The organism is Actinomycetospora sp. NBRC 106378, assembly GCF_030269685.1.
Lineage (GTDB): Bacteria > Actinomycetota > Actinomycetes > Mycobacteriales > Pseudonocardiaceae > Actinomycetospora.
The window spans coordinates 397768-628453 of sequence record NZ_BSTT01000002.1; the positions used below are offsets into that span (position 1 = coordinate 397768).

Annotated in this window: 210 protein-coding genes and 2 pseudogenes (2 of these 212 running past the window's edge); 115 read left to right on the forward strand and 97 right to left on the reverse strand. The window is 73.1% G+C overall.

Going from position 1 to position 230686, the window contains the following annotated elements:
* From QSK00_RS06280 to QSK00_RS06305, 6 genes are all read left to right on the forward strand, one after another.
* Positions 1-624: the 3' end of a class I adenylate-forming enzyme family protein gene (locus QSK00_RS06280; protein WP_285588698.1), read on the forward strand. It extends 915 nt beyond the left edge of the window; only the last 624 of its 1539 coding nucleotides appear in the window; the start codon falls outside the window, past its left edge; the stop codon is at positions 622-624.
* Positions 625-730: 106 nt separating this feature from the next.
* The gene (locus tag QSK00_RS06285) at positions 731-1975 is read left to right on the forward strand and encodes an acyl-CoA dehydrogenase family protein (protein WP_285588699.1); all 1245 of its coding nucleotides are present in this window, start codon (positions 731-733) and stop codon (positions 1973-1975) included.
* Positions 1976-1977: 2 nt separating this feature from the next.
* The gene (locus tag QSK00_RS06290) at positions 1978-3507 is read left to right on the forward strand and encodes an acyl-CoA carboxylase subunit beta (protein WP_285588701.1); all 1530 of its coding nucleotides are present in this window, start codon (positions 1978-1980) and stop codon (positions 3505-3507) included.
* Complete coding sequence (locus tag QSK00_RS06295; RefSeq protein ID WP_285588705.1) at positions 3504-5264, forward strand: acetyl/propionyl/methylcrotonyl-CoA carboxylase subunit alpha; 1761 nt, start codon at positions 3504-3506, stop codon at positions 5262-5264. Before QSK00_RS06290 ends, QSK00_RS06295 begins: the two co-directional genes overlap by 4 nt.
* Positions 5261-5746: a MaoC family dehydratase gene (locus QSK00_RS06300; protein WP_285588706.1), complete on the forward strand. Its 486-nt coding sequence runs from the start codon at positions 5261-5263 to the stop codon at positions 5744-5746. Before QSK00_RS06295 ends, QSK00_RS06300 begins: the two co-directional genes overlap by 4 nt.
* A complete protein-coding gene (locus QSK00_RS06305; RefSeq protein ID WP_352231093.1) occupies positions 5743-6816 on the forward strand; it encodes an MBL fold metallo-hydrolase in 1074 nt (357 codons plus the stop codon). The genes QSK00_RS06300 and QSK00_RS06305 overlap by 4 nt, the downstream gene beginning before the upstream one ends.
* Here QSK00_RS06305 and QSK00_RS06310 read toward each other — a convergent pair whose 3' ends face one another.
* Genes QSK00_RS06310 through QSK00_RS06320 form a run of 3 tightly spaced genes read right to left on the reverse strand, consistent with a single transcriptional unit; the run spans position 6817 to position 9682 of the window.
* Positions 6817-7857, reverse strand: a complete 1041-nt coding sequence (locus QSK00_RS06310; protein ID WP_285588708.1) for a ketopantoate reductase family protein — start codon at positions 7855-7857, stop codon at positions 6817-6819.
* Between the two features lie 9 nt (positions 7858-7866).
* Positions 7867-8523, reverse strand: coding sequence for a TetR/AcrR family transcriptional regulator (locus QSK00_RS06315; protein ID WP_285588710.1), 657 nt, complete (start codon positions 8521-8523; stop codon positions 7867-7869).
* 16 nt (positions 8524-8539) lie between these two features.
* Complete coding sequence (locus tag QSK00_RS06320) at positions 8540-9682, reverse strand: epoxide hydrolase family protein (RefSeq protein ID WP_285588711.1); 1143 nt, start codon at positions 9680-9682, stop codon at positions 8540-8542.
* Between the two features lie 106 nt (positions 9683-9788).
* Between QSK00_RS06320 and QSK00_RS06325 the strand changes: the two genes are divergently transcribed.
* Complete coding sequence (locus QSK00_RS06325; RefSeq protein WP_285588714.1) at positions 9789-10253, forward strand: hypothetical protein; 465 nt, start codon at positions 9789-9791, stop codon at positions 10251-10253.
* Positions 10250-10576 (forward strand): winged helix-turn-helix domain-containing protein, encoded by a 327-nt coding sequence (locus tag QSK00_RS06330; RefSeq protein ID WP_285588715.1) that lies wholly within the window; start codon positions 10250-10252, stop codon positions 10574-10576. Before QSK00_RS06325 ends, QSK00_RS06330 begins: the two co-directional genes overlap by 4 nt.
* A gap of 11 nt (positions 10577-10587) precedes the next feature.
* Here the strand turns inward: QSK00_RS06330 and QSK00_RS06335 are convergent, their stop codons facing one another.
* On the reverse strand, positions 10588-10932 hold the full coding sequence (locus tag QSK00_RS06335; RefSeq protein WP_285588717.1) for a VOC family protein: 345 nt from the start codon (positions 10930-10932) through the stop codon (positions 10588-10590).
* A 156-nt stretch (positions 10933-11088) separates the two neighbouring features.
* On the opposite strand from QSK00_RS06335, the gene QSK00_RS06340 reads away from it, so the two are divergent.
* From QSK00_RS06340 to QSK00_RS06350, 3 genes are all read left to right on the forward strand, one after another.
* Entirely contained in the window at positions 11089-11436 is a 348-nt protein-coding gene (locus QSK00_RS06340; RefSeq protein ID WP_285588720.1) for a YciI family protein, read from the forward strand.
* Positions 11423-12640, forward strand: coding sequence for an RNA polymerase sigma factor (locus QSK00_RS06345; protein WP_285588721.1), 1218 nt, complete (start codon positions 11423-11425; stop codon positions 12638-12640). Before QSK00_RS06340 ends, QSK00_RS06345 begins: the two co-directional genes overlap by 14 nt.
* Positions 12641-12799: 159 nt before the next feature.
* On the forward strand, positions 12800-13654 hold the full coding sequence (locus QSK00_RS06350) for a TIGR03621 family F420-dependent LLM class oxidoreductase (protein ID WP_285588723.1): 855 nt from the start codon (positions 12800-12802) through the stop codon (positions 13652-13654).
* Between the two features lie 4 nt (positions 13655-13658).
* Here QSK00_RS06350 and QSK00_RS06355 read toward each other — a convergent pair whose 3' ends face one another.
* Positions 13659-14087: a hypothetical protein gene (locus tag QSK00_RS06355; RefSeq protein ID WP_285588724.1), complete on the reverse strand. Its 429-nt coding sequence runs from the start codon at positions 14085-14087 to the stop codon at positions 13659-13661.
* Between the two features lie 38 nt (positions 14088-14125).
* Positions 14126-17218 carry an ATP-binding protein gene (locus QSK00_RS06360; RefSeq protein ID WP_285588725.1) on the reverse strand — a complete coding sequence of 1031 codons (3093 nt, stop codon included), beginning with the start codon at positions 17216-17218 and terminating at the stop codon, positions 14126-14128.
* 214 nt (positions 17219-17432) lie between these two features.
* On the opposite strand from QSK00_RS06360, the gene QSK00_RS06365 reads away from it, so the two are divergent.
* Complete coding sequence (locus tag QSK00_RS06365) at positions 17433-18326, forward strand: hypothetical protein (RefSeq protein ID WP_285588727.1); 894 nt, start codon at positions 17433-17435, stop codon at positions 18324-18326.
* On the opposite strand, the gene QSK00_RS06370 is transcribed toward QSK00_RS06365, so the two are convergent.
* On the reverse strand, positions 18305-19915 hold the full coding sequence (locus QSK00_RS06370; protein WP_285588728.1) for a RyR domain-containing protein: 1611 nt from the start codon (positions 19913-19915) through the stop codon (positions 18305-18307). The genes QSK00_RS06365 and QSK00_RS06370 overlap by 22 nt on opposite strands.
* Positions 19916-20157: 242 nt before the next feature.
* On the opposite strand from QSK00_RS06370, the gene QSK00_RS06375 reads away from it, so the two are divergent.
* The 6 genes from QSK00_RS06375 to QSK00_RS06400 all read left to right on the forward strand — a co-directional run bounded on the left by QSK00_RS06375 (position 20158) and on the right by QSK00_RS06400 (position 25702).
* Positions 20158-20745: a toll/interleukin-1 receptor domain-containing protein gene (locus QSK00_RS06375; protein ID WP_285588731.1), complete on the forward strand. Its 588-nt coding sequence runs from the start codon at positions 20158-20160 to the stop codon at positions 20743-20745.
* A 220-nt stretch (positions 20746-20965) separates the two neighbouring features.
* Positions 20966-21535, forward strand: a complete 570-nt coding sequence (locus tag QSK00_RS06380) for a hypothetical protein (RefSeq protein ID WP_285588733.1) — start codon at positions 20966-20968, stop codon at positions 21533-21535.
* On the forward strand, positions 21532-22011 hold the full coding sequence (locus tag QSK00_RS06385; RefSeq protein WP_285588735.1) for a hypothetical protein: 480 nt from the start codon (positions 21532-21534) through the stop codon (positions 22009-22011). Before QSK00_RS06380 ends, QSK00_RS06385 begins: the two co-directional genes overlap by 4 nt.
* 712 nt (positions 22012-22723) lie before the next feature.
* The gene (locus QSK00_RS06390; RefSeq protein WP_285588737.1) at positions 22724-23578 is read left to right on the forward strand and encodes a VWA domain-containing protein; all 855 of its coding nucleotides are present in this window, start codon (positions 22724-22726) and stop codon (positions 23576-23578) included.
* Positions 23579-23618: 40 nt separating this feature from the next.
* Positions 23619-24377: a hypothetical protein gene (locus QSK00_RS06395; protein WP_285588738.1), complete on the forward strand. Its 759-nt coding sequence runs from the start codon at positions 23619-23621 to the stop codon at positions 24375-24377.
* Between the two features lie 269 nt (positions 24378-24646).
* Positions 24647-25702, forward strand: coding sequence for a protein kinase family protein (locus QSK00_RS06400; RefSeq protein WP_285588740.1), 1056 nt, complete (start codon positions 24647-24649; stop codon positions 25700-25702).
* 236 nt (positions 25703-25938) lie between these two features.
* Here the strand turns inward: QSK00_RS06400 and QSK00_RS06405 are convergent, their stop codons facing one another.
* A complete protein-coding gene (locus tag QSK00_RS06405; RefSeq protein ID WP_285588741.1) occupies positions 25939-28797 on the reverse strand; it encodes a toll/interleukin-1 receptor domain-containing protein in 2859 nt (952 codons plus the stop codon).
* A gap of 205 nt (positions 28798-29002) precedes the next feature.
* Positions 29003-29998 carry a glycosyltransferase gene (locus QSK00_RS06410; RefSeq protein ID WP_502872016.1) on the reverse strand — a complete coding sequence of 332 codons (996 nt, stop codon included), beginning with the start codon at positions 29996-29998 and terminating at the stop codon, positions 29003-29005.
* A gap of 171 nt (positions 29999-30169) precedes the next feature.
* Here QSK00_RS06410 and QSK00_RS06415 point away from each other — a divergent pair, with 171 nt between their 5' ends.
* Genes QSK00_RS06415 through QSK00_RS06430 form a run of 4 tightly spaced genes read left to right on the forward strand, consistent with a single transcriptional unit; the run spans position 30170 to position 35053 of the window.
* On the forward strand, positions 30170-31075 hold the full coding sequence (locus tag QSK00_RS06415) for a WecB/TagA/CpsF family glycosyltransferase (protein ID WP_502872017.1): 906 nt from the start codon (positions 30170-30172) through the stop codon (positions 31073-31075).
* Positions 31072-32826: a tyrosine-protein kinase domain-containing protein gene (locus tag QSK00_RS06420; RefSeq protein ID WP_285588745.1), complete on the forward strand. Its 1755-nt coding sequence runs from the start codon at positions 31072-31074 to the stop codon at positions 32824-32826. The genes QSK00_RS06415 and QSK00_RS06420 overlap by 4 nt, the downstream gene beginning before the upstream one ends.
* Complete coding sequence (locus tag QSK00_RS06425) at positions 32823-33827, forward strand: glycosyltransferase family 4 protein (RefSeq protein ID WP_285588749.1); 1005 nt, start codon at positions 32823-32825, stop codon at positions 33825-33827. Before QSK00_RS06420 ends, QSK00_RS06425 begins: the two co-directional genes overlap by 4 nt.
* Positions 33824-35053 (forward strand): lipopolysaccharide biosynthesis protein, encoded by a 1230-nt coding sequence (locus QSK00_RS06430; protein ID WP_285588751.1) that lies wholly within the window; start codon positions 33824-33826, stop codon positions 35051-35053. The genes QSK00_RS06425 and QSK00_RS06430 overlap by 4 nt, the downstream gene beginning before the upstream one ends.
* Before the next feature lie 5 nt (positions 35054-35058).
* On the opposite strand, the gene QSK00_RS06435 is transcribed toward QSK00_RS06430, so the two are convergent.
* Complete coding sequence (locus QSK00_RS06435) at positions 35059-36393, reverse strand: right-handed parallel beta-helix repeat-containing protein (protein WP_285588752.1); 1335 nt, start codon at positions 36391-36393, stop codon at positions 35059-35061.
* Between the two features lie 101 nt (positions 36394-36494).
* Between QSK00_RS06435 and QSK00_RS06440 the strand changes: the two genes are divergently transcribed.
* Positions 36495-37850: a hypothetical protein gene (locus tag QSK00_RS06440; protein ID WP_285588754.1), complete on the forward strand. Its 1356-nt coding sequence runs from the start codon at positions 36495-36497 to the stop codon at positions 37848-37850.
* Positions 37851-38140: 290 nt separating this feature from the next.
* Here QSK00_RS06440 and QSK00_RS06445 read toward each other — a convergent pair whose 3' ends face one another.
* From QSK00_RS06445 to QSK00_RS06470, 6 genes are all read right to left on the reverse strand, one after another.
* Positions 38141-39427, reverse strand: a complete 1287-nt coding sequence (locus QSK00_RS06445) for a hypothetical protein (RefSeq protein ID WP_285588756.1) — start codon at positions 39425-39427, stop codon at positions 38141-38143.
* A gap of 66 nt (positions 39428-39493) precedes the next feature.
* Entirely contained in the window at positions 39494-39751 is a 258-nt protein-coding gene (locus QSK00_RS06450) for a hypothetical protein (RefSeq protein WP_285588760.1), read from the reverse strand.
* A 208-nt stretch (positions 39752-39959) separates the two neighbouring features.
* Positions 39960-40880, reverse strand: a complete 921-nt coding sequence (locus QSK00_RS06455) for a hypothetical protein (protein WP_285588761.1) — start codon at positions 40878-40880, stop codon at positions 39960-39962.
* 262 nt (positions 40881-41142) lie between these two features.
* Complete coding sequence (locus QSK00_RS06460; protein ID WP_285588763.1) at positions 41143-42006, reverse strand: hypothetical protein; 864 nt, start codon at positions 42004-42006, stop codon at positions 41143-41145.
* 91 nt (positions 42007-42097) lie between these two features.
* Positions 42098-42625, reverse strand: coding sequence for a hypothetical protein (locus QSK00_RS06465; protein WP_285588765.1), 528 nt, complete (start codon positions 42623-42625; stop codon positions 42098-42100).
* A 198-nt stretch (positions 42626-42823) separates the two neighbouring features.
* Positions 42824-44014 (reverse strand): hypothetical protein, encoded by a 1191-nt coding sequence (locus QSK00_RS06470; RefSeq protein ID WP_285588767.1) that lies wholly within the window; start codon positions 44012-44014, stop codon positions 42824-42826.
* A gap of 303 nt (positions 44015-44317) precedes the next feature.
* On the opposite strand from QSK00_RS06470, the gene QSK00_RS06475 reads away from it, so the two are divergent.
* Positions 44318-46036 (forward strand): protein kinase domain-containing protein, encoded by a 1719-nt coding sequence (locus QSK00_RS06475; RefSeq protein WP_285588769.1) that lies wholly within the window; start codon positions 44318-44320, stop codon positions 46034-46036.
* A gap of 63 nt (positions 46037-46099) precedes the next feature.
* Here QSK00_RS06475 and QSK00_RS06480 read toward each other — a convergent pair whose 3' ends face one another.
* Positions 46100-46489: a type III secretion system chaperone family protein gene (locus QSK00_RS06480; RefSeq protein ID WP_285588771.1), complete on the reverse strand. Its 390-nt coding sequence runs from the start codon at positions 46487-46489 to the stop codon at positions 46100-46102.
* Between the two features lie 378 nt (positions 46490-46867).
* Positions 46868-47707 carry a hypothetical protein gene (locus QSK00_RS06485; RefSeq protein WP_285588773.1) on the reverse strand — a complete coding sequence of 280 codons (840 nt, stop codon included), beginning with the start codon at positions 47705-47707 and terminating at the stop codon, positions 46868-46870.
* Between the two features lie 293 nt (positions 47708-48000).
* On the opposite strand from QSK00_RS06485, the gene QSK00_RS06490 reads away from it, so the two are divergent.
* Positions 48001-48879, forward strand: a complete 879-nt coding sequence (locus QSK00_RS06490; RefSeq protein WP_285588776.1) for a hypothetical protein — start codon at positions 48001-48003, stop codon at positions 48877-48879.
* Between the two features lie 285 nt (positions 48880-49164).
* Positions 49165-49554 carry a hypothetical protein gene (locus QSK00_RS06495; RefSeq protein ID WP_285588778.1) on the forward strand — a complete coding sequence of 130 codons (390 nt, stop codon included), beginning with the start codon at positions 49165-49167 and terminating at the stop codon, positions 49552-49554.
* A 46-nt stretch (positions 49555-49600) separates the two neighbouring features.
* Here the strand turns inward: QSK00_RS06495 and QSK00_RS06500 are convergent, their stop codons facing one another.
* Together QSK00_RS06500 and QSK00_RS06505 are read right to left on the reverse strand one after the other, a co-directional pair.
* Positions 49601-51679: a GmrSD restriction endonuclease domain-containing protein gene (locus tag QSK00_RS06500; RefSeq protein WP_285588780.1), complete on the reverse strand. Its 2079-nt coding sequence runs from the start codon at positions 51677-51679 to the stop codon at positions 49601-49603.
* Positions 51680-51854: 175 nt separating this feature from the next.
* A complete protein-coding gene (locus QSK00_RS06505) occupies positions 51855-53390 on the reverse strand; it encodes a glycoside hydrolase family 16 protein (RefSeq protein WP_285588782.1) in 1536 nt (511 codons plus the stop codon).
* A gap of 263 nt (positions 53391-53653) precedes the next feature.
* On the opposite strand from QSK00_RS06505, the gene QSK00_RS06510 reads away from it, so the two are divergent.
* The gene (locus QSK00_RS06510; protein ID WP_285588784.1) at positions 53654-54838 is read left to right on the forward strand and encodes a hypothetical protein; all 1185 of its coding nucleotides are present in this window, start codon (positions 53654-53656) and stop codon (positions 54836-54838) included.
* 54 nt (positions 54839-54892) lie between these two features.
* Here the strand turns inward: QSK00_RS06510 and QSK00_RS06515 are convergent, their stop codons facing one another.
* Entirely contained in the window at positions 54893-56179 is a 1287-nt protein-coding gene (locus QSK00_RS06515) for a CHAP domain-containing protein (protein ID WP_285588786.1), read from the reverse strand.
* A gap of 431 nt (positions 56180-56610) precedes the next feature.
* Between QSK00_RS06515 and QSK00_RS06520 the strand changes: the two genes are divergently transcribed.
* The 11 genes from QSK00_RS06520 to QSK00_RS06560 all read left to right on the forward strand — a co-directional run bounded on the left by QSK00_RS06520 (position 56611) and on the right by QSK00_RS06560 (position 68768).
* Positions 56611-56904, forward strand: a complete 294-nt coding sequence (locus tag QSK00_RS06520; RefSeq protein ID WP_285588788.1) for a hypothetical protein — start codon at positions 56611-56613, stop codon at positions 56902-56904.
* A 5-nt stretch (positions 56905-56909) separates the two neighbouring features.
* Positions 56910-57413: a sensor histidine kinase gene (locus tag QSK00_RS06525; RefSeq protein WP_285588790.1), complete on the forward strand. Its 504-nt coding sequence runs from the start codon at positions 56910-56912 to the stop codon at positions 57411-57413.
* A gap of 47 nt (positions 57414-57460) precedes the next feature.
* A complete protein-coding gene (locus tag QSK00_RS06530) occupies positions 57461-58105 on the forward strand; it encodes a LuxR C-terminal-related transcriptional regulator (RefSeq protein ID WP_285588792.1) in 645 nt (214 codons plus the stop codon).
* A gap of 444 nt (positions 58106-58549) precedes the next feature.
* Complete coding sequence (locus QSK00_RS06535; protein ID WP_285588794.1) at positions 58550-60037, forward strand: sugar transferase; 1488 nt, start codon at positions 58550-58552, stop codon at positions 60035-60037.
* 46 nt (positions 60038-60083) lie between these two features.
* Positions 60084-61631 carry a tyrosine-protein kinase domain-containing protein gene (locus QSK00_RS30395; protein ID WP_352231096.1) on the forward strand — a complete coding sequence of 516 codons (1548 nt, stop codon included), beginning with the start codon at positions 60084-60086 and terminating at the stop codon, positions 61629-61631.
* The gene (locus tag QSK00_RS06540; protein ID WP_285588796.1) at positions 61631-62917 is read left to right on the forward strand and encodes an oligosaccharide flippase family protein; all 1287 of its coding nucleotides are present in this window, start codon (positions 61631-61633) and stop codon (positions 62915-62917) included. Before QSK00_RS30395 ends, QSK00_RS06540 begins: the two co-directional genes overlap by 1 nt.
* A 104-nt stretch (positions 62918-63021) precedes the next feature.
* A complete protein-coding gene (locus tag QSK00_RS06545) occupies positions 63022-64077 on the forward strand; it encodes a glycosyltransferase family 4 protein (RefSeq protein ID WP_285588799.1) in 1056 nt (351 codons plus the stop codon).
* On the forward strand, positions 64074-65000 hold the full coding sequence (locus tag QSK00_RS30400) for a glycosyltransferase family 2 protein (protein ID WP_352231097.1): 927 nt from the start codon (positions 64074-64076) through the stop codon (positions 64998-65000). The genes QSK00_RS06545 and QSK00_RS30400 overlap by 4 nt, the downstream gene beginning before the upstream one ends.
* 59 nt (positions 65001-65059) lie before the next feature.
* Entirely contained in the window at positions 65060-66106 is a 1047-nt protein-coding gene (locus tag QSK00_RS06550) for a glycosyltransferase family 4 protein (protein WP_285588801.1), read from the forward strand.
* 500 nt (positions 66107-66606) lie between these two features.
* The gene (locus QSK00_RS06555; RefSeq protein ID WP_285589513.1) at positions 66607-67410 is read left to right on the forward strand and encodes an O-antigen ligase family protein; all 804 of its coding nucleotides are present in this window, start codon (positions 66607-66609) and stop codon (positions 67408-67410) included.
* A 23-nt stretch (positions 67411-67433) separates the two neighbouring features.
* Positions 67434-68768 (forward strand): UDP-glucose dehydrogenase family protein, encoded by a 1335-nt coding sequence (locus QSK00_RS06560; RefSeq protein WP_285588803.1) that lies wholly within the window; start codon positions 67434-67436, stop codon positions 68766-68768.
* A gap of 773 nt (positions 68769-69541) precedes the next feature.
* On the opposite strand, the gene QSK00_RS06565 is transcribed toward QSK00_RS06560, so the two are convergent.
* Both QSK00_RS06565 and QSK00_RS06570 read right to left on the reverse strand, forming a co-directional pair.
* Positions 69542-70771, reverse strand: coding sequence for a DUF1501 domain-containing protein (locus tag QSK00_RS06565; RefSeq protein WP_285588805.1), 1230 nt, complete (start codon positions 70769-70771; stop codon positions 69542-69544).
* Entirely contained in the window at positions 70768-72075 is a 1308-nt protein-coding gene (locus QSK00_RS06570; protein ID WP_285588807.1) for a DUF1800 domain-containing protein, read from the reverse strand. The genes QSK00_RS06565 and QSK00_RS06570 overlap by 4 nt, the downstream gene beginning before the upstream one ends.
* Positions 72076-72367: 292 nt before the next feature.
* Between QSK00_RS06570 and QSK00_RS06575 the strand changes: the two genes are divergently transcribed.
* Positions 72368-73348 (forward strand): LCP family protein, encoded by a 981-nt coding sequence (locus QSK00_RS06575; RefSeq protein ID WP_285588809.1) that lies wholly within the window; start codon positions 72368-72370, stop codon positions 73346-73348.
* A gap of 582 nt (positions 73349-73930) precedes the next feature.
* On the opposite strand, the gene QSK00_RS06580 is transcribed toward QSK00_RS06575, so the two are convergent.
* Positions 73931-74554: a hypothetical protein gene (locus tag QSK00_RS06580; RefSeq protein ID WP_285588810.1), complete on the reverse strand. Its 624-nt coding sequence runs from the start codon at positions 74552-74554 to the stop codon at positions 73931-73933.
* 188 nt (positions 74555-74742) lie between these two features.
* Here QSK00_RS06580 and QSK00_RS06585 point away from each other — a divergent pair, with 188 nt between their 5' ends.
* Positions 74743-75417 (forward strand): DUF6308 family protein, encoded by a 675-nt coding sequence (locus QSK00_RS06585; protein WP_285588812.1) that lies wholly within the window; start codon positions 74743-74745, stop codon positions 75415-75417.
* 303 nt (positions 75418-75720) lie between these two features.
* On the opposite strand, the gene QSK00_RS06590 is transcribed toward QSK00_RS06585, so the two are convergent.
* A complete protein-coding gene (locus QSK00_RS06590; protein ID WP_285588814.1) occupies positions 75721-77232 on the reverse strand; it encodes a family 16 glycosylhydrolase in 1512 nt (503 codons plus the stop codon).
* Positions 77233-77383: 151 nt separating this feature from the next.
* Positions 77384-78175, reverse strand: a complete 792-nt coding sequence (locus tag QSK00_RS06595; protein WP_285588815.1) for a CAP domain-containing protein — start codon at positions 78173-78175, stop codon at positions 77384-77386.
* Between the two features lie 976 nt (positions 78176-79151).
* Between QSK00_RS06595 and QSK00_RS06600 the strand changes: the two genes are divergently transcribed.
* Entirely contained in the window at positions 79152-80411 is a 1260-nt protein-coding gene (locus QSK00_RS06600; protein WP_285588817.1) for a hypothetical protein, read from the forward strand.
* A 9-nt stretch (positions 80412-80420) separates the two neighbouring features.
* Here the strand turns inward: QSK00_RS06600 and QSK00_RS06605 are convergent, their stop codons facing one another.
* Complete coding sequence (locus QSK00_RS06605) at positions 80421-80576, reverse strand: hypothetical protein (RefSeq protein ID WP_285588818.1); 156 nt, start codon at positions 80574-80576, stop codon at positions 80421-80423.
* 216 nt (positions 80577-80792) lie between these two features.
* Here QSK00_RS06605 and QSK00_RS06610 point away from each other — a divergent pair, with 216 nt between their 5' ends.
* Positions 80793-81797, forward strand: coding sequence for a helix-turn-helix domain-containing protein (locus QSK00_RS06610; RefSeq protein WP_285588820.1), 1005 nt, complete (start codon positions 80793-80795; stop codon positions 81795-81797).
* 10 nt (positions 81798-81807) lie between these two features.
* Here the strand turns inward: QSK00_RS06610 and QSK00_RS06615 are convergent, their stop codons facing one another.
* From QSK00_RS06615 to QSK00_RS06650, 8 genes are all read right to left on the reverse strand, one after another.
* Entirely contained in the window at positions 81808-82584 is a 777-nt protein-coding gene (locus QSK00_RS06615) for a hypothetical protein (RefSeq protein ID WP_285588822.1), read from the reverse strand.
* 63 nt (positions 82585-82647) lie between these two features.
* Positions 82648-83094: a hypothetical protein gene (locus tag QSK00_RS06620; protein WP_285588823.1), complete on the reverse strand. Its 447-nt coding sequence runs from the start codon at positions 83092-83094 to the stop codon at positions 82648-82650.
* Entirely contained in the window at positions 83091-83669 is a 579-nt protein-coding gene (locus QSK00_RS06625) for a DUF2690 domain-containing protein (protein WP_285588824.1), read from the reverse strand. Before QSK00_RS06625 ends, QSK00_RS06620 begins: the two co-directional genes overlap by 4 nt.
* 58 nt (positions 83670-83727) lie before the next feature.
* On the reverse strand, positions 83728-84525 hold the full coding sequence (locus QSK00_RS06630) for a hypothetical protein (protein WP_285588826.1): 798 nt from the start codon (positions 84523-84525) through the stop codon (positions 83728-83730).
* Positions 84522-86903, reverse strand: a complete 2382-nt coding sequence (locus QSK00_RS06635) for an ATP-binding cassette domain-containing protein (protein WP_285588827.1) — start codon at positions 86901-86903, stop codon at positions 84522-84524. Before QSK00_RS06635 ends, QSK00_RS06630 begins: the two co-directional genes overlap by 4 nt.
* Positions 86904-86963: 60 nt before the next feature.
* Positions 86964-87692 (reverse strand): hypothetical protein, encoded by a 729-nt coding sequence (locus QSK00_RS06640; RefSeq protein ID WP_285588829.1) that lies wholly within the window; start codon positions 87690-87692, stop codon positions 86964-86966.
* A 495-nt stretch (positions 87693-88187) separates the two neighbouring features.
* Entirely contained in the window at positions 88188-89636 is a 1449-nt protein-coding gene (locus QSK00_RS06645; RefSeq protein ID WP_285588831.1) for a protein kinase domain-containing protein, read from the reverse strand.
* Positions 89637-89738: 102 nt separating this feature from the next.
* Complete coding sequence (locus QSK00_RS06650) at positions 89739-94163, reverse strand: Hsp70 family protein (RefSeq protein WP_285588832.1); 4425 nt, start codon at positions 94161-94163, stop codon at positions 89739-89741.
* Between the two features lie 271 nt (positions 94164-94434).
* Between QSK00_RS06650 and QSK00_RS06655 the strand changes: the two genes are divergently transcribed.
* From QSK00_RS06655 to QSK00_RS06670, 4 genes are all read left to right on the forward strand, one after another.
* Complete coding sequence (locus QSK00_RS06655) at positions 94435-94677, forward strand: AbrB/MazE/SpoVT family DNA-binding domain-containing protein (RefSeq protein ID WP_285588834.1); 243 nt, start codon at positions 94435-94437, stop codon at positions 94675-94677.
* Entirely contained in the window at positions 94674-95039 is a 366-nt protein-coding gene (locus QSK00_RS06660) for a type II toxin-antitoxin system VapC family toxin (RefSeq protein ID WP_285588836.1), read from the forward strand. The genes QSK00_RS06655 and QSK00_RS06660 overlap by 4 nt, the downstream gene beginning before the upstream one ends.
* 83 nt (positions 95040-95122) lie before the next feature.
* Entirely contained in the window at positions 95123-95359 is a 237-nt protein-coding gene (locus QSK00_RS06665; protein WP_285588837.1) for a FitA-like ribbon-helix-helix domain-containing protein, read from the forward strand.
* Between the two features lie 459 nt (positions 95360-95818).
* On the forward strand, positions 95819-96070 hold the full coding sequence (locus QSK00_RS06670; protein WP_285588839.1) for a DUF86 domain-containing protein: 252 nt from the start codon (positions 95819-95821) through the stop codon (positions 96068-96070).
* Between the two features lie 42 nt (positions 96071-96112).
* Here QSK00_RS06670 and QSK00_RS06675 read toward each other — a convergent pair whose 3' ends face one another.
* The 3 genes from QSK00_RS06675 to QSK00_RS06685 are packed head-to-tail and all read right to left on the reverse strand — an operon-like array spanning position 96113 to position 98487.
* Complete coding sequence (locus QSK00_RS06675; protein WP_285588841.1) at positions 96113-96868, reverse strand: hypothetical protein; 756 nt, start codon at positions 96866-96868, stop codon at positions 96113-96115.
* Between the two features lie 50 nt (positions 96869-96918).
* Complete coding sequence (locus QSK00_RS06680; RefSeq protein ID WP_285588843.1) at positions 96919-97713, reverse strand: IclR family transcriptional regulator; 795 nt, start codon at positions 97711-97713, stop codon at positions 96919-96921.
* Positions 97714-97722: 9 nt separating this feature from the next.
* Positions 97723-98487, reverse strand: coding sequence for an IclR family transcriptional regulator (locus tag QSK00_RS06685; RefSeq protein WP_285588845.1), 765 nt, complete (start codon positions 98485-98487; stop codon positions 97723-97725).
* Between the two features lie 78 nt (positions 98488-98565).
* Between QSK00_RS06685 and QSK00_RS06690 the strand changes: the two genes are divergently transcribed.
* Together QSK00_RS06690 and QSK00_RS06695 are read left to right on the forward strand one after the other, a co-directional pair.
* Positions 98566-99861 carry an MFS transporter gene (locus QSK00_RS06690; protein ID WP_285588846.1) on the forward strand — a complete coding sequence of 432 codons (1296 nt, stop codon included), beginning with the start codon at positions 98566-98568 and terminating at the stop codon, positions 99859-99861.
* Complete coding sequence (locus tag QSK00_RS06695) at positions 99858-100565, forward strand: SDR family NAD(P)-dependent oxidoreductase (protein WP_285588847.1); 708 nt, start codon at positions 99858-99860, stop codon at positions 100563-100565. The genes QSK00_RS06690 and QSK00_RS06695 overlap by 4 nt, the downstream gene beginning before the upstream one ends.
* 60 nt (positions 100566-100625) lie before the next feature.
* On the opposite strand, the gene QSK00_RS06700 is transcribed toward QSK00_RS06695, so the two are convergent.
* The 6 genes from QSK00_RS06700 to QSK00_RS06725 are packed head-to-tail and all read right to left on the reverse strand — an operon-like array spanning position 100626 to position 108464.
* On the reverse strand, positions 100626-101753 hold the full coding sequence (locus QSK00_RS06700; protein ID WP_285588848.1) for an LLM class flavin-dependent oxidoreductase: 1128 nt from the start codon (positions 101751-101753) through the stop codon (positions 100626-100628).
* Positions 101754-101783: 30 nt separating this feature from the next.
* A complete protein-coding gene (locus QSK00_RS06705) occupies positions 101784-103478 on the reverse strand; it encodes a thiamine pyrophosphate-binding protein (protein WP_285588849.1) in 1695 nt (564 codons plus the stop codon).
* A gap of 32 nt (positions 103479-103510) precedes the next feature.
* Complete coding sequence (locus QSK00_RS06710) at positions 103511-105100, reverse strand: carboxylesterase/lipase family protein (RefSeq protein WP_285588850.1); 1590 nt, start codon at positions 105098-105100, stop codon at positions 103511-103513.
* Positions 105094-106251, reverse strand: coding sequence for an LLM class flavin-dependent oxidoreductase (locus QSK00_RS06715; protein WP_285588851.1), 1158 nt, complete (start codon positions 106249-106251; stop codon positions 105094-105096). The genes QSK00_RS06710 and QSK00_RS06715 overlap by 7 nt, the downstream gene beginning before the upstream one ends.
* A gap of 27 nt (positions 106252-106278) precedes the next feature.
* Entirely contained in the window at positions 106279-106968 is a 690-nt protein-coding gene (locus tag QSK00_RS06720; RefSeq protein ID WP_285588852.1) for a class II aldolase/adducin family protein, read from the reverse strand.
* Positions 106969-106976: 8 nt separating this feature from the next.
* Positions 106977-108464 (reverse strand): aldehyde dehydrogenase family protein, encoded by a 1488-nt coding sequence (locus QSK00_RS06725; protein WP_285588855.1) that lies wholly within the window; start codon positions 108462-108464, stop codon positions 106977-106979.
* Between the two features lie 181 nt (positions 108465-108645).
* Here QSK00_RS06725 and QSK00_RS06730 point away from each other — a divergent pair, with 181 nt between their 5' ends.
* Both QSK00_RS06730 and QSK00_RS06735 read left to right on the forward strand, forming a co-directional pair.
* A complete protein-coding gene (locus tag QSK00_RS06730; RefSeq protein WP_285588857.1) occupies positions 108646-110538 on the forward strand; it encodes an FAD-dependent monooxygenase in 1893 nt (630 codons plus the stop codon).
* The gene (locus tag QSK00_RS06735; protein WP_285588859.1) at positions 110535-111506 is read left to right on the forward strand and encodes an amidohydrolase family protein; all 972 of its coding nucleotides are present in this window, start codon (positions 110535-110537) and stop codon (positions 111504-111506) included. The genes QSK00_RS06730 and QSK00_RS06735 overlap by 4 nt, the downstream gene beginning before the upstream one ends.
* A 13-nt stretch (positions 111507-111519) precedes the next feature.
* Here QSK00_RS06735 and QSK00_RS06740 read toward each other — a convergent pair whose 3' ends face one another.
* From QSK00_RS06740 to dgoD, 5 genes are all read right to left on the reverse strand, one after another.
* Positions 111520-112395, reverse strand: coding sequence for an NAD(P)H-binding protein (locus tag QSK00_RS06740; protein ID WP_285588861.1), 876 nt, complete (start codon positions 112393-112395; stop codon positions 111520-111522).
* A gap of 92 nt (positions 112396-112487) precedes the next feature.
* Positions 112488-113837: an MFS transporter gene (locus tag QSK00_RS06745; RefSeq protein ID WP_285588863.1), complete on the reverse strand. Its 1350-nt coding sequence runs from the start codon at positions 113835-113837 to the stop codon at positions 112488-112490.
* Positions 113834-114835, reverse strand: a complete 1002-nt coding sequence (locus tag QSK00_RS06750; protein ID WP_285588864.1) for a 2-hydroxyacid dehydrogenase — start codon at positions 114833-114835, stop codon at positions 113834-113836. The genes QSK00_RS06745 and QSK00_RS06750 overlap by 4 nt, the downstream gene beginning before the upstream one ends.
* Complete coding sequence (locus tag QSK00_RS06755; protein ID WP_285588865.1) at positions 114832-115926, reverse strand: maleylacetate reductase; 1095 nt, start codon at positions 115924-115926, stop codon at positions 114832-114834. Before QSK00_RS06755 ends, QSK00_RS06750 begins: the two co-directional genes overlap by 4 nt.
* Positions 115923-117125 carry a galactonate dehydratase gene (gene dgoD, locus QSK00_RS06760; RefSeq protein WP_285588867.1) on the reverse strand — a complete coding sequence of 401 codons (1203 nt, stop codon included), beginning with the start codon at positions 117123-117125 and terminating at the stop codon, positions 115923-115925. Before dgoD ends, QSK00_RS06755 begins: the two co-directional genes overlap by 4 nt.
* A 119-nt stretch (positions 117126-117244) precedes the next feature.
* Here dgoD and QSK00_RS06765 point away from each other — a divergent pair, with 119 nt between their 5' ends.
* Positions 117245-118135, forward strand: coding sequence for a LysR family transcriptional regulator (locus QSK00_RS06765; protein WP_285588869.1), 891 nt, complete (start codon positions 117245-117247; stop codon positions 118133-118135).
* Between the two features lie 27 nt (positions 118136-118162).
* On the opposite strand, the gene QSK00_RS06770 is transcribed toward QSK00_RS06765, so the two are convergent.
* The 3 genes from QSK00_RS06770 to QSK00_RS06780 all read right to left on the reverse strand — a co-directional run bounded on the left by QSK00_RS06770 (position 118163) and on the right by QSK00_RS06780 (position 119750).
* Positions 118163-118435 carry a hypothetical protein gene (locus tag QSK00_RS06770; RefSeq protein ID WP_285588871.1) on the reverse strand — a complete coding sequence of 91 codons (273 nt, stop codon included), beginning with the start codon at positions 118433-118435 and terminating at the stop codon, positions 118163-118165.
* A gap of 115 nt (positions 118436-118550) precedes the next feature.
* Entirely contained in the window at positions 118551-119159 is a 609-nt protein-coding gene (locus tag QSK00_RS06775) for a DUF6918 family protein (protein ID WP_502872021.1), read from the reverse strand.
* Between the two features lie 180 nt (positions 119160-119339).
* Entirely contained in the window at positions 119340-119750 is a 411-nt protein-coding gene (locus tag QSK00_RS06780) for a GNAT family N-acetyltransferase (RefSeq protein ID WP_285588873.1), read from the reverse strand.
* A 371-nt stretch (positions 119751-120121) separates the two neighbouring features.
* Between QSK00_RS06780 and QSK00_RS06785 the strand changes: the two genes are divergently transcribed.
* Positions 120122-120370 carry a type II toxin-antitoxin system Phd/YefM family antitoxin gene (locus QSK00_RS06785; RefSeq protein ID WP_285588875.1) on the forward strand — a complete coding sequence of 83 codons (249 nt, stop codon included), beginning with the start codon at positions 120122-120124 and terminating at the stop codon, positions 120368-120370.
* Positions 120367-120747, forward strand: a complete 381-nt coding sequence (locus tag QSK00_RS06790) for a type II toxin-antitoxin system VapC family toxin (RefSeq protein ID WP_285588877.1) — start codon at positions 120367-120369, stop codon at positions 120745-120747. The genes QSK00_RS06785 and QSK00_RS06790 overlap by 4 nt, the downstream gene beginning before the upstream one ends.
* A gap of 49 nt (positions 120748-120796) precedes the next feature.
* Here QSK00_RS06790 and QSK00_RS06795 read toward each other — a convergent pair whose 3' ends face one another.
* Both QSK00_RS06795 and QSK00_RS06800 read right to left on the reverse strand, forming a co-directional pair.
* Positions 120797-121330, reverse strand: coding sequence for a DUF1097 domain-containing protein (locus tag QSK00_RS06795; protein ID WP_285588880.1), 534 nt, complete (start codon positions 121328-121330; stop codon positions 120797-120799).
* Between the two features lie 510 nt (positions 121331-121840).
* Positions 121841-122536: a hypothetical protein gene (locus QSK00_RS06800; RefSeq protein WP_285588882.1), complete on the reverse strand. Its 696-nt coding sequence runs from the start codon at positions 122534-122536 to the stop codon at positions 121841-121843.
* Positions 122537-122846: 310 nt separating this feature from the next.
* Between QSK00_RS06800 and QSK00_RS06805 the strand changes: the two genes are divergently transcribed.
* The 11 genes from QSK00_RS06805 to QSK00_RS06855 are packed head-to-tail and all read left to right on the forward strand — an operon-like array spanning position 122847 to position 134892.
* On the forward strand, positions 122847-124277 hold the full coding sequence (locus QSK00_RS06805; RefSeq protein ID WP_285588883.1) for a hypothetical protein: 1431 nt from the start codon (positions 122847-122849) through the stop codon (positions 124275-124277).
* Positions 124274-125578, forward strand: coding sequence for a glycosyltransferase family 4 protein (locus QSK00_RS06810; protein WP_285588884.1), 1305 nt, complete (start codon positions 124274-124276; stop codon positions 125576-125578). Before QSK00_RS06805 ends, QSK00_RS06810 begins: the two co-directional genes overlap by 4 nt.
* Complete coding sequence (locus tag QSK00_RS06815) at positions 125575-126726, forward strand: glycosyltransferase family 4 protein (protein ID WP_285588886.1); 1152 nt, start codon at positions 125575-125577, stop codon at positions 126724-126726. The genes QSK00_RS06810 and QSK00_RS06815 overlap by 4 nt, the downstream gene beginning before the upstream one ends.
* Positions 126719-127504 (forward strand): class I SAM-dependent methyltransferase, encoded by a 786-nt coding sequence (locus QSK00_RS06820; protein ID WP_285588888.1) that lies wholly within the window; start codon positions 126719-126721, stop codon positions 127502-127504. The genes QSK00_RS06815 and QSK00_RS06820 overlap by 8 nt, the downstream gene beginning before the upstream one ends.
* Complete coding sequence (locus QSK00_RS06825) at positions 127501-128184, forward strand: acyltransferase (protein ID WP_285588890.1); 684 nt, start codon at positions 127501-127503, stop codon at positions 128182-128184. The genes QSK00_RS06820 and QSK00_RS06825 overlap by 4 nt, the downstream gene beginning before the upstream one ends.
* Positions 128181-129389 (forward strand): MATE family efflux transporter, encoded by a 1209-nt coding sequence (locus QSK00_RS06830; RefSeq protein WP_285588891.1) that lies wholly within the window; start codon positions 128181-128183, stop codon positions 129387-129389. The genes QSK00_RS06825 and QSK00_RS06830 overlap by 4 nt, the downstream gene beginning before the upstream one ends.
* A gap of 59 nt (positions 129390-129448) precedes the next feature.
* Complete coding sequence (locus QSK00_RS06835; protein ID WP_285588892.1) at positions 129449-130873, forward strand: O-antigen ligase family protein; 1425 nt, start codon at positions 129449-129451, stop codon at positions 130871-130873.
* On the forward strand, positions 130870-132378 hold the full coding sequence (locus tag QSK00_RS06840; protein WP_285588894.1) for a tyrosine-protein kinase domain-containing protein: 1509 nt from the start codon (positions 130870-130872) through the stop codon (positions 132376-132378). The genes QSK00_RS06835 and QSK00_RS06840 overlap by 4 nt, the downstream gene beginning before the upstream one ends.
* Positions 132379-132410: 32 nt before the next feature.
* Entirely contained in the window at positions 132411-133112 is a 702-nt protein-coding gene (locus tag QSK00_RS06845) for a hypothetical protein (protein WP_285588896.1), read from the forward strand.
* Positions 133109-134650, forward strand: a complete 1542-nt coding sequence (locus tag QSK00_RS06850; RefSeq protein ID WP_285588898.1) for a hypothetical protein — start codon at positions 133109-133111, stop codon at positions 134648-134650. The genes QSK00_RS06845 and QSK00_RS06850 overlap by 4 nt, the downstream gene beginning before the upstream one ends.
* A gap of 23 nt (positions 134651-134673) precedes the next feature.
* Complete coding sequence (locus QSK00_RS06855) at positions 134674-134892, forward strand: hypothetical protein (RefSeq protein ID WP_285588899.1); 219 nt, start codon at positions 134674-134676, stop codon at positions 134890-134892.
* Between the two features lie 3 nt (positions 134893-134895).
* Here QSK00_RS06855 and QSK00_RS06860 read toward each other — a convergent pair whose 3' ends face one another.
* Positions 134896-136080: an SGNH/GDSL hydrolase family protein gene (locus tag QSK00_RS06860; RefSeq protein WP_285588901.1), complete on the reverse strand. Its 1185-nt coding sequence runs from the start codon at positions 136078-136080 to the stop codon at positions 134896-134898.
* Between the two features lie 102 nt (positions 136081-136182).
* On the opposite strand from QSK00_RS06860, the gene QSK00_RS06865 reads away from it, so the two are divergent.
* The 3 genes from QSK00_RS06865 to QSK00_RS06875 are packed head-to-tail and all read left to right on the forward strand — an operon-like array spanning position 136183 to position 138682.
* Entirely contained in the window at positions 136183-137262 is a 1080-nt protein-coding gene (locus QSK00_RS06865) for a glycosyltransferase (RefSeq protein ID WP_285588904.1), read from the forward strand.
* On the forward strand, positions 137259-137966 hold the full coding sequence (locus QSK00_RS06870; protein WP_285588906.1) for an SGNH/GDSL hydrolase family protein: 708 nt from the start codon (positions 137259-137261) through the stop codon (positions 137964-137966). The genes QSK00_RS06865 and QSK00_RS06870 overlap by 4 nt, the downstream gene beginning before the upstream one ends.
* Positions 137963-138682, forward strand: coding sequence for a class I SAM-dependent methyltransferase (locus tag QSK00_RS06875; RefSeq protein WP_285588907.1), 720 nt, complete (start codon positions 137963-137965; stop codon positions 138680-138682). The genes QSK00_RS06870 and QSK00_RS06875 overlap by 4 nt, the downstream gene beginning before the upstream one ends.
* 9 nt (positions 138683-138691) lie before the next feature.
* Here QSK00_RS06875 and QSK00_RS06880 read toward each other — a convergent pair whose 3' ends face one another.
* From QSK00_RS06880 to QSK00_RS06905, 6 genes are read right to left on the reverse strand one after another with little or no spacing between them, the layout of a single operon-like run.
* Positions 138692-139516 (reverse strand): acyltransferase, encoded by an 825-nt coding sequence (locus QSK00_RS06880; RefSeq protein WP_285588908.1) that lies wholly within the window; start codon positions 139514-139516, stop codon positions 138692-138694.
* Positions 139513-140286: an SGNH/GDSL hydrolase family protein gene (locus tag QSK00_RS06885; RefSeq protein WP_285588909.1), complete on the reverse strand. Its 774-nt coding sequence runs from the start codon at positions 140284-140286 to the stop codon at positions 139513-139515. The genes QSK00_RS06880 and QSK00_RS06885 overlap by 4 nt, the downstream gene beginning before the upstream one ends.
* A complete protein-coding gene (locus tag QSK00_RS06890) occupies positions 140283-141392 on the reverse strand; it encodes an acyltransferase family protein (protein WP_285588910.1) in 1110 nt (369 codons plus the stop codon). Before QSK00_RS06890 ends, QSK00_RS06885 begins: the two co-directional genes overlap by 4 nt.
* Complete coding sequence (locus QSK00_RS06895; protein WP_285588912.1) at positions 141389-141532, reverse strand: hypothetical protein; 144 nt, start codon at positions 141530-141532, stop codon at positions 141389-141391. The genes QSK00_RS06890 and QSK00_RS06895 overlap by 4 nt, the downstream gene beginning before the upstream one ends.
* Complete coding sequence (locus QSK00_RS06900) at positions 141529-142608, reverse strand: acyltransferase family protein (RefSeq protein ID WP_285588914.1); 1080 nt, start codon at positions 142606-142608, stop codon at positions 141529-141531. The genes QSK00_RS06895 and QSK00_RS06900 overlap by 4 nt, the downstream gene beginning before the upstream one ends.
* Positions 142605-143789: an acyltransferase family protein gene (locus QSK00_RS06905; RefSeq protein WP_285588916.1), complete on the reverse strand. Its 1185-nt coding sequence runs from the start codon at positions 143787-143789 to the stop codon at positions 142605-142607. Before QSK00_RS06905 ends, QSK00_RS06900 begins: the two co-directional genes overlap by 4 nt.
* A 169-nt stretch (positions 143790-143958) precedes the next feature.
* Between QSK00_RS06905 and QSK00_RS06910 the strand changes: the two genes are divergently transcribed.
* Genes QSK00_RS06910 through QSK00_RS06940 form a run of 7 tightly spaced genes read left to right on the forward strand, consistent with a single transcriptional unit; the run spans position 143959 to position 152832 of the window.
* Positions 143959-145122: an acyltransferase family protein gene (locus QSK00_RS06910; RefSeq protein ID WP_285588918.1), complete on the forward strand. Its 1164-nt coding sequence runs from the start codon at positions 143959-143961 to the stop codon at positions 145120-145122.
* Positions 145119-146240 carry a glycosyltransferase family 4 protein gene (locus QSK00_RS06915; protein ID WP_285588919.1) on the forward strand — a complete coding sequence of 374 codons (1122 nt, stop codon included), beginning with the start codon at positions 145119-145121 and terminating at the stop codon, positions 146238-146240. Before QSK00_RS06910 ends, QSK00_RS06915 begins: the two co-directional genes overlap by 4 nt.
* The gene (locus tag QSK00_RS06920) at positions 146237-147772 is read left to right on the forward strand and encodes an oligosaccharide flippase family protein (RefSeq protein WP_285588921.1); all 1536 of its coding nucleotides are present in this window, start codon (positions 146237-146239) and stop codon (positions 147770-147772) included. The genes QSK00_RS06915 and QSK00_RS06920 overlap by 4 nt, the downstream gene beginning before the upstream one ends.
* On the forward strand, positions 147769-148626 hold the full coding sequence (locus tag QSK00_RS06925) for a glycosyltransferase family 2 protein (RefSeq protein ID WP_285588923.1): 858 nt from the start codon (positions 147769-147771) through the stop codon (positions 148624-148626). The genes QSK00_RS06920 and QSK00_RS06925 overlap by 4 nt, the downstream gene beginning before the upstream one ends.
* Positions 148623-149780 carry an acyltransferase family protein gene (locus QSK00_RS06930; protein WP_285588925.1) on the forward strand — a complete coding sequence of 386 codons (1158 nt, stop codon included), beginning with the start codon at positions 148623-148625 and terminating at the stop codon, positions 149778-149780. Before QSK00_RS06925 ends, QSK00_RS06930 begins: the two co-directional genes overlap by 4 nt.
* The gene (locus tag QSK00_RS06935; RefSeq protein ID WP_285588927.1) at positions 149777-151339 is read left to right on the forward strand and encodes a tyrosine-protein kinase domain-containing protein; all 1563 of its coding nucleotides are present in this window, start codon (positions 149777-149779) and stop codon (positions 151337-151339) included. The genes QSK00_RS06930 and QSK00_RS06935 overlap by 4 nt, the downstream gene beginning before the upstream one ends.
* Positions 151336-152832: an O-antigen ligase family protein gene (locus tag QSK00_RS06940; protein WP_285588928.1), complete on the forward strand. Its 1497-nt coding sequence runs from the start codon at positions 151336-151338 to the stop codon at positions 152830-152832. The genes QSK00_RS06935 and QSK00_RS06940 overlap by 4 nt, the downstream gene beginning before the upstream one ends.
* Here the strand turns inward: QSK00_RS06940 and QSK00_RS06945 are convergent.
* The gene (locus tag QSK00_RS06945; protein WP_285588929.1) at positions 152736-153983 is read right to left on the reverse strand and encodes a DUF1972 domain-containing protein; all 1248 of its coding nucleotides are present in this window, start codon (positions 153981-153983) and stop codon (positions 152736-152738) included. The genes QSK00_RS06940 and QSK00_RS06945 overlap by 97 nt on opposite strands.
* A 294-nt stretch (positions 153984-154277) precedes the next feature.
* On the opposite strand from QSK00_RS06945, the gene QSK00_RS06950 reads away from it, so the two are divergent.
* Positions 154278-155792, forward strand: a complete 1515-nt coding sequence (locus QSK00_RS06950; protein ID WP_285588930.1) for a hypothetical protein — start codon at positions 154278-154280, stop codon at positions 155790-155792.
* A gap of 9 nt (positions 155793-155801) precedes the next feature.
* Here QSK00_RS06950 and QSK00_RS06955 read toward each other — a convergent pair whose 3' ends face one another.
* Positions 155802-156521, reverse strand: a complete 720-nt coding sequence (locus QSK00_RS06955) for an alpha/beta fold hydrolase (RefSeq protein WP_285588932.1) — start codon at positions 156519-156521, stop codon at positions 155802-155804.
* Positions 156522-156586: 65 nt separating this feature from the next.
* On the opposite strand from QSK00_RS06955, the gene QSK00_RS06960 reads away from it, so the two are divergent.
* The 3 genes from QSK00_RS06960 to QSK00_RS06970 all read left to right on the forward strand — a co-directional run bounded on the left by QSK00_RS06960 (position 156587) and on the right by QSK00_RS06970 (position 159562).
* Positions 156587-157012 (forward strand): winged helix-turn-helix transcriptional regulator, encoded by a 426-nt coding sequence (locus QSK00_RS06960; protein WP_285588934.1) that lies wholly within the window; start codon positions 156587-156589, stop codon positions 157010-157012.
* 47 nt (positions 157013-157059) lie between these two features.
* Positions 157060-157545, forward strand: a complete 486-nt coding sequence (locus QSK00_RS06965) for a hypothetical protein (protein ID WP_285588936.1) — start codon at positions 157060-157062, stop codon at positions 157543-157545.
* 64 nt (positions 157546-157609) lie between these two features.
* A complete protein-coding gene (locus tag QSK00_RS06970) occupies positions 157610-159562 on the forward strand; it encodes an HNH endonuclease signature motif containing protein (protein ID WP_285588938.1) in 1953 nt (650 codons plus the stop codon).
* A gap of 13 nt (positions 159563-159575) precedes the next feature.
* Here QSK00_RS06970 and QSK00_RS06975 read toward each other — a convergent pair whose 3' ends face one another.
* Positions 159576-160421 (reverse strand): helix-turn-helix transcriptional regulator, encoded by an 846-nt coding sequence (locus QSK00_RS06975; RefSeq protein ID WP_285588939.1) that lies wholly within the window; start codon positions 160419-160421, stop codon positions 159576-159578.
* 85 nt (positions 160422-160506) lie between these two features.
* Between QSK00_RS06975 and QSK00_RS06980 the strand changes: the two genes are divergently transcribed.
* Both QSK00_RS06980 and QSK00_RS06985 read left to right on the forward strand, forming a co-directional pair.
* Positions 160507-161280: an SDR family NAD(P)-dependent oxidoreductase gene (locus QSK00_RS06980; protein ID WP_285588941.1), complete on the forward strand. Its 774-nt coding sequence runs from the start codon at positions 160507-160509 to the stop codon at positions 161278-161280.
* A 185-nt stretch (positions 161281-161465) separates the two neighbouring features.
* Positions 161466-162137 carry a DUF4190 domain-containing protein gene (locus QSK00_RS06985; protein ID WP_285588943.1) on the forward strand — a complete coding sequence of 224 codons (672 nt, stop codon included), beginning with the start codon at positions 161466-161468 and terminating at the stop codon, positions 162135-162137.
* Between the two features lie 48 nt (positions 162138-162185).
* Here QSK00_RS06985 and QSK00_RS06990 read toward each other — a convergent pair whose 3' ends face one another.
* Entirely contained in the window at positions 162186-163034 is an 849-nt protein-coding gene (locus tag QSK00_RS06990; protein ID WP_285588945.1) for a hypothetical protein, read from the reverse strand.
* Between the two features lie 226 nt (positions 163035-163260).
* On the opposite strand from QSK00_RS06990, the gene QSK00_RS06995 reads away from it, so the two are divergent.
* Together QSK00_RS06995 and QSK00_RS07000 are read left to right on the forward strand one after the other, a co-directional pair.
* Positions 163261-164868, forward strand: a complete 1608-nt coding sequence (locus QSK00_RS06995) for a hypothetical protein (RefSeq protein WP_285588947.1) — start codon at positions 163261-163263, stop codon at positions 164866-164868.
* A 102-nt stretch (positions 164869-164970) separates the two neighbouring features.
* Positions 164971-166332 carry a carotenoid oxygenase family protein gene (locus QSK00_RS07000; RefSeq protein WP_285588949.1) on the forward strand — a complete coding sequence of 454 codons (1362 nt, stop codon included), beginning with the start codon at positions 164971-164973 and terminating at the stop codon, positions 166330-166332.
* Here the strand turns inward: QSK00_RS07000 and QSK00_RS07005 are convergent.
* A complete protein-coding gene (locus QSK00_RS07005; protein WP_285588951.1) occupies positions 166329-168215 on the reverse strand; it encodes a flavin-containing monooxygenase in 1887 nt (628 codons plus the stop codon). The two genes, QSK00_RS07000 and QSK00_RS07005, sit on opposite strands and share 4 nt — an antisense overlap.
* Positions 168216-168348: 133 nt before the next feature.
* Between QSK00_RS07005 and QSK00_RS07010 the strand changes: the two genes are divergently transcribed.
* Genes QSK00_RS07010 through QSK00_RS07020 form a run of 3 tightly spaced genes read left to right on the forward strand, consistent with a single transcriptional unit; the run spans position 168349 to position 171168 of the window.
* Positions 168349-168999 (forward strand): nitroreductase family protein, encoded by a 651-nt coding sequence (locus tag QSK00_RS07010; RefSeq protein ID WP_285588953.1) that lies wholly within the window; start codon positions 168349-168351, stop codon positions 168997-168999.
* Positions 168996-170570 carry a class I adenylate-forming enzyme family protein gene (locus tag QSK00_RS07015; RefSeq protein ID WP_285588954.1) on the forward strand — a complete coding sequence of 525 codons (1575 nt, stop codon included), beginning with the start codon at positions 168996-168998 and terminating at the stop codon, positions 170568-170570. Before QSK00_RS07010 ends, QSK00_RS07015 begins: the two co-directional genes overlap by 4 nt.
* A complete protein-coding gene (locus tag QSK00_RS07020) occupies positions 170563-171168 on the forward strand; it encodes a TetR/AcrR family transcriptional regulator (RefSeq protein WP_285588955.1) in 606 nt (201 codons plus the stop codon). The genes QSK00_RS07015 and QSK00_RS07020 overlap by 8 nt, the downstream gene beginning before the upstream one ends.
* A 15-nt stretch (positions 171169-171183) precedes the next feature.
* On the opposite strand, the pseudogene hepT reads toward QSK00_RS07020, so the two are convergent.
* Positions 171184-171402, reverse strand: a pseudogene (hepT, locus tag QSK00_RS07025) (type VII toxin-antitoxin system HepT family RNase toxin); the annotation flags it as partial.
* Positions 171403-171439: 37 nt separating this feature from the next.
* Positions 171440-171832: a type VII toxin-antitoxin system MntA family adenylyltransferase antitoxin gene (gene mntA, locus QSK00_RS07030; RefSeq protein ID WP_285588956.1), complete on the reverse strand. Its 393-nt coding sequence runs from the start codon at positions 171830-171832 to the stop codon at positions 171440-171442.
* A gap of 40 nt (positions 171833-171872) precedes the next feature.
* Between mntA and QSK00_RS07035 the strand changes: the two genes are divergently transcribed.
* Positions 171873-172424: an NADPH-dependent FMN reductase gene (locus QSK00_RS07035; protein ID WP_285588957.1), complete on the forward strand. Its 552-nt coding sequence runs from the start codon at positions 171873-171875 to the stop codon at positions 172422-172424.
* Here the strand turns inward: QSK00_RS07035 and QSK00_RS07040 are convergent.
* Positions 172390-173223, reverse strand: coding sequence for an NAD(P)-dependent oxidoreductase (locus QSK00_RS07040; RefSeq protein ID WP_285588958.1), 834 nt, complete (start codon positions 173221-173223; stop codon positions 172390-172392). The two genes, QSK00_RS07035 and QSK00_RS07040, sit on opposite strands and share 35 nt — an antisense overlap.
* A 49-nt stretch (positions 173224-173272) precedes the next feature.
* Positions 173273-173596, reverse strand: coding sequence for a putative quinol monooxygenase (locus QSK00_RS07045; protein ID WP_285588960.1), 324 nt, complete (start codon positions 173594-173596; stop codon positions 173273-173275).
* Positions 173597-173669: 73 nt separating this feature from the next.
* On the opposite strand from QSK00_RS07045, the gene QSK00_RS07050 reads away from it, so the two are divergent.
* Entirely contained in the window at positions 173670-174047 is a 378-nt protein-coding gene (locus QSK00_RS07050) for a VOC family protein (protein ID WP_285588962.1), read from the forward strand.
* Positions 174048-174062: 15 nt separating this feature from the next.
* Here QSK00_RS07050 and QSK00_RS07055 read toward each other — a convergent pair whose 3' ends face one another.
* Entirely contained in the window at positions 174063-174434 is a 372-nt protein-coding gene (locus tag QSK00_RS07055; RefSeq protein ID WP_285588964.1) for a VOC family protein, read from the reverse strand.
* A 55-nt stretch (positions 174435-174489) separates the two neighbouring features.
* Here QSK00_RS07055 and QSK00_RS07060 point away from each other — a divergent pair, with 55 nt between their 5' ends.
* Positions 174490-175278: a class I SAM-dependent methyltransferase gene (locus QSK00_RS07060; protein WP_285588965.1), complete on the forward strand. Its 789-nt coding sequence runs from the start codon at positions 174490-174492 to the stop codon at positions 175276-175278.
* A gap of 146 nt (positions 175279-175424) precedes the next feature.
* Positions 175425-176057, forward strand: a complete 633-nt coding sequence (locus QSK00_RS07065) for a cupin domain-containing protein (RefSeq protein WP_285589518.1) — start codon at positions 175425-175427, stop codon at positions 176055-176057.
* A 54-nt stretch (positions 176058-176111) separates the two neighbouring features.
* On the opposite strand, the gene QSK00_RS07070 is transcribed toward QSK00_RS07065, so the two are convergent.
* On the reverse strand, positions 176112-176672 hold the full coding sequence (locus tag QSK00_RS07070; RefSeq protein WP_285588966.1) for a DUF4190 domain-containing protein: 561 nt from the start codon (positions 176670-176672) through the stop codon (positions 176112-176114).
* Between the two features lie 158 nt (positions 176673-176830).
* Between QSK00_RS07070 and QSK00_RS07075 the strand changes: the two genes are divergently transcribed.
* Positions 176831-178105, forward strand: coding sequence for a hypothetical protein (locus tag QSK00_RS07075; RefSeq protein ID WP_285588967.1), 1275 nt, complete (start codon positions 176831-176833; stop codon positions 178103-178105).
* A gap of 117 nt (positions 178106-178222) precedes the next feature.
* Here the strand turns inward: QSK00_RS07075 and QSK00_RS07080 are convergent, their stop codons facing one another.
* Positions 178223-179140 (reverse strand): NAD(P)H-binding protein, encoded by a 918-nt coding sequence (locus tag QSK00_RS07080; protein WP_285588969.1) that lies wholly within the window; start codon positions 179138-179140, stop codon positions 178223-178225.
* Between the two features lie 53 nt (positions 179141-179193).
* Between QSK00_RS07080 and QSK00_RS07085 the strand changes: the two genes are divergently transcribed.
* A complete protein-coding gene (locus QSK00_RS07085; protein WP_285588970.1) occupies positions 179194-179937 on the forward strand; it encodes a Type 1 glutamine amidotransferase-like domain-containing protein in 744 nt (247 codons plus the stop codon).
* 17 nt (positions 179938-179954) lie between these two features.
* On the opposite strand, the gene QSK00_RS07090 is transcribed toward QSK00_RS07085, so the two are convergent.
* A complete protein-coding gene (locus tag QSK00_RS07090) occupies positions 179955-180731 on the reverse strand; it encodes a FadR/GntR family transcriptional regulator (protein ID WP_285588972.1) in 777 nt (258 codons plus the stop codon).
* Positions 180732-180812: 81 nt separating this feature from the next.
* On the opposite strand from QSK00_RS07090, the gene QSK00_RS07095 reads away from it, so the two are divergent.
* The 3 genes from QSK00_RS07095 to QSK00_RS07105 all read left to right on the forward strand — a co-directional run bounded on the left by QSK00_RS07095 (position 180813) and on the right by QSK00_RS07105 (position 183804).
* Positions 180813-182462 carry an amidase gene (locus QSK00_RS07095; RefSeq protein ID WP_285588975.1) on the forward strand — a complete coding sequence of 550 codons (1650 nt, stop codon included), beginning with the start codon at positions 180813-180815 and terminating at the stop codon, positions 182460-182462.
* Between the two features lie 64 nt (positions 182463-182526).
* Positions 182527-183579: a pyrimidine utilization protein A gene (gene rutA, locus QSK00_RS07100; RefSeq protein ID WP_285588977.1), complete on the forward strand. Its 1053-nt coding sequence runs from the start codon at positions 182527-182529 to the stop codon at positions 183577-183579.
* Between the two features lie 24 nt (positions 183580-183603).
* Positions 183604-183804 carry a hypothetical protein gene (locus QSK00_RS07105; RefSeq protein ID WP_285588979.1) on the forward strand — a complete coding sequence of 67 codons (201 nt, stop codon included), beginning with the start codon at positions 183604-183606 and terminating at the stop codon, positions 183802-183804.
* A 246-nt stretch (positions 183805-184050) separates the two neighbouring features.
* Here the strand turns inward: QSK00_RS07105 and mscL are convergent.
* The 3 genes and pseudogenes from mscL to QSK00_RS07120 form a co-directional block, all read right to left on the reverse strand.
* Positions 184051-184425 (reverse strand): annotated as a pseudogene (gene mscL, locus QSK00_RS07110) (large conductance mechanosensitive channel protein MscL); the annotation flags it as partial.
* Positions 184426-184595: 170 nt separating this feature from the next.
* The gene (locus QSK00_RS07115) at positions 184596-185039 is read right to left on the reverse strand and encodes a hypothetical protein (RefSeq protein ID WP_285588981.1); all 444 of its coding nucleotides are present in this window, start codon (positions 185037-185039) and stop codon (positions 184596-184598) included.
* Between the two features lie 219 nt (positions 185040-185258).
* Entirely contained in the window at positions 185259-186602 is a 1344-nt protein-coding gene (locus QSK00_RS07120; protein ID WP_285588983.1) for a dipeptidase, read from the reverse strand.
* A gap of 217 nt (positions 186603-186819) precedes the next feature.
* On the opposite strand from QSK00_RS07120, the gene QSK00_RS07125 reads away from it, so the two are divergent.
* Positions 186820-187698 carry an MOSC domain-containing protein gene (locus QSK00_RS07125; protein WP_285588984.1) on the forward strand — a complete coding sequence of 293 codons (879 nt, stop codon included), beginning with the start codon at positions 186820-186822 and terminating at the stop codon, positions 187696-187698.
* Between the two features lie 74 nt (positions 187699-187772).
* On the opposite strand, the gene QSK00_RS07130 is transcribed toward QSK00_RS07125, so the two are convergent.
* The 4 genes from QSK00_RS07130 to QSK00_RS07145 all read right to left on the reverse strand — a co-directional run bounded on the left by QSK00_RS07130 (position 187773) and on the right by QSK00_RS07145 (position 190862).
* A complete protein-coding gene (locus tag QSK00_RS07130) occupies positions 187773-188489 on the reverse strand; it encodes a Clp protease N-terminal domain-containing protein (protein ID WP_285588985.1) in 717 nt (238 codons plus the stop codon).
* A gap of 32 nt (positions 188490-188521) precedes the next feature.
* Entirely contained in the window at positions 188522-189334 is an 813-nt protein-coding gene (locus tag QSK00_RS07135; RefSeq protein WP_285588987.1) for a class I SAM-dependent methyltransferase, read from the reverse strand.
* Positions 189331-189969: an acyltransferase gene (locus QSK00_RS07140; RefSeq protein ID WP_285588988.1), complete on the reverse strand. Its 639-nt coding sequence runs from the start codon at positions 189967-189969 to the stop codon at positions 189331-189333. Before QSK00_RS07140 ends, QSK00_RS07135 begins: the two co-directional genes overlap by 4 nt.
* Positions 189970-190145: 176 nt before the next feature.
* Positions 190146-190862 carry an LbetaH domain-containing protein gene (locus QSK00_RS07145; RefSeq protein WP_285588990.1) on the reverse strand — a complete coding sequence of 239 codons (717 nt, stop codon included), beginning with the start codon at positions 190860-190862 and terminating at the stop codon, positions 190146-190148.
* A gap of 98 nt (positions 190863-190960) precedes the next feature.
* Between QSK00_RS07145 and QSK00_RS07150 the strand changes: the two genes are divergently transcribed.
* Positions 190961-191644: an SGNH/GDSL hydrolase family protein gene (locus QSK00_RS07150; RefSeq protein ID WP_285588991.1), complete on the forward strand. Its 684-nt coding sequence runs from the start codon at positions 190961-190963 to the stop codon at positions 191642-191644.
* An 18-nt stretch (positions 191645-191662) separates the two neighbouring features.
* Here QSK00_RS07150 and QSK00_RS07155 read toward each other — a convergent pair whose 3' ends face one another.
* The 6 genes from QSK00_RS07155 to QSK00_RS07180 form a co-directional block, all read right to left on the reverse strand.
* On the reverse strand, positions 191663-192463 hold the full coding sequence (locus tag QSK00_RS07155; protein ID WP_285588993.1) for a methyltransferase domain-containing protein: 801 nt from the start codon (positions 192461-192463) through the stop codon (positions 191663-191665).
* The gene (locus QSK00_RS07160) at positions 192460-193998 is read right to left on the reverse strand and encodes a hypothetical protein (RefSeq protein WP_285588996.1); all 1539 of its coding nucleotides are present in this window, start codon (positions 193996-193998) and stop codon (positions 192460-192462) included. Before QSK00_RS07160 ends, QSK00_RS07155 begins: the two co-directional genes overlap by 4 nt.
* Entirely contained in the window at positions 193995-194678 is a 684-nt protein-coding gene (locus QSK00_RS07165; RefSeq protein ID WP_285588998.1) for a hypothetical protein, read from the reverse strand. Before QSK00_RS07165 ends, QSK00_RS07160 begins: the two co-directional genes overlap by 4 nt.
* A complete protein-coding gene (locus QSK00_RS07170) occupies positions 194675-195925 on the reverse strand; it encodes an MATE family efflux transporter (RefSeq protein ID WP_285588999.1) in 1251 nt (416 codons plus the stop codon). Before QSK00_RS07170 ends, QSK00_RS07165 begins: the two co-directional genes overlap by 4 nt.
* A gap of 185 nt (positions 195926-196110) precedes the next feature.
* Positions 196111-196584, reverse strand: a complete 474-nt coding sequence (locus QSK00_RS07175; RefSeq protein ID WP_285589001.1) for a nuclear transport factor 2 family protein — start codon at positions 196582-196584, stop codon at positions 196111-196113.
* Between the two features lie 68 nt (positions 196585-196652).
* On the reverse strand, positions 196653-197159 hold the full coding sequence (locus QSK00_RS07180; protein WP_285589003.1) for a TetR/AcrR family transcriptional regulator: 507 nt from the start codon (positions 197157-197159) through the stop codon (positions 196653-196655).
* 66 nt (positions 197160-197225) lie between these two features.
* On the opposite strand from QSK00_RS07180, the gene QSK00_RS07185 reads away from it, so the two are divergent.
* Positions 197226-197942, forward strand: coding sequence for an HAD-IA family hydrolase (locus tag QSK00_RS07185; protein WP_285589006.1), 717 nt, complete (start codon positions 197226-197228; stop codon positions 197940-197942).
* Here the strand turns inward: QSK00_RS07185 and QSK00_RS07190 are convergent.
* Both QSK00_RS07190 and QSK00_RS07195 read right to left on the reverse strand, forming a co-directional pair.
* Positions 197898-198173 (reverse strand): hypothetical protein, encoded by a 276-nt coding sequence (locus tag QSK00_RS07190; protein ID WP_285589007.1) that lies wholly within the window; start codon positions 198171-198173, stop codon positions 197898-197900. The two genes, QSK00_RS07185 and QSK00_RS07190, sit on opposite strands and share 45 nt — an antisense overlap.
* A 37-nt stretch (positions 198174-198210) precedes the next feature.
* The gene (locus QSK00_RS07195) at positions 198211-199980 is read right to left on the reverse strand and encodes an HNH endonuclease signature motif containing protein (RefSeq protein WP_285589008.1); all 1770 of its coding nucleotides are present in this window, start codon (positions 199978-199980) and stop codon (positions 198211-198213) included.
* Positions 199981-200286: 306 nt separating this feature from the next.
* Here QSK00_RS07195 and QSK00_RS07200 point away from each other — a divergent pair, with 306 nt between their 5' ends.
* Genes QSK00_RS07200 through QSK00_RS07235 form a run of 8 tightly spaced genes read left to right on the forward strand, consistent with a single transcriptional unit; the run spans position 200287 to position 209176 of the window.
* A complete protein-coding gene (locus tag QSK00_RS07200; protein WP_285589009.1) occupies positions 200287-201633 on the forward strand; it encodes a WcaI family glycosyltransferase in 1347 nt (448 codons plus the stop codon).
* Positions 201630-202778 (forward strand): glycosyltransferase, encoded by a 1149-nt coding sequence (locus QSK00_RS07205; protein ID WP_285589010.1) that lies wholly within the window; start codon positions 201630-201632, stop codon positions 202776-202778. The genes QSK00_RS07200 and QSK00_RS07205 overlap by 4 nt, the downstream gene beginning before the upstream one ends.
* Positions 202771-203550 carry a class I SAM-dependent methyltransferase gene (locus tag QSK00_RS07210; protein WP_285589012.1) on the forward strand — a complete coding sequence of 260 codons (780 nt, stop codon included), beginning with the start codon at positions 202771-202773 and terminating at the stop codon, positions 203548-203550. Before QSK00_RS07205 ends, QSK00_RS07210 begins: the two co-directional genes overlap by 8 nt.
* Positions 203547-204227 (forward strand): acyltransferase, encoded by a 681-nt coding sequence (locus QSK00_RS07215; protein ID WP_285589015.1) that lies wholly within the window; start codon positions 203547-203549, stop codon positions 204225-204227. Before QSK00_RS07210 ends, QSK00_RS07215 begins: the two co-directional genes overlap by 4 nt.
* A gap of 2 nt (positions 204228-204229) precedes the next feature.
* Complete coding sequence (locus QSK00_RS07220; RefSeq protein WP_285589017.1) at positions 204230-205516, forward strand: MATE family efflux transporter; 1287 nt, start codon at positions 204230-204232, stop codon at positions 205514-205516.
* Entirely contained in the window at positions 205513-206982 is a 1470-nt protein-coding gene (locus QSK00_RS07225; RefSeq protein WP_285589019.1) for an O-antigen ligase family protein, read from the forward strand. The genes QSK00_RS07220 and QSK00_RS07225 overlap by 4 nt, the downstream gene beginning before the upstream one ends.
* Positions 206979-208472 carry a tyrosine-protein kinase domain-containing protein gene (locus QSK00_RS07230; protein WP_285589020.1) on the forward strand — a complete coding sequence of 498 codons (1494 nt, stop codon included), beginning with the start codon at positions 206979-206981 and terminating at the stop codon, positions 208470-208472. The genes QSK00_RS07225 and QSK00_RS07230 overlap by 4 nt, the downstream gene beginning before the upstream one ends.
* A complete protein-coding gene (locus tag QSK00_RS07235) occupies positions 208469-209176 on the forward strand; it encodes a hypothetical protein (protein WP_285589022.1) in 708 nt (235 codons plus the stop codon). Before QSK00_RS07230 ends, QSK00_RS07235 begins: the two co-directional genes overlap by 4 nt.
* A 42-nt stretch (positions 209177-209218) precedes the next feature.
* Here QSK00_RS07235 and QSK00_RS07240 read toward each other — a convergent pair whose 3' ends face one another.
* The 3 genes from QSK00_RS07240 to QSK00_RS07250 are packed head-to-tail and all read right to left on the reverse strand — an operon-like array spanning position 209219 to position 212092.
* Positions 209219-210316 (reverse strand): P-loop NTPase family protein, encoded by a 1098-nt coding sequence (locus tag QSK00_RS07240; protein ID WP_285589024.1) that lies wholly within the window; start codon positions 210314-210316, stop codon positions 209219-209221.
* A gap of 34 nt (positions 210317-210350) precedes the next feature.
* A complete protein-coding gene (locus QSK00_RS07245; protein WP_285589027.1) occupies positions 210351-211223 on the reverse strand; it encodes an ATP-binding protein in 873 nt (290 codons plus the stop codon).
* Positions 211220-212092 carry an STAS domain-containing protein gene (locus tag QSK00_RS07250; RefSeq protein WP_285589029.1) on the reverse strand — a complete coding sequence of 291 codons (873 nt, stop codon included), beginning with the start codon at positions 212090-212092 and terminating at the stop codon, positions 211220-211222. The genes QSK00_RS07245 and QSK00_RS07250 overlap by 4 nt, the downstream gene beginning before the upstream one ends.
* 168 nt (positions 212093-212260) lie before the next feature.
* On the opposite strand from QSK00_RS07250, the gene QSK00_RS07255 reads away from it, so the two are divergent.
* Complete coding sequence (locus QSK00_RS07255) at positions 212261-212944, forward strand: maleylpyruvate isomerase N-terminal domain-containing protein (protein WP_285589031.1); 684 nt, start codon at positions 212261-212263, stop codon at positions 212942-212944.
* Here the strand turns inward: QSK00_RS07255 and QSK00_RS07260 are convergent, their stop codons facing one another.
* Genes QSK00_RS07260 through QSK00_RS07270 form a run of 3 tightly spaced genes read right to left on the reverse strand, consistent with a single transcriptional unit; the run spans position 212945 to position 216888 of the window.
* The gene (locus QSK00_RS07260) at positions 212945-213952 is read right to left on the reverse strand and encodes a patatin-like phospholipase family protein (protein ID WP_285589032.1); all 1008 of its coding nucleotides are present in this window, start codon (positions 213950-213952) and stop codon (positions 212945-212947) included.
* An 8-nt stretch (positions 213953-213960) separates the two neighbouring features.
* Positions 213961-215271: a zinc ribbon domain-containing protein gene (locus QSK00_RS07265; protein WP_285589035.1), complete on the reverse strand. Its 1311-nt coding sequence runs from the start codon at positions 215269-215271 to the stop codon at positions 213961-213963.
* A gap of 24 nt (positions 215272-215295) precedes the next feature.
* A complete protein-coding gene (locus tag QSK00_RS07270) occupies positions 215296-216888 on the reverse strand; it encodes a pectate lyase family protein (RefSeq protein WP_285589036.1) in 1593 nt (530 codons plus the stop codon).
* An 87-nt stretch (positions 216889-216975) separates the two neighbouring features.
* Here QSK00_RS07270 and QSK00_RS07275 point away from each other — a divergent pair, with 87 nt between their 5' ends.
* On the forward strand, positions 216976-217581 hold the full coding sequence (locus QSK00_RS07275) for a hypothetical protein (protein WP_285589038.1): 606 nt from the start codon (positions 216976-216978) through the stop codon (positions 217579-217581).
* 4 nt (positions 217582-217585) lie between these two features.
* Here the strand turns inward: QSK00_RS07275 and QSK00_RS07280 are convergent, their stop codons facing one another.
* Both QSK00_RS07280 and QSK00_RS07285 read right to left on the reverse strand, forming a co-directional pair.
* Positions 217586-217840: a hypothetical protein gene (locus QSK00_RS07280; protein WP_285589040.1), complete on the reverse strand. Its 255-nt coding sequence runs from the start codon at positions 217838-217840 to the stop codon at positions 217586-217588.
* Between the two features lie 108 nt (positions 217841-217948).
* Positions 217949-219679 (reverse strand): hypothetical protein, encoded by a 1731-nt coding sequence (locus QSK00_RS07285; protein WP_285589042.1) that lies wholly within the window; start codon positions 219677-219679, stop codon positions 217949-217951.
* A 300-nt stretch (positions 219680-219979) separates the two neighbouring features.
* On the opposite strand from QSK00_RS07285, the gene QSK00_RS07290 reads away from it, so the two are divergent.
* The 8 genes from QSK00_RS07290 to gmd (QSK00_RS07325) form a co-directional block, all read left to right on the forward strand.
* Positions 219980-221212: a cytochrome P450 gene (locus QSK00_RS07290; protein WP_285589044.1), complete on the forward strand. Its 1233-nt coding sequence runs from the start codon at positions 219980-219982 to the stop codon at positions 221210-221212.
* Between the two features lie 100 nt (positions 221213-221312).
* On the forward strand, positions 221313-223577 hold the full coding sequence (locus tag QSK00_RS07295; protein ID WP_285589045.1) for a transglycosylase domain-containing protein: 2265 nt from the start codon (positions 221313-221315) through the stop codon (positions 223575-223577).
* Between the two features lie 340 nt (positions 223578-223917).
* Positions 223918-225432 (forward strand): sugar transferase, encoded by a 1515-nt coding sequence (locus QSK00_RS07300; RefSeq protein WP_285589519.1) that lies wholly within the window; start codon positions 223918-223920, stop codon positions 225430-225432.
* Between the two features lie 17 nt (positions 225433-225449).
* Positions 225450-226802: a glycosyltransferase family 4 protein gene (locus tag QSK00_RS07305; protein ID WP_285589047.1), complete on the forward strand. Its 1353-nt coding sequence runs from the start codon at positions 225450-225452 to the stop codon at positions 226800-226802.
* A 166-nt stretch (positions 226803-226968) separates the two neighbouring features.
* Entirely contained in the window at positions 226969-227976 is a 1008-nt protein-coding gene (gene gmd, locus QSK00_RS07310; RefSeq protein WP_285589049.1) for a GDP-mannose 4,6-dehydratase, read from the forward strand.
* Positions 227977-228028: 52 nt separating this feature from the next.
* On the forward strand, positions 228029-229528 hold the full coding sequence (locus QSK00_RS07315) for a tyrosine-protein kinase domain-containing protein (protein WP_285589051.1): 1500 nt from the start codon (positions 228029-228031) through the stop codon (positions 229526-229528).
* On the forward strand, positions 229525-230265 hold the full coding sequence (locus QSK00_RS07320; protein ID WP_285589053.1) for an SGNH/GDSL hydrolase family protein: 741 nt from the start codon (positions 229525-229527) through the stop codon (positions 230263-230265). Before QSK00_RS07315 ends, QSK00_RS07320 begins: the two co-directional genes overlap by 4 nt.
* Before the next feature lie 258 nt (positions 230266-230523).
* On the forward strand, positions 230524-230686 hold the start of the coding sequence (gene gmd, locus QSK00_RS07325) for a GDP-mannose 4,6-dehydratase (protein ID WP_285589054.1). It continues 893 nt past the right edge of the window; only the first 163 of its 1056 coding nucleotides appear in the window; its start codon is at positions 230524-230526; its stop codon lies off the right edge, out of view.

Below are 230686 nucleotides of genomic sequence, written 5' to 3' on the forward strand. Positions count from 1 at the left end.
ACCGTGATGACCCCGCAGGAGTGGTTCTCCGAGGTCCCGGGGTCGCAGCCCCTGCGGGCGGCGGGCAAGGTCCTGCCGTTCGCGCGGCTCGAGGTGCGCGACGAGGAGGGCACCGTCCTCCCGCTCGGCGCCGAGGGCGAGCTGTTCGCGCGGGTCGAGTCGCAGATGACGGGCTTCTGGAACGACGACGAGCTCACGGCCACGCGGCTGGTCGACGGCTGGATCCGCACCCGGGACATCGGGCGGATCGACGAGAACGGCTACGTCTACATCCTCGACCGGGCCGACGACATGATCGTCTCGGGTGGCTTCAACATCTGGCCCGCCGAGCTCGAGTCGGCCATCGCCGACCACCCCGCCGTCATCGAGGTCGCGGTCTTCGCCGTCCCGCACGAGAAGTGGGGCGAGACCCCCATGGCCGTCTGCCACGTCGCGCCCGACGCCGAGGTGACCGCCGACGAGGTGATCGACCTGGTCCGCCGCCGCCTCGGCTCGTACAAGAAGCCCGGCGGCGTCACGTTCACCCACGAGCCGCTGCCGAAGAACGTCGTCGGGAAGCTGCTGCGCAAGACGCTGCGGGAGCCCTACTGGGCCGATCAGGGGCGCCGGGTCGCCGGCGCCTGAGCCGCCGCGCGGGACATGGTCGCCTCGATGCGTGCCCCGAAAATCTAGGCATGACTAGAACAATGAGCGTACTGTCGAGATCCGCCGACCACCCCGGGAGCCAGCGATGACCCAGACCACCGACCGGCCCGTCGACCAGGCGGCCGACGCGCTGCTCGAGGAGGACTACGGCGTGCCGTGGGCCCTCGAGGACCACCACCGGGAGTGGCAGCGGGCGATGCGCGACTTCTGCACCCGGGAGGTCGCGCCGGGCGCGGCCGAGCGCAGCATCGAGGGGCGGTTCGACGCCGACCTCGCACGGGCCGCCGGACGTCTCGGCGCCTACGGCCTGCTCGCCCCGGAGCGCTTCGGCGGCGGGGGAGCGGACCTCCGCACGCTGTGCGTCGCGGCCGAGGAGCTGGCCCGCGTCGACTCCTCGCTCGCCGTGACCGTGCACGTGCAGGCGATCAGCGTCGCCCTGCTCGCCCACCTCGCCCAGGGCCGGGACGACCTGCTGGAGGAGGTGCTGCCGTCCGCCTGCACGGGCGAGACGTTCGTGTCGTTCGGGCTCACCGAGCCGACCGGGGGCTCGGACGCCGGCAACATCGCGACGACCGCCCGCCGCGACGGCGACGGCTGGGTGCTCAACGGCGCGAAGCAGTTCATCACCAACTCCGGCACGCCGTTCTCCCGCTACGTGATCCTCTTCGCCGCGACCGGCGACGCGATCACCCCGGAGACCGTGGCCGCCCGCGGGCGCCGCCCGGTGTCGGCGTTCCTCGTGCCGCTGGACGCGCCCGGGGTCACCGTGGGCGGCCCCTACGCGAAGATGGGGTGGCGCGCCTCGGACACCCACCCGCTGTTCTTCGACGAGGTCCGGCTCCCGGCGGAGGCGCTGCTGGGCGAGGAGGGCCGCGGGTACCGCGAGGCCCTGGGCTTCCTGACGTGGGCCCGCCTCCCGATCGCGGCGATGAGCACCGGCCTCGCGCTCGGCTGCCTCGACGACGTCCGGCGCTTCGTCGCGGACCGCACCTCCTTCGGCGCCCCGCTCGGCGGCCACCAGGGCGTGGCCTTCCAGCTCGCGGACATCGCTGCTCTTGCCTCGACGGCGCGGGTGATGACCTACGACGGCGCCTGGAAGTACGACCGCGGGATGCCGATCGCGAAGGAGGCGGCGACGGCGAAGCTGGTGGCGTCCGAGGCCGCGAACAAGGCGGCCTACATCGCGACGCAGCTCGAGGGCGGCTACGGGTTCGTCCAGGAGAGCGCGGCGACGCGGCACTACCAGGACGCCCGCATCCTCACGATCGGCGAGGGGACCTCCGAGGTGCAGCGCCTGCTCCTGGCCCGCGGACTCGGGCTGCCGGTCTGAGGATGACGACGCTCGAGCGCCGCGACGACGCGGACGACCTGAGGACGGCCACGGAGCGGGCGCGCGCCGGCGGTGACCCCTCGCGGTGGCCGACGAAGCTCCCGGTGCGCGACCGGCTCGCCGTCCTGCTCGACCCGGGCAGCTTCGTCGAGGACGGGCTGCTCGCCGACGCCCACGCCGACGGCCTGCCCGCCGACGGCGTCGTCACCGGGGTCGGGCGGGTCGACGGCCGCCCGGTCGCGGTCATCGCGCACGACTTCACGGTGAAGGCGGGCTCCTGGGGCGAGCTGACCTGCGAGAAGCAGATCCGCATCCTGGAGCGGGCCGACCGGGACCTGCTCCCGGTGTTCTACCTGGTCGACTCCGCGGGCGGGCGCCTGAGCGACCAGATGGGCTTCTTCCCCGGACGACGCGGGGCCTCCCGGATCTTCGCCCTGCAGGTGCGGCTCTCCGGGCGGGTCCCACAGATCTGCTGCCTGCACGGGCCCTCGGCGGCGGGCGGCGCCTACATGCCGGCCTTCACCGACTGGGTGGGGATGGTCGAGGGCCACGCCTCGATGTACCTGGCGTCGCCCCGGATCGCGGAGAAGGTGACCGGGGAGCGGACGACGCTCGAGGAGATGGGCGGCGCGGTCATGCACGCCACGGTCTCGGGGTGCGGGGACGAGGTCTTCACCGAGGACTGGGAGGCCGTCGCGGCCGCGCGGCTGCTGTTCTCCTACCTGCCCGACCACTGGGAGGCGCGACCCCCCGTGGCGGAGCCCGTGCCGCCGGCCCGGGAGGACTGGGACGGAGCGGTCCCGTCCGACCCGAACGTCTCCTACGACGTCCGGGAGGTGATCGACCGGTTCGTCGACGGGGACAGCTTCTTCGAGATCAAGGCGGGGTGGGCCGAGGAGATGGTGGTCGGCCTCGCGCGCCTCGACGGGCAGGTGGTCGGCCTAGTCGCGAACCAGCCGATGGTGCGCAGCGGGGCGATCTTCGTCGACTCGGCGGACAAGGCCACCCGCTTCATCACGATGTGCGACGCCTTCAACGTCCCGATCGTCTTCCTCCACGACGTCCCGGGCTTCATGGTCGGCGTCGCCGTGGAGCGGCAGGGGATCATCCGGCACGGCGCGAAGCTGGTCAGCGCGATGGCGAGCGCGGAGGTGCCCGTCATCAGCGTGGTGCTGCGCAAGTCCTACGCGGCGGGCTTCTACGCGATGTGCGCTCCCGGCTTCGCGCCGCGGGCGACGCTGGCGCTGCCCACCGCCACGATCGGCACGATGGCGGCCGAGGCGTCGGTCAACGCGATGTACGCCGGCCGGGTCGCGGCGATCGAGGACGAGGCCGAGCGGGCCGCGTTCGTCGCCGCCCGGGTCGCCGAGCAGGAGGCCGACGTGAACCTGCTGCGGATGGCGAGCGACCTCGTCGTCGACGCGGTGGTCGAGCCGACCGACCTGCGCGGTGAGCTCGCCCGTCGCCTCGCGGACGCAGCGCGTTGGACCCGGGGACCGAAGTCCCGCCACCGACCCAACACCCCGGTGTGACCGTGCTGCACAGCGTGCTGATCGCCAACCGTGGCGAGATCGCCGTGCGTGTGGCGCGGGCGTGCAGGGACGCAGGCCTGACGAGTGTCGCGGTGTACGCCGACCCGGACCGCGACGCCCCGCACGTGCGGATCGCCGACCAGGCCTTCGGCCTCGGCGGGCAGACCGCGGCGGAGTCGTACCTGAACATCGAGAAGATCATCGACGCCGCGCGCCAGTCCGGCGCGAACGGTATTCACCCCGGCTACGGGTTCCTCTCGGAGAACTCCGACTTCGCCCAGGCCGTCATCGACGCCGGCCTGATCTGGATCGGCCCGTCCCCGCAGGCCATCCGCGACCTCGGCGACAAGGTCACCGCCCGCAAGATCGCCGAACGCGCCGGCGCCCCGCTCGTGCCCGGCACCAAGGACCCCGTCGCCGACGCCGACGAGGTCATCGCCTTCGCCGACGAACACGGCCTGCCGGTCGCGATCAAGGCCGCGTTCGGCGGCGGCGGCCGCGGCATGCGCGTCGCCCGCGAACGCGCCGAGATCGCCGACATGTTCGACGCCGCCGTCCGCGAGGCCGTCTCGGCGTTCGGGCGCGGCGAATCCTTCGTCGAGCGCTACCTCGATCGGCCCCGCCACGTCGAGGCCCAGGTCCTGGCCGACCAGCACGGCACCTGCATCGTCGTCGGCACCCGCGACTGCTCGCTGCAGCGCCGCCACCAGAAACTCGTCGAGGAGGCCCCCGCGCCGTTCCTGACCGACGAGCAGCGCAAACGCATCCACACCTCCGCCCGCGACATCTGCCTCGAGGCCGGCTACTCCGGTGCCGGGACCGTGGAGTTCCTCGTCGGCGAGGACGGCACCATCTCCTTCCTCGAGGTCAACACCCGCCTGCAGGTCGAACACCCCGTCTCCGAGGAGACCTCCGGCCTCGACCTCGTGCGCGAGCAGTTCCGCATCGCCAACGGCGAACACCTGCGCATCACCGAAGACCCCGAACCCCGCGGGCACTCCATCGAGTTCCGGCTCAACGGCGAGGACGCCGGCCGCGGCTTCCTCCCCGCCCCCGGCACCGTCACCCGCTTCGTCGCCCCCTCCGGGCCCGGGGTGCGCGTCGACGCCGGGGTGGAGTCCGGATCGGTGATCGGCGGCCAGTTCGACTCCATGGTCGGCAAGCTCATCGTCACCGGCGAGGACCGCCAACAGGCCCTGGAACGCTCCCGCCGCGCCCTGTCCGAGATCGTCGTCGAGGGCCTGCCCACCGTCATCCCGTTCCACCGCCTCGTCGTCACCGACCCCGCCTTCACCGCCCCCGACGGCGCCTCCTCCTTCACCGTCCACACCCGCTGGATCGAGACCGAGTGGAACAACACCGTCGAGCCCCACGAGGACCGCGGTGCCGCAGGAGCGTTGGTGCGCATCGGGAAGCGGTGGCTGCCGGTCGCGGTGCCGGGCCTGTCCGCGGCGGTGGGGGAGCGGGCCGCGGCCGCCGCCACCCGGCCCCGCGGCGGCGGGGCGTCGGCCTCGCCGTCGTCGGTGGCGGCGCCGATGCAGGGCACCGTCGTGAAGATCGCCGTCGCCGCGGGCGACACCGTCTCCGCGGGCGACCAGATCGTCGTCGTCGAGGCCATGAAGATGGAGAACCCCGTCACCGCCCACCAGGACGGCGTCGTCGTCGGGCTCGACCTCGCGGTCGGCGCCTCGGTGTCGCAGGGGCAGGTCCTGTGCCGGATCGACGCCGTCCCCCCGAACGCAGAGGAGCAGCAGTGACCGAGCAGGTGGACCGGCCGGTGTCCGGGCGCTGGTTCGAGGAGCTCGAGGTCGGCGACGTCGTCCGGCACGCGACCCGGCGGACGGTGACCGAGACCGACAACGTCCTGTTCACCACGATGACCATGAACCCGGCCCCGATGCACCTCGACGCGGAGTACGCGGGCGCGAGCGAGTTCGGCCGGCCGCTGGTCAACAGCATGTTCACGCTCGGGCTCGTCGTCGGGCTGTCGGTCCCGGAGCTGACGCTGGGGACCATCGTCGCCCAGCTCGGGCTCACCGACGTCGCCTTCCCCGCCCCGGTGTTCCACGGCGACACGATCGCGGTGGAGACCACCGTCGTCTCCCGGCGGGAGTCCCGCTCGCGGCCCGACGCCGGGCTGGTCGAGTTCGAGCACCGGGCCACGAAGCAGGACGGCACGCTGGTCTGCCGGGCGACGCGGACCGGGCTCATGTCCAAGCGGCCGCAGGGGCGGTCGTGAACGCTCCGCACGCCACGGAGGTCGTGGGGGAGGCGGTGCTCGGCGCGCCGGAGGAGGCCGACCCGGCGTGGCCGTGGCACCGACCCGGCGTCTACGCGGTCGCGCCGGGCGTCTTCCGCATCCCGCTGCCGCTGCCCGACGCGGGGCTGCACTCGGTCAACGCCTACGTCCTCGACGGCCCGGACGGCGTGGTCGTCGTCGACCCGGGGCAGGCGACCCCGGAGGGGCGGGAGCACCTGGCGCGCGGGCTCGCGATGCTGGGCCGCCACCCGCGGGACGTCCGTCGGTGCCTCGTCACCCACGTGCACCGCGACCACTACACGCGGGCCGTCGAGCTGCGCCGTGAGTTCGGGCCCGGCATCGCGCTCGGCCGGGCGGAGCGGCGGTCGCTCGCGCTCATCGCGGACCCGGCCTACAGCATCGTCGGGACGCAGCTGGAGCTGCTCGTCCGCGCCGGTGCCGCCGACCTCGCCCGGGAGCTGGCCGACGCCGACGACGGGGTGCCGCGCGACCTGTGGGAGCAGCCGGACACGTGGCTGGAGGACGAGGCGGTCGATCTCGGCTCCCGCGTCCTCGACGCGATCCCGACGCCGGGCCACACCCGCGGCCACCTGGTCTTCCGGGACGACGCCGCCGGGCTGCTCCTCGCGGGCGACCACGTCCTCCCGCACATCACGCCGTCGATCGGCTTCGAGCCCGACGTGCCGGACCGTCCGCTCGGTGACTACCTGCGCTCGCTCGCCCGGGTCCGCGCGCTGCCCGACACCTGGCTGCTGCCGGCCCACGGCCACGTCACGAGCAGCGTCCACCGCCGGGTCGACGAGCTGCAGGAGCACCACGCGCACCGCCTGGAGGAGACGGTGGTGCCGCTGCTCGAGCGGACCTGCACCGCGGCGGAGGTCGCCGGCCGGCTGCGGTGGACCCGCCGTCGTCGGGCCTTCGAGGAGCTCGGGCCGTTCGACCGGATGCTCGCCGTGCTGGAGACGCGCTCGCACCTGGACGTCCTCGTCGACCGGGGCCGCGCCCGCCGGGCGGAGGACGACGGGGTGGAGCGCTACGCCTCGACCTGATCACGCCAGACCGAGCGCCCGCCGGAGCTCGTCGGCGGTGATCGACCCCGGCCGCAGCCCGTCCCGGGCGGCCCGCCGCGCGAGCGTGGTGAGCCCGGCGTTCAGCGGCGCCGGCCGTCCGACGCGGCGGGCGGTCAGCGCGATCTCGCCGTTGAGGTAGTCGGTCTCGATGCTGCCGGTGCCGCGCATCAACGACTGCCAGCTCGACCCGCCCAGCTGTTCCGGCTCGCCCGGCACGGGGAGGAACTCGAGGCCCTCGGGCTCCCACCCGGCGCGGGACTCCTCCTTCCCGACGACGGCGACGCCGGCGGCCTCGAGGACCTCCTCCGCCTCGACGCGGGTCGCCTTCGCGATGTCCTCGGCGCCGGTCGTGTCGCCGAGCAGGGCCTCCAGCGCGTTGCCGGTGTTGGCGATCAGCTTGCGGTACTTCCACGCCAGGACCGCGTCGGTCGGCCGGACGAGGCATCCGGCCGGGTCCCAGTCGGCGGCCATCGCGGCGAGCAGGTCCCGGTCGGCCGCCGGGTCGGGGGAGTGGCCGTAGCGCCCGACGTGGAAGACGCCGCGCAGCGGCGCACCGCGGACGATGACCTCGCCGGGTTCGATCAGCACCGTCGGGAACCAGACGCACACGGCGAACACGCGGGCGGCGCGGCGCAGGGCGATCTCCTCGCCGGCCACGCCGTTGAGGGCGACGAGCACGGGCAGGACGTCGGCGGCCCGGCCGACCTCGGTCCCGTCGCGGTCGTGGACCGGGGCGTCGCCCCAGGTGTCGAGGATGGCGGCGGCCTGCGGGGTCTTCGCGGTGAGCACGAGGACGTCGTCGACGGTCAGTCGCGCCTGCTCGGGGGCGGTGGCCACCGGTACGGCGAGGGTCTCGGTGAGGTCGGGGCAGCGCAGCGTGAGGCCGCGCTCGGTCATGACCCGCGCGTGCTCGCCGCGGGCGACGAGCAGGACCTGCCGTCCCTGCCGGGCGAGCAGGCCGCCGAGTGCGCTGCCGACCGCGCCGGCGCCGAGGAAGACGTACCGCGGGGAGTGATCCACCGGCTCTTCCTACGCCCCTGCGGGGCCCGACGGGAGGCCGGGCCGGGGGCGCCCCTGGAGCCGTCGCACGGCCTCGTCGTCGGGCGTGTCCCCGGCGGGCGCCGCCCCGGGCCGCAGCCCCGCGAGGGCGAGGGCGAGGGCGCGGCGCCAGGTCCCGTCGTCGGGTGGGCCCGCGGCCTGGACGCCCGAGACCATGAGGTCGACGAGCACCAGGTCGCCCGGGCCGATCCCGGCATCGATCGTCCCCGCCGCGTGGGCGCGGGCGAGGAGGACCTCGATCGAGGGCGTGATCCGCTCCTGCGCCCGGCCGGCGAGTTCCGGGCCGAGCGGGCCCGACCGCAGGACCTGCGAGAGCCCGCCCTCCCCGGCCTGCTGCTCGGCGACCGTCGTGAGGAAGCGCTCGACCCCGTCTCCGTGCCGGTCGTCGGCGACCGCCGCCTCCGCGAGGGCGGCCACCGCGTCCACGTGACGCTCGAAGAGGGCCCGGACCAGGGCGTCCCGGTCGGGGAAGCGGCGGTACAGCGTCCCGATCCCGACGCCCGCGGCCGCGGCGACGTCCTCGAGCGGCACGCCGGGGCCGCGCTCGACGACGAGCCGGGCGGCCGCGTCGAGGAGCCGCTGCCGGTTGCGCTCCGCGTCCCGGCGCAGGGGCGTCCCGTCGGTCACGGCCGGACGGTATCCCTCACCGCAGGCCGCGGAACGTGGCCCGGACGTCCTCGACGAGCGCGGCGGGCTGCTCCATCGCGGCGAAGTGCCCGCCCCGGTCGTGGCGACGGTGGTGGACGACCGTCGCGTACCGGGCCTCGATCCAGCGCTGCGAGGCCCGGACCGGTTCCTTCGGGAACACGCTGACCCCGAGCGGGGTGGGGTTCGGCCCGCCCGCGGCGGGCGCCTCGCGGGCGGCCTCCCAGTACAACCGCGCCGAGGACGCCCCGGCATTGGGCAGCCAGTAGAGCATCACGTCGTCGAGGATCGCGTCGGAGCCGAGCACCGCGGCGGGGTCGCCGTCGGTGTCGGAGACATCGGCGAACAGCGCGTGGATCCAGGCGGCGAGGCCCACGGGGTTGTCGGCGAGCAGGTACCCGACGGTCTGCGGCCGGGTCGACTGCACGGCGGCGTAGGCCGAGAGCTCGGCGGTGTACCGCCCGGCGGACGCGATCATCTCCTGCTCCTCGGGCGTCGCGGAGGCGACCTCGTCCGCCGTCGGGAAGGCCGGGACGAGGTTGAGGTGCATCCCGACGAGGCCGGGCGGGGCGTCGCGCCCCATCCGGTCCACGACGGCGGCCCCCCAGTCGCCGCCCTGGGCCCCGAACCGGTCGCCGTAGCCGAGCCGGTCCATGAGCTCGGCCCAGGCGCCCGCGATGCGGCCGACGCCCCAGCCCGTCGTCGTGGGCCGGTCGGAGAAGCCGAAGCCGGGCATCGAGGGCACGACGACGTGGAAGGCGTCCTCGGCGGACCCGCCGTGGGCGACCGGGTCGGTGAGCGGCCCGATGACGTCGCGGAACTCGAGCACCGAGCCGGGCCAGCCGTGGCAGAGCAGCAGGGGGAGGGCGTCGGGCTCGGGGGAGCGGGTGTGCAGGAAGTGGACGCCGAGGCCGCCGACCTCGGTGCGGAACTGGCCGAACCCGTCGAGGACCTCCTCGGCGCGCCGCCAGTCGTAGCGCGTGCGCCAGTGCTCGACCAGCGCCTGCATCGCCCCGAGCTGCGGGCCCTGACCGGCGTCGTCCACCGTCTCCGCCTCCGGCCAGCGGACGTGGCCGAGCCGGGTCCGGAGGTCGTCGAGCACGGCGTCGGGGACGTCGGGGCGGAACGGGGTGATCGTCACGAGGCCAGAGTACCCATGAAATGGAGGAAAACCTCCTCTTTGGTACCTTGACTTTCCAGGCGGGCAAGAAGACTCTGTTTCCACCTAGGAAAGAGAGGTGGTCGCCATGGAGCGCATCACGAACGACCAGGCGCAGGCCGCGCTCGACCGGGCCGCCGTGGCGCGCGGCCGGGTCGCCGCCGAGGTCGGGCTGCCACGGTCTTACTGGTGGGGGCTGGCGGCAGGCTGGGTGGTGCTCGGCGCGCTCGGCGACGTCGGGCCGTCGTGGCTGGCCACGATCGCGACCATCGTGTTCGGGATCGGCCACTCGATCTTCGCGACCCGCCTGCTCGACGGGCGGCGTCGCACCGGGAACCTGCAGGTCAGTGCGGCGGTCGCCGGACGCCGGACCGCTCCGCTCGTCGTGGGCATGCTGCTGGTGCTGGTCGCCCTCACGATCGGGATCGCGTTCGCGCTCCACGCCGACGGCGCCCGGCACGTCGGCCTCTGGGCGGGTCTGTTCGTCGGCGCCGTGGTGGGGCTGGGCGGCCCGGAGATCCTGTCGGCGCTGCGGTCGCGGCTCGAGCGGTGACCGTGCCGCGGTTCGACGACCTGATCCACCCGGCGACCCGGCTCTCCCTCGTCGCGACCCTCGCGGCGGCCGACTGGGCCGAGTTCGCCTTCCTCAGGAACGGCCTCGGGCTCTCGGACTCGGCGCTGTCCAAGCAGCTCACCACGCTCGAGGACGCCGGGTACGTGGCCACCGAGCGCCGCCTCGAGGGCAGCCGGCGCAAACTGCGGGCGCGCCTGACGGAGCAGGGGCGCGACGCCTTCGACGGCCATGTCGCCGCCCTGCGCGAGATCGTCGACGGCGCCGCTCGGGTGTCACTGGGCGCCGACGACACCTCGACCTGACCCCGGTCGGCTCAGCTCGCGTCCTTCGGGCGCCAGACGCCGAACCGGTTGCCGTCGGGGTCGAGCAGGTGGGCGAACTCGATCGCCCCGCCGTCGACGAGGGGCACGGCGACCGTGGCGCCGAGGGACTCCGCCTGCCGCACGGTCGCCGCGACGTCGTCCACCTGCACGTAGAAGATCGCCCAGGTGCCGCCACCGAGCGACGTGGTGTCCCACAGCCCGCCCCGGTCGCCGTCCACCATCCGGTAGTCCTGCGGCGAGGGCTCCCCGACGGCCCAGCCGAACAGCCCGCCGTAGAAGCGCCGGGCCTCCTCGGCGTGCGGGGTGCCGATCTCGAAGTAGTTCACGGTGGCCATCGCGGTCTCCTCGGGGTGGTTCGGGACTGCCCTCTCGTGCTCGACGCGCGAGCACTCGCAGAATCGACAGCCGCCGCGTGTCGATGTCGGGCAGGCTCGCGCGTCGGGATGGTGGACGACCCGAGCGGCGGGCCGCCGAGGGAGAGGACGGACGACATGGCCCAGTACCTGGTGCTGATCTACAACGACGAGGCCGCGATGGACGAGGCCCGCGAGGAGGACTCCCGGGCGGTCACGGTGGCGCACCAGCGGTTCGCCGCGGAGCACCGGGCGGCGCTGCGCGGCGGGAACGCGCTGGAGCGCTCGTCGACGGCGACGTCGGTCCGCCCCGACGGTGCCGGCGGGTTCACGGTCACCGACGCCCCGTTCGCCGAGACCAAGGAGGGCCTCGGCGGCTACTACCTGATCGAGGCGGCCGACCTCGACGAGGCGGTGGCCGTCGCGAAGCAGGTGCCGACGATCGGCGGCGGGGTCGAGGTCCGGCCGGTCCGTGTCGTCGGCTGAGATCGCCGCGGCGGTCGCGGACGCGCATCGTCGGGAATGGGCCTCCGTGCTCGCCGCGACGGTGCGCGTCACCCGCGACCTCGACCTCGCCGAGGAGTGCGTGCAGGACGCCTACGCCCGGGCGCTCTCGGCCTGGGCCGCCGACGGCGTGCCGCGGAGCCCGGGGGCGTGGCTGACCACCACCGCCCGACGACGGGCGCTCGACCTGCTCCGCCGCGAGAGCACGGCCCGGCGGGCCCTGCCGCTGCTGGTCGAGGACGAACGGGTCGGCGCCCCCGAGGAGGACGACCGGCTCCGGCTCGTCTTCACCGCCTGCCACCCGGCGCTCGCCCGGGAGGCGCAGGTGGCCCTCGCGCTGCGGCTGCTGTGCGGGTGCTCGACGGCGGAGGTGGCCCGGGCGTTCCTGGTCGCCGAGCCGACGATGGCCGCCCGGATCACGCGCGCCAAGAAGAAGATCGCGGCGGCGCGCATCCCGTACCGGGTGCCGCCCGTGGACGAGCTCGGTGAGCGGGTGGAGGCGGTGTGCGAGGTGGTCCACCTGCTGTTCACCACCGGGCACGCCGCCCCGGCGGGCGCCGACCTGATCCGCCGCGACCTCGTCGAACGCGCGCTGGACCTCGCGCGGATGCTGCACGCCCTGCTCCCGCGCCGTCCCGAGGTCACCGGGTTGCTGGCGCTGATCCTGCTCACCGACGCCCGCCGGGAGGCGCGGCACGACGACGGGTCGCTGGTGCTGCTCGGCGACCAGGACCGCGGGCGGTGGGACCGGGCCGCGATCACGGAGGGCATCGCGTTGGTGCGGGAGGCGCTGCGCCACCGGCCGCCCGGGCGCTACGCGCTCATGGCCGCGATCGCCGCCGTGCACGACGAGGCGCCCTCGGCCGACGCGACCGACTGGCACGAGATCGTCGGCCTGTACGACCTGCTGGTCGCGCTGTGGCCCTCGCCGGTCGTGGCGCTGAACCGGGCGGTCGCGATCGGGTTCGCCGACGGGCCGGCCGCGGGGCTCGCGGCGCTCGAACCCCTCGGGGACGAGCCGCAGCTGGCGGGCTACCCCTATCTCGCCGTGGCCCGGGCCGAGTTCCTGCAGCGGCTCGGACGTGGCGCGGAGGCGCGGGACGCCTACGAGGAGGCGCTGCTGCTCACGGAGAACACGGTCGAGCGGGACCACCTCGCCGGGCGGCTGGCGCAGCTCGGACCGTGACCTCCCGAGCCCGGACCTCCCCTCCGCGAGGCGTCACCCATCGGGCTCCGGAGCCTTCGGCAGCCTGATCAGTGACGTCTCACGTGTCCCCGATGCGGTCGGGTAAGCCGTCCGTGAGATCCGGTCCGGCCTGCTCCATCGGCCCCTACCCTCGGCCTCGTGATCGACGACGGCGGCCGCCCCTTCCGCTTCGGCGTCGTCCTGCTCGGTGACGCGACGCCGACGTGGACGCAGCGGTGCCGGCGGGTCGAGGCCCTCGGCTTCGACACGCTGCTGGTCGCGGACCACTTGGGACGGCCAGGCCCGTTCACCGCGCTCGGTGCCGCCGCGGGCGTCACCGAGCGGACGCGACTCGGCACCCTCGTGCTCAACGCGGCCTTCCACGACCCCGTGCTGCTCGCGCGCGAGATGGCGACCCTCGACACCCTGTCCGGCGGCCGCGTCGAGCTGGGCCTCGGCGCGGGGTACGTGCGGTCCGAGTTCGACGCCCTCGGCATCCCGTACGGCACGGCCGGTGAACGCCTCGACGGGCTGGAGCGCTGCCTCGATCGACTCGCGCCGCTGCTGACCATGCCGCTCTTCCTCGGCGGGAACGGCGACCGCATGCTCCGGATCGCCGCGCAGCGGGCGCGGATCGTCGGCTTCAGTGGCACGACCACCGACCGGGAGGGTCGCCTCTCCCTGATCGCGGGCAGCTCCTACGCCGAGCGGGTCGACCATGCGCGCAGCGCCGCTGGGGACCGAGCGGGCGAGATCGAGTGGAACGCGCTGCTGCAGGTCGTCGAGATCACCGACGACCGGGAGCGGACGGCCGAGGAGCTCCGGCGGGCCCGCGCTCCGCACCTGACCCTCGACGAGTTCCTCGCCGCCCCGACCGTCCTCGTCGGGACCGTGGACGAGATGGCCGCCGAGCTCGAGCGCCGTCGTCGGGACCTCGGCCTCAGCTACATCACCGTGCTCGAACCCGCGATGGAGTCGATGAGGGCGGTGCTCGCCCGGGTCCGGGCGGGGTAGCAGCTCAGCGCTCGAGCAGGCCGATCACACGGTCCAGCTTGGTGTCGATCGACGAAACTCTCTCGTCGAGCGAGGTGACTTTGGTGTCGATCGCGGTCACTTTGGTGTCGAGCGAGGTCACTTTGGCGTCGAGCGAGGTGACCTTGGTGTCGAGCGCCGTGACGTCCGCGCGGAGGTCGGACACCTGGCCCCGGAGCTCGGTGAGGTCGGTACCCAGCTCCGCGAAGCGGTTGTCGTGGCGCCGCTGCGTGCCGTCGATGCGGGCGAGCATCTCGTAGATCGCCTGGACCTCGTTGTCGAGCTGCCGGATCTTCCGATCCACGTCGGCAGGAGAGGCGCTCATGGCGCTGATGCTACGACCTTCGCCTCGCGGGCAGGGGCCGATCCGGCCGGACGCGGTGTTCCGGGTCGAGGCCCGCGAGACGTCACCCATCGGGCTCCGGAGCCGCCGACGGCCCGATCAGTGACGTCTCACGGCCCCAGCCGGCGCAGCCCGAACGGCAACGGACCCGCATCCGATTCGACGTACCGCCCGAGGGCAGCCGCCGCATCGGCCCACGGCGTCCAGCCGAGCCGCCCCGCGAGGTCGGCCGCGACCTTGAACGCCTGCCGGGCCGGCTCCGGCTCGCCCGCGGCCAGCAGCGCCAGCCCCTGGTAGGTCGAGACAGGGCCGAGGGTCCCGGCGCCGATCCCGATGATCAGGAGCGCCTCCGGGTCCGGCGGCAGCCCCGCGAGCACCTCCCGCGCGGCGCGCTCGTCGCCGAGCGCGAACGCCGCCACCGCGGCGCAGCACAGTCCGGAGCGGTCGAAGAGCCGGTAGGGACGTCCTTCCCGACGGCGGCTCCACTCGGCCAGGTGGGTCCGCGCGGCCTCGGCGTCCCCGGCCTGGGCGGCGTCGGCGGCGGCGACGGCGGACCAGGCGGCCACGTGCGGGTAGAACTCGGCCGCGCCCGCCGGCAGCCCGTTCAACGAGGGCAAGGTGCCGGCGAGGACCCGGGTCGAGGCGAGGTGGACGCCGTAGGCGCCGAACGCGTCGGGGATGCCAAGGTCGAGGCCGCGGTCGCGGGCGCGCTCCGCCGCCGCGTCGGCCGCCTCCGCCTCGCCCCGGGCCGCGAGCAGCGTGGCCTCGACCAGCAGGCACGCCCAGATCGACCGGGAGTGCCGGTGGCGCGCGGCCGCCTCTCGCAGGCCCGTGCTGAGCGCCTCGGCGTCGTCCGTCCGCCCGGCGGCGAGCAGCGACGCGACGAGCAGCTCCTCCGCCTCCAGCCGCAGCTCCCGATCGCCGGTCGCCACGGCGAGACCGTGGGCGCGCTCGCCGTGACGGATGCGCTCGCGGACCACGACGGGTTCGTCGGCCAGCTGGTTGCCGCGCAGCAGGGCGACCTCGGCCTGCAGGCGCGGGTCCTCCGGGCTCGCCGCGGCGAGGGCGAGCAGCTCGGGCACCGCGTCGGCCTCGGCGTCGCCGAGGAACTGCTGCTGCTCGACGATGAGGGCGCGCAGCACCCGCACCCGGTCGCGGCGGTCGAGGGGGAGGCCCCGCACCTGCTGCAGGCGGGCGAGCCGTCGGGGGCGTCCGGCGACGGAGATGCCGACCGCGTCCGCCCCGACGGCGGCGTCCACCAGGGCGGGCACCGACGCGGCGGTGTCGGCGACGACGGCGTCGAGCACGTCGTCCGACTCGTCGATCCGCCCGAGCGCCTGCAGGACGAGACCGCGGGCGACCTGGACGGCGCACGGGTCGGACGCGGCGGAGGCGTCGCCGGCGGCGTCGAGCAGCGCGAGGGCCTCGACGAGGGCACCGCGTTCCCGCGCGGTCGTGGCGGCGGCGGCGCGTGCATCCGCGACGACACGCGGCGGCACCATGCTCGCGGCGCCGACCGCGTGCCGGAGCCGCTCGAACGGCTCGGCGTCGGCCGGGAGCTGGTCGAGCCGGGTCCGGTGGAGCTGGGCGCGCTCCGGGGCGGGCACCGGCTCTGCGGCCGCGGCCGCCGTGAGTTCGTGGCGGAAGGCGTAGCCGGCGCCGTCGGGAACGACGAGGCCGAGGTCGGCCGCGGGCCGCAGGGCCTGCAGCACCCGGCGCACCTCGAGGCCCAGCACCTCGGCGAGCGCGTCGACCGAGATCGGGGCGAGGACGGCGAGGGCCTCGAGCACCTCGCGGCAGTCGGCCGGGAGCCGGGCGAGCTGGTAGCCGAGCAGGGGCCGGAGCCGGTCGGGCACCGTCGGGCCGGACCCGTCGTCGTCCAGGGTGTCGAGCAGGGCCGCGAGGTGGAGCGGGTGGCCGGCGGAGCGGCTCCAGAGCGCGCTCGCGGCCTCGTCGTCGGGAAGTCCCCGCAGCGCGAGGAGTTCCGCGACCGCCGCCCGGTCGAGTTCCCGCACCGGGAGCTCGTGGACGCCGGGTAGCCGGGCGAGGTCGGCGCGGATCTCCTCCCACCGCGGATGGGCCACGGCGTCCGGCTCGCGGGCCGCCACCAGCACGACGATGCCCGGGGGCAGCCCGCGGCGGGCGAGCGAGAGCAGGGTGCCGAGCGACGCGGAGTCGGCGCGGTGGGCGTCGTCGAGGGTGAGCAGCAGGGGAGCGTCGGCGGCGCGCAGGCGCAGCACGCGGTGCACGGCGCGGCCGAACTCGGGGTCGTGGGGCGGGACCGGCGTGCCGAGGTCGTGGAGGCCCTCCGACCAGCCCGTCAGCGGGGTGTCGGCCTCGTTCCAGGCGCCGGAGCCGACGACCGCTCCCCGCAGGCCCGCCTCGTCGCGCGCCGCGCGCAGGAGCGACGTCTTGCCGATGCCGGCCTCGCCGAGGGCGAGGACGACCGCGCCGCGGTCGGGGTCGTCGAGCCGGGCCCGGACGGTCGCGAGGAGCTCGGCCCGCCCGACGACGGGTTCGTGACGGACGGGGAGGCGGCGCGGGGCGGCGAGCAGGGCCGCCTCGAGCTCCCGCAGTGCCGGTCCGGGGTCGACGCCGTGCTCGACCCGCAGCGCCCGCCGCGTCTCGGCGAAGGCGGCCAGTGCCTCGACGGTGCGCCCGAGCCGGTGCAGCGCGCGCATGGCGGCGCCGACGAGGCGTTCACGGTCGCGGTGGCTCGCGAGGTGGGGGAGGAGCGCCTCGACGGCGGCCTCCGCGTCGCCGGGGGCGTCGCGCTCGAGACGGGCGTCGGCGAGCCGTTCCAGGACGCGCAGGAAGCGTTCGTGGGCCTGGACCGACGCGGTGCCGAGCCGCTCCGAGGGCAGGCACCCGGGGAACGGCTCGCCCCACAGCTCAAGGGCGCGTTCGGCCGCGTCGATGGTCGTGTCGTCGCCGTCGGGGTCGAGCGCATCGGCGGCCGCCCGGAGGAAACGGACGAGGTCGACCTCGTCGTCGTCGAGGTGCAGGACGTACCCGCCGGCCGAGGAGACGAGCGCCGTGGGCGCGTCGGTGAACCGCTTCCGCAGGCGGGTGACCAGGACCTGCAGCGCGGCGGCCGGGCGGCGTGGCAGATCGGTGCCGTAGCACCCGTCGACGAGGGTGCCGCCGGAGACCGCACGGCCCGGAGCGAGCGCCAGGTGCGCGAGCAACGTCCGCAGACGCACGCTACCGACGGTGACACCGTCGATCTCCACCGTGCCGAGTAGTACCACGCGCGGACGATCGGCTGCCGAGTTCTCGGCCATCTTCCCCCCAGGGCTTCACACTCAGTGAAACTGGCCTGAAGATACGTCCGGGGGCGTGACGAGGACAGTGCTGGGGGGCACGCACGTGGACACGATCGCGACGACATCGGTCGAACCGGGCGAGATCCTGCTCGTGACGCAGCATCCGACGAACGCGCTGGCCGCGCTGATCGTCGAGCTAGACCGCTCGCCGAGCGGGTTCTCGCACGCCGGGATGGCCGACGACTACGGCATGATCGTCAGTTCCTACCCGTACTACCAGCCCGACGACGTCCTCGACCTCGGCGGACTCCGCCACGATCCCTTCGAGCACTTCTGGGACGAGGGGCAGCGGGTCCACCGGCTGCGGTTGCCCGACGGTGTCTCGCCCGGCGGGCCGGCACGGCTGCTGCGGGACTACCCCGACGACCGGGAGGGTGCCTTCGGGTTCGCCAAGGTGGTCATCGTGGCGGCCGCCCTGCACGCGTTGCTCCCGGAGAACGTCCTCGAGCCGGAGGCGGAGTACGAGGTCGTCATGCGGGCCGTCGACGCCGGGTGGGCGTGGGCCTCCGAGGACGACTTCTACTGCGCCGAGTTCGTCGCGTACCTCTACGGCCGAGGGTTCACCCTGGGCGAGCTCCGCCCGCCGACGAATCCCGTGATCGACGACGACGGCCCGGACGACTGCGTTCCGCTGCGGGGACCGACGGGGCTGACGCTGGCCACCATCAGGATGGGGGCCGCGTTCATGTCGCTGTTCGCGACGTCGGAGCAGCGCGAGACCCTCCGCGCGCTGAAGAGGGCCGTGTGGAGGTACGACCCGGCCTTCTTCGAGGAGAGCATCGACGTGGTGTTCGGCGACGAGCCGATCCACCACGATGCGCTCGCCCGCCGTCACGAGGCGTCCCGGCTGGAGGACGACCTGGTCCTCCCGCCCGCCCTGGTGACCCCGCGGATGCTCGAAACGTGGGGGAGGGGCACCGACGTCTTGGCGGCTTCGACTCCGCTGCGCCCGCGAGAGGCTGATCAGGAGTTGGCCGCCGGCTGATCGCCCGGAGCGACCCGCACGACGCGGAGTCCGATCCGGCTGAGATGTCCTGGGATCGCGAGGACTGCGTCGCGGTCCTTCTGCCGAGCGGTCTCGTCGAGGTCGGACCAGTCCACGAGATCGGGGTGCTTTTTCTCGACGTCGTTCCGCGCACCCGTCTTCCACCCGCGTGCTTCCTTGCTCTTGCGCCAGCGGACGTGCTCATCCTCGGCTCGGCGCTCCACTTCGCCGCCCGCGAAGGCGAACTCCTCCCCATGCCCGTCGTCGGGGACGACGACCGCGGGGAGGGTGCGGAGGTACCTCCCGAAGGCGTGGGCCTGTGCGAGGTTCTCCGTGCGCAGGTCTTCGTCGAGGTGCGACCAGGACACCGTCGACGGGTTGGTGTGCGTCGTCTCGCCTCGCGCCCGGGCCTGTTCGACGTACGACTCATGCGCGGCCCGGGCGAGCTCCTCGTACAGTCCGCGACGTAGGGCGGCGAGGGCATAGGCCTCCTCGGCCACGTTGAACAGGTGGAGCTCCGCACCGCCGTATCCGGATGCTGCAACGTCCTGCGGGGTGATCCTCGCGCCCAGGGCGGTACTGGAGTGCGTCGCGACGACCACTCCGACTGGCCTGCCCCTGACCTGACGCAGCACGCGGAGCCCCAACGCCACCGCCGACTCATCCCCGTCGACCACGACGACCACGAGATGCAGGCCCTCCGACGGCACGATCGAGCGGACCTCCGAGGGCGTCAGGTACGACGGCTTCATGTCACGGCCTGGACGCTCGCACCTGCGCCCGAGTTCGGTGCGCGCGGCGTCGTACGTCTCGCCGCTACCGATGAGCACCACGTCGCCCCGAAGAGCGGTGAGGTGGCGGTCGAAGAGTCGGCGGACCGCCCGGGTGGTCGGGTCGAAGAACTCCAGGTGCACCGCCGACGGCGAGGTCAGTTCGTGCGCGGCGAGGGCGACCGCGAACTCCGGCGACCGCATCTCCAGGAAGCAGGCGGGCGCGTGAGAACCGCCGTCGAGCGCTTCGCGGACGGAAGCAGCGATGTCCACGTTCCGGGTGCTCTCGCCCGAGACGATCATGACCTCGCGCGCGGCGTCGATCCTGGCTTCCCGCAGGACCGCCGGGTCGCTCGGATCGCCCTCCACCGCGACGGCGCCCGCCACGGTCATCGCTTCCGTGCCCACGACGGCGCAGGAGGCCCCCTCGGCGACCACGGCTCGAGCAATCAGTCGGGCCTGGGCGCCCTGACCGAGGACCACTGTGTGGTCGTGCAGCTGTCGGGAGCGCACGGCGTGGTAAGTCGAGCGGTAGACAGTCCACGCACCGACCACCAGTCCGAACGCCGTGCTGGCGGGCGCGAGGAACCGCGCGATCTCGAGCGTCACTGGCAGGTTCGTCGCCGTCTGCAGGGGTGCGGCGTCGAGGAGGAAGAGTTGGAGCGTGTAGTAGACGAGATCGGTCGTTTTTGTGCCCGCCTGGATGGTCGAGGTGGGCAGGAACGTCGCGAAGCCCGCGTATCCGAGCAGGAATCCGGCGAGCGCCGCGAGCAGGCCGATGAGAGCCCGTGCGTTCTTGGTCAGCCAACCACCGGTCACGAGCCCCCCTCGCCGTCCGAAGGACAGGACGATCTCCGAACGAGCGGAACGTCGCTACCGGCCGTTCGAGTGAGGTGTCGAGGCCGGCTCCAGTGCGCAACGCATATAACTCTCCGCGACCTTCCAGAGATCGACGCCGGATCAACCCCCGTTTGGCGGATAGCACGTACTACCGACAGTTCACATGATATGTCCGTTCATGAGGACAGAGCGTCATGAACGGGGGCCTCCGGGGGGAGTGAATGACGGCGAACAGCCGGTGGTGGGAGCAGGCTTTGGCCCGGCGCGGGGGCGCCCTCCCGATCCACCCCGCAGATTCCCACGCGGGGGCCGCGGTCCGGCAGCCCCCCGCGGCCGCCCCCCGGACCGCATTCCTGTCGCATTCCAGCGTCGACGGCGCCGTCGCTCGGGAGGTCTGCGCGGAACTGGAATCGCAGGGGATGTCGTGCTGGATGGCGCCGCGCGACATCGTTCCCGGGACGGAGTGGGCGTCGGCGATCGTGGACGGCATCGCCCGGTCGAGCCTGGCCGTCGTGCTGCTGTCCACGAGTTCGGTCGTCTCGCACGAGGTGCGTCGGGAGGTCGAGCGCGCCTACAAGGAGGGCAAGCCGGTCCTCCCGGTGAAGATCGACGCCTCGACGTTGGAGGGGACCCTGGCCTACTACCTGGCCGAGGTGCACTGGATCGACCTGACGCGGCGCCCCGTCCGTCGTCATCTCTCGCCGCTCGTGGCCCGGACCCGAGACCTGCTGGGAGTCGCCGCGCCCGCGGCGTACCCGGCCGTCGTGGCCGCGGAGATCCCCGAGGTCCGGCTCGACCGGCTGTTCTGACCCACTGCACATCTGGGGGAAGCAGATGACCGACACCCGACCTGGGTCCCAGTTCTTCGGACACTCCTCGTCGTCCGCGCCGTCTCCGTCCGCGCCATCCTCTTCGGGAGCGTCCGCGGGTGGCGGGTGGCCGTCGCCGCCCGGACCGACCGCGACACCCGGTGCAGGGTCCCATCCCTCCGCGGCCGCGACGCTCGTGGCACCCGCCGCGCACAGCGTCGTGGACCAGGCAAAGCGGGGCGACCAGCAGGCGCTGCGCACCCTCTTCGGGCAGTTCATCCCGCCGGCCGAGGCGGTCGACGAGGCCCATTACCTCGGCGTCATGGGAATTCTGGGCTTCGGGACGCACAGCTTCGCGGCACTCACGCCCCGTCGGGTGGCGACCGTGCGGATCGGGATGTTCGGGGAGGTCAGCTACCAGGACGCCCCGTTGGAGTACCTGAACAGCACTGCGGTGTACCAGCCGTCCCGTCTCAAGCTCTACGCGTGGCCTGCTGGGTGGGTGCTCCTGATGCTGTACTTCTTCGCGCAGGGGATCGGCCTCATGGGGTACGACGTCACAGGACTCGGCTTCGCCGTCCTGGTGATCTCGATCCTCGGGCTGCTCGCCACCCCGCTCGCGGTAAAGCTGAGCTACCGCTTCGTCAAAAGTGGTCTCGTCCTGTGGGTCCGCGAGGGACTGGCGGTCGACGTCTTCATGGACCGCCAGCGGATCACGCACGCAAACCGGTACTACCGCCTCCTGTCCGAATACCGCGACGAACGCATCCGCACCGTGGGGAACCCGTGAGCCCGGTCGTCCGGTCCACCGTCGGCCGTCTCGGCCCCGCTCTCTTCCCGCTCCTGGCGTTGGTGCTCGCCTTCGGCCTCACCACCCTGATCGGTTCCTTCTTCCCGGCGGCGGACCTGGCGCGTCCCCCCGTTCCGGCCCCGTCGGTCGGGACGGCGTTCGGACTCGAATCCCGCTCTCTCCCGGCCGGGTCGATCCGCTTCGTCGTCCTCGAGGGCGAGGCAGCCGCGCCCGACCCCGACGACCGGCGATGGGGACCGTGGCCGCAGGACGGGTCCCTGATCGTTCCCACCGAGCCGCTCTCGACCCACGAGGTGTGCGTGCAGGCGCCAGAGGGATGGCGGGTCGCGGTGCAGGCGCCCTCCCGTCCGGCTGCCGGGCCCACGAGCGAACGGACGAGGTGCTGGGGCCCCTGGACGTCCGGGAACCCCCTGCCGGAGCGCGTCCTCTTCACGGTCGACGGGACGGGCCGATGAGCGACCGGACTGCGGGAGCCAGGAGGTTTGTCCTGCTCAGCTGTGTGGCCGCGACGTTCGCCGGCGCGGTCCTCGGCCTGCTCGCCGTGCGCCCGGCGCTGATGCCCTACGTATCCCTCCTCCTGCTCGTCCTGCTCGGCTGCGCGGGTATCACCGGCTACCTCGGCATCGTGAGCCTCCACGGCACCGGGACCGGAGCCGGTCGAGGGAACCGGCCACGGTCCCCGCAGGAGCAGCATCGGCTACCGGGACCGCCCGCTCCGTCGGACGCACGGGGGCCGAAGGCGCGGGCCGGAGGTCTGTTCGAGGGCCACCCACAGGATGTGCGTACGCCCGGCGACGACCAGCCTGCGCGACCAGGCAGCCAGACTCTGCGCCAGGTCCTGCCTGCCGGGGACGACTGGTGGAACCAGAAGAGAGCTCCGCGCTCCTCGGGCGCCCTGTCCGCCCCCACACGGCGCCCGGCCCCGCCGCCCGCACCCGCCGACCCGCGGGAGTACCTGGCCGACGCCCTCATCGCGCAGTGCCCGGCGTGCGGGTCGTTGTTCGTCGACGTCGCTCCCGTCGAGACCGGTTACGAGGTCCGGTGCCGATCGTGTGCCACCCCGATGTGGCTGTGGCGGCCGGACCGGCCGTGGCCTGGGGTGACCCTTCGGCCAGGGGCCGAACACGCCCCCGCTCCTGCCCGCGCCATCTCCCCGGAAGGGCTCTGATGTACCAGCGATCGATCTCCCGCCGGAACCCGGCCTGCATCGTCGTCCTCCTCGACCGGTCGGACTCCATGAAGGAGCCGTGGCGTCAATCCGGTACCTCTCTGGCCGACGGCGCCACCCGGGCGGTGAACAGGCTGCTCCTCGATCTGTGCATGCGGTCGACGAAGGAGGTGGGCGGCGACGTCCGCGACTACTTCAACGTCATGGTCCTGGGCTACGGCGCGTGCCCGGTGGCGGGCGGCGAGGGAGTGGAGCCCGCGCTCGGCGGAGCGCTCGCCGGTCGTGGCATCGTATCCGTCCGGGACCTCGCGATGGCTCCCCTCGCGGTGCGGGACGAACCGTCCGCCGACCGGTTCTCCGGGCCGTCTCGCTCGCCCGTGTGGATCGAGTCGGTCCACGGATACCGAACCCCGATGTGCCAGGCGATCGCCGAGGCCGGCCGGTACGTCTTCGAGTGGACGGGCGAGCACCCCGACTCGTTCCCACCGGCGATCATCAACATCACCGACGGCTTCGTGACCGACAGCCCCTTCGACGGGGCGGACCTAGCGGAGTGGACGAAGCGCCTCACCACGATTGAGACCGATGATGGGCCGGCGCTCCTGTTCAACGTCTTCCTGTCCCGGACCGGCGAACCCCGCTTCTTCCCGACGAGCGGTGCTCAGCTCCCCGACCCCGGACCACAGCTTTTCGAGATGAGCAGCTCGCTGCCGGACGTGATGGTCGCGAACGCCCGGGCCGCGGGCAAGACCGTGGAGCCGGGCGCCCGTGCCATGTGCTTCAACGCGGACATCGACGCCCTGACGGCCTTCCTCGAGATCGGGACGCGTGTCGCCGAGGTACGGGACCGGTGAGCCGACGATGACCCTGGTCCCGCGGATGGTGGCATTCTCCGTGCCCAAAGCCGGGAACACCGACGCCGAGTGGGAGGACGGGGTTGCTACGGACCCCGGTCATCCGGGCTCCGGCCGACCGGTGCGGGTGGCGATTGCCGACGGTGCAACCGCCGCCTACGGGGCGCGTCGCTGGGCCGCCGAGCTCACCGCAGGCTTTGCGTCGCCGCGCACGGCACCCGCCGGGCTCGACCCGACAATGCTGACCCACTGGTTCGGCGACCGGCAGGCGGCGTGGAGCGAGGGCTGTCCCGCGGTGGGGACGGTGCTTGAGGAACTCAAGGTGGCCGAGGGGTCGTTCGCGACCTTCGCGGGCTGTGTCCTCGACGTCCTGGCCGGCCCGGGGGCCCGGTGGGAGGCGGCCACGCTGGGGGATTCCGTGCTCTTCCATGTGCGCTCCGGCGCCCTGGTCGCCCACCTGCCGCCCCTCGGACCGGACGACTTCGGACGGGATCCGGCCGGTGCCTTCACTCGTCCCGACGCCCTGTTGCAGATGGCCCAGGACCTGGTGTGTGGCCGGGGTGAGCTCGTACCGGGTGACCACCTGTTCCTGGCCACGGACGCCCTCGCGCAGTGGATGGTCCGTCGCGCTGACAAGCCGGAGACGTGGGAGTTCCTGGCGCGCCTGAGCCATCCCGCCGAGTTCTCCCGCTTCGTCACCACCGAGCGCGACGCGGACGCGATGACCAACGACGACGTGACGCTGCTGCGCGTCTCACTCTCACCTACCGCTCCTCGCCGTCTGGTGGTGTGTCGATGACCGAGTTCCCCACCGTCGAGGACTACCGGGTCGCGGTCCAGCATCCCGCCCGGGTGTTCTCCTCGGCCGACCTGCAGCGGGCGGAGTTCGCCGTCCACCCCGTCCTCGGGATCCCGATCCCAGCGACGGGCAGTACGGCAGCGGTCTTCCAGGCCACCGTCGGAGGGCGCTCGCAGGCGCTGCGCTTCTTCACGCGGGAGGACCCGGCCGGCGCGTCGCGGTACGGGCGTCTGCGCGCCCATCTGGCGAACAGCGAGCTCGCGGGACAGGTGGCGCAGGCCGAGTGGCATGAAGCCTCGATCCGCATCCGGGATCGGTCGTGGCCGATCGTGCAGATGGAGTGGATCGAGGGGCGGACGCTGGACCGCTACGTGGACCACCTGGTGGAGGAGGGCGACCGAACGGGCCTCTCCGCTCTGGCGACCGCGTGGCGGGACCTCGTGATCACCATGCAGGCCGACCACTTCGCCCACGGCGATCTTCAGCACGGCAACGTCCTCGTCGACCAGCACGGTCGGCTGCGGCTGGTCGACCTCGACGCCGTCTGGATCCCCGGGCTGGTCGGGCTCCCGGCGCCCGACGAGTCCGGCCACCCGAACTACCAGCGGCAGGACGCCCCGTGGAACGAGCACCGCGACACCTTCCCCGGCCTCGTCGTCTACCTGGCCCTTCGTATGTTGGCGCACAACCCTCAGCCTTGGGCCGTCCTACACAACGAGGACAACCTGCTCTTCACCCGCGAGGACTTCGAGGACCCCGCCCTCGGGCCGGCCTGGAAGCACCTCTCAGCCCTGCACGACCCGTCGCTCGACCGGCTCGGCGACCAATTGCGAGCGGCGTGCGACCCGTTGTGGCGGGCCGTCGACGACTTCGCGTCGATCATCGGACGCGCCGGGGACGTCGTCGGTGGTCCCGACTCGCGTCCCTGGTGGGTGCAGACGGCGGACCGTCGCGGCGAGGTTCCGGCCGGGACGACGTCGACAGGACCGCTTCGCCCACCGCCGCCAAAGGAGACGACGCAGCAGCCCACCGCGTCTCCGGCCGGTGCACGGTCCGCCTCGGATCGGCGTGCTGGCTCCGAATGGTGGGGCTGGCAGCCTGAGACCGAGATCGATGTGCCACCGCCGGACGGCCGACAGTGGAAGTCGCTGTGCCTCGCCGCGGTCATGGGGGTCGCGGCTGGTTTCATCGTTGCCGTCGTCGCGTCCCACGGCGGCGGAAACGGTGGGGAGGGCTTCGCTATCGCCTTCTTCTCGGTCGGGTTGATCACGTACCTGGTGAGCCTCGCGGTGTTCGCAACGCGGCCGCCGCCAGGCATGCCATAGGACAGGCCGCGGTACCAGAGAGGCGTCTGGCAGTGTCGTGGAATGCGTGCGCGATCCGCCGGACTTCGCGGCTCGGTGGACCTGTCGTAGGGTCCGGGCCGCCATGACGAGGACGACTCGCCTCCGCGAGTGGGGTTCGTCCTCAGCCGCACGGCCTGGCAAGATCTGAAGCGGGTCATCGTGGCCGAGCCGGCTGAGCGCGCTTCGAGCCGCCTCAAGCGCGCTTCAGTGTCGGCTCATCCGCATCCAGTGCCGTCCTGCGGCTCGACGCCCACGAACTGCATCCACTCCGCGCTCGTCAAACTCCGACCCGCCGTGGTGCAGGCGGCCCGCACCCAGTCGGTTTCACGAAGATCGAGGTCCTGGAGCATCGCGCCACCCGAGGCGACGAACATGTGATCCTGCCGGTGTCCTTCGACAATGACGGAGGCGGCGAAGGCGTTGTCACTGCCGGAGTTCGGCGCCGGCGTGGGATGACTGCCAAGGACGGCGCCCGACCGAGCGTCAATGATCTGAACGGTGCCGTCGGCGAGGAGCGCCACGACTACTGGCTGGAAGACGTCGACACCGATCCGAACGGTGGTGGGATTGAGCACCACGCTCCGTGCGGGGCTGCCGTCGAGGGGATGGCTCTCGATTTGTCCACTTCGGGTTAGAATATCTAGTTCGTCGCCCGCGAACTGCACGGTGCGGGCTGGGGTGGGCAGCACTGCAGGGAGGTTGGAGCCGGGACCGTTGATGACCTGGACTGCTCCGTCTCCTCGGATGAAGGCCGCCGTGCCGGACACTGGATCGACATCGGCGGCGCCTGCCCCCGCGAGGTAGTCTCCTCCTGGGATGCCACCTGCGTCCGGGCGTACTGGCGGCCTATAGGAGCGGGTCACGGCGCCGTCGGTCACACGCCGCTCCTGGACCCTGCCGTTCGTGTCCATGCTGATTACGCTCGAGCCGTCCGCCGACAATGCCGCGCTCAGGACCATGTACCCCGTACCTGGAGTCACGGCACGGGCGTCGACCACACGTGGCAGGCCCGAGGTGTCGACCTGTTCGTCCTGCTGGTTCGCGCCGCCTATGAGGAACAATCGGCGGCCGTCGGCCGACCAGACCGGGTAGCCGTAAAACCCTGAAGGACCGGGCGGGGGCAGCGGCGTCAGCGTCTCGGTGGTGCGGTCATAGACGGCACCCTCGACGCTCCCGCGGTCGACGATGGCCATCTTTGTGTCATCGGGCGATAGGGCCACCACAGGCGGTGCTCCGTCGTTCGGGGACACGCCGAACCGGAGCAGCCCATCGTCGGAGATGATGGTGTTGGGACCGGCGAGGTCCCACATCGTGACTGTGTTCCCGGACGCTGAGACCAAGTGCGAGTCGTCGCCGAAGTCGAGAAGGTCCGGACTCACCGAGCTCACCCCCGTGAGGGTGATCGGTGCTGGCCCCGCCGACGTGTCGCCGCCAACTCCGACCGGGACGACGCTGATCCTGCCGCCATCGGCGAGCGCCGCCCGGTCTCCGACGGGGCTCAAGCTCAGAGCTGTCGCTCCGCGGGGCACGCCGACCGATCCTGCGAGAGTCGGAGCGGATGGGTCGGGGGGAAGGAGCTTGCTCCACGCCGAGATCTGCCCATTCTGCTCGAGCAGATAGAAGGCTCCGCCGGCTGCGCGACCGACGATGAAGCCTTCGGCGCGTGCCAGGTAGCGCGACGACCCGTAGGCCGGGCGCAGATCGGGCATGGAGAGTATTTGCCAGGCGCCTTCGATGGACTCGACTTGCACGCCGTTGTCTCCGAGGAACGTGACGCGGTCGGAGGACCGAACCGCCGTCGGCCCGGCGATCTGCTTCCCATCCCCAGCGTAGCTCGCCAGAGGCTGTGTGCCCGTCAGCATCTTGGGGCCGCCGAGAACCACAACGGAGGTGCCGGTCGGGGAGACCGCGATGCTGAGCGGGTTGATCGCGCCCAGGACGAGCGGCGCGACCGAACCAGTGTCCGGATGCCATAAAACAGCTTGGTGCGGACCGGCGGCGGCACCGACGACTGCGGCGTCATCGCTGACGGAGACGCTTGTGACGGCGGAGCCCACCGTCGTCGACCACCGCGCGCCGTCTGAGGTACGAATGCGAACGACCTCGCCGGAGGCGGTGCCGACGACGACCGCCGACCCGTCGCGCGATGCAGACAGGGCCGTGACCGGTGAGCTTAACGTCGCGAACCTGAGCGCGTTCGGGTTACCAGTCACTGCCTGGAAGAGTGCCGACGTGCTCTCGACCGTGGCGTCGAGCTGGTAGGCCGCGGCGGCGAGCATGTCCGATGCCTGAAGATTGGAGCTCAGATTGCTGACGGCGCTCGCGGCGAGTGATCGCGAGGCGGCCAATCTGGCCTCGTCGGTCTCCCTGCTGCGCGCATGGGACACCGCGACAACGAGGATGAGTGCGACGACGAGGAGCAGCGCCATAGTCGTCGTACCCACCAGGGCGGTGGCGCGGGTGCGCCGCTGCCAGCGAATGTGCTCGCCTGTCAGTGCGTCTTTCTCCACGCCCCGGATTGGTGCCGACAGAGCCGCTACAGCGTTACGCAGACGAGGGTCACGGCGGCCGCCCATCCCGACGTTGTGCATCCATCGAAGATCGACCCACAAGGGTTCGGTCTCCAGAGCCTCCCTCAGGCTGGGAGGAAGCACGTCCGTAGCCGGAGCTATCGAGTCGGTTTCAGGGTCCCATTGCATGACCCCCTCGATGACCACGAGCAGGAGCCGATCGGCCGACCTGTGCGCGATCCACCAGCTGACCTCCTGGTCGACCCACCGTGAGGACGCGGCAGCGGGGGAGACGAAGACGATCAACCAGCGACTCGCCTGCAGCGCGTCCTCCAGCTTCGCCGGCAGGTCCGCGTCCGCCCCCAGATTCGTCGTGTCGCGAAAGACGCGCATTGCCCTCGCTCGATACCAGGGCTTTGCAAACCCCTCCATCTGTCGGTGGACGAGTGCCGCCACCTCGGCATCTAGGTGGCTGTAGGAGATAAAAGCCGCATAGTCGTCCAGCGCGTCGACGGATGACGAGCTCGGGTCGAGATCGGGCGAAGCGGACGCCTTGAAGTCCATCGGGCCCCCCGCTGGTCGGCATCGGCAGATGAGTGTCGACGATGGAGCCGGACGAGCCCGCAAGGCAAGAACACGGTTCACCTGATCAGAGCAGGAGTGTCTTGCCGCACGGCGTGGACTCGAGGTAGAAAGTCGGTCTTCAGCACCTCCTCGGGCCTGTTCGGCTCCGGATGCCGAGAGCGTCGGTCCCGCAGCGGCGCGGCGCTCACGCCATGTCCGGCGGACCCACCCAGAGTCCGCGGACGTAGGCCTCGTGCCATTCGGCCTTCCCGCTCCGCCGAAGCGCACGGTAGGCGAGGGCCCGCCCGCCGGCGCCCGCCGTGAGAATCATCCGGATGGCCCTGGTCTCGAGGCGGGAATGGTGCCGCCCGACGTCGCGCATCATCGACGACCCGCGCAGTTGCGACATCCTGGTGGGGCGGTCGCCCGAACCGCCGGAACCGTGGGCGACGAGGAGATCGGTCCGGAAACCCTGCCGTAACCCGGCTCCCCGGATACGGCGCGAGAGGTCGACGTCCTCGTTGTAGACGAAGAACTCCTCGTCGAAGGCGCCGAGTTCGAGGAACAGCGAGCGGCGGAGCGCGCAGACCGAGGCGCTCACCCAGTCGATCGCCGGCTCGGAATCGGGCTCCGGCCGCGCCCACAGGCCGGTGCGCGGGAACAGGTAGTGCCACCCGCTGGCGTGCGACAGCGCCCGCCACCAGGTCGGCTCCCAGCCGGCGGTGCCGAGCTCGACCCGACCGTCGTGACCGACGGCCATCGGGCAGACCTGCACGCAGGCCGGGTCGTCGCGCACGTCGCCGGCCAGGGCGTCGAGCGTGGCGGGGGAGGGCCGGCTGTCCGGGCCGACCAGCATCACCAGGTCACTCCGAGCCGCCCGGATACCCAGGTTGGCCCCCGAGGCGAAGCCCCGGCCCGGCCCGTCGAGGACCCGCACGTGGCGCAGTCCGCGGAGTCGGTCGGCCAGACCGTCCGCGCCCCGACAATTGTCGACCACAATGAAGGAGAAGTCGCTCCCGAGATCTCGTATCAATTCGGTCACGAGATCGGCGCTCCGGTAGGCGACCACCACGATCTCGTAGTCGCGCAGCGCGGTGGTCGCCGGAACGGACATCACAGGACTCCTCGGAACAGTTCGTGTGCCGACGGACGGAACCACGAACGAGCGGCGCAACCGACACGCCACGTGAGCGTCTACCACTCGAACGATGAGGTCAAGATCGCGAATGACTGACCCTGGTCAGATCATTTGCGCCGTGCGTAGTGTTCCACTCCTTGCGCGCGGTGCTTGATCCATCGCGCATCGGCTGGGGGGACATCGGTGGGTATCGACGGGCGCGCGCGCCCACAGTTCGCGGGAGCCGGACCGAGAATGGTCCGGGCACGAAGAATTCTGGGACGGGTACCGCATCCGAGGAGCTCCGGGGAGAACGCGGAGAAGAACGAGATCTTCTCCGAGGGCACGGCCCGCCGATTGTTCGATCTCCCGATGCAGGTCTTCTCCACCCCGGAGGTGGCCGCACGCCGCCTGGTCGCCGCCCGGCGCCCGGACCGGGCGGTCGCGGCGTTCACCTGCAACGTCGACCACGTCATGCTGACCCGCGCCGACCGGTCGTTCCGCGAGGCCTACGGCCGCGCCGACGTCGTCACGATGGACGGGGCACCCGTCGCGCTGCTCTCCCGGTGGACCGGGACACCGGGGGCGGTGCGGGTGACCGGCGTCGACATCGTCGCGGCGCTCGGGTCGGTGGCGGCCGAGCAGCGGCTGCGGATGGCCATCGTCGGTGGGGCCCCGGGTCGTGCGGACCGGGCCGGGCGCGCCCTCGCGGACGCCAACCCGGGCCTGCCCCGGGTGCTCGCCCTGTCGCCGTCGGCCGGCTTCCCGCTGGGCGGCCCCGAGGACGAGGCCCTCGTCCGCGCCCTGGCCGACCTCGCGCTCGACGTCGTGGTGGTCTGTTTCGGGGCGCCCAAGCAGGAGCTGTGGATCGACCTGCACCGCGACGAGCTGCCGGGCGCGGTGCTGATCGGCGCGGGCGCCACGGTCGACTACCTGTCCGGTGCGATCACCCGCGCGCCCGCGGTCTTCCAACGCACCGGCACCGAGGCGTTCTGGCGGCTCGGGACCGAGTTCCCCCGCCTCTGGCGTCGATATCTCCTCCGCGACAGCCCGTTCCTCGTGCTGTTCGCCGTGACCCTGGCTCGCCACCATGCCCGCACCGCACCCGCGGTCCCGACCCCCCGCCCCGCCGCCGACGACGTCCCGGAGGCCGCCTCATGACCATCGACGACTTCCTGCGCATCGTGCGCGACCGCTGGGTGGCGGTCGTGGCCGGTCTCCTCGTCGGCGCTCTCGCCGGCCTCGCCTTCGGGTTGCTCAGCCCGGCGTACTACACGGCGTCGACCACGCTGTACGTGTACTCGCCGAGCGGCGACTCCACCGACGCCGCCTACCAGGGCAGCCTCGTCTCCCAGCAGCGCGTGTCCTCCTACGCCGAGCTCGTCACGAGCGAGGAGGTCACCGACGACGTCGTCGCCCGGTTGAACCTCCCGGAGACTTCCCCGGAGCTCGCGAAGCAGCTCTCGGCGTCGAGCGCCAGCGACTCGGTGCTGATCGACCTGTCGGCCACCGACGGCGACCCGCAACGTGCGGCCCTGATCGCCAACGCGGTCGCGACCTCGTTCATCGCGGTGGTCAACGACCTCGAGAAGCCGTCGACGCCGGGCGCGCAGCAGCAGGTCTTCGTCCGCCAGGTCCGCCCGGCCAAGGCGCCGGTGGAGGCAGGCAATCCCTCGTTCCTCGTGACCGGGGGAGTGGGCGCCGTGCTCGGGCTCGCGCTCGGGATCGTCGCGGCCGTCGTGCTCAGCGCGCTCGACAAGTCCGTCCGCTCGGTCGGGCAGCTCACCCGCCTCAGCGGCGTGCCCACCCTCGGCGCGGTGCCGATGGAGACCTCCGGGCTCGACGGACCGGTGGCCGAGTCGCTCGCCGGGGGCTCGGCGTACGCGGAGGCCCTGCGCTCGCTGCGGACCAACCTCGAGTTCGTCGACGTCGACCACGCGTCCTCGCTGATCGTCGTGACCAGCCCGCTCGAGGGAGAGGGGAAGACGACGACGGTGACCGGCCTCGCCGTCGCTCTCGCCTCCGCCGGCAAGCGGGTGATCATCGTCGACGCCGACCTGCGCCGCCCGCAGCTCGCCACCCGCCTCGGGTTCGACGGGGCGGTCGGGCTGTCCGGGGTCCTGGCCGGCAAGGTGACCCTCGACGAGGCGCTCCAGCCCTGGGGCCCCGGCCTGACCCGCGTGCTCACCAGCGGCGTCGTGCCGCCCAACCCGAGCGAGCTCCTGGCGAGCCGCCAGGCCCGCGACCTGTTCGCCGCGCTGCGGGAGCGCGCCGACGTCGTGCTGATCGACACCCCGCCGGTGCTCCCGGTGACAGACGCCGCGACGGTGTCCCGGCACGCCGACGCCACGGTGCTGCTCTGCCGGATCGGCCGGACCCGGGTCGCCCAGCTCGAGTCGGCGCTGACCGCACTCCGGGCCGCCTCGGCCACGGTCGTCGGCACGGTGGCCACGATGGTGCCGGCGACCGGGGACTCCTCCTACGTCGGGCGGTCGGCCTACCACCGGACGGGAACGCCGGTTCCCACCCCGAGCCCGACACCTCCGAGGCCGGCGCCGAACGGCTGGTCCCGCCCGGTCCCGCCGCCCGCCGCCCGCTCCGTCCCGGCGCCCGCGATCCCCGGCCCGCGACCCAGCCCCGGACCGCGCCCGGCTCCAGCGGCCCGGCGCAGCGTCCCGGCCTTCGACCCGGACGTCGACGACCCGACGCCCACCGTCGCCGTCGCGCCGGTCCGGCCACCCGAATCCGTTCCCGACGACGGGTCCGACGTCACCGAGGCCCGCGAGGAGCCCGAGGCACCTCCGGAGGACGCAGGAGAGGCCGAGTCGGCGAAGGACACGAACGAGGACGACGACCAGCACGACGACGTCGAGGCCACCGTCGTGACCACGGCGGAGAAGGCGTCGACGTGACGCGCGTGCTCGTCGACGCCCGCTCGGCGGGGTCGACGCGGCTCACCGGATGGGAGCGGTACGCCCGCGGGGTGGTCGGCCTGCTCGCGGACGTGCCGGAGGTGCAGCTGCGGATCACCGACCCCGGCCCGTTCCCGAAGCGGCTGGCCGAGGACCTCGTCGCGCTGCCGTTCGCGGGCCGGTCGGCCGACCTCGCGCACCACCTCACCTTCCCGCCGGCCCGGATCGCCGGGCCGACGGTGATGACGCTGCACGACCTCGTCTGGTGGACCCATCCGGAGACCGCGAGCCGCGGCGGTCGTCACTACTACACACGGCTCGCGGAGCGGGCTCTGCAGGACGAGCGGACGAGCGTGGCCACCGTGTCGCACACGGTCGCCCGCGAGATCGCCGACCGGTTCGGGAAGGAGGCCCACGTCGTGCACCCCGTCGTGGTCCCCCGGGTCGTACCGCCCGCGCGGCGTGAACGCCCGTACGTCCTCGCCGTCGGCAGCGTCGAGCCCCGCAAGAACCTGGCCCGGCTGGTCACCGCCTACGAGCGGTCCCGGCTGGGGGAGCACACCGACCTCGTCCTCGCCGGCCGGCGGGCGTGGGGGCAGCTCCCGCCGGGCGTGGACTTCGTCGAGGCCCCGGACGACGACGAGCTGTGGGCCCTCCTGCGCGGGGCGTCGGCCCTCGTCCTGCCGACGCTGTACGAGGGCTTCGGGATGCCGGTCGTGGAGGCGCAGGCGGTCGGGGTGCCGGTGATCTGTTCCGACCTGCCGGTGCTGCGTGAGGTCTCCGGCGGCCACGCCTGCTTCGTCGACCCGTACGACGTCGACGACATCGCGGCGGCCCTCGCGGCTCTCGCGCCCGAGGCGCCGGCACCCGTCGTCGGGAAGGCCCTGGAGCTCGACCTCGACGCCGCGGAGTGCCACAGCACCCGGTACGGCCCGGCGACGGCGCTCGACCAGCTCGCCGACCTGTACCGCGCGCACGGGCTGGACCTGCATCTCCGATGACCGTGCACCCGCTCGTCCGGCGCATCGGGGGCTTCGCCGCGGTCCCGTTCGTCGGGGCGATCACGCCGTTGCTGCTCCTGCCCGTGATCGCGCGGGTGACGAGCGTCGAGGGGTGGGCGGCCGTCGCCGTCGGGCAGTCGGTCGGGGCGGTCGCGATGATCGTCGTGACGTTCGGCTGGAACCTCTCGGGGCCGTCGCGGACCGCCCAGGCCGACGACGCCGGACGGCAGGCGCTCTACCGGGAGGCGCTCGCGAGCCGGCTCGCCGCGTTCCTCGTGGTCCTCCCGGTCGAGGGTGTGGTCGCGTGGCTGCTCGCCCCCGAGGGGTTCCGGGTGGTGGCGGTGCTGATGGCGCTGGCGGTGTCGGCCACCGGGCTGTCGCCGGCCTGGTACGCGATCGGTGCGGGCCAGGCACGGACGCTCCTGGTCTACGACGCGCTCCCGCGGGTCGGCGCCGCCGTCGTCGGGGCACCTCTGCTCGTCCTGGGCGCCCCGCTCGAGACCTACCCGATCGCCCTGCTCGCCGCGTCGCTCGGGACGACGGCCGTCCATGCCCGGCACACGCTGGGCCGGTTCGGCCTCCGCGCGGCCCTGCGGCAGGTCGACCTGCGGATCCTCGTTCCCGACGCTGCCTCCGAGATCGCGTCGGGCTCCTACTCGGCCGGTGCCGTCGCGCTCGTGGGGCTGGGGACCGGGGTCCGCGAGCTCGCGGTGTTCGCCGCCGGCGACCGGCTGTTCCGGCTGTCGCTGTACGCGATCTCCAGCCTGTGCAACGCGCTGCAGGGATGGGTCGCCGAGCCGGCGGACCGGGCCACCGTCAGGCGCCGCTTCCACACCTCGCTCACTCTGCACTCGTCCGTCGGCGTCCTCGGGGCCTTCGCGATCGGGGGAGCGGGCCCGTGGGTCAGCGGGGTCGTGTTCGGCTCCGACCTCGCGGTCGACCTCCCGACGGCAGCCGGCTTCGCGGTCGCGTTCCTCGTCATCTCCCTGGAGACGTCGGTGGGCCGGCACTACCTCATCCCGCGCGGCTACCGGCGCACCTACCTCGCCGCGGTGACCAGCGCGGTGGTCGTCGGCGTCCCCGCCCTCGTCGGCTTCGCGCACCTGTTCGGCGCCCCCGGCGGGGCGTGGGCGGTCGCGGCCGCGGAGGGGACGATCTGCGTGGTGGTCGTCGGTGCGGCGGGCGTGGTCGCGCGACGCACGGCGATCCCGGAGCCGGCGCGATGAGGACCTCAGGGCACCGTGGTGTCGGGCGCCGACCCGTAGGTGGGCGGGACGACGCGGCTCGTCGGGGCCAGGGTGGTCGAGCCCGGGCTGCGGAAGAGCCCGCGCCGCACGCCGTCAACGGTGCCGCACTCCAGCGTCGAGGCGACCAGCGACGCACTCGGGGCGTAGTAGATCGTATCGACGCCGCTCACCCGCGGGTCCCGCACCACGATGCCCTGCAGCACGGCGTCGTCCGCCGCGTAGTTGAGGAAGAACGCCGTCGTCCAGTTGGTGACCGTCGCGTCCTGGACGGTCACGTCGTCGACCGCGCCCGTGAGGAAGGCCGAGCCCCGCGGTGCCTGCCCCGTGGCGGCCGACAGGGTCGCGCGGTCGACGGTGACGCCGGCGCTGTCGGTGTAGAAGCCGGAGCGGGTGGCGTTCCCGATCACCGTGCAGTCGGTGAAGGTGCTCGACACCGGGGTGCCCGACGGCTGGGTCTGGGGGACCACGGCGTAGGCGTCGATGGTGGGGCCCGTGGTGGTGACGGTGCAGTTCTGCACCTGCACCCCGGTGCAGTCGCGCAGCAGGATGCCGGGGTTCTTCGCGGCGACCACCCGGTTGCCCCGGACCACCGTGTTGACGGTGTGGATGCCCGACTCGATGCCGGTGTCACCGACGTCGGAGATCACGTTGTCGAGGATCTGATGGTCGCGCACCGAGGCCCGCGTGGGCGTGGAGCCCGACGACGCCGTCACGAAGATGGCGTTCTGCTCGTCGGTCCCGGCGACGGTGTTCCCGACGATCACCGACGCGTCGGCGCCGGCGTTGCCCACGATCACACCGTTGTCGCGGCAGTTGGTGATCCGGCAGCCCTCGACCCGGGCCCGCGGCCGGCCGTAGACGGCGATGCCGTTGGACGCGCTGTTCTGCAGCTCGAGGCCGGTGACCGTGACGTCGGCGGCGGCGACGCGCAGCACGTCGGAGCGCTCGGACGCCGCGGTGCGGTTGCCGTCGATCGCGCCGCCCGGGAAGCCGCGCACGGTGGCCCCGTCGCCGCGGATCGTCACGAGCACGCCCGACGCCTCGGGTTGGCGCACGATCGTGCCCCGGACGTCGAGACCGACGCCCGCCGGGACGACGATGCCCGCCGTCAGGAAGGTCTGGCCGGCGGGGATCTCGACGGTGCCACCGCCGCTGCGGGCGGTGCGGTCGATGAGGTCCTGCAGGTCGCTGCGGACGGCGACGCCGGAGAGGTCCCGCGACGGGTAGACCGGGCGGGGCGCGGTGGGCGCCGCCGCGGCGCAGGACGTCGCCGCGAGGGCCGAGAGGATCAGCAGCCGTCGGCGGTTCAGCCTGGTCATCGAGTCCTCCGGGCGTGGCACGGGGGCACCCCAGAAACCGACCCGCCCCCCGCGAGTGATCGCATCATGCCCCACCCGGGGTCGTCCAGGGAGTCGATCGCATGACCGTCGGCGTACTCGTCGTGATCGGGCTCCTCCTGGGGTGCGGTTGGATCGCCCTGTGCTGGCGGGCGGCGCACGCGGCGCTGCTGGTGATCCTCGTGGTGCTGATCGTCGGCAGTCACGTGCTCGCCCTGCTGCACACGGCCGGGGTCGAGTCGGGGCCGCTGCGGGCGGCGCTGGCGCTCAAGGACGTGCTGGCCTGGTCGATGCTGCTCGTGCTGGTGCTGCGGGCCGTCGTGACCAAGACCCGGATCGGGCCGGCTCTCCTGGTCGTCGCCGCGGTGGCGGTGATCGTCGGCTTCCTGGTCTTCGGCACGTCCCCGGCTCCGATGAGCCCGCGCCTGGAGTCGATCCGCGGGGCCCTCGTCCCGTTCGTCTCGCTGGGCTGCGCGGCTTTCCTGACGGCGGGTGAGCGTGCCCGTGCCGCGGTCGGGTTCGTCGCGGTGACGGTGCCCGCGGCGGTGTACGCGCTGGTGGAGATGACGCTGCCGTCGTCGTTCCTGCTCAACACGATCGGCGTGGGCCGGTTCTGGGTCGACGTGAAGGGCGTGCCGCTGTTCCTCGATCCCGCGACCGGGCTGCCCGGGAACTTCTTCGTGACGTCGGGCTTCCCCCGGCTGACGGGCACCTTCGGCGACCCGCTCTCCGCGGGGACGATCCTCGCGGCGGCCCTCGTGGTCGCGCTGGTGCACCGGGCGCGCCTGCGGGCGCCGACGCTCTGCGCGGTGATCCTGACCGTCGCGCTGCTGCTGACGTTCACCCGCGGCGGCTGGGTCGTCGCCGCGTTCGGGGTGGTGGCCCTGCTCGTCGTGCGGCTGGGGCCGACGCGGGCGGCCGTGGTGGGGACCGCCGGCGCGGTCGTGGCCGGCGTCGTCGCGCTGGTGGTGACCCCGATCCGCACCTACCTGGCGACGATCCTCGCCGGCCGCGACTCCTCGACCCTCGCCCACCAGGAGGCGCTCTCGGCGGCGGGTCGGCTGCGCTTCACGCTGTGGGGGCAGGGGTGGGGGACCGGCGGGACCGTGGCGCAGAGCAGCTTCGCCGAGGCGGTCACGGCGGAGAGCACGTATGTCGCGCTGTTGACCCAGATCGGCTACGTCGGGACGATCCTGCTCGGGCTGCTCGTGGTGGCCCTCGCGGCGTCCGGTCTGCGGCGCTCGCCGGTCGCGCCCGTCGGGGCGGCGATGCTCGTCGCCCTCGCCGTCGGCGGGATCGTCAGCGAGAATATGCTGACCTTCACCGGCGCGTTCCCGGTGTTCGTGGGGGCGCTCCTGCTGACCGGCGTTCCTGACGAGGGACCGGTGCCGGATCCGGAGCCGGTTCCTGCCGCGGCGCGGGAGGCCGTTCCGGCCTGACGTCGTCGGGCGCCTTCCGCGGAGCCGGGAGCACCGGCTCGCGCATCGCCTCGAGCGCCTGCTCGTCGAGCGTGCCGTGCCGTGCCATCGAGATCCACGGCGCGGCGACCCAGGCAATTCCGGCAGCAATCGCCGCGGCCCCCACAATCACCTTCACCATGCCCCCCGGCAGTTCCCCTTGGCTGAACACCATAGGAGGAACGGTGGAGCCCGACTCGCACGATTTGATGACGATTCGTGAGATCGCCGAAGGAACTCGGTCGAGAGATCCGAAATCCGGCCACCTGACGTCACGGAGAGCAAGAACGTTCGTCAGGGCAGACGGCTCCGGCCCGAAAGATGTTGTCCCGGTGCCAGGCGAAATATCCGTTGCTGGGCGGGCGGAACGCCAGGCAACGCCCTCCGACCACGGGGTCGAGATAGCTTGCGATCGCGGCGTCGGTCATCGCACCCCCCGAGGCGACCACCGTGCCGGTGTCATCGACGCCGAGGAAGCCGACCTCGAACAGCGCGTCACACCCGAAGACGCAGGCAGCCATCGCGATGTTGGTGAGATCGCGCTTCTCGTCCTCGGAGCAGACCGATCGCGGCTTGATGTGCGCAGCTCGGAGGAACTGCACCGGGTACGTCCGTCGGCAGAGTGCGCAGCGGCCGTGGCTGCGGGTGGAGAAGAGCCCGGCGCGCAGTGCGGCCTGCTCTCCCCGTTGCAGGGCGACCGCGGCACGGTCCAGTGGACGGGTGACGTCGAAGAACTCGTTGTAGCCAACGGTGCGCCCGTCGACGTCGGCGTCCGCGCGCGGCCGCCCCAACACGATCTGCCCGCCCACCACCCTGACACCCGGGACGGTCAGGAGCGCTGCCCGGAGTAGCGCGGCCTGCCAGCCTCGACCTGCGGCGACGTCGATGCTCTCTCCCTCACCGAGCTGTGCTAGGGCCTCCTCGAACGGCGTGAGTCCCATCGAGCGGAGCTCCCTGTCGTTCACCGAGACCTGGACCATCGCCGGGCTGACGGCCTGGATACGGAGGAGGAGGCGGCCGTCCCGGTCCCGCAGTTCGAGACCGAGCAGGCGGCGGAGGAGGTCGACAGCGTCCTCGGAGGCTTCGGCCGCCATCGTCGAGTGCCCCCCGCCGAGTGGCTCCCCCCGCTGCACGAGCGCCTCGACGGCCGCGGCCTGCTCGTCGGTGAGCGACGTACCTCCACCCTGCGGATGCCAGTGCACCGAGCCCACTTCTGCTTCGAGCTCGGCGGTGGGGACACGGTCGTCGATGTCGAGCACGCGGTCCCACACCACGTCGACGAAGTGTGCGGTCTCGCCCGCTGCGGCTCGTTCCGCATCCCAGTGCGGCTCGAGCCGGGCGTCGGAGTTGACCCGCCCCATGGCGACGACCCCGGGTCGATCAGCTCCCTGCCGCAGCAGGAACACCCGCTCTCCGAGCTCCACCTTGGTGCGGGAGCCGGTCGACCAGTGGTCCTCGACCGGTTTCGGGTGGGGGCCCGAGGTCTGCTGGACGTGGCGCTTGTACTCATCCCCCTCGTACGCCCACTTCGCCGGATTCCACGTCAGCAGGAAGGTCACGACCGTCTTCTCGTGCCCACGAGCAGGATCGTTAGTCGGCCTGGATAAAAGGGCGCCGAGCGTCCGTCAGTCCTCGAACCGCCGCGGTACCGACCTGTCGACCCCGTGCACGGCGGCCAGGTGGTCGTTCAGCTCCTCGATGGCGGTCTCCTTCGACCGACTCCGGCCGAGGAACGACGAGCCGGCGCGAGGGGACGGCGCGTCAGGACACTGCGGCCAGCTGAAGGGACACTTCGCGTGGTGTTCGCGGTCCATGTAGATGACGCGGATGCGCAGGACGTCGTCGTGCGACCCGACCGGGGACTGCTTCTTCCTGCCGAACACGGTTCTCTCCGCTCTCAGTTGCGCCAGCCCTGGCCGCGGCACGCGGGGCATTCCCGCTTTCCCCGGCAGGTCGGGCAGTTGACGGGGATGACGCCGCCCTTGGTGCCGACACCGTTGCAGTTCGGACAGATTCCCTTGCCGGTACAGACACGGCAGGTGGCCATCGACAGTCCTTCGAGGTCGTGGGAGTGAGGTCGGAATCCGCGTCTCAACGGGGCGCGGGAAGCGGGCGTGCGTCAGGCTGGGCGATGCCCTTCATGTTCCATTCGCCCGCGGTCGCGAGCGGCGTGCCCGGAGATCCGCCGAGGAACCCGCCGGACTCGAGGAGGATCGCGGAATAGCGCTCGTAGAAGTCCTGGATGTGGGGCACGGAGTCGCGGTCCCACTGGGCGATCGCGTTGAGGACGTTCTGGGGCCAGGCGTGCATGTCGGCGGTCGGGTATCCGGCGCGCCGCACGAACGTCACCCAGTCCCGGTGGGTGCCCATCCCCTCGATGAATTGACGGGCCTTCGCCGAGAAGAGGATGCCGAGCCTCTCCTGGGTGGCGAACACGTTGTGCGGGGTCGCGGGGAAGCCGGCCTGCTGGAGGACACGGACCGCGTAGTCGGTGTCGAGCTGCGGGGCCCCGAACTCGGCCCGGGGGACCGGCAGCACCGGCGACGGCGTTGTCGGCGGCGCCGGGGGAGCGGACGGCGTCGGCACGTACGCGGAGTTCGACGGACCGGGCTTCGTGTTCGACGAGGGGAAGGGAGCCTTCGCCGTCGGGCCCACCTGCACCGCCGGGCCGGTCGGGAACGTCGGAGCGCTCGCCGGTGCCGGCATGGGGTCGATCCGGGCGTGGCGGCCGGACGGCGTCGGGTCGACGAGCGGCGCCGACTTCTGCTGGGTCGCGGTACGCGGACTCGTCGGGACGATCGGCGCGGCCGGGGCCCTGGACGCAGCCGCGGTCGTCGGCACGGCCGGACGTCGGTAGGTCCCCGGCTCGGGGCGGCCCAGCCAGAGCCAGAGGCCGAGGTTGATGGGCCAGAGCATGGACTTGATCAGGCACCAGCCCAGGCGCGCCCACAGCTCGGGCCCTTCGATGGGGCGCCCGCCGCGGGCTTCGACGCGTCGACGGACAGCGCGCATCCCACGACTGAACGTGACGATGCAGGACACGATGTACCCCGCGAGGTACAGCAGCCCGAGAAAACCGAGGAACTCCACGAACACTCCAGGAAAGAGAACGGCTGAGGTCGGCGCGACCCGTCGTGCGGCCGCGAACAGTGATATCGGATCGAGATCCGAAGACCAGTGATTCCGGTCTATGGGGGTTCCGACCTGCGACGACGGGTTACGGCCGCCGTCGCAGGCCGGTCTACGGGACTCGTCCGCCGCGTAACGCGGTCGGTCAGCAGGCTGGGACGCCCGGGACGACCGCGTTGGCGTTCTGGCGGTCGTCGACGAAGTGGGCGTTCAGCCAGCCGACGTTCGGTCGGCCTGGAGCGTTCGGGCGGGTGAGATTCGCGCTGTAGTACCAGAGTCGGTTCCCGAACCGACCGATCGATTCGCCCCAGCCGTAGCAGCGGAGCTGGACCCGGTCGTTCTGGTAGACGCCGTAGCCGCCCAGGCGCGGCCCGGAGGCGGCGGGGTTGTCGCGGAACCAGACGCCGTCCGGCGGGGTCTCCGAGGTGTTCATGACCGTGAAGACCGGCTGGTTCGACACCGGAGGAGTGGGCGGCGGCGGGGTGGAGGCCGCGATCCCGGGCGGCATCATCCAGCCGAGATAGTTGTATGCGCCGGCGCGGTCCGCGAGGCCGAAGGTGTGCACCCCAGGGACCGTGCGCTCGTAGCTCGAGATGACCTGTCGGTTGCCCAGCGACAGTGCGACGTGGCCCGCGCCGTTCCAGCGGGTCGGGCCCCAGAAGACGAACGCTCCACGCGGCGGGTTGGCATCACCTCGGTGCTGGAACTGCGGGAAGTGGTTCCAGAAGTCGACGGCGGTGGTGTTGCCATTGGTGGACATCCCGCCGCGGGTGTCGGTGCCGGCCCCGAGCCGGTAGGCGTCGTAGACGAACTTCAGGCACAGCCCGTCATAGGCCCGCGAGCCGGCCTGGCTCTGCGCCCACCTGACGGCCCGGTTCACGGCGTCGGCGGGTGCGGCCTGCGCCGGTGCCGTCTGCGAGGTGGCGGTGAGGAACAGGAGCGGCCCGCCGACGAGGACGAGAACGGTGGCCACGAGGGCGGCGAGCCGGCGGCGACAGGACCCGCGCACACCGCATCGACCGGCGAATTCTGAGGACACGGAGAATCCCGATTCTCGAGGGGCGGAAGGCCCAATGCCATTCCGCCGTCGAGAAGGAACGTTAGGAAGACCGGACGCGCCGACCCATCCCCGAGCTCGGGGGTGGCGACGCGGATCGTGAGGACCCGCGGGCGAGTGCGAGCCGCACGGTGGGCGCGTCGAGCCCGGAGCTTGGGGCGATTCCCGACGACGGGTCCGCGAACCAGCGCCGGGACCCCTCCGGCCCCCAGAGCAGGACCAGGAGGACCGCCTTGGCCGGCAGGGCGACCACGACCAGGCCGATGGCGTCGAGACCGAAGGCACCGGCCAGGGCGACCGCGCCCGCGAGGTCCAGCACGTGCAGCGTCGTGAGCGTCGAACGGACCGACCGTCGTCCGGCTCCGATGCCGCGGAAGGCCCAGATGCCGACGGCGGCGCTCACGAGCAGCAACACCGAGAAGAGCACCAGCCACCGCGACAGGGCGGTGATCGTCGCCCCGGCGCCGTCGTCGTCGCCCGCGCGGGAGATGGCGTCCCCGAAGCGCGACCCGACGAAGGCGAACGCGAAGCCGCCGAGCGCCCACGCAGCGTCTCCGATGCCCCCGAGCACGATCAGGACCCGCGCGGCGGTGATGGCCCCGGGTCGATGCAGCGGGGTCGGAGTAGGAAGGACCGCGCCCGGAGGAAGCCCGGCCGGAGCCGGATGAGGAGCAGCGGGGACGCGCTCCGACGGGCGGAGACCGCACTGGCCGCACCAGCCGTCTCCCGGTGCGGCGACGACCCGGCACCGCGGGCAGGCCGACATCGATCAGGCCGGCTGGCCGTCGCGGCGGGTGTGCCGCCCGAGTGCGATCGGTGCGGTGATGGGATCGTCGGAGGCCGGGGCGGCCGCGACCGTGTCCTCCGGAGCCGCCTGTCGGCGGGTGTCCGGAGCCGGCAGCGGGCCCGACCGCGGGCCGGGTGTCATGGGCCGCGCGTTCGACAGGGGTGCGCCCCAGGCCGCCGACGAGAACGAGGACGGTGCACCCGGGGCAGGCCCCCACGGTGCTGCCGGAGGCGAGAACGGTGGGGCCGCGGGAGCCGACTGCCTCGGGACAGGTGTCCCGGTGGCGGGGACCAGGGCGATCGCCTTCCGGTGCCACTCGTCCACGGCGGGGAGGGGGACGTCGCCGAAGTGGAGACGGGCGTCGGTCGGCACCCACAGCGGTGCGACGACCGCCGCGTGCACCACGAGCCCCACCAGCAGGGCACCCGCGCTGCCCGAGCCCGCGGCGGAGATGAGCAGGAGGAACGCGTCGATGCCCGCGACGACCGACACGGCCAACCGCGCACCGCGATTCCCCGAGCCCAGGGCCCGGACCGTCCAGAACCAGAAGGCCGCGATCCCGAGGGTCGGCACGGCCAGCGCGATCATCGCGCCGCCGAAGGCCCCGAACAGCCCACCGACCAGCATCGTCGCCGAAGAACCGCCGGAGGAGGCGGCGCTCGAGCCGAGCGCGACGGTCCCGCCGACGAGCATGGACAGTCCGATCAGGGCAGCGATCGATCCGAGCACCCCGGCGACGATCCGCACCAGCGCGACCGACACCGGTCCGCTGCCGGTGTGCCCGAAGGGACCGGTGAAGAAGGCCCGGGCCGACGGGCTGAGGACCAGCGTGCCGGCGGCGGCCACGCACGCCAGTGCGATGAGCACCCAGCCCGCCGTGGTCGCGAAGCCCATCGCGAGGGCGAGCAGACCGACGGCGGTGACGACCGCGAGGGCCCGGGCGACGCGGCTACCGCGGTAGAGCCGGTGGGCGAGCAGGCCGAGGCCGACCGCGATCAGCATGGGTGGCAGGAGGAGGAAGAGCCCGGCTCCCTGCACGACGGCGACGAGCAACGTCAACACGGCCGAGCCGGCGAAGGTGCCGATGACGGCCCACAGCGGACCGGGGACGGCCTTGGCGCGGGCGCTCTCCGTGCCGATGCCGAGCACGGTGCCGGCCTGTCCACCCTGCACCCGGGCCCGGTGGCGGCACTCGCTGCACCACTGACCCAGGGCCGGGCCCCGCCCGCACTCTCGACACCGCTCCATCTCGTCCCCCTCGTCCGCACCGCATCCCCCGTGCGGTCGGCTATCCGATCGCCCTGTCGGGTCCGGGCGTTAGCACCTTCGGTGCACGAAGGTCAGTTCAGCCATCCCCGAGCCCGGGGATGGCGGGCTCCTCCGGACCGGATTCCGGAGGTGCAACATCCGGCGTCCTCGCGGCGATGACGACACGACGGTGCGGGACGCGCCGTCGTGGGCGGGGGGAGAACGAACGTGACCACTGCGCTGGGGGCGCCGGACGCGCCGCAGGCGATGCCGCCGGGATTCGTCGTCGGGCGGCTCCTGGGGCGCGGCGGGTCGGGCACGGTGTACGAGGCACGGCAGGTGTCCACCGGACGCACGATCGCGCTCAAGATTCTCGACCTCGACGCGGTGGGACCTGAGGTCCTGCGACGCTTCGGGCGCGAGCGCGCGGCGATGGGGGAGCTCGCCGGCCACCCGCACATCGTGTCGATCATCGACGCCGGGATGCACGCGGGACGCCCGTGGCTCGCGATGGACCTGTACCAGGGAGGCTCGCTCGCCCAGGTCGAGCGCCCGATCGATCCGTCGCAGGCGCTCTCGCTGCTGCACACGATCGGCGCGGCCCTGACCGCGGCGCACCACCGCGGGGTGCTGCACTGCGACGTCAAGCCGGGCAACGTGCTGATCAGTGCGTACGGGCAGCCTGCTCTGTCCGACTTCGGGATCGCGCGGATCGCGCTCGAGAGCCAGGGCTCGCGCATCGGCGGTTACACGCTCGACCACGTGCCGCCGGAGATCCTCCGCGGCGACCGGCCCACCGACCGCGGCGACGTGTACTCCCTCGCCACGACGCTCTTCCAGCTCCTCGAGGGCCGACCGCCCTTCCGGACCGCTGACGACGTGTCTGCCGTCAGCGTCATGCGTCGCATCGAGTCCGAGTCGCTCCCGGCCTTCACCCGCCGCGACCTGCCGCGGGGGATGGCCGAGCTCATCGTCGGGATGACGGCCAAGGACCCGACGGTCCGGCCCACCGCGGCCGACGTCTCGACGCGGGCTGCGGACATCGCGGGTCACGCGAACCTGCCGTTGACCTCGGCGCTCCCGGTTCCGGCGCGCCCCCAGGCACAGGTGGCCACGGTCGGGCCCGCGGTCTCCAACCCGCCACCCCCGCGGTACGGCCGGACCGGCCCGCCGTCGACCGCACCTCGGACCACCTCGTCCGACGCCGATGACGCCCCGACCAACGCGTTGCGTCAGGAGTCGCTGCACCGCGCGACGGCGGCAGCCGCACCACAGGGCGCCGCACCACCGCGGCGTCGGCGGTGGGGACGCATCCTCGGCGGTCTCGCCGCGCTGGTCGTCCTCGCGATGATCGGGGGCGGCATCGTGACGTGGAAGCTCATGCCGACCATCCAGTCGATGACCGGGACCGCGCCGACGGCGGCACCGACCACGACTGTTGCTGCGGCTCCGACGCCGGCCGCGCCCACCGTCGCCCCCGCAGCGCCGACGGCCGCACCGGCTGCGAGCGGGGTGCCGCCGCTCTACCTCGCGCAGGTGGAGGAGAACAGCTCCTCGTACAACCTGACCAAGCAGGGCTACGGCATCAGCGGCCAGTTCTACCCGCTGAGCATCAATGTCAGCAGCCCCATCACCAGCGACTCCTACGCCATCGACTACCTGCTCAACCGGCAGTACCGGTCGTTCAGCACGGTCTTCGGTGTGGCCGACGAGTACAGCGAGCTCAAGGAGTCCGGCGCCGTGCCGGCGACCTGCAGCGTGCAGGTGCTGCTCGACGATCGGCCGGTGGTCCCCCTCCGGAGCGCCAGGCGCAACGCGCCCATCACCTTGACCAACGTCGACGTCAGTGGCGGCACACGGCTGAGGTTGGTCGTGAGTCAGACCGGATCCGGTGGCGGGGCGAGCCCGTACCCCTGCACCTTCGGCAACCCCATGGTCAGCGGCTGAGCCCGCGAAGCACGACGAAGGCCCCGCGCCCGGGTGGACGCGGGGCCTTCGTCGTCGTGCTCGTCAGTGCGCGTCGACGAAGCTGACGCGGCGCTCGAGTTCGTCGGCCGATCCCGCGATGGCGTGCAGCGGGTACTCGAACTCCTCCACGCTCATGTCCTCGAGCGGGACGGCGTGGCGGAGGGTCACCATCCCGCCGACCAGGGACAGGCCGCCGCACACGAGCTTCTCGACCTCACGGAGCAGGACGACCAGGTCGACCTTGCGGAGCTCGCCGATCGGCGACTCGACGGTCGCGAAGCCCGCGCCCCCGTTGTTCTCTGCATAGCGCACGTAGATGAACTGACTGCGCCCGTCCTGGAAGTGGAAGAGCATCTTCACGAAGTCACCGTTGTCGGTGTCGACGCGGTAGTTGCCGTGCAGGTAGTTCCGCACATCGGTCCAGGTGGCCATGTCAGTTCCGCCATCCCTTGCCGTCGCAGGCCGCGCAGTGGCCCTTGCCGCGGCAGGAGCTACAGCTCGACGAGATGACACCGCCGTGCTTGCCGCTGCCGTGACAGATCGCGCAGACGCGGTGCCCGTTGCAGACGCGACAGGTCGCCATGAATTCCTCCCGGGGTGAATGGTCGATCGACGGCGAGCGTGACCGACCCGTGATCCGGCGGGCAGGCCTTTTGGTCTACGGGCGAGAACGGTTCCCCGGAACCGGAGGAACCGGTCTACGGAACCCGTCCGCCGCGTAACGCGGAGGCCCGGACCCGCCGTCGGGAAGGAACGCTAGGAGGAAGGGCGTGGCGGTCCCATCCCCGAGCTCGGGGATGGGATTCGGGCTCAGAGGTAGGTGCGGGGATCTGCCCGTACGTCGACCATCGCCTCGGCCGCCGCGGCCTCGATCATGCGGACGCCGAGCCACCGACCGTCGCGGAGCCGGGCCAGGTAGTCGGTCGCCCCACCGTCCCGCCGGACCTGGTCGTCGGCGATCTCGGAGTAGGCGTAGCGCCATACCTGGGGTCGGCTGTCGCGCGGCGACCAGCCGGCGAGCCACAGGCGGTCGTGGGTCATCGCGAACACGACGCTGCCCAGCACGTCGTTCGACGGGCTCAACCAGGCTCCTTCGGCCGCGCCCATGATCGCGGTGCGGTTGCTGTGCGCGTCGGTGAGGGCACGGTCGAGGACGTCGGAGACCGCCGAGTTCCGCCGCAGCGCCTCCTCGGCGAACAGGCGGCGCTTCGCCGCGCCCGAGGGGTACGGCACCCGCCCGCCGAAGCGGGGCTGCAGGTCGGCGGCCTGTTCCTGCGCGGTGTTCCCGACGATCGGCAGGATGTCCGGCACGTCTTCCGGCGGCACCCAATGGTCGAACGTCCGGGTCTCGAAGTCGAGGTCGAAGCCGTCGCCCTCGGCATAGAGGTAGAGGGAGCCGAGCTTGAACATGGTCGCCTCTAGGGCGACGTGCCGGAACAGCGCGGGACCCTCGGCGAGGTCCTGGAGGATCGGCGCGCGCATCGTGACCAGCGTGAGGTCGCCGACCGGCTCCGACGTCACGGCCACGTGCGTGGTGCCGAACGGCACGATGATCACGCCGACGGGGTTGACGTAGACGCCCTCGAACCGGCCGCGGAGCGCAGACGCGACCGCCGCGCCGAAGGGGCCGTTGGCCGGGGGAGTGGTCACAGGGCCTCCGCACGCTCGGGGATCGGGTCGGTCAGCCCGTCGGGCCGGACGGTCTATTCGTTAGCGGCCGGTGTCACGTCCGGCGCTCGTCCGGCGATGAGCACCCCGAGCGGACCGTGCGGTTCGTTCCTCGGGGGGAGACGGGAATGGCGAGCGACGCGACAGGGATGAGCTGTCGGACCTGCGGAGAGACAGCACAGGCCGGTCGGAGATTCTGCACGCGATGCGGCTCGGCCCTCCCCGCTGCGGCCCCGAGCCCACCTCCGGTCACCCGTGCCGCCCCACCATCTGCGATGGCCGCGCCTCCCAGGCCGCCGTCGGGCAGCTTCCCGACCGGCCCGTCGTCCGGCAGCTTCCCGGCCGGCCCGCCACCCGGTGCGTTCCCGGCCGGGCCGCCTGCGGGACGCTTCCCGAGCGGTCCGGCCGCATCGTCGCCGTTCCCCGCCGCTCCCGGGCCCGGTACGCCCTTCCCGACGACGGCCGCCCCGGCGCCTGCCCGGCCCACGCAGGAGTGGCCCGGGTTCGCGCCGTCGCCGCAGCGCCGGACGCTGCAGGAGGCCACGCCGTCGACCCCCGGGGTCGCCGCGGCAACCGGAGGGTTCGGCGCCGGCGCCATCATCACGGCCGTCGTCGCAGTGGTGGCGATCGTCGTCGTCATCCTGGTCGTCATGTCACGCTCGGGCTCGACCTCCGCACCGGTCGCCTCCGGCACGGCCGGGACCGCAGCCGGGTCAGAGGCCTCCTCGGCGGTGTCCGCCGCGGCCGCGCCCTCTACCGAGCTGCCGGCCGACCCGGCCGCGCAGCTGCAGGCCCTCGCCGCGCAGGACTCCTCGACGGTCGAGGGGATGGTCGGTTCGTGGATCCCGCAGCTGTCGTCCAAGCGACCGGGGCTCGTTGCTGAGGGGAAGACCTGGGACGAGTCCGACATCCTCGCCGAGTACCGCTCCCTCCAGGCGACCTATCCGAGCGCGCGCCTCCTCTGGACCGGCGACTTCGCGAACTACCGGGGCCGGAACTTCTGGGCGACCGTGGTGGGCCAGCCGATGCCGACCGCTGCGGCCGCCAACGCCTGGTGCGACTCGCAGGGACTCGACGCCGACCACTGCTACGCGGTGCGGCTGACGCACACCGGGGGTCCGGACGGCAACTCCGTCCAGCGGCCGCACCGATGACGCCGCGCCCGAGCGCGCTCCGTGTTGCGCGGCCTGCGGGGCGTCCGACGACCGTCGCTCGTCGTTCTGCGTCCAATGCGGATCGCCGCTCGCTTCTCTCCCGCCCGCAGGTCCGCGGTCCTTCCCCTCCGGTCCCGCGGCGACCTTTCCGACGACGGGTCGATCCACCCCGTTCCCGACGGCGGGCCCGCAGATCGGGGAACCGAGGACGGAGCCGTCCGGCGGCGGGCCGCGGACGGCCGTGCTGGTCGGCTCGATCGCCGTCGCGCTCGCGCGCTCGCCGTCGTGGCCTTCGTCCTGCTCCGCCCGTCGAGCTCATCACCGCCGACCACGTCCTCGGCCGCTCCCTCGTCGGCCACCACGACCCGGACCGGTGTCGTCTGCCCGACGGAGGCGTCGGCGACGTTGCCGGAGACGGTCGGGAGCGGGCTGCTCGTCGCGTCGAACCAGCGCATCCACATCGCCGTGTGCTCGGGTGCGTCCGGGACGCTCTACTACTACGGCGCCGACGACCGCACCAATCTCACGATCACGCTGCCCGCCACACGTTCCGCCGACGGGTTCACGGCCACGAACAACGGCGTCACCTACACGATCTCGGCGGACCACCTCCTGGTCGCGAAGGCGGGCCGGACGCTGGAGGACGAGGATCTGACGTCGGGTTGGGTCGGCTGAGGCCGACACTGACGGCGTGGGAGGCCCACGCAGGACCTCGTTCCCCTCAGTCGACGTCGACAGTCGCGTGCTCGATGAGCTCGGCGAGCATGGCGGAGTCGATGTGCCGGTTGCCCGCCGCGCGACCCTTGTCGTCGAACGTGACCCCCTCGGCCTCCAGCATCGTGCGTGGTGACGCATCGTTCGACGGGTCGAGCCAGACGAAGTCGGGGGAGACCATGCCGCCGGCGCGGAGGACCCGGTGAGGGTTCGGGGTGGCCACGGTGGCGAGGCGCGTCCCGACGACCCGCGCGATGACGCCGAGCAGGGCCGCGAGATCGCCGTAGGTCGTCCAGTGACCCGCGGGGACATGCGCCAGCGCTTCATTGAGCAGGTCCCACCGGACGCCGTCGTCGGAGGGCCCCGGCGCGGGGGTGGAGGAGGGTCCGGGCCAGGTCGCCGCGACCAGGTCCGCGAGGGCGAGCGAGCGCTGGGTGATCTCCTCGCGTCCCCAGGTCTCGTGCTTCGCGATGTCCTGGTTCATCCGCACGCCGCTCTGCGCGAGCAACTGTCGCTTCGCGGGGAACGGGTTGTTGCTCAGAGTGGCGTTGTAGCCGGTCAGCGTCAGGTTGCCGAGGGTGTGGACGAGGCTCTGGTGGAGCTGCCCGATCGACTCGTCGTCGTGCCCCTCGTCGCGGGCGAGTTCGGCGCTCCACGCCGGTGTCAGCGTCTGCGGGAGGACGTGCTCGATCGTGAGCTTGGCGGTGTCGACCGGCTCCTTGCTCCCGTACGTCTCCTCGATCCAGGCCAGCACCAGGAACTTCTGCCGCGGTCGGCCGTGGAGATAGAAGGGGATGGCGGGGAGTCCGGCGCGGAGGTCCTCGTCCGTCGCGAAGTGCTTCCTCCCCGTCGACAGGTACTCGAGCACCGCGACGTCCACGGCGGCGTCCTGGTCCATCTCCTTCGCGGCGTCGAGGAGGATCCGGTTGAGACCGGCCGTCGCCCGGCCGACCAGGAGCCGGCGGACCAGAAAGCTCTCGATGGTGAGGAGCGCACGGGCCACCTCGTCGGAGGTCGCCGTGCCCGCGTCGCGCTGCGAGAGCAGGTGCAGCTGGAGGGGCCGCACAGTCGTCGTGCCCCACTCGTTCAGGCGGGCGAGCCGCTGCCTGACGTCGGGATGGGGTTCCGACGTCGGGTCGAGCATCGTCCTGAGCAGGGTGCCGAGCACGGACCATCGCGTCACCTCGGCCTCGATGGCCTCCTCGGTCTTCAGACCGTCGAGCCGGGCCTGCTGGCGTGAGTAGGTGTCGCTCTGCTTGATGCGGGGATCGATCTGGACGAGGTCGAGCCAGAACAGCAACTCGAGGTCGTCCGGGCTCAGCGAGTCCTGGAGGGGCTTCCAGAGGCTCGTGTAGACCGACGGGCCGCGGTCCGGCATCCGCATGAAGACGTAGTTCCGCAGCAGGTCGCCCTGCGTGAGCTTCAGACCGGTGTTGTTCAGTGACTCGAAGATGCGGTGGGCATTGTCGCCGGGTTGCGCGGTGACCGACACCAGCGCGAGACCGGAGGTGAGGGCCTCCTCGACGTCCTCGGCCGAGAGTTCGGGGGCTTCCGCCGCGAGATTGAGCAACTTCCCCTGGAAGAAGCGGAAGGCGCTGCCGATCCGGTCCACGCCGCCGGCGTTCGGGGTGGAGTAGAGGATCGCTTCGTAGGACGGGCGGTCCGCCTGCGTCGGCGCCAGCTTGGCCTTCTGTTCGTGCTTCTTCGCCCACTTGTTGACGAGGAAGTGGTCGGAGATCCGCTCCGCGTGCTCGGGTGACTCGTGAGCACCCCGGTGGTCGCGGACGGCGCAGAGCAGCACCGAGAGGGTCGTCAGACGCTGCTGCCCGTCGACGACCAGGAATTCCTGCACTCCCGTCGGGCCGTTGCTCGGACTCGGAGCCAGCACGAGGGAGCCGATGAAGTGATCCGCCTTGGCATCCTTGAGCCGATCGATCGCGACCTTGACGATGTCCTTCCACAGGCGGTCCAACTGAGCGTCCGTCCAGGAGTACGTCCGCTGGTACAGCGGAATCTGGTACTGGATCGAGGCCTGTAGCAGTTCCTGGATCGTCGTCTCCCTGGCAGCGACCACTTCTACCCCCATCGGTGTCCGAGTGCCGCGGCGATCGCTCGCCGCCGCTGCGGGCCGAAGGGTACGGAGCCTTGCCGAGAGTGGACCGAGGGGTGTCACCTCTCTCCACCCCGAAGAGGCGCACGTCGGGGCGGCCTGGTGCCGACCGCCTCGACGTGCCCGTCTTCTCGTGGTCAGCGCGCGACCGTCACCTCATCGCGTTCTTGTAGACGCGGATGTAGTCGACCTTCATCTGCTTCGACATGGCTCCGGACGGCGGCGGGCCGGCCCAGCCACCGACGGCGAGGTCGACGATGATGCTCTGCGGGTGGCTCTGGATCGCGCTCCAGAGACCGGCCTGCTTCGCGTTGGCCTGGGCGGCCGTGATGGTGCGCACCGGCTGGTCGTCGATCGACCACGTGATGTGGCCGTTCGTGCTGTTGTCCCAGTCGATCGCGTAGGTGTGCCAGCCGGACACGTCGCCGGAGGGCACGGTCGCCGAGGTCCCCCAGTTCACATCCGGCGAGCCGTAGTGGATGGTCTGGTGGACGACGTTGGCGGCGTCCTTCGTGCCGATGTTCTCCATGATGTCGATCTCGCCGATGGTGGGCCATTCCTGACCCGTGCTCGGGTTGCCGATCGTCCAGAACGCCGGCCACAGGCCCTGGCCCAGCGGGAGCTGCATCCGGGCCTCCCAGTGGCCACCCGCCTGCTCGAACGTCGGAGCCCCCTGCTTCGACCAGTCGCGCATCGTCAACCGTGCGCTCGCGTGGGTGCAGACGTTCGGTCCGCACTTCTGGCTGGTGTCCGGCTTGGTGTCGGCGGTGATGACGAGGTTGCTGCCGTCCTGGACGGCGTGGTCGTCGCGGTACTGCACGGTGGTGTTGTTGCAGCTGTCGGCGTTCTTCCAGCAGGGGTCGGTGAACCAGACGGTCCTGCCCAGACCGGAGTTGGCGTTCCCGCCGGCGTTGCCGTTGAACTCCTGCGAGAAGGTGACCGGGTTCGAGGCGGTGGTCGTGAGGATCCGGTGGGGGTCGAGGTTGAACCACGTGCCGTTCACCTGGACCGCGACGAACACGTCGTAGGACCCGGCGTCGAAGGTGCGGGCGGCCGAGGTGAAGGTGTAGCCCGACGTCGGGATGGAGGCGGACTTCGCCCCGGGGAAGTCGAAGGCCGCGCCGGAGCCGTTGCGTGCGGCGATGGTGACGGCCTGGACGGCGACGGTGGTGCTGGTGGCGTGGAGCTTGGCGGAGGCGGTCACGCTCTGCCCGGGCGCGGCGGTCGGCAGCGTCAGGCTGTCCACGACGACCCCGGACGACGCCCCGCCCACCGTGAAGGATCGATGCGGATCGAGGTTGTACCAGGTGCCGGAGATCTGGACGGCGACGAATGCGTCATAGGTCCCGGCCGCGAAGGTGCGGGAGCCTGCGGTGAAGGTGTAGCCCGTCGTCGGGACGGCGGCGCTGGTGGCGCCGGGGAAGTCGAACTGGGCTCCCGAGGTGTTCCGGACAGCGATCGTCACGGCCTGGACGTTCACCGTGCCGCTGGTCGACCGGACCCGCGCCGACGCGCCGACCGACTGTCCCGGCTGCGCCGACGTCGGCACCGTCAGGAGGTCGACGACGATGCCGGGTGCGGCCGAGGCCGTCGGTGCGAGGGCGAGGGAGGTGCCGAGCGGGACGAGGAGAAGGGCCAGCCCCGCGAGGAGGCTCAGAAGCCGGCGAGAGAGCGCCTGCCTGGTCATGGTCGTGAGATTCCGATCCGGGAGAGCCGGTCCCCGCGCCGGCGGTGGAGCCCGACCGAACGGCGCGGGCGGCGTCGCGAGGGCGCCCCCCGATGCCCTCGCGCCAGCACTTTCTGCCAGCGCGGTCACCGTCGGTGGAGCGGTCCTGGACGGTCCTGGACGGTCCTGGACGGAACGCGACACGATCGGGGACCCACGGATGCCCGCTGTTCCGGAGCGTCGTCGTACGGCAAGATCGTCACCCGACCAGGGGGGCGTGGTCCGTGCCGTCGCCCCTGCCCGGCTCGAGCCGCCAGGAGCTTGCGTTGGTCTCTCCCGACGAGATCCGCGACCGTGAGACGTTCGGCGCCGCCATCCGATCACTCATGGGTCGGGGGCCGCTGTCGCGTGAGGAGTCCCTCCGGGTGACACGGGAGGCTCAGCAGCGGCACTTCGTGGTCGAGGAGCATCGCCGCGCGACGGTCTATGCCTGGCGCAACGGGAGCCTGCCGCAGAAGAGCGAGGGGCCCTACCTCGGTTTCCTGCTCGCCCACCGCGTTCCGGTCGACGAGCTCGGCTCCTGGATCCGGGCGCTCGAGCGGGCCCGCACGCAGGCAACGCCACCGGCGTCCGCACCATCGGACCCCGAACCGGTGCCTGAGGCAGAGGAAGCACGATGGCCCGACGGCGAAGGCGGGGCGCCGGCCGCGCCCGCGCAACCGTCCGACGAGGACAATGCCCGGCACCCGGGCCGTCGTCGCTGGCCGCTCGTCGCAGCGGGTGTCGGGCTGGTCGTTGTGCTGATCGGTGTCACGCTGGTCGTGCGGACCGCGGGGAGCGGTGCCGCTCCCCAGCTCGGCTCCCCGCTCCCGTCCACGGTCGAAGAGCCCTTCCTGCGGGAGGACTTCGACGAGCTGTCCGGTGTCCTCTGGCGGCCGCCGTCCGAGCCTGCACACATGTTCGCCGCCGATCGGGTCCTCAATCTCGTCGGGGCCACCGACGCCGACCCGCGTGAGATCGACGTCGACCTCGAGCCCCGCTCTCCACAGGACTTCCGCGAGATCGATTTCACCGTGAGCATCCGGGATGCGCGGGTGCCGGGGGCGGGCGGCGGGAGCCTGGTGCTGACCGAGCAGGACGGCCGGACCCACAAGCTCGTCTTCGGTCCCACGCCCAGCACGCCGCCCACGGAGGTGGCGGGAGCCCTGATCTGCAGCCGCCCGTCGTGTCGTAGTTATGACGACTACGACCCACCACCGCCCACCCGTCCGTTCGAGTTCCTGAGCGGCGACGAGGTCGTGCCGTTCCGCGTCGTACAGAACGACGGCACGCTGACCTTCCTCATGCGCGGCCAGGTCATGGGACAGGCGCCGCTGGCCACGCCGTTGCGGTCGTTCCGCTTCAACGCCTATTCCGGGCCCGAGGAGCGGTGGCGCATCACGGTGGACGCCCTGCGCGTCTACCGCTGACGCCGCCCGGGCACCGACCCACGAGGGGCGGTGCCCGGCGGTCGTGCCTCGGGGTCAGCCGGCCGCGGGGCTCACGTAGCCGTAGATGCCCGACTTCTGGCTCGATCGCGCGGTGACCGCGTCGCTGACGTTGCCGCCGATCGTGCGGACCGACCCGTCACTGTTCACCGCCACCACGAGGTCGACGTGCGAGGTGCTCGACGTGCTGCCGTAGAGGACGGCGTCACCGGGACGCACACCGGCGAGACCGGAGTGCGCGAGTCCCTTGCCCTTGCCCCAGTTCCAGATGCTCACGGCGCCGGGGTACCGCGGGATGTCGACGCCCGCCTTCTGCCAGACCCACGTGGCGAACAGCGCGCACCACTGGACGCACGGCCCGTAGGGGTTGCAGTTGTTCCCAGTCTCCTTCACGCCCAGCTGCGACTGCGCGAGCTGCACGATCTTGCCCCGCTGGTCGCTCGCGGTCGGGGCCGGAGGCGGCGGCGGGGTGTAGGAGATCCGGCCGCTGTACTTGGCGTCACCGAAGGCGAACACCCCACCGTCTCCGCCGGCGAGGAAGTACCCGGCCTTGGTCGCGGCGATGGTGAAGACGCCCGCGTTGAGCGGCTGGTCGGCCATCGACCCACGGAAGGTCGCGTCGCCGAAAGCGAACACCCCTCCGTCCGACGCGCCGAGCAGGTAACCCTTGCCCGACGGCGACGCGGCGATCCCGGTGATCGGGGAGTTGAGCGTCGTGCCGTTCATCCCGCCCGCGAACCCGGCGCTGCCGAAGGCGAAGACCCCGCCGTCCCCGGCGGTGAGCCAGTAGCCGGCGCCGTCCGGGGTCCCGGCGATGCCCACCACGGGCTGGTTGAGCGCCTTGCCCGCCATGGAGCCCGCGAACTTCGCGTCGCCGAAGGCGAAGACGCCGCCGTCGGCGCCGACGAGCCAGTATCCCTTGCCGGTGGGCGACGACGCGATCCCGACGACGGGTGCCGAGAGCGCCTTCCCGCCCATCGACCCGAAGAAGCCGGCGTTGCCGAAGGCGAAGATGCCGCCGTCCTTGCCGGTGAGCCAGTAGCCGCCGCCGTCGGGGGTCGCTGCCATCGCCACGATCGGTGCAGACAGGGTCTTGCCGCCCATCGAGCCGTAGAACGGCGCGTTACCGAAGCTGAACACCCCACCGTCGGCCGCGGCGATCCAGTATCCGCCGGTGGGGCCGTGCACGGCGAAGCCGGTCGCCGGCGTCGAGCTCGTGGGGGTGGCGGCGGTGGCGTAGGGGGCGAGGAGCGCCGATCCGATCGCCGAGCCGAGGAGGAGCGTGAGGCCCACGAGGAGGCCCACGAGCCTTCGGGGGAGCACGTGCCTGTTCATGATCCGTTCCATCCGATGAGGGCCGGCCGCGCCGGCCGAGGAGCTCCGCCCGGCTCGGGACGAGGGGCGGGTTGTCGCGAGGACGCCCCCCGAGCGGCCCTCGCGACGGAACCCATCCATGCAGGTCATCGCCGTCGGAGATCACCTCCGGGACGATCCGGGACGGTCCCGGACCGCGCTCACCCGGCCGGTCCGCGAACGGAGCCGACGATCACCCTCAGGGTCGTCTCGAAGTCAGCGGTCGGCCCTGCGCGCAGGTCTGCGTTCTGCCGCACACTCTCCGCTTTCGTCACTCTGACGATGATTCACCGGCCTGCGGGCGGGGCCTGGGTCGTCGGCGCCCTGGGCGTCGTGACGCGAGCCGTCGCCTCCCGCACCCCGCGCTCGGTGCGCTGGCGGCAGGCCTCGTCCTGCTCGGGGTGGCCGAGGCCGGCGGGGCCTTCATGCCGCCGTCGCTCGCCGCGCTGAGCCCGCTCTTCTCCGGCGCGGGTCTCGTCGCCGTGGTCGTCGTGCTGTGGGGAAGTCTCGGGCTGGCCCGCCGGGCCCTGTTCGTGCTCGACGACGAGCAGGCGTCCCAGGAGGAGGAGCTGCGCCGCGCGGAGCAGCAATTGGCCCGGGCCGAGGCCCGCGACCACGACCTCCGCAACGGCCTCGCCGGGCTCGCCTCGGCGGCCGCCGTCATGGGTGGCGGCCGCCGAGGCGAGCCCGGCTGAGCCACGTGGTCGCCGACGAGCTCCGCCGTCTCGACGACCTCCCCCAGGGGCACACGGGCGACGATTCGCCGGACGCGCGGGGCCGCTACGCGGTGGCCCCCGCGCTCGAGGGCCTGGTGATGCTGCGGCGCAGCGCGGGACTGGACGTCCGGGCCGACGTGGAGCCCGACCTCCATGCCGTCGGATCGCCCCGCACCCTCGCCCAGGTCGTCACCAACCTGCTCTCGAACGCCGCTCGGCACGCTCCGGGCAGCCCGGTCCGCATCACGGCCGTCACCCGCGACGGCTCGGCGGAGATCCGCGTCCGCGACTTCGGGCCCGGGATCCCGCCCGGGCAGGAGCGGGCCGTGCTCGAGCGGGGTGTCCACGACGCGAGCGCGGGCGGGCTGGGGCTCGGTCTGCACCTCTGCCAGACCCTGCTCGCCGCGGAGGACGCCGCCATCGAGGTCAGCGCGACCCGACACCAGGTGCCGGGCTGCGAGGTGCGCCTGGTCCTCCCGGCGTCGTGACGACGGCGAGCGGCGCGACCGAGGCCGGCCCTCCCTATCCCATCGCCGTGATCGACGATCACGAGCTCTTCAGCACCGCCCTCATCATGGCACTGCGCGGCGAGGGACTGCACACGTTCGCCGTGTCCGTCTCGGACGTGGGCCGGTTCCTCGGCGACGCCGACGCCGACACCGGGCTGGTCGTGCTCGATCTCGACCTCGGACAGGACGCCGAGGGGACCTACCGCCACGGCGCCGACCTCGTCGGGCGCCTCCGGGAGCGGGGCTGGGCGGTGCTCGTGGTCAGCGGAAGCGTCGACGAGCCGGGAACCGCAGGGGCCATAGCCGGTGGAGCCATCGGCTCGGTGCCCAAGTCGAGCTCCTTCGACGTGCTGCTCCCGGCAGCCCGCGGCGTGCCCTTGATGACGGAGGCCGAACGCCGGGAGTGGGTCGACCTCCACCGCCACTACCTGGCGCGCGAACGAGAACTCTCCCGTCGGCTCGCCCGATTGAGCCGCCGCGAGCGTGAGGTGCTCGAGCTCCTCGCCGAGGGCCGCCGCGCGGCGGCCGTAGCGGAGCGCCTCGTCGTCAGCATGCCGACCGTCCGCACCCAGATCCGGTCGATTCTCACCAAGCTCGAGGTCAGCTCCCAGCTCGAGGCCGTCGCCCTCTTCCGCCAGCAGCCCGACACAGGCCGAGGCCGCCGCGCCTGATCCTCATCACGCCGAGAGCCCGCGGCCCGAGTCGGGCTCGACCCCCGACCCCTCCAGCGTCCACGCCCGATCGGCTCCGCTCAGTCACCGAACGCTCGTGGGACGACACGCGTTCACTCGACCGTGACACGGCGGAAAGGTCAACGAAAGGCCAGGGCCGGAGAGTCTGGCCGTCGGGGGACACCACGCTCCGTGGCGATCATCCGCCTTGGTACAGACCCAAACAGGTCTGATCGGGGCAACTCGCGTCAGAGGTGCTGGGCGTGTCGGCCGGAAACGCCGCGCAAAGTATCTGAACCGAGTAACAGGGCGAGCGGTCTGGAGCGATAGCCGGGTGAGGGGCACACGAACAGGGGCCGGCAGCGAACGGGCGACCCGGGTGGGCAGTGATCGCCGACCCATGTACGCTCTTGCACCGTCCGTGATCAGGGGGGGTCACCGGAAGTGACACAGCAGCAGGAACTTGAGGCGACGGCGTCGTCTCAGGCGCCTACGCAGGGAGCACCCGCGCAGCGGGATCGCTCTGGCGCGGAGCGCCTCGACACGCCGTCCCTCGCCCAGACCGTCTATGTGACGAGCCGGCCGATCCTCGGGATCGGCTCAGCGCGCGGCATCGCAGCCTGGATGATCGTTCCTCCGGTCGATGCGGTGATGCTGCTCCTGCCGCTCCTCTGGGCGCCCGAGCACTTCAAGGCCATCGTCCTCATGGCGGCCGTCTCGATCGCTCTGCTCTTCGGCGCCGGTCGTTACCGCGCACGTCTGCACCTGAGCGTCCTCGACGAGATTCCGACGCTCTTGGGGCGCCTGCTCACGGCCGCCGCCGTGGTCGCGACCCTCTTCGCGCTCGTGAACCAGACCGCAGAGGTTGGTCCCTTCCTAGGATTGCTGCTGGGCACCATCGGGCTAGTCCTCGCGGGGCGGTTCCTCACGACGACGCTGATCCTCACTGCTCGCCGCCGCCGCATCGTGGCGCACAAGACCATCATTGTCGGTGGAGGCGTGCGGGCGGCCGAGATGGCAACGCTCCTCAACCGCTACCCCCAGTACGGGCTCGTGCCGCTCGGCTTTGTCGACGACGACGGCGACGGCGCCGAGGCCGGACGAGTCATCGGTCATCTGGGCGAGGTCCAAGACCTTGAGTTGCTCGTTCCGGCCACCGGTGCCGACGTTCTGCTTGTCGCAGACGGCAACCTCGCCGAGACCGAGCTCCTCGACATCGTGCGCAGCCCCGAGTGCGAGGACTGCGATCTCCTCGTCATCCCGAGGCTCCCGCAGTTCCACACGCAGGTTGGTCATGTCGACCACATTGGGTCCGTCCCTGTCATGCGCATCAGGAACCCCTCCCTCGAGGGTCCCTCTTGGGCTGTCAAGCGTGCCTTCGATGTCGTGATTAGCGGTCTGGCGCTCCTTGTCCTGGCACCGATCATGGCGATGTGTGCGCTGGCCGTGCGCCTCGAAGGAGGGCCTGGTGTGCTCTTCCGGCAAGACCGAGTCGGGCGTGATGGTCAGCTCTTCTCATGCCTCAAGTTTCGCTCGATGAAGCCGGCGACCTTCTCCGAATCAGCTACGCAGTGGAACATTGCAAATGACAAACGTGTGGGGCCAGTCGGGAAGGTACTCCGTCGGTCCTCTCTGGACGAATTGCCGCAGCTTTGGAGCATTCTGCGTGGGGATATGACGCTTGTCGGCCCGCGACCGGAGCGTCCGCACTTCGTCGACAAGTTCTCGATTGAGGTGGACCGTTATGCTCATCGCCACCGTGTTCGGGCGGGATTAACGGGCCTGGCGCAGGTGAGCGGGCTCCGCGGCGACACCCCTATCAGCGATCGCGCGCGATTCGATAACTACTACATCGAGAACTGGTCGCTTTGGCTGGACGCGAAGGTTATCCTCAGGACCTTCGGGGAGGTAATCTTCGCTCGGGGCCGCTAGATGTCAGTGGAAAGTCAGTACGCGAAAGCATTCTGCGGGGATCGTCTTGACATTAAATGAGTACGGGCGGGTTTTAAAGGATCGCTGGACTTGGATCCTAGCTGTTCTGCTTGTCGTAACGCTAGGAGCAGTTGCTTACTCGATTCTGCGTGCTCCAAAATTTACGGCGGTCACCACTCTGTACGTAGCGGCGCAGAGCGACACAAACAGTGCTCAGGCCGCGTACCAAGGCAGCCTGTTATCAGAGCAGCGTATTACGTCCTATGTGGAACTAGCTACGAGTCCGCGAGTACTTCAGCAAGTCATCAATGAGCTGCAACTACCCGTCACTCCTGATCTGCTCGCAAAGCAAATCAGTGCAAGTAATAAGGTAGATTCTGTATTGCTTGACGTGTCCGTGACCTGGGATGATCCACAAGACGCAGCAAACATTGCGAATGCAGTTGGACAAATCCTCCCTCAGGTTATCAACGAACTCGAAAGGCCCGCTGACCCTCGTTTGCCAGCTGCGATTGCAGTTCGGCAGGTAGCGCCAGTCGGTGCGCCCCTTGAGCCGTCAGGAACGAGTCCGCTCAGCTTAGTGGCTGCAGGCTTGGTTGGAGGCCTGTTACTAGGCTGTGGAGTTGCTCTCCTAGTCAATGTTCTAGACACGCGGGTGAAGAATCGCGAGGACCTCCGGAAAGCGGCTAACGCCCCTGTCCTCGCAACAATCGGAGCCAACAGCGCGGCGGAGGCAGCGACCCTCGACTTGTCGGTGGCACTTCGAGGATCAGCCGCTGACGACTATAAATCTCTACGGACAAACCTAACCTTCTCGAACGTCGACGATCCAGCGACCACAATAGCTGTAACCAGCTCTCTTCCGGGAGAAGGGAAAACGACCACTTCCTGCCTGCTTGGCGCCGCTCTTGCCGCAGCAGGTTCAAAGGTGCTCTTGGTAGACGCCGACTTACGACGACCAGCGCTTGCTAATCGACTATCGATAGAGCCACGTGTAGGTCTGACTACAGTGCTCAGCAATCGCGTCGATCTCGCTGAAGCTGTCCAACCCTCTCGGATTACCAATCTTGATGTTTTAGCTAGCGGCGAGGTGCCAGCGAACCCAAGCGAGATACTTGCATCGGCCTCAATGAGTAACCTGCTCCGAGAGGCTAGGCGAAGTTACGACTATGTGGTCGTTGACACGGCGCCAGTGCTGCCAGTGCCAGACACCCTCGCCCTTACGAATTTCGTTGACGGAACAATCCTACTTTGCCGGACCGACCGAACAAGGAAAGTTGATACTCGGGAAGCTTGCGACCGCATCAGCAGTGTTTCAGGGCGCCTGCTTGGCACTGTGCTCACGATGAGCAAGGGTCTCTCGCGGTCCGCATACAACAAGTACGGTTACTACTCTTCATTGAACGAGGAGGAAAGCCACTTGGCACCAAGCGTAGTTGCACCCGCTCGCTTCCCCAGCACCTCCGCAGTGCGTTCGACTCGGTCGTCGGACGCGATCGATACAAGGGCCGACACGATCAACATGGATCGTCGCTCTCAACCCACTCCTGCTCCGCGAGCGTCTCCGCCGGTTCGGGGACCGCACGGGCCTTGATGAACGCCTCGATGCGAAATAAAATCAAATCCCGGCTTGGCCGCAACACGTTGGCTAGCTTCGCTGGCCAACTTGCCAAGACCGGCCTTCAAGGTGCTTACTTCGTGATCGTAGCCCGAGCTCTTGATGTCGATGGGTTTGGTGCGTTTTCAGCAGTTGTAGCACTCGCAGCGATTCTCTCGCCTTTTGCTTCATTAGGCACGATGAGTCTCGTAATCCGCAATGTTGTTCGAGATCCATCTTCGGCTTCTGAACAAATTTCAACGGCTTTATGTGTGACTATTGCTGCTTCGTCTCTTTGTGTGTGTGCGATAGCAGTAGTCGGTCCGATGCTGCTTCCTGCATCCGTTGGGCTGACTCCCATCGTTTTGGTTGCGCTGGGAGACATTCTTGGGATTCGAGTGGCCGAGCTCTGTTACGGCCTGTTTGCTTCTAGCCTGCGGATGACGGCATCCGCCGTTTTCCAGCTCCTCATGTTCGGTGCCAGGCTGCTCGGGGCGGTGGCCCTATTCGTCTTTGGGTTTTTCACGCTAGAAGCCTGGTCAGTCGTGTACGTGTCCGTCACAGGGATGATCGTGGCTGTGATTGTCCTCTATACTCGCCGACAGTACTCTTTCTCGCGACCGGATTTCAACCGTTATCGAAGTGAATACAAAGATGGTCTTCTGTTTGCAGTTGGGCTAGCTTCACAATCCATCTATAACGACGTTGACAAAGCAATGCTAGCTAGATTCTCCACCCTGGATGCCGTAGGCGTGTACACAGCCGCGTACCGCGTCATAGATATGGCATTTACTCCGGTGCGTGCGCTCCTATCTGCCTCCTTTCCCCGGTTCTTCCAGCATGGCGCTACAGGGGCAGAAGGCGCAATGAGGTTCGCGGGTAAGGTCTTACGTCCCAGTTTATTGTATTGTGCACTGTCCTGCGTTGGTCTTTTACTCTTCGCCGACGTGGTTCCTCTCGTTCTCGGGGAGGGATATATAAATTCCGTCGATGTGCTCCGCGCCTTGAGCGTTCTGCTTCTGCTGAAGGCGTTCCACTACTTTGCTGCGGACGCACTCAGCGGCGCCGGCTACCAGGTTCAGCGCAGCGTCACGCAAATTTCCATGGCTGTGATCAACGTTGCTATCAATATCCCGTTGATTACTTCCTATGGCTATTGGGGAGCAGTTTATTCGAGCCTCATCACAGATGGCATGCTCGCGGCAATTCTTTGGCTTCTACTTCTAAATTCCAGAAGACGAGAAACAAATGCACTCCAACACTCGGCAAGGGTCCTGTCCTAATGCGAATAGGAATATCAACGGCCTCTGGTCCGCCATCGGACGTTATGACTTGGTCGGGAACGCCCGCTCATCTTCTCCGGCATCTCCGCGCACGGGGGACCGATGTGATTGAGATCCACCCGAAGCGCCGAACCGGGTACTTTGTCGCCAACAACCTTTCAAATCTAACGGCGAGATTCAATCTCAAGGTCAATTGGGAAGTCGAGCGCAAATATGTCGCGAATTTGACGCGAACCGCCGTAGCGAGCGCGAAGTCCGCAAACTGTGACGTGCTCGTCGCTATGGGCTGGATTCCATATTGCCGGTTGAAGGAAGAACTGCCCGTACTCTATTGGGGCGATGCAACGATCGGGCAGCGCTTGGATAAGGCTCCTCACTGGTCGAATTTGTCCAGAAGAACCAGAGACCGAGCAGAATCATTCGAGCGACAGGCTTTTGGTCGACTCGATGCCGTTGTCATGGCTTCACATTGGGCGGTTGTTGATGTCCAGGAGCGATACGGAATCTCTCCCGAGAAAGTAAAAAGAATTCCGTTCGGTGCCAACATCACAGACCCCGGTTTGTCGAGTCGGCGCTGGAACGGCGCTACATTGCGTATTCTAACCGTTGGCGTCAAATGGCACCGGAAGGGAATCGATACAGCCGTTCTGGCAGTAGACGCTTTGAAGCGTTCTGGGCTTGATGTACGACTAGACGTGGTTGGCGTCCGGCCGCCCGACTCGACCTGGGAACGGCCTTACGTGCGATATTGGGGATTTCTGTCGAAAGAGGACGAAGACGATGCCGCAGTCCTAAGCAACCTTTATGCTACACGTGATATCTTTCTACTACCTACACGTAACGATCCTTTCTGCCTAGTCGTTGCAGAGGCAGCCGCATTTGGGATGCCAGTAATCTCGACGGACACCGGTGGTGTTCCCGAGCGCATCGACCGGGGCGGAATTCTCGTACCCGTTGAGAGTCCCCCGTCCGTTTTCGCCGAAGCGATCCGCAAAGTTGTCACGGACGAGGTTGAGTACGAGCGGTTTAGCTTAGGTGCGGTTCAGGATTTCCATGATCGCACAAGTTGGCCAACCTCATCGGAACAACTGTTAGAACTCTGCAGGTCTATGGTTGATTTCTCGCGCGGGGTTAACGGCGATTCGATGGAGGGGGCATGACTCATGTTAGCGTGATCATTCCGACGGTTGGCCGACGCTCATTGCCTGCTGCCGTGAACTCTGCACTCGACCAGGTCGACGTCGAGGTGGAGGTGATAATCGTGTGTGACTTGGAAGATGTGCCTTTCTCCGTACAGAGTTTGAGTGGACCGCGAGTCACAACCCTTTGTACGGGCGGCGCAAGAGGCGGTTCGTACGCTCGCAACCTCGGAGTGCGAGCGGCGACAGGCGAGTATGTTGCATTTCTCGACGATGACGACGAGTGGGTTTCGGAAAAACTTGTTTTGCAAATCGCAGCCGCGAAAGAAATTGAGCGAAGCGGACAGCAGCCGGTCGTGTCATCTCGAGTTCGACAGCGCTACGCCAGTCAGGGACGGTTGTCTGTTCCCAGCCCGCGACGCCTGATCTCATCCGCAGAAAGTCCTGAGCATTTTCTATTCAATCGGCGGTCTATCGGTGTCGGCAGGCCGCTGATGCCGACCTCCACACTTCTGACTACGAGAAGTGTCTCCGAGTCGGTTACGTGGGACGAGACGCTCCGTCGCCACCAAGATTGGGAGTGGCTGATAAGGGTTGCACGTGTCCCCGGTGTGACGGTCCTCCAGATCGAGGAGCCGACCACTGTCTACAACGTAGGAAGTCCCTCCTCCATCTCCGCACGTCCAGAATGGACACCATCCTACGAGTGGGTGCAGCGGTATAGAGATGACTGGCCAGGGCAACTATACGCGAGCTTTATCTTCTCGCACGTGCTTCGTTTCTGCCTACATTCACGGAACTGGTACGATACATTTCGTATCGCTGTAGAAACCCTACGTGTTGGTCGGCCAAACTTCATGTGTGTCGTCGCTGCTCTCGGTGGAATTATTCCTCGTGGAGTGCTCGAAAGGCTCGCGTTTAGCTCTGAACTTCGGGGGAAATGATGGTTGACCAGCCCCAGAAGATTCACTTTGTTTTCCCCCAGCTAGTCCCTTTCTATGGGATGGAACGAGCTGCTTATTATGTGTTGAGTGCATTGCGTGATCAAGGTGTTCTCGTCTCGGCGACAGTGCTGTCTGGGGGAGTGCCTTCAGAATTTGAGCCGTTTGACGTAGACCTTCTTGATGGGGGCGAGCGATTGACTCGGCTTATCGAGATTATCCCCAAGCTGCGCTCGTCCCTCTCACGTAGAGCGCCCGACGTCGTCGTGGGGAGCGGCCTTTGGGCATCAGTCCCCTTGGGCGTGGCACTGATCGGGTTGGGACCGCGGTTTGTTCATTGGGAGCATTCGCTGCTAGAACCACGTCTACAGCTCGACCCTCGATTGCGACTCCTGGCAAATTGCTTGAAACTAGTACCTAAGTCCCCGGAATTGGTAGTAGCGGTTTCGAATGCGGTTCTAGAGGCCGCCAGGCTGATGTACAGCCGCGTGGGAGAGTTTGAAGTTATACCTAATGTTGTGATTGAACCAAACCGTCGGAGCACTGGCGAGGAATTGAGGACATTGCCGCCCGAGACAGGGGTGCGCCTTCTGACGACAGGCGCCTTTCGGCAATACAAGAACTACCGCACAGCAGTTACTGCGATGCTCTTTCTGCCGCAGAGATTTACGCTTACGATGGTGGGTGACGGGCCTCAGAGGGAGATGCTGGAGGCCCTTGTTGCGAAATACGGACTGGGCGACCGCGTGTCATTTAGGGGCCGAGTGCCCAACGTTCGAGATTTTCTGCTCGATGCCGATCTTCTGGTGCATCCGTCGTTAGCGGAAACTTTCGGGTTTAGTCTCGTTGAAGCCGCTCATTACCGTGTTCCCGTTGTTAATCTACCTGCGCCGGCTATGAGCGAGCTTGTCCCTGTACTTGTTCCTGGTGCGACTGCAGCGGGGTTCTCGCCGGAACAGCTTGCGTACGCAATCAACATTGTTGCAAGCAATCCGCCCAGTTCGGAAGACTTCGATACGGCTCGTGACCGGCGTTCGGTGAAGTTCTCACCGGACACAGTTGGGAGACAATGGTGTAACGTGCTGGATCGATTTGCAGCGGTGATTTAGCGGTGTCCCTTCCAATAGAAGTTGAGTACTTCGCAGCTCTTCTGTCACTCTTGGGTGTGGCGGGCTTGGCGTGCGTGTTCCGCAATAGGTCCGCATTTCTCAGGAATGGGCCGCTCGTGCTAGTTGCCCTATATACAATAGGCACGACTGCGGTCGTACTCTTGTTGCCAGGCTACACTGCATACCCGCTAGGCGGGCTAGCGGTCGCACTTCTCTCTCTTTCGTTCTGCTTCTTCTCCTCGCGACAACAGGTCTTGGGATCGCAGGATGAGTTCGTCAGGCTTGCGTGGGTATGCTTCGGCCTGTTGGTGGTTTGGTGTTCTTTCGTTGATTTCCTAACTGTTCCAGGGATTTATGGTGGTCGATGGGTCGGATATGGAGTTGCGGCGCTCCAATGGTTAGCTGTCGGTCATCTCTTGTCGTACGCGCGTGTTTCTATGAGAGATCTCGCTACGATTACCCTGTTGATTGTGTCTTTATTAATAGCGCCATCCTTCTTCATGGGCGCCAGTTTTTGGCTCCCGTGCAAGACGGGAGACCTTGAGAAATGTTCAATAGCAGGCGCCTTATTCACGAGTTTCGCTACGTCGGAGAATGTTGTTGGGATCATCGCCGCGTTCGGCTTGATCTTGAGCTTGCAGGGTTTCTCTGGACGGGTCAGAATAGCCAGCGTCCTAATTTTCGGGATGGTTGTACTGCTGTCCGGCTCGCGTACCGCATATGTTACTTTGATTATTGCTCTGTCCTGGCATGCTGTATCGTCGCTGATCGAACGTCAAAGAAAAGTTTTCCGCATTCCTTTTCCTGTCGGTCTGACATTGGGAGTTGCGGCTGCATCGGCTGCCATGTTTTTGATCTATACGGCGGAACCTGAGAGTTTCAGCAGGCGTGGTCGCATCTGGATCGCGGTTTCTTCACAGGTGGACGATCAGATAGTTACGGGGATCGGTCTATCAAAGTGGGTCTATTTCCAGACCTTGGGTGAGGCTCCCGATCATTTCTTTCACTCCGGGTACGCGTTGCTGTACTTTTCGGGTGGGTTAGTGGCGTTGCTCCTTTCGGCTGTCGTCTTAGCTGGGTTGCTTGCCGCAGAATCACCGCTTGGGCGTGGTTTAACAGAGAAATCCCTTGTAGTTCTCTTCGCAACATATTCATTCACGGAGACAATTTGGAATCCATTAGCGGTCGACACTTACTCGTGGATTGTCATCGGAATCTTTTTAACTGCTGCGGCGACTCCAAGCGATAGACTGTTTGACGCAAGAAAACTGTTGAGTGCGCAATCAAAGACGCAAAATATCTGAGTTTCCAGAGAGGGGTGTCAGGGGTGTTCGGGCGTCGGGTGATGGTGGTGGGGACGGGCTACGTCGGGCTCACGACGGGGGCCTGTCTGGCGTCGTTGGGTCACGAGGTGGTGTGCGCGGACATCGACGCGGGCAAGGTGGAGCGCCTGCGTCGGGGTGTGGTGGACATCGTGGAGCCGGATCTGGCGGAGCTGGTCTCCGAGCAGACCTCGGCCGGGCGGTTGTCGTTCGTGGTCGGCGCGGGGGCGGCGCTGGGTGCGTTCGAGGACTCCCGGCCCGCGGAGGTGCTGTTCCTCTGCGTGCCGACGCCGATGGGCGCGGGCGGGGTGGCCGACCTGCGCGCGGTGGAGTCGGTCATCGAGGAGGTCGGCGCCGAGCTGGCGGCGGGCACCGTGGTGGTCAACAAGTCGACGGTGCCGGTGGGCACGGCGGCGCGGACCGCGGAGCTGCTCGAGCGCACCGACGTCGCGGTGGTGTCGAACCCGGAGTTCCTGCGGGAGGGGTCGGCGGTCAAGGACTTCCTGGGCCCGGACCGGATCGTGGTCGGCTCGGACAACCAGGACGCCGCGGAGCGGGTGGCGGCGCTGTATGCGCGCCTCGGTGCTCCGACGGTGCTCACCGACGCGGCGTCGGCGGAGCTGATGAAGTACGCCGCGAACTGCTTCCTGGCGATGAAGCTGTCGTACGTGAACGCGATGGCCGAGCTGTGCGAGCGGGTCGGCGCCGACATCGGGGACGTGACCGAGGGGATCGGCTACGACCGGCGGATCGGGCAGGCCTTCCTCTCGCCCGGCCCGGGGTGGGGCGGGTCGTGCCTGCCGAAGGACACGCACGCGTTGTTGCAGGTGGCGGACTCGGCGGACTTCGAGTTCCGGTTGCTGCGGGCGACGATCGACACGAACACCCGGCAGCGGCAGCGGATCGTGGACAAGGTGCGCCTGGCGGTGACCGGGAAGCGCACGGGGTCGCTGTCGCGGGTGCGCCTGGCGCTGCTGGGGCTGACGTTCAAGGCGGGCACCGACGACCTGCGTGACTCCCCGGCGTTGGCGATCGCGGCGCTGCTGCGCCAGGCCGGCGCGGACCTCGTCGGGTTCGACCCGATGCTGCGCGGTCCGGGTGAGCTCGACGGCATCACGCTGGCGTCCGACGCCGTGGAGGCCGCCCAGGGCGCCGAGGCCGTCGTCGTCCTCACCGAGTGGGCGGAGTTCCGCACCCTGGACTGGGCCGAGATCGCCGGGGTGACGAAGCAGCCGATCGTCGTCGACACCCGCAACATCGTCGACCCGGCCACCCCGCGCCGGGCCGGCCTCACCGCCGTCGGCCTCGGCCGCCAGCAAGACACTGTTCACCAAACATGATCAAGAACGAAAGCGCCCGCTGATCTTCGCGCTGTGTCGGCCGCTCCAGTGAGACCCACGCGCCGCCGCGTTTCGAGCGCTGACCGGCCCTAGTCCAGGCTTCGGCGTCTAGTTCAGGTGGTAAGCACCTGTCTCTATCGATCGGGCGAGGAGGACTCGGAGATGGTATTGGGCGCCTCTCTTGCAATGCGCGTGCGTGAAGGCCGTCGTGTCGGTCCAGCCTGGCGCTCTAGTCTACTTGAGCCCGATAATCGTGCGTTCAAGGTAAGGGTTCGCCCCGTGCCGGCCTTTCGTATGGCGACTTTTGAGACCGTCGGGCCACCCCTCAAACAATCCGCAGACGCCTTCGGCGAGACGTAGCCATCCCGTACGGCGGACGAGTCACCTACTTGACAACCGCCTCGCTCATGAGCGCGTTGGTCGTCAAGCGTGAAGGAAACGGAGCCGTACCTCCGCGCGGTGAACATGAGGTCGTCTACCGTAAACTGCGCGTATTGTTCCGCGACTGGCCCGACCGGAGCTTATCTGGCGGGCAAGGATTTAAGGCTCGGAGCTAATAGGGATCCTTATACGGTGTGTCACACCGCGAAGTACCGCCCTGCGAACGACGGCCCGTGATTTCTGCCATCGCGACCTGATGCCCGAACGGCAGTGCGGGCTTTCGACGGCGTCGAAGCGTGTACGCGAGGAGGGCATCCATTGGCCTGGAAGAGAAGCCTACCGGTCTGAACTCGGGCGGGAGGCTTGCTAGGCGCGTTCCCATCTGAGGAGAGTCAGGCGAGGACGTTGTCGAACCGACCAGGGTGGCCGCCGACGATCTGATCGGGGGCGGCGCCGAGGACGTTCTCGGTGAGGGTCGCGTACAGGTCGCGGAAGTCGACGTGGGAGCGCAGGTCGCCGCCGTCGAGGTCGGTGAGGCTGGGGGTCTGGCCGGTGAGGCCGCCGGTGACTGGGGTGCCGGCGAGCAGGACCGGGCCGGCGGTGCCGTGGTCGGTGCCGTCGGAGCCGTTGGCCTTGACGCGGCGGCCGAACTCGGAGTGGACCATGACGACGACCTGGCGGCCGGGGTCGGTGGCTTCGAGGCGGGTTATGAAGGGGGCGAGGGCGGTGTCGAGTTGGCCGAGGAGGCGTTCCTGGGTTCGGCGTTCATCGGCGTGGGTGTCGAAGCCTCCGAGGGACGCGGAGTAGACCCGGGTCGGGACGCGGGCTTCAATCAGGGCGGCGATGAGCTGGAGCTGGCGGTCGAGGTCGCCGGTGGGGTTATCCTTCCCGGCCCGTTGCATGGCGGCGGTGGTGGTGCGGCGCAGGGTGGCGAGGTGGCCGATGGAGGCGGCGGTGCGGGCGCGCCAGTCCTCGTCGTCCAGGTCGGGCGAGGCAAGGGCGGCGACGGCGTTGCCGAGCGGCCCCTTCGGCAGCTCGAGAGCGCCGGCGGCGATGGTGGAGCCGGCGTAGCGGTCGCCGACGAGCAGGGGTGGCAGGACCGGGTCAGTGGACAGGGCGCGTAGGGGGTCGGCGGCTGAGCCGTCGCTGGTGGCGTCGAGCCAGCGGCCGAGCCAGCCGGCGCCGTTGGGGCTGGTGGGGTTGGCGGTCTGCCAGATGGCCATGGAGCGGAAGTGGCTGTGGTCGGGCTGGGGGTAGCCGACGCCCTGGACGACGGCGAGCGACCCGTCGTCGTAGAGGCCCTTGAGGCCGCGCAGGGCGGGGTTGAAGCCGAGGCCGTCGCCGAGGTCGAGGACCTCGTCGGAGCGGTAGGCGAGCTCGGGGCGGGAGCGCTGGTAGACGTCGTCGCCCGCGGGGATGACGGTGTTGAGGCCGTCGTTGCCGCCGTAGAGGGTGACCACGACCAGGACGCCGGCGTCGGGGTCGAGGTCCCCGGCGGAGCCGGCGATCTCCTCCCACCCGATTGCCGTAGCGCCGATCGCGGCGGCCCCGGTGACAGCCGTGGCCGCCAGGAAACGTCGGCGGGTGAGGACGGGGACCGTGGTGCTCCAGGGGCTTCTCATCCGCTCACCACGTACTCCGGGCTGACCGCCGCGACGATCAGCAGCTGACGAGGATCGGCGACCTGGCTCAGCGCGGCGCGGGTCCGGGCGCTCCAGGCGTCGACGCCCAGGGTGGCGCGGGCCCATTCGGCCCGCGCGTTGGTTCCCGACGGCGGGTCGTCCACGCTCCCGAGCGTGCCGCCGGTCAGAAGTACGGCGGCGAAGCGGACACGGGCGACGGTCGCGGTCGGGGTGATGTACGGGGCTCCGGCGGGCCAGCCGCCGACGTTCGGCGGCCTGAACGGCGTCTGGCCGAGGGCCTTGAGCTGGTTCAGCGCCGTGGCGCGGTCCTTGTCGTCGAGCGTGCCGACCGGTCGTCCGACCGCCCGGGCGAGGCCGACGGCCCACTCCACGGGCTGCTTGACGAGGGTCTTGGTCGGGTCGCGGAATGCTGCGGAGGTGGCGAGGGCCCGGAGGAGCCCGCGGACCGACGTCCCGGGGCCGTACGCGTCGGTGAGCTGCTCGAGCTCGGCCTCCGACGGCGAGTCGCTCGACACCAGGCGGTTCCACAGGCGGGTGGCGATGAAGCGGGCGGAGTCGGGGCGTGCGGTGAGCAGGTCGACCAGGGAGTCGCTGTCGAGGCCGGCGATGCTGCCGAGAACCGTCTTAGGGCCGTCGTCGAAGTTCGCCTTCTTGAATGTCAGTGCCCGGTCTTTATAGCTCCACCCTGTGAGGGCGCGTGCGGCCTGGCGGACGTCGCTCTCCGAGTATTCACCGACACCGAGGGTGAACAATTCCATCAGTTCGCGGCCGAGGTTCTCGTTGGGAGCGAACTTCCGGTTGGTATGGTTGTCGAGCCAGATATTGAGGGCGGGGTCGACGACCATGGCTTGGGCGAGCTTCGCGACCGAGTCCTGGCCCTGGGCGCGGAACGTCTGGTTCTGAGTGAGCATGAGTCCGACGTCGCGGACCTTTTCGTTGCTCGTGGCGAAGTGCCCGTGCCAGAACCACGTGAGCTTCTCGGCCCGGGGCGCCTTGACCGTGGCCATGCGGTCGAGCCACCAGAGGATCGCCTGGCGCTCCTGGTCGGATCGCTGCTGGTCCTGGGCCTTCCGAGCAGGATCGTCGGCCGGAAGGTCCCGGATCTGCGGCGGGTCCGGGACGTTCGTCGGGGCGGGCTCGTCGATCGTGAGCAGCTTCGTGAGGGTGACGTCGGGGCCCTCGAGGATGCTCTGCTCGAGGTCCTGCCGGGTGGCGCCCAGGCCGAGCCGGTCGTGCAGTCGACGCACGACCGCCCGTTCGCTCAGAGCCCCCCGGTCCGGCATGGCGTCGAGTATGTCGGGTCCGCGGATGAGGCCGGCGTGTGGTCACGGAATCGTCATGAAGTTCTGCGTGTCGTACGGAGTGTCGTCAGTCAAAAACAGTGCGTTGACGCTTGCTGCGGCATTCGGGTGATGTGTGACCGATGGGGCTAACGGACGAATATCCACTGCGGAGACACTCGTGACGTCGTCCGAGTGGGGGAGTACGACAGTGCCGGCAACAGATCTTCTTCCGATGCGTCCGGAACCGGAAGCGCCTGACGAGAACCGTCGGCGTCGTATTCTCCGGGGGCTGATGTTCCTGCTGGGGGCGGGCCTGGTCCTGGCGCTGCTCGCCGCGGGCGGGTTGTTCGCCGTCACGCAGCAGTTCAGCGACCGGATGCACCGCTACGACGGGGTCTTCGACATCGATCCGTCGACCCGGCCGGTGCAGGGGGAGGGGCAGACGTTCCTGCTCGTCGGCACCGACACCCGCTCGCCGGACCCGACCACCGGCACGGAGGCGACCGCGTCGGACTGGGTGCCCGGCGCGCAGCGCAGTGACGTGATCATGCTGGTGAACGTGGCCGACGACGGTTCGCGCGCGTCGGTGGTGTCGATCCCGCGTGACTCGTGGGTGCCCATCCCGGGCCACGGCACGAGCAAGATCAACGCGGCGTACTCGTGGGGTGGGCCGTCGCTGCTGGTGCAGACCGTGGAGGCGCTGACCCGCGTGCGGGTCGACCACTTCGCGGTCATCGACTTCGCCGGGTTCGCGCAGATGACCGACGCGGCCGGGGGGATCGACGTCAACGTCGGGCAGGCGTCGAACTTCGGCGGGGTGGCGGTGCCTGCGGGTCCGCAGCACCTCGACGGTGCGCACGCGCTGTCCTACGTCCGGGAACGCAAGAGCCTGCCGGGCGGCGACTTCGACCGGGTGCGCCGTCAGCAGAACGCGCTGCGGGCGCTGGCCACCTCGGCGATCAGCTCGGGGACGCTCTCGAGCCCTACCCGGGCCTACGGGCTGGCGGACTCGCTGGTGACGTGGGTGGGCGTGGACGACACGTTCAGCGCGTCCGACCTGCGGTCGTTCGTGTGGGGATTGCGCGACCTCCGCGCGTCGAACATCGACTTCCTGACCGCGCCCGTGGCCGGGACGGGCATGGAGGGCGCGGCATCGGTGGTCTATCTCGACGCCGACCGGGCCACCGAGCTGTGGTTCGCGGTGAACACCGACGGCGTCCCGGCGTGGGTGGACAGCCACCCCTCGGCGGCGCTGCCGGCGGTGCCGCGGTAGGCGGCCTTCGCGAGGCGCATCCGGCATCGTCCGTCAGGCTTCTCGCGTCACCTCCGATCGCGCGCCGTCAGCTCAGCAGCCGGACACGTGCGACTGATCCGCCTGGGCCCACGGCTGAGGTCTCGGTCCCAGACGGCAGGTCAGGCGCGCCCACCACTCCACGCCGAGCGCGGAGGCGCTCCTGTGCAGCAATGACCGCTGCCCGCGGTTCGATGAGATAGGCGTCGACCTCCGACAACACTCCGAGGAACACGTCGAGTTCCCCGCCCGGGAAGCCGTATCGCTGACGAAGCCCGACGGCAGGCTCGTCGCGATCCGTCGTCTCCTCGACCCGAGGTCGGTCCACCCGCACGCGAGGAGGCCGCGCGACGTCGGTGGTGAGGCCACGTTGCGCGCGCCAGGCGTCAGCCGCCCGGGCGTTTCCCGCTGTCTCCGCCAGGTTCTCGAAGGATGCTGCCTGTACGGCAAGAACAAGGCCGTCATCGGCCGAACGGCGGCCTTCCCGGTTCGCTCCGACCTCGACGGACGCCGTGGTGATCCGAGATCCGGTGACGAGGGTGCTGACAACGAGTCCAGGCAGGTTCATATCTCGAACTGCGGGTGCGATCTGTCGGCACCCGCTCGCCAGGCTTTCTTCACATGGGATGGAGTTCTGGTCCCCTTCGACTCCACGAGGGCGACAGTGAAGTTCGTGTGGCCGGGCCGCCGAGCAGCCAGCACGAAGTCAGGCCGATGCTCGCTCTTCGCTGCCCAACTCACGAGGCGGGCGGGTAGTTGATCCACGTCGGCGACCCAGATCGGCGAGGCCGGGTCTGCCCGAGATGCCATCCATCTCGATCCTGTGTGCAGGCCGAACGCGATCCCGAGCTCCTCGCTCAGGACTCGACGCTGGTTGCCGCACACGGCTTCCCCGGGTTCGGAGAGCACCAGGTGGTCTTTCTTGTGCTCGAAGGAGCCCACGTAGCGCGCGACCGCCCAGTTCGCCTGTACCTGGAGGAGGTCGGCGCTCAGCGTTGCGGCTGATGCCACCGCGAGTCCGCGGAGCGCTTCGAGTGGGACGACGGGTTGAGGCCCGTTCAGCGCAGCGCAGGCTGCGAGGCGAGCGTGGGGCAGGTCGGCGCGTATCGGCAACGCCTCATCGCTGACACCGCGCACTGCCGTCCTGGCCGTGAGCGTGTGTAGGGCGTGCTTCAACGCGCCGTTCATGATCCTCCTCGGTGGTTGTCGGCATCGTCCCGGGAGCGTGCGTGGTGGAGGACCATGATCACCCGAATGCCGAGGTGCCGGGCAGTTTCTTGTCGAGGGAGATCGCATCGTCGGTTCATCCAGTCGAGCTGGCACACCCCAGGGTGTCGACCCGGCCTGGGAGATAGGGAGTCCCTAACGTTCCCGGCATGAGCGACGCCCGCCTGCCCGCCCATATCTCTGTCGCGGCGAAAGGCGACCGTCGCGCGCGAGACTGGTGTGTCCGAGCAGTCGACAGCTACACCCATGCCACGCTCGCGCACGGCGGCCCGCGTTACTCCGGCTCGCGCTTCGATGATGTCGCGGCCTCAGACCCTGATCGGATCACGCCGGGCGACCTGCTCGCGGTCACCATGCTCGACGTCGCGGTGCCCGCCGACGCGGTGATCCGCTTCCTCGGCCCGGCGGCCGACCACATCACGAGCCTTCTGACCGATGTCCGGGCGGACGTCGACCTGCACGAGGTGGACGTCAAGGAGGTCGCGAACAGCTCGAAGGCAGGCAAGTTGTGGACCTACCTCCGAGCGTGGAACCGACCGGATCCTGGCACCGGCCCCACGACGACCTCGAAGCTCCTCGCCCGGAAACGTCCGCGATTGCTTCCCATCTGGGACCGGGTCGTCGGGGAGCAGCTCGGGCTCCGCGACCACCGCGATCACTGGCGGGAAGTTCACGAACTCCTCCAAGATCGAGGGCTCGTCGAGCTCTTGTCCACGACGCGCTCGGAGGCCCGCGTCGACGGACTTGCACTCCTCCGGGTGCTCGACATCCTGCTGTGGATGAGCGATACGCTGCGCTACGACGGCCCGGAGTACAGCTCGTAGCCGGCGTCCTGCTCAGACGCGCCGCGTAGGGTTCCTGAGCTTGCCTGAACCTCGGCCCTCGACGGGTCGGCGGCGACGCGCAGTGGGAAGGTTGCTTGACCGCGGTACAAGGCGTTCGCCTCCGCGATCGGAGTCGGCGTGAGGGAACGCGCGAACGACCCGTGGTGGGGGGAGAGGTCCCCGACCACGGGTGGATCGGTGCTGTTTCCTGCCCGGACGCCGTATCGGACGTCCTGGTGACGCCGGTGCGGCGGCCGACGCGGGCCGCGCACGATGACGTGCGCGGCCCACGTCGATGGGACCTCAGATCGCGGGCTTGTCGTAGACCCGCACGTAGTCGACGTACATCTTGGCCGGGAAGGTGGTGCCCGACGTCGAGTCGCCCGGCATGTCCCCGCCCACGGCGAGGTTGAGGATGATCGAGTGCTTGCCCTGGAAGGACTTCCAGGCAGCCCCGGCCTCGGAGGCGGTCAGCGTCTTCAGGACCTTGCCGTCCACGCTCCACTTGATGTAGCCGGTGTTCGAGGCGTCCCAGTCCACGGCGTAGGTGTGCCAGTCGGCGATGGTGCCGGAGGGCAGCGCGTAGCCCTTGCCGGAGTTGAACGGCGTCACGGTTCCGTTCGTCGACGTGCCTCCGTGGGCGAACTCGTACGCCGTCGTGGGCGTGTTGCCGAGGGCCTCGAGGATGTCGATCTCGCCCGACACCGGCCAGGGCGCGCCCGTGGCCTTGGTCTGGTCACCGACGGTCCAGAACGCGGGCCACAGTCCGGCGCCGGTCGGGAGCTTCATCCGAGCCTCGAAGTGGCCTCCGGCGCGCGCGAACGTCGGGGTGCCTCCGCTGGCCCAGTTCTGCATCGTCAGCCGGGACGACGCGTAGGTGCACGTCTTCGAGCCACACTTCGTGTTGCTCGTGTCGAGGTTCTTGTCCGCGGTCAGGACGAGGTTGCCGGCGCCGTCCTGGCGGGCGTGGTTCTCCAGATACTGCGCAATCGTGCCGGTGCAGCCCGACTTCCAGCAGTCGTCGTTGAGCCAGTAGCTCGCCGACAGCCCCTGGTTCGGGCCGGAGCCGGCCGCGGCGTTGAACTCGGACGCGAAGACCAGGTTGCCGGGAGAGGCGCTTGCGCCGACGACGAGAATCTTGTGGGGGTCGAGGTTGTACCAGGTGCCGTTGACCTGAACCGCGACGAACACGTCGTAGGACCCGGCCGCGAAGGAGCGTGCGCCCGAGGTGAAGGTGTAACCACCGGTCGGGACGCTGGCAGCCGTCGCGCCCGGGAAGTCGAACTGCCCGCCCGAGGCGTTGCGGGCCGCGATGGTGACGGCCTGGACGTTGACGGTGGCGTTGGCTCCACGCAGGCGTGCCGACGCCGTGACGCTCTGGCCCGCAGCAGCGGTCGGGAGGGTCAGGCTGTCGACCACGACCCCCGAACTCGCGCCACCGACGGTGAAGGACTTCGTCGGCGTCAGGTTGTACCAGGCACCGCCGACCTGGACGGCGACGAAGGCGCTGTAGGTGCCCGCCGCGAAGGTGCGGGTGCCCGACGTGAAGGTGTAGCCCGAGGCCGGGACGCCCACGTTGGTCGCAGCGCCGGGGAAGTCGAACTGCGCGCCGGAGCTGTTGCGGACGGCAATGGTGATGGCCTGGACCGTCACCGTGCCACTGGTGCTGTGCACGCGAGCGGAGGCGTTCACGCTCGAGGCGGGCCCGGCGGAGGTCGGCACCGTGAGCAGGTCGACGGTGATGTTCGGCGCGGCAGCCGAGGCGGCCGGAGCGATCAGACCGGCCGTGAGAATGGATGCGCCGGCGACGAGCATGCCGACGAGCAACGCCAGCAGGCGTCGGCGACGAGCGACAACAGATTTCACTGGTTCCCCCCAAGGAACGGAAGCCGCCCGTCACCGTGACGACGGCTCGACGCGCGCGGCATCGGCGCCGCGAGCGGAGAATGGTGTGAGAAGGCCGGAATCAGTTGGCGAACATCTGCACCCAGCGGCCCGAGTTGCGGGCGTCGTACCCGACCCCGGTCCGGGTGAAGGAGCAGGTCAGGATGTTCCGGCGATGCCCTTCGGAGTTCATCCATCCGACCACGACGCTGTCGGCGTCGCGGTAGCCCATCGCAATATTGTCGGCCAGCGTCCGAAACGACACGCCGGCGGCTTGCGCGCGGCCCGTGGAACTCGCCGGAGTCGGCGCCCTGCCGGTGTGGCTGAAGTAGTTCCGTGCGGCCATGTCCGCGGCGTAGTTCTGCGACGCGGCCGCGAGGCCGCCATCGACGCGCAGTGGACCGCAGTGGGCGCGAGCCCGCTGCGCGTTGGTCAGCTCGACGACCCGGGCGGCCGGGGAAGAGGTCGCGGGGGCTGTCAGCGAGGTCTGCGTGGACCAGACCGGCCGGTTCCCGGGTGCGACGACGACGAGGTTGCCGTCGTCCTGGAGGACCAGCACAGCGCCGTTGTTCCCGCCCGTGCTCGTCGACCAGCGTGGGACGTTCCCACGGCTGTACACGACGAAGTTGCCGTCGCCCTGCATCCTTGCGACGGCGTCCGGCTGCCCTCCGGTGCCGCTCGACCAGACCGGACGGTTCCCGGGAAAGACGAGCACCAGATTTCCGTCGCACTGCATCCGTAGCACGGCCTGGCCATTCGGGGAGGAGATGCTGGCGCAGGTGTTGATCTGCCCGCCCGCCCCGAGAACGGTGTTCGCCGCGGACGCCGCCGGAGCGGCGTGGAAAGCGAGGGAGACTGCAAGAATGGCGACCACCGCCCACGTTGCCCAGCGAACAGATCGCCCGACCGGTTGGGTGCCGACGAATGGTCGACGCAGCAAGATCCTGCGCATGGAACCCCCAGGGAAGAGATGACACGGCAGTGCCCCGCGCATTCGATGTGCGGCTTTCCGCGAGACAGAGCGGGCGTGCCGTGAGATCAGTCGTCTTCCTTGAGGATGTGGTTACCGAATCAGGCGGTCTTCACCCGCTTGGAGCAGTGTGGTCGTCACGTGGAGGAACGTTCAGTCAGTCGTCTGGGCAAGGACTGCGGGTTCCCTTTCGCCCGTCCGGTCTCGCGGAGTACGTGCCCGAACTCATCGTGGTCTTGGGGACGGGGACGATGCCTCAGAACGAGGAACTGCCCTGCTCGCGATGGTGGTGGGCGGGTGGGCCTCAGCCGCATCCGCGCGAGCACCTCACGGAGCGCGAACTCGAACGGCTTTGACGCCGAGAGCGTCGTGATCTTGATCCTGCTGAGGAGCTCGAGTTCCGCGACTGCCGAATTCCTTGAGCCGCGCGGGCCGGGCCGCCGGGGTCCCGCATGCGCTGCAGAGGGCGTCACCGACATCGGCCTGGCGGAGCAGGAGCCGCAGGCCGTGCCGGTCGCCGGGACCGTCATCGCGCCGTTACCGAATCCGTGGTCGCAGTCCGCCGGAAGCATGGAGCAACTGAGATGGCCCTCTGTGTCGTCGTCCTTGGCGAGGAGGAGTGGCGAAGGGTCAATTGGTCGTCCTGGGGGGACGTTCCGTGATCGTGAACGGGCGAAGTCTCGTACGGCCGGTGGGCCGCGCCGAGGCGCACCGGGCGGACATAGACCGACGCGGGTCCCGGATCTCCGAAACCGGTCTATGTGCCGACCGATCGGTCGACACACGGTCCAAACCGGGCCCCGGTCCATGTCGTTCTCTGTTCGGATGCCGGGAGCCGTGGGCGTTGTCGGCGGAGGGTGGGGGACGGATGAGTCGGTCGATGTCGGACGCACAGGTGGCGGTCGGGATCCGGGCGGTCGCGCTGGCGTCCGCCTTCCTCGTCCGCAAGCTCCGGGACCCGGAGTTCCTGGCGACCGCGGCCGGCGAGGAGGAGGACGCCCCGGTCATGGTGTCCGGGCCCCCAGCGACCGAGCCCGCGGTGGACGCCGACCGGGGCGGACGGTTCCGGTCCATCGTGAAGCGAGGCGGCGAACTCGCGAGGCAGGGCGGCGGTTACGCGCGGCAGGGCTTCGAACGCTGGGCCGCGGCTCGTCCGGGCACGCCCGCGTGGGAGGCCGCCGGACTCGATCAGCGCTGCGACTGGTGGTTCGCCAACCTGGGCCGGGCGACCTCCGTGCTCGCCGCACTCCCCGGACTGACCGGCGCCGCGGGGGACCGGATTCCCGTCCGTGACCTGGTCTCCGCAGCGGGACAGGGGCTGTTGCTCGTGGCGATCGCGCTCGAGTACGGGATCGAGGACACCGATGACCACGTCGCGCTGATCGGAGAGATCCTCTTCGGACGCCAGTTGGATGCCGCCGGGCAGGTCTCGGCCGCTCGGGACGAGGCCGACGAACTCGCCGTCGGCGCGACCCGTCGGGACGCCGGCCGCCGGGCGCAGGCGGCGGCACTCGTCCGGATCGGTCGGACGCTCAGCCAGCTCGAAGCGGAGCTCGGCAAACGGCCCCAGGGGCACCCCGGGCAGCGGTTGGTCGGTGCCCTGCCCGGGGTGGGTGTGATCGGGCACTACCGGGGTGAGCGGCGCGGACTGGAGGTCGTGTCCGAGCAGGGCCGGGCGTGGTGTGCGGCGCGACGCGCATCCCGCGGTGCCATCGAGGTCCCCGGACTCCCGTCACGGTCGGCCGTGGTCAGCCCCCGCGTGATCGCGGCGCCGCTGTTCGAGCACCGCGGGATCGCACGGCGCGCGCTCGACGGCGTCCCCGGCGCCGATGGTGCGCTCGTCGTCGGGGCCGCCGAAGCGGCCTGGCTCTCCCCGGGAGACGCCGTCCTGACCGAGATCGTTCTCGCGGTGACCCCGACCGACCTGCGCATCGCCGGACGGTCCGGGATGCGGCCCGACCCGATGGTCTGGACCTTCCTCCACCCCCATCTGGCGGACGATCACGTGCGCCGGGACCGCGGGGTTCTCGACTTCGTCGCACGCATTCCCGACGGCCGTTGGCTCGGGATCCGCCTGCTCGATCCCGAGAGCGGCGAGGCGATCCGCGAGGCCCGGGCTTCCGCGGTGGCCGCCCGCTGACTTCCGCCTTCACACGGGCAGGATCGCGTGACGGTCCATGAGGTGGGCGGTCATGGCGATGGCCGCGTCCGACGGCGAGGACGAGGAGCCGCCACTCGACCGGAAGGCGACGACGAGCCCGATCCCGAGCACGACGAGCAGCAGGACCATGACGAGGACGAGCACGGGGACTCCCGGAGGATCGGTTCGCGGGCATTCATGGAATTGCAGCTGTGCGTGGGGTCGCCGACAAAGGCGACGAGAATCGACACTTCGTGGACGTACCGGACATAGTCGCTGGTTAGGCGCCGTCGGGACGGATTCCGGCCTACTGGCTGCAAGATCGAGAAGGCGTCGGTCTATCGTCGTCCCCGTCGGACAACGTCCTGGGGGGGACACTTCGTGCCACGACCGCAGCGCCCGCTCGACCCTGATGGCGGCGTACTCGCACAGTTCGCCACAGAACTGCGAACATTACGAGAACGTGCGGGCTCACCGAAATTCGTCACCATGGCGCGCCGCGTCGGACGTTCGAAGAGCACGCTCGCGGAGGCCGTCGGCGGACGGCACCTCCCGCGATGGGACACGGTCGTCGACTTCGTGCGCGCCTGCGACGGCGACCCGGCCGAGTGGCGCCCGCTGTGGGAGCGCGTGCGGACCGAACTCGCCGAGATGGCACCGCAGGCGGTCGACCCGGACCCCGACGCAGGGGCCGAGGTCGAGACGCCGCCCGAGCCGCTCGTGGAGCCCGTTGTCGAGCCGGAGCCCGTTGTTGTCGAGCCCGAGTCTGCGGTCGAGCCGGTGGCCCCAATGGCCCCGGAGGCCGAGAGCGAGGCCGATGTCGAGCCCGAGGTCGAGGCTGCGCCGGCTCCGGCCGAGCCGGTCGTCCTCCCGCAGCCACGCCGCCGCCGAGCGATGCTGCTCGCGGCCGTCGTCGTGCTGTGCGCGCTCGTCGGCGTCGCGGGCTTCGTGCTCGGGCGCTGGAGTGATCTCGGGCCGCAAGGCCCCGCGGTCCGCGCGATCGAGGTGCAGAACAAGGTGGCGCTGGGACCGGACCGACTCGTCGAGGACCGCACGCCCGCCTACCTGTCCACCATCCCGATCTCCTACTGCGCGGTGACCGACCGCAGCTGCAAGGTGCCGGGCACGGAGATGCAATCGGGGGCCGGCCTCGTCGCGCACTGCGTGGTGCACGGGCAGGAACTGCACAACTACAACCTCGACGAGGTCGCCGCCTGGTCGAACCCGGACCGCTCGGACTCGGACCTGTGGTACCGGGCATCCTTTCCCGACGGACGGATCGGGTATATCTCGGAGGTCTACCTGACGTCCTCGAGCCGAGGGGGACTCGGCCTCGCGGACTGTGCTCCTGGCGCGTCCGTCGACCGCGCCGGCGGCGCCGGGTGATCAGGTGGGGTCAGGGCCGAGAGCTCCTTGCCATCTCCGTGATCCGCGGATCGGACACTTCCCACCATGACTTCAAGGCCATGAGGCCGCCCAGCCCGGTCGCGGTGAAGGGGACACCCCCGTCGTCGGTAGCGCGCAGCGCGGTGGACATCGTGACCGCGGCCTCGCCGATCAGATCGATCGTCGCCTCGATCATCGTCCGGGCGCCCGGGCCGTCGACGAACTGGCAGGGATCGAAGAGACGCTCGCACATGATGGCGGCCTCACCGTCGCACTCGATGACGTAGGGGGCGCCGATCCCCGCGGTCGTCCGCCACCGACTGACGAAGCGGTAGAGCTCGAGTGAGGGGCGGCTGCGGATGCGAGCAGCAGAGAAGATGCTGAACGACCACCGCGTCTCCCCGCCGCCCCACACGCAGATGCCCACGCGTGCGTCGCCGGTGCTGTAGAGGAAGGAACCCGGGAGTTCGTCGTCCTCGAACAGGTCATCGCCTTCCCGTGCGCGTCTGTCGCCGAAGCTGCGGATCATCCTGAGGACCTCGCTCTTCAGGAGCGGAGCATCGACGCGGGTGCGGGCCGGCGGCTGTGGCGCCTGAATCGGAGGTGGCTCGGGCGCGAGAATGGCGTCGACGGTGGTGCCCAGTTGCCCGGCCAGAGTTCTCAGGGCGGCGGAGCTCATCCGCTCCTTCATGCGGGCCGACTCCAGGGCGGACTCCGCGTCGCGGACCTCACGCCGCCCTTGGGCCGCCTGCCATGCGCGTTCGGCGTCGCGCACGGCTTGCTGCACGAGTTCGTGACCTGCTTTCGCTTCCTCGCGTGAGAAACCCTGCACGATCCCCCCTGTTGATACTCAGAATCCGTTGGGAAAGAGGTTGCCCCCGCCGCCATCCCCGTTGGGGCGATTCCCGTCGTCCCCGTTGTTCCCGCCGTCGCCGTTGTTGCCGCCGTTGTTGCCGCCCTCGCCATTGTTGCCACCACTGCCGCCGGAGGTGGGGCCGTTGCCGGGCGCCGCGGTCGTCCGAGCGGGTGCGGGCCTCGGAGCCGGAGCGACGGGACGAGCTGGGGTGGTCGGCGTAGCTCGGGAACGAGGAATCGCTACCGCGTCGAGCGCCGGACTCGCGACGGTCGTCGGCACCACGGTGACGATCGGCGCAGGAGGTGGAGCCGGTGGAAGGGAGGCCGACGTCGCCGCCGGCAGCGGCGCGAGCTCGGCATCGATCGGCCAGAGCAGAGCCGCGAGGATCGCGAGGACGGCGACACCAGTGCCGATCCAGGTCAGCAGGACGCTACGGGTCACGGAGTACCTCCAGCGGTGGAACGACTCGGCAGGACCGCGCCGTCGACCGGCACGACCACGGCGTGCACGGGTCCGTCGGCCATGATCATCGACGTCACGCCGTGGACGACCCGTCCGCTCGCCACGACCGGCAGCTCCTGACGGGTGCCGCCCTCGATCGCGACCTCCGCCACCGGCGCCGACGCGTCGAGCGTGTAGCGGGCCCAGGCGGTGCCGCACGCCCCCGAGGCGCGGACCTCGAGCATCCCGATCGGCACCTCCAGGCGCCCGCGCTGCGTCGTGACCACGCGGCTGGTCACCGTCTGCGCGTCGTCGGCGCAGCGGCTGGTCGAGGGGTCGGCCCCGACCAGCGAGTCCCGAGCCGCCGGCAACGGCGCCACCGGCGTGGCGCCCGAGCCCAGCGCCACGGCACCGATCGCTCCCACCAGGCCGAGCGCGGCCAGTCCACCCAGCCACACCCGGCGTCGGGAAGGAGCGGTGACCGCGGCGGTGAACGGTGCCGTCATCGTGGAGGGCAGCGCGGTCGTCGCGAAGGACTCCGGGGCGGAGCGGCGGGCGGGCGTGGTCAGCGTCATGAGGCGAACGTTAGGAACATCGGCGTGCGGGTCCCATCCCCGAGCTCAGGGGTGGTCATCACGCGTCCCACCACTGCGCCTCCTGGGTGCGCAACCAGGCCTCGTCATCGAGAAGCCGCAGGTGGGAGCGGGTGATCGCGCCGCAGGCGAGCAGCAGGTCGACCATCACCGACGGGGTCAGGCGCGCGCCGCGTTCGGCCAGCCCACCCCGGACGAGCTTGACCCGCAGCGCCTTGAGGTGTTCGTGGATGCGGCCGGTCAGCCGGCGGCGGGCGGCCTCGTCGGTGTCGAGGACGTGCACGAGGTGCCAGCTGTTGGTCGCCTCGAGGACGGCGCGTGTGAGCTGCGGGACCTCCGGGGGCGGCGCCAGGTCGGTCGCGTCGAGCAACCGGTGCCGGCAGAGCATGAGGGCGGTGACGAACTCCTTGGTGTGCGTGCGCAGCCGGACCGGTTCGCGGGTCGCGGTGCCGGTCGGGTCCATCGTCAGGACGGCGGGTGCGGCGCTCGTCGCGGTGACGGTCACGACGAACGGGGAGGCGCCCCACGAGGGGCCGGTGACGGTGGCGGAGCCGCGGGTCAGGACGTAGCCGCCAGCCGCGCCGTCGTCGGAGGCCGGAGGGAGACGGGACAGCGCCCCGTCGGCGTCGACGACGAGGCCGTGGGTGCGGCTCAGGCAGGTGAGGACCGCTCCACCCCCGGTCGGGAGGACGGCGAGCGCGCGGCGCGAGAGGCGGGCCTCGGTCGGGAACGACAGTGCGCAGGTCTCGTCCCGCCCGACGACGAGACGGTCGATCACCTCGAGCGTGCGACCGTCCGCGGCACGGATGACGGGGGCGTTCACGGGCGGCGCGCTCATCGCCGGGCCGGGTCGAGCCGGCGGAGCAGCCACCACGCGAGCGCCACGAAGAGCGCGGTCACGACGGCGAGCGCGGTCAGGTCCGCGAGCCAGGCCCCGGCGGTGTGGTCCCACAGCGGGTCGGGCTGGTCGAAGGGGCGCGCGGCGGGGCCGGTCGGGATGCCGATCGTCGACGCGCCGGCGGCGAATCCCCACCGGGCCGGGACGAGCCACGCGAGCTGACCGAGCCCCGGGCGCTCGCCGATCTGCATCAGCGCGCTGGACAGGATGAACTGCAGCATCGCGAGGAGCACGAGCAGCGGCATGCCACGGTCGGCGTTGTCGATCAGCGCGGACACTGCGAGCCCGACCGCCATGCTCGCCGCCGTCAGCAGCGTGAGCGCCACGACGATCTCCGCGACGCCGCTGCCCAGCAGCACCGGGTCGTCCGGTGGTGGCCGACCGATGGTCCCGAGAATGCCGAGCACGATCGCCTGCACCCCGACAATGGCGCCGAGGACGACGAGCTTCGAGGTCAGGTACGCGCCGCGGGAGAGCCCGATGGCCCGTTCCCGACGATAGATCTCGCGTTCCTTCACGAGCTCCCGGATGGAGGCGGCGGAGCCCATCAGCGCCGCGCCCACGACGAGGACCAGCCACAACAGGTGGGGTGCCCCGGCTGCACCCCGCATCTGTTCGGTCATCGACAGGCCTGCCTCCCCGGGCAGGGCGTGCGCGAGGACGCTCAGCACCAGGGGGAGCGCGGCCATGAAGATCAGGTACTGCCGGTCGGCGGCGATGACCGCGAGGTAGCGGCGCGCGAGGACGGCGAACTGCCTCCGGACCGACTGCTGCCTTCTCGCCGGCGTGCCTGCGGAGGTCTGCTGCGTCGGCTGGGGTGGGGCGCTTGGGCGTCCCACGTAGCGCGCGTGGGCGGGGGAGCGGCGGAACCGGTCGCCCCAGTCGGAGTGCTCCTGCAACAGGAGGAAGACGTCGGCGAAGTCGGTCTTCCCGAAGTAGGCGAGCGCCTCCTCGGGCGGCCCGAAGAAGGCGACCTCTCCGCCGGGTGCGAGGAGCAGGAGCCGGTCGCAGAGGTCGAGGTTGGCGACGCTGTGGGTCACGACCACGACCGTCCGGCCATCGTCCGCGAGCCCGCGCAACGTGCGCATGACCGACTTGTCGAGCCCCGGGTCCAACCCGGACGTCGGCTCGTCGAGGAACAGCAGCGACGGGCGGGTGAGGAGTTCGAGGGCGACGGACGTCCGCTTCCGCTGCCCACCGGAGAGCGTGTGGATGGGCTGGTCGGCCTGCCCGGTGAGCCCCAGCTCGTGGATGACCTCGGCGATGCGTCGCTGGCGTTCCTCTGGGGCGACGTCGTCGGGGAAGCGGAGTTCGGCGGCGTAGCTCAGTGCTTTCCGGACGCTCAGCTGCGGATGCAGGATGTCGTCCTGCGGGACGAGCCCGATGCGCTGCCGAAGTTCGTCGTAGTCGGCGTAGAGGTCGCGGCCCGCGTACTCGACCCGGCCCTCGTCGGCGGGTCGGAATCCGGTCAGGGCTCGGAGCAGCGTCGACTTGCCCGCGCCGGACGGCCCGACCACCGCGAGCAGGCTCTTCGACTCGAGCGCGAACGTCACGTTGGAGAGCAGTTGCTTGCCCTTCGGCGTGCGGACGCCGATGCCCTCCGCGCGGAATCCGACGGCCCCGGTGTCGACGTACTCGACGAGCCGGTCGCCCTCGAGGTGCAGCAGGACGTGCCCGATGCCCACCACGTCCGCCGGTCCCAGTTCCTGACGGCGGGTGCGGGTCCCGTTAAGGAAGGTCCCGTTGGAGCTGTTCAGGTCCTGGATGACCCAGCGGCTGCCCTCGCGCCGGAGTTCCGCGTGGAAGCGGCTCGCGAGGAGGTCCTGTACGACGACGTCGTTGCGTTCGTCGCGGCCGATGGTCAGGGCGGCGGGTGTGGTGCGGAGGTCGTGGACGGCCTCGAACCGGCCCTGCCTCGAGCTGCGCTGTGCGGCCTCGGAGATGTAGGGCGTGCGCGGTCGCGGCGGGGTGTGCCGGGGGACCGGGGTGAGGACGAGGTGGACCTGGGGTGCTCCCGTTTTTGCTCCGAGCGCGACCGTGAGCGAGCCCCGGACGACCTCCGTCGTGACGCGTCGCTGCTGTGCGAACGTGCCGTTCCGGCTGGTGTCCTCGACGATCCAGCCCTGCGGACCGTGGGTGATGCGGACGTGGTGCCGCGACACCTCGGGGCCGATGACCTGGAGATCGGCCGACTCGTCGCGGCCGATGGTGAACGGACTGCCGGGGTGCACGTGTGCACGCCGGTCGTGGGTACGGACCTCGAGGGGGGCGATCGGGGCCGCGCGGGCGCGATCAGCCGACTCGTCGAGCTGGGTCATCGACTTCCCTGTCGTGGAACCGAGTCGGGACGACTCGGATGCGGCGAGGTAGGTGGCGGCTCAGCCGACTGGACCGGGCGGGGTCGCGGGTGGTTGGGTCGCGGGCGCACCCTGACCGGTGCCGACACCCGTGCCTGTGCCGGCATTCGGTGCGGGAGGCGGAGTGTTGTCCTTCGGGTGATCCTCCGTGGAGGGGGTCCCGCCGGTGTTGGCCGGATTGCTCGCCGTCGCTTGGGCGGGCGGCGCCACCACCTGACCTCGCTGGACACCCGGCGCGGCGGGAATTGCTGGCGCGGGCGCGGCGACAACGTTCGGCTTGACTGCTCCGCCCGCCGTCGCGGCACGCGAGCCGGACCGTTGGTTGTCGGACAGCGACGTTCCGGGGGGCGGCGGGAGGTCGGGATTGGCCGGGTCGGCGAGAGCGAGCAGCGGGGCGTCGACGGTGGAGTCGGCGCAGCTCGGGATGGACTGCCGGTCGGGGACGCGGACATAAAGCATGGAGACGAACAGGCCGTCCGTGGTCTTGAGCCAGGTCGCGGTGTGGATCGAGCCGTTCCGGACGTCGTCGCCGGTCTGGCCGCAGGTGACAGCCAGACGGGAACCCGGGCCCGCGCTGTCCTTGGCCGTCGCCGGGTCGACGCGCGCCTCGGAACGCAGGAAGACGCCGGCCGGCCCGGTGTCGTGGACGACTCCGGTCCAGGTCATCGGGGCGATCGACGACGAGGCGATGGCGGTCGAGGTCCCGCCCACCAGCCACATCGCGGTGCCGAACAGGAGGAAGACCTGCACGACAGCGATCGCGCTGATCAGGGACCGGCGGCCGGCCGGGGTCTTCGCGGCCTCGACGGCGCGGCGCCACCAGGCAGCGAGGCGGACGGCCACCGGGGCTGAGCCGTCGTCGGACAGGGGCGTCTGCTCGCCGGAGGGGTGCTGCGGCGTGGGGCGACCCTGCGGGGTGATCAGCGGAGAGCGCATGGCGGGTCCGCTGGGCGGACCGAGGACGCGTGGCCCGACAGGGAACGGGCCGGAGCGGGGCGGGAGGGGAGGACCGCCCTGGGTCGGGATGGCCGACTGCGGCGCACGAGCACGCAGGTCGGCGCCCCGCAGGTGCTCGGTGACGGGCTCGGGCGCTCCGTCGCTGGTCCTCGTCATGCACGTCCCCCTTCACCACGGCTCACCCCCCGGCCGTGTGATTGGTGATCGGATCGTGCCGCGAAACAGTTACGTGTCGTTGTCGTTCTCTTTCCGAGACCGAGCGACTTTCACGAACGAGTGACGGCTCGACTACTCCGCGATGATGTCGAAGGTGACCTGGCGGTCGTTCACGCTGGTCACCGACGCCCGGAGCTGCTGCGTCCGGCCGCCGTTGGAGACGGTGCACGTCACCGACGCGCCGACCTGGGCAGGCAGCGAGTCGGGACACGACACCTGACTCGCTGCCAGGCCGGACTGCGCCACGATCTGCGCCTCGACCGTCGAGGCGGGGACGGCGGGTGTGCGCAGGAACAGGATCGTGGCGATGACGGCGACGACGGTCAGGACCGCGCCGATCCCGAGGGCCGCGGTGCCCTGCTTCGTCTGACCCCGTCGGCGGGCGAGGAAGCCGAGCACCGCGCCCACCGGAGGGACGACGACGGCGAGGACCAGGGCGACCAGGCCGACGCGTGCGCGAGCCGGTGCTGTCTCCGGTGCGTCGGCGGCGCGCCGCTCGAGTGGCGGTGCCGGCTGCTTCGGAATGGGACCGGTGGCGTCCGCACCCGGGTCGCGGGGCCCGCCGTCGGGAAGGGGCACGGGCCGCGGAGGAGTGGCGTGGCGGGGCGGGGTGCGGAGCGGGACCCGGGGGCGTGGCGGAGCTGGCATGGAGGGCGTGGTCTCGAAGGTGCGCGCCTCGGTGAGCGACTCCGCCGCCTTCGCGTCCCGCCGCACGACCTCCGCCGCGGCGGAGGCGAGAGCACCCGTCGTCGGGAAGCGGCCCGAGGGGGACTTGGCGAGGGCGGAGAGGACGACGTCGTCGAGCCCGGTCGGGATCGGAGCGAGGGAGGAGGGGCGGGGCGGGGCGTCGTTGAGGTGGCTGAGCATCACGGCCATGCGCTCGCCGACGAACGGTGGGCGGCCGGTGAGGGCCTCGAAGAGCACGCAGCCCAGGGCGTAGACGTCGAGGCGCTGGTCGAAGGGGTCGGCACGCAGCTGCTCGGGGGCCATGTAGGCGGGGGTGCCGAGGGTGGAACCGGTGGCGGTGAGGCGGGGCTGCTCCGTGGCCTCGCGGACGTGGACGATGCCGAAGTCGGCGAGGTAGACGAAGTCGCGGGCGGCGAGCAGGACGTTGGACGGCTTGACGTCGCGGTGGACGATTCCGGCCTGGTGCGCGGCGTCGAGCGCGTCGGCGACCTGCTCGACGATGTGCACGGCCCGGTCCGGTCGGAGCGCACCTTCGGCGTGGATCAGCGCGCCGAGGTCGCGGCCCCGGACCAGGCGCATGTCGATGAACATGCGGCCGTCGATGACGCCGAAGTCGTGGATCGGGACCACGTGCGGGGAGTCCAGGCGCGCGGCGATGCGGGACTCGCGGCGGAAGCGTTCGCGGACGTCGGGGTCGTCCTGGTCGTCGGCGTGCAGGCGCTTGAGCGCGACGGTGCGTTCCTTCACGGTGTCCACGGCCTCGTGGACCTCGCCCATCCCGCCCTTGCCGAGCCGGGCGCCCACCCGGTACGGCCCGAACAGATCCCCCGTCATCCACGCCCCATGCCGATCCACGCCCCCGCGCCGGGAGGGAGCATAGATCGGACGGAGCGCGTCGGCGCCGGTGGAGCAGCGGTGCGACAGTCGAACTCACGGTCACCAGTTCCACGGGTCCTGCTGGGCACTGAGAACGAGCTGCGGGACCTCGCCCCAGGTGTCGATGACTGCCGCGATCCGTTCGTCGCGGGTGGGCAGCAACGTGCTCACCACCTCGCCGGCCGGGGTGAGGACCAGCGCGGCCTCGGGCGTTGCTCGGGAGAAGGTCAGGGCGGCTGTCGTGCGGCCCTCGCGCTCGTCCAGGTTCTGCACGACGGCCTCCACGGTCGGTCCGCCGCTCACGGGGACGACCACGAGGCGGTCGCCGACCCTGAGCAGGGCCGGGTAGGCGATCCGGGCCGGAGGGACGGAAGTCGCCGCGTGCAGCGACAGCGCGGCGAGTCCGGCGCGGACACGCACCGGCCGCTCCAACCGGAATCGTCGCTCGGCCAGCCGCAGCGTCGTGCCCGCGCCCGGCACGCCCCCGACGACGAGCAGGCCCGGCAGGACCGGCACACCGAGCGCCACCACGTCCCCCTCGGCGTCGTCGAGAACGACGACGGACTCGCGGATTCTCTCGGGGTCGCCGGCTCCGAGGTCATCGAGTGCGGCGTCGTACTCCTCGCGCAGACCGACCGCGGCCAGGCAGTCCAGGTGTCGGCGCCGGAGAGCGGCGGACCGGAGTTCCGCATCGACCCGGTCCCAGACGGCGAGCGCACGGCGGTGAGCGTCGGCGTCGTGGTGCCGGACGAACGCGGAGATCGGGTCGTCGTCCGCGATCCGGACCGCGATGAGGGCCGAGTTCCAGGCAGCGACCGTGTCCTGGAGCGCGCGGTGGCGCTCGGCGTGGGCGCGGAGCTCGGTGGCGATCCCGGCCTCGTCGTCGTCGGTCGTCTCGTCGATCGCCGTGCCGACGACGCCGCTCGCCCGGTCTGCGAGTGCCCGGAGCCGGAGATCGAGCGACGAGAGCTCGTGCTCGACCTCGGAACCGGTGCGAAACATGTCGGCCAGCAGCGCAGCAGTGTCCCGGTCGGGATGGGCGGAGGTCGCGTGATGCGCATCCCGCCGCAGCCGCCATTCCCGGAGCAGCGCCTCGGTGTCGCCGAGGGCCGCCTCGACGGTGACGAGTTGCTCGCGCACCTCCGACCGCCGTTGCTCTCGGGTCCGTCGTTCGACGAAGGCCTCCTGCATCCGCTGCCGTTGCTGCGGCGCCAGCAGCGTGGTGTCCCGGACCGACACCGACCTGGACTTCTTCGTCTCGAGGTCGGTGGCGGTGACGGTGAGGATGCAGTCGGCGTCGATCTCGAACGTCACCTCGATCTGCGGCACTCCCTGCGGGGCGCGCCGGATGCCGTCGAGGCGGAAGTCGGCGATCTTGGCCGCCGGGGTGAGGCTGCCGCCCTGGAACACCTCGATGTCGACCGCCTGCTGGTCGTCCTCGGCGGTCGTGAAGGTCTCCGAGCGCTTCGTCGGGATCGTGGTCGCAGCCGGGATGAGGTCCTTGAACTCCCCGTCCCGCTCCTCGCCCTTCACCCGGAGCCCCAGACTGAGGGGCACGACGTCGAGGAGCAGCATCTCCTTGAGGTCGCCGGACAGAACCGCGCCGTAGAGCGCGGCTCCCCGGGCGACCGCCAGGGTCGGGTCGCCCACCCGCACGGTGCGCATCCCGAGTGCCTCCTCGGCGACGGCTTGGGTGGCCGGGGCGAGAAACGGGCCTCCGACGAGCACGGCCGTCGCATCCGACGGCCATGCGGCCCGGCGGAGCTCGGCGCGGAAGCGGCGACAGACCGTCGCGAGGCGTTCCAGGGGGGCAGCGAGGATGCCGTCGAGCCCGGCGCGGGTCAACGAGAGCGTGGCCTCCTGCCCCCCGGAGAATCCGGGCAGGACCTCGGTGACCTCTGCCTCGGAGGAGAGCCGGACCTTCATGCGCTCTGCCGTGACCTCGAGTCGTCGGCGACCGGCGGCCGAGATCTTCAACCCCTGTCGCTCCACCTGCGCGACGAGCGCTTCGACGACGGCGGAGTCGAGGTCGGCGCCACCGAACGAGGTGTCGCCGTCGACGAGCTGGACGTCGTAGACCCCGTCACCGATCTCGAGTGCGCTCAGGTCGAGCGTGCCCGCGCCCAGGTCGACGACGACGACGCGTTCGCCGAGGTCTCTGCGTCCCCGGTGCGCTGCGAGGCATGCGGCGGTCGGTTCGTGAATCAGACGCACGACCTCGACCTCGCCGATCGACCCGGCGTCCCGGGTGGCGTTCTTCTGGTTGTTGTGGAAGAAGGCCGGCACGGTGACGACGACTTTCTTCCGATCGACCCGGAACGGATGGTCCGTTGCCAGCTCGTCGAGCCATCCGTCGCGAACCTCGATCCCGAGCTCGGCGCGGGCCAACTCGGCGACGCGCTCGCGCACGTGGTCCGCGAGGTGCCCCTCGACGATCGTCCGCGCATGGTGGACGAAGCGAGCAGACACGTCCTCGGGGGTGAGGTGCCGGGATCGGACCTGCCATCGGCGACGGGTCCCCATGAAGCGCTTCGCCCCGCGGATCACGGCGATCACCCGGTCGTTGAGCTCCTCCTCCCGTTCCAGGCCGATGACTTCCTCGCCTGTCCGCTCCACCGCGAGGGACGACGGGAAGCGGTCGCGACCACGCAGGCGACACGGGACCGCCTCACCTGCCACTCGGTCGTAGACGGCCACGACGCTCGTCGACGTGCCGAGGTCGAGCGCCCAGATGTCGGAGAATCGCCGATCGACCTCACGGCGCGCACGACCGAGCAACTGGGGCAGAGCTGCGACGAGCCGGGCGCGGTCGTCGGCCTCCGCCTCCCCGAGCCGTCCCCGCGCCCGGGCCGCCGTCTCGGGGGCGAGGAGGTGCCCACGGGCGCGCACGAGATCGCGGAGGTGGCCCAACGCCGGGCTGTCCAACCCCTGGTGGTCGACCGCGATCAGACAGGCGTCGGCGAGTTCCGAGAACCGGCCCGCGTCGGTTGCGCACCGGACGAAGGCGGCCGACGCACCTGCCTCGGGGCCGAGCCGTTCGGCCCAGCAGTCCATGGCCGCTGCCGGATCACCGGCCCGTTCGTAGCGCTCCGCAGCACCCTCCAGGTCCCCACCCCGCCGTAGCTCGACGGCTGCTCCCAGCAGGTCGCCGCCCGCCTCGCGCGCCCTGGCTCGTGCGATGCATGCGTCGGGCGAGCTGTCGCCGTCGTAGACCGCATAAGCGTCGCCGTGACGTCCGGCGTCGATGTAGAACCGTGCTGCGCGGTAGCGATTCCCGCCCTCCTCCGCCAGGCGGGCGGCCGAGACGGGATCGCCGGCGCGCTCCTCGACCTCGCTGTACTCGAGCAGGAGGCCGGCGCGCTCCTCGAAGCCGCAGTCGCGGAGGCGCGTGCGATAGTGCTCCCGGACCCTGCCGCGAACTGCTGCGAGGGTGGACCGCGCCCGGTCCTGCAACGGCCCGTCGGAGGACGAGGCAGCGACGAGGGCGGCGGCGAGCCCGGCCCCGTCTCCGAATTGTGCGGTCGTGACCAGCGCGTCGACCCGGTCGAGGACGGGGTCGGCGAGGCGCGCGACCCACGCTGCCGATGTCGCGTCCTCGAGCCGTGCGCACCCCTGGAGGGCTTCCTCCCACCGACCGGACCGTTGGTGCAGTTCGACGATCCGCTCCCACTCGTTCAGCGCTTCGAGGTGGGGTAGCGCCTCGTCGGCGCGGTTCCCGGCGATCAACGCGTCGACGAGTCGGCGACGAGCAGTGGCGCGACCCTCGTCGTCCTCCAGCCCGCGGGCGAGGTCGAGGGCGACGGCGAGGTCGTCGGCGTGGTCCGACGCCAGACACGACCGGAAGGCACGCCGTCGTTCCGAGGGTGTGCGGGCGAGCTCGGCCGCCCACCGTCCGCGGTCGAGGAACTCCGCGACGTCGAAGAGCCACGGCAGGGCCGCGGAGGGAACACCGTCGAAGACGGCCTGCCAGCCCTCGGCGCTCTCGGCGAGCTTGTGACGGCGCAGGTGGAGTTCGACGGCCGTTCGTAGTCGCTCGGAGGTGACGAGACCTCGGCGGGCCAGTTCGCGGAGGAAATCGGTCAACCGGTGTGGATCGCCGCTGGCGAGCTGAGGCAGGAGACGGGCGAGCACGTCGTCGCGCAGCCAGGTCAGACGACCGTCATCGGCGACCTCGACGACGGTCACGAGGGCGTCCAGGTCCTCGCAGCCCTCCGCTGCCGCGCGCAGCGGCCCCTCCTGGTCGGGTCCGAAGGCGAGTGCGCGCTCCTCGGCGTGCAGGCGGCGGATGCCGGTCTCCCGGTGGAGGCGTACGGCCGAAGGCGGGTCGTGGCGCAACGCGTCCAGCAGCACATCCCGGTAGCAGGCCGCCACCTCGTCACGATCGCGGTCCCCCGACCCGTGGTCGAGGAGCGCGTCCAGCCGCTCCTGACGTCGCGCGGCCGCCTTCCGCTCCCGCCGACGCCCGAGCTCCTGCCACCACGTCATCGCGGCCCCCCTCGCTCCCCTGATGAGACTCAAGCGGGACACGGCCGGTGGCGGAAGGGCCCGGTCCAGCCGTGGGGCGTCGTTCCGACAACGAGTCGGGGCCGCTGGGCCGTCGGTAGGCAGCGATTACGCCGGACGAGCGAAGAGGTCGTGGTCGGGAGATATCGGGCAATCGGCGTCGAAGGCGTCGGAGGCGTCGGAGGCGTCGGAGGCGTCGGTCAGGCCCGTCGGTCGATGTGGGAGGAGCACCTCGCAGTGGTACCTTGACATGGTGGGTGGGACGCACGCCGTGTCGATGGGCGACCGCGGTCGGATCGTGGTTCCGGTCGAGTTGCGGGAGCGTCTCGGGCTCACGGCGGGCTCGCCGCTGCTCCTGGTGGAGACGGCGATGGGGATCGTCGTGACCACGCGCGAGCGGGCCCGCGACCTGGTGCGCCGGCAGTTGCAGGGCGACGATCTGGTCGACGAACTGCTCGACGAGCGCCGCGCCTCGGCGGCGGAGGACGACCGGTGAACCTCTTCGATTCCTCGGCGTTGCTGTGCTTCCTGCAGGGGGAGAGCGGCGCCGACCTGGTCGAAGGGGCTTTGACCGACGGCGGGCGGTGCAGTGCCGCCAACTGGTCGGAGACCGCCCAGAAGGTGCGGTCTCGATCGGCCGACTGGTCCTTGGCGCGCGGGGTGCTCGACAGCTACGGGGTGATCGTGGAGCCGGTGACGGTCGACGACGCCGAACTCGCGGCTCGGTTCTGGCGTGCAGGGAGCGGGCTGTCCCTCGCCGATCGTCTCTGCCTCGCCACCGCGGAGCGCCTGAACGCGACGGTATGGACCGCCGACGCCGCGTGGGGTGACAGCGGACGAGTCCGTCAGGTGCGCTGACGCCGCTCGAGACAACGACGCGCGCAAGCAGGCCGCGCTTCTCGCCGGGGTCCGACTGCAGCTACCGCATGGACAATGCAGGCATGGCGACGTCGATCACCGTGCGGGACGTTCCGGACGAGGTGCGGGTCGAGTTGGCGTCCTGCGCCGCTCGTGCGGGACGTTCCCTGCAGGAGCACCTCAGGCGGGAGCTCATTGAGATGGCGCGCCGCCCGAGCGGCGAGGCGCTGCTGGAGCGGGTGAGGACGCGGGTCGAGACCACGGGGACCCTGCTGGACGTGGAGACGATCCTGAATCACCGCGACGCGGACCGGCGGTGACGCTCGTCCTCGACGCGTCGGTCGTCGTCGCCGCACCGATCGACAACGGCGAGGTCGGTCGGTGGGCCCGGCCCGTCGTCGCGTCGGGACCTCATCGTTCCGCACCTGATGGCGTTCGAGGCCGCCGACATCCTGCGGCGCGTCGCACTTCGGGCGGGCGTCTCCGATGACGTGGTGCGACTGGCGCACGCGGACCTGCTGGACGCCGCGATCGAGTACGTGGGTCACGAGGTCGTGGCGACCCGCGCCTGGGAGCTGCATGGTTCGGTGACCCTGTACGAACCTGCCTGCGCTTGCCCTGGCCGAGGTCTCGGGCTGCTCGCTCCTCACGCTCGGTCTGCGTCTGGTCCGATCCTCGTCCGCGTCCAGGCGAGATCGGGTCGAGGACGACGGGCGGGGTTGACGCCGCCGGCGTGGGGCCGACGGTGCCCGCGCGATCGGCTGCGGCTCTCGCGCGGGATGCGCGGGCCACGGGGTGCGTCGGAGGGTTGGGGGCCGCCGTCCGACAACGGCCATGCGGTTCGTCTCCTGGGACGTCACGGCGTCCTCGAGCAGCCCCTCGCGGACCGTCTCGGAGCGGCGGCCGGCCGCAACGTGCTGGTCCACGAGTACGTCGACGTGGACGACGGGATCGTGGTCGAGCGACTGGGTGACCTCACCGATCTCCACGAGTTCCTGCGGGCGGCCGCGGGGTGGCTGGCGCGGTCCTGACCGCGCGGACGAGCAGACCCCACCCGCCGTCGGGAAGCACGATCAGGCGAACGCGCTCGACCAGGTCGGTGGCCCGCCGCGGGTGAGTCGGCGGACCAGGACCCACACCGTGGCGAGCACCGCGACGAGAACGGGCGTCACGATCCACTCGGGTCCGCCGGGGAGGATCCAGACCAGGCCCCACACCAGCGCTGCCGCGAAGGGCGCCGGGGCCCGCACGCGCTCGACGACCCAGGTGCCGGAGATCGCGAGCGCGAACACCGCCGCCCACGCGAGGAGCACCGACGCCTCGCCGCCGCCCGGCCCCAGGCCCGCTCCGAGCAGCTCCCCGGCGGCCGGAGTCAGGGCGGCGGTCCACCCGAGGGCCAGGGACACCGGGCCGTGCAACGTGAGGCGCAGGCGGAGGGTGCGCGCAGGTTCGAGGCGGACCAGTCGGGCCGCTGCGACGGCGAGGGCGACGACGCCGACGACGATCGCGGCACCGGCGACGAGCGGCTGCGCCCCGAGCAGGACGAGGGCGATCTGAGCGAGGAGCGCGAGGGTCAGCGGGAGACGGACCGCGCGCCGCCGAGGCCAGGCGAGCTGCTCGGCCCGCAGCGACTCGACCGCGAGCACGAGGAGGCCGACCAGGACGAGCAGGCCGATGGTGGTGGCGGCCGCCGCGGGATGGACGACATCGGCGACCGGGACCGGCTGCCCGTGCAGGGCGAAGGTAGCGAGCGCGACGACGGCGAGGCCGAGCAGCAGCCACGCCCCGACGCGGTCACGGAGCTCCGGCATCGGGTGCATCTCGGACACGGGGCGCAGCATGCCGTGCCCGGTCTGTGCCGGCGCCCACGACGGCGAGGTCAGCCCCCGGTGGCCGCCGGGATCGCCTCGACCACCGCGGCCACGGCCGTGCGCAGCGCCGCGACGTGTTCCCGCTCGAGCGCGGTGCTCCAGCGCGCCTCGGGGGTCGCGACGCTGAGTCCGCCGAGGAGACCGCGGTCCGGGTGCACGATCGCCACCCCGACCGAGCAGACGCCGGGCTCCACCTCTCCCCGGTTGCGGGCGTAGCCCCGGGAGCGGACCCGCCGGAGCTCCGCGAGGAGCGCGTCGACGTCGGTCAGGGTGCGCGGGGTCCGGGCCGGGAGGACGCCGCCGGGGTAGGCCGCGCGGACGGCGTCGTCGTCGCGGGTCGCGAGCATGGCCTTGCCGACGCTGGTGGCGTGGGCGTCGCGGGTCTGGCCGACCCGGCTCGCCACCCGCAGCGTCGACGCGCTCTCGATCACGTCGACGTAGCGGACGTCGGTGCGGACGAGTTCCCCGAGGTGCACGGTCTCCGCGGTCTCCGCGGCGAGCGACACGAGCACCGGGCGGACGACGCCCGCGAGGTCGAGATCGGCGCCGGCGGCCCGGCCCAGGTCGGCGAACGCGGGTCCCGGCCGGTAGCGCCGCGAGACCGGGTCCTGCACCGCGAACCCGCGGTAGACGAACATCGCGAGCAGTCGGTGGGCCGTCGACTGCCCGACGCCGAGGTGCTCGCGGACCTCGGCGAGGGAGACCTCGCGCCGGTCGGCGAGCAGGCGCAGGAGCAGCAGCGTCCGGTCCACGGACTCCAGCGGGTAGCGGGGCGCGACCTGGTCCTCGGCCCCCGGCTGCACGGCCACAACCTAACCGAGCTGCTCGACGCGGGTGCGGTCCTCGCCGATGCGCGCGGCGGTCACGGTCAGCTGGCGCACCCACTCGGTGAGCTGGTGCCGGTCGTAGCGCACGGTGGGCATCGCCAGCGAGATCGCCAGGGCGGGGGAGCCGGGGGGACCCTCCACCCGGCGGCCGATGGCGGTCACGCCCGTCTCGGTCCGCTGGTCGTTGAGCGCGAACCCCTGCCGCCGGACCCGCGCGAGGTCGCGCAGCAGGGCCTCGACGTCGACGTCGACGTCGACGTCGACGTCGGTGTCGGCGTAGAGCGCGCGGACCTCCTCGGGGTCCCGGGCGGCCAGGGCCGCGCGGCCGCCCGACACGAGGTGGGCGGGCAGTGCGCGCCCCTCCCGGTCCCCGACGCGCAGCGTGTGGCCGCACTCCACGGTCGCCGCGAAGCGGGCCTCGTCCGCGACGACCACCATGAGGTTGCTGGTCTCCCCGGTGCGGGCGGTGAGCGCCTCGAGATGCGGGAGCGCGATGCCCCGCAGGACGGCGGCCGGTTCCGACGGCGCCGAGCGCCGCAGCACCGGCCCGGCCACGTACCGGCGGTCGGGCTGCTGCTCGGCGAAGTCCCGGTAGACGAGCATCGCGAGCAGCCGGTGCGCGGTGGACCGGGCGACGTCGAGCCGCTGCGCCGCGTCGGTCACGCGCAGCGCCCCCTCCTGCTGCAACAGGAGCGCGAGGCGGAGCGCATGGTCCACCGACTCGATCCCGTAGCCCGGCTTGTTCTTCACATCAGAACTGTATCGGGCGTCGAGCGGAACGCTCGTACCGTTCGTCCTGGCTTTCCCCGACGATGCAGGAGACCCGCGATGACGACGCGTACGGCGCCCCCCTCCACCTCCCGGCCCGCGGCGGGCCGCACGCGTTCGGCCGTCCTCGGCACGCTCGGCAACGTCATGGAGTGGTACGACTTCACCGTCTACGGCTTCCTCGCCGCCTCGATCGGTGCCGCGTTCTTCCCGGGCACCGACCCGGTCGCCGCGCTGCTGGCCTCGTTCGCCGTGTTCGCGGTCGGCTTCGTCGCGCGCCCGATCGGCGCGCTCGTCCTCGGCCCGGTCTCCGACCGCCGCGGGCGCCGGTTCGTGATGCTGCTGTCGATGCTGCTCATGGCCGCGGGCTCGCTCGTCATCGGACTCAGCCCCACCTACGCGAGCATCGGCGCCGTCGCGCCCGCCCTGATCGTCCTCGGGCGGCTCATGCAGGGGTTCTCCGCGGGCGGCGAGTTCGGCAGCGCCGCGGTCTTCCTCACCGAGTGGGCCAGCCGGGGCCGGCGCGGGCTCTACGGCAGCTTCCACCAGGTCGGCACCTACGGTGGCCTGCTGCTCGGCATCCTCGTGGTGTCGCTGCTGACCTCCGTCGTCGGGCCGGACGCGGTGCGGGAGTGGGCGTGGCGGATCCCGTTCCTGCTCGGGGCGCTGCTCGCGCTCGTCGTGCTGGTGCTGCGGCGCACCGTCGGGGAGACCCCGGAGTTCGAGGACCTGGAGCGGGCCCGCGCGACCGGTGCGGAGACGCGGACGGAGTCCTCGGTCCCGGTCGGTCGGGCCTTCGTCCTGGCCCTGGGGGTCGTGGCGCTGTGGGCCGTCACGTCGTTCGTGACGATCAACTACATGCCGACCTTCGCCGCCACGTTCGCGAAGGTCCCGGCGACCTCGGCCCTGTGGGCGACCGCGATCGGCTGCGTCCTCGCGGTGGCCCTCATCCCGGTCTTCGGGCACCTGTCCGACCGGGTCGGGCGCCGTCCGCTCATCGTCGGCTCGGCCGTCGCCTTCGTCGTGCTCCCGGTGCCGCTGTTCGCGCTCCTGGTCGCGCTGCCCTCGTTCGGCACGCTGGTCCTGGTCCAGGTCGTCTTCGCGGTCCCGACGAGCATGATCGCGGGTGCCGGCACCGCCACCATCAGCGAACTGTTCGGCACGCAGCGCCGGGGAGCGCTGGTCTCGATCGCGTCGGCGATCTCGGTCGCGGTGTTCGGCGGCGCCGGCGGGTACGTCGCGACGCTGCTGGTGAGCACCACCGGGCTCGCGATCTCGCCGTCGTTCTACATCGTCGCCGTCGCGCTGATCACCCTGGTCGCCGGTCTCGCGCTGCCGCGCACGGCGGGCCGGTGAGGACGTCCTCCGTCCTGGTCACGGGCGGCACCGGATCCCTCGGTGCCGCCCTGTGCCGTCGGTTCCGGGCGGACGGCCACGTGGTGGTCGCGGCCGACCGGTCCGGCGCGGCCACCGTGCCGGACGTGGTGCACCACCACCCGCTCGACGTCACCGACCCGGCGAGCGTCGAGGCCTGCCTCGACGCGGCCGAGCGGCTCGCCCCGCTCTCGACGGTGGTCCTGGCGCACGGGGTGCTCCTGCCCGCGCCGGGGCGCGAGGCGGCCGGGGAACGGATGGCCCGCACGCTCGAGGTGAACCTGGCCGGCGCGGCGCGGGTCGCCGCGCTGGCCGCCGACCGGATGCCCTCGGGGAGCATCGTGTTCCTGAGCAGCCACGCGTCCCGCTTCGGCCGCATGCCCGGAGCCTCGGTGTACTCGGCCAGCAAGGCCGGGGTGGAGGCCCTGGCCCGGGGCCTGGCCTGTGAGTACGCCCCGCGGCTGCGGGTCAACGCGGTGGGCGTCGGGTTCCTGGAGACCCCGATGCGGGGCGCGGGTGCCGAGGCGCGGGCGGCCGCCTCCGGGGATCTCCTCGCGCAGGTACCGATGGGGCGCTACGCCACTCCCGACGACGTCGTGGAGGCCGTGTCCTACCTGGCCTCGGACCGTGCCTCCTACGTCACCGGGACCACGCTGATGGTCGACGGCGGGGTCACCGCCCGCTGACCCTGCCCCCGACGTGCGAGAGCGGGGCCACCCTCAGGGTGGCCCCGCTCTCGTGTGCGATCACCAGGGGCGGTCGCCGGGCTGCGGGTGCGACCGCACCCCCGCGTCGTCGAGCAGGTCGAGCACCGCCCGGAACCCCTGCAGCTCGGCCGGGCTCCACAGCGGGAAGTTGATGAGGATGTTCCGCACGTCCTGCCCGGTCAACCGCACGAGACGCTCCGCGACCTGCTGCGGGGTGCCGACCAGCTGCAGCATCGCCTCGCCGCTGCCCAGCGCGCGGACCGCCTTGTCCTCGCCGAGCTTGTCGAACATCGCCCGGGCCGACTCGATCGAGCCGAGGATGTCGCCGGCGATCTCCCACGCCGCCTCGTGGTTCAGCGACTCCAGCAGGCGCGCGTACTCCTCCTCTGCCTCGCCCTCGTTCTCGCGCACGAGGGCGATCGCGAACGGGGTCACCGAGACGTCGCGTCCGTTGCCGGCGGTGAGCCCGGCGAGCCGCTCGCCGACGCCGCGCAGGGCGTCGTCGTCCTTCGCGAGGGTGACCAGCTCGTCGCAGTAGTTCGCGGCGAACGCCGTGCCTGCGGTGGAGGCGCCGGCGCTGACCAGGTGCGGTCGCGGGTCGCTCGCCGGCCGCGGCGCCTTGATCCGGCCCCTGAGCCGGTAGTAGCGCCCGTCGTGGTCGATCGGCTCGTGCTCGGTCCAGAGCCGCTCGACCACGTCGACGAACTCGGCGGCCATCGCGTAGCGCTCGTCGTGCTCGACGAACTCCGCGCCGAACAGGGCGGCCTCGGCGTCGGAGAACCCGGTGACCACGTTCCAGCCCCAGCGCCCGGAGCTGAACGAGTCGAGCGTCGCGCCCATCCGGGCCACGTGCGCGGGTTGGTGGTGGGTGGTGTGGAAGGTGGAGACCACGCCGATCCGCTCGGTGACGGCGAAGATGCCCATGGCGAGCAGCGGGGCGTGGTAGGCGGGGGACTGGTGGCCCGCGACCTCGGCCGCCCGCTGGTGACCCGACCAGTTGTCGGCGATGAACAGCGAGTCGAAGCCGACCTGCTCGGCGGTGCGGGCGAGCTCGAGCAGGTTCTCCTTGTTGAGCCGGGGGGTGCGGCGGGCGGCCTCGTCGGACCAGACGTGGTTCGTCTGGCCCGCGGGGAAGAAGTAGCCGATCGACAGCCGGTCAGGTGCCATGGGTGGTCGTTCCTCTCGGGAAGCGGCGACTCAGTCGTCGGCCTGGGTGAAGACGCGGGAGAACTCGTGGGCGTCCTCGGGGGAGTTCACGACCTCGATCAACGTGGCCCGGCGGTCGGCGAACGCCTTGTCCAGAGCGGCACGCAGCTCGCCCGGGGTGGCGACCCGGCGACCTTCCAGCCCGAGGCTCGCGGCGTAGGCCGCGTGGTCGATGGGCGGGTCGCCGAAGGTCCAGCCCATGACGTCCTCGGCATCGACGAGCGGGCTCTTCGCGACGGTCGCGAGGGCGCCGATGTCGCGCCAGCCGCCGTTGTTGAGGATGACGAACACGACGGGCAGGTCCTGCTGGGCGGCGGCGTAGATCGCCGTGGAGGAGAACATGAACCCGCCGTCGCCGAGCAGGGCCACCACCCGGCGGTCGGGCCGGGCGAGCTGGATCCCGATCGACGCCGGGCCGCCCCAGCCCTGCGCGCTGGCCTTGCTCGAGATGCCGAAGAAGGTGTCGGTGTCGGGGTAGGGGAGGAGGTCCTCCACGAACGGCTCCCCGGACGCGCAGTGGTTCACGACGATCGTGCCCGCCGGCATCGCGGCCTCGAGCTCGGTGAGGATTCGGCCGATGGCCAGCTCCTCGGCGTCGAACCGGATGCCGCGGATCCGCTCGTTGCGGGCGTCCCGCGCCTCGTGCAGCTCGCGCGCCGCGGCCGCCCGGCGGTCCCGGACCTCGTCGGGAACGGCACCGAGTGCGGCCGTCACCGCCTCGAGGGTGGGGCGCGGGGAGCCGAGGACGGCGAGGTCGGGCCGGAGCTGGCGGGTGAGCAGCATCGGGTCGGGGCTGAGCACCACGGTGGTGGCGTCGCCGAACTCGACCGGTCGGGTCAGCCCCGACTCGGTCAGCTCGACCCCGAGCAGCAGCAGCACGTCCGCCCGGTCGACGACGCCGCGGTGGGCGCCGAGCCGACCCGCGAACTGCGGGTGGGTGGTGGGGAAGCCCAGGTCGGCGATCTTGTCCTCGTGCAGCACCGTCGCCCCGAGCGCCTCGGCGAGGGCCACCGTGGCCTCGACGGCGCCGTAGCGCGCGACCTCCGCCCCCGTGACCATCACCGGGTGCGTACTGGTGCGCAGCAGCTCCGCGACCCGGTCGACGGCGGCGGGGGCCGCGACGACGTCCGCGAGCACCTCGGTCGGCCGGCGCTGCTCGACGTCCTCGGTCTGCTCGAGCCAGACGTCCATCGGGAAGGCCAGGTGCACCGGCCCGTAGGGCGGGGTGTTCGCGATCTGGAAGGCCCGCTCCACCAGCTCCGGGATCCGGTCCGCGGACGGGATCTCGGCGCTCCACTTCGTGTACTGGCCGCTCATCTCGGTGACCGCGCGCGGCACGGCGGCGTACTGGTCGCGTCCGGCCAGCGCGCGGCTCGACGTGGTGGTGGTGAAGACCAGCGGCACGCCGTCGGCCCACGCCGTGGTCAGCGCCATCATCCCGAGCCCGGTCCCGGAGGCGTGGTAGACGTTGACGAACGCGGCCGAGCGGTTCGCCCGGGCGTACCCGGCGGCGATGAGCCCCAGGTTGGTCTCGTTGAGCGCCGAGACGTAGCGGACCTCGTCGCGGTGCGCGTAGAACGCCTCGGCCAGGGGGAACAGCCCCAGCCCGACGATGTTGAAGGCGTCCTTCACGCCGAGCCGCACCAGCGTGCGGACCAGCGACTCCGCGCCGTTGATCGGTGCCATGTCGTGTCCTCCGTCGTCGTTCGTCGGCTCGCTCATCGGCCGAGCACGTCGGCCACGCCGTGGAACCGGTCCCAGAACGCCATGCGGGCCGGGTGCGGCTCCTCGCCCGGCCCGGGGTCGACGTCGAGGGCGAGCACGCCGTCGCCGAGCGTCGGCCAGTCCAGCGCGCCGGAGGCGGTCGGGTCGCCGGTCCGGAGGAAGTCGACCCAGGCCTGCTGCACCCGCGCGGAGAGGGCCCGGTCGGCGTCGGTCCAGTCCCAGGCCCAGGTGTCGAGCGTGCCGAAGGCGTACGGGACGTCGGCGCCGTGGAAGGCGCCCGCGTACTCCCGCTCGACGAGGTCGTAGCCCGCCGGGATCGGGGGCACGCGCAGGAACCGGTGGTAGCGGACCGGCGAGGTGAGCCGGCGGTGGTGCAGGCGGGCGGCCGTCCAGGTCGACCAGACGAAGACCTGGTCGGCGAGCAGGGCCCAGCTCGACTGCTGCGCCTCCTCGTCGGTCGTCGCCGGGTAGAGGTCCAGGACCTCGGCCGCGAGATCGCCGAAGGCCTCCTCGACGTCGGCCCGGTACGCGGCGAGGGTGCCGATGTAGGGCAGCCCGGAGGCCTCATTGCCGGTGTTGCCCGCGAGCATCGGCACGTCGGCGACCTCACCGGCGACGAACGCCGCGAGCGGGTCCTGCGGCAGCACGTGGCCGTCGATGACCGGGTAGCCGGTGTCGAACAGGGCCAGCCCGACCTCCGCGCCGGGGACGAGGTCGAACGACCAGCGGCCCGCGGCCCGCGGCAGCTGGGTGGCCATGAGCTGCTCCGCGGGGAGGGCCCGCAGCTCGGCGAGGGTCGGCGCGCCGAGGGCCTGCGCCAGCTCGGCGCCGGCCTGCTCGCCCGCGGCGAGCGTGGAGGGGTTCGCAGGGTGACCGGGGCCGTCGAGGGCCGGGCCCATCCCCGGACCGCTCGACACGATGACCTTGTCGAACAGCCCGGCGGCCAGGGGCGAGCTCCGCAGGTTGTGCACGCTGTGCCCGCCGGCGGAGACACCACCGAGGGTCACGTTGGCGGGGTCGCCGCCGAACGCGGCGATGTGGCGCCGTACCCACTGCAGGGCGGCGATCTGGTCCATCAGGCCGTAGTTGCCGGAGCCGCCGTAGCCGGACTCGGCGGTGAGCTCGGGGTGCGCGAGGAACCCCAGCCGGCCCAGCCGGTGGTTGACGGTGACCACCGTGACGCCCGCGGCGGCCAGCGAGGTCCCGTCGTAGATCGGATTGCCCGCCGACCCGAACTGGTAGGCGCCGAAGTGCAGCCAGACCAGGACCGGGCGGCCGGTCCCGCCCTCGGCGCCGGTCCAGACGTCGAGGTGCAGGCAGTCCTCGGAGAACCGCTGCTCGCCCCCGGAGTACAGCGAGTTCGGCGGCGGCGGGAACTGCGGCGCGGCGGGCGCGTGCCCGGTCGCGTCCCGCGTCCCGGTCCACGGGACGACGGGCTGCGGCGGACGCCACCGCAGGTCGCCGACGGGCGGGGCGGCGTAGGGGACGCCGAGGAAGGCGCGCACGCCCTCGGCCGGGGTCAGCCCGGCCAGCTCGCCGTCGTCGGTCGCGACCATGGGGGTGGTCGACGTCGGTGTCACCACGAGAAGCTCCGCTCGCTCGGCGGGAGCCAGATTCCGGCGTCCCGGCAGTGGTCGAGGACGCTGCGGAAGGACCGGACCTCGTCCGGGTTCCACAGCGGGAAGTTGACGAGCAGGTTCTGGGTCGAGGTCTCCTTCTTGAGCTCGACGAGCTGCTCGGTGACCTGTTCCGCCGTACCGAGGAACTTCAGGATGCCGCGGCCGCTGCCCCAGGCCTTGGCGGCCTCCTGCGGGTCCTGACCGGCGAAGGCGCTCCGGATCGACTCCACGCCGCCGAGGATGTCGGCGGCGAGTTCCTTGGTGGCCTCGACGTTCAGCGTCTCGGTGAGCCGCTCGTACTCCTCCTCGGCCTCGCCCTCGCCGTCCCGGACGATGACGATGGAGAAGGGCGCGGTGCTCACCGTCCGGGCCGGGCTCCGTGTCTCGAGCAGGTCCTCGAGCCGCTGGTCGACGGCCTGGATCTTCTCGACGGTGTTGCCCGCGACCACCAGCTGGTCGCACTGCTCGGCCGCGAACGCCATGCCGGCCGGGGAGGCGCCTGCGCTGACGAGCAGCGGCGTCGGCTCCTGGACCGGCCGCGGCGCCTTCATGCGCCCCTGGGCGGTGTGGAACCGGCCCCGGTGGTCGATCGGCTCGTCCTCGGTCCAGAACCGCTTGACGACCTCGACGAACTCGGCGGCCGAGGCGTAGCGGTCGTCGTGCCCGGCCATGGCGGTCTCGCCGAACAGACGGGCCTCGGCGTCGCCGAACCCGGTCACGACGTTCCAGCCCCACCGACCGCCGCTGAAGGCGTCGAGGGTCGCCCCGGCCCGGGCCACGTGGGCGGGGCGGTGGTGGCTCGTGTGCATCGTCGTGATCACGCCGAGGTGCTGCGTGACCGCGAAGAGGCCCATGGCGAGCATCGGGGCCTGGTACTTCGGCGACTGGTGCCCGCGGCGTTCGGCCTCCCGCTGGTGGCCCGACCAGGTGTCGGCGATGAACAGTGAGTCGAACCCGGTCTCCTCGGCGGCGCGGGCCATCTCGAGGAAGACGTCCCGCTCGAGGGTCGGCGTGGCGGCGGCCGCCTCGTCGGACCAGATGTGGTCGGTCTGCCCGGTCGGGAAGAAGTAGGAGAAGCTCAGCAGGTCGGGGTCGTGGTGGCGTGGCTTGGCCATGGACGTCCTCGTTCGATGGGAGTGCGACTAGGCCGACAGCCCGCGGACCAGGTGGTCCCAGGCGGAGTGCACGGCCGCGGGGTGGTAGATGTGCTCGCGCTTGGCCAGCGCCTCCTCGTCGTCGGTCCACCGCGGGGTGCCGCCGAAGGCGAGCGTGCGCAGCATCTGCTCGGCGGCGGACTCCAGGAGCAGGGCCGCGAACGTGGCCGTCTGCAGGTCGGGGCCGACCGTGACGAGGCCGTGGTTGACGAGGAACAGTCCCGAGCAGTCGTCGAGAGTCTTCGCGACCGAGCGGCCCAGCTCCCGCGTGCGGATGAGGTCGGTGGTCTCGGTGAAGACGGGGACGGCCGGGGGCACGAAGAAGGTCGCGGCGTGGCTCACCGGGCGCAGCTCGACGCCGGCGGCGGCCAGCGCGACGGCGTGCGGCGAGTGGGAGTGCACGACGCCTCCGACATCGGGCCGCGCCGCCAGGATCTCGGTGTGGATGGGAAACTCGACGTGCCGGGGCCCGTCGCCCTCGAGGACGTCGCCGTCGGGCGAGACGAGGTGCACGTCGTCCGGCCTCACCTCGGCGAGTCCGAGGCCGCTGCGCTTGATCCACGCGCCGCGCCCCTCGGGGTCGCGGGCCGACGCGTGACCCCAGATGAAGTCGTCGTGGTCGGCCGCACCGAGGACCCGGGAGGCGAGCGAGACCAGCTCGCGGATGTCGTCGCTCATGGCGCCCTTCAGTAGGAGATGTTGATCGACTTGAGTTCGGTGTAGCTGAGGAGCTCCTCGAGGCTCTCCTCGCGACCGACACCGGAGGCCTTGACCCCGCCGTAGGGCACGTTGGGGAAGTGCTTCGCCGAGTCGTTGACCCAGGTGAAGCCGGCCTCGAGCTCGTGGGCCAGGCGCAGGGCCCGGCCGATGTCGCGGGTCCAGACGGCCGCGGTCAGTCCGTAGGGCGAGTCGTTGGCGATCCGGACGGCGTCGTCCTCGTCGTCGAAGGCGAGGACCGACAGGACCGGGCCGAAGATCTCCTCGCGGGCGACGGTGTGGTCCTCCCGGACCCCGGTGAGCACGGTGGGGGCGATGAACAGGCCGTGCGGCCGGCCCTCGGGGCGGCCGCCCCCGGTGACGACCGTGGCGCCCTCGCGCTTCGCGGTGTCGAGGTAGCCGAGGACCTTGTCGTACTGCCGCTGGTCGATCATGGTGCCCTGCTCGGAGGCCGGGTCGAGGGGATCGCCGAGGCGGTGCCCGCGCAGCCGGTCCGCGATCCGGTCCACCAGCTCGTCGTGCACCGACCGTTCCACCAGCAGGCGGGAGTTCGACCCGCAGGACTGGCCGGACCAGGTGAAGTTCATGCCCCGGATCGCGGCGTCGGCCGCGGCGTCGAGGTCGGCGTCGGCGAAGACGACCATGGCGTTCTTGCCACCCAGCTCCAGGCTGACGTCCTTGATGCCGGACGCGGCCGCGGCCTGCTGGATCGCCCGGCCGGTGCGCTCGGAGCCGATGAACCCGATCCGCCGGACGTCGGGGTGCCGGACCAGGCGGTCCGGGACGGTCGGCCCGTTGCCGACGACGATGTTGAGCACCCCGGGCGGGAAGACGTCGCGCAGCAGCTCCCCGAGCCGCAACGCCGAGAGCGGGGCCACCTCCGGCGGCTTCAGGATCGTGGGGTTGCCCGCCACCAGCGGCGCGAAGATCTTGCCGGCGAACATCAGCGGGTGGTTGAACGGCACGATCCGGACCACCACGCCCACCGGCTGCCGCACGGTGAGGTGCAGGCCGGCGCTGGCCGGGATGGTGTCGCCCTTCATCTCCAGCGCGAGCCCGGCGAACAGCCGCGCCTGGGCGAGCGTGATCTGGACGTCCGTGCGGGAGTTCGCGAGCGGCGACCCGGCGTCGATGGTGTCGAGCAGGGCGAGCTCCTCGCCGTGCTCGGCGATGATCCGCGCTGCCTCCACGACGGCGGCCGCCCGCTGCGGCGCCGGCGTCAGTCGCCACATCCGGCGGGCGGCGTGGGCCGCCGCGACCGCGGCGTCGGCGTCCTCGATCCCCGCGTCGGGGACGGTGGCGATCGGCTCGCCGAGGAACGGGCTGATCCGGGCGTAGGTGCGTCCACCGGTGGCCGGCCGGAGCTCCCCGCCGATCAGGAGGTTCCAGCTCCGGTCGCGCACGGCCAGGTGGCCGGAATCCGGCTCCGTCCGGGTCGGCGTCTGGACCGCGTCCATGCGGGCTCCTCACCTCGTCGTCGGTGACGAGACTCGCCGGGAGCCCCTCGGGGAGGAAGAAGATTCTGTAAGCCAGAACACGGCGTCCGCTGGACGGCGTTCCTCAGGACAGAAAAGATCGCGGCCCGGCGGGGAGTGGCCGGAGGATGCGGGGCAGGCCCGAGACGAGGAGTCGACCCGCATGCAGTTCTACCTCGACGGCTACGAGCCCGGGGACCCCCGGATCGCCCGTCCGCTCCCGGTGGCGCCCGAGCGCGGTGAGCAGCCCCCGGACACGACGGACGTCCTGATCGTCGGCGCCGGACCCGCCGGGCTGGTGCTCGCGGCCCAGCTCGCGGCGTTCCCCGAGGTCCGCACGGTCCTCGTCGACCGGCGCGACGGTCCGCTCGCGGTCGGCCAGGCCGACGGGGTGGCCTGCCGGACGGTGGAGATGTTCGAGGCGTTCGGCCTGGCGGACCAGGTCATCGCGGAGGGCTACCAGGTCAACGAGGTCACGTTCTGGCGGCCCGACCCGCAGGACGAGGCGTCCATCGTGCGGACCGGGCGGGTCGACGACGTGGAGGAGGGCATCTCCGAGATGCCCCACATGATCGTCAACCAGGCCCGCATGCTCGCCTTCCTCCGCGAGCACACGGCGCGCTCGGCCGGCCGGGCCGAGCCCTGGTACGGGCTGCACGCGACCGGCGTGCAGGTCGACCCCGACCCGGCGGCCGAGTACCCGGTGACGGTCACCCTGCAGGAGATCGAGGGGGGCGGGACCCGCACGGTCCGCGCCCGCTACGTCGTGGGCTGCGACGGGTCGCGCAGCGCGATCCGCAAGGCCATCGGCGCGCGGCTGCAGGGGGACTCGACGCACCAGTCGTGGGGGGTGCTCGACGTGCTCGCCGTGACCGACTTCCCCGACATCCGGCTGAAGTCCGCGATCAGCTCCGCCGCGGGCAGCATCCTGATCATCCCGCGCGAGGGCGGTTACCTGGTGCGGCTCTACATCGAGCTGGACAACGACCGCGACAGCGCGATGCTGCGCGACCGCAGCGTCACCCCGGAGAAGCTCGCCGAGGTGGCCGACCGGATCCTGCACCCCTACCGCATCGACGTGCGCGACGTCGGGTGGTGGGCGGTCTACGAGATCGCCCAGCGCGTCTGCGACCGCTTCGACGACCTTCCCGACGACCTCCCCGACGACCTTCCCGACGATGCCGCCGCCCGGCTGCCGCGCGTGTTCATCGCCGGCGACGCCTGCCACACCCACAGCGCCAAGGCGGGCCAGGGGATGAACGTGTCGATGGCCGACGCCTGGAACCTCGGCTGGAAGCTCGGCACCGTCCTGCGGGGGACGTCCCGCCCGGAGATCCTGCGGACCTACTCCACCGAGCGCCAGGCCGTGGCGCAGCGGCTGATCGAGTTCGACCGCGAGTTCGCGGCCCTGTTCAGCGACCGGGACGCCGAGCCGGAGAAGTTCCAGCACTACTTCCGGGAGCAGGGTCGCTACACCGCCGGGGTCGCGGTGCGGTACGGGCCGTCCGTGCTCACCGGCGAGCCCGCGCACCAGCACCTGGCCGAGGGCTTCCCGGTCGGGATGCGGTTCCACTCCGCGCCGGTCGTCCGGCTGGCCGACGCCAAGCCGATGCACCTCGGCCACGCCGCCCGCGCGGACGGCGCCTGGCGGCTCTACGCCTTCGCCGACCGCGCCCACCCCGCCGCCGCCGACTCCCGGCTCCGGGCCCTCTGCGACGTCCTCCCCGACCTCGTCGCCCGGTTCACCCCGCCCACCGCCGACCCGGACGCGGTGGTCGACGTCCGCGCGGTCCTGCAGCAGGGCCACCGCGACGTCGAGGTGCACGATCTCCCCCCGGTCCTCCTGCCCCGCAAGGGTCGGTTCGGGCTCGTCGACTACGAGAAGACGTTCTGCCCCCGCCCGGGCGAGGACCTGTTCGACCGGCGCGAGGTGGACCGCGAGCAGGGCTGCCTCGTCGTCGTGCGCCCGGACCAGTACGTGGCGCAGGTGCTGCCCCTGGACGCGTACGCGGACCTCGCCGACCTGCTCGGCGGGTCGCTGGTGCCCGTCCGGTGAGGGAACCCGAGCTGCCGGTCGTCGACGCGCACCACCATCTCGTCGAGGACGCCGACGACCGCATGGCTGCCCTCTGGGGCCGGCGGACCCTCCTCGCCGACGACTACGCCGAGCTGGTCGGCGAGGAGCGCGTCGTCGCGACGGTCGCCGTGGAGGGGCACACGCGGTACCGGACCTCGGGCCCGGAGCACCTGCGCCCGGTGGGGGAGACCGAGTTCCTCGCCGGGCAGGGCGACGGGCGGATCGCCGCGGCCATCGTCGGGAACGCCGACCTGCGCCGGGGCGACCGCGTCCGGGAGGTGCTCGAGGCGCACCTCGCGGCGGCGCCCGACCGGTTCCGGGGCATCCGCCAGGCCGCCCTGTGGGACGAGGACCCGGCCGTCCTCGGTGGGCTGTTCGACCTGCCGCCCCACCTCTACGCCGACGCGGGCTTCCGGGCCGGGTTCGCCCACCTCGGGCCGCTGGACCTGGTGTTCGACGCGTTCGTCCTCGCACCGCAGCTCGCCGACGTCGTCGACCTCGCCCGGGCCTTCCCCGACACCCGGATCGTGCTCGACCACCTCGGCAACCCGGTGGGGACCGGCCGCCACGCCGGACGGATGGCCGACCAGCTGCCCGCGTGGCGACGGCACATGGCCGAGCTCGCCCGCTGCCCGGAGGTGACGGTGAAGATGAGCGGCCTGGGCACCGTCCTGTCGGGCTCCGCGTCCTACCGGGCCGACCCGCCGGTGGGCCCCGACGTGCTCGCCGAGGAGTGGCGCCCCTGGGTCGAGGAGACCGTCGAGCTCTTCGGCGCCGACCGCGTGATGTTCGGGAGCAACCTCCCGACCGACCGCGTCGGCCCCTTCCCGACGATCCTGAGCGCCTACCGGACGATCACCCGCCACTGCTCGGACGCGGAGCGCCGCGCGCTCTTCGCCGGGACGGCGGCGGGCGTCTACCGGCTGGACCTCGAGGGCCGGTGGTGAGCGGCCTGCGGGCTCAGCTGGCCCGGCCGGGCGGGGGCCACCAGTCGATCGCGGACACCGGGGTCGCGGGGGCGCCGGTCAGGCGGGGGACGACGTCGGTGACCGCGGCGAGCCCGCCCTCGGCGATCGCGAGGTACCAGGAGATCCAGGCTTCGATCTGCTCGCCCGAGAGCCCCAGCCGATAGCGGCGGTCGAAGGCCTCCTCGGGGGTCTCGGGCTCGTACCGGTAGGGCCGGCCGCTGGCCAGGGCGACCTGCTCGACCTCCTCGGCGAGGGTGAGCGCCTCCGGGCCGGTGACCTCGAGGACGGCGCCCTCGTGGTCGTCGGGAGCGTCGAGGGCCAGGGCGACGATCACGGCGGCGATGTCCTCGTGGGCGACGAAGGCGGTCCGGCCGGAGCCGCCGGGGCCGCGGACGACGAGGTCGTGGTCGGCCAGGGAGGCCGGGGTGGAGGCGTAGATCCCGGCCCGGACGATCGTGTGCCGGACCGGGGCCGACTCCAGGTACTGCTCGGTGAGCCAGTGGTCGCGGGCGTTGCGGTAGGTGGCGTCGGGGGCAGCGCCCAGCAGCGACACGTAGATCACGCGCTCGACCCCGGCGGCGACCGCTGCCTCGACGGCGGTGGCGTGCTCCTCCAGGCGGCGGCCGGTCGGGCGGCCGGAGACGAGCACGAGGGTCCGGGCGCCGTCGAGGGCGACGCGCATCGCCTCGCCGTCGTCGTAGGCCGCGGGCCCGCGGGGCTGTGCGCCCCGGAGCCGGGGGAGCCGGGCGGGGTCACGGGCGAGCAGGAGCTGGGGCGCGTCCCGCTCGGCGAGGTGCCGGGCCACCCGGGAGCCGAGTTCCCCGGTGGCGCCGGTGACGGCGATGGTGTCGTGACGGGGCGTCGACATGGAGCACCCTCCGCTCGGGGACCGGGGCGATCACGGTGCCACGGACGTCCCGCGCCGCGCGGGCCGGGCGGGCCCCGCGCGGCGCGCGCTCGTCAGCGGCTGACGCCGTGCCCCGGGGTGTCGGCCTCGACCGGCCCCACGACCGGGTCGAGGTCCACCCCGCGGGTCTCGGGCAGGGCGAGCACGGCCAGCAGGCTCGCGACGGCGACGACGACCATCGCGGTGGCGAGCAGCCACGGCCCGCCCACGGCGGCGACGAGCCCGACCGCGATCACCGGAGCCGGGCCGGCCAGGACCGCGCCGGGGATCTCGCGGCTCAGCCCGAACCCGCTCAGGCGGTACTGCGCCGGGAAGAGCTCGGCGAAGAACGCGGCCTGCGACCCGAAGATCGCGAGGCAGCCGCCGCCCAGGGCCAGGGCGAACGCCAGGACGATCAGGGCCGGGTTCGTCGTGTCGAGCATCCAGAAGAACGGGAACGAGATCAGCGCGCAGAAGCCGGAGACGACGACGTAGACGGGCCGTCGTCCGGCGACGTCCGACCAGCGCCCGACCAGCGGGATCGCGAGGGCACCGACCGCGCACCCGACGAGCAGCGCCAGCAGCGACGTCGAGCTCGGGACGCCCTTGGTCTTCAGGTAGCTCAGCGCGTAGGTCTGGACGACGTAGATGTTGAACGCCAGCGGTCCGTTGGCCACCATCGCGAGCAGGAGCCGCTTCGGCATCGCCCGGATCATGTCGGCGGCCGGGACGCGGGTCTCGGCGCGGGCGGCCTTGAGGTCGGCGAACACCGGCGACTCGGGGACGCGCAGCCGGATGATCAGTCCGACGGCGACGACGATGATGCTGAGCAGGAACGGGATGCGCCAGCCCCAGCTCAGGAGCTGCTCCTGCGGCAGCAGCGCGACGGCGCCGCTGACCGCGGCCGCGAGGCCGATGCCGAGGAACACCCCGGCGGCCGGGAGCGAGGAGAAGTAGCCCCGGCGTGGGCGCGGGGCGAACTCGGCGACCATCGTGACCGCCCCGACGTACTCCGCGCCGACCGCCAGGCCCTGCAACAGCCGGAGCGCCGCGAGCAGGATCGGCGCGCCCACCCCGATCGCGGCGTAGGTCGGCAGCAGCCCGATCAGGGTGGTGGCGACCCCCATGAGCAGTAGCGTGGCGACCAGGGCGATCCGGCGGCCGTAGCGGTCACCGACGTGCCCGAAGATCGCGGCACCGATCGGCCGGGCGAAGTACCCCACGCCGAACGTCGCGAACGCGGCGACCAGCCCGGCGGTGCTGGAGAACGACGGGAAGAACAGCGCGCCGAACACGAGCGCCGCCGCCTGGCCGTAGATCGCGATGTCGTACCACTCGATGAGGCTCCCGACCATCGTGCCGGGGATGAGCCGTCGTCGGGACTCCTCCCAGATGTCGGTGGAGGAGGGGGCAGCGGCGGTCATCGGCGCTCCTGGAGGGACGGGGCCGGCAGGCCCCGGGACGGGCGGACGAGGTGGGAGAGCGGGCCGCCCGTGGCGAGGCGGTTGATGTTCGCGGCGATCACCGCGTACCGGCGCTGCGAGAGCTCCCGGGTCCACGCGCTGGAGTGCGGCGTGCACCAGACGTTCGGGAGGTCCCAGAAGGGCCGGCGGGCCGGGGCCGGATCCGGCTCCGAGGAGCTGGGGTAGCGGTACCAGACGTCGAGGACCGCGCCACCGATCGCGCCGGAGGTGAGCGCCTCGTACAGCGCGTCCTCGTCGACGACCTCGGCACGGGACACGTTGATCACCACCGCCTGCGCCTTCATGACGGCGAGCGCGGCACGGTCGACCAGCCCGGTCGTCTGCTCGGTGAGCGGGCAGGCGACGACGAGGAAGTCCACGTCGGCCAGGAACTCGGGGAGCCGGTCGGGTGGGAGGACGGTGGTCGTCCGGTCGTCGAGGGCGTGGTCGTCGAGGGCGAGCACCCGCATCCCGAACGCCGACGCCCGGGCCGCGACGGCCCGGCCGATCCGCCCGTAGCCGAGGAGCCCGAGGGTCTTCCCGTGCACCTCGCCGTGCGGGACCCGGTGGCGGTACTGCTCCGGCCACGCGTCCGCGGAGAAGCGGTCCGTCATCTCGCCGGCCCGGATCTCCCAGTCCAGCAGCCGGGCGAGCACGAACTCCGCGATCGGGATCTCGTGCTCGAAGACGTTCGCGACGGCGGTCTCCGGGCGCAGGTTCTCGAGGTCGATCCCGTCGAGCCCGGCGCCCGGCACGTGGAGCAGCCGGAACGACGGCATCCGCCCCGACGGTCGCCGGAACCGCAGCGAGACGACGACGTCGTCCGCGCCGATGCGGTCGTCGTGCGCGTCGGTGGTCGCGGCGTCCGCGGGGAGGGCGACCACCTCGTGCGACGGGTCGAGGTGCGCGGTCAGGTCGTCGGCGTGCGTGGCCGCCTCGCCGACGAGGAACACGGTCACGGCCGGCCGCCGTCCAGGGCCGCCTCGAGGATCGCGCGCACCGGCGCCTCCTCGACGGGCGCCGGGTTGCGGCCCTCCCACGGGTCGGAGCCGTGGCCGCCGGTGGTGATCTCGACGATGCGCTCCACCGCCTCCCGGCCGACGCCGACGTCGGCGAGCCGGACGGGCAGGCCCGCCGCCGTGGCGAGGTCCCACAGGTGCCCGGCGAGGTCGGTGGTACCGACCGCCCGGGCGACGAGCCCCAGCGACTCCGGGGCCCGCTCCAGGAGGTGGGCCGTGACGTAGGGCAGGACGACGGCGTGCGCGGTGCCGTGCTCGACGTCGTAGCTCCCGCCCAGCGTGTGCGCCACCGCGTGCTGCAGGGCGAACCCGCCGGTCAGGGCGGCGCCCGCGAGGTAGGCGCCGTAGAGCAGGTCGGAGCGCACGCCGAGGTCGTCGGGCGCGGCCAGCAGGCGGGGGAGGGCGTCGCAGACGACGCGCGCCCCCTCGACGGCGGCGGGGACGAGCAGGGGGCTGGTCGACGGCAGGTAGACCGCGTCGATGCAGTGCGCGAGGGCGTTCATGGCACTCGCGGCGCTGACCCGCACGGGCAGGCCGACCGACAGCTCCGGGTCGTAGAGCACCGTGGACGCGAGCATGTCCAGGCTCTGGTGCATGTACTTGACGCCGTCGATCGTCATGCCGCAGAAGGCCGTCATCTCCGAGCCCGAGTACGTCGTCGGGACGTCGATGATCGGCAGCGCGTGGCGGTAGGCGATGCCCTTGGCGAGGCCGGTGGCCGCCCCGCCACCGGCGGCGACGAGACAGTCCGCGCCGAGCTCCCTCGCCCGGGCCTCGGCGGTGGCGGTGAGCTCGATCGGGACCTGCGAGACGGCCTCGGGCAGCAGGCCGGCGCTCCGGTCACCGAGGTCGGCGACGAAGCGCTCGCCGAGGGCCGTCCGGCCGGGGGTGGTGACGACGAGGGCGCGGCTCGCCCCGAGGCGCTCGACCTCGGCGCGCAGCGTGCCGGCGCAGCCGGGCCCGAAGACGATCCGGGGCGGCGTGGCGTTGTGGGGACCACCCGGCGTCGAGAAGGTGCGGAGGTCGCTCACCAGTCGACCACCGTTCCGTCGGGCAGGACGGCGGCACTGCTCTGCGGGATCTCGGGCTCGTAGGGGTGCTTCGCCGCCTCGGCCTCGTCGACCTCGACGCCGAGGCCGGGGGCCTCCGGGACCAGCCAGTGGCTGCCTTCGCGCGTCATCGGCGTGGAGACCACGTCGTCGTACCAGCTCACGGCACCGCTCATCTCTTCCTGGATCACGAAGTTGGGGGTGCTGACCGCGTAGTGCAGGGCCGCGGCCCCCGCGATCGGACCGTTCGGGTTGTGGGGGGCGATCCCGACCTGCTCGACGTCGGCGAGGGCCGCGATGCGCTTGCCCTCGAGCAGGCCGCCGGTGTGGTTGAGGTCCGGCTGCGCCACCGCGATCGCCTTCGAGGCCAGCACGGGGAGGAACTCGCGCAGCCCGACGAGTCGCTCGCCGGTCGCGAGCGGCACCGAGGTGTGCTCGGAGACCCAGCGCAGCGCCTCGGTGTCGCCAGGAGCGACGGGCTCCTCGCAGAACAGCGGGTCGTAGGGCTCGAGGACCTCGATGTACTGCAGTGCGGCCGCGGGGGAGGCCGGGCGGCCGTGGAAGTCGACCATGATGTCGACGTCGGGCCCGACGCCGTCGCGCAGCGCCGCCATCAGTTCGTCCACCTGGCGTCGCTCCCGGGCGACCGTGAGGTGGTGGCCGTAGGGGACGAACACCACCTTGAGCGCGTCGTACCCCTTCTCGACGACGGCTGCGGCCTTCTCCTTGATCGCGGTCGCGTCGAAGGTCTCGTACACCGAGCGCATGTCGCCCAGCCCGAGGTGGGTGTAGACCCGCACCCGGTCGCGGACCCGCCCGCCCAGCAGCCGCCACACGGGCTGGCCGAGCGACTTGCCGAGGATGTCCCAGAGCGCGTGCTCGATCCCGCTGATCGCGGTCGTCCCGACGATGCCGAGCCGGTAGTAGCTGTGCTTGGTCATGATCCGCAGCAGCTGCTCGATGTCCCGCGGGTCCCGACCGACGATCATCGTGGCGAGGTCCTCCACGGTGCCGACGACGGCGCGGGTCTTCCAGTTCAGGCTGGCCTCGCCCCAGCCGACCAGGCCGTCGACGTCGGTCCGGACCTTGACCAGGACCCAGTTCCGCATCTCGGCGTTGACGACCACCGTCTCCACCGCGGTGATGCGGATCGCGAGCGGGTCGTCGGGTGGGGCTGGCATGCGCTGTGGCTCCTCGTCGTCGGTGACGCAGCGCACGCTAGGTCCGGCCCTCAGATCAGGTCCAACTCTCTTTCCGGCTCTCTTGATAAGCAGGAGCTGTCACGGGTAGGACGGCGGGTGTGGACCGGTTCCGTCTCGAATGCTTCGTCGCGCTGGCCGAGGAGCTGCACTTCCACCGCGCCGCCGAGCGGTGCCACATCAGCCAGCCCGCGATGAGCCAGCAGATCCGGGCGCTCGAGCACGAGATGGGGGTGTCTCTCGCGCACCGCACCCGGCGCAGCGTCGCGCTGTCCCGGCCGGGGGAGGTGTTCCTCGACGAGGCCCGCAAGCTGCTGCGGCAGTGGGACCACTCGGTGGCGCTCGCGCAGCGCACGCACCGCGGCGAGATCGGGCAGATCGTCGTCGGCGCCACCGCGCCCGCGCTCTACGTGCTGCTGCCCGAGGTGGTGGCGCTGTTCCGGGAGCGGATGCCCGGGATCGGCGTCGTCGTCGCGGAGCTGTCGATGTCCGAGCAGGAGGCCCAGCTGCGCTCCGGCGACATCGACGTGGCGCTGATCCACCCGCCCCTGGACGACCCGGCGCTGGTCGCGGAGGAGGTCGCCCGACCGGCCTTCCGGATCGCGCTCCCCGAGGCGCACCCGCTGGCAGCGCACGACGCCCTGGACCTCGCGCAGCTGGCGGGCGAGCAGTTCGTCGTGTTCCCGCGCCGGATCGCGCCGCAGCTGCACGACACCCTCATCGCGCTGTGCCGCGACGCCGGCTTCCCGCTCGACATCGCGGTCGAGGCCCACCCGGCGCAGACGATCATCGGCCTGGTCGCGGCCGGCGTCGGGCTCGGCTTCATCGCCGCGGAGGCGCAGCAGCTCAACCGCGACGGCGTCGTCTACCGGCCGCTGCGGGGCGCGCCGCTGCGGCTGTCACTGGGCGTGGCGCACCGGTCGGGCAACGTGCCCTCGACGGTCTCGGAGTTCGTGGCCGCCGCCCGCGACGCGGGGGTGCGGGTGCGGTAGGGCGACCGCACCGCTCCGGACCCACCCTCAGCCGGCGCCCTCGCGCCGCGCGAGCTGGCGACCCTCCGGCGTGATCGCCGTGGGCAGCGGGAAGCGGTCCTGGTGGGTGATCTCGATGTAGCCGGCCTCGGCCGCCTCGGTCACCACCCGGGCGCGCTGCTCGGGGTCGATCTGCACGCCGTCGACGGTCCAGTCCGGGGGCGGGACGTCGGCGCCGCCCTCGGCGTGGGAGTCGCCGAGGTGCTCGTCGAGGTGGCGCAGCAGGCTGGTGAGGACGTCGGCGTCGGGTGCAGCGGTCATCGGTGACCTCCGGGTCGTCGGGCGACCCGGCCGCGCGGACGGAGCAGCGCCGGGTCGTCGACGGGGTGTGCGAGGAGGGGGACCGCCAAACGACGGTCCGCCCCTCGGCGCCCGATCACCGCATCGCGTCCTCGACGATGGTGCCCATCTCCGGCAGGGCCGCGGTGATGCTGTCCTTCGCGCCGGAGCGGGCCAGCTGGTAGGTGACGCGGGCCCCGACGCTGTCGGCGGCCGCGGCGAACCGGTCGCTCACGCCCACCAGGGCGGCGCTGACCTCGGGGGCGCGGTCGGCGAGGAAGCGGCCGAAGCTGCCGGAGGCGCCCGTGGCCCGGTACGCGTCCCACTGCGGCTGGAGGGCGTTGGCGTAGCCGACGAGCTGGCGGTCCATCAGGGTGCGGGCGGCGTCGGGGTCGCCGGCGGACGCCGCTGCGAGCGATCGGGCGACGATCCCGCCCTCCTCCTCGGCGGTCCGTCCGGCCGCCGCGGTCAGGCGGTCGACGACGCCTGCGCGCTTCGCCGGGTCGGTCAGGGTGGTGGCGAGCGAGCCGGCCGGGACGAGGAGGTCCTGGTTCTGGGCCGGGTCGAGCGCGGTCGCGGTCCCGACGGGGAGGACCGGGCTGGTCACCACCGGGGCGATCGCGCTGAGCGCCCCGGCGGCGAGGCCGGCGACGAGCAGGGACCGGAGGCGGAGGGAGGTCGGCGTGGAAGCGGAGCGTGATGTCATGAGCACGCTCCGAAGCGTGTAAAACACCCGGGGCACTACTCCGTCCGGAGTAGGACAGTCGCGATCGGCGGTCGTTCTCGTGCGGTCGGCGGTGATCAGGTCACGACGCGGCCACCAGGGATCGGGAGCATCGTCACCGAGGTGAGACCCGTCGTCGGGAACGGGTCAGAGCTGCTTGATTCAGAGCGCCTTGGTGAGGAAGTACTTGGCGTGGCCGGGCGGGTAGTCGGCGAGTTCGCCGAAGAGCCGGTAGCCGTGTGCCTCGTAGAAGGGGCGGGCCTGGAAGCTGTAGGTGTCGAGCCAGACCCCGCGGCAGTCCCGACGCCGGGCCTCGTCCTCCGCCGCGCGGAGGAGTGCGGAGCCCAGGCCGGTGCCGCGCCGGGACGCGTCGACCCAGAGCTGCTCGACATAGAGCCACGAGAAGTGGGTGTAGCCGGCGAGGCCACCGACGAGCCCGTCGTCGTGGGCGAGGACCGCGAGCGTGCGGTAGCCGCCGTCGGGCCGCTCGGGGATCTCGGCGTGCAGCGCCGCCTTGAGGTCGGCGACGTCGTCGTACGGCGGGTCGTCGGTGACGGTGAGCGGGTGGTCCACGCGGCCAGGGTGGCAGGCGCCGACGTCTCGCCCGGAGCGACCTGATCGGGCCGGCCCGCGCCGACCTCAGCCGGGGCGCCGGGTCCCGGGGGACGGTGCTGCTCGCCGCGTGAGCGTCCGACGCTCCGGGGCCCGACCTGCGCGTCGCGCACACGGTTCGAGGACCGGACGACCCGGCGGCGGCGACCCCTGCGCGTCGCGCACACACGGCCGTCGGATGTGTGCGTCACGCGTCGGGATCGCGCGGGTCGACCGCCGGACCGGCCGGAGTGTGTGCGTCACGCGCAGGTCTCGCCGCGTCATCAGTGCCGCCGGAGTACCGCCTCGTCCTGCCCGACGTACCGAGGTAGCACAGGTGCTACATTGGCGACATGGAGTCCGTGGGACTGCGCGAACTGCGGCAGAACGCGTCCGAACTCGTGCGCCGGGTCGAGAACGGCGAGCGGATCGAGGTCACGGTGTCCGGCCGCCCGAGTGCGGTGCTCGTGCCCGCGGAATCACGGCGCTGGCGGACGTGGGCGGACGTCGCCGAGGTGTTCGACGGCGCCCAGGACCCCGACTGGACGGCTGACCGCGAGCTGATCGACCAGGAGATCCGCGATCCGTGGGGCGACCGGTGAGGGCCGTCCTGGACACGAGCGTGTTGATCGGGATGGACGTCGCGGAGCTCGAGGGGGAGCTGGCCGTCAGCACGATCTCGCTCGCCGAACTCCACTACGGCGTGCTGGTCGGGCGCGACCGGAATGTACGGGGCGAACGGCTGCGGCGGCTCACGGCGATCCGCCGTCTCTTCGACGCCATCCCGGTCGACGACGCGGTCGCCACCAGCTACGGCCTGCTCGCGTCGGCGGTAGCCGAGGTGGGCCGCAGTCCGCGGCCCCGGAGCATGGACCTGCTCATCGCGGCCACGGCACACGCCCACGCCGATCGGCTCTACACCCGCAACGCCCAGGACCTCGTCGGGCTCGAGAACGAGCTCGAGATCGTGTCCTGCTGAGCCCGAGGCGCCGACGGCCGGTGGCCGTCGGCGCCACATCCGGAGCCGGTCAGGCGGCCTTGGCGGCAGGGGCCTTCGCCGAGGAGCTCGTGGCGCCCATGAGCTTGCCGACGAGGATGCTGCCGACCCAGCCGTAGAGGCCGCCGATCACGAACGAGATGAGCATGACGGTGAAGGGTCCGGTCGCGAACGCGAAGTCGGTGCCCGAGGCGCTCGTGAGCAGCCCCCACCCGACGGTCATGGCGAAGGCGATGACGGCGCCGGGCACGAACTCCAGCAGCGGCACGAGCGCGCCGAGAATGAGGATCAGGGTCCCGGCACCCACGACGACACCGGTCAGCGCGGGCCCGGAGACGAGGCCCGCGACGATCAGCGTGATCGTCCCCATCACGACGCCCCAGATGTTCGCGGGCATGGACTTCTTGAGCGCCGGCAGGTCGCCGCCCGCCGCGAAGTAGCACGCGGCACCCATGAAGGTCGCCGGGACGAACAGCCCCAGAGCGGCGAGCGGTCCCGCGTACAGCCAGGTCAGGATGCCGCCGACGACGCCGACGACGATCGCGAGAGCAACGGGGAGTTTCACGAGGGAGGGCTCCTTCTGACGCAGCCACGCATACGCCGAGTGGCCGAGAAAAGTGCGGTCATGTCGCAGAGTGCAGGCAGGCAACCGGGCGAACAATGCGATACCCGCGTTGTCACCACGTGTTTTCCGGACGACATGATCCCGACATCGATCGTGTTGTTCCTGCGATGCGGGTAACAGCACTGGTGCTGCGGCAAGGCATGAAAGTCAGCGCGGTTTCGTACGGACTACGTGCACGAAACCAATGTTGCGCGGCACCGAGTCGAGCCCGACGACGTACACGGCGAGGCGCCGCTGGACTACGCCGAACCGGTGAACCAGGGCAGCGTCGACGGTTAAAGCGTGACGGGTCGGCGGTCGGCAGGCGCCTGCGCGGCTCGGACGGCGACCGCCGGACCGAGTCGTCCTGACCCGGTTCGGGGAGAGCCGGTCGGAGCTGGAAGCTCGCCGGACGCCGAGAACGCCGGGACCGGGTCCATCCGACCCGGTTCCGGCGTGGTGGTGCGGAGCTCAGCGCCGGGTCATGACCTCGGTGCGCGGCTCGCGGTCGTCCTCCCGGCGCGGCGCCGCGGGCACGGAGCGCCGGCCGCGGCCCAGCGCGTAGGCGCCGCCCCCGGCGAGCACGACCAGGCCGGTGCCCCCGAGGACCCAGGGCAGCAGGTCCGGCCCGGATGCCGGGTCGACGGGGGTCGCGCTCACGGCGTCGGTGCTGGTCGTGTCGGTGGACTCCTCGGCCGTCGTGTGGTGCCCGGCGGTGTGCGTCCCGGCGGCGGTCGAGTGGTGTGCGGGGACCGGCGGCGGGACGGTGCCGACGACCGTGATCCGGCTGGTGACCGTCCCCGCCGAGGAGGACGCGGTGACGGTGTAGGTGCCGGCGTGAGCGCCGCTCGCGATCGTGGCCGACCCGTCGAACGCCTCCGGGTTCGACCGCGACAGCGTCGCGGGCCCGGCGAAGGCGGGGGAGGTGACGGTGATCGGGCCGGTCGCGGTCGAGGCGGCGGGCTCGGCGAAGGTGCCGGAGAAGGTGACCTGTGCGCCGGGCTTCACCGAGGACGCGGACAGCGTCAGGACCCCGGGCTCGGAGACGACGGAGACGGCGGACGAGTTGGTGACCGGGGTGACGGTGTCGGCGAGGGCGACGCCGGTCCCGGCGAGGGCGAGCGAGCCGGCGATCAGGGTGGTGGCGGCGATCCGGGTGAGGCGCATGACGAGCTCCCGAGGGTGAGGGAGGCGGTGCGGGAGGGGCCTGATGGGCGGCTCCCGTGCTGACAGGGAGAACTCTGCCGCCGCGACCGGGGCCGTCCCGTCCTCCGAGCAGCCACACCGGGGGACGACACCACCGTCCCCCGACGAGGGGACGGGGCACTTCCGGCCAAGCCGACAAGGTGGACACGCCAGGTGACGAACTCGCCACGGAGAGATCCGTGTCTTGTAACGACGTCACTCGTTCGAGCGACTGACGTCTCGTCCGCGTCCGACATAAGCGGGCTCATTCACTCGGCCGGAGGTCCCCTGGATGCGAGAACCGACCGTCGTGCTCTACGAGCTCAACGAGGTTCCCTGGCGTCTGGTCGACGCGTACGTCGCCGACCACCCCCGCTCCACCATCGCGCGGCTCCTGCGCGAGGGCACCACGTGGACGACGGTCAACGAGGACGCCGCGCACCTGAGCCCGTGGCGGACCTGGCCGACGGTCCACCGCTCGATGTACGCGGCCGACCACAACAGCTTCGAGCTCGGGCAGGACCCGGCCACCTTCCGCGGCGTCGACCTGTGGGAGCCCCTCGACGAGGCCGGCATCCGCGTCGGCACGTTCGGCCTGCTTCAGACGTGGCCGCCGCGGGGGCACCGCAGCGGCGGCTTCTCGGTGCCCGACACCTTCGCCCGCGACGCCGCCACCGAGCCGCCCGAGCTGGGCACCTTCCAGCGGTTCAACCTCAAGATGACGTCGGAGAACGCCTACTCCTCGGACGCCCCGCTCTCCGCGACGGATCTCGCGCGGACCGGGATCGACCTGATCAGGCGGGGCCTCACCCCGGCCTCCGCCACACGGCTCGCCGCCCATCTCGTGCAGGAGCGCCGCGAACCCCGGTTCCAGGCCGCGCGCCCGATGATGCAGGTGCTGCCCGCCTTCGACCTCTACTGGCGGCTGCACCGCACCCACCGTCCGCGGTTCTCGGCGTTCTTCACCAACCACGTCGCGGCGATGATGCACCGCTACTGGGGCGACGCCCTCCCGGAGTACGCGGCCTCGTTCGACTACGAGCCCGACCCCGTCTACGCCACCTTCTGCGACACCGCGATGACCCTGGCCGACCGCCAGCTCGCCCGCGTCGAGCGGCAGCTGCGCCCCGGCGACCGCCTCGTCGTCGCCGCCAGCATGGGTCAGGGCCCGATTGACCACCGCGTCGACACCTCCGGGCTCCTCGTGCTCGACGACGGGCCCGCGCTCGCCCGGTTCCTCGGCGCCGGCCCGGCCGCGCAGGAACTCGCGATGCACCCCATGTGCTCGCTCGCCTTCGACACCGTCGACGCGGCGGCCCGGGCGGCGGACCGCCTCCCGCAGGTCGTCGACCACCGCGGCGACGCGCTGTTCGAGCGGGTCGAGCAGCAGGGCCGGTCGGTCGGGTTCTCCACGCGCTACACCGCCGTCGCCGACGACGACCCGCGCACCGCCCACCTCGAGGGCATGACCGCGACCTACGGCGAGCTCGGGCTCGCCGTCCGGGAACGCCTGGGCGGCAGCAACACCGCGTACCACATCCCCGAGGGCATCCTCGTCGACCGCGAGATCGGCGCCACCGGGCGCGGCGACGTGCGCCGCGAGATCAACGTCCTCGACGTCGCACCGTCGCTGCTCGCGACGGTCTACGGGGTCATGCCGCCCGCCTCGATGAAGGGCGGCGTCGACGGATCGCTGTTCCACCGCACGCTGGGAGCCTCGTGACCCGCTCGTTGGACGTCCGGATCCTCGGACTCAACTACGCCCCCGAGCCCACCGGGATCGCCCCGTACACGACGGGCATGGCGCGGTTCCTGGCCGACGCGGGACACCGGGTCGAGGTCGTCACCGGCCTCCCGCACTACCCGCAGTGGGCGCTGCCCGCCGGCTACCGGCGCGAGCGGATCCGCGAGCGCGACGGCAACGTCCGCATCACCCGGGTGCCGCACCCCATCCCGACGAAGCCCACCGGCCGGGCCCGCGTCGCCATGGAGGCGGCCTTCGCGGCGCAGGCGGCGCTGGTCCCGGGGCCCCGACCCGACGTCGTGATCGCCGTCAGCCCCGCCCTGCTCACCGTCGGCGCCGCCCTGCGCCACCGGGCGCAGGGCGCCGCGGTCGGCGTCGTCGTGCAGGACCTCTACGGCCGCGCCGCGGTCGAGGCCGGCGTGCTCACCGGCCGCGAGGCCGCCGCCACCGCCGCCCTCGAACGCCGCCTGCTCGGTGCCGCGGACGGCGTCGTCGCCATCCACGAGCGCTTCCGCCGCTCGCTGATCGGCCTCGGGGTCGACGACCGTCGCATCACCACGATCCGCAACTGGACCCACGTCGGCGCCGCCACCGGCGACCCGCGCGCGCTGCGCCGCCGCCTCGGGTGGGGCGACGACGAGGTGATCGCCCTGCACGCCGGCAACATGGGCGTCAAGCAGGGCCTGGAGAACGTCGTCCTGGCCGCCCGCCTCGCCGACCGGCAGGGCCTCCCGGTGCGATTCGTGCTCCTCGGTGACGGTCACCAGCGCAACCACCTCGCGGCACTGTCGTGCGGCGTCGAGCGTCTGGACATCCTCGACCCGCTGCCCGACGGCGAGTTCGAGACGGTCCTGCGCGCCGCCGACGTCCTCGTGCTGAACGAGCGGCCCGAGATCGCCGAGATGTGCGTGCCCTCGAAGCTCACCTCCTACTTCGCCTCGGGCCGCCCCGTCGTCGGTGCGACCGGGCTGCACAGCGCCGCCACCGCCGAGATCGCCGCCTCCGAGGGCGGGGTCACGGTCACCCCGGGCAATCCGGAGGCCCTGCTCGGCGCCGTCCTCGGAGTGGTCGACGACGAGGAGGAGGCCCTCGCGATGGGCCTGCGCGGCGAGCTCTTCGCCCGCGACGTCCTGCACGTCGACGCGGCCGCGGAGGCCTACGTCGACTGGGTCGAGCGTCTCGCCGGCGTCGCCGCGCCGGCCGAGGTGATCCCGCAGCGCCGCCGCCTCCTGCGACGCCCCCCGATGCACCCGCGGGCGGTCGAGCGGGAGGGCGCGTGAGGGTCGCGCTCGTCCACAGCTTCCACCACAGCGACGTCCCCAGCGGCGAGAACGTCGTGGTCAACGCGCAGGAGGAGGCGCTGCTCGCGGCCGGCCACGAGGTCGTCGTGGTCGCGCAGGACAACGACGAGCGCAGCCGGCGCCGCACCTATCCGCTCGAGGCCGCGGCCACCGTCGTCACCGGCTTCGGGCCCGACCCGACGGAGATGCTGCGCCGGATCGCCCCCGACGTCGTGCACGTCCACAACCTGTTCCCGAACTTCGGCACCCGCTGGCTCGCCCGCTGGCAGGGGCCCCTGGTCGCGACGCTGCACAACTTCCGTCCGATCTGCCCCGCCGGCACGCTCCTGCGCGACGGCCGGCGGTGCGTCGACTGCACCACCGACCCCCGGGCGGCCGTGCGGCACCGGTGCTTCCAGGAGTCGCGGATCGCGACGCTGCCGCTCGCCGTCGCCACCCGCGGCGGCGCGACCCGCCACCCGGTGGTCCGCCGGGCCGACCGGCTCATCACCATCTCGGCGCGCGCCGCCGCGGAGTACCGCGCGGTCGGGGTGGCGCCGGAGCGGCTCGTCGTCGTGCCGAATGCCGTTCCCGACGACGAGCCGGGGCCGGTCCGCAGCGCCGTCGAGCACGAGATCGACCCGCGGTGGGTGTTCCTCGGCCGCCTGTCGGCCGAGAAGGGGCTCGTGGAGCTCCTCGCGCGCTGGCCGGTCGGTCTGCCGCTCGACGTCATCGGGTCCGGTGGACAGGAGGCCGAGCTGCGCGCGAGCTGTGCCGATCGCCCCGAGGTCCGGTTCCTCGGCGCGCTGTCCAACGTCGAGGTCCGCACCCGTCTCGCGGGCTACACCGGCCTCGTCGTCCCGAGCCTCTGGGCCGAGGCCGGACCACCGCTGACCTACGTCGAGGCGCTCGCTGCTGGCGTGCCGGTCGTCGCGGTCGAGGGCAACGGGGCCGCGGACGACATCGCCCGGCACGGGACCGGCGTCGTCGTCGGGAGGGACGAGGACCCGGCGGTGGCGCTGAAAGACGTGGCGCGGGACCGGACCCGCCTCTCGCCGCGGGCGCGCGCCGTCTACGAGCAGTACTTCTCCACCGGCGCCTGGGTGACGGCGCTGACGAACGTCTACCGGGAGGCCGCACGTGGCTGAGGCGGGCGGCGGCACCTACGCCGCGATCCTGACCGACCTGCTCGAGCGGCGGGTCCTCGCGCCGACGGACTCGGTCCTCGTCCAGTTCGCCGGCGAGTTCGACGAGAAGATCACCGCCGAGCTCGGGCTGGTGAACTGCACGTTCTCCAACCTCGCGCCCGACTCGCCGTCGTCGCGCCTCGCCGACGGTCACGGCGCCGACGGTCGAGCTCCGCTGCGCTCCGTCTCCCGAGCCGACGCCCACCGCATGCCCTACGCCGACGCGAGCTTCGACCACGTCATCGGCCACGCCGGGCTGCACCACTGCTCCCGGCCCCACCAGGCGCTGCACGAGATGTACCGGATCGCGCGCCGGACGGTCGTCGCGGTGGAGAACCAGGACTCGCCGCTCATGCGCGTGGCGTGCTCGCTCGGGCTGGCCGGGGTCTACGAGCACGCGGCCGTGGCCGACGGCGGCGGCACCACCGGGGGCGTGGACGGCACCGGCGTGCCGAACTTCGTCTACCGGTGGACGCGGCACGAGGTGCGCAAGACGGTCGCCACCTTCGACCCCGGCCGCGCCGTGCCGGTCGAGTTCCACGCCCGCTGGCTCATCGGCTCCGACCGGGCACTCACCGCCTCGGTCCGCGCCGCGATCGGCGGCCGGGAACGCGTGATCGGGCTGCTCAACCGCGGCCTCAACACCGTCGCCCGCCGCCAGGGCAACATCTTCGGCTTCACGATCCGCAAGGACCTGGCCACCCCGCATCCCTGGATCGCCCTGGAGGCCGCGTCATGATCCGCTCGCGCCGGTTCCGCACCCTGTCCGCCCTGCTCGCGGTGTTCCTGCCGGGGCGGCTGCGCCGGTGGGTGCACACCCGCCTGCTGGGCTACCGCCTCGACCCGACCGCGACGATCGGGCACGCGTTCATCGACGTCGACGCCCTCGAGATGGGCCACGGCGCCCGCATCGGCCACCTCGTGATCCTCCGCGGCTGCGAGGAGGTTCGCCTCGGCGACTGGGCGATCATCCAGATGCTCGTGTGGATCAACTCCGTGCGCGCCGACAAGGGCTACTTCCGCGACGTCGAGCGTCGCCCGGCCCTGATCCTGGGCCACAAGTCCCTCATCACGATGCTGCACTTCATCGACGCCTGCGACCTCGTGGAGCTCGAGGACTTCGCCTCCCTCGCCGGGTTCGGGTCGCTGATCCAGACCCACGCCGTCGACCTGAAGAACCTCAAGCAGGACTGCGCGCCGGTGCGGATCAGCGAGTCGTCGCTGGTCGCGAGCCGGTCGACGCTGCTGCCGGGCGCGATCGTGCCGAGCTGCTCGATCGTCGCGGCCGGGTCGGTGGTGAACGGCAAGATGGTCGGGCACCACCTCTTCGGCGGGGTGCCGGCCAAGCCGCTGCGCGAGACGGACCTGACCTGGGGCTACTTCAACCGGCCCCGCGAGGGAAGGCCCGGGGCCTGGTGAGGCGGTCCGTCCTCGGCGTCGCCGACCAGGTCGTCAGCTCCGGCTCGAACTACCTCACGGCGTTCCTCGCCTCGCTCGTGCTCGCCCCCGTCGACTTCGGGGCGTTCGTCCTCGCCTACGCGGTGGTGACGGTGCTGCTCGCCGGCACCCGCGCGGTTGTCGGGGAGCCGCTGCTCGCCCACCTGCCGACGGTCGAGGGTTCCCGACGACGGAGCCTCGGCGCCTCCGCACTGTCCCTCGCCCTGGTGCTCGGCCTGGTCTCGGCGCTGGTGTGCGCGGCGGGCGGGGCGTGGTTCAGCGCGCTGCTGGTGTTCGCGGTGTGGATGCCGGCCGCGCTCGTCGCCGACGCCGCGCGCTACGTGCTGCTCGCGCGCCGCGACACGGGGCGGGCGCTGGTCGTCGACACGGTGTGGGTCGTGGTGCAGCTCGCCGTGCTCGGCGGGGTCCTCGCGTGGGGCAGCTGGTCGATCGGGTGGCTCGCCGCGGCGTGGGGGATCGGGGCGGTCGCGGCCGTCGTGGCGTTCGGGGTCGTCGCGCCGGAGCGGTTCGCGGCGCCGCGCGCGTGGTGGGCCGAGTCGCGCTACCTGTCCGGCTGGTTCACGGCGACCTCCGTGCTCGGCCAGGTGCAGATCTACCTCGTCCTGCTGCTCGCCGGGGCCGTGCTGCTCGCCGTCGACACCGCCGGGCTGCGGGCCGTGCAGCTCCTGGTGTTCCAGCCCGCGATCACGCTGATGGCCGCGCTGCTCGTGCTGCTGGTCCCGCCGATGGCGGCGTGCACGGCGGCGGGCGACCTCGCCGGGCTGCGCCGGGCCCGGGGTCGGGCGCTGGCGGCGATGGCCGTGATCGGGGTGCTGGCGCTGCTCGCGATCCCGCTGCGCGAGGTGCTGCTCTCGACGTTCTTCCCGCGCTACACCGCCTACGCCGCGCTCGTCGTGCCGATCGCCCTGCAGACCGCGATCGGCGCGCTGACCGTGCCGTTCCAGGCGCAGATCCGCGGGTTCCGGCAGGGCCGGGCGCTGTTCGCCCAGCAGCTCGTCCAGGCCGGGGCGCTGATCGGGTGCGCCGGGATCGGGATCGCGCTCGGCGGAGTGGTCGGCCTCGCGTGGGGGCTCGCGGTCGCGACCGCGATCGCCCTCGTCGCCATCGTGGCGCGGGCACTGCGGCTGGAGCGACCCGTCGTCGGGACCCCGGTGGTGGCGGCGTGACCCTCACGACCGGCGTGAGGGGAACCCTCGCACCCCACGAGCGCACGAGGGTTCCCCTCATGGAGGCGGGGGTCCTCGCCGCGATCGCCGTGGTCGCCGCCCTGCTCGTGGTCGGCGTGCTCCTCGCCGACGGCCGGGGCCTGGTCCCGCTGACGCGGTCGGTCCCGGTCGTCGTGGCGACGGCCGTGGTGCTGGGCGTCGTCGCGGTGCGGGGGATCGAGGACCTCGGGGTCGGCCTGCTGCTGCTCGCCGCGCTGACGGCGACGTGGAACGGGCTCTCGAGCATCGGGCTCTCGGTGGCGCAGCCCGCCCTCGCCGGGGCGCTGGTGGTGCTCGCGGCGGTGGCCGTCGCGCTGCGCCGGCCCGTCCACGTGCCGGGCTGGGTGTGGGTGCTGCCCGCGGTGCTCGTCCTGGTCGCGGTCCTCGCCTGGTTCTTCCCGCCGTCACCGGGCTACCTGGCGACCCGCGTGCTCGTCCCGGTGCCCGACTCCGTGGCGGCCGAGACCCCGCCCTTCGCGCTGGCCAACGTCGTGAACCTCGTCCGCTGGCTCGTGTCGGCGGCCGCGCTGCCCGTCGCGGCCTGCCTCGCGATCGCCGCCCGCCCCCGCCTCGCGCCGGTCCTCGCGGTCACGGCCGCGGTCGGGGCGACCGTCAACGCCGCGGTCGCGGTCACCGACGAGCTGGGCCTCACGGCGATCAGCGCGCGCCTGGTCCCGATCGTCGACGTCGGCGGACGGCAGGCCGGGCTGAGCATCCAGCCGAACCACCTCGCGCTCGCGATCGCCGTCGCCGTCCCCGTGGTGACCTGGCGCGTGCTCGTGGCGTCGACGCCCGCCCGGCGGGTGGGGTGGCTCGTCGTCGGGACGGTCCTCGCGGCGGGCCTGGCCACCTCGGCGTCGCGGGCCGGGCTCGTGTCGGCCCTGCTCGGCGCGGCGCTGACCGTGCTCGCGCTGCGCGCCGGGCGACGGCTGGTGCTGCCGCTGGTCGGGGGCGTGGTGGCCCTCGCGGTCGTCGCCGTCGCGGCGTTCCCCGCCCTGCTCGACCGCGTCGCCGAGCAGCTCCGGCTCTCCGGGGCCGACTCCGCCGACGAGAGCAACGCGATCCGTGCGGGCATCGCCCGGCAGGCGTTCACCGACTTCGCGCACTCGCCGCTGCACGGCCTCGGGCTGCCCGTCGCCGCCGACGCGCACGACGTCTACCTGCAGCTCCTCGCCTCCGGCGGGGTGCTGCTGCTCGTCGGCTTCGGGGTGTTCGTCCTGGGCTTCGTCCTCGAGGTCCGGAGCCTGGAGAGCCCCGGACCCGGCTCCGGCGACCCCGACGACGGGCTGCCCCGTGTCCTGCTCGTCGCCGTCGTGTCCTGGCTGCTCGTCGGGGCCGTGGTCAACCAGCTCACCGACGCCTTCCTGTACCTGCCCGTCGCGATCGTCGCCGGTCTGGCCGCCGCTCGCGCATCCGCCGTCCCTCATGCCGGAGGACCCGCATGACCCTGACCGTTCTCCTGCGGTCGCTCGCCCGCCGCTGGCCCTACGTCGTGGCCGGACTGGTCGTCGGCCTGCTCGCCGCCGGCGCCGTCGTCCTGTTCAGCCCGCGGGTGTACGCGTCGACGTCGAGCGTCTACGTGTCGGCGACCGACTCGGCCGCCAACGCCTCGAACGCCTACCAGGGCACGCTGTTCTCGCAGCAGAAGGTGAAGACCTACACCGAGATCCTGACCTCCGAGCGGGTCCTCACGCCGGTGGTCGCGCAGTTCGGGCTCGGCTCGGTGTCCGACCTCGCCGACCACGTCGCGGTCGCCTCCGACGCCGAGAGCACCCTGCTGCGCATCACCGTCAGCGACGACGACCCGCAGCGCGCCGCCGAGCTCGCCAACGCCGTGACCACCCGCTTCATCCAGGTCGTCGGCCAGCTCGAGCGGCCCCGCGTGCCGGGGGCGCCCGCGCCGGTCAGCGTGGACGTCGTCGACACCGCGCAGCCCTCGTCGGACCCGGTCAGCCCGAAGGTGACGCTCGACCTCGTCGTCGGCGCCGTGCTCGGCCTGCTGGTCGGCGTGGCCGCCGCCGTCGTCCGCAGCGCCGCCGACACCACGATGCGGACCTCGGAGGAGCTCGCCGCCGCGACCGGGGCCGGGGTGCTCGGCCTCGTGCCGACCGACCGCGGCCTGCGCGACGGGGCGGCGCCGGCCGCGGTCCCGGGCGGCGCCTTCGGCGAGACGGTCCGGCGCATCCGCACGAACCTGCTCTTCGCCGACGTCGACCGGCCGCCGGCGCTGCTCACCGTGACCTCCAGCGAGCCCGGCGAGGGCAAGACGACGCTGGTCATCGCGCTCGCGGCGGCGTTCGCCCCGACCTCGCGGGTGGTCGTGGTCGAGGGCGACCTGCGCCGCCCGACGATCGCCGGGCGCCTCGGGCTCGTCGCGGAGTCGGGGGTCACCGACGTGCTCGGCCGCCGCGTCGACCTCGCCCACGTCGTGCAGACCTGGGGTCCCGGCGTCGACGTGCTCACCGCCGGGACGCTCCCGCACAACCCGAGCGAGCTGCTCTCCTCCGCCGCGATGGCCGACCTGCTGAAGACGCTGCGGGCGCGCTACGACGTCGTGCTCGTCGACGCCCCGCCGCTCGGCCCGGTCGCCGACGCCGCGATCCTCGCCTCCGGGTGCGACGGCGCCGTGCTGCTCTGCCGCTCCGGCGTCACCCCGCGGGCGAAGGTCGTGGCCGCCGTCGAGGCCCTGCAGACCGTCGGCGCCCGGCTCTTCGGCGCCGTCCTGACGATGACCGAGATGCCCCGCGGCGGCTACGACACCTACGGGCCCGCCCCGTCGGCCCGGCCGGCCGGCGCGCCGAGCCGTGCCCCCGAGTCGCCGGCGGTCGGGACGCCGCAGGCCCGGCCGGTCGTCGACGACGCCGCGACGGTCGGGACCTACCTGCCGCCCTCGGCCACGGTGCCGCGGACCATGAACGTCGTCTCCGGTCGACGACGCAGCGACGGATGAGCCGGGGAACATCTCCGGCGAGGACTCCGGCGATGTCCCGGCGGGCCGCGCTCGGGCTCGGGGTCGGGCTCGGGGCCGCCGGGGGAGTGGCGCTGCTCGCCGGGTGCGGGTCGCCGGCGCCGACGACGGACCCGGCCGCGCTGCCCGACGTCCGGAACACGGTCTCGACGGTGTGGAGCAACCGCCCCGACGGGCCGATGCCCGCCGTCGGCGACGAGGGGACGCCGTTCACCGTCGTGCTCACGGGGGCGCCGCAGCGGCCCACGGTGGCGGACGGGGCCCTCGTCGGGAACCTGCCCCGTCCGGGCGCGATCTACGTCGGGCAGCAGCTCGCCGCGCCGGTGCGCCGGCTCGGGGCGCGGTTCGGGTTCGGGACGGGGGACGCCGGGGGCGCGCTGGCCCTCGTCGCGTTCACCGACGAGCAGCCCCCGCGCGCCAACCTGCACCTGTCGCTGACCTCGGACCGCTGGATCCTGGGGGTCGTCGCCGACGGGGGCGTCGACGAGGTCGCGCGGGACTTCTACGCGACGCCGGTCCCGACCGACGGCACCCCCGTGCAGGGCGAGGTGCGCCTCGCCGGGACCACCGCCTTCGTCGCGGTGCCCGACGGCAGCGTCCGCCGGGTCGACGACCCCCGCTTCGGCGCGGTCGCCGGCTCGATCGCGACGTGGGAGTTCTTCAAGCTCACCCCCGACTCCTCCGACGTGCGGATGTACGCGACGTGGGCGGGGTGATCGCGCCGCCGCGGCGGCGGGTGTCGCTGGCCGCGCTCGTGTTCTGGGCCGCCGGGCTGGTGCTCGGCGCGGTCAAGCTCGTGACGGTCGTGGCCACGCCCGACCCGTGGAAGCTCCTCGCGTTCGGCTCCGACGACGTGCACTACTACCTGCTCACGGCCCTGCACGCGGCCGCGGGGGACGGCTCGACCTTCGACGGGCTGCAGCCCACCAACGGCTACCAACCCCTGTGGTTCCTGCTGCTCACCGGCCTGTTCCTGCCCGGGGTGGACCGGTCGGGCGCGGTGGTCGTCACGATGGTGCTGCTCGTCGTCCTCTGGGCCCTGGCGCTGTGGCTGGTGTGGCGGATCGCCGCGGTGACGGTGGGGCCGGTCGGCGCCGTGGCGGCGCTCGTGGTGCTGCTCCCGCACGCCCGCTGGTGGGGTGGCTGCGAGAACGCGCTCGTGGCGGTGCTGCTGCTGGCGCTCGTCGACGTCGTCCTGCGCCGGCGGTTGCTGGACCGGCCCGACGTCGGGTCGGTGCGGGTCGCCGGGGTGCTGCTCGCGCTGCTCTCGTTGGGGCGGCTGGACTGTGCGGTGCTGGTCGGGCTGTTCGCGCTCGTGGGGTGGTGGCGCTGGCGGTCGGTGCGCCTCGTGCTGGATCTGGTGGCGCCGGCCGTGGTGTCGCTGGTGGTCGACGCGGCGGTGAACCACGCCCTGCTCGGGTCGGCGCTGCCGGTCAGCGGGGTGGCGAAGCAGCTCGGTTCGGGGGAGAACTGGGCGGCGCTGGGTCAGTTCCTGCTCTACGGCTCCCTCGGTCCGTTGCCGATGGGGTTCGGGCTCACGGTGCTGGTGCTGGCGGTCGTGGCGTGGGTGGTGGCTCCGGGGGTCCCGCGGGCCGCCGAGCTCCGGGCGCTGATCGTGCTGCTCGTGCTGGCGCAGCTGATCCAGGTGGCCTGGTACGTCGTGACGACCCCGGGCTGGGAGCTGCAGAGCTGGTACTTCTCCACCGGGACGGTGGCGTTGGTGCTCTCAACGCTGGTGATCGGCGCGCGGCTGTCGGCCGTGCGCCTCGCGGCTCCGGTGATCGTGGGTCTCGCGGTGCTGATGCTGGCCGTGTTCGCCGGCAAGGAGGCCGTGCAGGTGCTGCCGCGCGACCCGTCGTCGTCGCCGTACACCCGCGACATCGACGCCGGGCAGTGGGCGGACCGGACGCTGCCGCCCGGATCGGTGCTCGCGATGGGGGACTGGGCGGGCTCCTTCGCCTTCTCCACGCAGCATCCGGTGGTGCAGCTCGAGGGCCTCGTCGGGTCCCCGCAGTACCTGGCGGCGCTGCAGGCGGGCCGCGGGGCCGAGTACCTGCGCTCGCTCGGCGTCGACTACTACGTGCGCCTGCTGCACCCGGGGGAGCCGCTGTCCTGTCGACCCGCCGAGCCGTGGTTCGGCACCGGGCCGAAGCTCGACCTCGACCTGTGCGGGCGCCCGATCGTCTATCGCGGCGACGTGCGGGGGGCGATCGACCTCGTGGTGTGGGACCTGCGCGGCGTCCCGGGGCCGTAACACCGGCGTGCCACGATCACGCGATGCGCCCCGGCCGACGCCTCCGGAACCCGACCCGACGCCGGGTGCTGGCGGGGGTCCTGGTCGTCGTGGCGATCGCCTGGCTGCCGCTCAACAAGCCGGTCGAGGGTCCCTGGCTGCTCCGGCTCGCGCCCGGGCACTCCGTGACGGCCGCGGATCTGGTCTCGGTCGCGCTGGTCCTCGTCGCGGTCGGGCTGCTGTGGAGCACCCGACGGCGGTGACGGCTAGAGCAGGACCGCCGCGACCGCCTGCGCGATGTCCTCGCTGCCCCGGTCGTTCGGGTGGATGCCGTCGGTGAAGAACCCCCGGGCGGCAGCGTCGGCGTGCGCCCCCCAGCGGGCGCGCAGGTCGAGCAGGGGGACGTCCTCGGCGTCGGCGAGCCCGTAGAGCGCCGCGAGGTAGTCGGTCAGCGGCGGGTCGAGCACGTGGTCGGGCGGGAAGATCCCGGGGTCGGGTTCGCCCGGGGTGGCGAGCAGGACGTCGCCCCCCGTCGCCCGTTGCCGGCGGATCGTGGTGCGGATCCGCTCGACGAACGTCGCCACCGGCACGTGCGCGCGGAAGTCGTTGGCCGAGACCAGCAGGATCGCGAGGTCGGCGGCCATCGCGTCCACGCTGACGGCGAGTCCGCGCAGGCCCCCGGCGTCGTCGGCGACCAGCGACCCGGCGGACAGGCCCGCCCGCGCGAGGTTGGAGACCCGCATCCCGGTCGCGGTCCCCGCCTCCACCCCGAGCAGCGAGGCGGTCGACGTCGGCTCGCGTCCGGGGGAGAGGACCCGCAGCACGTGGGTGCCGTACTGCCCCGCGGGCACCGTGGAGACCACGTGGGTCGACCCCACCTGCGACGACGGCAGGACCGGCACCCCGTCGACGGCGAAGCGGATCCCCGGCCCGAGGTGGTGCACCCGGAAGGTGTCGCCGTCGCCGGTGAACTCGACCGCCGCCCCGTCGTCGGGAGCGCCGGGGATGCGCAGGCAGGCGCAGGCGTGCATCCCCAGCGGGGCCTCGCCGACCGGCCCGAACACCTGGAAGCGCGGGTCGGTCGGCAGCAGCCCGTTCCACGGCACCGCGACGCCGGTCCCCGACGGGCCGAACCGGCCGTCGAGGATCCGCCGCAGGCGCCCGGGCCAGGAGTACTGCTGGCACGGACGCGACAGGCCCGGCACCCCGGCGCCGTGGGTGATCGAGTCGAGCATCGTCGTGACGTGCCCGCGCCCGGCCGTACGCGCCGCGGTCCAGCGGGGCCACGGGGCGTCCGGGTGGTAGAGCGACCGGGCCGGGTCCCAGGCGTGCACCCCGCTCGCCCACGCCGGACGGTCCGCGGGCGGGGGCGAGGAGCAGGCCGCCGCGAACGCGCCGGCCGCGCCGAGGGCGCCCAGCGCGAGCACCCGACGGCGCGGTATCCCGACCACGGGCGCATCCTCCGACCTGACGACCCCGTTCACCCGTCCGCGCTCAAGATCGTCACGTCCCGAGACCGCGTTGTTTACACGTCGCTGGTCGAATCCGCCGTGATGTCCCGTCTCGCCGTCCTGAGCCTCACCGACCCCGACGCCGTCACCTCCGGCGGCACGGCGCGCACGCGCGCCCTCCGGGACGCGGTGCGGTCCGCGGGCCACGACGTCGAGTGCTTCTTCCCGACGACGGGTGCGGCCAGCCTGGGCACGCGGGTCCCGGGCCGGCTCGGGGCGCTGAAGCGGCACTTCCTGCCGTTGCCGACCGTCGCCGGGGGTCGCAACCCGGCGCTCGCGCAGCGCCTGGCCGCGGCCGGCCCGTTCGACGCCGTCATCGTCTCCGCGCTCTCCCAGGTCCCGCTCGCCGCCGCCACCGGTGCGCCGGTGTGGGTCGACTTCATGGACCTGTGGAGCGCGTTCGCCGACCGGGAGGCCGCCGCCCGCTCCGGGCCCGCCCGCGTCACGGCCCGCGCCCAGGCCCGACGCCTGCGCCGCGCCGAGGAGGCCGCGATCGCGGGCGGCGCGGCCGTCACCGCCGCGGGCTGGCGCGACGCGGAGGTGCTGCGCGACCGCCGGCACGCGATCTCGTGGCTGCCGACCCCCGCCCCGTCCCGCCCGGCCGCCCGACGCCCCGGGCCCGTCCGCACGGTCGGCCTGCTCGGGGACTTCACCTACTGGCCCAACCTCGACGCCCACGACGTGCTCGTGCGGCACTGGCTGCCCGGCCTGCGCGACGCGGGCGTGGACGTCGTCGTCGCCGGCCGCGGCAGCGCGGACCTGCCGCCGGTGGCCGGCGTCGAGCGCCTCGGACCCGTCGACCGGCTCGAGGACTTCTACGCCCGCGTGGACGCCGTGCTGGCCCCGGTCCGGCTCGGCGGCGGCATCAAGGTCAAGGTGGTCGAGGCCCTGCTGGCCGGGGTCCCCGTCGTCGCCACCCGGATCGCGCTCGAGGGCCTACCTCCTGCGGTCCGGGACCTCGCGGCCGCCGTCGAGCCGACCGGTTCGGCGGCGGCCGCCCTGCCCGCCCTGCCCGCGGTCGACCCCGGCGACCCCCGCCTGCACCCGCTCACGACGACGGGGTTCGCCGAGGCCGTCGACGACGTCCTCGCGCGGCTGCTCCGGGTCCGGGCGGCCGCGTGAGGGTCCGGGGCCGAGGTCAGCGGTGGCCCACCGCTGACACCCGACGTCAGCCGTGTGCCACCGCTGACGTCCGGGCGCTGCTCCTCGCGGCCCTGCTCGCCCTGCTCGCCGGCTGCGCGTCCGTCCCGACGCCGACCACCGCCGCCGACGGTCGGCTCGTGGTCCCGTCCGACCGGCCGGTCGCCCTGCTCGTGGCCGGCGACTCCCTGGCCGCCGGCTTCACGACGACCGACGGCGACCGGGCCTTCGTCCGGATCATCGCGACGACGCTCGGGGCCACCGTGACGATGCCGCCGCTGCGCGACCAGCCACTGACCACCGTCGACCGGGTGCTCGACATGCCCGGCGGCCAGGACGTGGTGCTGGTCGAGCTCGGGACCAACGACATCGGCCGCCGCACCCCGGCGATCGACTTCCGCGCCCGCTACGCCGCCCTGCTCGACCGCGCCCGCGAGGGATCGCCCGCCGCCGCGCTCGTCTGCCTCGGCACCTGGGCCGGCGACGGCGGGAGCTCGGGCGGCGCGGACTACGACACGATCATCTCCTCGCTGTGCGCCGAGCGCGCCGGCCGCTTCGTCGACCTCGGCCCGATCTACCGCGCCCCCGGCACCCGCGGCACCACCGACTTCCACCCCGACGACGACGGGCACCGCATGATCGCCGACGCGGTCCTCGGCGTGCTCGACACCCAGGAGGACCCGTGACCCTGCTCGAACAGCTCCCCGACCAGGCCAGCGAGGTCGCCCTGATCACGGGCTGGATCGAGAGCGCCCGTCCCGACGCCGGGCCGGTGCGGATCCTCGAGGCGGGCTGCGGGAACCACTGGCCGCTGGCGGTGCCCGACGCGCACCTCACCGGGCTCGACCTCGACGCCGACGCCCTGCGCATCCGCCGTGAGGAGCTCGGTGACCTCGACGAGGCCGTCGTCGGGGACCTCGTCGACGCCGACCTGCCCGACGGCGGGTTCGACGTCGCCTACTGCGCCTACGTCCTCGAGCACGTCCCGGCGGCCGACCGGGTGCTCGGGAACCTGCTGCGCTGGGTCCGGCCGGGCGGCCTCGTCGTCGTGAAGGTCCCCGACCCGCACTCGGTGCGCGGCGCGGTGACCCGGGTGACGCCGCACTGGTTCCACGTCGCCTACTGGCGCTACGTGGTGCGCTACCCGCACGCCGGGGAGCCCGGGTACTCGCCCTACCCGACCTTCTACCACCCGGTGATCTCGCGTGCGGGCCTGCGCCGCTTCGCCGCCGAGACGGGGGCGGAGATCGTCGCCGAGCGCGGCGACTCCCGCTACAACGGCGACGCGCCCGGGCTGCTCGGGCGGGCGATCGGGCGGTTCGTGTCGGCGGTCGCGACGGCATCGCGCGGGCGGCTGACCGCCACGCACGACAACCTGCTGGTCATCCTGCGTCGACCCTGACGCAGCCGGTCACGCGCGGGAGCGCACCACCCGCGCCGGCACCCCGGCGAGCACCGAGTACGGCGGGCAGGAGTGGGTGACCACCGCGCCCGCCGCCACGACGGTGCCCGTCCCGAGCTCCACGCCGTCCAGGATCACCGCGCCGGTCCCGATCCAGCAGTCGTCGCCGATCGTCACCCCCTGCTCGGTGGTGCCCTGCCGGTTGATCGGCACCCGCGGGTCGTCGTAGACGTGGTTCTGGGCGTGGATCGCGACGCGCTGCCCGACGAGGACGTCGTTCCCGACGACGACGGGCGCGGCCGCCCCGATGAACCCGTAGTCGCCGAGCGAGCTGTTGTCCCCGAGCCGGATCCCGGCCCCGAGCTCGTGCAGGACGCCGGTGCACTCCATGGTCGCCCACCGCCCGATCGTCACGCCGCGACCGAGCACGACGCCGTCGCGCGCGAGAGCCCGGATCGTCACCCCGCGCTCGAGGACACTGCCGGCCCCCATCGTGAGGTGGCGGCGGTGCGCGATCCGGACGCCGTCCTCGCAGAACCGCAGGCGCGGCCCGGCGACCCCGCGCAGCCGCCACTGCGCCGCGAGCAGGCTCGTCGCCCGGGCCCGCAGCTCGGCGAGCAACGAGCGCTGGGAGATGGCCGGGTCGACGTGGTACGGCCGCCCGCCGCGGATCGCGGGGACTGCCCGGGCGATGAGGCGGTGCAGCGGGGGAGACGCAGCGGAGCGGAGCTCGACCGGGTCGGGGGGAGACGCAGCGGAGCGGAGCTCGACCGGGTCGGGGGGAGACGCAGCGGAGCGGAGCTCGACCGGGTCGGGGGGAGCAGGCGGCGTCATCGCGGGGCCTCCGGGAGGGCGGTGAGGAGCAGTTCGGCGTAGCGCCGGTGGCCCTCGACGGTGGGGTGGGCGCCGTCGGGGCCCCAGGGGATCCGCCAGTCGAGGGCGGGGACGTAGGTGCGCTCGGCGGCCGCGGTCGCCGCGCGCAGCACCCCGTCGAGCCGGGCGACGTCGTCCGGCGACGCCACGGGCGGCACGACCGGACCGATCACGACGACGGCCGGGACCCCACGCAGCCGGCCCAGCAGGTCGGTGATCGCGGCGCCGACCTCGGCCGGGGGCCGGAGCCGGTCGTTGAGACCGCCCTCGACGACGACGAGCCGGGGAGCCCGGGCGAGGACGGCGCCGACGCGGTCGGCGTAGGTCTGGTTCCCGCAGTAGCCGGGGTTGACGAAGCCGGTGCCGTCGATCGCGTCGACCCACGTCGTCGTCCCCCACGCGCGACCGACCGCGGCGGGGAAGGCCTCCGCCTTGGGGTCGGGCAGCGTGGATCCCTCGGCGAGGGAGTCCCCGAGGACCACGGCGGTCGGCCCGCCCGTGCTGACCGGGACGGTGTCGTCGCGCCGCGCCGTGGTCAGGCGGGTGACGCCGGCGCAGCGCTCGGCGGTGAGGTCGGCCGGGGTCGCCGCCGGGACGTCGGCCGCCGGCGGGCCGCTCGGCGCGAGCGCGGTCTCCCGGGCCGCCACGAGGACGACGGCGGCGGTCAGGACGAGCCCGACGACGGCGAGCGCCACCCGCCGTCGTCGGGAACGGACCTCTCCGTCGATCACCGTGGGATCTCGGTGGCGGGGGCGGGCAGGACGACGGGGAGCACGGTCTCCGCCCGCCGTGCGCGGCGTCGCGCGGGCCACTCGCGCACGGGGCGCTCGACGAGCACGCACGACGCCCAGGCGAGCGGCAGGGTGACCGCGAGCGCCGCCGCGAGCAGCAAGAACGGCCGCCCGACCCCGACGCCGAGCAGGACGAGCAGCTGCTGGACCGGGTAGCCGTAGAGGAAGACGCCGAAGGAGACGTCCCAGCGCAGCCGCAGGCGGGGGTGGCGCAGCGAGGCCGCCGTCGTGTGGAGCAGGTAGACCAGCGCCGGGGCCGTCAGCGGGGAGACCGCCGGCACGGCGAGCCCCACGACGGAGAGGGCCGCGGCGCCCGCGACCCACCACCGCCCGACCGGCAGCCGGTCGCGGTAGAGGTACACCACCGACCCGAGCAGGAAGTGCGAGACGAAGCGCAGCGTCTGCGTCTCCAGCCAGAGTCCGGGCGACCCCCAGGTCCGCGCGACGAGGAACGCCGCGAGGACGACCGCGGCGAGCGCGAGCACCGCCCGGCGGTGCCGCCAGAGGCCGAGGACGCCGAGCGTCACCACCATGAGGTAGCAGAACGTCTCCCACTGCAGGCTCCACAGCGTGCCGTTCCAGGCGCCGTCGAGCGGCACCCCGGTCGGCGTCCCCGCGACGTCGAAGAAGCTCATGTGCGTGGTGGCGTTCGCCGCGACGTACGCCCACGCCGAGTGCGGGCCGGAGAACACGGCGGTGGGGTCGGTGCCGGCGATCCACGCGCCGAGCGGGGCGACGACGAACCCCGTGACCACCAGGCAGACCCAGAACCCCGGGAACATCCGCAGGAAGCGGGCCTCGAGATGCCGGCCCACCCGTGGGAGGCGTTCCCAGCTTGCGAGGACGAGGAAGCCACTGATCGCGAAGAACAGGTCCAGCGTCGTCTCGAGGAACCCCACGACCACCGAGCTCGACGCGTCGACGTCGGTCCCGGCGAGCGGGAAGGAGTGCCAGGTGACGACGAGGCAGGCGAGCCCGAGTCGGATGAGGTCGTAGCCGTTGCGCCGCGGGTCGTAGCGCGCGCCGAGGGTCTGCACCGGCCTCACGCGCGCTCGTGCACCTCGGACATCGCGGCGAGCAGGGGTTCCTCCCCGCCGGTCCGGTTGTCGTGGCAGGTGAGCGTGCAGGCCTCCATCACCGCCCCGCAGTCGGGGCAGGAGTAGAGGTCGAGGGGGTCGACGATCACGGGGAGGTCCTCTCGGGAGCGGGGGTGACGGCGGTGGACGGGCGGGTGGGGGCGCGGCGCGCGCGCCGGTGGCAGGGCCGTTCGACGAGCACGTAGCCGAGGGCCGTGAGCAGCGCGGTGGAAGCGGCCCAGATCCCGAGCAGCGGGAGGTGGCCCAGCCCGGTGGAGCGCTCGGTGAGCAGCGTCCAGGGCAGGGTGTGCCAGAGGTAGAGGCTGAAGCTGACGTGACCGAGCCCCACGAGCACCGGGGATTCGAGCACGCGCAGCACCGGTGCCGCGGTCCGGTCGTGCGCCACGACCAGCGTTGCCACCGTCGCCGCGACCACGAGCGGGGTGCCGAGCAGGCGGTGCCACGCGCTGTTCTGGTCGGTGCCGAGCAGCTGCCAGACGACGACGGCGGCCAGACCGGTGGCGGCCCACGCCGGGGGCAGGCGGCGGGGTCCCCGCGCCCCGAGGTGCAGGGCGAGGGCCGCGCCGGCGAGCAGCGGCGCGAACCGGGACAGCGGGCCGAAGTAGTACCAGGCCGACGGCATGGGTAGCGACACGGCGTACACCGCGAGCGCGATCACCAGGGTGACGCGGGCGCAGCGGGCCGGGTCGGTGCCGCGGCGTCGCCAGTGCAGGACCACCAGCGGCCAGAGCAGGTAGAAGTACCACTCCACGGTCAGCGACCACGTGATGCCGAAGGGGCGCAGGTCGAGCCCCGCCGCGGCGGCCGGTGCGGTCAGGTGGGCCAGGGTGATCAGCGCCGAGCGCAGCGCGATCCGCGGGTCCACCCCCGAGACGGGCAGCGCGGCGGCGAGCACCAGCCCCACGGCGACCAGGACCAGGGTCGGCGGCACCAGGCGCACGACCCGGGCCCGCAGGAACGGGCGGTACGCCGCGCCGGGCCGCCACAGCCACGTCGTGACCAGGAACCCGGAGAGCACGAAGAAGATCTCGACCCCGGGTCCCGCCCCCTGCCACCACCCGGCGTGCTCACCGATCCAGTGCTGGCCGACGACGAGGGCGACCGCGAGTCCGCGCAGCCCGTCGAGGGCCCGGCTGCGGCCCGGACGGACCCCGGCCGCCGTCACCGTGGCCCGGCCGGGACGGCGGGGGAGGCGGGCGGGGTGAACAGCAGCGGCAGGCCCCGTCGGGGGTGGCGCGCGGCGAACCGGACTCCTACGAGCACCTCGCGCCACGGGCGCGGGTCGCGCCGGCCCCAGCGCTGGGTCGGGCGCTCCACCAGCAGGTAGGCGCCGGCGGTGAGCAGGACCGTCGCGCCGGCCCAGATCGGCAGCAGCTGTTCGTAGGTCAGTCCGGTGGAGCGCGGGGTGAGCAGCGTCCACGGGATGGTGTGCCAGAGGAAGAGGCTGTAGCTGACCGCGCCGAGCCCGACGAGCAGCCGCGAGGAGAGCGCCCGGATCGCGACCGCGTCCGGCTGCGTCATCCCGACCACGACCACTGCGAGGGTGGCCGTCACGGTCAGCGGCGTGCCGACGAAGCGGTACCAGAGCGAGTCCTGGTCGGGCCCGGCGAGCTTCCAGGCGACGATCGCGACGACGGCGAGGCCTGCCGTCCAGCCGGGCGGGGTCCACCGGAAGGCGCCGTTCCCGGCGCGGATCGCGGCCACCCGGTAGGCGACCGAGGCGCCGAGCAGCAGCAGCCCGAACCGGGAGACCGGGCCGAAGTGGTACCAGGACGCGGAGAACGTCAGCGACACCGCGTAGAGCAGCAGCGCCGCGACGAGGGTGTACCGCGCGCACCGGGCGGGGTCGGTCCCGCGGCGGCGCCAGGTGAGGGCGACGACCGGCCAGAGCAGGTAGAAGTACCACTCGATCGACAGCGACCACGTGATGCCGAACGGCCGCATGTCGATCCCGCCGGCGGAGACGAGCGACGTCAGCTCGCTCACCGCGATCGTCGCCGAGCGCAGCGCGATCCGCTCCGGCACCCACGACCAGGGCAGCACCGCGGCCAGCAGCAACCCGCCTGCGATCATGACGAGCAGCGAGGGGACCAGCCGCAGCACGCGGCGGCGCAGGAAGGCCCGGTAGCCGAACGTCGAGCGCATCAGCCACGACGTGACCATGAAGCCGGAGAGCACGAAGAAGACCTCGACGCCCGCTCCCGCCCCGCGCCAGAAGCCGTAGTGCTCGCCGATCCAGTGCTGGCCGACGACGAGCACGATCGCGACCCCGCGCATCCCGTCGAGATGGCGGGCGCGTCCGGCGAGGGGGAGCGGAGCTGCGTCAGGAACGTCACGGAGGGCCACGCCGGGGAGTGGACCATGACCGAGAAGGGGTCACCCGGTCGTGTAGTTGACCTTTACATAGTGGAACATCAGGTTTTACAGAGTCCTGTTTGTCTGTGCCTCTCGCCCGAACGGAGGCCGGTCGTCGGCCTTCCGCGTCACCCGGGCGGACGACCGGAGGAGACGGGGCTTGCAGGCAGCCGTGCAGCGGCCGGGCGACACCGGCCGGTTCCACGCGCTCGACGGCCTGCGCGGCGTCGCCGCCCTGGTGATCGTGGCCCACCACGCGGCGATGACCTCCCCGCTGGTGACCGTCGGCCCGGACCGGCCGGCGGATCCGGTCGCCGTCGAGGTCGGGACCGCCGCGTGGCTGGTCCCGGCGCAGGCGACGCTGTGGCTGGGGCCGGCCGCGGTGGCGGTGTTCTTCGTGCTCTCCGGCTTCGTCCTGGCCCTGCCCGGGCCGGCGCCGGAGCCGCTGCGGCGGGCCCCCGCGTTCTGGGTCCGGCGCCTGCTGCGGCTCTATCCGCCGGTGTGGGCCGCCGTGCTGTTCGCCTACGCCCTCGCGCTCGCCGTCCCGAGGGTCGCCGTCCCCGGACAGAGCTGGTGGACCGCCGTGCACGCCGCCCCGGTGACCCTCGACGCGCTCGTCACCGACCTCGTCGTCGTCCGCGGGGTCACCTGGGCGAACAGCCCGCTGTGGACGCTGCGCTGGGAGATCCTGTTCTCCCTCGCCCTGCCGCTGGTCCTGCCCGTCCTGCGGTTCCTCGGGCGTCGGCCGGTCGGCGCGGTCGCGGTGGTCGTCGCCCTGCTCGTCGCGGTTGCCGCGGGCCGGGCGACCGGCAGCAACGCGCTGCACTACCTGCCGATGTTCGGGGTCGGCATCGTGCTCGCCGGCCACCACGGGCGGCTCCGGGGGGAGTCCCGCCCGGCCTTCGCGACGGTGCTGGTGGGCGCCCTGGTGCTGCTGGGCGCGGGGGCCGCCGTCGACGGACCGACCCCGGTGACCGACGCGCTCGCCGTCGCCGGAGCCGGCGCGCTGGTCGTCGCGATGCTGTCGGTCCGCGCGGCCGGGTTCGGGCGGGCGCGGGCCGTGCGCACCCTCGCCGCCTGGTCGTTCGGGCTCTATCTCGTGCACGAGCCGCTCGTGATCACCGCGACCGTCCTCGCGCCGGGACTCACCCCGCCGGTCCTGCTCGTCGTGGTCCTGCCGCCGGCGCTGCTGCTGGCGTGGGCCCTGCACCGTGGGGTCGAGCTGCCCGCCGCCGCGCTCGCCGCGCGGGTGAGCCGGCAGGTCGCGCGGGGTGTGCGGGGTGGGCGGCCGAACACGGTGCCGGTCGTGGCGGGGCGCCCGTGACCGGCCCCGTGCTGTGCTTGCACCCGGGCGCCGAGCGCTACGGGTCGGACCGCGTCTTCCTCGCCGCCGTCCGCGCGCTGGCCGCCCACCACCGGGTCGAGGTCGTCCTCGGCGGCGACGGGCCGTTGGCGGCCGACCTGCGGGCGGTGGGGGCGAACGTCCGCGTCGCCGACGTGCTCGTCCTGCGCAAGGCGCTGCTGCGGGCCCCCTGGCGGCTCCCGCTCGCGCTGCTCCGCGACGTCGCCGCGTGGCGGCGGCGGGTCCGCCGCCTGCGCCCCGCCGCCGTCTACGTCAGCACCGTGACCCTGCCCGGCGCGCTCCTCGGGGCACGGCTGGCGGGTGCGCCCGTGCTCTGCCACGTCCACGAGGCCGAGCCGCTCCCGCGGCCGGTCCGCACGGTCCTGCTGGCGCCCCTGCTCGCGGCCCACCGGGTCATCTCGATCAGCGGCGCCACCCGCGGCTTCGTCGTCGGGACCCTGCCCGTGCTCGCCGCGCGGGTCCGGCCGCTGCGCAACCCCGTCCCGCCGGTCACGGCGCCCCCGGCGCTGCCCGCCACCGCGCCGCAGCCGCTGCGGCTGGCCCTCGTCGGGCGCATCTCCGAGCGCAAGGGCACCGACGTGGCCGTCCGCGCCACCGCCCTGCTGCGCGACCGGGGCCACGCCGTGCGGCTCGACCTCTACGGCGACGTCTTCCCGGGCTACGAGCCGTGGTCCGCGCACGTCGACGCGCTGGTGTACCGCCTCGGCCTCGACGGGGCGGTGACGCGCCACGGGGTCGTCGCCGACACCGGCGCCGCGTACCGCGACGCCCACGTCTGCGTCGTGCCTTCCCGGGTCGAGCCGTACGGCCTGGTTGCGGTGGAGGCCCGCCTCGCCGGCCGCGTGCTCGTGGTCTCCGACGTCGACGGCCTGCGCGAGACGGTCGACGGCGGGTCCTCGGGCACCCTCGTCCCGCCGGGCTCGCCCGATGCGCTCGCCGACGCCGTGGAGGCCCACCTCGCGGCCTGGCCGGACGCCGTCGCCGCCGCGCGGGCGTCGGGGGAGCGGGCCCGCGTCGACCACCACCCCGACCGGTTCGCCGCCGGCCTGCACGCGATCGTCGCCGAGGTGGTCGCGTGACGCAGGCCCCCGCGATCGCCCGCGGGGTGGTGCTCCAGGTCGCCGCCCGGGGGGTGGCCCTGCCGCTCTCGGTGCTCACCGTCGCCGTCGCCACCCGCTACCTCGGGCCCCGGGGCTACGGGGTCCTGACGACGGCCGTGGTGCTGGTGGGGCTGTTCGAGGCCTTCACCGAGCTGGGTGTGGGTCCGGTGATCGTGCGGCGGGTCAGCGCGCGGGGGGAGTCCCTGGAACGCCTGGTCGGCCTCTCCGCCGGTCTGTCCGCGACCTACGCGGTGCCGCTCGCGCTGCTCGCCACCGGCGTCGGGGCGCTGCTGCACGGCGACCGCCCGGAGGTCGTCGCCGCCTGCGCCGTCGTCGCGAGCGGGCTGGTCTGGCGCACCCTGTCCTCCAGCCTCGACCCGGTCTTCGACGTCGCGGTGCGCTACGGCGCCGTCGCGACCGCCGACGTCCTCGCCCGCGCCGCGGGACTGGCCGCCGCAGTGGTGGTCGCGGCCTACGACGCGGGACTGGTCGCGATGGCGGCCGCGGTCACCGCGCCACACCTGGTCCGGGCCGTCGTCGTGACAATCGGCGCCGCCCGGCGGGTCCGGATCCGGCCCCGCATCGTGCCCCGGGAGAGCTGGGCCCTGCTGCGCGAGAGCCTGCCGCTGACCGTCGTCCTCGTCGTCGGCGTCGTCTACTGGAACGCCGACGGGCTGCTGCTCTCCCTGCTCTCCGACGACACCCAGGTCGCCGCGTACGGGCTCGCCCTGCAGATCGCCTTCGCGCTCGCCGTCGTCTCGGTCGTGTTCGAGCGGGCCGTGCTCGGCAGCATCGCCGCCGCGGTCCACACCGACCCCGCCCGCTTCGCCGCCGGCGTCGACCGTGCCTACCGGTTCCTGCTGCTCTGCGCGGTCCCGGTCGCGGTGTTCGGCGCCCTGCTCGGCCCGCGGGTCGTCACCCTCGTCGCGGGGGAGGCCTTCACGACGACGGCGGGTCCGGCGCTGTCGGTCTTCTTCGTCGCCGTCGCCTGCATGTTCCTCACCGCCGTCTCCGGCGACGTGCTCGTCGCCGCGGGCGACCAGCGGTGGCTCACCGCGGTCTCGGTGGCCAACCTCGCCGGCAACGTCGCGCTGAACCTCGTGCTCATCCCGTTCCTCGGGGCCGTCGGCGCGGGACTCGCGCTGGTCACCTCCGAACTGGTCGGCCTCGTGCTCGCCCACCGGCGGATGCGGCGCCGCCACGGCGCGCCCGCCTTCCCCCTCGGCGCCCTCCTCCGCCTCGTCCCCGCGGTGGCGGCCGGGCTCGTCGTGACGTGGGCGGTGTGGGCGCTGCCCGTCGTCGTGGTCGGCCTCGCCGCCGGCGCCGCCGTGGTGGTCGCCGCGCGGCTCACCGGCGCCCTGCCCCGCGAACTCCTCGCCACCCTCGTCGCCGGTCTGCGCCCGGACCGGCCCCCGACCTCCGCCGAGTCCCCCGCCCCGACCCCCGCCCCGACCCCCGCCCCGACCCCCGCCCCGCCCGTCGTCTCGCCGTCCCCGGAGGCCTCCCCGTGACCAGCTCCACCGACGCCCCCGTGCTCGGGGTGGTCGTCGTCCACTTCCGCAGCGAGGACACCGTCGTCGACACGGTGTCCGACGTGCGGGCGGTCGCCCCGGACGAGCGCATCGTCCTCGTCGACAACTCCGGCACCCTCGAGCCCGGGGACTTCGCGGTCCGCGTGGTCGCGCCCGAGGTCAACGGCGGCTACGCGGGCGGCGTCAACCGCGGCGTCGCCGAACTCCCGGCCGACGTCGACACGGTCCTCGTCGTCACCCACGAGGTCCGCGTGGACCCGGCGTCGGTGACGGCGATGACGGCGGACCTGACCGACGGCGTCGGGCAGGTCGGACCGGTGCTGGTCGACGCGTCCAGCCCGGACGGCGCCATCTGGTCGGCCGGCGGGCACTACTCGCGCTTCCTCGCCTACCCGCGTCACCGGCTCTCGGTCGACGACCGGGCCGAGGTGGGGTGGATCGACGGGGCGGTGTTCGTCTCCCCACGCGCGGCGTTCGACGCGGTCGGCGGCGTGCCCGAGCACTTCTTCTCCTACATGGAGGACATCGCCTACAGCCGCTCGCTGCTCGCGGCGGGGTACCGGGTCACGGTCAGCCCGGCCGCCCGCGCCGAGCAGAGTGGGAAGGGACCGTCGATCCGGCTCGCCGTCCGGAACCGCTGGCTGCTGCTGCGCGAGTTCTTCCCGCCCGTCGTCGCGACGGCGGGGGTGGCCCAGCTGCACCTCAAGGCGCGGCTGCTCGCGCTGGTGCCGACGGCCTTCCACCGCGACCGCGCCCGGGAGTACCGGGCCGGGCTCACCGACGCCCGCCGGATCCACGCCGAACGTCGCGCGGCCCTGCAGGAGGCCTCGTGACCACCGCGTCCACCCGCCCGCGGCTGGCGTGGGTCGACATCGCGAAGGCCGTGTCGATCTTCTTCGTGGTCAGCGTGCACGCCGGCGACTGGCTGGCCTTCACCGGCGTCGAGCGCGGGCCCGTGCTGGAGGCGGCCACCACGTGGGGCGAGTACTTCCGGATGCCGGTGTTCTTCGCCGCGTCCGGTGTCTTCGCCGCCCGCTGGCTCGCCGTCGGGTGGCGCGAGCTGCTGAACCGGCGCCTGGCCACGCTGATCTGGGTGTTCCTCACCTGGCAGGTGGTGATGTTCGCCTACAAGTACCTCGCCGCGCTCACCCTCCCCGGCCAGCGCGACACCTCACTCGGGGCGCACCTGCTGCGGGTGGTCCTGTCGCCGCTGCGTCCCAACGCCGAGCTCTGGTTCCTCTGGGCCCTGGTCGTGTTCTTCCTCGTCGGCCGGCTCGTGCACCGGTTCGACCGGCGGTGGGTGCTCGGCGTGGCCGCGGTGGTGTCGGTGGCGTGGTCGAGCTGGGTGCTCGTGGACCTCGCCCCGCCGGGCTCACCGCTGATGCGGGCGTTCGGGGCCGGGCTGCAGAAGGCCCCGATGTTCCTGGTGTTCTTCCTGGCCGGCGCCTACGCCGGACCCTGGCTGCTCGCGACCGCCGCCCGGGTGCGGTGGTGGCAGGCGGTCGGGGCGATCATCGTGTTCGCCGCCGCCACGGTCGCCGTCGACCGGATCGGCCTCTACGCCACCCCCGGGGTGTCCTTCGCCCACCAGGTGCTCGGCCTGGCCGCCGGGCTCGGCGCCGCCCTGCTGCTCGCCCGGATCCCCGGGGTCGGGCGGGGCCTCGCCGCGGTCGGCCGCCGGACCCTCGCGATCTACGTCGTGCACTCCGCGGTCGTCGTCGTGACGGTCGTGGTGCTGTGGGAGACCGGCCTGTCCGGCCTGCTCGTCGACCACGGCCCGACAGCCGTGCTCGTCCTCACCGCGCTCGGCTTCCTCGCGGGCCTCGTCCTGCACCGCCTCGCCGCCGGCACGGTCCTGCTCGAGGCCCCGCCGTGGTTCCGCCCCGGCGGCCGGGACCGCGCCACCCCCGCCGAGCGCTCCGAGCCCCCCGCGACCCCGGTCGACGTCGTCGCCCGCCCGACCCTCCCCGTCAGGAGCCCCGAGTGACCCTGCGCGACTTCCTCCTCGTCCTGCGGACCCGGTGGCGGGTCGTCGTCGCCTGCGCGCTCGTCGGCGCGATCGCCGCCGCGGCGTTCGCCGCCCTCCGACCGGCGACCTACACCTCCCACGTGCTGCTCTACGTCTCCTCCCAGCAGCAGAGCGACCGGGACAGCGCGTACACCGGCGGCCTGCTCTCCGAGCAGCGGGTGTCTTCCTACGTCGAGCTGGTCGATCGGCCCTCGGTGACCGCGGAGATCGTGCGCCGGCTCGGGCTGACCCTCACCCCCGAACAGCTCGCGGGGCGCATCTCCGCCTCCGCGGGCGCCGACTCGGTGCTCATCGACGTCGCCGTCACCGACCCATCCCCGGCGCAGGCCACCGCGATCGCCGACACCTTCGGCACGGTCTTCCCCGAGCTCGTCGCCCGGATCGAGCAGCCGCGTACCCCGGCCGGCGTGGTGCCCGTCGTCGTCAGCCCGGTGGAACCGGCGACGGTGCCGACCGCGCCCGCCTCCCTCGGGGCCGGGTCCAGCGGTCTGCTCGGGCTGCTCGCCGGGCTGCTCATCGGGCTGCTCACCGTGCTCGTCGTCGACCTGCTCGACACCCGGATCACCAGCCGCACCCGGCTCGAGTCGGCCGCCGGTCGCCCCGGGCTCGGCGACCTGCCGCTCGACCGTCACCTCGACCAGCGGCCGGCCGTGCTCCGCGACGCCCCGCTCTCCCCGCTGGCGGAGGCGTTCCGCGCCCTGCGCACCAATCTGCGCTACGTCCGGCTCGGCGGCGGCACCCCCGTCTTCCTGGTGACCAGCGCCCGGCAGGGCGAGGGGAAGTCGCTGACCGCGCTCAACCTGGCGCTGGCACTCGCGCAGAACCGCCAGAGGGTGCTCCTCGTCGACGCGGACCTGCGCCGGCCCAGCGTCGCCGAGCGCACCGGTCTGACCGGCGACGTGGGGCTCACGACCGTGCTCACCGGGCAGAGCGAGCTGACCGCCGTCGTCCAGAGCTGGACCGACGCCCCGCTCGACGTCCTGACCAGCGGGGCGCTCCCGCCCAACCCCAGCGAGCTGCTGGGCTCGGACGAGATGCGGACCCTGCTCGACGAGGCCCGGGCCGCCTACGACGTGGTGCTGGTCGACTCGCCGCCGGTGCTCCCGGTCGCCGACGCCCCCGCCCTCGCGCCCCTCACCGACGGGGTCCTGCTCGTCGGGCGGCACGGGCTCGTCACCGAACCGCAGGTCCGCGCCGCGGTCGCCGCCCTCGACGCCGTCGGGGCCCACCTGTTCGGTGTCGTGCTGTCGGCCGCTCCCGGCCACGACCGCTCCGGGGGGTACGGCTACGGCTACGGGGCGGTGGCCGCTCCGACAGCAGCTGCCCCGGCTGCCTCCGAGGCTTCGGAGGCCGACACCGCGGCGCTCCCGGTGATGTCCCCGAGTGGTCCCGTGACGCGGACGGAGACGTCCGTCGACCACGGTGAGGGACCACTCGACGGCGACTCCCGCTCTCCTGCCGAGAAGGAGCCGGACGCGGTCGACGCCCCGCCGGTGCCGGCCGAGCTGCGGGGATGAACGTCCTCCCGCGGACCGTCCCCGCGTTCCCGGCCGCCGCCGGTGGAGTGCTCCTCGGGGTGCTCGCCGCGGGACTCGCCGGGGTGGCGCTCGCCGACCGCGGCGTCGTCGGGCTCCTGGTCGTCGCGGTGCTGACCGCCCTCGTGGCCGCCACGCTGGCCGACCGCGCCGCACCCCTGTACGTCGCCCTCGCGCTGGGGCTGACCGCCCTGCCCGCCGTCCTGACCTCACCGGTCCGGATCGGACCCCTGTCGGTCCTGCCGTTCGAGCCGTTCCTCTACCTGGGCGCGGCGCTGCTCGCGATCTCCGCGCGCCCCCGCCTGCCGTGGGCGCTGTGGGCCTTGGCCGGGGTCGTCGGGCTCGGGACGGTGGTCGGCGTCGTCGTCGGGAACCCGATCGGGATCCTCGTCAGCGAACTCCGGCCGACCGTCGACCTGCTGGTCGGGGCCTGGGTGGCGTGCGCGGTGGTGCGCACCCCGACCGCCCGCCGGCTGCTGATGACCGCGGCGGTGATCCTGTGGACGTCGCTGCCCCTGACGATGCTCGGCTCGCTCGGGCTGATCCGGCTGGGCGGCCGCGAGGAGTCGGCCGTCACGGGCGGCGACGCCACCTCGGGGGAGGCGGTCCGTCTCCTCACCCCGGCGGTGACGCTGGCGTTCGTGGCCGTCATCGCCGCCGTCGCGCTGGTGGTGACGGGCCGGGTCGCCCTCACGCGGGTCCTGCCGTGGCTCCTGCCCGCCGTGCCGATCGTCGTCCTCGCGTTCACCCGGGGACACATCCTCGGGTTCGTCGCGAGCGCGGTGTTCGTGCTCGTCGTGCTGCGCCGGTGGGCGATCGTGCTCGTGGCCGTCCGGACGGGAACGGTCCTGCTCGTGGCCGCGCTCGGGGCCGGCCTGGCCGTGCTGCTCTCCCCGGCCGGACGCTGGTTCGGCCTGCAGCTCGACGGGTTCCGACGGCGGGTCCTCGACGGCCTCGGCGCGGCCGGGACCACCGACCCGTCGGTGCTCTACCGCGAGCAGGAGACCACGAACGTGGTGCCCCGGATCCTCTCGTCCCCGGTTGTCGGCCACGGCTTCGGCGCGGCCTACCAGCGGCCGCGCAGCGGGTTGGGGTCCTTCTTCGCCGAGCAGGCGCCGTACTACCTGCACGACTACTACCTCTGGCTCGCGCTCAAGGTCGGCCTGTTGGGGCTGGCGGTCTACCTCGTGCTGCTGGTCGTCCCGCTGGTGCGGGTCCTGCGCGCCGGCCCGGCCGCACCCCCGGCCGCCGTGGCGGCGGGCGCCGTCGTCGCGGCCTGGCTGGTCGTCCAGGTCACGACGCCGGTGGGGCTCGGGTTCGCCAGCGCCACCGTTGCCGGCGCCCTCTACGCGACGGCCTGGTGCCTGGCGCCCGCCGCTCAGGCGAAGGAGGTCAGTCCCGAGGCCGCCCAGGCCGGCGACCGGACGGTGCGGGCGGACCGCACGCGGGCCAGCGCGTCGAGCTCGGCGAGGTAGTCCTCGCAGACGTCGTCCCAGTGGTAGCGACGGCGGACGACGTCGCGCCCGCGGGCGGAGAGCTCCGCCCGCCGCGCCGGGTCCCCGAGCACCCGGTCGATGTGCTCGGCGAGCTCCGCCGGGTCGCGGCGGTAGGTCGGCGCCGCGTCCGCGAGGACCTCGCGGTTGAACGGCGTGTCCAGCGCGAGGGTCGGGCTACCCGCACCGAGGGCCTGCAGCAGGCCGGGGTTCGTCCCGCCCACCGAGTGTCCGTGCACGTAGACCCCGCAGTGCTGCCACAGCTGCTCGAGCAGCCCCTGGTCGGCCACGTGCCCGAGCCACCGCACGTCCAGGCCGTGGCCGAGTTCCCGGAGCTGGGCCTCGATCGGGTCGCCCGGCACCGCGGACCCCACGACGACGACCGTGTGCCGGGTCCGCGTGCGGCGCAGCGCGGCCAGGGTGAGGTCGACGCTGTTCTCCGGGACGAGCCGGGCGACGACCAGGACGTAGGAGCCCGGCGTCAGGCGGAAGTCGTCGAGCCGGTCGTGAGGGAGGTCGGGCAGGACGTCGGCGCCGTACGGGATGAAGACCGGGTCGACGTCGAAGTGCTGCTGCCAGTAGGTCTTGATCGCCGCGGAGTCGGCCACGAGCCGGTCCGCCCACCGCGCGGAGAGCTGGGCCCCGGTGCGGAAGACGCGCTTGCCCAGCGCGCTCCACTTGTCCCGCTCCCACTCGATGCCGTCGGTGTTGAGCAGCGTGGGGATCCCGGCGGCCCGCAACGTCGGGAGCCAGTAACCCATCGCGCAGTTGAGGACGAGCGCGGCGTCGTACCCGGTGCGCGCCGCGTGGCGCGCGGAGGAGCGACCGAACGAGAGGGTCGACGCGCTGCGGCTCTCGACGCCGCGCGTGTGCACCACCCGCACGCCGTCGATCATCTCCGGGACGTCCGCCCGCGCGGCGTCCCGGCCGTAGACCGTCACGTCGTGGCCCTGCGCCACCAGGTAGGGGGCGAAGCGGCGGACGAAGGTCTCGAACCCGCCGTAGGTGCTGGGGTACCCCCGGCTGCCCAGGATCGCGAACCGGCGCCGTGCGCCCCTTCCACCTCGACGGCCCGCCTGGGCGGGGATCAGGGCCGGTGTCCTCGACGAGGGTGCGTCCCGCAGCTCCGTCACGCGTGTGCTCCCGTCCTCGGCGGGCAATCGCTTCACCCGTCCGAGTGACGATGATCCAAGGCCGAACCAACTCCTGCTTCACATGACCCACAACGGACACTTATCCCATCGGCGTGTCTTTCGGACCCGCCGTGAGGACTATCGAAGTTGGGCCGAAAAGAGCAGTTCTCGGATGTCGATCATGGTATCGGCACGTTTCCGGACAGTGTCGTCCGTGATCGGACGTGTCGGCGCCGTTACTCCGTGAGCCGCAACGGCTACACCCGGTCGACGACCGTCTCTACGGTTGCCCCCGTGATCGTCCAGGCCGCGGACCCGCCGTCCGCCGCTGCCCGCGCCGGCGACCGGCGCGCCGTCCTCGCCCCGCCGGTGCTGCTCGGCGTGGCGGCGCTCGTCGTGCTCGCCCCGGCCCGCGACCTGTTCCTGCGTCCGGTCACGGCCCAGGACGACGGGCTCCTGCTGGCCTACCCCGATCTCGTCCTGCGCGGCGCGGTGCCCAACCTCGACTTCGCGACGGTCTACGGCCCGCTGACCTCGTGGGTCACCGCGGCGGCGTTCTGGGCGATCGAGCCGTCGGTGCTCGTCCTGCGCTCGGTCGGTCTCGCGCTGCGGCTCCTCGCGCTCGTGGCGGTGTGGTTGCTGGTGCGCCGGGTCTCGCGGACGGGGGCCGGTCTCGCGGTGGTCGGCGGCGCGCTCGTCGTCTCCACCACCGACCTCATGCCCTCGGCCGCGATCGGAGCGCTCGCGCTCGGTCTGCTCGCCCTCGTCGCGGCGGGACCGGATCGGCCGGTGGCGGCCTGGCGCTGCGGCGCCGCCGGGATCGCCGGCGGTCTCGCCGCCGGGTTCCGGTGGGACGGGGCGCTGCCGGTCGTGCTGTCCCTGCTCCCCGTCCTGCTCGCGTGGTCCGGCCGACGTCGGCTGCTGCTCGCCGCGGGGTTCGTCGTCGGGCTCCTCCCGTGGGCCGTCGAGGTGGTCCTCGCCGGCCCGGACGCGGTGTGGCGCAACGTGGTGACCGAGCCGCTGCTGGTCTCCTCGGCCGGGCGGCGGCTGCCGCTGACCGACGTCCCGGTCCCGCTGCCGGCCGGGCTCGCGCTCGTCGTCGGGGTGGGCCTCGCCGCCGTCGTGGTGGGTGCGCGGCGGCGCCACCGGCTGCTGCTCGCCCTCGCCCTGATCTGTCTCGGGCAGGTGCCCTACCTGGTGTCGCGGCTCGACCTCGCCCACCTCGCGCCGATGCTCGTCGTCCCGATCGCGACGGCGGTGGTGCTGGCGTCGCCGTTCGCGGTGCCCGGCCGGGTGGCGGTCGGGGCGCTGGCGGGCGCGGTCGTGCTGGCCGCGCTCGGGCCGCTCTGGGCGTACGGGGTCAAGAGGAGCGTGCTCGGTCGGCCCGTCGCGTCCGTCGTCGTGGGGGAGCGGTCGGTGCCGCTGCCGCCCGCGATCGCCCCCGACGTGCAGGCCGCGGTCGACGCGGTCGTGCGGGTGTCGCGGCCCGGCGACCGCCTCGCCGTGCTGCCGGGGGACCCGAGCCGCGCCTTCTACAACGACACCTACCTGTACTTCCTGCTGCCCGGGTGGCGGCCGGCGCCGTTCCACCTCGAGATGAACCCGGGCGTCGCCAACGCCGCCGGCTCCGTGCTCCCGGGGCAGGTGGCGACCGCGGACGTCGTCGTCACCGACGACGCGTGGAACCGCTCCGACGAGCCGAACACCGCCGATGCGCCCGGCTCCGATGCCACCGCACGCGTGCTGGCGGGGCGGTTCGTCGAGGTGGGCCGGTGGGGCACCGTGCGGGTCCTGCAGCGGGACCGCTGACCTCCTCCGTCAGCGCGCCCCGGACAGCTCGAGCAGGAGCTCCGTGAGCTCGACCGGCGCGATCACCATCGCGTCGTGCCCGCTGACCAGCTCCCGGACGCGCTCGCCGTCCGGGACCCCGGGGCGGCGGGTCGGGCTCGACGGGTCGACGCAGTGGACGTGGGCCCGGGGGACCGCCTCCGCATCGCGCGGCCCGAGGTGGACCGGTTCGAGGAAGCAGCGCACCGACTCGTCGCCGAGGGTGGCGCACAGCCAGGCGAGGTCGTCGGGGTCGGTCACGCCGAACAGCCCCCACGGGGCGGGCCGCTCGGGCAACGGCGGGATGCGCCACGGGTGCTCGCTGGTCGCGGCCGCGTCGATCATCGTCTGGGTCACGGGCATGACGTCGAGGGCGCTCTCGCCGTCCGCCGGCACCATCGCGTCGAGGAAGACCAGCAGCGCGACGCGGTCCGGGATCCGCGCGGCGACTCCGGAGATCACCATGCCCGCGTAGCTGTGGCCGACGAGGACGACGTCGGTGAGGTCCTCGGCGAGGACCAGCGCGACGACGTCGTCGACGTGGGTGGAGAGCCCGACGTCGGGTCCGAGCAGGTGGGCCTTCTCGCCGTGCCCGGTCAGCGAGGGGGTGCGGACGCGATGGCCCCGCGCCTCGAGCAGCGGGCGCACGCGGCGCCACGCCTGCCCGTCGTGCCAGGCGCCGTGGACGAGGACGAAGGTGCGGGTGGTCATGGCCCGGACGCTAGGGACGACGACGGGTACCTCGAGGTTCCCGCCGCGGTGGCAGGGTGACTCCCGTGGCCGCCTCCGACGTCTTCCTCGCGGACTGCCCGACCCGGCTGACGCTCGAGGTCATCGGCGGCACGTGGGCCGTGGTCGTCCTGCACGCGCTCGCCGACGGGCCGCAGCGCCACGGCGAACTCGTCGCCCGGGTCGGCGGGGTGTCCCGCAAGGTCCTCACCCAGACGCTGCGGCGTCTGCAGGACAGCGGACTGGTCGAGCGGCACGAGTACGCCGAGTTCCCGCCGCGCGTGGACTACGCGCTGACCGAACTCGGACGCACGCTCGAGGAGCCCATCGCGATGCTCACCCGCTGGGCCCGGACGTACGGCGCGGACGTCGTCGCGAGCCAGGAGGCATCGGCGGCACGACGGGGTGGTGACGACGACGGCACCGTCACCCGTCCGGGTGGTGTCGGTGCTCGTTCGGGAACGCGACGCTGATCGACTCCGAGGTGCTGGGCGACGCATCACCACCTCGGGGGACCCAGATGAACCAGCCGCCGTACCCGTATCCGTATCCGTACGTGCAGCAGCGCGCGTACCCGCCCGCACCGGCCCACGCGTCCGACGCGTTCCGCTACGTCGCCCTGGCGTGCGGCACGCTGCTCGCGATCGCGGCGCTCCTGCTGGCCGGCATGGTGCTGCTCCCGCGCACGGCCGCGCCGGTCGTGGTGGCCGGGACCGCGTCGAGCCCGGTGGTCGCGACCGTCGCCGACCCCTCGACGCCGACCGTGCCCGCGGGCGGTTACTCCTGTGGGTCGACGGGGTCGGGGCACGTCGTGGTCGTCGAGAACGGGACGGTGCCCTGCGACCACGCGGTCGAGGTCGCCGCGACCTGGCTCTCGAGCGGCACGACGCCGGGCTCCGGCCTGGGGTCGGCCGGAACCCTGTACTCGTGGACCTGCTCGGCGAACGCCGACGGCGGCGGCCGCTGCACGTCGAAGATGGGGAGCCACCTCGCGATCGGCGCCTGACCGCCGGCCGAAGTTGCTCCGTTCGCCGCTTGATCTTGTCGAACATGTGTTCGATGATGGGTGTATGGCGATCGAGGCAGGGTGGGACCCCGAGGTGGGGTTGCCACTGCCTGTGCCGCCGTCGATGTGGGACGAGGATCCCGACGAGCCCGCATTCGAGCTACCGGACGACGCGGAGCTGTCGTGGTGGGCCGAGCTCGACGCGGCCGCGGACGGTTCGTGGCACGAGGAGCCGGTCGCCGAGGAGCCGGGCTGGGCGGTCCCGGGGGTGTCGGAGGAGGCACCTCCGGAGGAGGGTCTGTCGGCGCGGTCGTTGGCCGAGTTGGCGGAGCTCTCAGACGCGGTGCGGGCGCAGCGGCTGGCGGGGGCGCGGGTCTACCGGGCGTTCACCGCGGTCCGGGCGGGGAACGTGCTGGCCGAGTCCGGGTACCGGAAGCTGGCGCCGTTGCTCGAGGACCACGTCCGCCTCGACCGGGTCGCAGTGCTCAAGCTGGATCGGCACGCGGAGGCGTTGCACGACACCGTCACCCCCACCGGCGCCACCACCCCCGCTTCGCTGCCCGCGACCTCAGCCGCGGTGGAGGACGGGGTGGTCGACGCCGATCACGTCGAGGTCATCGACAAGGTCATGACCCGGCTGCGAAAGGTTTCCGGGTTGGACGACGCCGTACTCACCGTGGCCGAGGAACAGCTCGCCGCGCTGGCCGCGACGCACTCCCCGAAGCGGCTGTCCGCGGCCGCCCAGGTGATCGCGGACCGGCTCGACCCCGACGGGGCCGCCCCGAAAGACGACCAGCCGGCCGGGAACGAGTTGCACTACGCGACGCGGCGCAACGGGAATCTGCACGCGAAGCTGGTGCTGCGCGACCCGGCCGCGGCGGCGTTGTTCGACGACGCGATCCGCGCCGCCACCTCACCCCCGGCGTCGGCGGCTGTGGCCGATCCCGACGCCGAGCCCGGGCAGGTGTTGCGGGACGAGGCCCGTGACACCAAACCCGCCCGGCAAGCGAGCGGGATGCTCGACCTGATCTCGGCGTCGCACCGGGCGGGGTTGGACCACACCGCCGACGAGCAGGCCCCGGGCAGCCCCACCGCCTCCATGCCGCTCCCGGACCTCGACGACCACAGCGAGACGGATTGGCTCGGCGACGACCTGCCAGGCAACGGCACCCCCGAGGCGCCCACCGAGGGCGAGGCCACCGACCGCGAGGCCGCCGACCACGAGGCCACCGACCACGAGGCCACCGACCGCGAGGCCACCGACCACGAGGCCACCGACCACGAGGCCACCGACCACGAGGCCACCGAGGACGAGGCCACCGGGGAGCGGCCGCTGTTCAGGGCCGGTGCGCCTGACCCCGAGCCGCCCGACGAGTTCGTCAACGCCGAGGACACCGGCGACAGCGACGACACCGACACCGGCGAGCGCGGCGAGCCCGGCCCGCCCGGCGAGCTACCGCCGCACCGGCCGTGGACCCCGCCGGACCTCACGGGCATGACCCTGCCCGGGCGGGAACGGGTCACCCTCACCGTCACCCTGAACTACGAGACGCTGCGCCAACAACTCACCGACACCAGCACCGCACTCGCACTACTCGGGGACTCCACCTGGATCCGCCCCGAGACCGCGCGCCGGTTGGCGTGCGACGCCGACATCATCCCGATCGTCCTCGGCTCGAAGGGCGAGGTCCTCGACGTCGGCCGCAAGACCCGGTCGATCCCCACCGCCACCGGCCGCGCCGTCACCCACCGCGACCGGCACTGCGCGTTCCCCGGCTGCCGCCGCCGCGCCCGCACCGCCCAAATCCACCACATCGTCCATTGGGCCCACGACGGCGAGACCGAGCCGGACAACCTGGTGTGTCTGTGCCGATATCACCACGACCTGGTCCACCACAGCGGCTGGGACGTGATCATGGTCGATCACCTGCCCTGGTTCCGACCACCGGCCTGGCTCGACCCCACCCGCACCCTCAGACACAACCGACCATGGACGCTCGCGGCGCCGGAGTCGTGACGAGGGGCCCGGCTCACCCGGGCTGTGTCACGCCCGCCGGGCCGAGGACGTTCAGCAGCGCCAGGGCGTCGGCGTCCCGCGAGCCGGCGGGCGCGCTGTAGAGCACGAGATGCTGGTCGCGGTCGGTCACGGCGAGGCCGTCGCAGGTCAGCGTCAGCGACCCGACGTCGGGATGGTGGAAGGTCTTGCGCAGCGCGGGCGGGACGTTCACGTCGTGGCGCTCCCACAGTCGCGCGAACTCGGTGCTGCCCTCGCGGAGTTCCGACACGAGCCCGACGACGTCCGGGTCGTGCGGGTAGCGGGCGAGGGTCGACCGGAGCTGGCCGACCACGGTCTGCCGGAAGGCGGCGACCTCGTCGATCCCGTAGATGCGCCCTTGCTCCGGGCCGAGGAAGGCGCGGCGCGCGAGGTTGCGGTCGCGCGGCGCGAGGCGGGAGAAGTCCTGCATGAGCGCGGCGGCGAGGTCGTTCCAGGCGAGGACCTCGTAGATCGCCGACGTGACGAAGCCCGCCGTCAGCGGAAGCCGGTCGAGCAACTCCAGGATGCTGGCTGGGACGTCGCGTCGGTGCCGGCCGTCCCGCTGCGGTGCGGTACCCGCGAGCAGGTGCAGGTGCGCGGCCTCGGCGTCGGTCAGGCGCAGCGCGCCGACGAGCCCGGCGAGGACCTCGCCCGACGGACGCGGCGCACGGCCCTGCTCGAGCCGCACGTAGTACTCGGTCGAGATGTGCGCGACCACCGCCACCTCCTCCCGGCGCAGCCCCGGGGTGCGGCGACGCGGTCCCGACGGCAGACCGACGTCCTCGGGTCGCAGCCGCTCCCGCCGGCTGCGCAGGAACGCCCCGAGCTCGTGCTTGTCCATGCTCCGAGTGTGCGCCGCGGACGATCACGGACCCTGGTACCGGTTGTGCCTGCCTCGCGCGTCGGCGGGTCTGCACGGTGGAGCCATGACCACCAGCACTGCCATCGGCCTCCTTCAGGGCAAGATCGTCTTCATCACCGGCGCGAGCCGCGGGATCGGTGCGGCCGCCGCACGGCTCTTCGCCCGCGAGGGCGCGGCGGTGGTGCTCGCGTCCCGCGGCACGGATGCGCTCGACCGGCTCGTCGGGGACATCCGGGCCGAGGGCGGCACGGCTGACGCCGTCACGGTCGACCTCGCCGACCCGCGCACGATCGAGGCCGCGATCGACCGGGTCGACCAGCTCCACGGGCGGCTCGACGGCGCCTTCAACAACGGGGCCGCGATCCAGCAGCCCGGCCCGCTCGACACCACCTCCGCCGAGGACATCGACCAGCAGTTCGCCGTGAACTTCCGGGCGCACTGGACCGCGATGAACGCCGAGGCGGCCCTCATGCGACGCACCGGTGCCGGCGCGATCGTGAACACCTCGAGCATCGGCAGCCGACGGGCCAACCCCCAGCTGCCCGCCTACGGCGCGATGAAGCGCGCGCTCAACAGCCTGACCGAGACCGCCGCGGTCACGTGGGGTCGCGACGGCATCCGCGTCAACGGCATCACGCCGGGTGGCACGGCCACCGAGATGATCGACACCTGGGAGGCGGCGACCCCGGGCGTGGTCGAGCGGATCGAGGCGACCATGCCGCTGGGTCGGATGGCCCGGCCGGAGGAGGTCGCCGAGGTGGCGGGATGGCTGCTCAGCGACCGGGCCTCGATGGTGACCGGCGCGATCGTCCCGGTCGACGGGGGAGCGGGGGCCTGAACCCCGTCCGCCACCGCTCCGCCGTCGGGACACGACGACGGGCTGTGGTCCGACGGTCGCGGCGGGCGGTTCTACCCGCCGTAGTGCAGTAGTCCGAACGGGGGATGTTCCACCGCGTCGATAACAGGTTCTCGACGCCGTCCGACACGAGCGGTGTCAGCACTGGTTCGGTCGGGGGGTTCATCATGACGATGCAGCAGGACGGTTCGCAGCAGGGGCAGTACGGCCACCCGTCGCAGTACGGGTGGGTCCAGATGCCGGCCGGGGGAGTCCCGGTGCCGCCGCCCGAGCCGCGCAACGGTCTCGCGACCGCCGGCTTCGTCGTCGCCCTCATCGGCGCGGTGTTCGCGCTGATCCCGCTCGTCGGCATCGTCTCGTGGGTGATCTCGCCCGTCGGCCTGGTCCTCTCGATCGCCGGCATCGTCGCGGCCACGAGGCACGGCGTGGGCCGCGGGCTCGCGATCGCCGGTGCGGTGCTCGGCGTGATCGGCCTGATCATCTGCCTGGCCTGGGTCGCCGCGATCGGGTCGGCCGCGTCGAAGGCGCCGAGCTACAGCTCAGGCAGCTACAGCTCGGGCAGCTACGGCTCGTCGAGCTCGTCGTCGGGATCATCGGCCGCGAGCCTGCCCGCCGGGACGTACGGCGCCGGCACCTACGCGGTCGGGTCGGAGATCCAGCCCGGCACGTACCGGACCACCGGGGCGAGCTACTGCTACTGGGCGCGCCTGAAGAGCGCGGACGGCGAGCTCGGCTCGATCATCGCGAACGACAACGTCGACGGCAGTTCGACGATGGTCGTGAAGTCCACCGACCAGTACATCGAGTTCAGCGGTTCGTGCACCTGGACGAAGAAGTAGGGCCGTTCCGCTGGACCCGTTCGCTTCGTACGAGGGGCGGCCGACGGGTCAGTCGGACTGGTGCCGCGCGTGGTGGTCCTCGGGGCAGTTGCGGGTGTCGCCGGAGTGGTGCTTCCCGCTGCCGTCGCCCCAGCCGTTCCCGCCGTGCTGCCCGCCGTGCTGGTCGCCGCCGGGGAGGCCGGGGAGATCCCCGATCCCGACATCGGGACCGCTGCGGCCGGAGATGCCGACGCCCACGGGGCCGGCGCTGCCGCACACCGACGGGCTGCGGACCTCGAAGCCGACGGCGATCCCGTCGCGGCAGCGCGCGCGGGTGGGGGAGACGTCGGCGGTGCCGCCGAGCAGGGCGAGGGCGTAGGCGCGGTCGTGGTCGACGGCGGCGGCGCGCGCCGTCGAGCCGGTCCTGATCGCCTCCGCGGCGGCCTCGCTGTGGTTCGTCGCCGCCGCGCCGGCCGTGGATCGGTCCCCGGTGGCCGAGGCGTCGACGGTGCTCCGGTCGGTAGCGGCCGAGGCGGCACGGGCGTCCGGTCCCGAGGCGGTCGACCGGGCGCGGGAGACCTGGGCGTGGGAGGCCTGGGCGCGGGAGGCCTGGGCGCGGGCGGCCGTCGCTCCGGAGCGCGGCACGGAGGCGCTCGCGAAGGAACTGCCGTCGGGCGTCGCCCCGTCGGGTCCGCCCGAGAAGCCGCCGAACCCGGCCGCGGCGAAGGGAAGGGCACCGTCCTGCGGGCCCGACGACGCCTGCCCGGTGAAGGGCTCGTCCGGCGTGCCGGTGCCCGCGGCCGCTGCGGCGGCGCCGGAGCCGTCGGCTCGTGACCCGGCCACGCCGACGGTGGGGGCCTCGTCGGCACCCACCCCGGCGCCGGCGGCGGAACTGCCCGCGGTGTCGCCCGATCCCAACCCCGCGCTCGTGAAGCCGTCGGTGGCCGTCGCGCTCGCCGAGCCAGTGGGACCCGTCGACGGTTGAGGCGCGAGGGTCGGCTCGGTCGCGCCGCACGCGCGATCCAGCTCCAGGAGTACCAACGACCGTGATCCGCTGGGCCGACCGGGCTAATCGGGCCTCTCGGTCGGGTGAGGACCCCGCACCAGGTGCAACGCGAGGTGCCTCCGCTCGGACATACCGAGCATGACGCGGAACGATGACGGCGCGGTCACGGGGCTGGTCACGGACCCGACCACCGACGAGGCGGTCGACGAGGCGCTCGCCGAGTTCGGTCGAGTGCTGGTGACGGGCCCGTCGGTGGTCGCGGTGCGCGCTGCCCTCGCAGCGGCGGTCGCGCGGCACGGCGATGACCTCGCCGTCGTCCACGACGCCACCCCGGCCGAGCTCGAGGCACTCCCGGAGCAGGGGCTGATCGGGGTCCGCCCGCCGGTCCTCGACGCGGTGCTCGGACCCGTGCCCGACCTCCCCTTCGTCCTCGTCGACACCCTTCCCGACGACCGGTGCGAGGTCCCGGAGGCGGTCCGGGCGGTGGTGGCTGCCGTGACCGACCGGCACCGGCTCGCCGTCGGGAAGGCCCTCGACGAGGCCGAGCTCGCCGCGCTGACCGAGCACGCGGACACCCTGGACGCGGCCCTCGAGGCCGGGCTGGTGCACCGGACGACGCTCGACGGGCAGCCGCACCTCGCGCCGGACCCCGCCGTCGTGGACCTCGCCGAGAGCCCGACCGGCTGGCCGATCACCACCGCGTTCGCGCGGCGCCTGCGCGACACGGGGGACACCGCGCGGCTGCTGGTCCCGGGGCGGGTCGCCGTCGCGCGGGGTGACGCGGGCGTCGGCGCGGTGCTGCTCGGGCGGCTCGATCCGGACGAGGTGCCGGTCGAGACGGCGTGGGCGGTCGCGACCGCCGCGGAGCAGCACGGGCACGACGAGGCGGCCGCGCGCTGGCACCGGTCGGTCGCCGACCGCGGCGACGCCGAGGACGCCCGGGCCTCCCGACGCGCGGCCGGGCTGGCGGAGCTGCGTTCGGGTCGCCGGCGCGCCGCCCACGACCTGCTCGCCGGGATCGACGGCGCCGACCGCGCGACGCAGGACGTGCTCGCCCGCCTGGCCCTGGCCGGGTCGGGGAACGACGGCCGGCTCGAGGCCCGCCGCCGGTTCGAGCTGGCCGCCGACGGCGACGACGAGCTCGCGGCCGGTGCCGCGCTCGCCCTGGCCACGATGGCCCGCGAGGACGGTGACGACGACGCCGCCGTCCGCTGGTTGCGGTTCGCCGCGCGCACCACGACCGACCGCGAGCGCGCGACCCGGGCCCGCATCGTCGTCATCCCCGTGCTGGCCCGGCTGGGTCGGACGACGGAGGCGGACGCAGCGGCGGACGAGCTCGACGACCACCTCGTCGACTCCGACCCCCGCCCCTGGCGTGAGGCCCTGGTCCTGGCCCGGGCGGCGCTCGCCCGCGCGACCGGCGACCTCGAGCTCACCCGGATCGTGCTCGACGGCGCCGCTCCCGACCTCCGGGGCGCGGCCTGGTCGGCGGCTTCGGTCGAGCTCGACGTCGAGCGTGGGCTCGTCGACGACGTGCTCGACGCCGGACGGCCGGAGTGGGTGCACCTGCGGGCCGTCCGGTCGGACCGTCCGGGGCAGTCCCGCCGCCTCGACCCGCAGCGCCGGCTGCGCGCCGCCCGTCAGGCCGCGCTGCACGCCCGCGACGGGCGGTTCGCCGCCGTGCCGGCGCCGCGCCGGGAGGGGACGTCGTCGACCGTGCCGTCGATGGCGCGGACGACGGCGTAGGCCCCGCGAGTGCGGCGGAGTGCGTCAGCGGCGACGCAGTCCGCCGCACTCGGCGAACGTCGGCCGCGCACCCGCCGTCGGGAACGCGCACACTCGGAGGTGATGACCGCCGAAGCGCCTCCGAGGCGCGACCGCTACACCCCGGTCCCCGACGAGATCGACGCCGTCGACCTGCCGGTCGAGGGCGCGCTGCCACCGGAGCTGGACGGGCGGTACATCCGCAACGGCCCGAACCCGCTGCCCGGTGACGACCCCGGGCACTGGTTCCGCGGGCACGGGATGCTCCACGGCCTGCGGCTGCGCGACGGCCGGGCCGAGTGGTACCGCAACCGCTGGGTCCGCACCCGTGCGCTCGAGGGGAAGCCGTTCCTCGGGCTGCGCGGTCCCGACCTCACCGCCGTCCCCGCCAACACCCACCTCGTCCCGCAGGCCGGGCGGCTGTTCGCGCTGGTGGAGCAGGGGCTGCCGTACGAGGTCGACGAGGACCTCGCCACGATCGGCCCGTGCGACTTCGACGGTCGCCTGAAGACCGCGATGTGCGCGCACCCGAAGACCGACCCGGTCACCGGCGAGATGCACTTCCACGGCTACTCGCCGTTCCCGCCGTACCTGACCTACCACCGGCTCTCCGCGACGGGCGAGCTCATCGAGAGCCGTCCGGTGTCGGTCGACCGCCCGACGATGATGCACGACCTCGCGATCACCGACCGCCACGCGATCTTCCTCGACCTGCCGATGACGTTCGCCTGGCGCCGCATGGTCGTCTCCGGCATGCCGTTCGGCTGGGAGGAGCGCTATGGCGCGCGGCTCGGCGTCATGGCGCTCGACGACCCGGCGGCGCCGGTCCGCTGGTTCGAGATCGACCCCTGCTACGTCTTCCACGTCGGGACCGCGAGCTTCGTTCCCGACGACAGGTCGGGTCGGATCGTGCTCGACGGTGCCCGCTACTCCGCCGCCGACGCGGCCGCGCTCTTCCCCTCGAAGCGCCGGAAGCGGCCGCAGCGCGACCCGGCGTCGGAGGCCGTGGCGCTCGGCGTCGCGCGCTACCACCGCTGGACGCTCGACCTCACGACCGGCGCCGTCAGCGAGACGCCGCTCGACGACCGCGCCCTCGAGATGCCCACGCTCGACGACGACCGCGTGGGTCGGTCCGCCCGCTACCGGTACGCGGTCGCGTCGGGGCGGCGCAGCGACTCCGTGGTGAAGCTCGACCTCGACACCGGGGTCACGACGACGCACGACCCCGGCGACGACGTCTCCGCCGGCGAGGCCGTGTTCGTCCCCTCCGCCGCCCCGGACCGCGCCGAGGACGACGGCTGGCTGCTCACCATCACGACGCGCCGCGACGGCTCGACGTCGCGCCTGCTCGTCCTCGACGCCACGGACGTCACCCGCACCGTCGCCGCGGTGACCCTGCCGCGGGGCGTGCCGGCCGGGTTCCACGGGAGCTGGATCCCTGCCTAGCGGGTCTCGAAATCGTCCGGTCCCGACGCCTCGAGCCGGGCGCGGTAGTCGACGATCCGCCAGGGCAGCGTGTTGACCACTCGCCCGACGGCGTTGCGGTACCAGTTGGTCATCCCGGGGTGCGTCCAGATCATGCCGGCGTGGGCGGCGTCGACCTCCGCGTCGTAGGCCGCCGCCACGTCCTCGCGGACCTCCAGTGCGGTGCCGCCGCCGTCGAGCAGGCCCGCGACGAGCCGCGCGACGTAGCGCATCTGCAGCTCGATGATCGTGATCTGCGAGCCCCCGTGGCCGAGCGCGGTGTTCGGGCCGGAGAGCAGGAAGAGGTTCGGGAACCCGGGCACGGAGACGCCGAGGTGGGCGCGGGCGTCGTCGTCCCCCCACCTCTCGGCGAGCGAACCGCCTCGACCCTGCACGTCCACCCCAGCCAGGAACTCGTGCGCGGCGAACCCCGTCGCGAGCACGACGACGTCGGCCGGGTACTCGGCGCCCGAGGTCGTCCGCAGCCCGTGGGGCAGCACCTCGGCCGCGGCCTCCGTCACGAGCTCGACGTCGTCGCGGCGCAGAGCGACGAACCAGCCGTTGTCGAGCAGCATCCGCTTCCCGAACGGCGGGTAGTGGGGGAGGGCCTTCGCGACGAGGTCGGGGCGTCCCTCGAGCTCGGCCTCCAGGTAGCGGGTGAAGTGCCGGCGGTGACCGTCGTTGGCGGCGTTGACCGAGCGCTCAGGGTGCTCCCACGCGGGGTCGACGACGAGGGCCGGGTGCACCTTGTCGTTGAACGTCCACGCGAGCCGCGCGCGGTACCAGCCGGCGTAGAACGGCACGTCGGCGAGCACCTGCTGCTTGTCCGCGCCGATCTCGTCGAAGTAGCCGGAGTGCGGGGCGATCCACTGCGGCGAGCGCTGGAAGATCGTCACAGCGCCCGCCTCCTCGGCGATCCGCGGGACGATCTGCATGGCGCTCGCGCCGGTCCCGACGACCGCCACCCGACGTCCGGCGAGGTCCAGGTCGTCCGGCCAGCGGGCGGAGTGGAAGAGCGGACCGTCGAAGGAGTCGAGCCCGGGCAGGTCCGGCGTCCTCGGGCGGTTGAGCTGTCCGACCGCCGAGATCAGCAGGGCCGCCGACCGGGTCCCGCGGGTGCCGTCGGCGTGCCGGACCGTCAGCGTCCAGCGGTGCGTCGCCTCGTCCCACGACGCCGCCTCCACCTCCACGCCGAGCTCGAGGTGACGGCGGAGGTCGGCGTCGTCGGCGTAGTCGCGGAGGTAGTCGAACACCTCGTCACGGCGGCCGAAGGCGGTCGACCAGGGGTGCGGGCGGAACGAGTAGGAGTACAGGTGGCTGGGGGTGTCGACGCCCGCGCCCGGGTAGCGGTTCTCCCACCAGGTGCCCGCGACCTCGGTGTTCCGCTCCAGCGCGGTGACCGGGATGCCCATCTCGCGCAGGGTCGCGACGGCGAGCAGGCCACCGACGCCCGCGCCGATGACCAACGCGTCCGTGCCCGGCGGCACCCTCGGGCGGGGGGTCGGCTCCGCGGCGGCCGAACCGAGGGTCTCGGCCATCATCGGCTCGAACTCGTCGCCGACCGGCTCCCCGGTGAAGGTGCGGAGCATCCGCAGGAGCAGTTCGCCGCGGGGCGCCGGGATCGCGGCCGGCGTCCCCGCCCGCCACGCCGCCACCGCCTCGGCGGCCGCGTCCCGGATCTCGGCCCGGACGTCGTCCGGGAGGCCACCGGTGTCGTGGTCGTCCAGCCCGCGCGCCCGGGTCGGGGCGTACGGCGCCTCGAGCCAGCGGAGGTCGCCGGTCAGCTGGACCAGGGACATCGTCAGGCAGGGGACGTTCGCCGCCTCGAGCGCGCGGCGCAGGTCGGTCGGAGCGGCGGTGGTCACGACGACGGACCTTACGACGGGTAGGCCGCCCGGGCGCAAGACCTGGGTTCCGGGCAGGTCAGTGCTTGACGTGTGGTCCGAGCCACAGCACAGTGACGATCCTCTGGCCTACCCGCTGATAGGAGAACCGGCGATGGAGCTGGATCTGGCGATGCGCACGACCGGGACGTGCCGGTACTTCCGCGAGGACCCTGTGCCCGACGAGGTGCTGCACGCGGCGATCGACGTGGCCCGGTTCGGGCCGCAGGGCGGCAACCGGCAGCCGGTGAAGTGGATCGCCGTGCGCGATCCCGCGCGCAAGCAGGCTCTCGCCGACCTCTACCTCCCGATGTGGGACGCCTACTTCGCCGGCATCGGCGAGGGGACCGTGCAGGCGAACGCGCTGCCGAAGACCGTCCGCGATGCCGACCACTTCGCCCGCCACCTCGCGACGGTGCCCGTGATACTCGTGCTCTGCGCCGAGACCTCAGGCCTGCACCCGACCGACACCGAACTCGGCCGCCTGTCGGTGGTCGGCGGGGCGTCGATCTACCCGACGATGCAGAACCTGTGCCTCGCGCTGCGCGCCCAGGGCGTGGCGAGCGCGGTGACCACCCTGCTCTGCGCGGTGGAACCCCAGGTCCGTGAGCTCCTGGCCGTGCCGGACGACCACATCACCGCCGCCCACGTCGCCGTCGGCTACCCGGCTAAGTCCTTCCCGACGAAGCTCTCCCGCACCCCGGCCGAGGAGATCACCTTCTCCGAGTCGTTCGGCACGCCGCTGTTCGCCGGAGCTCCTGCGTGAGCTCGGCCGGGGTCCTGCCCGAGGTGCACCGCCGCCCGGTGGGCCGGGCGACGATCGGCGACCAGCTCCGCCGCCACGCCCGGACCCAGGGCAGCCGGATCGCGATCGTCTCCTACGACGGCGGGTCGCGGCGCGAGACCACGTACGGCGAGCTCGACCGGCGGGCGAATGCGGTCGCGCACCACCTGCTCGGCGTCGGGGTCCGCCGCGGGGACCGGGTGGCGGTGATGGCTCGCAACGGCGTCGACGTCATCGTCGTGTACTACGGCGCGCTCAAGGCCGGCGCCGCGTTCACCGGCATCAACGTGCTCCACGGCCGCGAGGAGGTCGCGGCGCAGCTCGACCACGCCGAACCCGCCGTCGTGATCGCGGGCGCCGAGTTCGTCGAGCTGCTCACCCCGATCACCACCGGCGTGTCCGGCCGGGTCGTCCTCGGCGACGCCGGCGAGGGCTGGACGCCGCTCGCCGTCGTGCTGGGGGGTCCGGACCACGAGCCGGACGTCGACGTCGACGAGCACGACCTCGCGATGCTCGTCTACACGAGCGGGACCGAGTCCACGCCGAAGGGCGTGATGATCCCTCACCGCAACTACCTGATCTCGACGGCGCCGGCGTGGAGCTGGGGTCTGCGGACGGGGCCGGACGACACGTGGCTGTTCGCCATGCCGTTCTTCACGATCGCCGGGCTCGGGTCGATGACCACGTTGACGATGATGGGCGCGACGCTGGTGCTGCCGGACTCGCTGGACCCGGCCCGTGCGCTGGAGCTGATCGCGTCCGAGCAGGTCACGGTCGTCGCGCAGACGCCGACCTTCTACCTCGCACTGGCCCGCGATCCGGGGTTCGGGTCGGCGGCGGTCGGCACGGTGCGCCGCGCGATGACCTACGGCGGGCAGGTCTCGCCGGCCGCGGTCGACGCCTGGGCCGACGCCGCGGAAGGCATCGTCTGGGGCACCTACTGGGGGCAGTCGGAGCTGTCGCAGCTCGGCTCCGTCGGCTGGTTCTCGCGGCTCGAGGACATCCCGGACGCCGACCCCTCGTGGATCGGCACCCCGGTCACGCACCTGGAGACGCGGATCGTCGGGACCGACGGGGCCGACGCCGCGCCGGGGGAGCCCGGCGAGCTCTGGTGCCGTACGCCTTCGGTGATGCTCGGCTACTTCAAGGAGCCCGAGCGGACCGCCGAGGTGTTCTCCGACGACGGGTGGCTGCGCACCGGCGACATCGTCCGGGCCGACGAGGCGGGCAACCTGTTCTTCGCCGACCGCGCGAAGGACATGATCAAGTCGGGCGGGTTCAACGTGTCGTCGCAGGAGGTCGAGCGGGTGCTGCACGGCCATCCCGAGGTGCTCCGGGCGGCCGTCGTGGGTCGGCCCGACGAGTACTGGTCGGAGGCGGTGACGGCGTTCGTGATCGTGCGCTCGCCGGTCGAGCCGGCCGCGCTCGTCGCCTACTGCCGGGAGCACCTGGCGTCGTACAAGACGCCGAAGGCGGTCCACGTCGTGGAGGGGTTCCCGGTCGACGGTCAGGGCAAGGTGCTCAAGCGCGAGCTGCGGCGGGTGCATGTCTGAGCCGGTGCCGCTGGCCGGGCGCCGCCGCGTCACGCCCGAGCAGATCGTCGACGCGGCGGCGGCGTTGTTCGCCCGCGAGGGCTACCACGCCGTCGGCACCCGGCACATCGCCGACGAGCTCGGTATCCGTGGGGCGAGCCTCTACCACCACTACCGGTCCAAGGAGGAGATCCTCGCGGCGATCTGCCGCCGGGTCACCGCGGAGCCGGTCGAGGAGACCCTGCCGCTGCTCGACGACGCCGGGACGCCCGGGACCCGCCTCGCCGCGCTGGTCCGGGCGCACCTGCACCACCTGGTCCGACGGCGAGTGGAGTTCCTCGTCGGGCTCCAGGAGCTCGCGGCGCTGACCCCCGAGCACCGGGCGGAGGTCGAGTCGCACCGGCGGCACTACCAACGGCGGGTCCGGGACACCGTCGCCGCGGGGGTGCGGTCGGGGGAGTTCACGGTCGACGACCCGGGTCTGGCCGCGCTCGCCCTGCTCGACGCCCTCAACGGGACGGCGCGCTGGTTGGACCCGGACGGCCCGCGGTCACCGCACGCCGTCGCGGACGTCTACGTGCGGATGTTGGTCGACGGACTGCTCGGACGGCAGGGCTGAGCCGGGCGAGGGGAGTCAGCTGCCGTCACGCAGGACGACCAGGAACGCCTGGAGATCGGCGGGCCCGGACGCGGCGATCATGTGCACGCGGGCGAGGTCGAGCTTCCCGTAGGCATGGACGATGAGGTTGCGGAACGCCGCGGCGCGGGCGAGGCGCTCGGCGAGCGCGGCCTCGAGGACCCCGGCGTCCGCCAACAACCGGAAGGCGTCACCGTAGGTCGCCGGGCGAGGACGCTCGCGCTCCGCTCGGCGAGGAGATCGTGGTCGACCGTCATCCGAGCGACGCCAGGATCTCGGCCTGAGCCCGACGGATCACCGGCTCGGCGTCGCACCAGAAGCGCACGGCGTCGAGTCGGAAGTCCAGGAAGGCCTCCGGGTGCATCTCGACCAGGGCGACGCCGTCCCGCGCGGCGCGGAAGCGCAGGACCGCGCTGGCGTGGCGGAGATCGACGAGGTCGACCTCGTCCGTCCCGAGGGTCGAGGCCAGCACGTCGAGGAGGGCGGCGGGATCGACGTCGGCCCCCGGGGCGGCGACGTAGCCGAGGTCCCAGTCGGAGGACGGTCGTGCGTCACCGCGGGCCCGAGAGCCGTGGAGGACGAGGAGTTCCACCCCGCCGAGGGCGGCCCGGCCCGCGAGGGCTGCCGCGATCTCGTCGTTCTCCACGGGCGGAACCGTATCGCGGTGCGGCCCTACGCTGCTCGGGGTGACGACGGTGCTGCTGATCTCGGGGAGCACGCGGGCGGGGTCGACGAACACCGCGGTGCTCCGCACGGCGGCGGTGCTGGACCCGGGGCAGACGCGGCTCTACGACGGGCTGGCACAGCTGCCGGCGTTCAACCCGGACGACGACGTCGAGCCGCTCCCACCCGCCGTCGCGGAGCTGCGGCGGGCGCTCGCGGCGTGCGACGCGCTGCTCGTCTGCACCCCCGAGTACGCGGGCGCGCTGCCCGGGGCGTTCAAGAATCTCCTGGACTGGACCGTCGGCGGCGCCGAGATGCCCGGGCTGCCGGTGGGATGGATCAACGCCGCCGGGGTCGCGGCGCCGACCGGAGGGTCCGGCGCGCACACCGAGCTCGCGACGGTGCTGGGGTACGTGCAGGCCCGGATCGTGCGGTCGGCCTGCCGTCGGGTGCCCCTGGCGCGGTCGCAGGTCGGCGACGACGGGATCATCGCCGACCCGGTCGTCCGGGCCGAGATCGCGGCGGCGCTCGACGCCCTGACTACCGCCGCCGACCCCGTTCGACCAGCGCCGTGACGTCGACGTCCGCCCACCCGTCGGCGGCGACCTGGAGGTAGGCGTCGCGGGCGGCCGTCGTGACGGGCTGCGGGTCGGTGGCCAGGCCGAGGGCGTGGGTGAGGTCCTTCGCCCCGAGCGGGCTGGTGAACCAGCCGGCGTGGTCGGGGTCGACGAGGCCGTCGATGCGGTTGGCGAGCCCGGGCGCGAGCATGGGGGAGTCGCGGAGCAGTTCGGTGATCGCGTCGTCGTCGAGGCCCGCGGCGCGCCCCAGGCGCACCGTCTCGGCGACCATGGCGACCCCGACCAGCAGCATCTGGTTCGACAGCAGCTTCACCACCGACGCGCGGGCGGGGTCGTCGCCGGCGTCGGTGGTGGTCGCGAAGGCCGCCCAGAGCGGGGCGAGCGTGGACCGGGCCGGCGCGGGCCCCCCGACGAGCCACCGCGCCTGACCACTGGCCACCGCGTGCGGGGCGCCGAGGATCGGAGCGGCGACGAAGCGGTCGCCGTAGGCGCCGGCGAGCGTGGTCTGCGTGGCCGGGGCGACGGTCGACGCGTTCACGACGAGCATGCCCGCCCACGCCGACCGCGCCTGCCCGTCCGGCAGCGCGACCTGCAGCAGGCTGTCGTCGTCGGCCAGGGACACGACGACGGCGTCGGCCGTCGCCGCGTCGGGATCGACGAGCACCTCGGTCCGGCCCGCGAAGGGTTCCGCCCCTACCGGCGACCGGTTCCACACCTCGAGCTCGTGGCCCTCGTCGAGCAGCCGCTCGGCGAGTGCGCTGCCCATGCCGCCGAGCCCGATCACCGCGATGCGCATGCGACCGAGCCTCCCACCGGCCGTCCGGTGGGGCTCGTCGTCGGGAGGCTCAGCCGCCGACCGGGACGAGCGGGTGGACGGCCAGCGGCGCGGCGAGGTGCTCCCCGGCGACCGCGAGCGCCTGGGCGACGTGCGGGGTCTGCATGTGGGCGTCCAGGTCGGCCTGGTCGCGCCACTGCTCGACCGTGACGAAGACGGTGCCGTCGGCCCCGGAGCGGTTCAGCTCGTAGGACAGGCAGCCCTCCTCGCCGCGGGTCGCGGTGACGAGCTCCTGGAGGGCCTGGCCGACGACCTCCTCCGAGCCGGGCTTCGCGGTGATCAGGGCGACGACCTGCAGCGACATCGACGACTCCGGGTTCTCGTGGGGCCACATCCGATCGCGGCCACCGTAGAGGGGGCGACGTCGATCCGGCGCACCGGAGGTCCGTCGACGAGACTGGGTCCCGATGCTCCGCCTCGGCTTCCCCGTCCTCGGTGTCACCGACCTCGACCGCGCCGCCGCCTTCTGGCGCGCGGCGCTCGACCTGCAGGTGAGCGACGAGTGGTCGAGCGCGACCTGGCGCACGCTGGTCACGGCCGACGGCGGGCGCGCGCTCGGGCTGATGCGCAGCGACTCACCCGTCGAGGCGCGGCCGCGGCTGCACCTCGACCTCACGGTCGACACGACCGCCGAGCAGGCCCGCGAGGTCGACCGGCTCCTCGGGATCGGGGCCACCGACCCGGGCTGGACCGACTACCCGGCCGAGCCGGACTTCGTCGTGCTCGCCGACCCCGACGGCAACGTCTTCTGCGTGGTCGACCTGAGCCGGGCCCCGTCGTCGTGACCCGACCCGTCGTCCTCACGCACTGCGCGTGAGCACCTCGAGGTTGTGGCCGTCGGGGCTGTCCCAGTAGAAGCCGCGGCCCCCGGACATCGTGTTGAGCTGCTGCGGACGGGTGTGCATCGGGTCGGCCCAGTAGGGCAGGCCGCGGCCCTGCACGCGGTCGAGCACCTGGTCGAGGACGTCGTCGGACACGAGGAACGCCAGGTGCATCGGCTGCGCCGGCAGGTCCGGGACGTCCATGAAGTCCAGGCTGACGCCGTTGCCCAGGCGGACGACGTCGAAGTGCCCGAAGGTGGAGGCCTCCAGCCCGAGCAGGTCGGCGAGGTCGGCGGCTGCGGCCCGCTGGTCGCGGCTCGCGACGATGGTGTGGTTCAGCTCGACGGTCATGCCCACGACGCTAGGAACTCGACCGCGGTTCAGGTCAAGGAAGAGGGTGCGGCCGGTGGCCGACTACGGACTGGAGTTCGACGACGCCGAGCACGAGCGGCTGCGGCGTCAGGCGGCCGGGGTGGACCTGCTCGACGAGGACCTCATCGCGGCGGCGGGTCTGCTCCCCGGCGCGCGGGTGGCCGACCTCGGATGCGGTCCGGCGGCGGTGCTCCTGGCACTGCGCGAACGCGTCCTGCCCGGAGGTCGGCTGTGGGGAGTCGACGCCGACCCGGAGATGGTGGCCCGCGCCCGGGCCGAGGTCGCCGGGCTCCCCGACGTGACCGTCACCGAGGGCCGGGCGGAGGAATCCGGGCTGCCGCCCGGCAGCATGGACTGCGTGTTCGTTCGCCTGGTCCTGCAGCACAACGGGGGCCGGGAGCAGGCGATCGTCGACCACGCGGCGTCACTCGCGCGTCCTGGCGGCGCCGTCTTCGTCTACGACCTCGACACGACGATGATCCGCGTCCAGCCGCCGTCGGCACCCGTCTCGGAGCTGGGGGACCGGTTCCTGGACTACCAGCGCCGCGTGGGCAACGACCCGGCCGTCGGCGTCCGGCTCCCCGAGCTCCTCGCGACGGCAGGCCTGGACGTCGAGATCTTCCGCGGCCAGTGCCGTACCGGGCGCCGGACGGCGGGGACCCGCGGACCGACCTGGGCGGCCCGGAAGGCGATGGTCGCCGCGGGGGTGGCCGACGAGGACGACCTCGTGCGCTGGGCGCGGGAGTTCGAGGAACTCGACGCGGCGGAGACCCAGCCGTGGACCATCGGCGTCGTTTTCGCGGCGATCGGGCGTCGCCCCTGAGGCGCTTGGCGCGACGCCGCCGGCGAGGCGCAGGCGTCATGACGCGGTGAAGCAGTGTCGATGCTCTCAGTAGTTGCCCACGCTATGCAGTTGCGTGATCTGCTCCGTCCGGACCGGGGGCTCGGAGAGGAGCGGCAGTGGACGGGATGAACCGGCGGGACGCGTTCAAGGTGGCGGGGGCGGGCCTCGTCGGGGGCGGCGCCGCGCTCGGTGCGGCGGCGCCCGACAGTGCGGCGACACCCGTCGGCGGGGCGCAGGGCCCGGGCACGCACCTGTTCCACCTCACGGCCGCGAAGCCCTCCGAGTACGACGGCGGGAGCCTGCGGGGCGCGAACGAGCAGACGTTCCCCGTGCTGGCGGGCCAGGACGCCTCGGTCTACTTCGTGACCCTCGAGGTCGGCGGCATCCGGGAGCCGCACTGGCACCCGAACGCCTGGGAGCTGAACTTCGTGGTGTCGGGGCACGCGCACTGGACGGTGCTCGGGACCCATCCCGACGGCAGCTACCACAACGACGAGTTCGACGCGGGCCCCGGCGACCTCGTCTTCGCCCCGACCGGCTTCTTCCACTACTTCGCGAACACCAGCCCGACCGACCCGCTGACGGTGCTCATCGTCTTCAACTCGAGCACGCCGGAGCCGAACGACGACCTCGGCATCGTCGGGTCCTTCAACTCGGTCCCGCGCGCGGTCATCGCCGCGACCTTCGGCATCCCGGTCTCGGCCCTGGACGGCATCCCGACCGAGGTCAGGCCCGTCGTCATCACCCGCGCCCGGTGAGCCGGCCACCGGCGGCGCCCGATCGGGAGCCGCCGGTCCCCGGCCGGGGAAGGTCTAGCCGAGCGGCGCGATCTGGAAGCCGACCTGGGTGCCGTTCACGGCGTTGACGGTGACGCCGAGCCGGACCTGCTGGCCGTCGACGGTGGCGGTGCACACCGTGGAGGCGCCGACCTGGCCGGGCAGCGGCTCCGGGCACGTGACGTCCTGGGCGGCCGTCTGAGCAGCGACCTCGGGCGCGAGCTGATCGGGGCTGACGACCGGGGTGTTCGCGGTCGGCGCGCCCGGGGTCGACTGCGAGGTGTCCGGCTGCTGCGGGAGCTGGCTCGCGACGGAGGCGGCCATGACGCCCACGAGCACGGCCGTCACGATCCCGATCAGCACGAACGCGATCGAGAGCCACATGCCGATCGTCGCCAGCCCGCGGCCGTTCTCGTGGCGCTCGGCGGCCTGCCTGCGGCCGATGACGCCGAAGACGATGCCGAGCGGGGAGAACACGAAGGCGAAGACGATCGACAGGATCGCCATGGTGTTGGTCCGCTGCGGCGCGGCCGGGGCGGGCGCGTGGCCGGCGGCGGGCTGCTCGGGCGAGGCGTACGGGGGGAGCTGCTGAGTCATGCCGCCCTGATCGTCCGGGGTGCACGTAACGCGACTAATGCGGACGAACTTGATCGATCCTTCACTCGTATGTCGCAGTTTCGACGCGGCTTTCGTCACGAGAGGTGTGTGCCTCTGGCGGTGGACTGACCAGCACCCCGGTCGGGCACTCCCGGCCCGTGCCGCGCTCCCTCCCCGCGACCCCGCTCGACGAGGCCTTCCTGGACCTCCGTGCGGTGTCGGTCCTCTCGGTCCACCTCGAGCTCCGCGTCACCGGGCGCGTCGACACGCAGCGGCTCGCGACCGCGCTCGCCACGGCCGCCGACCACCACCGGATGGCTCGGGCCCGTCCCGCGCCGGGGCCGCCGTGGGCCCTGCGGGCGCACTGGGTGCTCGACGCGCCGCTCGCGGTCGAGGTCACCGACGACGTCGCCGTCGCGCGCGAGCACCTGCAGTCGCACCTGCCCGACGACCGGGCGGTCGCCGTCGTCGTGGCCCGTGATCCCGACGGCGACGTCCTCGCCTTCCGCTTCCACCACGCGGCCATCGACGGACGCGGGGCCCTGCGCTTCGCCGCGTCGGTGGTCGACGCCTACGCCGGGCGGACCCTGCCCGACGATCATCTCGAGCGGGCCCGCGACCTGCGGCGCCTCGCGGGAGCCCGGAGCCTCTCCGACGTCGCCGCCCGCGCCGGGAAGATCGCGTCCGACGTCCTGGGGCGCGCGGGCCTCACCCGGATCGCCGGCGACGGGGGAGAGGACGGCCCGCACCACGCGTTCACGACCCGTCGTCTGGAACCCGACGTCGTCGCCGCGCTGCGGGACGGGCGGCCGGAGGGTGCGACCCTCAACGACGTCCTCCTCGCCGCGCACCTGCGCACGGTCGTCGCGTGGAACGCGCGACGCGGTGCGCGGGTCGGGCGCAGCGTGTCGGTGATGATGCCGGTGGACCTGCGCGACGGCGACGACGCCGGTGACGGTGACGGTGTGGTGGTGGCCAACCTCGCGAGCTACGTCGCCGTCGTCGTCCCGGTCCGCGACCTCGCCGACGCGCCGGCCGCGATCGCCGCCGTGTCGGCCCAGACCCGCGCGGTGAAGCAGGACGGGACCGCCGGGTGGATCGTCGACGTGCTCACCCCGCTGCTCGTGCCGCGCGGGCTCAAGCAGGTGGCGCCGCGACTCCTGCCGCTGGTCGAGGGGCGGTTCGTCGAGTCGACGATCCTGTCCAACCTCGGGCCCGCCCGATTCGGCGAGCTCGGGGACGCGGGCCCCGTGCGCGAGGTCTCGTTCAGCCCGCCGAACCTGTCACCGCGGATGGCCGTGACGCTCGGCGTGGCGGGTCACGACGACGGGTTGACGCTCACCTGGCGCTCGCTGCGCCGGCAGGTGAGCGAGGCGGGCCTGGCCGAGTTCGCGGAGACGCTCCTCCGGTGCCTCGACGAGGCGCGGGGCTGATCGCCGCCGGCGCGCGGAGTCGGGACGAGGCGCTGAGGGGAGGAGGTCCTCGCTGCTGGAACCTCCACCCGAGCGCGGACCATAACGACTCTTACCCGGTTGTGCCAAACCTTTCCGTCACGCCGCCGTGGCGGACGGGTGCGGTCCGGGGAGGCCCGCACGGTCGTCCAGCGCCCGCTGCACCGCGTCGTCGTACGACATCGGCTCGAACGGCACGAGCCGGCGGATCGCGTCGTCGCGCACCACCACCTCGTTCGACATCGAGTCGATGAGCGAGCGCCCGGTGGCGGTGTCGACGTCGGTGACGAGGGAGAGCCAGCGCGACGACAGCGACGGGGTGAGCAGCGGCACCGGCACGATCACGAGGCGGCGGCGCCCCATCACCGCGGCCGCGCGCTGCATCATGTCGGCGTAGACCAGCACGTCGGGGCCGCCGACGTCGAAGGCGCGGCCGGTGGTCGCCTCGACGTCGAGGACCGAGACGAGGTAGCGGACGACGTCGGCGATCGCGATCGGCTGCGTGCGGGTGTAGACCCACTGCGGGCAGACCATCGCCGGCAGGTGCGACACCAGCTGGCGGGTCATCTCCCAGGAGATGCCGCCGTGGCCGACGATGATCCCGGCGCGGACGGTGGTGACCGGGACACCGCCCTCGGCGAGGTGGCCCTCGACCTCGCGCCGGCTGCGGAGGTGGTCGGACAGGTCGTCGCGGTCGTCCCCCAGGCCGCCCAGGTAGACGATCCGGCGCACCCCCGCGTCGGCGGCGGCGCGTCCGAACGCGCGGGCACCGTCGGCGTCGGCGCGGACGAAGTCGGCCCGGTCGAGGGAGTGCACGAGGTAGTAGGCGACCTCGTGACCGGCGAGCGCGTCCGGGAGCGACGCCGCGTCGTGCACGTCGCCGCGCACCGGGTCGCCGCACCCCTCGTAGCGGTCGGGGTTCCGGGTCATGGCGGACACGCCGTGGCCGGCGTCGGTGAGGGCCTCGCACAGTCGCTGCCCGACGAAGCCCGACGCGCCCGCGATCAACAGTCGCATGGTCCTGAGGTACCCCCCGGTCAAACCTCGGGGCTCGTCTACCGTCCCGCGGCATGCCCGCCGACGGCCCGACCATCCTCGCGACCTCCGGCGGGCTGCGCGCCGCCGACCGGCTCGACTGGCAGGTCGCGCCGCTGACCCACCACGCCGTCGAGCTCGCGGGCGTCACCGGACGCGCGCCGCGGGTCTGCCTGATCCCGACGGCGGTCGGCGACGATCCGCGGCTGGTCATGACGTTCTACGACAACGCGTGGCGGGTCGGCTGGGCCGCGAGCCACGTCGCGCTGCTGCCGATGCCCAACGTCGACGACCTGCGCGCGCACCTTCTCTCCCAGGACGTCGTCTGGGTGTGGGGCGGGAGCGTCGCCGGCCTGCTCGCGCTGTGGCGGCTGCACGGGCTCGACACGATCCTGCGCGAGGCGTGGGAGGCCGGGGTGGTGCTGACCGGCGTCTCGGCCGGATCGATCTGCTGGCACGTCGGCGGCACCACGGACTCCTTCGGTCCGACGCTGCGACCCGTGACGAACGGACTCGGCCTGCTGCCCTACGCCAACGGCGTGCACTACGACTCGGAGCCCGGACGTCGGCCGCTGCTGCACCGCCTGGTCGCCGAGCAGGTCCTGCCCACCGCCTACGCCACCGACGACGGTGCCGGCCTGCTCTACCGCGGCACCGAGCTCGCCGAGGTGCTCACCGAGCGCGACGACGTCCGGGCCTACCGCGTCGAGCGGGGCGCCGACGGGGCCGCGGTGGAGACCGAGCTCGCGTTCCGGCGGCTGCCCTCCCCGCGTTCCTGACCCGTTCCCGACCGGCCTCAGGGGCAGGCGGGCTCGTCGGTCCAGAGACCGTCACGCTCGTGGAGCGGTCGCAGGGCGACGAGGTGGTCGCGCATCGCCGCCTCCGCGGCGGGGCCGTCGCCCGCGGCGATGTGATCGGCGATGACCCGGTGCTCCGCGTCCACCCGGTCCCACTCCGCGCCCGCGACGCCGACCCGGCGCAGCCGCGCGCGGAGCACGTCGTTCACCGGGCTGCCCATGACGGTGAGCGCCAGGTTGCCGGTGGCCGTGAGCACCGTGGTGTGGAAGTCGAGGTGGTCGGCGACCCCGCCCGGCTCGCGCCGGTCGCGCGGGGCACCGGCGGCAGCCCGGATCGCCTCCACCGTGTCGGCGTCCGCCCGCTCCGCGGCCAGCCGGGCTGCGGACGGCTCGAGCAGGAGCCGGGCCTCCAGCAGGTCGTGCACGCGCAGCCGCGGGGTCATCACGAGGACGCCGAGCGCGCCCCCGACGTCCTCGACGACGCGGACTGGGTCGGGCGCCGAGACGAAGGACCCGCCCTGCACGCCCCGGGTGGTCTCGACGAGGTGCTGGCTCGCCAGCACCCGCAGGGCCTCCCGCACGGTGCTGCGGCTGACCCCGAAGGCCCGGCCGAGGTCGGCCTCGTTGGGCAGCCGCTCGCCCGCGGCGAGGGTGCCGCCCACGATCTGGGCCCGCAGCTCGTCGGCGACCTGGCGGTAGGCCGGCCGGACGCGTGGCACCCGCAGCCGCGCCGCCGGGACCGACCGGGGGGCCGAGGAGGGACGCGTCGCTGCCACGTCGGTCAGCGTAGCGGGGGCGGAGGCCTTGCTCGACAAACGTCAGATGTTTAGCGTTCACCCGACGGAAGGGGCGCGACGATGACGGGGTTCCCGACGACCGGTGCGCTGCGCGACCAGGCCGCCCGGCTCGGCTTCACCCTCGACGACGACCTCGTCGAGGTCATGCACACGGCGGTCGCGGCCGCGGAGCCCGCCGTCGCGGCGCTGCGCGACCGGCCGGTGGCGCTCGAGGTCGCCGCCGACCCCGCCCACGGCGACGCCTGGGTGCGGACCGCCGCCCGCGTGGTCGAGCGGATCCCACCCGTCGTCGGGACCCCGCACGACGACGCGCCGGGCGTGGGGGACCTGCTGGCCGCCTACGCGGCGGGGGAGCGTTCGCCCGAGGACGTGGTCGCGGGCGCGCTGGCCGACCTCCGCGCCGCGCACGAGGAGCTGAACTGCACGATCCGCTTCCTCGACGAGCGGGCCGGTCGGGCCGCGGCCGAGTCCGCCCGGCGCTGGCGCGAGGGCGTCCCGCGGCCGCTCGAGGGGGTGCCGTTCGGGGTCAAGGACGTCATCGACGTCGCCGGGGTCCCGACGACGGCGGGCTCCTGGTGCCACGGCGACGCGCCGGCGGCCGCGTCGGCCGAGGTGGTGCGCCGGCTCGAGGAGGCGGGCGCCATCCCGGTGAGCAAGGACGCGACCACGGAGTTCGCGGTCGGCGGACCCCACCCGCCGCGGTTCGGGCCGACGCGCAACCCGTGGGCGGCCGACCGGTGGGCGGGCGGCTCGTCGACGGGGTCGGCGGCGGCGGTCGCCGCGCGGGCGCTGCCGTTCGCGCTCGGCACCGACGTGGGCGGGTCGGTGCGGCTGCCGTCGGCGTGGACCGGTCTGACCGGGCTGAAGCCGACGGCGGGAGCGGTGCCGCGGACGGGGGTGATGCCGCTCTCGTGGACGGCGGAGACGGTGGGGCCGATCGCGCGGTCCGCCGACGACGTGGCGCGGGTGTTCGACCTGCTCGCCGGGCCCGACGGCCGTGACCCGCGCGCCTGGCGGCCGGAGCCCGCCGTCGGGAACGACCGCCCCGGCGAGGATCTCGCCGGCCTGCGCATGGCCGTCCCGGGCGGCGCGCTGACCGATTTGTGCGACGCCGAGGTGCGCGCCGGGGTCGACGCGCTGGTGGCGGAGCTGGTCGCGGCCGGCGCGGAGGTGGTGCCGGGGGAGATCCCGAGCGCCGCGGCGGCGCTGCCGATCGGCTACGTCGTGGTGTTCACCGAGGCCGCGGCGCTGCACCGCGTCGACCGCGATCGCTGGGGCGACTACGACCCGGTGGTGGTGCGACGGATCAGCCAGGGCATCACGACGCCCGCGCAGGACTACCTGCGGGCGCTGCAGTTCCGCGTGGAGCTGCAGCGGGAGCTGGACGCGGTGTTCGCGGGGGCGGACCTCGTCGTCGTGCCGACCTGCCCCTCGACGGCGCCGCGCCTGGACGGCACGGTGGTGGTCGACGGCGTCGAGTACCCGCTCTACGCCGCCCAGTCGCGCTCGACGATGCTCGGCAACCTGACCGGGGTGCCCGGGCTCGCCGTGCCGACCGGCATCGCCGCCGACGGCTGCCCGACGTCCGCGCAGCTGATCGCCCCGCCGCACGGCGAGGCGACCGCCCTGCGGGCCGCCCGCTGCTTCCAGTCACGGACCGGTCACCACCGGCGACGACCCGCGCCCGTCACACGGACGACTCCGGCGTGACAAACGTCCGAAGTATCTTCCGTGGCTGGTCACGCGAGGCGTGCGGACGGAAGGTGTGGTGGTCATGGACTTCGGGGTCTTCATCCCGATCGGCAACAACGGCTGGCTGATCTCGGAGAACTCGCCGCAGTACAAGCCCTCGTTCGACCTCAACCGCCGCGTGGTGCAGGAGGCCGAGGCCCAGGGCTTCGCGTTCGCGCTGTCGATGATCAAACTGCGCGGGTTCGGCGGGAAGACCGAGTTCTGGGACCACAACCTGGAGTCGTTCACGCTGATGGCCGGCCTCGCCGCCGTCACCGAGCGGATCAAGCTGTACGCCTCGACCGCGGTCCTCACGCTGCCGCCGGCGCTGGTGGCCCGCATGGCCGCGACCATCGACTCGATCGCCCCCGGCCGCTTCGGCGTCAACATCGTCTCGGGCTGGGCGAAGGGCGAGTACGAGCAGATGGGCCTGTGGCCCGGCGACGAGTACTTCGGCTACCGCTACGACTACTCCTCGGAGTACGTGCGGGTCCTGCGCGACCTGTGGGAGAACGGTCGCTGCGACCTCGACGGCACGTACTTCCAGATGGACGACTGCGTCCTCTCACCGCGGCCGTCCGGCAAGGTCGACATCGTCTGCGCCGGTCAGTCGGAGCGCGGCATGCGCTTCTGCGCCGAGTACGGCGACTACAACTTCATCCTCGCCCCCGGCGTCAACGACCCGCAGGTCTACCGCGAGCCCACCGAGCGCCTGGCCAAGGCGGCCTCGGCCACCGGCCGCGACGTGCGCTCACTGCCGCTGTTCATGGCGATCATGGCTGACACCGACGAGGAGGCCCGCGCGAAGTGGGACTCCTACCAGGCGGGCGCCGACCTCGCCGCGCTCGGCTACATGTCCGACGAGGGCAGCAACGACACGACCGCCGACGAGTCCGGCACCGCGCGCACGATCAACCTCCCCGAGGGCGCGGTCAACTTCAACATGGCCACGCTCGTGGGGTCCTACGAGACCGTCGCGCGCCAGATCGACCAGGTCGCGGAGATGCCGGGCGTCGAGGGGATGATGTTCACCTTCGACGACTTCGAGCAGGGCGTCCACGACTTCGGCACGAAGGTGAAGCCCCTCCTGGGGTAGCCGACCGCCTCGTAGGCTCCGCCCGTGCCTCGTCGGCGGATCACCGCACTCGTCCTGGTCGGGCTCGCGATCCTGTGGTTGCCGCTGAACCAGCCCGTGGAGGGCCCGCAGCTGCTGCGGCTCTCCGAGACCCACGCGGTGACCACGGCCGACCTGCTCTCGGTCGCGCTCGTGCTGGTCGCGGCCTGGCTGTGGTGGTCGGCGCGTCGGCGTGAAGGCCGGTGAGCGCGCCGGTCAGCGCGCCGGTGAGCGCGCCGCTCAGCGCACGCCGGACCGGGCGTGCCGGGGTGGGGCGTCGGTGGTGACCGGTCGGGTCGGGCGGCCGGGTGGCCCGTGGCCGGCGGGCGCGGCGTAGGTCGGCGGCCCGGGGGGCGCCGCCGGGTGGGTCGGCGCGCTGCCGACGTCGTACGCGCGGGCCGGAGCGGCGGGTGCCGGGGCGACCGGACCACGCCCGTCGTCGGGCACGGCCGCCTGGGCCTCCAGGAGGTCGCGGATCTGGGTGAGCAGCTCGACGTCGGTCGGCTGGGCCGGACCATCCTCCTCGCCGCGCAGGCGGCGGTTCTGCAGCGCCTTCATCGGCGCGACGACGAGGAAGTAGACGACGGCTGCGGTGATGAAGAACGTGATCGCCTGGTTGATGAAGCTGGCGTAGTCGAACCGCACGCCGCTCACGCGGAACGTGCCGCGGAACTGGTCGCCGCCGGGGGAGAGGAGCTGGATCAGCGGTTTGAGGAAGGACTCGGTGAAGGCCGTGACGACCGCCGTGAACGCGGCACCGATGACGACCGCCACCGAGAGGTCGATGACGTTCCCGCGCAGCAGGAAGTCCTTGAATCCCTTGAGCATGGTGGTCCTCGGGCAGGGAGCTGGGGAGCCCGACCCACGCTAGGGACCGTGCTCCCGCCGGTCCTGGCGCGGACGGCGGGTCGCGGTGGGCCGGGCGTGCGGTGCGGTGAGCGTGTCGGGGGTCGGAGACGCCGTCCCGGACACCGCGCGACACGCGCCGCCGGGCGAACTCAGTCCGAGCCGGTCCCGGTGGTCGTGCTGGAGGCCGTCCGTCTCGCGGTGCTGCTGCGGCCGCCCGGTACGACGGGCGGGGCGGCGGTCGGGGGTGTGACGGCGGTGGTGGTCGTCGGGGTGGTCACGGCGCTGGTCGCGGGGGTCGGTTCCTCGTCGGCCGAGGTCAGCGCCGCCGCGATCCCGACGAGGGCGGCCAGACCGAGCGCTCCCGCACCGCCGGCGACCACGAGGGCGAGACGCAGCTTCGGGCGCGGCCGGCGGTGGTGGGAGCGGGCAGGGACGGCCGCGATCTCGAGGGGACGGGTCGACGGCCGCACCGCGACACCGACGCCGGTGGGCGTCTCGTCGATCTCCGGGGCGGCGTGGCGGCCCGTGCCCGGCGGCGTGTCGGCGGGCTCCGGCCGCGCGTGTCGACCGGTCACCGTGCTCTGTCGGGTCATCGGTGCCTCCCAGCCCTCACTGGGTGCAACGCGCGAGCGGCCGGGAGGTCACTCGTCCGGGGGTTCGGGCCGTCAGGTGGGCGCGGGACGAGACGTCGCTCATCGGGCGGCCGGGTGCGCCGCCGGCCTGATCAGTGACGTCTCGGCCAGGCTGCGGCGGTGGGACAGGAGGTCTCCCCGGCCGATCGGTGACGCCTCGACCCGCCGTCGGGAACCGAGCTACCGCGCCAACGAGCGCAGGAGCAGCGTCTCGGCCAGGACGCAGCGGCGGAACATCGCGAGGTGCAGGCTCTCGTCGATCCCGTGCCAGCGGGAGGCCGGGTCGCCGACGCCGGTGACCAGCACCGTGGCGCCCGGGAAGGTGCGGGCGAACTCCGCGATGAACGGGATCGTGCCGCCCATCCCCATCTCGACGGTCTCGGAGCCGAAGGCGGCCGACAGAGCATCGCGCGCGAGGTCGTAGACCGACCCGGTGGGCGACAGCGCGAACGGCTCGCCCGCGGCGTGCAGGGACACCTCCAGCCCGACGCCCCAGGGGGCGTGGCGCGCCAGGTGCTCGCGCACCGCCTCGAAGGCCGACGTGGTCGCGTCACCCGGGGCCAGCCGCACGCTGATCATCGACCGCGCCCGGTGGACCAGGATGTTCGCCGCGCCCTCGACGGCGGGTGCGTCGATGCCGAGCACCGCGATCGCGGGCTGCTGGGCGATGCGCTCCTCGATCGTCCCGGTGCCGAGCAGGTCCACGCCGTCGAGCACGCCGGCGTCGCCACGGAACTGCTCCTCGGACATACCCGGCACGTCGGACGACCCGCGGACCAGCCCGGACACGGCCACCGAGCCCTTGTCGTCGTGCAGGGTCGCGAGCAGGCGGCACAGCGCGGTGAGGGCGTCGCCGGCGGGCCCGCCGTACACCCCGGAGTGCACCGCGCGCTCGAGCATCGACACCTCGACGACGATGTTGGTCAGGCCGCGCAGTGAGGTGGTCAGCGCGGGGACGTCGACGGCAGGGTTCCCGGCGTCGGCGATGACGATGACGTCGGCGGCGAGCTCGGCGTGGTGCTCCGCGAGCAGGGCGGACAGGGTCGGCGACCCCGACTCCTCCTCGCCCTCGATGAACAGGGTCACACCCACGGGCGGGCGCCCGTCGTAGGCGCGCAGGGTGGCGAGGTGGGTCATCACGCCGGCCTTGTCGTCGGCGGCGCCTCGCCCGTAGAGCCGCCCGTCGCGCTCGGTGGGCTCGAACGGCGCGCTCGTCCAGAGATCGTCACCGCCGGTGGGCTGCACGTCGTGGTGGGCGTACAGCATCACCGTCGGCTGCCCCTCGGGTGCGGGCCAGTGCGCGACGACGGCGGGTGCCCCGCCCTCGGCCGCCAGCACCTGCACCGAGGCTGCCCCGGCCTCGCGGGCGAGCGTGGCCACGGCGTCGGCCGAGCGACGCGTGTCCTCGCGATGCCCGGGATCGGCCCAGATGCTGGGGATCCGCACGAGGCCCTCGAGATCGCGCCGGGCGTCGGGGAGCACCGCGTCGACGGCGGCCTGCAGGTCGGCGGGAACGTCAGCCATGCCCCCGACCCTAGAACCCGGCGCGACGGAAATCCCGCTCCGCACGAACGGACCAATTCCGTCGGACGCAGGATGCTGTCCTCCCCGCACCTGCGGCCGGAGCCCCCGTCGCGCGCCGAGGACGCGGGGCGACGTACCGCCGTCCGGCCGCCCGCCGACCGGCCCCCTCCGGTCGGCCCGGTTCGTCCGGGAGATCCCACCGGGTACGACCTCGCCCATGACGATCGCCGCCCTCCACCGCTACCCGGTCAAGTCCATGCAGGGCGAGGCGCTCGAGCGCGCCACCCTCGACGAGCGCGGGGTCCTCGGCGACCGCGCGTACGCCCTGCTCGACGCGGCGACGGGCATCGTCGCGAGTGCGAAGGTGCCGAAGCGGTGGGAGCAGCTGCTGCGCTTCTCGGCCGCGTTCGCCGCCGAGCCGGTCGCGGGGGAGCCGGCGCCGCCCGTCGTCATCACCTTCCCGGACGGGTCCACGCGCCGCAGCGACGACGAGGACGTCGACCGGGCGCTCTCCGCCGTGCTCGGGCGCGACGTCTCGCTCGTCACGACCCCGCCCGACGGCGCCGGGTTCGAGGAGATCTGGCCGGAGATCGACGACCTCGCGCCGCAGCACGTCATCGACGCGACCACGGCCCGGCAGGAGGACACCGGCGAGGCCATCAGCCGGTTCGACGTCGCCGCGTTCGCCCCGCCCGGCCGCTTCTACGACCTCGCCGCGCTGCACGTCATCACCTCCTCGACCCTCGCGCGCCTCGGCGAGCTCGCCCCCGACAGCCGGTTCGACGCGCGGCGCTACCGGCCCAACGTGGTGCTCGCGGACACCGGTCCGGGGTTCGTCGAGAACGACTGGGTCGGCCGCGAGATGTCGCTCGGCGACGCGGTGCGCGTGTCGTACACCTTCCAGACGATGCGCTGCGTCATGACCACCCTCGCCCAGGAGGACCTCCCCGAGGACCGGGACACCCTGCGGACGGTCGCGAGGCACAACCGCGTCGACATCGAGAAGAAGGAGGTCGCGGGACGCTGGGCGTGCGCCGGGGTCTACGCCGACGTCACCGCCGGCGGGGAGCTCGCGGTCGGCGACCCCCATTCCTGACGGCGGGTCCTGACGGCGGGTCCTGACGGCGGGTCCTGACGGCGGGTCCTGACGGCGGGTCCTGACGGCGGGTCTCACGGCTCCTGGCTCGTGGCCGCCAGGAGCCGGCCGACCTCCGCCTCGACCCGCGCCTTGTCCAGCCCGAGCCCGGTGAGCACGCCCGCGCCGTCCTCGGCCTCGAGCAGGGCCAGCAGCAGGTGCTCGGTGCCCACGTAGGTGTGGTCGAGGCGCAGGGCCTCGCGGGACGTCAGCTCGAGGACCTTCTTGGCCCCCGTGTCGAACGGGATGAGGGCGGGCGGCTCCTCGACGGGGGCGGGCAGCCCCTCGGCGACCTTGCGCCGCAGCGCCTCGCTGCTCACGCCCTGACCGGTCACCACCCGGGCCCCGAGCCCCTCCGGCTGGGCGAGCAGACCGAGGGCGAGGTGGCCGGGGGTGATCTCGGGGCTGCGCGCCGACCGGGCCTCCTCCTGCGCGGCCACCACCACCCCGCGGGCCCGCGGCGTGAACCGTCGGAACCCCTCCTGCGGATCGAGGTCGTTCGTCCCGCCCTTCGGCACGAAACGCTTCTGGGCGGCCTGCTTCGTGACGCCCATGCTCCGGCCGATGTCGGTCCACGACGCCCCCGACCGGCGGGCCCGGTCGACGAAGTGGCCGATGAGGTGGTCGGCGACCTCGCCCAGGTGCTCGGCGGTGAGGACCGCGTCGGAGAGCTGGTCGAGCGGCTGGTCGTGGACCGTGGTGATCGCGGAGATGAGGTCGTCGAGGCGAACCGGCGCCGAGGGAGGAGTCATGCGTCCACCCTAGGTTGACGCTGAAGATAGCGTCAACCCAAGGTGGACGATCGACGGTCGAGCGCCACGACCCCGAAGGTGTTCGCGGGCGCGAGGCGCGCGCCGAGCGACTGGGCCCACGTCGCCTGGGTGGACCAGTAGGGGTGCAGCGACACCGTCCCGAACCGCTCGGCGAGCAGCGCGGCGACCGCGGCGGAGTCGACGCCGTCCCGGACGCAGTGGTACTCGGACATGTCGGAGGGGTTCGCGGTGTCGTAGACCCCGCGCAGGCGCCGGATCTGGGTCCGGACCCCGCGCGTGACGTCACCCTGCCCGACCCGCCACGCCAGCGTCGCCGCCTTCGCCAACGCGCGGGAGCGGCGCGACTGGGTGGAGTACTGCAGCGGGTCCTGGAAGCTGATCAGCGCGCCTCCCGGGCGGACGCGGTCCGCGGCCGCGCGCAGGGCCGCGAGGTAGTCGGGGATGTGGTGCAGCACGGACATGAAGACCACGAGGTCGACGTCCGGGGGACCGGAGAGGTCCCCGTCGCAGTCGTGGACGACCTGCACGAGCGGGTTGTGCCGGAAGCGGGCCCGCAGGTGCTCGGCGCTGGGCGCGCTCATCTCGGTGACCACCACCTCGGCCCCCGCGGCCAGCAGCGTCTCGGTGAACGGCCCGTGCCCGGCGCCGACCTCGAGCACCCGCGGCCGCGCGGCGGAGCGGTCGGCCAGGGCGGCGACCACCCCGTTCAGCGTGTCGCGCATCCAGCCGTTGAGGCGGGCGTGCTGCAGGTGCGGGGACCCGGTGACGTAGTCGTGGTCGCGGCCGTGCGCCGACTCCTGCAGCGCGTGCATCGTCGCGGTCATGCCCGCTCTCCGTCCCCGTGCTGCGAGACCGAGACGTAGCCCTCGGTGCGGTCGAAGTGGTCCCCGTCGACGGGGCGCTTCGCGGTCGCCGGGCTGCCGGCGTAGAGGTGGCCCGCGAGTGGCAGGTCGCCCTTGACCACCGAACCCATGGCGACGAGGCAGCGGTCCGGGATCGAGCAGCCCGGGACGAAGACGATGTTGCTGCTGATCAGGCAGCGCTCGCCGATCACGATGGGGTGCGGGCGCTGGGTGTTCGTCGTGACGTCCACGCCGTGGGTGATGAACGTCGAGCGCACCCCGGCGATCGAGGTGAACGCGCCGATCGACAGGCCGCCGCTCACGTCGAGGTAGTGCCGGCTCATCAGGGCGGCGTGCCGGCCCATGACGAACGTGCCCGGGCGGTCGTCGTCCGGCTCGTAGCGCGCGAAGGCGGGGACCGCGCTGATCCAGTTCCACTGCAGCACCCCGGAGTCCTCCGCGAAGCGCACGAGGCGCACCGAGCGGATGACGGTGCCGGTGCCGATCCGGGCGCGGGCGGCGAGGTCCAGCCGCCCGACGTGCATCAGCAGGCAGGGGGAGACGCGGGCGCTCGGGTGCACCCGGTGCCCGAGCCCGCGCAGCAGGAGGTTCTTCACCCGCGAGGCGGGGAGCAGCCCGACGACGAGGACGAGCAGGGTCCGGACCGCGCCGGGCGTCGCGGGCAGCGGTCCCCGTAACGGGTGAACGGGTGTGTGCCCTCCGCCGATCGGAGCAGCGCTCGGGGATGCTGGAGCGACGGACGGCTCAGCAGATCGCGTGGACGACGGGATCATCAGAAGCGCTCCCCGATCACGGACGCCCGCGGGGCCCCGTAGACGGCACCGGGCGGCACGTCCCGGTCGACGACCGTATTGGGGGTGACGATGGCGGAGCGCCCGACGCGCACGCCCCGCAGCACGATGCAGCGGGTCGTCACCCACGCGCCGTCCTCGACGACGACCGGCGAGGTCACGACACCCATGTGCCGGCGGTCGTGCGAGCCCGTCGTCACGAACGTCTCCTGCGAGAGCACGACGTCGGACCCGAGGACCACGCGGTCCCGGTTGGAGATCCAGACGCCCTCGCCGAGCCAGCAGCGGTCGCCGACGGTCAGGTTCCACGGGAACCGGATCCGGACCCGCGGGCGGATGATCACGTCCGCGCCGATCTCGGCCCCGAACGCCCGCAGCGCCCGCGCGCGCAGCGCCGACGAGGGCTGCAGCGAGTTCGTCACCAGCAGCCGCTGCACGACCCACCACAGGACGACGCGCCACGCGGGCCGCGCCCGGGGGTCGTCGAACGGCGGCACCTCGTTGAGGTCCACGACGGGCACGGGCGTGACGGCCGGTGCGGGCGGGGTCGTCGGGCGCGGAGGTGCCGCGGTCGCGGCGGAGGCACGGGCGATGCGGGCGCGTCGGTCGAGGCCGCCCGGCTGGGTCGGCATGTCCGGCACCAGCTCGGTGCCCGGCCGGACGGTCGGGACCGGGGTCGGTGCCTCGGGGCTGGTCATGGGAGCTCCAGGTCGATGAAGGGGGTCACGGGGTGAACCGGTACGTGTGGCAGGCGAGGCAGCAGTGGCGACGGCTGAGGCCGGGCACGCGACGGGGTGTGTCGGTCGGGGCCGGGGTGCTGGTCCTCGTGCTGGTGGTCGCGGTGGTGCTGGGCGTGACGCTGCGGTGGAACGACGTGGGCGCGAGCGCCGAGGCGGTCGGAGTCGACCGCGGCAGCACGGTGGCGGTGATCGGTGACTCGATCTCGCAGGGCACGAAGCTCGGTGGGGTCGGCAGAGCGAACTGGACGAGCATCGTCGGCGTCGCGCGGGGCTGGACGGTGACCGACGTGGCCGTCGGCGGTACCGGCTACGTCTACGCCTCGCCCGGCACGCAGGACTTCGCGGCGGGCCAGCTCGACCGCGCGGTCGCGGTCAGGCCGACCACGGTCGTCGTGCAGGGGTCGCGCAACGACGGCCTCACCCCGCTCCCGCAGGTCTCCGCCGCGGCCGCCGACCTCTACCGGCAGCTGCAGCAGCGGCTCCCCGGCGTCCGGCTGATCGTCATCGGTCCGGTGTGGTCCGACGGCACGATCACGCCGAGCCTGGAGGCGCTCAGCGACGCGGTCCGCGCGCCCGCCCTCGCGGCCGGGGCGACCTACATCGACCCGATCCGCGAGAACTGGTTCGCCGGGGCGGACACCGCGTCGCCGCCGCTGATCGGCAGCGACGGCGTGCACCCGACCGACGCGGGCCACCGGCTCATCGCCGACCGCGTGCAGCGCGCGCTGGAGCGGGGGTGAGGGCGACGGTGACACGGCTCAGCGCTTCTGCAGGAAGACCATGAGGGTGGCGCCGGCGGCCGAGGGCAGCACCTTGTTCACCCCGAGCAGCGTCCGCATCGCGAGCGTCGAGCCGCCGACGTAGGACGGCTCGGCGCTCATCGCGTAGACGTGGTGGTCGAAGCCGCGCTCGGGGAACCAGCGCCGGATCGCCTCGCGGGAGTTCAGCTCGTAGGCCACCGGGAACGTGTCGCGCTCCTGCTTCGCGGGCTGCAGGCGCGCCAGCGCCCGGTGGTGCAGCACGTTCGGCACCAGCCGCGCGCTCATCCCGACGACGCCCCACTTGCGCGGCGTCCGCGCGCACAGCCACCCGCCCGGGCGCAGCACGCGGTGGATCTCGGCGGCGAGGACGCCGGGGTTCGCCACGTGCTCGAAGGTCCAGTTCGACACGATCATGTCGACCGACGAGTCCGCCAGCGGGAAGGCGCCGTCGGGGTCGTAGACCTCGGCGCGGGTCAGGGCCGGGTTCTCGGTCACCGCGGCGTCGACGTCGAGGCCGATGAGCTCGCCGCAGCGCGGCCACAGCCGCTGCAGCTCGCGGCGGGCCGGCACCGGGTCCTCGAGGAACTTCCCGCGCCCGGCGCCGAGGTCGACGACGACGTCGGTCGGTCTCATCAGCGCGTTCACGCGGAAGTAGAACTCGACGGTGCCGTCGAGGCGGGTGAATCCACCGGCGCCGTACTCGGGGAACACGTGGGCCAGCGGGGCCTCGTTCCCGACGACGGGTGGCGGCGCGGCCGACTCCGGGGTGGGGACGGGGCGCTGCTCGAGAGTGGTCATCGCGAATCTCCGGTGAGGGCGGGCGCCGGGGACGACCCGGCGTCGGGAACGGGACCGGGAACGGCCGAGGGGGACGGCCGGGTGGAGAGCAGCCAGAGCACGCCGACCATGACGACGACGCGGGCCATGGCCTGCAGCAGCGAGCCGCGCAGGAGGATGAACTCGTAGCCGGCGACGGCCGGGACCAGGACCGCGACGAGCGGGGTGCCGCCGCCGGCCCAGAGGCGGGCGCGGCCCAGCGCGTCGTCGAGGCGGCGCGCCGCCAGACCACCCGCCGTCAGGAAGGCGGCGACGCCCAGCCAGCCGAAGTCCACCCAGCCCTCGGCCCACAGCGGGGAGTCGAGGTTGGTGAACTTGAAGCCGATCTGGTGGGCGATGAGGACCGCGGTGTTGTCGGGCTTGTCGGGCCAGACCGACCGGGGGAACCAGAAGAGCAGGTCGCCGGCGAGCTGTTCGCCGAGCTGGAAGCCGTTCACGTCGGTGACGCGCAGGGCGATCCCGATGTCGGTGACCGACCCGTAGTCGGTCTTGGCGAGGACGTAGTCGACCGGACGGGAGAAGTCGTTCTGGTGGAGGTTGTAGAGCCGGGCGGTGGAGTCGCTGACCCGTGTGGCGTCGAGGTAGGGGAAGACGACGAGCGAGCTCATCGCGAACAGCGTCACGAACGCCGCGAGCACCAGCGGGCGGGCGGTCCGGCGGTAGAGGTAGACGACGCCGAGGATCACCGTGAACGCCCAGAAGCGGGAGTTCGAGATCGGGTTGTTGATCAGCAGGTTGATGCCGAGGAGCAGCGCGAAGAGCACCTGGTTGCCGAGGAGCCGGCGGAAGGCCCGGTCGTCGACCAGGAGCTTGCCGACGGTGAGCAGCGCGACGTAGGGCAGCACGTTGGCGAAGGTCGCGAGGGTGCCGCCGACGGCGTTGCTGGCGTCGGTGTAGAGGCCCTGCTCGGAGAGGGTGTCGTAGACGGCCTCACGGCTGGAGAGCAGCGCGGTGGGCCCGCCGAGGACGAGCACGAGGAACGGCGAGATCGCCACCGAGAACCAGCCGAGCAGCTGCACGCGGCGCGGGCTGAGCAGCCGTCCGGGGCCGGCGGGCACGGCGGCGGGGCGCATCCGGGACGCGACGTCGAAGCAGACCATCCCGACGAGCACGACCAGCCCTTGGCGCACCTGCTCGTCCGGGGTGAGGGTGACGCCCAGCGGGTTGGTGTCGGCGAGCGCCTGGGTGAGCCCGGCGACGGCGATCCAGCAGTAGGTGAAGATCCAGAAGCCGATCGTGAGCCACTGCGGGCGCGCCTGCCACATCAGTCCGAGCAGCCGGGCCGCGCTGTAGACGACCGCCACCGCGAAGAGCAGCGCCGGGAGCCCGAGCTCGGGGTTGCCCTCGAGCACGGGGGCGAAGAACAGCGCGGTCGGGACGACCAGCAGCACCACGAAGCACAGCAGCGGCACGAGGAACTGCATGCCCGTGAGGGGGACGGGCGGGAGGCTCGGCGCGTCGAAGGAGGCGCGCAGTTGGGTCAGGCGGGTGCTCATGAGGCCCAGCTCTCGGCGAGGAGGACGGTGGCGCCGCCGGGGCGCAGGGAGAAGAACTCCCAGCCCGGGACGGTGCCGCGGACGTCGGCGACGGAGGGGTCGGTGACCGTCTCGACCGACCCGTCGGGGAGGTGGATCACGGCGGAGGGCCCGCCGTCGAGGTCGACGGAGACGGTGTGCAGCGAGCCGTCCTGCGGGAGGTTCACCGGTCCGTCCCGCAGGGCCGTGAGCGTGGTGCCGGACGCGACGGAGAAGATCCAGCGGGTCGGGCCGATCACGAGGTGGCAGTTGGTGTCGGTGATGGGCCGGCCGAGCCAGGTGGCGAGGCAGAGCGAGCCGGCCGTCGGATCGCCCGGGCCGAACCCGAACCGCGCGCCGATGGTGCGCACCGGACGTCCCAGCGCCTGGGTCAGGTAGATCGCGCCCGCTCCCTCGATGTTGCCCACGGCGACCCCGTCGCGGACGGTGGGCGTGGCCCGGACACCGAGGTTGGTGACGTCGAGGGGCACGCCCTCGTCGCCGGTGGCGGGCAGGGGTCCGTCGGGGTGGGAGCGCCAGACCGTGCGCAGGTCGGGGCCGGTCTGGGCGGCGCGCACCGGGTAGGCCGGGGCGGCGCACGCGGCCAGCGGGAGCAGGGTGGTGGCGGCGAGGCCGCCGAGGAGGAACGAACGGCGGTTCACGGGACGGTGACCTCCTGGGCCCGGGGCCCGACGGGGAGCGGGGCGCGTTCGGCGGCCACCGCCATCACGGTCAGGGAGACCGCGCCGGCGATCGCCATGCCCCACGCGAGCCCGTCGACGCCGCCGACGAGGAGCCCGAGGGCCGCGCCGGTGAGGACGCCGCTGGTCATGACGATCTGGACGCCGAACAGGGCGCGGGCCCGCCGCATCCCGCGCAGCTTCGCGTGGAAGGCGACGGTCAGGCCGGCGAGCGCGCACTGGATCGCCACGGGGACGACGAGGGGGCTGAACGCGGTGTAGCGCGGGAAGAGCAGTTCGAGCAGCACGTGGCGCAGGGGGATCGCGGAGAGCACCACCAGGCCCAGGACGGCCATCGCGCCGAGGGTCAGGGTGCGGAAGCGGTCGAGCGCGACGCGGTCGCCGGCCACGGCGCGGCGGGCGAAGATCGGGGTGAGCAGCACGAGCACGGCGGCCATGAAGGTCATCGGCGGCTGGTAGACGAGCAGCTGGACCGCGCGGAGACCGGCGGCGTCGGTGTGCGAGAGCAGCAGGCCGGCGAGGAGCAGGACGACGTAGACCTGGCTCTGCCCGATGATGCTGACACCGGTGAACCAGCCGGCGAGGTAGCGGCTCTCGCGCAGCCAGGGCCGCGGGTCGGCGGGACGGGGGAGCCCGAGGAGCGGCAGGAGTGCGATCCCGCCCAGGGCCCCGACCCCCCACGCGGCGGCGAGCGCCGTGACCGACCAGGTCCCGGCCAGGGCGATGCCGCCGAGGGCCACGGCCTGCGCCGCCGCCCACGCCGTGTCGATCGCGAGGGCCTTCGCGGTGTCGGAGCGGACGAAGCAGGCGTAGCGGCCCGCGTCGGCGACCAGGGCGCCCGGCAGCCAGAGGGCGAACGCGGTCAGCCAGGCGAGCGGACCGCCGACGAGGGTCCCGACGGCGAGGGCCAGCAGTCCGCCCACGATCCCCAGGACGGCGGCGGCGCCGAGCGACGAGGCGACGAGGCGACGTCGATGCCCCTCGTCGTCGACGGAGGGGAGGTGGGCGAGCAGCGGTTCACCGACGAACGCGCGGACGGCGGCCGAGTAGATCGTGACCACCGCGTAGGCGACGACGAAGTAGCCGAACCCGTCGGGAGCGAGGACGACCGAGGCGATGAACGCGGTGAGATAGTTCGTGCCGGAGCTGAGAACCTGGTCGGCGACCCCGAGCACGGCCCGGCGTGACCTCGTCCGTGGCACTGGCACGACACCTCCCCCCGAGGCCCTGGTTGGGCCGACGCTACGGGGATAGCGCCTCAATGGCGCAGTGCGTTACTCCGTTCGGACGATCGATTCAGAAGATCACCAGGCCGTGTCCGCTCCGAGATGCGCTCGACCGGTGGGGTCGGTCGTTCGATCGGTGCCCCTGCGAGGTCGGCGCGCCTGCGAGGTCAGCGCGCCTGCGACGGATGTGGGCGCGGGACCGGGCAGGTCAGCGGGTAGCCGCGCCCGGCGTAGTCGAAGCCGTCGAGGGCGAGCTCGGATCGCGCCGGATCGACGGGGGAGGCGTAGTAGGCCCGGATCTCCGCGATGAGCCCGCTGGGTTCGTCGAAGACGTACCACTCGTCCCCGCGCAGGACCGTGCCCTCCGCGGTCCTGAAGTGGCTCCACTCGATCACGGCCTGGGCGCTCGCGGGGTCGGCGAGGAGGCGGTCGATCGTCCACGCGGAGCCGAGGGTCGCCACCCGGTGCGCCCAGTTCTCGGCGATCGTCCGCGCGCCCCGCCACGCGCCGCCGTACATCCCGGGCGGGAAGTAGTGCACGGCGTCCGGGGTGAAGCAGGCGATCATGCCGTCGACGTCGGCGTCGTTGCAGCCGTCGAAGTACCGCCGGATCAGGGCGTCCATGCGCTCCGCGGTGAGCATGGCCCCGAGCTTGTCGCCGTGGTCGGATCGTGGCCAGGCCGGGGTTCCCCGGTGCGGGATGCCCCGGCTCAACCGGTGGCCAGCCGGCGCGCGCGGTCGAGGGCGTCCGTGGTGCCCTCCACAGCCCGGCGGGCGACCGCGCCCTCGAGGAGCAGGAAGACGTGGTCGGCGCGGTCCGGGTCCCCGGTGAGGCGCTCGAGCTCGTCGCGGACCGCCTGCTTGTGGGCGCGGATCACGGCGAAGCCCGGATGGTCGTGGGGGAGTTCCGCGGCGGCGCGCTGGAAGCCGCACCCGAGTGCGGTGTCGAACTGCGGGTGCGCGAGGTAGGTGTCGAAGACGGTGTCGACACTGTCCGCCGTTTCCAGGCGGTCCTGCAGGTCGGCCCACCAGCGGTCGTGGCGGCGCTGCAGGTAGGCGGCGACGAGCGCGGCCTTCGAGCCGAAGCAGTCGTACAGCGTCTTCTTCGTGACGCCCGCGGCCTCCGCGATCCCCGCGACCCCGACCGCCGTGATCCCGTGGGCGTAGAACAGGGCCGAGGCGGTCTCGAGGATGCGCTGCCCCGCCGGAGTGGTCACCCCTTGACGGTATACCGACCGGTGGGTGAAGGTCAGCAGGTAAACCAATCGGTATAGGAGCCCGCCATGATCCGCGCACTGACCTTCGACGTCGTCGGGACGTTGATCGACTTCGAGTCCGGGATCCTGCGGTGCGTCCGGTCCTTCGACGCCCCCGACGACGGATCGGTGCTGGCGGCGTTCGGCGCGGCCGAGGACGTGGTGCAGCGCCTCAGCCCGGAGCTGCCGTTCCCGGCGATGCTCGACCCGATCTCGACGCGGCTGGCGGCCGAGCTCGGAATCCCGGAGCTGGAGGGGTCGCCGTCACCGCTGCGCCGGTCGCTCCCGTCGTGGCCGGCGTTCCCCGACGCGGCGGAGGTGCTCGGTCGGTGGCGCGAGCGGTTCCGGCTGGTCGCGCTGACGAACGCCGACCGGGCGGCGGTCGAGGCATGGGGACCGGTGCTGGGGCATCCGTTCCACGACGCGGTGACCGTCGACGAGGTGGGCGTGAACAAGCCGGACCCGCGCATGTTCCGGGCCGCCCTCGACAAGCTCGCGGCGGTCGGGATCGCTCGCGACGAGGTGCTGCACGTGGCGCAGAGCCAGTACCACGACATCGGGGCCGCGCACGCCCTCGGCCTGCGGACCGCCTGGGTGGAGCGCCGGCACGGACAGGCCGGGTCGGGTGCGACACCGGTCGCCGCGACCGTGACCCGCCCCGACCTGCACGTCCACTCGCTGGCCGAGCTCGAGGAGCGGCTAGAGGGCGCGGATGCACTCCTCGGCGGGCGCGCGGCGGGGTAGCGGGATCACCGGCGGGACCTGCTCGTCCCACACGTCCTGCTCGTGCTGCCAGGACCGCACGCGTTGCACGTCGAGCGTGCCCTGCCGTGCCAGTGCGATCCACGGCGCGGCGAGCCACCCGACCGCGGCGACGGCGGCGGTCGTGATGACCGCCGCCGTCGCCCTGTGCGGCCCCGGCGCTCGACCGCCCCCTCCCCCCGGCGGGGCGGTGTGTCGGCGCGCGCGGCTCACGCTGCTGATCACACCTGCCCGGCCTTTCGTACGGCTTTCACCCGCCGCGCCCGACCAGTTGCCAGGGTCGGTTGTGTCGGAGGGTGCGGGTGGGGTCGAGCCAGGCCGGTGGTCGGAACCAGGGCAGGTGATCGACCATGATCACGTCCCAGCCGCTGTGGTGGACCAGGTCGTGGTGATACCGGCACAGGCACACGAGGTTGTCGGGTTCGGTGTGGCCGTCGTGGGCCCAATGCTGGATGTGGTGGATCTGGGCGGTGCGGGCGCGGCGGCGGCAGCCGGGGAACGCGCAGTGCCGATCCCGGAGGGTGACGGCGCGTCCGGTGGCGGTGGGGATCGACCGGGTCTTACGGCCGACGTCGAGGACCTCGCCCTTCGAGCCGAGGACGATCGGGATGACGTCGGCGTCGCACGCCAACCGGCGCACGGTGTCGGGGCGGATCCAGGTGGAGTCGCCGAGTAGTGCGAGCGCGGTGCCGGTGTCGGTGAGTTGTTGGCGCAGCGTCTCGTAGTCCAGGGTGACGGTGAGGGTGACCCGTTCCCGCCCGGGCAGGGTCATGGCTGCCGGGTCCGGTGGGGTCCACGGCGTGGGCGGCGACGGGTCCGGTGGCTGCTCTGGCTCGCCAGGTGGCCCGGCGCCGAACAGCGGCGACTCGTCGCTGCAAGCGGGCGCCTCGGGGGTGCCGTTGCCTGGCAGGTCGTCGCCGAGCCAATCCGTCTCGCTGTGGTCGTCGAGGTCCGGGAGCGGCATCGAGGCGGTGGGGCTGCCCGGGGCCTGCTCCTCCTCGATGTGGTCGAGCCCAGCGCGGTGCGAGGCGGAGATCAGGTCGAGCATCCCGGAGGCCTGGCGGGCGGGTTTGGTGTCACGGGCCTCGTCCCGCAACACCTGCCCGGGCTCGGCGTCGGGATCGGCCACAGCCGCCGACGCCGGCGGCGGGGTGGCGGCGCGGATCGCGTCGTCGAACAACGCCGCCGCGGCCGGGTCACGCAGCACCAGCTTCGCGTGCAGATTCCCGTTGCGCCGCGTCGCGTAGTGCAACTCGTTCCCCGCCGGATCGTCGTCCTTCGGAGCGGCCCCGTCGGGGTCGAGCCGGTCCGCGATCACCTGGGCGGCCGCGTACAGCCGCTTCGGGGAATGCGTCGCCGCCAGCGCGGCGAGCTGCTCCTCGGCCACCGTGAGCACGGCGTCGTCCAACCCGGAAACCTTTCGCAGCCGGGTCATGACCTTGTCGATGACCTCGACGTGATCGGCGTCGACCACCCCGTCCTGCACCGCACCCGCGGTCGCCCGTAGCGAGGCGGGGGTGGTGGCGCCGGTGGGGGTGACGGTGTCGTGCAACGCCTCGGCGTGCCGATCCAGCCGCACCACTGCGACCCGGTCGAGGCGCACGTGGTCTTCGAGCAACGGCGCGAGCTTGCGGTACCCGGACTCGGCCAGCACGTTCCCCGCGCGGACCGCGGTGAACGCCCGGTACACCCGCGCCCCGGCTAGCCGTTGGGCTCGGACGGCGTCGGACAACTCCGCGAGCTCGGCCAGCGACTGCGCCGACAGGCCCTCCTCGGGCGGCGCCTCGTCCGACACTCCCGGGACCGCCCAACCCGGTTCGGGTGCAACCGGCTCCTCGGGCTCGTCGTCCCACGGGCACTGCTCGCCGACCGGGACGACGCGGTCGAGGTACTCGAGCCATGCGAGTTCGTCGCCATCGAGCGGCTCGAACGCGGGCTCGTCAGGGTCCTCGTCCCACATCGACGGCGGCGCAGGCAGCGGCAACCCCACCTCGGGGTCCCACTCTGCCTCGATCGCCATACACCCATCATCGAACACATGTTCGACAAGATCAAGCGGCAGACGGAGCAACTTCGGACGCCGGTAGCGCCACCCGATCGTGGCGTAGTGCTCCGATCGCGCCGCGTAGTTCTCCGAGATTCTTGGCGATCTGGCGTCACGGAGTCACCGACCCACCGTTTCCAGCCCGTAGCTACCCCGAATGGGGCAGCTGGAACCTCCGGATGCGACGTCGTCTGTCACAGAACGTCGTCGTATGACGCGAAGGCTCCGTACCGCTCGCTGTCTGTCGGGGACCAGCGCACCGATCGTCGACGGAGGTGAACGATGACCCCGCAGTCGCGGCTCCGGGTCACCGTCCTGGGGCTCAACTACGCCCCGGAACCCACGGGCATCGCCCCCTACACCACCGGGCTCGCCCGGTTCCTCGCCGAGGCGGGCCACGACGTCCACGTCGTCACCGGTCTGCCGCACTACCCGCACTGGCGGGTCGACCCGGCCTACCAGCGGCGCACCGTCGAGGAGCGCGACGGCGACGTCCGCGTCACGCGGGTCGCCCACCCCGTGCCGGTCAACCCGATCGGCCCCGGACGCGTCGCGATGGAGGCGGCCTTCGCGGCCCGTGCCACGCGCGTCGTCACCCGGAGCGGCTCCCGCCCCGACGTCGTCGTCGCCGTGAGCCCGGCCCTGCTCTCGGTGGCGGCGGCCGCGACCCTGCGCCGCCCCGGACGCACCGCCGTCGGCGTCATCCCGCAGGACCTCTACGGCCACGCCCTCGCCGAGACGGCGCTGGGGTCCGGCCGTGCCGCCGCCACGGCCGCCGCCCTCGAGCGCCGGCTGCTCGCCCGGGCCGACGGCGTCGTCGCCATCCACCGGCGCTTCCGGTCCTCGCTCGCCGTGATGGGCGTCGCGGAGGACCGCATCACGACGATCCGGAACTGGACCCACGTCCCCACCGCCACCCGCCGTCCGGCCGACGTCAGCGCGATCCGTCGCGAGCTCGGCTGGCGCGACGACGAGATCATCGCCCTGCACGCCGGGAACATGGGCGCCAAGCAGGGGCTGGAGAACGTCGTCGAGGCAGCCCGCCAGGCCGACCTCGACGGCTGCCCGATCCGCTTCGTGCTCCTCGGTCACGGCAGCCGCCGCGACCACCTCCGGGCCTACGCGCAGGGCGTCCGGCGCATCCAGTTCCTCGACCCGCTGCCCACCGAGCGCTTCACCGACGCCCTCGCCGCCGCCGACGTCCTCGTGCTCAACGAGCAGCCCGGCGTGGCGGAGATGTGCGTCCCCAGCAAGCTGACCTCGTACTTCGCCGCCGGACGCCCGGTGGTCGCGGCCACCGAGCGGCTCTCGGCCGCGAGCGCCGAGATCGCCGTCTCCCAGGCCGGCGTCACCGTCGAGCCCGGCTCGCCGCGGGCCCTCCTCGAGGCCGTCATCGACGTCCGCCTGGCGCCCGACGAGGCCGAGGCCATGGGGTTGCGCGGCCAGCTGTTCGCCCACGACGTCCTGCACGTCGACGCGGCCCGCGCGGCCTACGTCGCGTGGGTCGAGGGGCTCGCCGCCTCCCGCTCCCGGCCCGACCACGAGCCCCTCCCGGAGGTGGCCACGGACGTCGGGGTGAGCGACGGCGGGCCGCGGCGGCTCCCGAACTCGTGGGTGGAGCCGGCGTGAGGATCGCGCTCGTCCACAGCTACCACCACACCGAGGTGCCCTCGGGGGAGAACGTGGTGGTCGACGCCCAGGCGCAGGCGCTGCAGGACGCGGGCCACGAGGTCGTCGTCGTCGCCCAGCACAACGACCTCCGCCGCCGCCGGCGCACCTACCCGCTCGAGGCCGCCGCCACCGTCGCCACCGGACTCGGACCGGACCCGACGGCGATGCTGCGCCGCATCGCCCCGGACGTGGTCCACGTGCACAACCTCTTCCCGAACTTCGGCACCCGCTGGCTCGCCCGGTGGGAGGGCCCGCTGGTCGCGACGCTGCACAACTTCCGCCCGATCTGCCCGGCCGGGACGCTGCTGCGCGACGGGAAGCGCTGCACCGACTGCATCCACACGCCGAGCGCCGCGGTGACCCACCGCTGCTTCCAGCACTCGCGGATCGCGACCCTGCCGCTCGCGGTCGCCACCCGCGGCGGCGCCGTGAACCACCCGGTGGTCCGCCGGGCCGACCGGCTGATCACCATCTCCCGGCGCGCGGCCGACGAGTACCTCGCCGCCGGGGTGGACCGGGACCGGCTCGTCGTCGTCCCCAACGCGGTCGCCGACCTCGCGGCGACCACCCACGACGCCGACCACGTCCATGCCCCGCGGTGGCTGTTCGTCGGCCGGCTCTCCGCCGAGAAGGGGGTCGCAGCCCTGCTCGACGGCTGGCCCGCGCACCTGCCGCTCGACCTGATCGGCACCGGCGACCAGCAGCCCGAGCTCGGGCGCCGCCACGGCGACCGGCCGAACATCCGTTTCCTCGGGGGCATGGGGAACGAGGAGGTCCGGACCCGGCTCGCCGGCTACACCGGCCTCGTCGTCCCGAGCCTGTGGGCCGAGGCCGGACCGCCCCTGACCTACGTCGAGGCACTCGCGGCCGGCGTCCCCGTCGTCGCCTTCGTGGGCAACGGGGCGGCCGACGACATCGCCCGGCACGGCACCGGGCTCGTCGTCCGGAACGACGCGCACGAGCTCGCCGTCGCCCTCAAGGACGTGCAGCGCGACCGGCCCGCGCTCTCCCGGCGGGCCCGCACGGCCTACGAGCAGCACTTCTCCACCCGCGCGTGGGTGTCCACCCTCACCGACCTCTACCGGGAGACCTGCCATGGCTGACGCCGGCGGCGGCACCTACGCCGCGATCCTCACCGACCTGCTCGACCGAGGGGTCATCGCCCGGGACGACGCGATCCTGGTCCAGTTCGCCGGAGCCTTCGACGAGGCCGTCACCGCGCGGGTCGGGCTCACCCGCTGCACGTTCTCCAACCTCGCGCCCGACTCGCCGTCGTCGCGCCTCGCCGACGGTCACGGCGCCGACGGTCGAGCTCCGCTGCGCTCCGTCTCCCGAGCCGACGCCCACCGCATGCCCTACGCCGACGCGAGCTTCGACCACGTCATCGGCCACGCCGGGCTGCACCACTGCTCCCGGCCCCACCAGGCACTGCACGAGATGTACCGGATCGCCCGGCACACCGTGGTGGCCGTCGAGAACCAGGACTCCCCGCTCATGCGCCTCGCCTGCTCGCTGGGGCTCGCCGGGGTCTACGAGCACGACGCGGTCGCCGACGGCGGCGGTACCACCGGCGGGGTCGACGGCACCGGCACCCCGAACCACGTCTACCGGTGGACCCGCCACGAGGTGCGCAAGACCGTGGCCAGCTTCGACCCCGGCCACGCGGTGCCGATCGAGTTCCACTCGCGCTGGCTGATCGGGTCCGACCGGGCCCTGACGGCGAGCATGCGCTCCGCCGTCGGCGGGCGCGAGCGCGTGATCGGGCTGCTCAACGGCGGCCTGAACACCGTGGCGCGCCGGCAGGGCAACATCTTCGGCTTCACCGTCCGCAAGGACCTCGCGGTGGCCCAGCCCTGGGTCGGGGTGCCCGCATGATCACCCACCGCACGCTGCGCACCCTCGCCGCCGCGATCGCCGTCGTGCTGCCGCGGCGCCTGCGCCGGCTCGTCCACACTCACCTGCTGGGCTACGAGCTGGCTTCCACTGCGTCGATCGGCCACTCGTTCATCGACGTCGACCGTCTCGTCCTGGGCGAGCGCGCCCGCATCGGCCACCTCGTCGTCATGCGGGGCTGCGAGCGGGTCGTCCTGGGGACCGGCGCCGTGGTCCTCATGCTCGTCTGGGTCAACTCGGTCCGGCGCTCCACCGGCTACTTCGCGGGCCTGGAGAGCCGGCGTCCGGAGCTGGTCATGGGCGACCACTCGATGATCTCCGCGCTGCACCTCATCGACGCGTGCGACCTCGTCGAGCTCGGCGACTACGCCGCGATCGCGGGCTTCGGGTCGATCGTGCAGACCCACGCCGTGGACGTCGAGAACATGGTCCAGGACGCCCGCCCGATCCGGCTCGGCGAGTACGCGATGGTCGCGACGCACTGCGTGCTGCTGCCGGGAGCGGTCGTCCCGCCGCGCTCGATCGTCGCCGCCGGCTCGACCGTGACCAAGGCGCTGCACGTCGAGCACCAGGTCTACGCCGGGTCGCCGGCCCGGCCCGCCCGGGCGCTCGACCCCGCGATGGCGTTCCTGCACCGCACGACGTCCGAGATCGCCTGACGATGGGCCGGGGACGGGCGATCACGGGGATCGTCGGGATCACGGACCAGATCGTGAGCTCGGCGAGCAACTACCTGACCGCGTTGGTGGCGTCGGCGGTCCTGGCGCCGGAGGCGTTCGGGGCGTTCGTCGCCGCGTACGCGGTGGTGACGGTGCTGTGCGCGGCGGCCCGCGCGGTGATCGGGGAGCCGCTGCTCGCGCACCTCCCGACGGTGGACGTGGCGCGGCGCCCACCGCTGGGTTCCGCGGCGCTCGCGGCCGCGGTCGTCCTCGGCGTGGGCGGCCTCGCGGTGTGCGTGATCGGTGGCCTCGCCTGGGACGGCCCCGTCGGGGACGCCCTGCTCGCCCTCGCGGTGTGGGTGCCGGGTGCGGTCGCGGTCGACGCCGGCCGGTACGTCCTGCTCGCCCGGTCCGACACCCGCCGGGCGCTGCTGATCGACGTCGTCTGGCTGCTCGCCCAGGGGCTCGTCCTCGGGGCCTATCTCCTGACAGAGCAATCGAGCACGCCGATAGGGGGTGCGGGCATCTCGGTTGCCGGCGTCGCGGCCGCGTGGGGGGTCGGCGCGCTGGTCGCGCTGGCCGCCGTCGTCGTGGTGACGCCGGAGGCGCGGCACCTCGGCGACGCGGCTCGCTGGTTCGCGGAGTCCCGCCACCTCGCCGGCTGGTTCACGCTCACCTCGGTGCTCGGGCAGGCCCAGGTGTACCTGGTGCTGTTCGCGGCCGGGGTGGTGCTGACCGCCGACGACGTGGCGGGCCTGCGGGCCGTGCAGCTGCTGGTGTTCCAGCCGCCCGTGACCGTCCTCGCGGCGCTGCTGGTGCTCACGACCCCGGTGATGGCGCGCCACGCCGTCGCCGGGGACCGCGCGGGGCTGCTGCGGGCCCGTCGGGTCGCCCTCCTCGGCGCCGCCGGGCTCGGCGTGGTCCTGCTCGGCGCGATCCCGCTGCGCGAGACCCTCATGGGGCTGCTGTTCCCGCAGTACGTCGGCCACGCCGGGCTCGTCGTGCCGATCGTGCTGCAGACGGCCCTCGCGGCCCTCGCGGTGCCCTTCCTCGCCCAGATCCGCGGTGAGCGCCGGGCGCGTTCGCTGTTCGCGCTCCAGGTGGTCACCGCCGCCGGGATGCTCGCGGGCGCCGGAGCGGGCCTCGTCGTCGGGGGCGCGGCCGGCTCCGGGGTCACGGGGCTGGCGTGGGGGCTCACGGCCTCCTCGCTGGTCGCGCTCGGGGCCGCGGTCGCCGCGACCACGGGGGAGCGCTCCACCCCCGTCGTCCGGACCCGGGTCGCGGCGTGAACCGCGTCCTCTTGCTCGGCGGGGTGGTCGCGCTCCTCGTGGCCGGGCTGCTCGTGCTCGACGCGACCCGGCTGGTGGGGGTGACCTCGACCGTGCCGGCGCTCGCGCTCGTCGTCGGGATCGGACTCGTCGTGGTGCTGCGGGGCGCGGGCGACCTCGGGGTCACGCTGCTGGCCTGCGCGGTGGCCACGGCGACGTGGAACGGGGTCTCCCTCGGCCTCCCGCTGGGCCACCTGTTCCTCGCCGCGGCGCTCGTGGTGCTGGCACTGCTCGCCGTCGGTGGTGGCGTGCGGCTCGAGGTGCCGCGGTGGGTGTGGCCGCTGCCCGCGGCGCTGCTGCTGGTCGTCGTGTGCTCGGTGCTGTTCCCGGTCGAGCGCGGCTACCTCAGCGGGCGGTTCGGGGTGCCGATCGACGCCGCCACCGCGGCCGCCATCCCGAGCCCGGGCATCGCGAACCTGCTCAACGGGGTCCGGTGGATCGTCCCGGCGCTCGCGCTGCCGCTGGCGGTGTGCCTCGCCGTGGCGGGCCGCGAGCCGAACGCCCGGACCCGGCTGGCCCGGACGCTCACCGCGGCGTGGGTGCTGGGCGCCGCCGTCAACGCGGCGGTCGCGCTCGCCGACGAGACCGGGCTGACGGCCATCAGCGCCCACTTCATCAGCGTCGACGTCGGCGGACGGCAGGCGGGCCTCACCGCCCAGCCCAACCACCTCGCCCTGTCCGTCGGGCTCGCCGCCCCCGTCGCGGTGTGGTTCGTGCTCTCCACCCACCGCCGCGAACGGCTGCTCTGGGCGACGGCGGCCGCGGTGATGGGCGGCGGGCTGTTCGTCTCCGGGTCCCGCGGCGGGCTCGTCGTGGCCCTCGCCGCCGTCGTCGTCGCGCTGGCCGTCGACCGCCTCGGCCGCCGGACCCTGCTCCCGCTCGCGGGCGGCGCGCTCGGCGCGGGCACGCTCCTCGTCGCCTTCTTCCCGACGATGCTCGACCGGCTCGGGACCGCGCTCCGGCTCTCCGGCGCCGAGAGCGCCGCCGAGTCCGACGCCATCCGGGCCCGCATCCACGCCCAGGCCGCCCTCGACATCGAGCACTCGCCGCTGCGGGGCATCGGCCTCGCCGTCATGACCGAGGGCCACAGCATCTACCTCCAGCTCGGTGCCTCCGGCGGGGCGCTCCTGCTCCTCGCCTTCCTGACGACGGCGGCCGGCGCGCTCCTCGACGGCACCGCGCTCGCCCGCTCCGGGGGCGCGGCCGCCGGCCCCGCGCGGGCGCTGGTCGTCGCGTTCGCCGCCTGGCTCGTGGTCGGCGTCGTCGAGAACCAGATCGCCGACCTCTACCTCTACGTCCCCCTCGCCCTGCTCGCCGGGCTGGCCGTGTCGGCCGCGCCCGCCGCCGACCCGACCAGGCCCCTGTCCACCGCCGTCCCGTCCCCACCGGCCCTCGTCCGCTCCGGCGCCCCGGGAGAACCGTCATGACCTTCGTCGCCCTGCTCACCGCGCTCCGCCGCCGCTGGCTGCTGCTCGTCGCCGGCCTCGCCGTGGGGCTCGCCGTCGCCGCGGGCGTCACGGCCTTCCTGCCCCGCCACTACGCCGGCACGGCCAGCCTGTACGTCTCGGCCGTCGACGACACCTCGGCCCAGAACGCCTACCAGGGCGTCCTGCTCTCCCAGCAGCGGGTGAAGTCCTACACCGAGATCCTCACCTCGGAGCGGGTGCTGCGCCCGGTCATGGACGCCGCGGGCATCCCCGGGTCGACCGCGGACTTCGCCGACCACGTCGCGGTCACCACCGACACCGACTCGACGGTCATGAAGGTGACCGTCACCGAGGACTCCGCGCAGCAGGCGGCCGACCTCGCGAACGCCGTCGCCGCCCGCTTCTCCCAGGTCGTGGGGCAGCTCGAGCGGCCGGCCGGGACGGGGCAGGGGACCCCGGCGGTCACGGTCGCCACCGTCGACGCGGCCGTGGTGGACCCGACGGCGGTGTTCCCGCGCTGGTCGGTCAACCTCGTCGTCGGGGTGGTCGTCGGGCTGCTGCTCGGGGCCGCCGCCGCCGTGGTCGCCGCCGCCACGGACCGCTCGCTGCGCCGCCCGGCCGACCTCGCCGCGCTCGTCGGCGCCCCGTCGCTCGGCAGCCTGCCCACGGTGCGCGGAGCCTTCCTGCCCGACACGCTCGACGCCGGCGGCGACCACGCCGAGGCCGTCCGGCGGGTGCGCACGAACCTCGCGTTCGCCGAGGTCGACGACGCCGTGCGGGTCATCACCGTCGCCAGCGCGGTGTCGGGGGAGGGCCGCACGAGCCTGGTCCAGGCCCTCGCGTCCGCGTTCGCGGCGACCGGGCGGGTCGCCGTGGTCGAGGGCGACCTGCGCGCCCCGGTGCTCGGCGAGCGCCTCGGCCTGCACGGCCACCTGGGCCTCACCGACGTGCTGCGCGGTCGGTGCGCGCTCGAGTCGGCGCTGCAGCAGCACCGGGGCGTCGACGTCCTGGTCAGCGGTGAGGTCCCGACCGACCCGTCGGGCCTGCTCGCCTCGCGCGCCCTCGGCACGGTGCTCGAGCGGCTCCGGGCCACCCACGACGTCGTCCTCGTCGACGCGCCGGCGCTCGGCCCCGTCGCCGACGCGGCCGTCCTCGCCGCCGGGTCCGACGGCGCGGTGCTGCTGTGCCGGGCGGGCACGACGCCCGCCGAGGCCGTTACCGCCGCGGCCGACGCCCTGCGCGCCGTCGGCGCCCGGGTCGTGGGCACGGTGCTGACCGGCGACGGCGAGACCCGGGCCGCGCCCGCGGTGCCGGCCACGTCCCGCTCCGACGGCGGGATCGGCTCCGCCCCGAGGCTCGCCCCGGCCGCGGGCCCCGCCCGGCCCGCGCTGGTCGGGCTGGAGAGCCGGTCGGCGGGGACGGTCGCGAGCTTCGACCTGTGGTCGACGCGGCGCGCGTCCGGCGGCGGCGCCCACCGGGCCGTGCGGTGACGCTCACCCGGCGCGGCGTCCTCGGGCTGGGCGGCGCCGCGCTGCTCGGGGCGCTCGCCGGGTGCGGCGCGTCGGCCCTCGCGACCCCGGTCGCGGGGGTCCCGGACGTGCCCCTGCGCCGCCACACCCGCTGGACCGGTCGCCCGGACGGTCCGCTGCCCGCCGCGGGGGACGAGGGCGTGCCCTTCACGACGCTGCTCTCGAACACCACGGCCCGGCCCTCGCTGCGCGGCGGCGTGCTCGTCGGGAACCTCCCGGCCCGCTCGTCGGCGGCGTACGTGACCCAGCCGCTCGGGGCGCCGGTGCGGCGGATCGGCGCGCGGATCGCCTTCGGGCCGGGGACGACGTCGGGCTCCGCGGCCCTCGTCGCGTGGAACGGTGCCCCGGAGGTCGACCGCGTCGACGGGCACCTGCACCTGGTGTTCACCCCGGACCGGTGGATCGCCGGCGTGCTCGAGGGCGGCCGCGTCCGCGAGATCGCCCGGGACGACTACGGGCTCGCGCTGCCGCAGGACGGCACGCCGCGCACGGTCGACGTCGTCACCGCCGGGGACACGGTGGTCCTCCGGCTGCCCGACGGCACGGCCACGTCCGTCCGCGACGCCCGGTTCGGCACGGGCAGCGGCACGGTCGCGGTGTGGGAGTTCTACAAGAACGCCGACGACTCCGCGGAGGTCACGTTCGCCGAGACGTGGGCGGGCTGATCCCCGGGTCGCCGCGCGGTCTCCGAGCGGAAGCGCGTCGGGTCATCCGGGTCGTCGTGACCCGGATGGTCCGGGGTGGCTCGGCTCCGACACCGAGGCCCGCGTCCCGCGCACCGTGATCACGAGGTCGGCCGGACCCGGCGCGTCGAGCACGACGTGGTCGTAGCGGTCGCGCAGCGGGTCGAGCACGGCGGCGACGTCGTCGTCGGCCAGGGGCGGGCCGCTGCGCCCGGTCGGGAGCACGTCGATGCCGCCACGCGCCCACGCCCGGATCGCCCGGTCGGTCTCGGCGACGCCCGCGATCACCTCCCGGACACCGGGGGAGGGGTCGGCGACCCGGCGCACCCGCGAGGAGGGCGAGCGCGGCCCGGCCTCGACGAGCAGCACGCGGGCGCCGTCGCGGGCGAGCGCGGTCGCGACCTCCGCGGCCGCCGACACCGCCGCCCGCTCCGGGGACTCGACCACCGCGATCACCCGGCCCCCGCGCACCGATCCCGCCACCCGCATCGTCGCCGCGACCCGGCGGGCGTGGCGGTTCCCGGTCCCCCGGGTGACGGCCACGGGGTCCCGGGCCGACCGCGGGAGCCGACCCGACCCGGCGTCGGGACGGGCCCGGCGGTGGCGCAGACCGGCGGCGAGCAGGCCCGGCAGCAGCCCGAGCAGCGCCCCGGCCGCGAGGACGGTGCCGGGGTGGGGCGAGGGTCCGGCGTCCCGAGGCTCCGCCTCGCCGATCACGACGGCGGGCCGGTTGGCCGGGCGGCCGTCGGCCGTGGCCAGGGCGATCCGGCGCGCCGCGGCCGTGGCGAGCGCGCGGGCGACGACGGCGGCCTCGTCCGCCGTCGCGGCGCGGGCGCGGACGCCGAGCACGCCGTCGGTGAGGTCGACGCTCGCCGTCGCGGCCAGTTCCGCGGGGGTCGGGGTGCCGCCCAGCAGGGCGGACGCGTCGGCGAGGACGTCCGGCCCGGGGGCCGCCGGGAGCGGGGCACCGGGGGCGACCAGCACCGGCCGGTCGAGGGCGGCCGTGGACGAGGGCGGGTCGACGTGCAGGACGACCGCGGCCGCGGCGAGCCCGACGGCGGTCGACGCGAGCACGAGCCACCCGCCGCGTCCGCCCACCCGGACCCCCTCCGCCGTGATCACCCGATCGTGGCAGGCGCGCGGCCCGGCCGGAAGATCAGCGCGTGCCGGTGAGGACCCGGACGGTGCGGCCGTGTCGGTCGTCGTGGGCGGTCGCGTGGTCGCAGAAGCGGGCGAGGTGGGCGAAGCGGGGGTCCTGGTCGGCCATGCCGGACCCGCCCGGGTCGCGGGGCACGCCCCGGCACTCCGCGACGACCGCCTCCGCGCTGACCCGGACGTCGAGGGTGTGGTCCCCGGGCGGCAGGTCGGCGCGGCCCGCGAGGTCGACCCCGCACGCCAGGAGCATCGCCTCGTGGGCGGCGAGGACGGCGGCCTCGGCGCGCTCGCCGTCGAGCCCGGCGTCGCGGACGGCCGCCGCGAACCGGTGGCGCAGCGCCGCGAGCGCCGCCCCGTCGGGCACCGGCACCCGGTCCACCGACGACCCGAGCACCGCGGCGGGGACCGGGCTCGTCGTCGCGGGCGGCGTGTGGTCGGGGGAGAGGACCGGGCCGCCGGCGGTGAGCAGCCAGGGGTGCGTCCGACGGGCCTCCTCGACCTGGGCCGGCGCGTAGACGCAGACGACCGACAGCGGCCGGTCGGCGAGGAGCACGGTGAGGGCGTCCTCGGCGAAGGGCCGGTCGGGCGGGGCGGCGTCGGCGCAGACGCGACCGACCACCACGGCGCCCGTCTCGCGGTCCGCGAGCCGGTGGCCGAGGGTCGCCGCGTCCACGTCGACCGGGGAGGGCAGCTGCAGCCCGGCGTCGGGGCGGGCCGCACGGAACGCGCGGGCGCCCCGCCGGTCGAGCACGACCTCGACCGGCGCGCCCACGGCGAGCGCGGCGTCGACGACGGGCAGGCAGAGCGGGACGAGCTCGTCGGGGTCGTCCGCGACGACCGCCGCGTGCAGCAGCGCCGGCCCGCCCGGGCTCACGCGGCCCCGCCCTCGCTCAGCACGATGGAGTCGGGCCGCTCGAGCGCGTCGAGCAGGCGACGCAGCAGCCGGGGCGGGTCGTGCAGCACGAGCCGCTGACCGGCCGGCGCCGACCGGGCGGCGAGCACCATCAGCTGGGCGCAGGCCACGTCGACGAACCCGACCGCGGCCAGGTCGACGTGCAGGTCCGGGCTCCGACCGGTGCCCTCCTCGGCGTCCGCGAGGGCCTGGCGCATCGCCCCCGTCAACGCCCCGCCGAAGCGCTGGGCGACGTGGGCGTCGAGGTCGCCGGACACGCGCCAGCGGCCGCACGACTCCCGGGCACCCCAGCCGACGTCCAGCACACCGCGGTGGTGGATGCCGAGCGAGTGCACGACGGCGGCCTCGTTCTCCACCGCCGTGGTGAGCTGGCACAGCACGTGCAGCGGGAAGCGGTCGGCGAGCGCGTCGTAGCCGCCCTCCTGCCGGGCGAACACCGCCACCTCGTCGGCGTCGCCCAGCGGCCGGCGCGACGACTCCTGGGTCATCGCCACCGACGTCCAGCCCTCGTCGAGGGCGCGGTGCAGCTCCTCGCTCTGCACCCGGTGCAGCCCCTCGGCCGTGCCGCCCACGAGGTCGATCAGGTGCGGGAACGCCATGAACTCCAGCTGGCCCGTCTCCAGGGCGCGCCGCGTGCGCACCGTCGCCTGCGGCCCCGCGATCCAGTGCTTCTCGATCCGTCCGTCGTCGCCGAGCCAGCCCTTGTAGAAGACCTTGGCGCCGAAGGCGAGCTCCCGGTCGAGCCAGGCAGCGGTCCCGACCCGCTGCGCGTGGTCGCTCTCGGCGACCTGCAGCAGGTGGGCGTGCGCCGGACCCGCGTCCACCGTCATCGCGTCCGTGACTCCTGCGTCCGTCCCCCGACGTCCGAGGACCGGCCTCGCCGACCGGTTCCGCCGACCAGCATCGCCCGGTCACCGCCCGTTCGGGAGCGATCACCGGGCAGGTTCACCCGATACGCACAGGTTGTGACGGCGCGTGATCGCCCTAGGGTCCGCAGTATGCCCGTCCTCCTCGGTGACGCCTACCGCGACGCCCACGCGCGCCTCGACGCACGGCTGCGCACGCTCGCCGCCCTCGACCCCGACGCCCTCGGCACCGCGGTGCCCGCCTGCCCCGGCTGGACGGTGCACGCGGTGGTGTCGCACCTCGCCGGCCTCGCCGCGGACGCGGTGGCGGGACGGCTCTCCGGACCGCCGGACGAGGCGTGGACCGCCGGGCACGTCGACGCGCGGCTCGGGGTGCCGGTCGAGGACGTGCTGGCGGAGTGGGCGCCGCTCGTCGACCCCATGGTGGAGGCCCTCAACGGCCGCGCCGTCGGCCCGCCGCCGTGCGCCGACCTGCTCGTGCACGAGGGCGACGTCGTGGAGGCCCTCGGGGACGAGGTGCCGCCGATCGGGTCGTGGGGCCCGGTCGCGACGATGCTGTGCGGCGGGTGGCTCAAGGGGCTCCGGGTCCCGGGCACGCTGACGGTGCGGGTAGGGGACCGTGAGCTGGCCGCGGGCACGGGGGACGGGCCGGCGGCCACGGTGACGATCGGCCCGTGGGAGTTCTTCCGCGGCGTGTTCAGCCGCCGCAGCGTCGACCAGATGCGCGCGTGGGACTGGGACGGCGACCCGGAGCCGTGGCTCGCGCCGCTCTGCGTGTTCGGTCCCCGGACCGACGACCAGCCGGTCGCCCGGTGATCAGCGGCTGACCCCGGCGTCGCTGCGGAACCGTTCGCGGTAGGCGTCCCAGTCGAACGCCGACAGGAAGGCGGCGGCCGCGTCGTACCCGCGCCGGTAGAGGGCGTCGGTGCGGCTGCGGCTGATGCCGAAGTCGAGCAGGCCGACGCCGCCCGCGTCGACGTGGATCGTGCGGGCCGCGACCCACGGCCGGTTCAGGTAGGCCTGGTCGCGACCGACCACCATCGTCGTCAGGAGCTGCTCGAGCAGGCGCAGCGCGGCCGGCTGCGGCCAGGAGTCGAGCGGGGCGCGGTAGAGCGCCACCCGGTCCCCGAGGCCGGGCCGGGTCGTGATCGTGACCCCGAACGTGGGCCACGCGGGCGCGGCGCCGTCGGTGCGGTCGAGGGAGTCGATCGGGAAGTTCGACAGCAGCCCGCCGTCGACCAGGGTCGAGGAGAGTCCGCCCGCGCCGTGCACCAGCGTGGTCGGGCGGAACAGGAACGGGATCGACATCGACGCCCGCACGGCCTCGGCGACCGGCTGGGTGTCCGGGTCGAGCCCGTACACGCCGCGGTAGTCCCAGGGCAGGCGGACGAGCTGGCCGAGGGTGAGGTCCGAGCAGGTCACGACGAGGGAGTAGCGCTGCTGCGGCGGCAGGGCCGGGTCGTCGAGGCGCAGGTCGGCCCACGTGTGCACGCCGAGCGCGGCGAGCTCGGTGGTGATCCACTCGAGCAGGTACTCGCCCGCGTACAGGCCGGCGCCGGTCAGCAGCGACAGCCCCGGCCCGACCAGTGGCAGCCGGCCGAGGCCGTGCCGGTCGGCGACGGCGCGGAAGTCGAGCCGGCGGGTGATCTCGCCCAGCCGGTCGCCGCGGGCGCCCGCCGCGGCGATCGCGCCCACGAGGGCCCCCGCCGAGGTCCCGGAGATCCGCTGCGGGGTGTACCCCGCGTCGGTCACCGCCGCGACCGCCCCGGCGAGGCCGATCCCCTTGACCCCACCACCCTCGAGCACCAGGTCCGCACGCCTCACCGCACCGATCATGCTCCGCGCGGGCCCGCGGCGCCCACGCGCGCGCCGCAGGTCCCGCAGAAGGAGGCCTCGGCGGGCACCGGGGTGCCGCACAGCGCGCAGGCCAGCTCCGCCGTTCCCGACGGGGGCTGCCGCGACCAGGCGCTCTCGTGCGTGGTGGGGAGCGGGTCGGCCGACGTGGCGTACCAGGCGGACCCGCCGGACCTGCCGGACCCGCCGGACCCGGCGGCCGCAGCGGGCGCCGAGGACGACGCCGTGGGCCCGAGGGCGTGCACCCGTTCGACCAGCCGGCCGACGGCGGGCCACGGCGCGTCGCCGACGTGCCGTCGGGCGTCGTCGGGGACCCACAGCGCCCCGATCACCACGGCCGCGACCGCGAGCCCGAGGAGCGTCCACCGGTCCCAGGCGACGAGCGCGCCGAGACCCGCGAGGCCGGCGAGCACGGTCGCGGTGACCCGGGCGCCGCGGGCCGAGCGCGGCGGTGTGCGCGCGAGGGCGGCGAAGACCCAGAGGAGGAGGGCGGCGAGGCCCGCGCTCAGCACGGCGGCGACGAGGACGAACCCGCCGATCACGCCGAGGAGCCCGCCGAGGGCGGCGCCGATCTCGGAGTCGTCGCCCAGCGAGGCGGTGACCAGCCCGCCCAGGAGCGCCACGAGCCCGATCACGCCGAGGACGACGGCGGTGAGCAGCCAGCCGATCGCGGCGCCCAGCGAGCCGGTGCGCACGAGCAGCACCGAGACCGGACCGCGCACCGGCCGGGCGTACGGCCCGGCGAACCAGGCCCGGGCGTCGGGGACCAGCACGAGCACGACGGCCGCGCCCACGGTGAGCAGCGCCGCGGCCGCCAGCGGGACCACGAGCAGGCCCGACACCAGGGCGCACGTGCCGAACACCGCGCCGACCAGCGTGAACGCCCGGGCGGGACGGCTCCCCAGCACGAGGAACCAGGCGGCGAGGCCCAGCCACACCGTGCCGACCAGACCGAAGCCGGGGGACGCGGTGCCGGCGGGGCTCGCGAGCACGGCCAGCTCGTCGGTGGACAGGGCGTCGGCGGCGGAGAGCGACCCGATCAGCGTGGTCAGGCACAGCACGGCGCCCAGCGCGAGCGCCCCGATCGCGGCCCACAGCAGCACGGGCATCGCCTGGGCGCGGCCCGGCGGCGGTCCTGCCGGACGCTCGGAGGTCACGAGCGTCCCGGTCGCCCGCGCGGGAGCCGCGGCAGGACCCGACGTCGGGACGGGCGAGCCCGCGGGCATGCCGCAGGTCCGGCACCACCCGCCCTGCACCGGCCCCCCGCCGCACTGCCGGCACTGCTCCATGGCGCCCATGGCACCACAGATCGGTCAGACCCGGCGGGAGACACAGCCGGTCGGCGCGGCACCCGGCGGGGACCACACCGCGACCGTCTGGTCGCCGGCGACGGCGGTCACCCGGACGTCGCGCGCGGTGGCCACCCAGAACGACGAGGCCGCGGGAGAGCCGGACACGGCGCGCTGGTCGAGGGTGAGCGTGACGCCCTCCGGGTCCGAGGTGCGGTCGACGGGATAGCCGACGACGCCGTAGCGGGGGTAACCGCCGCGGGTGCGGACGACGAGGTCCAGCGAGACGTCCGTCGGCGGCCGGGCGGGACCGTTCGAGTCCTTGACCGCCCACACCGACATCTGCTCCCCGGTGCCGAGGTGGGTCAGGGAGGCCTGCACCGAGATTCCGGAGCACCCGACCTCGAGGGCCCGGCGCTGCACGGTATCGGTGGCGGGGATGGTCACCGTGATGTCGGTCAGGGTCATGTCGTAGCACTGCTCGCCGATGTCGATCGCGGTGCTGGGGATCCCGACCGAGCCCGCCGGCATCGGGGCCTGGGTGCCGGAGATCGCGCGCAGCGTCGAGGAGTGGCCGGCGTGCTTGAGCTCGATCATGCGCGAGCGCCACGTGCCGGACACCCGCTCGACGGTCGAGAGGACCAGCGCGTTGATGCCGAGCATGTTCTCGCAGTCGAGCCGCAGGTCGTGGAACCAGCCACGCCAGACGCCGTTCCGGGCGGAGAACCCGGCGGAGACCAGCGCGAACCGCCCGACCTCGACGTCCTGGACGATCTCCCAGGGGATGCCGAGGAAGTAGTCGGCGCCCGCGTTGACGCACAGCCGGGGGCCGGCGAGCACGGTCGGGTCGCTGCTCGTGGCCACGATCGTCCAGGGGACCGGCAGCTCGAGGGTCACGGTCGACCCGGAGAGCCCGACCACCCGGTTCCACTGCTCGGCGTCGTAGGTGAGGCCCTCGCCGTCGACGAAGGGCGGGTTGTCACAGCGGACGTTGACGATGTCGCCGACCCGCAGCACCGCGTCCCCGAGCGGTTCGGTGAGCCGCACCGTCCGGGAGCCCGCGGTGATCGGGGCGAGCGTGCGCACCGCCCAGCCGACGCCCGCCCGGTCGGCCTCCATCGCGACCGGGTGGATGTCCCCGATGCGGAAGCTGTGCGCGAGGGCCCAGTCCAGGTTGGTGCCGCGCGGACGGGGGTTGACCAGGGCCGTCGTCGGGACCCCGCCGTTGCTTCCCGCGCCCAGGTGACGCTGCCCGGAGTGGACGACGATCGCGCGCGAGTGCCGGTAGGTGCCGGCGGGGTAGAAGACGCCCGCGCGGCCGGCGTCCGCGGCGGCCTGGATGGCGACCCCGTCGAGCTCGTCGGCGAGGTCGACGGCGCCCGGGTAGACGCGGCGGGCGTCGTCGAGCGTGGCGAAGCGCGTCGACAGGGGGCGCGACGCGCCGTCGCCGACGGCGCCGTGGTCGGTGACGACGGTCCAGCCCGCGACGCGCGCCGCAGCCGCGGTCGCGGGGGAGTCGGTCGCCGCGCCCCGCGGCGCGGCGGGCAGCGCCCCGAGGCCGAGCGCGCCGACGGCGAGCCCGGCGGCGAGGACGCTGCGGCGGTCGACGGGCCCCATGATCCGAGCATGCGGCCGGCACCGGCCGTTGCAGGCCGTCGTCCACCCGATCGTGTCGCGCCCGGGGTCGTGGGCGACGCTCGGGGGGTGCTCTCGGACGCGTGGTTCGCCCTGCTGCGGGCGGCGGTCGCCGCCGGGGCGCGCGACCGGGTGCTCACGCTGCCCACCGCGGCGGGCCCGGTGCGCCTGCGCCTGGCGTCGGTGACCTTCGCGGGCGGCTCGCTGCTGCGTCCGGGGCGGGTGCGCGACGTGCGGGTGGAGGCGACGGACGTCGAGTGGTCCGGCCTCGTGGTGCCGCGGGCACACGTGCACGTCGCGACGCTCGACGTGCGGCTCACCGGCGCGCTCGACCCGGCGGGGGTGACCGTGTCCGGCACGGTGCCGTTGCCGACCGTGCAGGCCCTGCTCGCGCGGAGCCGGGGGGCGACCCTGCGGCTCGGGTTCACCGACGGCGCCCCGGTCGTCCGCTGGTCCCGGGCGCCGCGGGCGGTGGCGCTCGAGGTGCGGCCCGAGGTCGACGACGCGGGGCTCGTGCTGCGGGCGGTCGCCCTGCGGTCCCGTCGACGACGGTGGCGGCTCCCCGCCCGCCTGCCCCCGCTGCCCGGCAGCGGACTGCCGCTGCCCGGCGGGTTCCGGCTCGAGGACGTCGTGCCGTGCGACGACGGGGTGGCGGTGCGGCTGCACCGCCCGTGACGGCTCAGGAGACGCGCAGGACCTGCGCGCTCCCGCTGCTGCGCTGGGCGGGGACCGAGACCTCGGGCAGGTCCGACGCGGCGGCCACGATCGCCTCCCGACGGCGGGCCCGCCGGACGGCGACGGCGCGGTCGGCCTCGGCGCGCGCGGCGGCGCGGGCCTGGTCGTCGAGCGTGCCCCGGCGGGCCATCGCGACGAACGGCGCGACCAGCCAGGCGCCCGCGGTGGCTCCGACGGCGGCAACTGCGGTGATCATCATGATGTCTCCCCCGACACACGACGACGCCCCGGACGGAGCGTGCTCACCTCCAGGGTCGTACTGCGGCATCCGGTCGTTAACGAGATCACCCGATCGGATGAGCAACCATCACCCGAGTCGCGCTGCGGTGGCGAACCCGATGACGAGGGCCGCGGCCAGGAAGAGGACCACCACGGCGACCCCGACCACCTGTCCGGCCGTCGTCGTGCCCGGCCCGAGCCGCCCCGCGCGCAGGCCCGGCGGCAGCCCGGGGGCCACGACCGCGCCGAGCAGGCCGCCGACCGCCCCCCAGGCGAGGCCGAGCACGACGCCGGTCGCGAGGTCGAGGCGCAGGCCGAAGGGGCCGGCGAGGACCGAGGTCGCGGGCACCGCCACCGCGAGCAGCGCCGCCAGCCCGGGCCCGAGCGCCCAGCCGCGGCGGACCGCCTCGTCCGGGCCGGGTGCGTGCAGCGCGGCGACCATCCCGCCGAGCGTGCACACCACCCCCGCCACGAGCGGCGCGAGCCACCACGACGGGCCCTCGCCGAGCAGGTGCACCAGCCCGACCTCGCCGTCGCCGAGCGGGGTGTGCGGGGTCAGCGGGACGCCCAGGGCCACGGCGAGGGCCACCAGCAGCGCGGACGGCGTGAACACGACGACGAGCAGCACCGCGGCCACCGGCGGGGTGCCCGCGGGCAGGGTCCCGCCGCCCGGGAGGACGGCCGCGCCACCGGAGCGGGACAGGACGGCCGCCACCACGAGCGCGAGGCCGGCGAGCCAGCAGGCCCCGAGGATCGCGCCGAGGCCGGCGACGGGGCCCGCGAGGAGGTCGCGGGGACGCCGGAGGGCGTCGGGCAGCGCGTCGGGTCGCCGCCACGCGATCGCGAGGGCCAACCCGCCGCCGAACCAGAGGAGGCCGCCGAGCAGCGTCGGCGCCACCGCGACCGTGAGCGACCCGGCCGTGGCGCCCGGGCCGGCGCTCGCGCCCGCCCGGCCCGACAGCGCCACCGCGGCGAGGCCCGCGAGGAACAGCGCGAGCGCCCGCGCGGCCTGCAGCGGCACCTCGGCGGCCGGTCGGGAACGGGTGACGACGAGGCCCGCGCCGGCGGCGACCGCGACGCCGGTGACGAGCAGCGGCGTCGCGGCGACCGTGATCCCGAGCCCGAGCGGCGCGACCGTCACACCGACCGACCCGCCCACCCCGAGGGCGACCGCGACCGGCAGGAGCAGCAGGGGCGACCCACCCCCTGCGTCGGCGCCGAGCGTCACGGCGAGCACGGCGCCGGGGAGTGCCAGCACCACGAGGACGAGCAGGGCCGTGAGCGCCGCGACGGCCCAGTCGGCGACCGACCCGACCCGCACGGTCGGGCGCGCCACCGAGGCCGGGCCGCGCGGGACCCCCGCACCGGGGGTGTCGTGCAGCGGGACCCGGACGCGGCCGGCGGGGTGCTGGGCGGGGCGCTGCCCGGGCCCGTCGGGCCGCTCGGGCCGGAGCGCCGGACGCGGGGCGGGCTCGATGGTCGGCCATGCGGCCGGGCGGCCCTCGCCCTCCGGCCGGCGGGGCCGGGGGAGCGGGCGCGGCGGGGTCTGCGGGGCCCGGCCCGCCGACGGCAGCGGCCCGGACCGCGGCGTCCCGACGGGACCGGACGCGGGGCCCGTCGTCGGGAGGAGCCCGGAGGGTGGGTCGACGGGCTCGATCGGCTCCGGGCCCCCCGCGCCGACCGGGCCCGCTGCGCTGCCCGAGCCCGCCGCGCTGCCCGGGCTCTCCGCGGCGCCCGAGCCGCCCGAGCCGTGCCGGGCCGCCGCCTCGACCGCGGCCGGCGCGCGCGCCTCCGGTGGCGCCTGCCGGGGTGCGGGCACGTCGACCGCGCCGCACGAGCGGCAGAACGCCCAGTCGTCCGTCCGCGGCGCCCCGCACCGTGAGCACGACCCTGCCACCGCACACCCCCGTCGATCCCGCCCCCCGACGGCGCGGTCGTTGACATCCCACGAGGTCGGCGCGCCGGGGTCGAGGGACACGAACGGGGGTCCTCGACGGGCGGTACGGCTGAACGAGTGATCATCCGGTGTGGACGCGGCGCCGCGCGACGCCGTCCCCTGCACACGGGCGCCACCCGGTATATCGTTAGCCTCAGCAACCAACACGTGGAGGCTGACGTCATGACGGCGACCGTGGAGACCGGAGCGGCAGGCACGTCGGAGGCCGGGGACCCGCACTACCCGATGGCGCGGCAGTGCCCGTTCGACCCGCCGCGCGAGCTGACCGCCATCCAGGAGCAGGACCCCGTCCGGCGGGTGACGATCTGGGACGGCAGCCACCCGTGGCTGGTCACGAAGCACGCCGACGTCCGGGCCGTGCTCGCCGACCAGCGCTTCTCCGCGGACGTCTTCACCCCGGGCTACCCCGCGACCTCGGCGAGCGTCGGCGCGCGCCGCAAGAACGCCCCGAGCTTCATCGCGATGGACGACCCGCAGCACGCGTTCTTCCGCAAGATGCTGATCAGCGAGTTCAGCGTGAAGGCGATCCGGGCCCTGCGTCCGATGATCACCGAGGCCGTCGACGGCCTGCTCGACGCGATGGCGGACGGGGAGCAGCCGGTCGACCTCGTCCAGGCGTTCGCGCTGCCGCTGCCCAGCCTCGTGATCTGCCGGATGCTCGGCGTGCCGTACGCCGACCACGCGTTCTTCCAGGCGCGCTCGCACACCCTGGTGGACACGCGCTCGAGCGTGGAGGACTCGGTCGCCGCGTCCGACGACCTGCTCGACTTCCTCGACGCGCTCGTCGCCGAGCGTGAGGCGTCGGGGGCGGAGGACGACCTCCTGGGCCGGCTCGCGGTCCGCCACGTCCGCACGGGCGAGATCACCCGCCACCAGGCTGCCTCGATGGGTCTCCTGCTGCTCGTCGCCGGGCACGAGACCACCGCGAACATGATCGCGCTCGGCACCCTCCTGCTGCTGCAGGACCCGGAGCAGGCGGCGAAGGTGCGCGACGGCGAGTCCGTCGCCGGTGCGGTGGAGGAGCTGCTGCGGCTGCTCACCGTGACCCACTTCGGGCGCCGCCGCGTGGCGACCGAGGACGTCGAGGTGGGCGGCGTGACGATCCGGGCGGGGGAGGGCGTGGTCGCGGCGGGTGAGATCGCGAACCGCGACCCCGAGGTCTTCGCCGACCCCGACACGCTCGACGTCGACCGCACCCCCAACCACCACGTCGCCTTCGGGCACGGCGTGCACCAGTGCCTCGGCCAGCAGCTCGCCCGCGTCGAGCTCCAGATCGCCTACCCGGCGCTGCTGCGCCGGTTCCCGGGTCTGCGGGTGGACACGCCGCTCGACGACGTCGCCTTCCGCGACGCCATGGTCGTGTACGGCGTCCATGCTCTCCCGGTCACATGGTGAGTTGCTCACCGCGTCTTTCCGGGTAGCGGGGAGAATGCGTTCCCGACGGCGGGTCCCGCCCGTCGTCGGGAATTGTCCGGAATGAGTGGGTCTGGGGTCGATGACGTCGAAGGTGCGGCTGCTGGCCGTCACGGTGATTGCCGGGATTCTCGTGGCGGGGCTGGCGTTCCCGCTGGTGGGCGGCCTGGGCTTGCTGTCCAGTCAGGCCATCGTGGGGGCGCAGGACACTGCCCCGGGCGTGATCGGGGGCGACATGCCCTCGATCACCACCATCACCGACGAGAACGGTGCGCCGATCGCGTACCTGTATGACCAGAATCGTCAGATCGTCCGTTCCGACCAGATCGCGGTGACGATGAAGGCGGCCATCGTCGCCATCGAGGACCGCCGCTTCTTCTCCGAGTCCGGTCTCGACCCCCGCTCGATCGCGCGGGCGGTGGTGAACAACGGCACCGGCGGCTCCACGCAGGGCGCCTCGACCCTCACCGAGCAGTACGTCAAGAACTACGACGAGTACGTCGCCGCGAAGACCCCGGCCGAGCAGCTCAAGGCCACCGAGGCCACGTTCGGGCGCAAGCTGCGCGAGGCCCGCGTCGCCGAGCAGCTCGACCACTCGCTGTCCAAGGACGAGATCCTCACCCGCTACCTCAACGTCGTGTACCTGGGGAACCAGGCGTACGGCGTCGCCGCGGCCGCGCGCACCTACTTCAACACCACGCCCGACAAGCTGACCGTGCCGGAGGCCGCGCTGCTGGCCGGGATGGTGCAGAGCCCGACGGCCTACGACCCGGTGAACCACCCGCAGGCCGCCACCGGGCGGCGCAACGTCGTCATCGACCAGATGCGCCAGCAGGGTGAGCTCACGCCGGAGCAGGCGGCCGCGGCCGCGGCGTCCCCGCTCGGCGTGCAGACCCCGCTCACCGGGCTCGCCAACGGCTGCGTCGGGGCCGGGGACGACGGGTTCTTCTGCAGCTACGTGCTCGACTACCTCGACCAGGAGGGCATCACCCCCGAACAGCTGCGCGCCGGGGGCTACACGGTGCGCACCACGCTCGACCCCGCGGCGATGGCCGCCGCGAAGCAGGCCGTGGACGCCAAGGTGCCGCCGACGCAGCCGCACGTGGCCGACACCCTCGCGATCGTGCAGCCCGGTGCCACGTCGCACCCGGTCCGTGCGCTCGCCGCCAACCGCGGGTACGGGCTGGACGCCGCGGCGGGCCAGACCACCTACGACCTGCCGGTCGAGCCGGAGAACCTCGGCGCCGGCTCGGTCTACAAGATCTTCACCTCGGCGACCTACCTGCTGGGCGGCGGGGGCATCTCGAACGTCATCCCGGTCCCGCCCTCGGGGTACGCCTCCCCGCTCTCGCCGGGCTTCGTCGTCGCGAACGACGGCAACTACCCCGGGCAGCTGACGCTGCAGGACGCGCTCGCGCAGTCGCCGAACACCGCCTTCGTCAAGCTCGAGGAGACGACCGGCGTCGCACCGGTGGTCGACATGGCCGTGAACATGGGCATGACGTCGCTCGCGAAGCCGACGGCCAACGGCGGCCCGTCCATCGCCGACACCGTGAAGGCGCAGAACCAGGCGTCGTTCACCCTCGGGCCGACCCCGACGAGCCCCCTGGAGCTCGCGAGCGTCGGGGCCACGCTCGCCTCGCACGGCACCTGGTGCCCGCCGGACCCGATCATGTCGATGAGCGACGCCTCCGGGGCGCCGGTCTCGCTGCCCTCCACGGCGTGCCACCAGGCGCTGCCGCCGCAGCTCGCCGACACCCTCATGACGGGGATGTCGAAGGACGACCAGCCCGGCGGCACGTCCGCGGCCTCCGCCGTGGCGGCCGGCTGGAACCGGCCGACGGCGGCGAAGACCGGGACCACCGAGGTCTCGGAGTCCGGGGCGTTCGTGGGGGCCACCCCGCAGATGTCCGGGGCGTCGATCGTCTTCGACGACTCGTCCTCGCCGCGCCCGATCTGCAACGGCAACCCGCCGACCTCCTGCGCCACCGGCAACCTCTTCGGTGGCGAGACGCCCGCGGCCACCTACTACCAGGCGATGACGACGGTGCTCGCCGGCCAGCCGGTCGCGCCCCTGCCCGCCACCGACCCGCGGTTCGTGGCGGGCGGCAACCGCATCGCGGTGCCGCAGGAGATCGGGCAGCCGGTGGACCAGGCGGCCGCCGCACTGCGGGCCGCCGGGTTCGTCGTGACCACCTCGCAGGTCGACAACCGTTCGCCCGCGGGCACGGTCGTCGGCCAGACCCCCGGCGGGGGCGGGGGACAGGGCATCCAGGGGCAGACGATCGCCCTGGTGTCGTCCAGCGGACGGGTCGCGGCACCGCCCGCACCGCCCACCACGCCCTGATCGACCCTCACCCGACCGGGTTGTTCGCGCGAGACAATCGCGCGCAACTGAAGCGATCCCGACGTCAGGTCTCCTGATCGTCGGTTCACTCGTCGGAGTGATCCGTCGCCCGTCCGCGACACGGCGGGCCCGACCCGACGTCGGGAAGGGGCGCCGGGTGTCGGATGCCGCGACGAGATCACGGCACGGTCACGAGGACGGTGATCACACGCTCCGTAGCCACTGCTGCGGTCAGGGCTGACTGCTCCATTCGGAGTAGCGCTCCTGGCCTGCCCGCCGATGCCTGCTGGTGACACGACCGGCAGAGCAGCGAGAGGCGAGGTGAGCAGCGGTGACCAGCATGCGGGACCGGACGGACGAGACCGTCGAGGCGCCCCGGCGCCACGGGTTGTCCCTGGAGGCCGTCGCGGGCATCGCCCCGGGCGACCCGCTGGTGGCCGAGACCGGCGTCGCGGGCGTCGACGACGTCCGCCGGTCCCGGATGGCGTGGGCCCACAAGATCCTGCTGCTCGACCTCGGGATCGTCGCCCTCGTCGGGCTCGTCGCCGCCGCCTGCGTGCCGACGATCGCCGAGACCCACCCGGCGGTGACGGTCGGCCTGCTCGTCGGGCTGGTCGCGCTGCTCGGCACCGCCCTCGCGGTGGGCCGGTGCTGGCACCCGATCGTCGTGTCCTCGGGAGGCCTCGAGTACACCCGCGTCCTGCAGGCCGGGAGCGGCGCGCTGCTGGCGCTGGCCCTCACCGAGGTGGCCCTGCGCGACTACCGGCTCCAGCCCTACACGCTCGTCGTGCTCCCGGCCGCCGTCGTCGGCGTCCTCGTGGGTCGCACCGCCGCCCGCGCCCTGTTGCACCGCCGGCGTCGGCGGGGGATCGGCCTCACCGGGGTCCTCGTCGTCGGGTCGGACGAGACGGTGGCCGACCTCGTCACCCGGACGCGGCGGGCCCCGGAGTTCGGCTGGACGGTGGTCGGCGCCTGCACCCCCGCGGGCACGGGCGAGGTCGCCGGGGTCCGGGTGATCGGCGGGCTCGACGACGTCTCCGACGCCGCGCACTGCGTGGACGCCGAGGTCGTCGCGGTGACGCCGTCCCCGGGCTGGACCGGCCGGCGTCTCCACCGCCTCGCGTGGGAGCTCGAGGGCACCGACCTCGACCTCGTCGTCGACCCCGGCCTCATGGAGATCGCGGGCCCCCGCCTGCACATGACCCCGGTCGACGGTCTCCCGATGATCCGGCTGACCCAACCGATCTTCCGGGGCTGGGCGCGGGTGTCCAAGGCCGTCGTCGACCGGCTCGCGGCGGCCGTCGCCGTCCTGCTGCTCTCGCCGGTGCTCCTGACCATCGCGCTGCTGGTCAAGCGCGAGGACGGCGGCCCGGTGTTCTTCCACCAGGAGCGGGTGGGCCGCGAGGGCATCGCGTTCCGGATGGTCAAGTTCCGCTCGATGGCCACCGACGCCGAGGGCACCAAGGCCGCGCTCGACGCCGCCAACGAGGCGGCCGGCCCGCTGTTCAAGATGCGGCGCGACCCCCGGGTGACCCGCATCGGCAGCGTCCTGCGCCGCTACTCGCTCGACGAGCTGCCGCAGCTGTTCAATGTGCTCGGCGGGTCGATGTCGCTGGTCGGGCCCCGCCCGCCGCTGCCCCGCGAGGTCGTCGAGTACGCCGACGACGCCCGCCGGCGCCTGCTCGTGCGGCCCGGCATGACCGGCCTGTGGCAGGTCTCCGGCCGCTCGGACCTGTCCTGGGACGAGAGCGTCCGCCTCGACCTGCGCTACGTCGAGAACTGGTCGCCCGGCCTCGACCTCCACATCCTCGCCCGCACCGTCACCGCCGTCGTCACCGGCCGCGGCGCGTACTGACCCCGAAGGACACCGACATGCCGCTGAACGTGCTGATCCTCGGCCTCAACTACGCCCCCGAGCCCACCGGCATCGCGCCCTACACCACCGGGACGGCCCGTTTCCTCGCCGACGCCGGGCACCACGTCCACGTCGTCACCGGGCTGCCGCACTACCCGCACTGGGAGGTCGCGCGGCCCTACCGCAACCTGCGGGGCGCCGTGCTCCACGAGCGGGACGGCGACGTGCGCATCACCCGGGTCGACCACCCCGTGCCCGCCGACCCCACCGGCGCCGGCCGCATCGCGATGGAGGCGGCGTTCGCCCTCCGGGCGGGGCTGGTCCGCACCCGGCGCCCGGACGTCGTGCTCGCCGTCAGCCCGGCGCTGCTCACCGTCGGCGCCGCCCTGCGGTGGCGGGCCCGCGGCGCCGCGCTCGGCGTCGTCCCGCAGGACCTCTACAGCTACGCGATCGCCGAGGCACAGGCCCTGGGCGGCCGGGCGGCCGGTGCCGCGGGCCGGCTCGAGCGGACCCTGCTGCGCCGCGCGGACGGCGTCGTCGCCATCCACGCGAGCTTCGCCCGGTCGCTCGCCGACCTCGGCGTCGACCGCGACCGCATCACGACCATCCGCAACTGGAGCCACGTCACGCCGGTCGACGCCGGGCCCGACGAGCTGGCCGGGCTACGCCGCGAGCTCGGCTGGCGCGACGACGAGATCGTCGCCCTGCACGCGGGGAACATGGGCGCGAAGCAGGGGCTGGAGAACGTCGTCGAGGCCGCCCGCCTGGCCGACGCCACCGGCGCCGCCGTGCGCTTCGTCCTGCTGGGCACCGGCAACCAGCGTGCCCGGCTCGAGCGGCACGGAGCGGGCATCGAACGCCTGCAGTTCCTCGACCCGCTGGCCTCCGGCCAGTTCGAGCGCGCGATGGCCGCCGCCGACGTGCTGGTGCTCAACGAGAAGCCGGGCGTCGAGGAGATGTGCGTGCCCTCGAAGCTCACGTCGTACTTCGCCGCCGGCCGGCCCGTCGTCGCCGCCACCGGCGACCGGTCCGCCGCCGCCGCGGAGATCCGGGCCTCGGAGGGCGGGGTCCGGATCGAGGCGGGCGTGCCGGAGGACCTCCTGCGCGCGGTCCTGCGCACCGGGGTCGACCGCGAGGGCGCGGCCGCGGCCGGCCTGCGCGGGCGGCTGTTCGCGCGGGACGCGCTGTCCGAGGACGCCGCCCGGGCCGCGTACGTCGGCTGGGTCGAGGGGCTGGCCGCGGGCCGGTCGTCCCGCCGCCCCGGCCACGCGCGCCCGACGACCGCACCGTTCGCGTCCGTGCCCGCGCAGGCGCCCGCACCGGCCTCCGAGCAGGTGCGCGGGACGCGCGCTCTCGAGGAGGCGACCTGACACGTTCTGTGTACAACGACTCGCTCTGCGTGACTTCATTGTTTAGCGTGTTGCTCTGTTCAGAGCAACGGCCGCCCCGAATGCCGAGAGGTGACCGCATGACTGACTGCTCCGACCCGCTCACGACCACCTGCCTGCACGACATCGACCTGTGGGGAGCTGCGGCATGAAGCGCGCGTTGATCACCGGTATCACCGGCCAGGACGGTTCGTACCTCGCCGAGCTGCTGCTGTCGAAGGGATACGAGGTCCACGGGATCATCCGCCGGTCCTCGACCTTCAACACCGGCCGGATCGAACACCTGTACCAGGATCCGCACGATCCCGATCAGCGTCTGGTCCTGCACTACGGCGACCTGACCGACGCCTCGCGTCTGGTGACGCTGATCGAGAAGGTCCGGCCCGACGAGGTCTACCACCTGGCCGCGCAGTCCCACGTGCGCGTCTCGTTCGACGAACCGGAGTACACCGGCAACACCACCAGCGTCGGCACCGCCCGGTTGCTCGAGGCGATCCGGATGGTCGGGATCGAGACCCGCTACTACCAGGCGTCGAGCTCGGAGATGTTCGGGGCGACCCCGCCGCCGCAGTCCGAGGAGACGCCGTTCTACCCGCGCAGCCCTTATGGGGCGGCGAAGGTCTACGGCTATTGGATGGCGCGGAACTACCGTGAGGCGCACGGGATGTTCGCCGTCAACGGGATCCTGTTCAACCACGAGTCCCCGCGCCGCGGCGAGACGTTCGTGACCCGCAAGATCGCCCGCGCCGCCGCCCGCATCGCGCTGGGGCTCGAGCAGCACGTCTACCTCGGCAACCTCGACGCCGTCCGCGACTGGGGCTACGCCCCGGAGTACGTGGAGGGCATGTGGCGGATGCTGCAGGCCGACCACGGTGACGACTACGTGCTCGCCACCGGCACCGCGACCACCGTCGAACAGTGGGTCCGCTCCTGCTTCGACCACGTGAACCTGGACTGGGAGGACCACGTCCGGTTCGACGAGACCTACCTGCGGCCCACCGAGGTCGACGCCCTCATCGGCGACGCCTCGAAGGCCCGCACCCAGCTCGGCTGGACCGCGCAGACCATGCCCGCACAGCTCGCGACGATCATGGTCGAGGCCGATCTCGCCGAGAACCGGGCCGCGGTCCCGTCCGCGACGGCGGTCGCCCGATGACCCGCCGCCCCCGACCCACCCCTCGTACTCCCCGATCCGGAAGGACCGCACGGTGACCGCGCGCGACCATCTGAACCTCCTCACCCAGCAGTGGCGGGTGATCGTTGCGGCGGGCCTGCTCGGGATCGTCGTCGCCGGCATCCTCGTCCTCGTCGCCCCCGTGAAGTACGCGGCCTCGGTGACGCTCTACATCTCCACCCAGCAGACGAACTCCAGCTCCACCGACGCCTACCAGGGCAGCCTGCTCTCCCAGGACCGCGTGAAGTCCTACACCGAGCTGCTGTCCAGCTACCGGCTCGGGCAGGAGGTGGCGACCGACCTCGGTCTCCGCGAGGACCCGCAGGCGATCGCCGACGAGGTCTCCGCCAGCGTCACGCCGAACACCGTCCTGCTCACCGCCGAGGTCACCGACGTCTCCCCGGAGCGCGCCGAGGCCATCGCCGGGGCGATCGGCCGCCGGTTCCCGGCGCTGATCGCGCAGCTCGAGAAGCCCGCGAACTCCGCCCTGCCGCCCTCGGTCACCGCGACCGTCGTGCAGGGGCCGCTGCTCGACCCGTCCGCGGTGTCGCCGCGCCCGCTGGTCGACCTCGGGATCGGGCTCGGTGCGGGCCTGCTCCTCGGGATCGCGATCGCCGTGCTGCGCCGCACGCTCGACCGGTCGGTGCGCAGCACCGAGCAGCTCGCCACCGTGGTCCCGAAGCCGCTGCTCGGCACGCTCGCCGACGACCGCACCGTCGAGTCGGTCCCGCTGTTCCTGCGCGACCGGCCGTCCTCGCCGATCGCGGAGAGCATGCGCGCGGTCCGCACCAACTTCGACATGTTCGACTTCGACCGGGCCACCACCGTGTTCGCGGTGACGAGCTCGGTGGAGGACGAGGGCAAGTCCACGGTGCTGGTCAACCTCGCCCTCGCGCAGGCCGGCGCCGGGCGCCGGGTGCTGGTCATCGAGGGCGACCTGCGCAAGCCGCGGGCCGCGCAGTACCTGGGCCTGTCCGAGGACGCCGGCCTCACGCAGGTGCTCACCGGCAAGGCCGACGTCGACGACGTCCTGCAGCAGGGCCCGGTGCCGGGGCTGCACCTGCTCGCGAGCGGGCCGCGCCCGCCGAACCCCTGCGAGATGATCGAGTCGGCCCAGATGGCCGAGCTCCTCGCCGGGCTGCGCGAGCGCTACGACCTCGTGCTCATCGACGCCCCGCCGCTGCTGCCGGTCGCCGACGGGCTCGCGCTCGCCCGGCTCGCCGACGGCGTCGTGTTCACCGTCCGGGCCGGCTTCACCAACACCGCGCTCGTGCGCCGGGCCCACGAGATGCTCGAGACGGCCGGGGTGACCCACGTCGGCGTGGTCCTCAACCGCACGAAGGACCGCACCGACGGCTACTACGCCGGCTACTACTACGCCGAGCCCGACCGCCGCGGCAGGGCGACGCCCGCTCCGGCCCCGACGCCCGCCCCGGCCCCGACACCCGGTCCGCGGCAGGAGTTCGCGGCGGTGCCGGCACCCGGCGGGGAGCCGGACCGGACCACGCCCGCCGTCACCGGCCGCCACCGGTGAGCACCGGGACCCGCCCGGCGCCCGTCGTGCCGGCGGGTCCCGTCGCCGGACCCCCGCTCCGCCGGGTACCGCGCGCCGTCGTCGTCATCCTGACGACGGCCGCGGTGCTGCTGGTCGCGACCGTCGCCGTCGCCACCGTCCTGGCGCCGCACCCCGCCGTGGGTCCCGGGTCCCGGGTGGTCGTCGTCGGCGACAGCTACTCCTCCGGCACCGTCCAGGGCGGGCTCGGCGGGTCCAACTGGACCGCCCTGCTCGCCGACCGCCGGGGCTGGGCGCTGACCGACACCGCGATCCCGGGCACGGGCTACCTGCGGGCCCGCCCCTACGCGGGGAGCTTCGTGGCCGCCCAGCTCGACGGCGCGCTGGCCCTGCGGCCGGAGCTCGTCGTGGTGCAGGGCTCGCTCAACGACGGCGACCTGCCGCCCGCGCTGGTCGGGGCCGCGGCCGCCACGCTCTACGCGGACGTCCACGCCCGCGTGCCCGGGGCCCGGCTCGTGGTGATCGGGCCGGCGTGGCCGGGCGACGTCCCGCCGGCCGGGCTCGTCGCCGTGCGCGACGCGGTCGGCGAGGCCGCCCGCGCTGCCGGGGCGGTGTGGATCGACCCCATGACCGAGGGGTGGTTCGCCGGCCCGCAGGGCGCGGCCCTGATCGGCGCCGACGCCCTGCACCCCACCGACGCGGGCCACCGCCTCATGGCCGACCGCACCGCCGACGGCCTGACCCGCGCCGGCCTCTGACCCCGGACGGGTGAATTCCCGTTCCGCGTGATCGGGCCGCCCCGTCACCGGATCCGGTGAACGCCGCACCGGTCGCGACATGGCTCCCGGGGTCGTACGTCGGATCCGTACGACGTGCCCAGAACAGTGCCGAAACCGCTCGAGAAGGTCACGGAAGAATCACGGGAGCCGTTCCGCCGGGAATGGCCGACGTAGCGGAATCGCCATCGCCCGCGATTCACCTCCCGACCCGCACAGCAATTCCCGGAGGACATCGACGTGAGCCCGACCGCACCGAAGACCGCGTTCATCACCGGCATCACCGGCCAGGACGGGTCCTACCTCGCGGAGCTGCTGCTCTCCAAGGGTTACGAGGTCCACGGCCTCATCCGCCGCGCCTCGACGTTCAACACCCACCGGATCGACCACCTCTACCGCGACC

Bases quoted from the DNA above. Each gene is read 5' to 3' on its own strand.
- QSK00_RS06800 (WP_285588882.1), bottom strand. From the start codon at position 122,536: ATGCGCCTCACCCGGATCGCCGCCACCACCCTGATCGCCGGCTCGCTC.
- QSK00_RS06865 (WP_285588904.1), top strand. From the start codon at position 136,183: ATGTCCCGTCTCGCCGTCCTGAGCCTCACCGACCCCGACGCCGTCACC.
- QSK00_RS07130 (WP_285588985.1), bottom strand. From the start codon at position 188,489: ATGACTCCTCCCTCGGCGCCGGTTCGCCTCGACGACCTCATCTCCGCG.
- QSK00_RS07055 (WP_285588964.1), bottom strand. From the start codon at position 174,434: ATGACCGTCGAGCTGAACCACACCATCGTCGCGAGCCGCGACCAGCGG.
- QSK00_RS06550 (WP_285588801.1), top strand. From the start codon at position 65,060: ATGGAACGAGCTGCTTATTATGTGTTGAGTGCATTGCGTGATCAAGGT.
- QSK00_RS06355 (WP_285588724.1), bottom strand. From the start codon at position 14,087: ATGGGTGACGTCTCGCGGGCCTCGACCCGGAACACCGCGTCCGGCCGG.
- QSK00_RS06335 (WP_285588717.1), bottom strand. From the start codon at position 10,932: ATGGCCACCGTGAACTACTTCGAGATCGGCACCCCGCACGCCGAGGAG.
- QSK00_RS06705 (WP_285588849.1), bottom strand. From the start codon at position 103,478: ATGGCACCGATCAACGGCGCGGAGTCGCTGGTCCGCACGCTGGTGCGG.
- QSK00_RS07145 (WP_285588990.1), bottom strand. From the start codon at position 190,862: ATGACCAGCCCCGAGGCACCGACCCCGGTCCCGACCGTCCGGCCGGGC.
- QSK00_RS06630 (WP_285588826.1), bottom strand. From the start codon at position 84,525: ATGAGCGCGCCGCCCGTGAACGCCCCCGTCATCCGTGCCGCGGACGGT.
- QSK00_RS06600 (WP_285588817.1), top strand. From the start codon at position 79,152: ATGTCGGACGCACAGGTGGCGGTCGGGATCCGGGCGGTCGCGCTGGCG.
- QSK00_RS07230 (WP_285589020.1), top strand. From the start codon at position 206,979: ATGACCTTCGTCGCCCTGCTCACCGCGCTCCGCCGCCGCTGGCTGCTG.
- QSK00_RS06575 (WP_285588809.1), top strand. From the start codon at position 72,368: ATGTTCCTGCTGGGGGCGGGCCTGGTCCTGGCGCTGCTCGCCGCGGGC.
- QSK00_RS06835 (WP_285588892.1), top strand. From the start codon at position 129,449: ATGGAGGCGGGGGTCCTCGCCGCGATCGCCGTGGTCGCCGCCCTGCTC.
- QSK00_RS06855 (WP_285588899.1), top strand. From the start codon at position 134,674: ATGCGCCCCGGCCGACGCCTCCGGAACCCGACCCGACGCCGGGTGCTG.
- QSK00_RS06415 (WP_502872017.1), top strand. From the start codon at position 30,170: ATGGTCCGGGCACGAAGAATTCTGGGACGGGTACCGCATCCGAGGAGC.
- QSK00_RS07050 (WP_285588962.1), top strand. From the start codon at position 173,670: ATGCTCCGCCTCGGCTTCCCCGTCCTCGGTGTCACCGACCTCGACCGC.
- QSK00_RS07000 (WP_285588949.1), top strand. From the start codon at position 164,971: ATGACCGCCGAAGCGCCTCCGAGGCGCGACCGCTACACCCCGGTCCCC.
- QSK00_RS06590 (WP_285588814.1), bottom strand. From the start codon at position 77,232: ATGCTCGTCGCCGGCGCATCCATTCTCACGGCCGGTCTGATCGCTCCG.
- QSK00_RS06690 (WP_285588846.1), top strand. From the start codon at position 98,566: ATGACGACGCGTACGGCGCCCCCCTCCACCTCCCGGCCCGCGGCGGGC.
- QSK00_RS06745 (WP_285588863.1), bottom strand. From the start codon at position 113,837: ATGACCGCCGCTGCCCCCTCCTCCACCGACATCTGGGAGGAGTCCCGA.
- QSK00_RS06405 (WP_285588741.1), bottom strand. From the start codon at position 28,797: ATGGACTTCAAGGCGTCCGCTTCGCCCGATCTCGACCCGAGCTCGTCA.
- QSK00_RS06775 (WP_502872021.1), bottom strand. From the start codon at position 119,159: ATGACATCACGCTCCGCTTCCACGCCGACCTCCCTCCGCCTCCGGTCC.
- QSK00_RS06375 (WP_285588731.1), top strand. From the start codon at position 20,158: ATGACGGCGAACAGCCGGTGGTGGGAGCAGGCTTTGGCCCGGCGCGGG.
- QSK00_RS07295 (WP_285589045.1), top strand. From the start codon at position 221,313: ATGACGTCGAAGGTGCGGCTGCTGGCCGTCACGGTGATTGCCGGGATT.
- QSK00_RS07215 (WP_285589015.1), top strand. From the start codon at position 203,547: ATGATCACCCACCGCACGCTGCGCACCCTCGCCGCCGCGATCGCCGTC.
- QSK00_RS07270 (WP_285589036.1), bottom strand. From the start codon at position 216,888: ATGGGGCCCGTCGACCGCCGCAGCGTCCTCGCCGCCGGGCTCGCCGTC.
- QSK00_RS06805 (WP_285588883.1), top strand. From the start codon at position 122,847: ATGCGAGAACCGACCGTCGTGCTCTACGAGCTCAACGAGGTTCCCTGG.
- QSK00_RS06570 (WP_285588807.1), bottom strand. From the start codon at position 72,075: ATGCCGGACCGGGGGGCTCTGAGCGAACGGGCGGTCGTGCGTCGACTG.
- rutA (WP_285588977.1), top strand. From the start codon at position 182,527: ATGGACTTCGGGGTCTTCATCCCGATCGGCAACAACGGCTGGCTGATC.
- QSK00_RS06970 (WP_285588938.1), top strand. From the start codon at position 157,610: ATGGCGATCGAGGCAGGGTGGGACCCCGAGGTGGGGTTGCCACTGCCT.
- QSK00_RS07120 (WP_285588983.1), bottom strand. From the start codon at position 186,602: ATGGCTGACGTTCCCGCCGACCTGCAGGCCGCCGTCGACGCGGTGCTC.
- QSK00_RS07115 (WP_285588981.1), bottom strand. From the start codon at position 185,039: ATGACCCGACAGAGCACGGTGACCGGTCGACACGCGCGGCCGGAGCCC.
- QSK00_RS07155 (WP_285588993.1), bottom strand. From the start codon at position 192,463: ATGACCACTCTCGAGCAGCGCCCCGTCCCCACCCCGGAGTCGGCCGCG.
- QSK00_RS07210 (WP_285589012.1), top strand. From the start codon at position 202,771: ATGGCTGACGCCGGCGGCGGCACCTACGCCGCGATCCTCACCGACCTG.
- QSK00_RS06645 (WP_285588831.1), bottom strand. From the start codon at position 89,636: ATGACGGGGGATCTGTTCGGGCCGTACCGGGTGGGCGCCCGGCTCGGC.
- QSK00_RS06700 (WP_285588848.1), bottom strand. From the start codon at position 101,753: ATGGCACCTGACCGGCTGTCGATCGGCTACTTCTTCCCCGCGGGCCAG.
- QSK00_RS06555 (WP_285589513.1), top strand. From the start codon at position 66,607: ATGGGCGCCAGTTTTTGGCTCCCGTGCAAGACGGGAGACCTTGAGAAA.
- QSK00_RS07255 (WP_285589031.1), top strand. From the start codon at position 212,261: ATGCCCGTCCTCCTCGGTGACGCCTACCGCGACGCCCACGCGCGCCTC.
- QSK00_RS06420 (WP_285588745.1), top strand. From the start codon at position 31,072: ATGACCATCGACGACTTCCTGCGCATCGTGCGCGACCGCTGGGTGGCG.
- QSK00_RS06785 (WP_285588875.1), top strand. From the start codon at position 120,122: ATGGAGTCCGTGGGACTGCGCGAACTGCGGCAGAACGCGTCCGAACTC.
- QSK00_RS07300 (WP_285589519.1), top strand. From the start codon at position 223,918: ATGCGGGACCGGACGGACGAGACCGTCGAGGCGCCCCGGCGCCACGGG.
- QSK00_RS06490 (WP_285588776.1), top strand. From the start codon at position 48,001: ATGGCCGCGCCTCCCAGGCCGCCGTCGGGCAGCTTCCCGACCGGCCCG.
- QSK00_RS06940 (WP_285588928.1), top strand. From the start codon at position 151,336: ATGAACGTCCTCCCGCGGACCGTCCCCGCGTTCCCGGCCGCCGCCGGT.
- QSK00_RS07220 (WP_285589017.1), top strand. From the start codon at position 204,230: ATGGGCCGGGGACGGGCGATCACGGGGATCGTCGGGATCACGGACCAG.
- QSK00_RS06505 (WP_285588782.1), bottom strand. From the start codon at position 53,390: ATGACCAGGCAGGCGCTCTCTCGCCGGCTTCTGAGCCTCCTCGCGGGG.
- QSK00_RS06740 (WP_285588861.1), bottom strand. From the start codon at position 112,395: ATGTCGACGCCCCGTCACGACACCATCGCCGTCACCGGCGCCACCGGG.
- QSK00_RS07040 (WP_285588958.1), bottom strand. From the start codon at position 173,223: ATGCGCATCGCGGTGATCGGGCTCGGCGGCATGGGCAGCGCACTCGCC.
- QSK00_RS06325 (WP_285588714.1), top strand. From the start codon at position 9,789: ATGGAGCGCATCACGAACGACCAGGCGCAGGCCGCGCTCGACCGGGCC.
- QSK00_RS06980 (WP_285588941.1), top strand. From the start codon at position 160,507: ATGACCACCAGCACTGCCATCGGCCTCCTTCAGGGCAAGATCGTCTTC.
- QSK00_RS07160 (WP_285588996.1), bottom strand. From the start codon at position 193,998: ATGAGCACCCGCCTGACCCAACTGCGCGCCTCCTTCGACGCGCCGAGC.
- QSK00_RS06480 (WP_285588771.1), bottom strand. From the start codon at position 46,489: ATGGCCACCTGGACCGATGTGCGGAACTACCTGCACGGCAACTACCGC.
- QSK00_RS06840 (WP_285588894.1), top strand. From the start codon at position 130,870: ATGACCCTGACCGTTCTCCTGCGGTCGCTCGCCCGCCGCTGGCCCTAC.
- QSK00_RS07185 (WP_285589006.1), top strand. From the start codon at position 197,226: ATGATCCGCGCACTGACCTTCGACGTCGTCGGGACGTTGATCGACTTC.
- QSK00_RS06730 (WP_285588857.1), top strand. From the start codon at position 108,646: ATGCAGTTCTACCTCGACGGCTACGAGCCCGGGGACCCCCGGATCGCC.
- QSK00_RS07280 (WP_285589040.1), bottom strand. From the start codon at position 217,840: ATGATGATCACCGCAGTTGCCGCCGTCGGAGCCACCGCGGGCGCCTGG.
- QSK00_RS06340 (WP_285588720.1), top strand. From the start codon at position 11,089: ATGGCCCAGTACCTGGTGCTGATCTACAACGACGAGGCCGCGATGGAC.
- QSK00_RS06390 (WP_285588737.1), top strand. From the start codon at position 22,724: ATGTACCAGCGATCGATCTCCCGCCGGAACCCGGCCTGCATCGTCGTC.
- QSK00_RS30400 (WP_352231097.1), top strand. From the start codon at position 64,074: ATGACTCATGTTAGCGTGATCATTCCGACGGTTGGCCGACGCTCATTG.
- QSK00_RS07070 (WP_285588966.1), bottom strand. From the start codon at position 176,672: ATGACTCAGCAGCTCCCCCCGTACGCCTCGCCCGAGCAGCCCGCCGCC.
- QSK00_RS06975 (WP_285588939.1), bottom strand. From the start codon at position 160,421: ATGGACAAGCACGAGCTCGGGGCGTTCCTGCGCAGCCGGCGGGAGCGG.
- QSK00_RS07125 (WP_285588984.1), top strand. From the start codon at position 186,820: ATGACGATCGCCGCCCTCCACCGCTACCCGGTCAAGTCCATGCAGGGC.
- QSK00_RS06585 (WP_285588812.1), top strand. From the start codon at position 74,743: ATGAGCGACGCCCGCCTGCCCGCCCATATCTCTGTCGCGGCGAAAGGC.
- QSK00_RS06500 (WP_285588780.1), bottom strand. From the start codon at position 51,679: ATGGGGGTAGAAGTGGTCGCTGCCAGGGAGACGACGATCCAGGAACTG.
- QSK00_RS06965 (WP_285588936.1), top strand. From the start codon at position 157,060: ATGAACCAGCCGCCGTACCCGTATCCGTATCCGTACGTGCAGCAGCGC.
- QSK00_RS06290 (WP_285588701.1), top strand. From the start codon at position 1,978: ATGACGACGCTCGAGCGCCGCGACGACGCGGACGACCTGAGGACGGCC.
- QSK00_RS07020 (WP_285588955.1), top strand. From the start codon at position 170,563: ATGTCTGAGCCGGTGCCGCTGGCCGGGCGCCGCCGCGTCACGCCCGAG.
- QSK00_RS07085 (WP_285588970.1), top strand. From the start codon at position 179,194: ATGCCCGCCGACGGCCCGACCATCCTCGCGACCTCCGGCGGGCTGCGC.
- QSK00_RS06285 (WP_285588699.1), top strand. From the start codon at position 731: ATGACCCAGACCACCGACCGGCCCGTCGACCAGGCGGCCGACGCGCTG.
- QSK00_RS07010 (WP_285588953.1), top strand. From the start codon at position 168,349: ATGGAGCTGGATCTGGCGATGCGCACGACCGGGACGTGCCGGTACTTC.
- QSK00_RS06880 (WP_285588908.1), bottom strand. From the start codon at position 139,516: ATGACGCCGCCTGCTCCCCCCGACCCGGTCGAGCTCCGCTCCGCTGCG.
- QSK00_RS06625 (WP_285588824.1), bottom strand. From the start codon at position 83,669: ATGACGCTGACCACGCCCGCCCGCCGCTCCGCCCCGGAGTCCTTCGCG.
- QSK00_RS07065 (WP_285589518.1), top strand. From the start codon at position 175,425: ATGAACCGGCGGGACGCGTTCAAGGTGGCGGGGGCGGGCCTCGTCGGG.
- QSK00_RS07250 (WP_285589029.1), bottom strand. From the start codon at position 212,092: ATGACGGTGGACGCGGGTCCGGCGCACGCCCACCTGCTGCAGGTCGCC.
- QSK00_RS07080 (WP_285588969.1), bottom strand. From the start codon at position 179,140: ATGCGACTGTTGATCGCGGGCGCGTCGGGCTTCGTCGGGCAGCGACTG.
- gmd (WP_285589049.1), top strand. From the start codon at position 226,969: ATGAAGCGCGCGTTGATCACCGGTATCACCGGCCAGGACGGTTCGTAC.
- QSK00_RS06635 (WP_285588827.1), bottom strand. From the start codon at position 86,903: ATGACCCAGCTCGACGAGTCGGCTGATCGCGCCCGCGCGGCCCCGATC.
- QSK00_RS06770 (WP_285588871.1), bottom strand. From the start codon at position 118,435: ATGACCGCTGCACCCGACGCCGACGTCCTCACCAGCCTGCTGCGCCAC.
- QSK00_RS06725 (WP_285588855.1), bottom strand. From the start codon at position 108,464: ATGGACGCGGTCCAGACGCCGACCCGGACGGAGCCGGATTCCGGCCAC.
- QSK00_RS06540 (WP_285588796.1), top strand. From the start codon at position 61,631: ATGAACGCCTCGATGCGAAATAAAATCAAATCCCGGCTTGGCCGCAAC.
- QSK00_RS07290 (WP_285589044.1), top strand. From the start codon at position 219,980: ATGACGGCGACCGTGGAGACCGGAGCGGCAGGCACGTCGGAGGCCGGG.
- QSK00_RS06720 (WP_285588852.1), bottom strand. From the start codon at position 106,968: ATGAGCGACGACATCCGCGAGCTGGTCTCGCTCGCCTCCCGGGTCCTC.
- QSK00_RS06995 (WP_285588947.1), top strand. From the start codon at position 163,261: ATGACGCGGAACGATGACGGCGCGGTCACGGGGCTGGTCACGGACCCG.
- QSK00_RS06665 (WP_285588837.1), top strand. From the start codon at position 95,123: ATGGCGACGTCGATCACCGTGCGGGACGTTCCGGACGAGGTGCGGGTC.
- QSK00_RS06670 (WP_285588839.1), top strand. From the start codon at position 95,819: ATGCGCGGGCCACGGGGTGCGTCGGAGGGTTGGGGGCCGCCGTCCGAC.
- QSK00_RS07305 (WP_285589047.1), top strand. From the start codon at position 225,450: ATGCCGCTGAACGTGCTGATCCTCGGCCTCAACTACGCCCCCGAGCCC.
- QSK00_RS06845 (WP_285588896.1), top strand. From the start codon at position 132,411: ATGTCCCGGCGGGCCGCGCTCGGGCTCGGGGTCGGGCTCGGGGCCGCC.
- QSK00_RS07095 (WP_285588975.1), top strand. From the start codon at position 180,813: ATGACGGGGTTCCCGACGACCGGTGCGCTGCGCGACCAGGCCGCCCGG.
- QSK00_RS06435 (WP_285588752.1), bottom strand. From the start codon at position 36,393: ATGACCAGGCTGAACCGCCGACGGCTGCTGATCCTCTCGGCCCTCGCG.
- dgoD (WP_285588867.1), bottom strand. From the start codon at position 117,125: ATGCCAGCCCCACCCGACGACCCGCTCGCGATCCGCATCACCGCGGTG.
- QSK00_RS06440 (WP_285588754.1), top strand. From the start codon at position 36,495: ATGACCGTCGGCGTACTCGTCGTGATCGGGCTCCTCCTGGGGTGCGGT.
- QSK00_RS07200 (WP_285589009.1), top strand. From the start codon at position 200,287: ATGACCCCGCAGTCGCGGCTCCGGGTCACCGTCCTGGGGCTCAACTAC.
- QSK00_RS07135 (WP_285588987.1), bottom strand. From the start codon at position 189,334: ATGACCGCGACGATGCACGCGCTGCAGGAGTCGGCGCACGGCCGCGAC.
- QSK00_RS06565 (WP_285588805.1), bottom strand. From the start codon at position 70,771: ATGAGAAGCCCCTGGAGCACCACGGTCCCCGTCCTCACCCGCCGACGT.
- QSK00_RS06985 (WP_285588943.1), top strand. From the start codon at position 161,466: ATGACGATGCAGCAGGACGGTTCGCAGCAGGGGCAGTACGGCCACCCG.
- QSK00_RS07175 (WP_285589001.1), bottom strand. From the start codon at position 196,584: ATGCTCACCGCGGAGCGCATGGACGCCCTGATCCGGCGGTACTTCGAC.
- QSK00_RS06715 (WP_285588851.1), bottom strand. From the start codon at position 106,251: ATGGCCAAGCCACGCCACCACGACCCCGACCTGCTGAGCTTCTCCTAC.
- QSK00_RS06955 (WP_285588932.1), bottom strand. From the start codon at position 156,521: ATGACCACCCGCACCTTCGTCCTCGTCCACGGCGCCTGGCACGACGGG.
- QSK00_RS06825 (WP_285588890.1), top strand. From the start codon at position 127,501: ATGATCCGCTCGCGCCGGTTCCGCACCCTGTCCGCCCTGCTCGCGGTG.
- QSK00_RS07195 (WP_285589008.1), bottom strand. From the start codon at position 199,980: ATGGCGATCGAGGCAGAGTGGGACCCCGAGGTGGGGTTGCCGCTGCCT.
- QSK00_RS07265 (WP_285589035.1), bottom strand. From the start codon at position 215,271: ATGGAGCAGTGCCGGCAGTGCGGCGGGGGGCCGGTGCAGGGCGGGTGG.
- QSK00_RS06580 (WP_285588810.1), bottom strand. From the start codon at position 74,554: ATGAACGGCGCGTTGAAGCACGCCCTACACACGCTCACGGCCAGGACG.
- QSK00_RS06455 (WP_285588761.1), bottom strand. From the start codon at position 40,880: ATGCGCGCTGTCCGTCGACGCGTCGAAGCCCGCGGCGGGCGCCCCATC.
- QSK00_RS06650 (WP_285588832.1), bottom strand. From the start codon at position 94,163: ATGACGTGGTGGCAGGAGCTCGGGCGTCGGCGGGAGCGGAAGGCGGCC.
- QSK00_RS07045 (WP_285588960.1), bottom strand. From the start codon at position 173,596: ATGTGGCCCCACGAGAACCCGGAGTCGTCGATGTCGCTGCAGGTCGTC.
- QSK00_RS06430 (WP_285588751.1), top strand. From the start codon at position 33,824: ATGACCGTGCACCCGCTCGTCCGGCGCATCGGGGGCTTCGCCGCGGTC.